General features: G+C 70.1%; 201 protein-coding genes, 9 tRNA genes, 1 other RNA gene, 1 pseudogene and 1 riboswitch (2 of these 213 only partly in view). Of the genes and pseudogenes, 115 read left to right on the plus strand and 97 right to left on the minus strand.

Annotated elements, in window-relative coordinates; all coding sequences use genetic code 11:
- The 3 genes in view from purL to purS are tightly spaced (each overlapping or abutting the next) and all read right to left on the minus strand, a layout consistent with a single transcriptional unit that may run on beyond the window.
- Nucleotides 1–1,219 carry the 5' portion of a phosphoribosylformylglycinamidine synthase subunit PurL gene (gene purL, locus ACIO1C_RS03700; RefSeq protein ID WP_401858157.1) on the minus strand. 1,031 nt of this gene lie to the left of the window's left edge, so only the first 1,219 of its 2,250 coding nucleotides appear in the window; it begins with the start codon at nt 1,217–1,219; the stop codon falls past the left edge of the window.
- Complete coding sequence (gene purQ / locus ACIO1C_RS03705; protein WP_401858160.1) at nt 1,219–1,899, minus strand: phosphoribosylformylglycinamidine synthase subunit PurQ; 681 nt, start codon at nt 1,897–1,899, stop codon at nt 1,219–1,221. Before purQ ends, purL begins: the two co-directional genes overlap by 1 nt.
- Nucleotides 1,896–2,147 carry a phosphoribosylformylglycinamidine synthase subunit PurS gene (purS, locus tag ACIO1C_RS03710; protein ID WP_161310479.1) on the minus strand — a complete coding sequence of 84 codons (252 nt, stop codon included), beginning with the start codon at nt 2,145–2,147 and terminating at the stop codon, nt 1,896–1,898. The genes purQ and purS overlap by 4 nt, the downstream gene beginning before the upstream one ends.
- 421 nt (nt 2,148–2,568) lie before the next feature.
- Here purS and ACIO1C_RS03715 point away from each other — a divergent pair, with 421 nt between their 5' ends.
- The 8 genes from ACIO1C_RS03715 to ACIO1C_RS03750 all read left to right on the plus strand — a co-directional run bounded on the left by ACIO1C_RS03715 (nt 2,569) and on the right by ACIO1C_RS03750 (nt 7,309).
- Nucleotides 2,569–2,904, plus strand: a complete 336-nt coding sequence (locus ACIO1C_RS03715) for an Lsr2 family protein (protein WP_356431218.1) — start codon at nt 2,569–2,571, stop codon at nt 2,902–2,904.
- 173 nt (nt 2,905–3,077) lie between these two features.
- Nucleotides 3,078–3,149, plus strand: a tRNA-Gly gene (locus ACIO1C_RS03720).
- Nucleotides 3,150–3,261: 112 nt separating this feature from the next.
- Nucleotides 3,262–3,334 (plus strand) — tRNA-Gly (locus ACIO1C_RS03725).
- Between the two features lie 147 nt (nt 3,335–3,481).
- The gene (locus ACIO1C_RS03730; RefSeq protein WP_401858163.1) at nt 3,482–4,420 is read left to right on the plus strand and encodes an ABC transporter ATP-binding protein; all 939 of its coding nucleotides are present in this window, start codon (nt 3,482–3,484) and stop codon (nt 4,418–4,420) included.
- Nucleotides 4,417–5,253, plus strand: coding sequence for an ABC transporter permease (locus ACIO1C_RS03735; RefSeq protein WP_401858165.1), 837 nt, complete (start codon nt 4,417–4,419; stop codon nt 5,251–5,253). Before ACIO1C_RS03730 ends, ACIO1C_RS03735 begins: the two co-directional genes overlap by 4 nt.
- Nucleotides 5,254–5,295: 42 nt before the next feature.
- A complete protein-coding gene (locus ACIO1C_RS03740; protein ID WP_401858167.1) occupies nt 5,296–6,585 on the plus strand; it encodes a sensor histidine kinase in 1,290 nt (429 codons plus the stop codon).
- Nucleotides 6,582–7,214 carry a response regulator gene (locus ACIO1C_RS03745; RefSeq protein WP_401858170.1) on the plus strand — a complete coding sequence of 211 codons (633 nt, stop codon included), beginning with the start codon at nt 6,582–6,584 and terminating at the stop codon, nt 7,212–7,214. Before ACIO1C_RS03740 ends, ACIO1C_RS03745 begins: the two co-directional genes overlap by 4 nt.
- A 22-nt stretch (nt 7,215–7,236) precedes the next feature.
- Nucleotides 7,237–7,309: transfer RNA gene (locus ACIO1C_RS03750), tRNA-Gly, on the plus strand.
- 78 nt (nt 7,310–7,387) lie between these two features.
- Here the strand turns inward: ACIO1C_RS03750 and ACIO1C_RS03755 are convergent.
- From ACIO1C_RS03755 to ACIO1C_RS03765, 3 genes are all read right to left on the minus strand, one after another.
- Nucleotides 7,388–8,287 (minus strand): phosphoribosylaminoimidazolesuccinocarboxamide synthase, encoded by a 900-nt coding sequence (locus ACIO1C_RS03755; protein WP_401858172.1) that lies wholly within the window; start codon nt 8,285–8,287, stop codon nt 7,388–7,390.
- Between the two features lie 130 nt (nt 8,288–8,417).
- A complete protein-coding gene (locus tag ACIO1C_RS03760) occupies nt 8,418–9,878 on the minus strand; it encodes a N,N-dimethylformamidase beta subunit family domain-containing protein (RefSeq protein WP_401858175.1) in 1,461 nt (486 codons plus the stop codon).
- A gap of 1,817 nt (nt 9,879–11,695) precedes the next feature.
- Nucleotides 11,696–12,112 (minus strand): hypothetical protein, encoded by a 417-nt coding sequence (locus ACIO1C_RS03765; RefSeq protein ID WP_401858177.1) that lies wholly within the window; start codon nt 12,110–12,112, stop codon nt 11,696–11,698.
- A gap of 630 nt (nt 12,113–12,742) precedes the next feature.
- Between ACIO1C_RS03765 and ACIO1C_RS03770 the strand changes: the two genes are divergently transcribed.
- Nucleotides 12,743–13,102 (plus strand): AQJ64_40280 family protein, encoded by a 360-nt coding sequence (locus tag ACIO1C_RS03770; protein ID WP_401858179.1) that lies wholly within the window; start codon nt 12,743–12,745, stop codon nt 13,100–13,102.
- A 21-nt stretch (nt 13,103–13,123) separates the two neighbouring features.
- Here the strand turns inward: ACIO1C_RS03770 and ACIO1C_RS03775 are convergent, their stop codons facing one another.
- The 4 genes from ACIO1C_RS03775 to ffs all read right to left on the minus strand — a co-directional run bounded on the left by ACIO1C_RS03775 (nt 13,124) and on the right by ffs (nt 19,512).
- Entirely contained in the window at nt 13,124–14,959 is a 1,836-nt protein-coding gene (locus ACIO1C_RS03775; RefSeq protein WP_401858181.1) for a hypothetical protein, read from the minus strand.
- 407 nt (nt 14,960–15,366) lie between these two features.
- Nucleotides 15,367–16,623, minus strand: coding sequence for a phosphoribosylamine--glycine ligase (gene purD / locus ACIO1C_RS03780; protein WP_401858184.1), 1,257 nt, complete (start codon nt 16,621–16,623; stop codon nt 15,367–15,369).
- A gap of 207 nt (nt 16,624–16,830) precedes the next feature.
- On the minus strand, nt 16,831–19,329 hold the full coding sequence (locus tag ACIO1C_RS03785) for a DNA polymerase III subunit gamma and tau (RefSeq protein ID WP_401858186.1): 2,499 nt from the start codon (nt 19,327–19,329) through the stop codon (nt 16,831–16,833).
- An 88-nt stretch (nt 19,330–19,417) separates the two neighbouring features.
- Nucleotides 19,418–19,512: signal recognition particle sRNA small type (gene ffs, locus ACIO1C_RS03790), an RNA gene on the minus strand.
- A 73-nt stretch (nt 19,513–19,585) separates the two neighbouring features.
- On the opposite strand from ffs, the gene ACIO1C_RS03795 reads away from it, so the two are divergent.
- Nucleotides 19,586–19,673, plus strand: a tRNA-Ser gene (locus ACIO1C_RS03795).
- Between the two features lie 80 nt (nt 19,674–19,753).
- On the opposite strand, the gene ACIO1C_RS03800 is transcribed toward ACIO1C_RS03795, so the two are convergent.
- The 5 genes from ACIO1C_RS03800 to ACIO1C_RS03820 are packed head-to-tail and all read right to left on the minus strand — an operon-like array spanning nt 19,754 to nt 23,314.
- Nucleotides 19,754–20,989 carry a tyrosine-type recombinase/integrase gene (locus ACIO1C_RS03800; protein ID WP_401858187.1) on the minus strand — a complete coding sequence of 412 codons (1,236 nt, stop codon included), beginning with the start codon at nt 20,987–20,989 and terminating at the stop codon, nt 19,754–19,756.
- A gap of 9 nt (nt 20,990–20,998) precedes the next feature.
- Nucleotides 20,999–21,205, minus strand: a complete 207-nt coding sequence (locus ACIO1C_RS03805) for an excisionase family DNA-binding protein (protein WP_401859089.1) — start codon at nt 21,203–21,205, stop codon at nt 20,999–21,001.
- Between the two features lie 14 nt (nt 21,206–21,219).
- The gene (repSA, locus tag ACIO1C_RS03810; protein ID WP_401858190.1) at nt 21,220–22,611 is read right to left on the minus strand and encodes a replication initiator protein RepSA; all 1,392 of its coding nucleotides are present in this window, start codon (nt 22,609–22,611) and stop codon (nt 21,220–21,222) included.
- A gap of 26 nt (nt 22,612–22,637) precedes the next feature.
- Nucleotides 22,638–22,865 carry an HNH endonuclease gene (locus tag ACIO1C_RS03815; RefSeq protein WP_401858193.1) on the minus strand — a complete coding sequence of 76 codons (228 nt, stop codon included), beginning with the start codon at nt 22,863–22,865 and terminating at the stop codon, nt 22,638–22,640.
- A 50-nt stretch (nt 22,866–22,915) separates the two neighbouring features.
- The gene (locus ACIO1C_RS03820; RefSeq protein WP_401858196.1) at nt 22,916–23,314 is read right to left on the minus strand and encodes a hypothetical protein; all 399 of its coding nucleotides are present in this window, start codon (nt 23,312–23,314) and stop codon (nt 22,916–22,918) included.
- Nucleotides 23,315–23,483: 169 nt separating this feature from the next.
- Between ACIO1C_RS03820 and ACIO1C_RS03825 the strand changes: the two genes are divergently transcribed.
- The 5 genes from ACIO1C_RS03825 to ACIO1C_RS03845 all read left to right on the plus strand — a co-directional run bounded on the left by ACIO1C_RS03825 (nt 23,484) and on the right by ACIO1C_RS03845 (nt 28,955).
- Nucleotides 23,484–24,335: a GntR family transcriptional regulator gene (locus ACIO1C_RS03825; RefSeq protein WP_401858199.1), complete on the plus strand. Its 852-nt coding sequence runs from the start codon at nt 23,484–23,486 to the stop codon at nt 24,333–24,335.
- Nucleotides 24,332–24,835 (plus strand): nucleoside deaminase, encoded by a 504-nt coding sequence (locus ACIO1C_RS03830; RefSeq protein WP_401858201.1) that lies wholly within the window; start codon nt 24,332–24,334, stop codon nt 24,833–24,835. The genes ACIO1C_RS03825 and ACIO1C_RS03830 overlap by 4 nt, the downstream gene beginning before the upstream one ends.
- A gap of 943 nt (nt 24,836–25,778) precedes the next feature.
- A complete protein-coding gene (locus tag ACIO1C_RS03835; protein WP_401858204.1) occupies nt 25,779–28,208 on the plus strand; it encodes a helicase C-terminal domain-containing protein in 2,430 nt (809 codons plus the stop codon).
- Between the two features lie 112 nt (nt 28,209–28,320).
- Nucleotides 28,321–28,536 (plus strand): type II toxin-antitoxin system VapB family antitoxin, encoded by a 216-nt coding sequence (locus tag ACIO1C_RS03840; protein WP_401858206.1) that lies wholly within the window; start codon nt 28,321–28,323, stop codon nt 28,534–28,536.
- Nucleotides 28,533–28,955, plus strand: a complete 423-nt coding sequence (locus tag ACIO1C_RS03845) for a PIN domain nuclease (protein ID WP_401858209.1) — start codon at nt 28,533–28,535, stop codon at nt 28,953–28,955. Before ACIO1C_RS03840 ends, ACIO1C_RS03845 begins: the two co-directional genes overlap by 4 nt.
- A gap of 470 nt (nt 28,956–29,425) precedes the next feature.
- Here the strand turns inward: ACIO1C_RS03845 and ACIO1C_RS03850 are convergent, their stop codons facing one another.
- The 3 genes from ACIO1C_RS03850 to ACIO1C_RS03860 all read right to left on the minus strand — a co-directional run bounded on the left by ACIO1C_RS03850 (nt 29,426) and on the right by ACIO1C_RS03860 (nt 31,539).
- The gene (locus ACIO1C_RS03850; RefSeq protein WP_401858211.1) at nt 29,426–29,707 is read right to left on the minus strand and encodes a type II toxin-antitoxin system RelE/ParE family toxin; all 282 of its coding nucleotides are present in this window, start codon (nt 29,705–29,707) and stop codon (nt 29,426–29,428) included.
- A 6-nt stretch (nt 29,708–29,713) separates the two neighbouring features.
- Nucleotides 29,714–29,995, minus strand: a complete 282-nt coding sequence (locus ACIO1C_RS03855) for a type II toxin-antitoxin system Phd/YefM family antitoxin (protein WP_401858214.1) — start codon at nt 29,993–29,995, stop codon at nt 29,714–29,716.
- A 1,403-nt stretch (nt 29,996–31,398) separates the two neighbouring features.
- Nucleotides 31,399–31,539, minus strand: a complete 141-nt coding sequence (locus ACIO1C_RS03860; protein ID WP_401858217.1) for a hypothetical protein — start codon at nt 31,537–31,539, stop codon at nt 31,399–31,401.
- A gap of 1 nt (nt 31,540) precedes the next feature.
- Between ACIO1C_RS03860 and ACIO1C_RS03865 the strand changes: the two genes are divergently transcribed.
- Nucleotides 31,541–32,551 carry a hypothetical protein gene (locus ACIO1C_RS03865; RefSeq protein WP_401858220.1) on the plus strand — a complete coding sequence of 337 codons (1,011 nt, stop codon included), beginning with the start codon at nt 31,541–31,543 and terminating at the stop codon, nt 32,549–32,551.
- A gap of 82 nt (nt 32,552–32,633) precedes the next feature.
- Here the strand turns inward: ACIO1C_RS03865 and ACIO1C_RS03870 are convergent, their stop codons facing one another.
- A complete protein-coding gene (locus tag ACIO1C_RS03870) occupies nt 32,634–34,148 on the minus strand; it encodes a hypothetical protein (RefSeq protein WP_401858223.1) in 1,515 nt (504 codons plus the stop codon).
- A gap of 185 nt (nt 34,149–34,333) precedes the next feature.
- Here ACIO1C_RS03870 and ACIO1C_RS03875 point away from each other — a divergent pair, with 185 nt between their 5' ends.
- Nucleotides 34,334–34,459, plus strand: a complete 126-nt coding sequence (locus ACIO1C_RS03875) for a hypothetical protein (protein ID WP_401858225.1) — start codon at nt 34,334–34,336, stop codon at nt 34,457–34,459.
- Between the two features lie 424 nt (nt 34,460–34,883).
- Nucleotides 34,884–36,425 (plus strand): amidase family protein, encoded by a 1,542-nt coding sequence (locus ACIO1C_RS03880; RefSeq protein WP_401858228.1) that lies wholly within the window; start codon nt 34,884–34,886, stop codon nt 36,423–36,425.
- Between the two features lie 134 nt (nt 36,426–36,559).
- Here the strand turns inward: ACIO1C_RS03880 and ACIO1C_RS03885 are convergent, their stop codons facing one another.
- A complete protein-coding gene (locus ACIO1C_RS03885) occupies nt 36,560–37,087 on the minus strand; it encodes a hypothetical protein (RefSeq protein ID WP_401858231.1) in 528 nt (175 codons plus the stop codon).
- A 258-nt stretch (nt 37,088–37,345) separates the two neighbouring features.
- Between ACIO1C_RS03885 and ACIO1C_RS03890 the strand changes: the two genes are divergently transcribed.
- From ACIO1C_RS03890 to ACIO1C_RS03910, 5 genes are all read left to right on the plus strand, one after another.
- Nucleotides 37,346–38,200: a sterol desaturase family protein gene (locus tag ACIO1C_RS03890; protein ID WP_401858234.1), complete on the plus strand. Its 855-nt coding sequence runs from the start codon at nt 37,346–37,348 to the stop codon at nt 38,198–38,200.
- A gap of 111 nt (nt 38,201–38,311) precedes the next feature.
- Nucleotides 38,312–48,364, plus strand: coding sequence for an amino acid adenylation domain-containing protein (locus tag ACIO1C_RS03895; RefSeq protein ID WP_401858237.1), 10,053 nt, complete (start codon nt 38,312–38,314; stop codon nt 48,362–48,364).
- Nucleotides 48,354–50,039 carry a phytoene desaturase family protein gene (locus ACIO1C_RS03900; RefSeq protein WP_401858239.1) on the plus strand — a complete coding sequence of 562 codons (1,686 nt, stop codon included), beginning with the start codon at nt 48,354–48,356 and terminating at the stop codon, nt 50,037–50,039. The genes ACIO1C_RS03895 and ACIO1C_RS03900 overlap by 11 nt, the downstream gene beginning before the upstream one ends.
- A gap of 59 nt (nt 50,040–50,098) precedes the next feature.
- The gene (locus ACIO1C_RS03905; protein WP_401859091.1) at nt 50,099–51,742 is read left to right on the plus strand and encodes a phytoene desaturase family protein; all 1,644 of its coding nucleotides are present in this window, start codon (nt 50,099–50,101) and stop codon (nt 51,740–51,742) included.
- Nucleotides 51,743–51,802: 60 nt separating this feature from the next.
- Nucleotides 51,803–53,047, plus strand: a complete 1,245-nt coding sequence (locus ACIO1C_RS03910; protein WP_401858242.1) for a cytochrome P450 — start codon at nt 51,803–51,805, stop codon at nt 53,045–53,047.
- A 73-nt stretch (nt 53,048–53,120) separates the two neighbouring features.
- Here the strand turns inward: ACIO1C_RS03910 and ACIO1C_RS03915 are convergent, their stop codons facing one another.
- Nucleotides 53,121–53,771, minus strand: coding sequence for a dihydrofolate reductase family protein (locus tag ACIO1C_RS03915; protein ID WP_401858245.1), 651 nt, complete (start codon nt 53,769–53,771; stop codon nt 53,121–53,123).
- A gap of 220 nt (nt 53,772–53,991) precedes the next feature.
- Between ACIO1C_RS03915 and ACIO1C_RS03920 the strand changes: the two genes are divergently transcribed.
- Both ACIO1C_RS03920 and ACIO1C_RS03925 read left to right on the plus strand, forming a co-directional pair.
- Entirely contained in the window at nt 53,992–54,900 is a 909-nt protein-coding gene (locus ACIO1C_RS03920; RefSeq protein WP_401858247.1) for a hypothetical protein, read from the plus strand.
- Between the two features lie 121 nt (nt 54,901–55,021).
- Complete coding sequence (locus ACIO1C_RS03925; RefSeq protein ID WP_401858249.1) at nt 55,022–55,495, plus strand: carboxymuconolactone decarboxylase family protein; 474 nt, start codon at nt 55,022–55,024, stop codon at nt 55,493–55,495.
- A 63-nt stretch (nt 55,496–55,558) separates the two neighbouring features.
- On the opposite strand, the gene ACIO1C_RS03930 is transcribed toward ACIO1C_RS03925, so the two are convergent.
- From ACIO1C_RS03930 to ACIO1C_RS03950, 5 genes are all read right to left on the minus strand, one after another.
- Nucleotides 55,559–57,082, minus strand: coding sequence for an oxygenase MpaB family protein (locus ACIO1C_RS03930; RefSeq protein WP_401858251.1), 1,524 nt, complete (start codon nt 57,080–57,082; stop codon nt 55,559–55,561).
- Nucleotides 57,079–57,768, minus strand: coding sequence for a polyprenyl diphosphate synthase (uppS, locus tag ACIO1C_RS03935; protein ID WP_401859093.1), 690 nt, complete (start codon nt 57,766–57,768; stop codon nt 57,079–57,081). The genes ACIO1C_RS03930 and uppS overlap by 4 nt, the downstream gene beginning before the upstream one ends.
- Nucleotides 57,769–58,577: 809 nt before the next feature.
- Nucleotides 58,578–59,072 (minus strand): signal peptidase II, encoded by a 495-nt coding sequence (locus ACIO1C_RS03940; protein ID WP_401858254.1) that lies wholly within the window; start codon nt 59,070–59,072, stop codon nt 58,578–58,580.
- Nucleotides 59,073–59,203: 131 nt separating this feature from the next.
- On the minus strand, nt 59,204–60,004 hold the full coding sequence (locus tag ACIO1C_RS03945) for a VOC family protein (RefSeq protein WP_401858257.1): 801 nt from the start codon (nt 60,002–60,004) through the stop codon (nt 59,204–59,206).
- A 124-nt stretch (nt 60,005–60,128) separates the two neighbouring features.
- Nucleotides 60,129–60,668, minus strand: coding sequence for a hypothetical protein (locus ACIO1C_RS03950; RefSeq protein WP_401858259.1), 540 nt, complete (start codon nt 60,666–60,668; stop codon nt 60,129–60,131).
- Nucleotides 60,669–60,941: 273 nt separating this feature from the next.
- Between ACIO1C_RS03950 and ACIO1C_RS03955 the strand changes: the two genes are divergently transcribed.
- Together ACIO1C_RS03955 and ACIO1C_RS03960 are read left to right on the plus strand one after the other, a co-directional pair.
- Nucleotides 60,942–62,018 carry a mechanosensitive ion channel family protein gene (locus ACIO1C_RS03955; protein ID WP_401858261.1) on the plus strand — a complete coding sequence of 359 codons (1,077 nt, stop codon included), beginning with the start codon at nt 60,942–60,944 and terminating at the stop codon, nt 62,016–62,018.
- A gap of 76 nt (nt 62,019–62,094) precedes the next feature.
- Nucleotides 62,095–62,772, plus strand: a complete 678-nt coding sequence (locus ACIO1C_RS03960; protein ID WP_401858263.1) for an NADPH-dependent F420 reductase — start codon at nt 62,095–62,097, stop codon at nt 62,770–62,772.
- 30 nt (nt 62,773–62,802) lie between these two features.
- Here the strand turns inward: ACIO1C_RS03960 and ACIO1C_RS03965 are convergent, their stop codons facing one another.
- From ACIO1C_RS03965 to ACIO1C_RS03985, 5 genes are all read right to left on the minus strand, one after another.
- Complete coding sequence (locus tag ACIO1C_RS03965) at nt 62,803–64,005, minus strand: IS110 family transposase (protein WP_401858265.1); 1,203 nt, start codon at nt 64,003–64,005, stop codon at nt 62,803–62,805.
- A 299-nt stretch (nt 64,006–64,304) separates the two neighbouring features.
- The gene (locus ACIO1C_RS03970; RefSeq protein WP_401858266.1) at nt 64,305–65,465 is read right to left on the minus strand and encodes an LLM class flavin-dependent oxidoreductase; all 1,161 of its coding nucleotides are present in this window, start codon (nt 65,463–65,465) and stop codon (nt 64,305–64,307) included.
- Between the two features lie 69 nt (nt 65,466–65,534).
- Nucleotides 65,535–66,740 carry an SfnB family sulfur acquisition oxidoreductase gene (locus ACIO1C_RS03975; protein WP_401858269.1) on the minus strand — a complete coding sequence of 402 codons (1,206 nt, stop codon included), beginning with the start codon at nt 66,738–66,740 and terminating at the stop codon, nt 65,535–65,537.
- A 91-nt stretch (nt 66,741–66,831) separates the two neighbouring features.
- Nucleotides 66,832–67,422, minus strand: coding sequence for an NADPH-dependent FMN reductase (ssuE, locus tag ACIO1C_RS03980; protein ID WP_401858271.1), 591 nt, complete (start codon nt 67,420–67,422; stop codon nt 66,832–66,834).
- A gap of 203 nt (nt 67,423–67,625) precedes the next feature.
- On the minus strand, nt 67,626–67,748 hold the full coding sequence (locus ACIO1C_RS03985) for a putative leader peptide (RefSeq protein ID WP_272925754.1): 123 nt from the start codon (nt 67,746–67,748) through the stop codon (nt 67,626–67,628).
- 101 nt (nt 67,749–67,849) lie between these two features.
- Here ACIO1C_RS03985 and ACIO1C_RS03990 point away from each other — a divergent pair, with 101 nt between their 5' ends.
- Nucleotides 67,850–68,776 (plus strand): LysR family transcriptional regulator, encoded by a 927-nt coding sequence (locus ACIO1C_RS03990; protein ID WP_401858273.1) that lies wholly within the window; start codon nt 67,850–67,852, stop codon nt 68,774–68,776.
- Between the two features lie 12 nt (nt 68,777–68,788).
- Here ACIO1C_RS03990 and ACIO1C_RS03995 read toward each other — a convergent pair whose 3' ends face one another.
- Together ACIO1C_RS03995 and ACIO1C_RS04000 are read right to left on the minus strand one after the other, a co-directional pair.
- Entirely contained in the window at nt 68,789–70,804 is a 2,016-nt protein-coding gene (locus tag ACIO1C_RS03995) for a TerD family protein (protein ID WP_401858275.1), read from the minus strand.
- A 114-nt stretch (nt 70,805–70,918) separates the two neighbouring features.
- A complete protein-coding gene (locus tag ACIO1C_RS04000; RefSeq protein ID WP_401858277.1) occupies nt 70,919–73,210 on the minus strand; it encodes a germacradienol/geosmin synthase in 2,292 nt (763 codons plus the stop codon).
- Between the two features lie 176 nt (nt 73,211–73,386).
- Here ACIO1C_RS04000 and ACIO1C_RS04005 point away from each other — a divergent pair, with 176 nt between their 5' ends.
- The 4 genes from ACIO1C_RS04005 to ACIO1C_RS04020 all read left to right on the plus strand — a co-directional run bounded on the left by ACIO1C_RS04005 (nt 73,387) and on the right by ACIO1C_RS04020 (nt 76,960).
- Nucleotides 73,387–74,058, plus strand: a complete 672-nt coding sequence (locus ACIO1C_RS04005; protein WP_401858279.1) for an HhH-GPD-type base excision DNA repair protein — start codon at nt 73,387–73,389, stop codon at nt 74,056–74,058.
- Between the two features lie 78 nt (nt 74,059–74,136).
- Nucleotides 74,137–75,702, plus strand: coding sequence for a M28 family metallopeptidase (locus ACIO1C_RS04010; protein ID WP_401858281.1), 1,566 nt, complete (start codon nt 74,137–74,139; stop codon nt 75,700–75,702).
- 203 nt (nt 75,703–75,905) lie between these two features.
- A complete protein-coding gene (locus ACIO1C_RS04015) occupies nt 75,906–76,208 on the plus strand; it encodes a type II toxin-antitoxin system VapB family antitoxin (RefSeq protein WP_023540426.1) in 303 nt (100 codons plus the stop codon).
- Between the two features lie 113 nt (nt 76,209–76,321).
- On the plus strand, nt 76,322–76,960 hold the full coding sequence (locus ACIO1C_RS04020) for a LytR C-terminal domain-containing protein (protein WP_401858284.1): 639 nt from the start codon (nt 76,322–76,324) through the stop codon (nt 76,958–76,960).
- Between the two features lie 136 nt (nt 76,961–77,096).
- Here the strand turns inward: ACIO1C_RS04020 and upp are convergent, their stop codons facing one another.
- Nucleotides 77,097–77,732: a uracil phosphoribosyltransferase gene (gene upp / locus ACIO1C_RS04025; protein ID WP_401858287.1), complete on the minus strand. Its 636-nt coding sequence runs from the start codon at nt 77,730–77,732 to the stop codon at nt 77,097–77,099.
- Between the two features lie 159 nt (nt 77,733–77,891).
- Between upp and ACIO1C_RS04030 the strand changes: the two genes are divergently transcribed.
- The 4 genes from ACIO1C_RS04030 to ACIO1C_RS04045 all read left to right on the plus strand — a co-directional run bounded on the left by ACIO1C_RS04030 (nt 77,892) and on the right by ACIO1C_RS04045 (nt 79,783).
- On the plus strand, nt 77,892–78,275 hold the full coding sequence (locus ACIO1C_RS04030; RefSeq protein ID WP_401858290.1) for a hypothetical protein: 384 nt from the start codon (nt 77,892–77,894) through the stop codon (nt 78,273–78,275).
- A 287-nt stretch (nt 78,276–78,562) separates the two neighbouring features.
- Nucleotides 78,563–79,099, plus strand: a complete 537-nt coding sequence (locus ACIO1C_RS04035; protein ID WP_401858293.1) for a hypothetical protein — start codon at nt 78,563–78,565, stop codon at nt 79,097–79,099.
- Nucleotides 79,100–79,200: 101 nt separating this feature from the next.
- Nucleotides 79,201–79,629, plus strand: coding sequence for a tRNA adenosine(34) deaminase TadA (gene tadA / locus ACIO1C_RS04040; protein WP_401859095.1), 429 nt, complete (start codon nt 79,201–79,203; stop codon nt 79,627–79,629).
- 69 nt (nt 79,630–79,698) lie between these two features.
- Nucleotides 79,699–79,783, plus strand: a tRNA-Ser gene (locus tag ACIO1C_RS04045).
- A gap of 977 nt (nt 79,784–80,760) precedes the next feature.
- On the opposite strand, the gene ACIO1C_RS04050 is transcribed toward ACIO1C_RS04045, so the two are convergent.
- Genes ACIO1C_RS04050 through ACIO1C_RS04060 form a run of 3 tightly spaced genes read right to left on the minus strand, consistent with a single transcriptional unit; the run spans nt 80,761 to nt 83,480 of the window.
- Complete coding sequence (locus ACIO1C_RS04050; RefSeq protein ID WP_401858296.1) at nt 80,761–81,903, minus strand: hypothetical protein; 1,143 nt, start codon at nt 81,901–81,903, stop codon at nt 80,761–80,763.
- A complete protein-coding gene (locus ACIO1C_RS04055) occupies nt 81,903–83,324 on the minus strand; it encodes an N-6 DNA methylase (RefSeq protein WP_401858299.1) in 1,422 nt (473 codons plus the stop codon). Before ACIO1C_RS04055 ends, ACIO1C_RS04050 begins: the two co-directional genes overlap by 1 nt.
- 18 nt (nt 83,325–83,342) lie before the next feature.
- Nucleotides 83,343–83,480, minus strand: a complete 138-nt coding sequence (locus ACIO1C_RS04060) for a hypothetical protein (protein WP_161306684.1) — start codon at nt 83,478–83,480, stop codon at nt 83,343–83,345.
- Nucleotides 83,481–83,665: 185 nt separating this feature from the next.
- Here ACIO1C_RS04060 and ACIO1C_RS04065 point away from each other — a divergent pair, with 185 nt between their 5' ends.
- Both ACIO1C_RS04065 and ACIO1C_RS04070 read left to right on the plus strand, forming a co-directional pair.
- Complete coding sequence (locus tag ACIO1C_RS04065) at nt 83,666–83,914, plus strand: hypothetical protein (RefSeq protein ID WP_161306685.1); 249 nt, start codon at nt 83,666–83,668, stop codon at nt 83,912–83,914.
- Entirely contained in the window at nt 83,899–84,339 is a 441-nt protein-coding gene (locus ACIO1C_RS04070) for a hypothetical protein (RefSeq protein WP_401858303.1), read from the plus strand. The genes ACIO1C_RS04065 and ACIO1C_RS04070 overlap by 16 nt, the downstream gene beginning before the upstream one ends.
- 36 nt (nt 84,340–84,375) lie before the next feature.
- Here the strand turns inward: ACIO1C_RS04070 and ACIO1C_RS04075 are convergent, their stop codons facing one another.
- Entirely contained in the window at nt 84,376–85,248 is an 873-nt protein-coding gene (locus ACIO1C_RS04075) for an LLM class F420-dependent oxidoreductase (RefSeq protein ID WP_401858305.1), read from the minus strand.
- 245 nt (nt 85,249–85,493) lie between these two features.
- Here ACIO1C_RS04075 and ACIO1C_RS04080 point away from each other — a divergent pair, with 245 nt between their 5' ends.
- The 4 genes from ACIO1C_RS04080 to ACIO1C_RS04095 all read left to right on the plus strand — a co-directional run bounded on the left by ACIO1C_RS04080 (nt 85,494) and on the right by ACIO1C_RS04095 (nt 88,206).
- The gene (locus tag ACIO1C_RS04080; RefSeq protein WP_401858307.1) at nt 85,494–85,658 is read left to right on the plus strand and encodes a hypothetical protein; all 165 of its coding nucleotides are present in this window, start codon (nt 85,494–85,496) and stop codon (nt 85,656–85,658) included.
- Between the two features lie 42 nt (nt 85,659–85,700).
- Nucleotides 85,701–85,994: a Dabb family protein gene (locus tag ACIO1C_RS04085; protein WP_401858310.1), complete on the plus strand. Its 294-nt coding sequence runs from the start codon at nt 85,701–85,703 to the stop codon at nt 85,992–85,994.
- Between the two features lie 257 nt (nt 85,995–86,251).
- Nucleotides 86,252–87,076 (plus strand): RNA polymerase sigma factor SigF, encoded by an 825-nt coding sequence (locus ACIO1C_RS04090; RefSeq protein ID WP_401858312.1) that lies wholly within the window; start codon nt 86,252–86,254, stop codon nt 87,074–87,076.
- 245 nt (nt 87,077–87,321) lie between these two features.
- Complete coding sequence (locus ACIO1C_RS04095; protein WP_401858314.1) at nt 87,322–88,206, plus strand: RNA polymerase sigma factor SigF; 885 nt, start codon at nt 87,322–87,324, stop codon at nt 88,204–88,206.
- Between the two features lie 90 nt (nt 88,207–88,296).
- Here the strand turns inward: ACIO1C_RS04095 and ACIO1C_RS04100 are convergent, their stop codons facing one another.
- Nucleotides 88,297–88,506, minus strand: a complete 210-nt coding sequence (locus ACIO1C_RS04100; protein WP_161306690.1) for a hypothetical protein — start codon at nt 88,504–88,506, stop codon at nt 88,297–88,299.
- 282 nt (nt 88,507–88,788) lie between these two features.
- Between ACIO1C_RS04100 and ACIO1C_RS04105 the strand changes: the two genes are divergently transcribed.
- From ACIO1C_RS04105 to ACIO1C_RS04120, 4 genes are all read left to right on the plus strand, one after another.
- Nucleotides 88,789–89,235 carry a MarR family winged helix-turn-helix transcriptional regulator gene (locus tag ACIO1C_RS04105; protein WP_401858317.1) on the plus strand — a complete coding sequence of 149 codons (447 nt, stop codon included), beginning with the start codon at nt 88,789–88,791 and terminating at the stop codon, nt 89,233–89,235.
- A gap of 49 nt (nt 89,236–89,284) precedes the next feature.
- Nucleotides 89,285–91,810 (plus strand): MFS transporter, encoded by a 2,526-nt coding sequence (locus tag ACIO1C_RS04110; RefSeq protein ID WP_401858319.1) that lies wholly within the window; start codon nt 89,285–89,287, stop codon nt 91,808–91,810.
- An 82-nt stretch (nt 91,811–91,892) separates the two neighbouring features.
- Nucleotides 91,893–92,726 (plus strand): YceI family protein, encoded by an 834-nt coding sequence (locus ACIO1C_RS04115; protein WP_401858322.1) that lies wholly within the window; start codon nt 91,893–91,895, stop codon nt 92,724–92,726.
- Nucleotides 92,727–92,736: 10 nt separating this feature from the next.
- Nucleotides 92,737–93,201: a PPOX class F420-dependent oxidoreductase gene (locus tag ACIO1C_RS04120; RefSeq protein WP_401858324.1), complete on the plus strand. Its 465-nt coding sequence runs from the start codon at nt 92,737–92,739 to the stop codon at nt 93,199–93,201.
- Between the two features lie 43 nt (nt 93,202–93,244).
- On the opposite strand, the gene ACIO1C_RS04125 is transcribed toward ACIO1C_RS04120, so the two are convergent.
- The gene (locus tag ACIO1C_RS04125; protein ID WP_401858327.1) at nt 93,245–93,553 is read right to left on the minus strand and encodes a hypothetical protein; all 309 of its coding nucleotides are present in this window, start codon (nt 93,551–93,553) and stop codon (nt 93,245–93,247) included.
- 91 nt (nt 93,554–93,644) lie between these two features.
- Nucleotides 93,645–94,487, minus strand: a complete 843-nt coding sequence (locus ACIO1C_RS04130; RefSeq protein WP_401858330.1) for a TetR/AcrR family transcriptional regulator — start codon at nt 94,485–94,487, stop codon at nt 93,645–93,647.
- Nucleotides 94,488–94,742: 255 nt separating this feature from the next.
- On the opposite strand from ACIO1C_RS04130, the gene ACIO1C_RS04135 reads away from it, so the two are divergent.
- Complete coding sequence (locus ACIO1C_RS04135) at nt 94,743–95,705, plus strand: LysR family transcriptional regulator (RefSeq protein WP_401858333.1); 963 nt, start codon at nt 94,743–94,745, stop codon at nt 95,703–95,705.
- Here ACIO1C_RS04135 and ACIO1C_RS04140 read toward each other — a convergent pair.
- The 3 genes from ACIO1C_RS04140 to ACIO1C_RS04150 are packed head-to-tail and all read right to left on the minus strand — an operon-like array spanning nt 95,592 to nt 97,767.
- Complete coding sequence (locus ACIO1C_RS04140) at nt 95,592–96,401, minus strand: alpha/beta hydrolase (RefSeq protein WP_401858336.1); 810 nt, start codon at nt 96,399–96,401, stop codon at nt 95,592–95,594. The two genes, ACIO1C_RS04135 and ACIO1C_RS04140, sit on opposite strands and share 114 nt — an antisense overlap.
- Before the next feature lie 49 nt (nt 96,402–96,450).
- Nucleotides 96,451–97,323: an alpha/beta fold hydrolase gene (locus tag ACIO1C_RS04145; protein ID WP_401858339.1), complete on the minus strand. Its 873-nt coding sequence runs from the start codon at nt 97,321–97,323 to the stop codon at nt 96,451–96,453.
- Between the two features lie 24 nt (nt 97,324–97,347).
- A complete protein-coding gene (locus ACIO1C_RS04150; protein WP_401859097.1) occupies nt 97,348–97,767 on the minus strand; it encodes an SDR family oxidoreductase in 420 nt (139 codons plus the stop codon).
- A gap of 349 nt (nt 97,768–98,116) precedes the next feature.
- Between ACIO1C_RS04150 and ACIO1C_RS04155 the strand changes: the two genes are divergently transcribed.
- Together ACIO1C_RS04155 and ACIO1C_RS04160 are read left to right on the plus strand one after the other, a co-directional pair.
- Nucleotides 98,117–98,977 carry a DUF427 domain-containing protein gene (locus tag ACIO1C_RS04155; protein WP_401858342.1) on the plus strand — a complete coding sequence of 287 codons (861 nt, stop codon included), beginning with the start codon at nt 98,117–98,119 and terminating at the stop codon, nt 98,975–98,977.
- A 28-nt stretch (nt 98,978–99,005) separates the two neighbouring features.
- Nucleotides 99,006–99,722 (plus strand): SDR family oxidoreductase, encoded by a 717-nt coding sequence (locus ACIO1C_RS04160; protein ID WP_401858345.1) that lies wholly within the window; start codon nt 99,006–99,008, stop codon nt 99,720–99,722.
- A gap of 12 nt (nt 99,723–99,734) precedes the next feature.
- On the opposite strand, the gene ACIO1C_RS04165 is transcribed toward ACIO1C_RS04160, so the two are convergent.
- From ACIO1C_RS04165 to ACIO1C_RS04180, 4 genes are all read right to left on the minus strand, one after another.
- On the minus strand, nt 99,735–101,366 hold the full coding sequence (locus ACIO1C_RS04165; RefSeq protein ID WP_401858348.1) for a sensor histidine kinase: 1,632 nt from the start codon (nt 101,364–101,366) through the stop codon (nt 99,735–99,737).
- The gene (locus ACIO1C_RS04170; protein WP_401858351.1) at nt 101,363–102,118 is read right to left on the minus strand and encodes a response regulator transcription factor; all 756 of its coding nucleotides are present in this window, start codon (nt 102,116–102,118) and stop codon (nt 101,363–101,365) included. The genes ACIO1C_RS04165 and ACIO1C_RS04170 overlap by 4 nt, the downstream gene beginning before the upstream one ends.
- 67 nt (nt 102,119–102,185) lie before the next feature.
- A complete protein-coding gene (locus tag ACIO1C_RS04175) occupies nt 102,186–103,079 on the minus strand; it encodes an amidohydrolase family protein (RefSeq protein ID WP_401859098.1) in 894 nt (297 codons plus the stop codon).
- A gap of 71 nt (nt 103,080–103,150) precedes the next feature.
- Nucleotides 103,151–104,089: a DUF2797 domain-containing protein gene (locus ACIO1C_RS04180; protein ID WP_401858353.1), complete on the minus strand. Its 939-nt coding sequence runs from the start codon at nt 104,087–104,089 to the stop codon at nt 103,151–103,153.
- A gap of 268 nt (nt 104,090–104,357) precedes the next feature.
- Between ACIO1C_RS04180 and ACIO1C_RS04185 the strand changes: the two genes are divergently transcribed.
- From ACIO1C_RS04185 to ACIO1C_RS04195, 3 genes are all read left to right on the plus strand, one after another.
- Entirely contained in the window at nt 104,358–105,761 is a 1,404-nt protein-coding gene (locus ACIO1C_RS04185; RefSeq protein WP_401858356.1) for an ice-binding family protein, read from the plus strand.
- Nucleotides 105,762–105,871: 110 nt separating this feature from the next.
- Entirely contained in the window at nt 105,872–106,579 is a 708-nt protein-coding gene (locus ACIO1C_RS04190; RefSeq protein ID WP_401858359.1) for a DUF5819 family protein, read from the plus strand.
- Nucleotides 106,569–107,684, plus strand: coding sequence for an HTTM domain-containing protein (locus ACIO1C_RS04195; protein ID WP_401858361.1), 1,116 nt, complete (start codon nt 106,569–106,571; stop codon nt 107,682–107,684). The genes ACIO1C_RS04190 and ACIO1C_RS04195 overlap by 11 nt, the downstream gene beginning before the upstream one ends.
- A gap of 137 nt (nt 107,685–107,821) precedes the next feature.
- On the opposite strand, the gene ACIO1C_RS04200 is transcribed toward ACIO1C_RS04195, so the two are convergent.
- Nucleotides 107,822–108,478 (minus strand): class I SAM-dependent methyltransferase, encoded by a 657-nt coding sequence (locus ACIO1C_RS04200; protein ID WP_401858364.1) that lies wholly within the window; start codon nt 108,476–108,478, stop codon nt 107,822–107,824.
- A 71-nt stretch (nt 108,479–108,549) separates the two neighbouring features.
- Nucleotides 108,550–109,050, minus strand: a complete 501-nt coding sequence (locus ACIO1C_RS04205) for a hypothetical protein (protein ID WP_401858367.1) — start codon at nt 109,048–109,050, stop codon at nt 108,550–108,552.
- Nucleotides 109,051–109,303: 253 nt separating this feature from the next.
- Here ACIO1C_RS04205 and ACIO1C_RS04210 point away from each other — a divergent pair, with 253 nt between their 5' ends.
- The 3 genes from ACIO1C_RS04210 (at nt 109,304) to ACIO1C_RS04220 (ending at nt 111,368) form a co-directional block, all read left to right on the plus strand.
- Nucleotides 109,304–110,062, plus strand: coding sequence for a DUF6879 family protein (locus tag ACIO1C_RS04210; RefSeq protein WP_401858370.1), 759 nt, complete (start codon nt 109,304–109,306; stop codon nt 110,060–110,062).
- A gap of 15 nt (nt 110,063–110,077) precedes the next feature.
- Nucleotides 110,078–110,929, plus strand: coding sequence for a helix-turn-helix domain-containing protein (locus ACIO1C_RS04215; RefSeq protein ID WP_401858373.1), 852 nt, complete (start codon nt 110,078–110,080; stop codon nt 110,927–110,929).
- 172 nt (nt 110,930–111,101) lie between these two features.
- Nucleotides 111,102–111,368: a helicase-related protein gene (locus ACIO1C_RS04220; protein ID WP_401859100.1), complete on the plus strand. Its 267-nt coding sequence runs from the start codon at nt 111,102–111,104 to the stop codon at nt 111,366–111,368.
- A 278-nt stretch (nt 111,369–111,646) separates the two neighbouring features.
- Here ACIO1C_RS04220 and ACIO1C_RS04225 read toward each other — a convergent pair whose 3' ends face one another.
- Both ACIO1C_RS04225 and ACIO1C_RS04230 read right to left on the minus strand, forming a co-directional pair.
- Nucleotides 111,647–112,117, minus strand: coding sequence for an NUDIX domain-containing protein (locus ACIO1C_RS04225; RefSeq protein ID WP_401858376.1), 471 nt, complete (start codon nt 112,115–112,117; stop codon nt 111,647–111,649).
- Between the two features lie 2 nt (nt 112,118–112,119).
- Nucleotides 112,120–112,863: a helix-turn-helix domain-containing protein gene (locus tag ACIO1C_RS04230; RefSeq protein ID WP_401858379.1), complete on the minus strand. Its 744-nt coding sequence runs from the start codon at nt 112,861–112,863 to the stop codon at nt 112,120–112,122.
- Nucleotides 112,864–113,023: 160 nt separating this feature from the next.
- Between ACIO1C_RS04230 and ACIO1C_RS04235 the strand changes: the two are divergent.
- Nucleotides 113,024–113,466: pseudogene (locus ACIO1C_RS04235) on the plus strand (hypothetical protein).
- A gap of 70 nt (nt 113,467–113,536) precedes the next feature.
- On the plus strand, nt 113,537–114,424 hold the full coding sequence (locus tag ACIO1C_RS04240; protein ID WP_401858382.1) for a protein kinase: 888 nt from the start codon (nt 113,537–113,539) through the stop codon (nt 114,422–114,424).
- Nucleotides 114,425–114,710: 286 nt separating this feature from the next.
- Here ACIO1C_RS04240 and ACIO1C_RS04245 read toward each other — a convergent pair.
- A tRNA-Arg gene (locus ACIO1C_RS04245) sits at nt 114,711–114,783 on the minus strand.
- Nucleotides 114,784–114,982: 199 nt separating this feature from the next.
- Nucleotides 114,983–115,073, minus strand: a tRNA-Ser gene (locus tag ACIO1C_RS04250).
- 221 nt (nt 115,074–115,294) lie between these two features.
- Here ACIO1C_RS04250 and ACIO1C_RS04255 point away from each other — a divergent pair.
- Together ACIO1C_RS04255 and ACIO1C_RS04260 are read left to right on the plus strand one after the other, a co-directional pair.
- Nucleotides 115,295–115,810 (plus strand): SSI family serine proteinase inhibitor, encoded by a 516-nt coding sequence (locus tag ACIO1C_RS04255; protein WP_401858385.1) that lies wholly within the window; start codon nt 115,295–115,297, stop codon nt 115,808–115,810.
- Nucleotides 115,811–116,145: 335 nt separating this feature from the next.
- Complete coding sequence (locus ACIO1C_RS04260) at nt 116,146–120,960, plus strand: PAS domain-containing protein (protein WP_401858387.1); 4,815 nt, start codon at nt 116,146–116,148, stop codon at nt 120,958–120,960.
- 36 nt (nt 120,961–120,996) lie between these two features.
- On the opposite strand, the gene ACIO1C_RS04265 is transcribed toward ACIO1C_RS04260, so the two are convergent.
- From ACIO1C_RS04265 to ACIO1C_RS04275, 3 genes are all read right to left on the minus strand, one after another.
- Nucleotides 120,997–122,643 (minus strand): long-chain fatty acid--CoA ligase, encoded by a 1,647-nt coding sequence (locus ACIO1C_RS04265; protein ID WP_401858389.1) that lies wholly within the window; start codon nt 122,641–122,643, stop codon nt 120,997–120,999.
- 193 nt (nt 122,644–122,836) lie between these two features.
- Nucleotides 122,837–123,496, minus strand: a complete 660-nt coding sequence (locus ACIO1C_RS04270) for a SigE family RNA polymerase sigma factor (protein ID WP_401858392.1) — start codon at nt 123,494–123,496, stop codon at nt 122,837–122,839.
- Between the two features lie 302 nt (nt 123,497–123,798).
- The gene (locus tag ACIO1C_RS04275) at nt 123,799–124,110 is read right to left on the minus strand and encodes a hypothetical protein (protein WP_401858395.1); all 312 of its coding nucleotides are present in this window, start codon (nt 124,108–124,110) and stop codon (nt 123,799–123,801) included.
- Nucleotides 124,111–124,446: 336 nt separating this feature from the next.
- On the opposite strand from ACIO1C_RS04275, the gene ACIO1C_RS04280 reads away from it, so the two are divergent.
- Nucleotides 124,447–125,502 carry a bifunctional DNA primase/polymerase gene (locus ACIO1C_RS04280; protein ID WP_401858397.1) on the plus strand — a complete coding sequence of 352 codons (1,056 nt, stop codon included), beginning with the start codon at nt 124,447–124,449 and terminating at the stop codon, nt 125,500–125,502.
- On the opposite strand, the gene ACIO1C_RS04285 is transcribed toward ACIO1C_RS04280, so the two are convergent.
- Nucleotides 125,486–125,947 carry an SRPBCC family protein gene (locus ACIO1C_RS04285; RefSeq protein WP_401858400.1) on the minus strand — a complete coding sequence of 154 codons (462 nt, stop codon included), beginning with the start codon at nt 125,945–125,947 and terminating at the stop codon, nt 125,486–125,488. The two genes, ACIO1C_RS04280 and ACIO1C_RS04285, sit on opposite strands and share 17 nt — an antisense overlap.
- A gap of 373 nt (nt 125,948–126,320) precedes the next feature.
- Nucleotides 126,321–126,890: an ester cyclase gene (locus tag ACIO1C_RS04290; RefSeq protein WP_401858403.1), complete on the minus strand. Its 570-nt coding sequence runs from the start codon at nt 126,888–126,890 to the stop codon at nt 126,321–126,323.
- A gap of 107 nt (nt 126,891–126,997) precedes the next feature.
- Here ACIO1C_RS04290 and ACIO1C_RS04295 point away from each other — a divergent pair, with 107 nt between their 5' ends.
- Complete coding sequence (locus ACIO1C_RS04295) at nt 126,998–127,633, plus strand: TetR/AcrR family transcriptional regulator (RefSeq protein WP_401858406.1); 636 nt, start codon at nt 126,998–127,000, stop codon at nt 127,631–127,633.
- On the opposite strand, the gene ACIO1C_RS04300 is transcribed toward ACIO1C_RS04295, so the two are convergent.
- Complete coding sequence (locus ACIO1C_RS04300; RefSeq protein WP_401858409.1) at nt 127,630–128,052, minus strand: MarR family winged helix-turn-helix transcriptional regulator; 423 nt, start codon at nt 128,050–128,052, stop codon at nt 127,630–127,632. The two genes, ACIO1C_RS04295 and ACIO1C_RS04300, sit on opposite strands and share 4 nt — an antisense overlap.
- 217 nt (nt 128,053–128,269) lie before the next feature.
- Between ACIO1C_RS04300 and eno the strand changes: the two genes are divergently transcribed.
- Nucleotides 128,270–129,619: a phosphopyruvate hydratase gene (eno, locus tag ACIO1C_RS04305; protein ID WP_401858412.1), complete on the plus strand. Its 1,350-nt coding sequence runs from the start codon at nt 128,270–128,272 to the stop codon at nt 129,617–129,619.
- Between the two features lie 196 nt (nt 129,620–129,815).
- Nucleotides 129,816–130,718 carry a trypsin-like serine peptidase gene (locus ACIO1C_RS04310; protein WP_401858415.1) on the plus strand — a complete coding sequence of 301 codons (903 nt, stop codon included), beginning with the start codon at nt 129,816–129,818 and terminating at the stop codon, nt 130,716–130,718.
- A 79-nt stretch (nt 130,719–130,797) separates the two neighbouring features.
- Here ACIO1C_RS04310 and ACIO1C_RS04315 read toward each other — a convergent pair whose 3' ends face one another.
- Nucleotides 130,798–132,234 carry an FG-GAP repeat protein gene (locus ACIO1C_RS04315; protein ID WP_401858418.1) on the minus strand — a complete coding sequence of 479 codons (1,437 nt, stop codon included), beginning with the start codon at nt 132,232–132,234 and terminating at the stop codon, nt 130,798–130,800.
- A 411-nt stretch (nt 132,235–132,645) separates the two neighbouring features.
- Here ACIO1C_RS04315 and ACIO1C_RS04320 point away from each other — a divergent pair, with 411 nt between their 5' ends.
- Nucleotides 132,646–133,071 carry a hypothetical protein gene (locus ACIO1C_RS04320; RefSeq protein ID WP_401858421.1) on the plus strand — a complete coding sequence of 142 codons (426 nt, stop codon included), beginning with the start codon at nt 132,646–132,648 and terminating at the stop codon, nt 133,069–133,071.
- Nucleotides 133,072–134,711: 1,640 nt separating this feature from the next.
- Nucleotides 134,712–134,996 carry a hypothetical protein gene (locus tag ACIO1C_RS04325; protein WP_401858424.1) on the plus strand — a complete coding sequence of 95 codons (285 nt, stop codon included), beginning with the start codon at nt 134,712–134,714 and terminating at the stop codon, nt 134,994–134,996.
- Between the two features lie 261 nt (nt 134,997–135,257).
- Here ACIO1C_RS04325 and ACIO1C_RS04330 read toward each other — a convergent pair whose 3' ends face one another.
- On the minus strand, nt 135,258–135,950 hold the full coding sequence (locus ACIO1C_RS04330; RefSeq protein WP_401858427.1) for an HAD family hydrolase: 693 nt from the start codon (nt 135,948–135,950) through the stop codon (nt 135,258–135,260).
- On the minus strand, nt 135,940–136,806 hold the full coding sequence (locus ACIO1C_RS04335; protein WP_401858429.1) for a GntR family transcriptional regulator: 867 nt from the start codon (nt 136,804–136,806) through the stop codon (nt 135,940–135,942). The genes ACIO1C_RS04330 and ACIO1C_RS04335 overlap by 11 nt, the downstream gene beginning before the upstream one ends.
- 523 nt (nt 136,807–137,329) lie before the next feature.
- Here ACIO1C_RS04335 and ACIO1C_RS04340 point away from each other — a divergent pair.
- The 12 genes from ACIO1C_RS04340 (at nt 137,330) to ACIO1C_RS04395 (ending at nt 147,701) form a co-directional block, all read left to right on the plus strand.
- Nucleotides 137,330–137,599, plus strand: coding sequence for a DUF6284 family protein (locus ACIO1C_RS04340; RefSeq protein WP_401858432.1), 270 nt, complete (start codon nt 137,330–137,332; stop codon nt 137,597–137,599).
- Nucleotides 137,596–138,057 (plus strand): Pycsar system effector family protein, encoded by a 462-nt coding sequence (locus ACIO1C_RS04345; protein WP_401858435.1) that lies wholly within the window; start codon nt 137,596–137,598, stop codon nt 138,055–138,057. Before ACIO1C_RS04340 ends, ACIO1C_RS04345 begins: the two co-directional genes overlap by 4 nt.
- Nucleotides 138,054–138,944 (plus strand): DUF2637 domain-containing protein, encoded by an 891-nt coding sequence (locus ACIO1C_RS04350; protein WP_401858438.1) that lies wholly within the window; start codon nt 138,054–138,056, stop codon nt 138,942–138,944. The genes ACIO1C_RS04345 and ACIO1C_RS04350 overlap by 4 nt, the downstream gene beginning before the upstream one ends.
- Nucleotides 138,944–139,321, plus strand: a complete 378-nt coding sequence (locus ACIO1C_RS04355; RefSeq protein ID WP_401858441.1) for an RRQRL motif-containing zinc-binding protein — start codon at nt 138,944–138,946, stop codon at nt 139,319–139,321. Before ACIO1C_RS04350 ends, ACIO1C_RS04355 begins: the two co-directional genes overlap by 1 nt.
- Before the next feature lie 97 nt (nt 139,322–139,418).
- Complete coding sequence (locus ACIO1C_RS04360) at nt 139,419–139,790, plus strand: hypothetical protein (protein ID WP_401858444.1); 372 nt, start codon at nt 139,419–139,421, stop codon at nt 139,788–139,790.
- A gap of 143 nt (nt 139,791–139,933) precedes the next feature.
- On the plus strand, nt 139,934–140,305 hold the full coding sequence (locus ACIO1C_RS04365) for a DUF6251 family protein (RefSeq protein WP_401858447.1): 372 nt from the start codon (nt 139,934–139,936) through the stop codon (nt 140,303–140,305).
- A 79-nt stretch (nt 140,306–140,384) separates the two neighbouring features.
- Nucleotides 140,385–140,732, plus strand: coding sequence for a DUF6257 family protein (locus ACIO1C_RS04370; RefSeq protein ID WP_401858449.1), 348 nt, complete (start codon nt 140,385–140,387; stop codon nt 140,730–140,732).
- A gap of 95 nt (nt 140,733–140,827) precedes the next feature.
- A complete protein-coding gene (locus ACIO1C_RS04375) occupies nt 140,828–142,945 on the plus strand; it encodes an ATP-binding protein (protein WP_401858452.1) in 2,118 nt (705 codons plus the stop codon).
- 294 nt (nt 142,946–143,239) lie between these two features.
- Complete coding sequence (locus ACIO1C_RS04380; protein ID WP_401858453.1) at nt 143,240–144,115, plus strand: bifunctional DNA primase/polymerase; 876 nt, start codon at nt 143,240–143,242, stop codon at nt 144,113–144,115.
- A 2-nt stretch (nt 144,116–144,117) separates the two neighbouring features.
- On the plus strand, nt 144,118–145,593 hold the full coding sequence (locus ACIO1C_RS04385; RefSeq protein ID WP_401859102.1) for an ATP-binding protein: 1,476 nt from the start codon (nt 144,118–144,120) through the stop codon (nt 145,591–145,593).
- Nucleotides 145,594–146,065: 472 nt separating this feature from the next.
- The gene (locus ACIO1C_RS04390) at nt 146,066–146,254 is read left to right on the plus strand and encodes a helix-turn-helix transcriptional regulator (protein WP_401858456.1); all 189 of its coding nucleotides are present in this window, start codon (nt 146,066–146,068) and stop codon (nt 146,252–146,254) included.
- A gap of 67 nt (nt 146,255–146,321) precedes the next feature.
- Entirely contained in the window at nt 146,322–147,701 is a 1,380-nt protein-coding gene (locus ACIO1C_RS04395) for a tyrosine-type recombinase/integrase (protein ID WP_401858459.1), read from the plus strand.
- Nucleotides 147,702–147,847: 146 nt separating this feature from the next.
- On the opposite strand, the gene ACIO1C_RS04400 is transcribed toward ACIO1C_RS04395, so the two are convergent.
- Nucleotides 147,848–147,932: transfer RNA gene (locus tag ACIO1C_RS04400), tRNA-Ser, on the minus strand.
- Between the two features lie 121 nt (nt 147,933–148,053).
- A complete protein-coding gene (locus ACIO1C_RS04405; protein ID WP_401858462.1) occupies nt 148,054–149,577 on the minus strand; it encodes a S1C family serine protease in 1,524 nt (507 codons plus the stop codon).
- A gap of 251 nt (nt 149,578–149,828) precedes the next feature.
- On the opposite strand from ACIO1C_RS04405, the gene ACIO1C_RS04410 reads away from it, so the two are divergent.
- From ACIO1C_RS04410 to ACIO1C_RS04420, 3 genes are all read left to right on the plus strand, one after another.
- Nucleotides 149,829–150,665: a glycerophosphodiester phosphodiesterase family protein gene (locus tag ACIO1C_RS04410; protein WP_401858464.1), complete on the plus strand. Its 837-nt coding sequence runs from the start codon at nt 149,829–149,831 to the stop codon at nt 150,663–150,665.
- A 77-nt stretch (nt 150,666–150,742) separates the two neighbouring features.
- Nucleotides 150,743–151,357 (plus strand): ATP-binding protein, encoded by a 615-nt coding sequence (locus tag ACIO1C_RS04415; RefSeq protein ID WP_401858467.1) that lies wholly within the window; start codon nt 150,743–150,745, stop codon nt 151,355–151,357.
- A 259-nt stretch (nt 151,358–151,616) separates the two neighbouring features.
- Entirely contained in the window at nt 151,617–152,582 is a 966-nt protein-coding gene (locus ACIO1C_RS04420; RefSeq protein WP_401858470.1) for a DUF5926 family protein, read from the plus strand.
- 1,180 nt (nt 152,583–153,762) lie between these two features.
- Here ACIO1C_RS04420 and ACIO1C_RS04425 read toward each other — a convergent pair.
- Nucleotides 153,763–154,446: a bifunctional DNA primase/polymerase gene (locus ACIO1C_RS04425; protein WP_401858473.1), complete on the minus strand. Its 684-nt coding sequence runs from the start codon at nt 154,444–154,446 to the stop codon at nt 153,763–153,765.
- Nucleotides 154,447–155,147: 701 nt separating this feature from the next.
- Between ACIO1C_RS04425 and ACIO1C_RS04430 the strand changes: the two genes are divergently transcribed.
- Both ACIO1C_RS04430 and ACIO1C_RS04435 read left to right on the plus strand, forming a co-directional pair.
- A complete protein-coding gene (locus ACIO1C_RS04430) occupies nt 155,148–156,644 on the plus strand; it encodes a PP2C family protein-serine/threonine phosphatase (protein WP_401858475.1) in 1,497 nt (498 codons plus the stop codon).
- 142 nt (nt 156,645–156,786) lie between these two features.
- Nucleotides 156,787–158,259 carry an aminopeptidase P family protein gene (locus ACIO1C_RS04435; RefSeq protein WP_401858478.1) on the plus strand — a complete coding sequence of 491 codons (1,473 nt, stop codon included), beginning with the start codon at nt 156,787–156,789 and terminating at the stop codon, nt 158,257–158,259.
- A gap of 27 nt (nt 158,260–158,286) precedes the next feature.
- On the opposite strand, the gene ACIO1C_RS04440 is transcribed toward ACIO1C_RS04435, so the two are convergent.
- Nucleotides 158,287–158,880 (minus strand): ATP-binding protein, encoded by a 594-nt coding sequence (locus ACIO1C_RS04440; protein ID WP_401858480.1) that lies wholly within the window; start codon nt 158,878–158,880, stop codon nt 158,287–158,289.
- Nucleotides 158,881–159,180: 300 nt separating this feature from the next.
- Between ACIO1C_RS04440 and ACIO1C_RS04445 the strand changes: the two genes are divergently transcribed.
- The 9 genes from ACIO1C_RS04445 (at nt 159,181) to ACIO1C_RS04485 (ending at nt 169,698) form a co-directional block, all read left to right on the plus strand.
- Nucleotides 159,181–160,014: a hypothetical protein gene (locus ACIO1C_RS04445; protein ID WP_401858483.1), complete on the plus strand. Its 834-nt coding sequence runs from the start codon at nt 159,181–159,183 to the stop codon at nt 160,012–160,014.
- Nucleotides 160,015–160,133: 119 nt separating this feature from the next.
- On the plus strand, nt 160,134–160,904 hold the full coding sequence (locus ACIO1C_RS04450) for a YcnI family protein (RefSeq protein WP_401858486.1): 771 nt from the start codon (nt 160,134–160,136) through the stop codon (nt 160,902–160,904).
- Nucleotides 160,905–161,136: 232 nt separating this feature from the next.
- Complete coding sequence (locus ACIO1C_RS04455; protein ID WP_401858489.1) at nt 161,137–161,796, plus strand: SCO family protein; 660 nt, start codon at nt 161,137–161,139, stop codon at nt 161,794–161,796.
- 95 nt (nt 161,797–161,891) lie between these two features.
- Nucleotides 161,892–162,317, plus strand: coding sequence for a copper chaperone PCu(A)C (locus ACIO1C_RS04460; protein WP_401859104.1), 426 nt, complete (start codon nt 161,892–161,894; stop codon nt 162,315–162,317).
- A gap of 13 nt (nt 162,318–162,330) precedes the next feature.
- Nucleotides 162,331–164,505: a copper resistance CopC/CopD family protein gene (locus tag ACIO1C_RS04465; protein ID WP_401858490.1), complete on the plus strand. Its 2,175-nt coding sequence runs from the start codon at nt 162,331–162,333 to the stop codon at nt 164,503–164,505.
- A 4-nt stretch (nt 164,506–164,509) separates the two neighbouring features.
- Nucleotides 164,510–165,886 carry an iron uptake transporter deferrochelatase/peroxidase subunit gene (efeB, locus tag ACIO1C_RS04470; protein WP_401858493.1) on the plus strand — a complete coding sequence of 459 codons (1,377 nt, stop codon included), beginning with the start codon at nt 164,510–164,512 and terminating at the stop codon, nt 165,884–165,886.
- A 64-nt stretch (nt 165,887–165,950) separates the two neighbouring features.
- The gene (gene pheA, locus ACIO1C_RS04475; RefSeq protein WP_401858496.1) at nt 165,951–166,886 is read left to right on the plus strand and encodes a prephenate dehydratase; all 936 of its coding nucleotides are present in this window, start codon (nt 165,951–165,953) and stop codon (nt 166,884–166,886) included.
- A gap of 674 nt (nt 166,887–167,560) precedes the next feature.
- Nucleotides 167,561–168,838 (plus strand): serine--tRNA ligase, encoded by a 1,278-nt coding sequence (gene serS, locus ACIO1C_RS04480; protein WP_401858499.1) that lies wholly within the window; start codon nt 167,561–167,563, stop codon nt 168,836–168,838.
- 74 nt (nt 168,839–168,912) lie between these two features.
- Complete coding sequence (locus tag ACIO1C_RS04485) at nt 168,913–169,698, plus strand: HAD family hydrolase (protein WP_401859106.1); 786 nt, start codon at nt 168,913–168,915, stop codon at nt 169,696–169,698.
- Between the two features lie 71 nt (nt 169,699–169,769).
- Here the strand turns inward: ACIO1C_RS04485 and ACIO1C_RS04490 are convergent.
- From ACIO1C_RS04490 to ACIO1C_RS04515, 6 genes are all read right to left on the minus strand, one after another.
- Nucleotides 169,770–169,858: transfer RNA gene (locus tag ACIO1C_RS04490), tRNA-Ser, on the minus strand.
- 372 nt (nt 169,859–170,230) lie between these two features.
- Nucleotides 170,231–170,923 carry a hypothetical protein gene (locus ACIO1C_RS04495; protein ID WP_401858502.1) on the minus strand — a complete coding sequence of 231 codons (693 nt, stop codon included), beginning with the start codon at nt 170,921–170,923 and terminating at the stop codon, nt 170,231–170,233.
- Nucleotides 170,924–171,190: 267 nt separating this feature from the next.
- Nucleotides 171,191–171,910, minus strand: coding sequence for an ABC transporter permease (locus tag ACIO1C_RS04500; protein ID WP_401858504.1), 720 nt, complete (start codon nt 171,908–171,910; stop codon nt 171,191–171,193).
- Between the two features lie 25 nt (nt 171,911–171,935).
- A complete protein-coding gene (locus ACIO1C_RS04505; protein ID WP_401858507.1) occupies nt 171,936–172,847 on the minus strand; it encodes an ABC transporter ATP-binding protein in 912 nt (303 codons plus the stop codon).
- The gene (locus ACIO1C_RS04510) at nt 172,844–173,761 is read right to left on the minus strand and encodes an ABC transporter permease (protein ID WP_401858510.1); all 918 of its coding nucleotides are present in this window, start codon (nt 173,759–173,761) and stop codon (nt 172,844–172,846) included. Before ACIO1C_RS04510 ends, ACIO1C_RS04505 begins: the two co-directional genes overlap by 4 nt.
- The gene (locus tag ACIO1C_RS04515) at nt 173,751–174,821 is read right to left on the minus strand and encodes an ABC transporter ATP-binding protein (RefSeq protein WP_401858512.1); all 1,071 of its coding nucleotides are present in this window, start codon (nt 174,819–174,821) and stop codon (nt 173,751–173,753) included. Before ACIO1C_RS04515 ends, ACIO1C_RS04510 begins: the two co-directional genes overlap by 11 nt.
- 313 nt (nt 174,822–175,134) lie before the next feature.
- Here ACIO1C_RS04515 and ACIO1C_RS04520 point away from each other — a divergent pair, with 313 nt between their 5' ends.
- The 5 genes from ACIO1C_RS04520 to ACIO1C_RS04540 all read left to right on the plus strand — a co-directional run bounded on the left by ACIO1C_RS04520 (nt 175,135) and on the right by ACIO1C_RS04540 (nt 180,372).
- Nucleotides 175,135–175,965: a M24 family metallopeptidase gene (locus ACIO1C_RS04520; RefSeq protein ID WP_401858515.1), complete on the plus strand. Its 831-nt coding sequence runs from the start codon at nt 175,135–175,137 to the stop codon at nt 175,963–175,965.
- On the plus strand, nt 175,962–177,818 hold the full coding sequence (locus ACIO1C_RS04525; RefSeq protein ID WP_401858518.1) for an SDR family oxidoreductase: 1,857 nt from the start codon (nt 175,962–175,964) through the stop codon (nt 177,816–177,818). The genes ACIO1C_RS04520 and ACIO1C_RS04525 overlap by 4 nt, the downstream gene beginning before the upstream one ends.
- A complete protein-coding gene (locus tag ACIO1C_RS04530) occupies nt 177,815–178,759 on the plus strand; it encodes a metal-dependent hydrolase (RefSeq protein WP_401858520.1) in 945 nt (314 codons plus the stop codon). The genes ACIO1C_RS04525 and ACIO1C_RS04530 overlap by 4 nt, the downstream gene beginning before the upstream one ends.
- Nucleotides 178,756–179,685 carry a MerR family transcriptional regulator gene (locus ACIO1C_RS04535; protein WP_401858523.1) on the plus strand — a complete coding sequence of 310 codons (930 nt, stop codon included), beginning with the start codon at nt 178,756–178,758 and terminating at the stop codon, nt 179,683–179,685. The genes ACIO1C_RS04530 and ACIO1C_RS04535 overlap by 4 nt, the downstream gene beginning before the upstream one ends.
- Before the next feature lie 132 nt (nt 179,686–179,817).
- Nucleotides 179,818–180,372: an RNA 2'-phosphotransferase gene (locus ACIO1C_RS04540; protein ID WP_401858526.1), complete on the plus strand. Its 555-nt coding sequence runs from the start codon at nt 179,818–179,820 to the stop codon at nt 180,370–180,372.
- Between the two features lie 74 nt (nt 180,373–180,446).
- On the opposite strand, the gene ACIO1C_RS04545 is transcribed toward ACIO1C_RS04540, so the two are convergent.
- The 3 genes from ACIO1C_RS04545 to ACIO1C_RS04555 all read right to left on the minus strand — a co-directional run bounded on the left by ACIO1C_RS04545 (nt 180,447) and on the right by ACIO1C_RS04555 (nt 186,494).
- Nucleotides 180,447–181,352, minus strand: a complete 906-nt coding sequence (locus tag ACIO1C_RS04545) for an LLM class flavin-dependent oxidoreductase (RefSeq protein ID WP_401858528.1) — start codon at nt 181,350–181,352, stop codon at nt 180,447–180,449.
- Between the two features lie 163 nt (nt 181,353–181,515).
- Complete coding sequence (locus ACIO1C_RS04550) at nt 181,516–184,614, minus strand: tetratricopeptide repeat protein (protein WP_401858531.1); 3,099 nt, start codon at nt 184,612–184,614, stop codon at nt 181,516–181,518.
- Complete coding sequence (locus ACIO1C_RS04555) at nt 184,611–186,494, minus strand: HSP90 family protein (RefSeq protein WP_401858534.1); 1,884 nt, start codon at nt 186,492–186,494, stop codon at nt 184,611–184,613. The genes ACIO1C_RS04550 and ACIO1C_RS04555 overlap by 4 nt, the downstream gene beginning before the upstream one ends.
- A 276-nt stretch (nt 186,495–186,770) precedes the next feature.
- Here ACIO1C_RS04555 and ACIO1C_RS04560 point away from each other — a divergent pair, with 276 nt between their 5' ends.
- On the plus strand, nt 186,771–187,616 hold the full coding sequence (locus ACIO1C_RS04560; RefSeq protein WP_401858537.1) for a Cof-type HAD-IIB family hydrolase: 846 nt from the start codon (nt 186,771–186,773) through the stop codon (nt 187,614–187,616).
- Nucleotides 187,617–187,697: 81 nt separating this feature from the next.
- Here ACIO1C_RS04560 and ACIO1C_RS04565 read toward each other — a convergent pair whose 3' ends face one another.
- The 5 genes from ACIO1C_RS04565 to hisC all read right to left on the minus strand — a co-directional run bounded on the left by ACIO1C_RS04565 (nt 187,698) and on the right by hisC (nt 196,929).
- Nucleotides 187,698–189,461, minus strand: coding sequence for a GAF domain-containing sensor histidine kinase (locus ACIO1C_RS04565; protein ID WP_401858539.1), 1,764 nt, complete (start codon nt 189,459–189,461; stop codon nt 187,698–187,700).
- 20 nt (nt 189,462–189,481) lie between these two features.
- The gene (gene cydD / locus ACIO1C_RS04570; RefSeq protein WP_401858542.1) at nt 189,482–193,021 is read right to left on the minus strand and encodes a thiol reductant ABC exporter subunit CydD; all 3,540 of its coding nucleotides are present in this window, start codon (nt 193,019–193,021) and stop codon (nt 189,482–189,484) included.
- Nucleotides 193,022–193,035: 14 nt separating this feature from the next.
- Nucleotides 193,036–194,043 (minus strand): cytochrome d ubiquinol oxidase subunit II, encoded by a 1,008-nt coding sequence (gene cydB / locus ACIO1C_RS04575; RefSeq protein WP_401858545.1) that lies wholly within the window; start codon nt 194,041–194,043, stop codon nt 193,036–193,038.
- A gap of 14 nt (nt 194,044–194,057) precedes the next feature.
- Entirely contained in the window at nt 194,058–195,566 is a 1,509-nt protein-coding gene (locus ACIO1C_RS04580) for a cytochrome ubiquinol oxidase subunit I (protein ID WP_401858547.1), read from the minus strand.
- A 280-nt stretch (nt 195,567–195,846) separates the two neighbouring features.
- Nucleotides 195,847–196,929 (minus strand): histidinol-phosphate transaminase, encoded by a 1,083-nt coding sequence (gene hisC, locus ACIO1C_RS04585; protein WP_401859108.1) that lies wholly within the window; start codon nt 196,927–196,929, stop codon nt 195,847–195,849.
- Nucleotides 196,930–197,377: 448 nt separating this feature from the next.
- On the opposite strand from hisC, the gene ACIO1C_RS04590 reads away from it, so the two are divergent.
- The 3 genes from ACIO1C_RS04590 (at nt 197,378) to ACIO1C_RS04600 (ending at nt 200,951) form a co-directional block, all read left to right on the plus strand.
- Complete coding sequence (locus ACIO1C_RS04590; protein WP_401858550.1) at nt 197,378–198,490, plus strand: LacI family DNA-binding transcriptional regulator; 1,113 nt, start codon at nt 197,378–197,380, stop codon at nt 198,488–198,490.
- 251 nt (nt 198,491–198,741) lie between these two features.
- Nucleotides 198,742–199,881, plus strand: coding sequence for a metallophosphoesterase (locus ACIO1C_RS04595; RefSeq protein ID WP_401859110.1), 1,140 nt, complete (start codon nt 198,742–198,744; stop codon nt 199,879–199,881).
- A gap of 236 nt (nt 199,882–200,117) precedes the next feature.
- Nucleotides 200,118–200,951, plus strand: a complete 834-nt coding sequence (locus tag ACIO1C_RS04600; protein WP_401858552.1) for a hypothetical protein — start codon at nt 200,118–200,120, stop codon at nt 200,949–200,951.
- A gap of 72 nt (nt 200,952–201,023) precedes the next feature.
- On the opposite strand, the gene thiC is transcribed toward ACIO1C_RS04600, so the two are convergent.
- Nucleotides 201,024–202,868 carry a phosphomethylpyrimidine synthase ThiC gene (thiC, locus tag ACIO1C_RS04605; protein WP_401858555.1) on the minus strand — a complete coding sequence of 615 codons (1,845 nt, stop codon included), beginning with the start codon at nt 202,866–202,868 and terminating at the stop codon, nt 201,024–201,026.
- Nucleotides 202,861–203,007: riboswitch (TPP riboswitch) on the minus strand. (Overlaps the previous gene by 8 nt.)
- 70 nt (nt 203,008–203,077) lie before the next feature.
- On the opposite strand from thiC, the gene ACIO1C_RS04610 reads away from it, so the two are divergent.
- Complete coding sequence (locus ACIO1C_RS04610; protein ID WP_401858558.1) at nt 203,078–204,421, plus strand: YibE/F family protein; 1,344 nt, start codon at nt 203,078–203,080, stop codon at nt 204,419–204,421.
- A gap of 92 nt (nt 204,422–204,513) precedes the next feature.
- Here the strand turns inward: ACIO1C_RS04610 and ACIO1C_RS04615 are convergent, their stop codons facing one another.
- From ACIO1C_RS04615 to ACIO1C_RS04630, 4 genes are all read right to left on the minus strand, one after another.
- On the minus strand, nt 204,514–204,948 hold the full coding sequence (locus ACIO1C_RS04615) for an SsgA family sporulation/cell division regulator (RefSeq protein ID WP_161312540.1): 435 nt from the start codon (nt 204,946–204,948) through the stop codon (nt 204,514–204,516).
- A 99-nt stretch (nt 204,949–205,047) separates the two neighbouring features.
- Nucleotides 205,048–205,827 (minus strand): IclR family transcriptional regulator, encoded by a 780-nt coding sequence (locus ACIO1C_RS04620; protein WP_401858561.1) that lies wholly within the window; start codon nt 205,825–205,827, stop codon nt 205,048–205,050.
- A 197-nt stretch (nt 205,828–206,024) separates the two neighbouring features.
- A complete protein-coding gene (locus ACIO1C_RS04625) occupies nt 206,025–206,240 on the minus strand; it encodes a DUF5326 family protein (RefSeq protein WP_161312528.1) in 216 nt (71 codons plus the stop codon).
- A gap of 253 nt (nt 206,241–206,493) precedes the next feature.
- A complete protein-coding gene (locus ACIO1C_RS04630) occupies nt 206,494–206,811 on the minus strand; it encodes a cupin domain-containing protein (protein ID WP_161312527.1) in 318 nt (105 codons plus the stop codon).
- Between the two features lie 14 nt (nt 206,812–206,825).
- Between ACIO1C_RS04630 and ACIO1C_RS04635 the strand changes: the two genes are divergently transcribed.
- The 5 genes from ACIO1C_RS04635 (at nt 206,826) to ACIO1C_RS04655 (ending at nt 210,563) form a co-directional block, all read left to right on the plus strand.
- On the plus strand, nt 206,826–207,206 hold the full coding sequence (locus tag ACIO1C_RS04635) for a phage holin family protein (protein WP_401858563.1): 381 nt from the start codon (nt 206,826–206,828) through the stop codon (nt 207,204–207,206).
- A gap of 5 nt (nt 207,207–207,211) precedes the next feature.
- On the plus strand, nt 207,212–207,712 hold the full coding sequence (locus ACIO1C_RS04640; RefSeq protein ID WP_401858566.1) for a low molecular weight protein-tyrosine-phosphatase: 501 nt from the start codon (nt 207,212–207,214) through the stop codon (nt 207,710–207,712).
- Nucleotides 207,709–208,911, plus strand: coding sequence for a cystathionine gamma-lyase (locus tag ACIO1C_RS04645; protein WP_401858569.1), 1,203 nt, complete (start codon nt 207,709–207,711; stop codon nt 208,909–208,911). Before ACIO1C_RS04640 ends, ACIO1C_RS04645 begins: the two co-directional genes overlap by 4 nt.
- A 226-nt stretch (nt 208,912–209,137) precedes the next feature.
- On the plus strand, nt 209,138–210,031 hold the full coding sequence (locus tag ACIO1C_RS04650) for a LysR family transcriptional regulator (protein ID WP_401858572.1): 894 nt from the start codon (nt 209,138–209,140) through the stop codon (nt 210,029–210,031).
- A 52-nt stretch (nt 210,032–210,083) separates the two neighbouring features.
- Nucleotides 210,084–210,563: an NUDIX domain-containing protein gene (locus ACIO1C_RS04655; protein WP_401858575.1), complete on the plus strand. Its 480-nt coding sequence runs from the start codon at nt 210,084–210,086 to the stop codon at nt 210,561–210,563.
- A gap of 43 nt (nt 210,564–210,606) precedes the next feature.
- On the opposite strand, the gene ACIO1C_RS04660 is transcribed toward ACIO1C_RS04655, so the two are convergent.
- Nucleotides 210,607–212,376 (minus strand): globin domain-containing protein, encoded by a 1,770-nt coding sequence (locus ACIO1C_RS04660; protein ID WP_401858578.1) that lies wholly within the window; start codon nt 212,374–212,376, stop codon nt 210,607–210,609.
- 838 nt (nt 212,377–213,214) lie between these two features.
- Entirely contained in the window at nt 213,215–213,856 is a 642-nt protein-coding gene (locus ACIO1C_RS04665; RefSeq protein WP_401858581.1) for an HAD family hydrolase, read from the minus strand.
- Between the two features lie 76 nt (nt 213,857–213,932).
- On the opposite strand from ACIO1C_RS04665, the gene ACIO1C_RS04670 reads away from it, so the two are divergent.
- The 5 genes from ACIO1C_RS04670 (at nt 213,933) to ACIO1C_RS04690 (ending at nt 217,692) form a co-directional block, all read left to right on the plus strand.
- Nucleotides 213,933–214,460, plus strand: a complete 528-nt coding sequence (locus ACIO1C_RS04670; RefSeq protein ID WP_401858584.1) for a DUF2269 domain-containing protein — start codon at nt 213,933–213,935, stop codon at nt 214,458–214,460.
- A gap of 5 nt (nt 214,461–214,465) precedes the next feature.
- Nucleotides 214,466–215,335, plus strand: a complete 870-nt coding sequence (locus tag ACIO1C_RS04675; protein ID WP_401858587.1) for a GNAT family N-acetyltransferase — start codon at nt 214,466–214,468, stop codon at nt 215,333–215,335.
- 177 nt (nt 215,336–215,512) lie between these two features.
- Nucleotides 215,513–215,971 carry a MarR family winged helix-turn-helix transcriptional regulator gene (locus ACIO1C_RS04680; RefSeq protein ID WP_401858590.1) on the plus strand — a complete coding sequence of 153 codons (459 nt, stop codon included), beginning with the start codon at nt 215,513–215,515 and terminating at the stop codon, nt 215,969–215,971.
- An 86-nt stretch (nt 215,972–216,057) separates the two neighbouring features.
- Complete coding sequence (locus ACIO1C_RS04685; protein WP_401858592.1) at nt 216,058–216,510, plus strand: GNAT family N-acetyltransferase; 453 nt, start codon at nt 216,058–216,060, stop codon at nt 216,508–216,510.
- 117 nt (nt 216,511–216,627) lie between these two features.
- On the plus strand, nt 216,628–217,692 hold the full coding sequence (locus tag ACIO1C_RS04690; RefSeq protein ID WP_401858594.1) for a restriction endonuclease: 1,065 nt from the start codon (nt 216,628–216,630) through the stop codon (nt 217,690–217,692).
- Nucleotides 217,693–217,829: 137 nt separating this feature from the next.
- Here the strand turns inward: ACIO1C_RS04690 and ACIO1C_RS04695 are convergent, their stop codons facing one another.
- A complete protein-coding gene (locus ACIO1C_RS04695) occupies nt 217,830–219,227 on the minus strand; it encodes a serine hydrolase domain-containing protein (protein ID WP_401858596.1) in 1,398 nt (465 codons plus the stop codon).
- A gap of 209 nt (nt 219,228–219,436) precedes the next feature.
- On the opposite strand from ACIO1C_RS04695, the gene ACIO1C_RS04700 reads away from it, so the two are divergent.
- Nucleotides 219,437–219,814 (plus strand): VOC family protein, encoded by a 378-nt coding sequence (locus ACIO1C_RS04700; protein WP_401858599.1) that lies wholly within the window; start codon nt 219,437–219,439, stop codon nt 219,812–219,814.
- A 51-nt stretch (nt 219,815–219,865) separates the two neighbouring features.
- On the opposite strand, the gene ACIO1C_RS04705 is transcribed toward ACIO1C_RS04700, so the two are convergent.
- Both ACIO1C_RS04705 and ACIO1C_RS04710 read right to left on the minus strand, forming a co-directional pair.
- Nucleotides 219,866–220,744 (minus strand): helix-turn-helix transcriptional regulator, encoded by an 879-nt coding sequence (locus tag ACIO1C_RS04705; protein WP_401858602.1) that lies wholly within the window; start codon nt 220,742–220,744, stop codon nt 219,866–219,868.
- Nucleotides 220,734–220,907, minus strand: coding sequence for an HTH domain-containing protein (locus tag ACIO1C_RS04710; protein WP_401858604.1), 174 nt, complete (start codon nt 220,905–220,907; stop codon nt 220,734–220,736). The genes ACIO1C_RS04705 and ACIO1C_RS04710 overlap by 11 nt, the downstream gene beginning before the upstream one ends.
- 114 nt (nt 220,908–221,021) lie before the next feature.
- Here ACIO1C_RS04710 and ACIO1C_RS04715 point away from each other — a divergent pair, with 114 nt between their 5' ends.
- Nucleotides 221,022–221,483: a VOC family protein gene (locus ACIO1C_RS04715; RefSeq protein WP_401859113.1), complete on the plus strand. Its 462-nt coding sequence runs from the start codon at nt 221,022–221,024 to the stop codon at nt 221,481–221,483.
- 100 nt (nt 221,484–221,583) lie between these two features.
- The gene (locus ACIO1C_RS04720; RefSeq protein WP_401858606.1) at nt 221,584–222,147 is read left to right on the plus strand and encodes a dihydrofolate reductase family protein; all 564 of its coding nucleotides are present in this window, start codon (nt 221,584–221,586) and stop codon (nt 222,145–222,147) included.
- Between the two features lie 97 nt (nt 222,148–222,244).
- Here the strand turns inward: ACIO1C_RS04720 and ACIO1C_RS04725 are convergent, their stop codons facing one another.
- From ACIO1C_RS04725 to dnaB, 3 genes are all read right to left on the minus strand, one after another.
- Nucleotides 222,245–222,877: a DUF2461 family protein gene (locus ACIO1C_RS04725; protein ID WP_401858609.1), complete on the minus strand. Its 633-nt coding sequence runs from the start codon at nt 222,875–222,877 to the stop codon at nt 222,245–222,247.
- A gap of 71 nt (nt 222,878–222,948) precedes the next feature.
- Complete coding sequence (locus ACIO1C_RS04730; RefSeq protein WP_401858612.1) at nt 222,949–223,350, minus strand: hypothetical protein; 402 nt, start codon at nt 223,348–223,350, stop codon at nt 222,949–222,951.
- Between the two features lie 138 nt (nt 223,351–223,488).
- Nucleotides 223,489–224,967 carry a replicative DNA helicase gene (gene dnaB / locus ACIO1C_RS04735; protein WP_401858614.1) on the minus strand — a complete coding sequence of 493 codons (1,479 nt, stop codon included), beginning with the start codon at nt 224,965–224,967 and terminating at the stop codon, nt 223,489–223,491.
- 422 nt (nt 224,968–225,389) lie between these two features.
- Between dnaB and ACIO1C_RS04740 the strand changes: the two genes are divergently transcribed.
- A complete protein-coding gene (locus ACIO1C_RS04740; protein WP_401858617.1) occupies nt 225,390–226,727 on the plus strand; it encodes an MATE family efflux transporter in 1,338 nt (445 codons plus the stop codon).
- Nucleotides 226,728–226,824: 97 nt separating this feature from the next.
- Here the strand turns inward: ACIO1C_RS04740 and rplI are convergent, their stop codons facing one another.
- The 3 genes in view from rplI to ACIO1C_RS04755 are tightly spaced (at most 45 nt apart) and all read right to left on the minus strand, a layout consistent with a single transcriptional unit that may run on beyond the window.
- Nucleotides 226,825–227,271: a 50S ribosomal protein L9 gene (rplI, locus tag ACIO1C_RS04745; protein ID WP_161310987.1), complete on the minus strand. Its 447-nt coding sequence runs from the start codon at nt 227,269–227,271 to the stop codon at nt 226,825–226,827.
- An 18-nt stretch (nt 227,272–227,289) separates the two neighbouring features.
- Complete coding sequence (gene rpsR / locus ACIO1C_RS04750) at nt 227,290–227,526, minus strand: 30S ribosomal protein S18 (RefSeq protein ID WP_003967857.1); 237 nt, start codon at nt 227,524–227,526, stop codon at nt 227,290–227,292.
- Between the two features lie 45 nt (nt 227,527–227,571).
- On the minus strand, nt 227,572–227,905 hold the 3' portion of the coding sequence (locus tag ACIO1C_RS04755) for a single-stranded DNA-binding protein (RefSeq protein ID WP_401858620.1). Its footprint extends 290 nt past the window's final position; 334 of the gene's 624 nt are visible here — the last part of the coding sequence; the start codon falls outside the window, past its right edge; it ends in the stop codon at nt 227,572–227,574.

Here is a 227,905-nt window from a genome sequence, read left to right on the forward strand (position 1 = left end):
GCTTGTTCGCGTCGTCGGCCTGGAGGGCGTCCTGCCAGGACGGCCGGGCGTACGGGCGGTGGTAGACGGGGCCGTCGTGCGCGACCGTACGGGGGTCGACGTCCACGATCTTCTCGCCGTGCCAGAAGATCTCCAGCCGGTCGCCGTCCGTGACCTCGCCGACGACGGTGGCGATGACGTCCCACTTCTCGCAGATCGCGAGGAACCGCTCGACCTTCTCGGGCTCGACCACGGCGCACATGCGTTCCTGCGACTCGCTCATGAGGATTTCCTCGGGCGAGAGCGTGGAGTCGCGCAGCGGTACGTCGTCCAGCTCGACGCGCATGCCGCCGGAACCGTTCGACGCCAGCTCGCTCGTCGCGCAGGACAGGCCGGCCGCGCCGAGGTCCTGGATGCCGACGACGAGCTTCTCGGCGAACGCCTCCAGCGTGCACTCGATGAGGAGCTTCTCCTGGAAGGGGTCGCCGACCTGGACGGCGGGACGCTTCGACGGCTTCGTGTCGTCGAAGGTCTCGGAGGCCAGGATCGAGGCGCCGCCGATGCCGTCGCCGCCGGTGCGGGCGCCGTACAGGATCACCTTGTTGCCGGGGCCCGAGGCCTTGGCGAGGTGGATGTCCTCGTGCCGCATGACGCCGATCGCACCGGCGTTGACCAGCGGGTTTCCCTGGTAGCAGGCGTCGAAGACCAGCTCGCCGCCGATGTTCGGCAGGCCGAGGCAGTTGCCGTACCCGCCGATGCCCGCCACCACGCCGGGCAGGACCCGCCGCGTGTCGGGGTGGTCGGCCGCGCCCATCCGCAGCGGGTCCACGACCGCGACCGGGCGGGCGCCCATCGCGATGATGTCGCGGACGATGCCGCCGACGCCGGTGGCCGCGCCCTGGTAGGGCTCGACGTACGACGGGTGGTTGTGGGACTCGACCTTGAAGGTGACCGCGTACCCCTGGCCGACGTCCACGACGCCCGCGTTCTCGCCGATGCCGACGAGCATGGCGTCGTTGGCGGGGACCTTGTCGCCGAACTGCTTGAGGTGGACCTTGCTGCTCTTGTACGAGCAGTGCTCCGACCACATGACGGAGTACATGGCCAGCTCGGCGCCGGTCGGCCTGCGGCCGAGGATCTCGCGGACCCGGAGGTACTCGTCCTCCTTGAGGCCGAGCTCCTTCCAGGGCAGTTCGACGTCGGGCGTCCCGCTCGCGTGCTTGACGGTGTCGAGAGTCATCAGGCGCTTACCAGCTTCTTCAGGATCGAGGTGAAGAATCCCAGGCCGTCGGTACGGCCCGTACCGATCAGCGGCTCCACGGCGTGCTCGGGGTGCGGCATCAGGCCGACGACGTTGCCGGCCGCGTTCGAGACGCCGGCGATGTCGCGCAGCGAACCGTTCGGGTTGCCGTCCAGGTAGCGGAACGCGACCCGGCCCTCGGCCTCCAGCTCGTCGAGCGTGCGCTCGTCGGCGACGTACCGGCCGTCGATGTTCTTGAGGGGGACGGAGATTTCCTGGCCGGCGGAATAGTCGGCGGTCCAGGCGGTGTCGGCGCTCTCCACCCGCAGTTTCTGATCGCGGCAGATGAAGTGCAGGTGATTGTTGCGCAGCATGGCGCCCGGCAGCAGATGCGACTCGGTGAGGATCTGGAAGCCGTTGCAGATTCCGAGGACCGGCATACCGGCCTTCGCCTGCTCGATCACCGTGGCCATGACCGGCGAGAACCGGGAGATGGCCCCGGCCCGCAGATAGTCGCCGTAACTGAAACCGCCGGCCAGGACGACCGCGTCGACCTGGTGGAGGTCCTTGTCGCGGTGCCAGAGCGGGACGGGCTCCGCGCCGGCGATCCGGACGGCCCGCAGGCTGTCCCGGTCGTCGAGCGTGCCCGGGAAGGTGACGACTCCGATACGAGCGGTCACTTCGACTCCTCGACCTTCACGACGAAGTCCTCGATGACGGTGTTGGCGAGGAAGGTCTCGGCCATCTCGTGGATACGGGCGAGAGCGGCCTCGTCGACCGGCCCCGCCACCTCCAGCTCGAAGCGCTTTCCCTGACGGACGTCGGCGATCCCCTCGAAGCCCAGCCGGGGCAGCGCTCGCTGCACCGCCTGGCCCTGCGGGTCGAGGATCTCCGGCTTGAGCATGACGTCGACTACGACGCGTGCCACTGGCACTCCCGGTGGTGTGGTGCGGCTGTGTTCCGCTGCGTTCAGCTGCGTTCTGCTGTGTTCTCCAGGGGAATCCCCCTCGACCCCCCGAGCTCCCCTCAGCGTACCCGGCCAGAAAATCTACGCGAGTAGATATGAACAGGGATACGCTGCCCCCGAAGCCCCGCCGCAGATCAGGCCATGATTTCCGGAGGGGGTACGCCAGGGAAAAATCCCGGGAAAAAGTCGGGTTCCCCCATTGCCGCGAGACACGCTGATGCAATTGGCTGGGCTTCACAATGCGAGGCCGACCGCTGTACAAAGGAATACAGCGGAAAGCTGCATTGTCCCTTAACAGCCGGAAGGCCGGTATCACCGCACGTCAGCCGTGTTTCCACGACGGCCTCGGGCGAGGCGATACCGCAAGAAAGGACCGATATCCGTGGCGCAGCGCGTAGTGGTCACACTCTCCGACGATCTCGACGGCGGAGAAGCGGCGGAAACGGTCGCGTTCGGCCTGGACGGGAAGTCGTACGTCATCGACCTCAATCCCGCCAACGCGAAGAAACTGCGCAAGGCCCTGGCGCCGTACCTGGCCGCGGGCCGCAGGCAGACGAACGCCGCCAAGAACGGCAAGAACCGCGTCACCTACCGGCACACCGCCCTGGCCCCCGATCCGGCGGCCGTCCGGGCGTGGGCGCTCTCCCACAAGATGGCGGTACCGGCCAGGGGCCGGATCCCCAAGCGCGTCTACGAGGCTTTCAGGGAAGCGAGTTGAGCCTGAGGCGCCGCCCGGGTGCCGGGCCGGAGGCGGTCGCCGGCACCCGCGGGCGGCGCCGCACGGCGGCCGGGCGGCGCGGCATCGAACCGAGTTGGAACCACCCTCGCTGATCGGCTAGAGTCTGGAGCACGCCGAAGGGCAAGGCCGAAGGGCCGGACCCCAGGCAGCGTGCGGGTGTAGTTCAGTAGTAGAACGCCCCCTTTCCAAGGGGGAGGCGCAGTGTGCAATTCCTGTCACCCGCTCTGCATCGCTCGATCTTCGGTCCACTCCGGTGGATCGGTTCCACTCCGGTGGATCAGGTAGAGTGATGCGAAGTACGCATCGATTGGTTGATGTTTCTGACCTTGATGCAGTGCGGACGTAGCTCAGTTGGTAGAGCGCAACCTTGCCAAGGTTGAGGTCGCCAGTTCGAACCTGGTCGTCCGCTCAAGAAGGGGAAACCCCCGGTCGAATCGACCGGGGGCTTCTTCGTGTCGGTTCCCCATGCGCGTGCCCGTGCTCGATGACAAATGTCATCGGCGGCGATGACAGCGCGCACTGCCGGGTGGTCCGGTCCGGCGGAAGCCTGGAAGACATGACACCGACTTCGCACCCCGACGATCCTGTCATCGAGAGCGACGAGCTGCGCCGTACCTACAGCGGCGGCTTCACCGCCGTCGACGGCGTCTCCTTCTCCGTCGGACGCGGCGAACTGTTCGCCCTGCTCGGCACGAACGGCGCGGGCAAGACCTCCACGGTGGAGGTGCTGGAAGGCCTCGCCCGCCCGAGCGGCGGAGGCGTACGGATCCTGGGCCACAACCCGTACACCGAGCGCGCCGCCGTCCGCCCCCGGATCGGCGTGATGCTCCAGGAGGGCGGCTTCCCCTCCGACCTGACCGTCGCGGAGACCGTACGGATGTGCGCCGGCTGCACCAGCGGCGCGCGGCCCACCGGCGAGGCCCTGGGCCTGGTCGGGCTCACCGCGCGGGCCCGGGTCCGGGTCAAGCAGCTGTCGGGCGGCGAGCGGCGGCGCCTGGATCTGGCGCTGGCGCTGCTGGGCCGCCCCGAGGTGCTCTTCCTCGACGAGCCGACCACCGGGCTGGACGCCGAAGGACGGCGCGACACCTGGGAGTTGGTACGGGAACTGCGGGACGAGGGCACCACGGTGCTGCTGACCACGCACTACCTGGAGGAGGCCGAGGCCCTGGCCGACCGGCTGGCGATCATGCACCAGGGGCGCATCGTGACCTCCGGCACACCGGCCGAGGTGACCGAGGCGCGGCCGGCCACGATCCGGTTCGTCCTGCCCCACGACGTCCTCCCCGAACGGCTGCCGCTGTCGCTGCGGGCCGGCGCGGAGGGGCGGCGGGTCGAGATCCGTACCCGGCGGCTCCAGGAGGATCTGCACGAACTCCTGCGGTGGGCACGGGAGTCGGACGTACAGCTGGCGGAGCTGGACGCGCGGTCCGCCTCGCTCGAAGACGCTTTCCTCGACATCGCGGCGCGGCACGCGGAAACGGCGGATGCACGATGAAGACGGACACGACAGGTGTGGCTGACCCGGCGGGCGCCGTGCGGGGTGCCGACGGTGGTACGGGCCGGGTCACCACGGCGGCGGGGCGGCTCGCCGCCCTGGGGCGGGCCGAGCTGACGCTGCTCGTACGGAACAGGACGGCGCTGTTCACCGCCCTGTTCGTGCCCGTCGCGATGATGGGCTCGATCAAGGTCTCGCTCGAAGGCACCGACCTGGGCGGGGCGGGGGTGACCGTCGCCGAGGCGGCCCTGACCGGTGGCGTCGGCACGGTGCTGCTGATGGTCGTCTACTCGAACCTCGTCTCCGCGTACACCTCCCGGCGCGAGGAACTGGTGCTCAAGCGGCTCCGTACGGGCGAGACCGCCGACCGCGAGATCCTCGCCGGGACCGCGCTGCCCGCCGCCGCGCTGGCCCTCGTGCAGTCCGTGCTCCTGGTGGCGGCCGGCAGCGTGCTCCTCGACGTGGGCGGGGTCCGGCGGCCCGATCTGCTCGTCGCCGGGCTGCTGGCCGCGATCGTGCTGCTCACGGCGCTGGCGGCGACGACCTCCGCCATCACCCGTACCGTGGAGAGCGCGCAGATCACGACGATGCCGCTGTTCCTGGTCTCCCTGCTGGGCTCCGGCCTGTTCGTTCCGCTGGACACGCTGCCCGACCGGGTGGCGTCCGTGTGCGAGCTGCTGCCGATGACCGGAGTGATGACGCTGATCCGGGCGGGCTGGATCGGCGGGGTGGACGGCGCCGGGCTGCTCGGCGCGGGGATCAGTGCCGTGGCCTGGACGGTGCTGGCGGTGTTCGCCGTGCGGCGCTGGTTCCGCTGGGAGCCGCGCCGCTGAGGCGGAGTCCACGAGCGACGAGGATGAGGCGGAAAGGACGCGATGTCCCGGCTGACGGACCGATGGCACCGGAAGAGCAAGCCGGGCAAAGTCGAGAGCTACACCCGGTGGACGTTCCACACCTTCGGCCTGGTCGAGGTCAGCCTGGTCTGGAGCGTCGACCCGCTCCGGGGCTGGCTGGTCCTGCTGGCGGGCCTGCACGCCGCAATGTGCGTCGTCCTCCAGGACCGGGCGCTGGACTGGCGGCTCGGCAGGCGCGAGCGGCCCGTACGGCTCGGTCTGGCGACGGCCGCCCTGACGGTGGTGAGCGCCCTTGTGGTACTCGTCCTGATCAAGGCCGATGCCGTCGCCGACGACGCGTCGTCCGCCGTGCTGCTGGTCGCGTTCGCCACCTACGGCCTCGGGGCCATGTCGCTGACGCTGCGTACTTCCCGCCACATGGCGTACGCACTGCTGGGCACGATCGCCGGCACCGGGGTCGCGGCGACGGCGCTGCGGCTGCCCTCGTCCCAGGTCCTCGGCATGGTCCTCGCCGTCACGTCCGCGGGCGCGGCCATCGTCGTCACGTACATCCTCTCGCTGTGGCTGCTCAACACCGTCCGGGAGCTGGACGCGGCCCGCGAACTCCAGTCCCGGCTCGCGGTCGCGGAGGAGCGGCTGCGCTTCGGCCGTGATCTGCACGACGTGATGGGCCGCAACCTGGCGGTGATCGCGCTGAAGAGCGAGCTGGCGGTGCAGCTCGCCGAGCGCGGGCGGCCGGAGGCGGTGGCGCAGATGACCGAGGTGCAGCGGATCGCCCAGGAGTCGCAGCGGGAGGTACGGGACGTGGTGCGCGGCTACCGCGGGGCGGACCTGCACACCGAACTGGAAGGGGCGCGCGGGGTGTTGAAGGCGGCGGGGATCGACTGCCGGATCGAGGGGGACGACGGGGGCGGGCTGTCCGGGGAGGTGCAGTCGGCGCTGGCGTGGGTGGTGCGGGAGGCGACAACAAACGTGCTGCGGCACGGGGACGCGCGGCGGTGCACCGTACGGCTGACGGAGGGGCGGGGGTACGAACAGGTGGGGGAGGCGGTTCTGGTCGTGGAGAACGACGGGGCGGGGGAGGCCGCTGAGGTGAAGGCGGATGCCGGGGGCTCGGCGGGCGGTGGGCGGCGCGAGGCGCGGAAGGGCTCCGGCCTCGACGGGCTGCGGGAGCGGCTGGCCGTGGTGAACGGGACGCTGGGCGCGGGGCGGGTGGACGGCGGCCTGTTCCGCCTGACGGCACGGGTGCCGCTGCCGGGGCCCGTACCAGGGTCCGGATCCGTTGCGCCCACCGGAAAGGTGGCGGCGTGACGGACGACAAGGACGACGACCGCCGCGTACGGGTGCTGCTCGCCGACGACGAGCATCTGATCCGGGGCGCGTTCGCCGCGCTGCTCGCGCTGGAGGACGACCTGGTCGTGGTCGCCGAGGCCGCCTCGGGGCCCGAGGCCCTGGCCATGGCGAGGGCCCACCGGCCGGACGTGGCCGTCCTGGACCTCCAGATGCCGGGCGCCGACGGTGTGAAGGTCGCCACATCTCTCCGTACCGAACTGCCCGGGTGCCGGACGATGATCGTGACCAGCCACGGCCGCCCCGGCCATCTGAAACGGGCGCTGGCGGCGGGGGTGCGGGCCTTCGTCCCCAAGACGGTCAGCGCCCGCAGGCTCGCCGAGATCATTCGTACCGTGCACGCCGGAAACCGCTTCGTGGACCCGGATTTGGCGGCCGACGCGATCTCGGCGGGGGACTCGCCGCTGACCGCGCGGGAGGCGGAGGTGCTGGAGCTGGCCGCCGACGGGGCGCCGATCGCGGAGATCGCGCAGCGCGCCTCGCTGTCCCAGGGAACCGTACGGAACTACCTGTCCTCGGCGGCCTCCAAACTGGGCGCCGAGAACCGGCATACGGCAGTGCGTCTCGCACGGGAGCGAGGTTGGGTATAGTAGTTCTCGCGCCGAGGCGCTTGCGGACGTAGCTCAGTTGGTAGAGCGCAACCTTGCCAAGGTTGAGGTCGCCAGTTCGAACCTGGTCGTCCGCTCAAGAAGGGGAAACCCCCGGTCGAATCGACCGGGGGTTTTCTCGTGCCTCCCGCTTCCCCCCCGTTCCCCGCCTTCGGCTACGCCCAGCTGAGGCCGGTGAGACGTTCGTACGCCTCCAGGTACTTCGCGCGGGTGGCGTCGACGATCTCCTGGGGGAGCGGCGGGGGCGGCTGCTCGCTCGCGCGGTCCCAGCCCGAGGCGGGCGAGGTCAGCCAGTCCCGGACGTACTGCTTGTCGTACGAGGGCTGGGCGTGCCCCGGTTCCCAGGTCTCGGCCGGCCAGAAACGGGACGAATCCGGGGTCAACACCTCGTCCGCGATGATCAGTTCGCCGCCGTCGAAGCCGAACTCGAACTTCGTGTCGGCCAGGACGATCCCGCGTTCCCGGGCAATGTCGCGGGCCCGGCCGTACACGTCGAGGGTGGTCCTGCGCAGCAGCGCGGCGGTCTCCGCCCCGACCTGGCGGGCGACTTCCTCGTACGACACGTTCTCGTCGTGCTCGCCGACGGCGGCCTTCGTGGCGGGGGTGAAGATCGGCGCGGGCAGCTCGGAGCCGTCCACGAGGCCCTCGGGCAGCGCGAGCCCGCAGACGGTGCGGTGCTTCTCGTACTCGACGAGCCCGGAGCCGGTCAGATAGCCGCGGGCGACCGCTTCCACCGGGACCATGTCCAGGGACTTGCAGACGAGGGTGCGGCCGGCCCAGTCGCCGGGGGCGCCCGGGGGGAGGTCCGAGGAGATCACGTGGTTCGGTACGAGGTCCGCGAGCTTGTCGAACCACCAGAGCGAGAGCTGGGTGAGCACCCGGCCCTTGTCGGGGATCTCGGTGGGCAGGACCCAGTCGTACGCGGAGATGCGGTCGCTGGCGACCATCACGAGGTCGCCGGACTCGTTCCGGTACAGGTCGCGCACTTTGCCGGTGTGCAGATGCACGAGGCCCGGGACCTCCAGGGGCTCGGGCTTTTCGACGAATCCGGACACGGTTCCTCCGAGGGGTGGGACTTCAAGATCGCCTCGATTCTCCCGTATGCCGGAAGTCGTGGCGCCCGGGGGGCGGGAACCCCCGCTCCCTGGGGCGGGAACCCCCGCTCCCCTCCCATCCTCCCGCCCTTCAGTCCCGTTTGCAGATGCGGTCCAGGAGGTTGGCGGTGGCGCGCTGGACGCGGGGGTCGACGTGTCCCGGCCGGTCCAGTTTCGGCGACCAGGCGAAGGTGCCCGAGGCGAAGACGAGGGCGCCGGAGGGGGCGCGGTAGAGCGAAGTCTCCTGGTGGCGGCGGGCGTTCTCGCTGTCGCGGTACGGGGAGTGCGCGAGCAGGATGCGGTCCTCGTGCTCGGGGAGGGCGATACGGGGGTAGTACCGGTCGGCCTCCCCCGCCACCAGCCCCTCGATCTCGTCGCCCTCGCCGGCGCCGGTGGCCTCCCAGAGCCAGTGCCCGGCGTTCCGTACGACCAAGGGGTGGGGTTCCGGGACGCGGCCCGCGTACTGGATGCCCAGCAGCTTCTGCTCCGGCCGGTCCACGTCCCGCCAGAGGGCGGAGCGGCCGGGGCCGCGGCGCTTGAGGCAGGTGAGGAGGCGGTCGGGGACGCCGGAGGCGGAGGCGCCCAGCTCCACCTGCCAGTACATGGTGTTGGCGGAGAGGAAGACGAGGGAGGTGCCGTGCTCGCGCGCCTGCTCGACCGTACGGCGCATGGGGACGGACCAGTACTCGTCGTGGCCGGGGAAGACCAGGCCCCGGTAGCGCGTGGGGTCGACGCGGCCGGCGTGCAGGTCGCGGGCGTCGGCGTACGCGAGGTCGTAGCCGTACCGCTCGGCCCAGCGGATGAAGTCGTACGCGTGCCCGACATGCAGGGGCAGGCCCGCGCCGGCGTACGGGCGGTCGAAGGAGACGGTCGTGGCGGCGTCCTCCTCGCCGAGGAGGCGGCCCTGGTCGTCCCAGGCGTGGTAGAGGCTGGCGCCGGTGTGGCCGTCCTCGGGGTAGAGGTTGTACGCCTGCCAGGTGATGTCGGGGAGGAGCAGGAGGAGGTCGGCGGGGCGGTTGTCGCGGATGGTGAAGGGGATGTGGGAGCGATAGCCGTCGATGGTGGTGAGGACGGCGACGTAGGCGCCGAGCGCCCAGTACGACGGGATCTGGAGCCGCCAGGAGAGCCACCAGTGATGGCAGGAGACCGTACGGTCCGCGGCCAGGGGCGGGGGCTGGACGATCCCGGAGAGCCGGGGGCTGGTGGTTATCTTGGAGGCGCCGTCGCCGCTGTAGTGCCCGATCCGGTAGATGTCGACGGAGAACTGCTGGGGCGGATCGACCGTGATGTGGAAGTCGATGGACTCGCCGGGGGCGGCGGCGCCGGTGGACGCGAAGCCCTTGATCTGCCGGCGTACGTCGTCGGCGGTACGGGGGCCCGGGCTGCGCTCGCGGCCGAGCGTGGGGGCGGCGTACCAGGGGACGACCTGGCCGGTGTCGTCGAAGTAGTTCTCACTGCCGCGCAGCCACGGTAACGGGCCCTGCCCGAAGGGGTCGCTGACCGCATGGGCGAGAGCGCCCGATTCCCATCGCCGGATCTGCTCCGCCACCATGGTGCGCCCCTCTTTCGAGCCCCCGAGCCCCCGAGACAACTGGTGATAACTAGTGATAACTAGTGATGGGACCGCTGTTTCGACCGCCGGGGCTCAGGTGAAGGCGGCCGGTGCCCGGCCGGTTCTGCGGTCGACTGGCAGCGCCGGTCCCCAGCACATCACATAAAGCACTCACTCCGTCACCGTTCGTCGCGAATTGCCGAGAGTGGAAGCTCTGCGTCCGGATGCGGGCGGGGGCGGGGGGAGTTGGCGGTGGGGGTGGTGGGGGGCGAGGGGTTGGCGGGGAGGGTGGGGGACGGGGCGTCCCCCAACTTCCTCTGCCTCCTCTGCCTCCTCGGCGGGCTCCCCCGTCCGCTGCCCCCACCTGGCACCCCTCCTCCGTCCCCTCCACTGCACGTCTCCGCTGCGCCGCGCCCGCAGGATCCGTCCTGGCCGCAGGGGACGGAGGAGCCGGGAAGGCGGGTGGGCCGGGGGCGGGTTGGGGCGGGCTCGGCGGGGGGGGGTGGGGGTCTTGGGGGGCGTTGGGGGTGGGGCGGAGGTGCGGTCGGAGGTGCCGGGGAAGGTGGGGGGGCGCGTTGGAGCGGGAGGGGGCGGGGGGTGGGCGCGGGGGCGCTGGGGGCGCGCGGGGATGGGCGCCGGGGGGGCGCCGGGGCGTGGGGGAGTGGGCGTGGGGGGGGGAGGCGCGGGGGAGGGCGGGAATGGGCGTGGGCGCCGGGGGGCGGAGGGTGTGGGCATGGGCGCCGGGGGCGCGGGGGCCGGGGGCGCGGGGGCCGGGGGCGTGTGGGCGCGGGCGCCGAGGACGCGGGGGCCGGGGGGTGTGGGCGCGGGCGCCGAGGACGGGGAGCCGGGGGCGTGGGAGAGGCGGCCGGGACGCGGGGCCGGGGGGGCGCGGGCGCCGAGGACACGGGGCCGGAGGACGCGGGAGAGGCGGCCGGGGAACGGGTCGTCGTGACGGGTGGGAGAGTCCGCCGCTGTTGGCCGGGCACGGGGACGCTGGGGCACGTAGGAGACGGCGGGAGGGGGGTGGGCGACGACGCGGAGGCGGGGGCCGCGACGGGTGCCTGCGGGCGAGCCGCGCGGGCAGTTGCCCGCGAAGTACGGACCGACCCTGGCCGCCGCGCACCGCGCGCGCCTGAGGGCACGGCCGACGCGCCCCGGACAGCGCGGGCCACGCCGCCAACGGCCTCCCCCGAACGGGCCGAACACGGCCCTCCCGCAACTGGCCGGCCGCAGCAGCCCCGGCCCCTGGGCGGACCAGGCCTGATCCGGCCTGGCGAGCATGGTCCGTCTCTTTGGCTCATCCGGTCTTGGCCGACGATCGAGCCGCACCGAGCGCGCCGGCAGCCACGTCGGGTGAGCGAGTTTGAGCCGCCACCGCTGGCGCCGCTGCCGAGCGTCTGTCCCACGCTGGTCGCGTTCCTGGGTACGACTCTGGTTGCCGGAGGCGAGCCCGAATTGGTACGGACTGTCACGCCGTTGCGCTTCCACGGCTGGTGCCGGTGCCGGCCGGGGCCGCCTCCCTTCGAACCGCCCCCGAAGCCGTGCCGGCCATGCCTGGATCCATCTTGATGATCAAGACGACCAGGAGGCGCCCCTCGTGCGGCTCCAACTCGACCGTGACCGAACCTCGTTCGCCAGGACGGAGAACTGCGAGTTCGTACAGGGTCCCGCACCCGCGCTCGCGTAACGGCTCCGACCGGAACACCATGGCCGGAACACCATGGTTGGAGCCGGATGGGTCCGTCAACGAACACCGACAGCACCCGGCCGTCGGCCAACGCCAAGACCCGGATGCAGCACGGTCGAAACCCAGAAGGCTAACCCCTCACGAGGTCAACGGGCCGGCGCGTCAGCTCCGGCGGCAACGCCGGACTCGCCACGGCGGCGAACGCGCTGGCGCGCTGGCCGGCACGGTGAACCGCTGCGACAGTTTCAGCGGCGAGGAGCCTGGGGTCGCGTACCGACCAGTCCCCGACATCCGGATCGTCCGCCGGCCGCGACGGCAGCTCCGGGCCGGCTTCCGGGTCGTCCGAGGCGGCGTGCCGCAGCCGGGGATGGGGGTCGTCCGCGAACTGCGCGAGGCCGGGCCGGGGGAAGTGGGGGTGGTGCCGCAGGACCGGCCAGTTCCGGTCCTGCGCCGTCGCGTACGCCTCCACCATCAGCTCGTGTGGCGCGTGAGCGCAGAGGACGCGCCGTACCCCCGGAACCTCGTCCGCGGCCAACCGCGCCACCACGTCGGTAGGCAGGCGCCGCCGTATCGCCAGCGCCCGCCGTAGCCCGATGTGTGCCGATACGGAGATCCGGGGCGCCGTATCGGGCTCCGCCGTCCCTTCCTGAACCGGCGCGGGCCATGGGCACCACTCCGGGACGTGTACGGGATAGAGCGCGCATCGACGGGGCGAGCCAGACCTCAACCTCGGCGTCCTCCGCGAGGCGCAGCGCCGACGCGAGCCGGACGTCCTGATCACCGGTGGCGTCGCGCCGGGCGGACGTCTCCGCGTGCGCCTCCCGCGCCTCGGCCGTCAGCGCCTCCGGCTCCCCCTCCCCCTTCGCCCGGAACAGCCCGGCGATCTTCTCCCGCACCCGCGGCGAGGGATCGCCGGCCCCGGGGCCCCACGTCGTACGCGAGCCACGCCAGCACGCCGACATCCGCCGTCGGATTCTCCGCGACGGCCAATTCACGGCGATGGCATTCGCAGCGGTGACGCATCCCTCCTCGATATCCCTCGTCGTCGGCCGCCGGACGATATTCGTCGGACAAGGCTTGAGGGGCGGTGGCATCCTGGGCGCGATGCCGTCGGTGCGACGGTGGTCAACTCGTGGGGCGGTACCGGAGAAAGGGCGGCGCGGTGCACACCGTAGAAGTGGAATGGATCAGTGCCCTCGACCGGCTGCCCAAGGACAGTGACTGTGTGATGGGGGCGATCACCGGGCGCTACCCCGGCGATCCCGAAGGGGACGCCGACTCGCGGGTGGGCGAGGAATACTGGCTGGTCCTTCCCACCTACTTCCACTCCCGTCACGTCGACGAGCGGACCGGAACGCTGTTTCACGACTGCTTCGTGGACTCGGACAGGGTGGTGCGCCTGCCCTACGGTGGTCCGACGCCCGAACAGGTCACTCACTGGGCCGAGCTGCCGGTCCTCCCGGGCACCGCGGAGCGCCAGATCCTGGGCGACGGCGTACGGGCCGCCCTCCGCGCGGCTCTGCCTCACGCGCGATGAGCCGGACCCGCCCTGGACGAACTAGACGAGGCGGACCGGCTTCTCCGCTCGTACGCCCACCGCCGTCAGCCAAGAACGCAGCGGCTCCGCGTCGCCGTCCTCGACCAGGCTGAGCACCGGGCCCGCCAGATCCACCCGGCGTTCGCCGTCGATCAAGAGGGCCGGGCCGTCGAGCCAGTCCAGACCGGGCGCGGCGCCCGCCGTGTCGACGGCGGAGCAGCAGACCATCGCGGTGACGTGGTCGGCGAGCAGTTCACGGCCCGTACGAGGTGGCTGGAGCGGGAACAGCGGCAACGGGTCCGTCCCCCACGGCACCAGCACCTCGCCCACCGCCTCCGCGGGCACCGGCGGCGTCGCGGCCTCCTCGCGGGCCACCTCCGCGCTGATCCCGGCGGCGAGGGCGTCACCACGGGCGGAACGATGAGGCTCCCCGTCACCGGCACCGTCCCCGTCACCGGCGGCGTCGTCATCGTGTTCGGTCAGGCCGGAGGACGCGCGGGCGTTGGCGGACAGGGCGTCCGAACCCGGGTGCGGGAGCAGGGCCTCGTCGTCGGCCGCGTGCCCCGCACGATCCGTACCCGTGCCCTCATCCCCGGGGACTCCCGCCCCCGCCTCCGACAGGTGATCCATCACGCGGTCCAGCGTCGGCCCGGGCTGACCCACCGACCGCCGTACCCCCATCCCGTCCAGCACCCGGTGCAGCCGCGCCGCCTCCGCGCGCCACTTCCGGTCCACGACCTCCTCCGGATACTGCTGCCAGTCCACCGGCGACCAGTCGGGACCCGCCTCCGCGGGCCCGCCGTGGAAGAGGCGGGCGGCCAGCAGCGACGTGGCCTCGTCCACCAGACCGGGCTCTTCGAGCAGATCGCAGGCAGGGCGCTCGCCGAGCCGGGACGTGAAGCCCTCGGCGAGGCGGTCGCGGCGGGACAGCTCCGTCAGGGCGGAGACCACGCCCGCGTCCAGCCGCGAGGGCCACCGGCCCATGCGCCACGCGGGCAGCGCGACGCGGGTCAGCAGCCGGTCCCAGCCGGCGTAGGCGAGGCCGACCTGTTCCTGGGCCTGGATCCGCAGCCCGTAGTCGACCCCCTGCGCACGCTCGGACGCCGCCGCCGCGACCCCCCGTTCCATCAGCGCCGCGTGCTCACCGCAGGCGCGCAGGAGGAGCCTGACCACCAGGCCGACAAGAGCGAGCGCCACGCGCCGTACCGCACTCTGACCAGGGCGGGTCGCCACGGCCACCGCCGCGTCCAGCCCCCGTACGAACCGGCGGGCCGCGGCTATGTCCGGATGCGCCGACGGCCCCGTACCCGCGACCACGGGAGCCAGCACCGCCCGCAACTCCGCGACACGCATCCACCACAGGAAAGGCGATCCGATGACCAGGACGGGCGCGGCGGGGACCCGGCGACGGCGGCTGCCGCCGGTGAGGAGGCGGGCGTGCGTCGGGTGCGTACGGTCCTCCAGCCAGCTGTCGCAGTCCGGGGTGAGCGCTATGGCGGAGGGCATGGGGACGTCGAGCCGGTCGGCGAGGTCCCGGACCAGCCGGTAGAGGTCGGGGGCGGCACGCTCCGTGACCGCGACAGTGGGGCTGAGGGCCGGCCTCGCGTGCGCGATCACCACCCCGACGGCGACCGCCAGCACAAGAACGACAACCGCGATCGCCGTCACGGCCCAGCGGGCCGTGTCCCACCCCCCGCCGACCAGATGACCCGCCGCACCACCGGCGAGCAGCACGACGGCGGCGGCCGCGGGCAGCACCGCGACCCCCAGCGCTCTGCCGCGGACGCGCAACACGGCGAGGGCCCGGGAACGGGCACCCCGCACGCCGATCTCTTCACCGACAACCGAACCTGACATGGCCGGACCTCACCCCCTCTGCCCCGCGGTGGTATTGCTCACTCCCCCACTGTGGCACCCGCCACTGACATCGCAATGCCGGTGGGCCAAGTGCCGGAATGCTTGCGCCGCACCCTAGTTGGCGCTTCGCCGACCGTCATCCGGATGGCCTACTCGTCACTCGATGGAATGGCTTTGGTCAGAGATGCTGACACGGCCGGACAGCAGCGTTTTCGCCGGAGGCCGGTGGAGCTGCCGGAGACCGGCGGAGCCGCCGGAGACCGGCGGAGCGGCGGACCAGCTGATCGGAAACCACGGGTGAGCGACGGGGTACGGCAACGGGCGACCCGGTGACCGAGCCGCCCGTACATCTGCTGCTACTACCGGCTACTGGCTACTGGCCAATGCCTGCCGCCCGCCGCTGAGGCTTACGCCTCCTCCGCCGCCGCCCGCGCGATGTCCGTACGGTGCTGCGCGCCGTCCAGGCGGATGCGGCCCAGTGCCTCGTACGCCCGCTCCCGCGCCTGCGTGAGGTCCTTGCCCGTCGCCGTCACGGAGAGCACCCGGCCACCCGCGGTCACCACGGTGCCGCTGTCGTCCAGGCGGGTTCCGGCGTGCAGGACGTACGCCTCGGGCGCGTCCCGCGCCACGATCTCGTCCAGGCCCTCGATGGGGTCGCCGGTGCGCGGGGTGTCCGGGTAGTTGTGCGAGGCGACCACGACGGTCACGGCCGCGTCGTCGCGCCAGGTCAGCGACGGCAGGTCGGCGAGCGTGCCCTCCGCCGCCCCGAGCAGGACCGCCGCCAGCGGGGTCTTGAGCCTGGCCAGGACCACCTGCGTCTCGGGGTCGCCGAAGCGGGCGTTGAACTCGATCACCCGTACCCCGCGGCTGGTGATCGCGAGACCCGCGTACAGCAGTCCGGAGAACGGCGTTCCGCGGCGGCGCAGTTCGTCCACGGTCGGCTGGAGGACCGTCTGGAGCACTTCGCCGACCAGTTTGGGGTCGGCCCACGGGAGCGGTGAATACGCGCCCATGCCACCGGTGTTGGGGCCCTCGTCGCCGTCCAGGGCGCGCTTGAAGTCCTGCGCGGGCTGGAGGGGGAGGACGGTGACGCCGTCGGTGACGGCGAAGAGGGAGACCTCGGGGCCGTCGAGGAACTCCTCGATGACCACCCGGTCGCAGGCGAGCGCGTGCGCGCGGGCGATGGCGAGGTCGTCGGTGACGACCACCCCCTTGCCGGCGGCGAGGCCGTCGTCCTTGACGACGTACGGGGCTCCGAAGGCGTCGAGCGCGTCGTCGATCTGCTCGGGGGTGGTGCAGACGTAGCTACGGGAGGTCGGGACGTTCGCCGCGGCCATCACGTCCTTGGCGAAGGCCTTGGACCCCTCCAGCTCGGCCGCCTCCTTGGACGGGCCGAAGCAGGGAATGCCCGCGTCCCGTACGGCATCGGCCACCCCGGCGACCAGGGGCGCCTCGGGTCCGACGACCACGAGCCCGGCTTCCAGTTCGGTGGCGAGGCGGGCGACGGCCGCGCCGTCCATGGCGTCGACCGGGTGCAGCTCGGCCACGTCGGCGATACCGGCGTTGCCGGGCGCGCAGTGGAGCGAGGTGACCTGGGGGTCGAGGGAGAGAGAGCGGCACAGGGCGTGTTCGCGGGCACCGCCGCCGATGACAAGGACCTTCACGGGGGCAGCCTAGCGGGGCGGGGACGGGGGGCGGGCGGGGCGGGGCTCCGGGGCGGCCGGGGCCGGGCCGCCTAGGGCGGGGTTGCCGATGGGGCAACGACGTCGGTCCGGAGGCAGGGGCGGAGTGGCGGCGGGTCTCCGGGGCGACGGTGGCGACGGATCGCCCCCTGCCCTCGCCCGCCTATTCGTTCTGCCTGCTCGTTCTGCCTACTCGTTCGTGTATTCCTCGACGATCGTCGCGCCCAGCTCGCGCACGATCAGGTCATGGCCGGAGAGCGCGGAGTCGACCAGGTCGGGGTCGTCCTCCTCGGGGGTGTCGTCCTCGGGAGCCACGGGGTTGGGCGCGGAAAAGCCCTGGCCGGAGCCTGGACCGCCGGGGCCGCCGGACGAGGACGACGCCGGGCCATGACCTTGGCCCTGGCCCTGCCTCTGCCCCTGGGCGGACGCCTGGGATCCGTACCCGCCCGAGGACGCGGACGCCCCCGACGGACCGGGGGCGGCGGAGCCGGGTGCCGAGGCCTGGGCGGACCCGGAGGGCCGGGAACCGTACCCGCCGCCGCCCGTACCCCCCGTACCGCCTCCGGAGCCCCCGCCAACACCGCCACCGGCGCCGCCGCTTGAGCCGGACCCCGCGCCGGGCCCGGCGCCCGGCGCCGCGCCGGCGCCGTACCCCCCACCGTTTCCGGCGTACCCGCCGCCGGCGCTCGTACCTCCGTTACCGCCGTTGCTGCCGCCGCCTCCGCCGGAGCCGTACCCACCGCTGCTACCACCGCCACCGCCCGAGAGGGGCGGCCCAGCCGTACCACCCGACGGGTCGACGATGGCCTCGATCTTCCACTGGACATTGAACTGCTCGGAGAGCGCCTGCTTGAGGACGTCCTCGCTGCCGCTGCTGGTGAAGTTGTCCCGGGCGCCGGCGTTGATGAAGCCGATCTGGAGCGTCGTACCGTCGAAGCCCGCCACCTGCGCGTTCTGGCTGAGCAGGATCCAGGTGAAGCGGCGGCGGTTCTTCACGGCCTCCAGGATGTCCGGCCACATGTTCCGTACCTGCTGGGCGCCCTGCCCCATGGCGGGAGCAGGCGCGGGCGCGGCGGCAGCGGGCCCCGACGGCTGCCCGCCGGCCCCGGAGGCGGCGGCCGGACCCGACCCCGCCCCTGGCCCGGGCGCCTGCCCCTGGCCGCTCCCCTGCCCCTGCCCGGGGGTGGAGGCCGTCGGCCAGCCGCCGGGCCGGCGCGCGGCCTCGGACGCGGCAGGCGCGGCAGGGCTCGGCGCGGCGGCGCCGGGCCACGCACCGGGCCGCTGAGGCTCGGCGGCAGCAGGAGGTACGGGAGTGGCAGGCGGTACGGGATGGGCGGGCTGTACGGGATTCGCGGCCGGCACCGGAGGGGCGGGAGGCGCATGCCCCTCGGGCCCAGGCACGTACCCCACGGAAAGACCACCACCAGAGGCACCACCAGGGGCACCGCCACCGGGACCCCCCGAACCCCCCGCCCCGGGACCTCCGCCCCCGCCCCCAACTCCCGGCCCACCCGAGAAGACCGCGTTCGCGGCCCCCCGCTCCAACCGGTCGAGGCGTGCCTGCACGGACCGCTCGTCGTCGAAGGCGGCGGGCAGCAGCACGCGCGCGCAGATCAGCTCCAACTGCAACCGTGGCGAGGTCGCGCCACGCATCTCCGTCAACCCGGTGTTGACCAGATCGGCGGCCCGGCTCAGCTCCGACGCACCGAGCACCGACGCCTGCGCCTGCATCCGCTCGACCACGTCGGCGGGCGCCTCGATCAGCCCCTTCTCGGCGGCGTCCGGCACCGCGGCGAGGATGACAAGGTCCCGCAGCCGCTCCAGCAGGTCGGCGACGAAGCGCCGCGGATCGGCACCGCCCTCGATGACCTGCTCCACCACCTCGAAGGCGACGGCCCCGTCACCGGAGGCGAACGCGTCCACGACCGCGTCGAGCAGCGACCCGTCCGTATAACCGAGCAAGCCGGTGGCCATGGCGTACGTCACACCGTCCTCGGCCGCGCCCGCCAGCAGCTGGTCCATGACGGACATCGAGTCACGTACAGAACCGCCGCCGGCCCGCACGACAAGCGGCAGCACGCCTTCGGCGACCGGGATCTGCTCCTTGGCACAGACCTCGCCCAGGTAGTTACGCAGCGTCCCGGGCGGCACCAGCCGGAACGGGTAGTGGTGCGTACGCGAACGGATCGTCCCGATGACCTTCTCGGGCTCGGTCGTCGCGAAGATGAACTTGAGATGCTCCGGAGGCTCCTCGACCACCTTCAGCAGGGCGTTGAAGCCCGCCGGGCTGACCATGTGCGCCTCGTCGATGATGTAGATCTTGTATCGACTGCTCGCCGGCCCGAAGAACGCCTTTTCGCGCAGGTCACGGGCGTCGTCCACGCCTCCGTGCGACGCGGCGTCGATCTCGATGACGTCGATCGACCCCGGCCCGTTCCTGGCCAGGTCCTGGCAGGACTGGCACGTACCGCACGGCGTCGGTGTCGGCCCCTGCTCGCAGTTCAGACAGCGGGCGAGGATCCGCGCGCTGGTCGTCTTCCCACAGCCGCGCGGACCACTGAACAGGTACGCGTGATTGACCCGGTTGTTCCGCAGCGCCTGCTGCAACGGGTCAGTGACATGCTCCTGCCCGATGACCTCGGCGAACGACTCGGGGCGATAGCGGCGATACAACGCAAGGGACGACACACCTACGACGATATCGGCCCCCTAGGACAACGCACCCTTCCAGCGCTCCCCACCCACGCCGCACACCCTTCCCCCCACCCCCACACACGCAAGCGCCCCCCACGCACCCGCCAGAGCCAACCTACCCTTGCTGCCTTCCGGCCCTGGGGGAGTTCAGTCAGATAGCGCCACGTGAGGGGCTCCGCTCACAGTACCCGATCCCCACCCCCGGATACGAGTTCGCGAGCACGCCCCAGGATCTTGTATGGTTCGTCGCGGAGGATTCGCCTAGTGGCCTAGGGCGCACGCTTGGAAAGCGTGTTGGGGGCAACCCCTCACGAGTTCGAATCTCGTATCCTCCGCCATTGCTCTCACCGGGCAATACGTCGAAGGGCCCCACCGGTCGCGGTGGGGCCCTTCGACGTTCTCCGTCTCACTTCCCGTCTCAGTCCGGGTGTGGCGAGCCCCAGAGCGCTTCGCCAACCTGGCCGGCCACCTTCTTCAACATGGGCCCGGTGACGTGCATGTACCGAGCGCGCATCCGTGCCGCTCCCCCAGGCTCCCAACCCATGATCGCGTCAACGATGACGTCCGGAACGCCAAGGAGGAGAAGAACGGTCCCGGCCGTGTGCCGTGCGTCATGCAGACGACCGTCACGGACGCCGGCATCAACAAGGAGCTGCTTCCATCGGTGGTAGTCCGTGTTCGGGATCAGTGGCCCGCCGGTTGGTGAGGCGAAGACGTAGCTCTTGTCTTCCCACAGCTCCCCTGCTTCCTGGCGCTCCCGCTCCTGCTCCTCTTGGTGCTTGCGCAGGAGCTTGATCACCGGCTCAGGGAGGCCGATGGTTCGTCGCCCGGCACGGGACTTGGTGCTCTTGAATTCACGCCGGATTTGACGACGTTCCGCGCAGTAACCAGCCTTCCGGCCACAGGGATCGGTACAGCCGTGCTCATACTTGGGGCGCAGACGGTTCTTCCGCGTACGGATGTACCCGGCGTCGAGGTAGACGTCCTCCCACTGGAGCCCGAGCGCTTCACCCTGCCGCAGGCCGAGCGCCAGCGCGACAACCCAACGGGCGCTGTTGCGGAGCTTAGACGCCTCCAGGAGCAGGCTCTGGACTTCCTCGATCGTGTACGGCTCGATGTCCTCTTCTTCGAGCCGAGGAGCACGGGCAATCTCTGCCGCGTTCGTCGTGACGTGGCCACGCCGCACCGCTTCGCCCAAGGCCACCCGAGCCGTGCGATGGACGTGGTGAGCCGTACCGGCAGCGCTCCCGAATGACTGCATCTTCGCGTAGAAGGTCTCCAGGTGCTCGGGCTCCAGACGATCGAGCCTGTGGGCACCGAGACCGGGCACGAGGTGAACACGCACGTCAACTTCATAGCCGTCATAGCTGTTTTCGCTGACGTACTTCTTAGCGATGTTCTCGACCCAGTGCTCTAGCCAGGCCCCGAATGTCCACGCCTTCCCGGGCTTCCGCACCCGACCGGAGTCCCGTTCCTTTTCGAGCGCCCGGACGGCTTTGGTGACCTCTGTCCTGGTTTTACGCTCGATATGGCGACGGTCGGGCTTGCCGTTGTCCCGAACGCCGACAGTCACGCGACCGTGCCACTTGCCGTCTTTGCCGAGGTAGATCGATGAGGCCCCGTTGGGCTGGCGAGTTCGCTTCTGGTCAGCCATAGTCCCCCCTCACGCAGCCAGAGCAGGCCGGCGGAGCATCGCGACATAAGCGGGCAGCGCATCTGCGGGAACGCGACGCAGGCGCCCGACAGTGACCGACTCCAGTTCGCCCGTGCTGACGAGCTTGAAGCAGGTCGTACGACCGATCCTGAGTCGCCGGGCCGCCTCCTCAACAGTCAGTAGGACCAACGTCGAGTCCACGACCTCTACGATCAATTCAGGTGACCCGTTCACTGCCACTCCTCCCCCTCTTGGTCTTCCAGGTCGGCCCGTGCGTCGCGGGCGGTTTCGCGGTTGGCGTGGAGTTCGCGGGCGATGTTGGCGGCAAGCCAGGATTCGCCAGGGGTGTGTCCCTGTCCGGCGTACGTCCAGTGGGCGAGCACCAACATGGAGCCCTCCGAGTCATCGACCTCGGGCAGGCCCCGTTCACGGCGTTCCTGGCGTGCGCGGTAGTCGGCGCGGACCTGGCGCCGCTCGCTCAGGGTCGAGGAGTAGGCGCGGGACTTGGTCATGAAGTGCCCGCGAAAGCCGAGCATGTGGGACCAGCGCGCAAGCAGCCGTTCCGGGTAGGCGTCATCCATTTCCCAGCACGCTCCGATCAGACGCCGGGTGTGCGCGGGCAGGGCCACCTTGTCGAGTTCGGAGAGTTCCCCGATCCGGCGGTCCACGGTCTCCGTGGTCTCGGCTGCTTTGGTGGCGTACTTGGCGACGTAGGAGGCGACCGCACCGTCCGTCAGCTCCACCCCTTCAAGTCCCCCGATCGCCTGCACGTCGACCTGCGTACCCCACCGCAGCACGCGGGCGGGGAAGTCCCCGGCAGCGGCCACCGGTACGGCGACCTTGGCGGCGGCGGAACGGATGCTGTCGTCCAGGAGCGCGACCGTGGCCCAGGCCGGCGGGGAGGTGTCGGGCCCATCCGGACCGTCCAGCCGCACCACCGCGTGGAAGTGCACGGCCCCGCGCTTCTGGAACTCGGCGACCTTCCCGAAGGAGACCCGGCACGCCTCCTTCAACGCCGCCTGCGTCACGCCCGCACGAGCGGCGACCTCCCGGCGCAGGTAGATCGTGAAGCGCCGCCACAGGTCCCCGGCGTGGTTGTTCCACAGCACCGCGCCCGCGTAGTCATAGCGCTCGGGGTCGAGCGCCGTACCGAGCGCCGGATCACCGTCGGCATGCTGGGCACCACACCGGCAGCGGCCGGACGCGGGGCGGTTGTGGACCGGTCCGAACGAGGGCGCGGTGAGCGTGGTGAACACGCCGGGATGCTGACGGATCTTCCCCGGGACGCCCATCCGGCTGTCCCCGGTGATCCCGGCGCGGATTAGGTGATACACGTCCCCGGCATACGTCCAGGCGCAGGCGGGACAGCGGGAGGCACGGCGGTTGCCACAGGCGACCCGGAGCATGCCGCCCGGCTCACCCTCGGTCGAGTACGAGTACAGGACATCACCGGTCGCACGGTCACGGGTCACCGTCTGGCCTTGAAGCCGGATCGGATGGGCACAGCCGCCCGTACGGCGCACCTGCTCCTGCCACCGGTCGAAACCGGGGCTGTTCGCCACGCGGAGCAGGTCGGCGAGGGTGATGGGGTCGGTACCCAGGGAGACCGCCGCACCGGCCACAGCCTCAGGGGAAACGGGAAACACGGTCATGCGGCCACCGCCCATCCGGTCTCGCGCTGGGACAGCAGGAGCCAGACGAGGGGCCAGGGCAGGCGGTCGGCCTTGACCTGGTTGCACCGGGCGCAGGCCAGCACGAGGTTCGCGGCCCACCAGGTGCGCCACAGGGCATAGGGGATGTAGTGGTCCAAGGTGGCGTCCGCGTCGGTGAGGAACGACGCCCGGCAGTAGAAGCAGCGCGACTTCTGACGACTCATCAGACCGCCCTTGACACCTCGGCGGCGGACCGAGCCAGGACGGGAGCGACTCACGCGGCCACCGCCTTCAGGACGGGGGGCGCGGAGGTGAACGTCTGAGCGCGGTAGCCGGGCATCGGCTCGTCCTCGGGACCGATCGTGACCGGGTAGGTCTCGGCGATCTCGGCGCAGACGCACGGGACGATCAGGCCGACCTTGCCGGACAGCGATCCGTCCTCGTCCACGACGCAGCCCAGGCCGTCGCAGTCCGCGCACACCTGGGAGCCGAAGTTCGCGTCCTTGGGGCACATCACGTCACCGTCATGAGTGAGCACCTCCAGCCCATCCACAAGCACCCAGTTCCAGAACGGAAACCGGTCCGAACCGCAGCCGGGGCACGGCACACGCTCGTCGTACGCGTCCGACCACACGTCCACGGCCAAGAGCGACGACACGACAGACTCAGGCATGATGGAACTTCCCTTCGAGGGACGAGGGGCGGCGCGCTTGCTTGGCGGTAGGGGCGCCGTCCCGGCAGTTAGTTTGTGGGCAAACCCACGAACTACTCGAAGGTTAGCTAGTCACAGAAGGCCGCGCAAGAGGTTTGCCCACAAACCTGCGAAGACGCATCATGTCTGCATGGACCCGCAACCGACCGCCGTATCTCGCCCCATCCAGTTGCAGATCGCAGACGACATCCGGATGCAGATCGAACGGGGCGACCTTCTGCCCGGAGACGCGCTCCCGACCCTGGCCGACATCTGCCAGCGCTGGTCATGCTCAATGAACTCCGCACGCGGAGCCGTCTCCCTCCTCAAGGCGCAGGGACTCATTACGGCCGGTCGAGGCAAGGCGCCGAGGGTGCGCGTTCCGCCGGCGCGAGTGATCCGGTCTTCCGAGCGGCATCAAGTTGAGAAGGATCTGGCACGACGACCAGAGCGCGAGCGATCAACGGTCGGAGAAGCCGAAACAAATCTCGGCATGTCAATACACGAACAATCCTTCAGTACGACCTACGACACAGTGGCCGCGAATGATTCTCTGGCAAGCGCCTTGAACCTGACAGTCGGGGACTCGATTCTTCGCCGGGTCTACAAATCGTCCGATCAACAAACCAAGCTCCTACTTTCCTACAGCACCTCCTACATTCCATTGAGTCTGGTTGAGAAAAACCCAGACTTGCTGAACGCGGAGAATGAACCCTGGCCTGGTGGCACCATGCATCAACTTTCCACGGTGGGAATTGAAGTCATGACCGTCGTCGACGAGGTGACTGGCCGCATGCCCACCACAGTAGAGGTGCAAGCATGGGGGCTAACAGACGGGATTCCCTTGATCCTGTGCCGCCGAATCTCACTCGACCGCAACGATCGTGTCGTTGAGATTTCAGACGCTGAGTACCCGGCTGACAGGGCAGAACTGCGGTTCGTGACTCCCCTGAAACCATGGCGCAAGAGGTCAAAATCAGATAGCGAGGGAGGAGCGAAGTGAGCACAGCCATCAGCGAAGAGGATGAGATGTTCCTTAGCCGCGCCATCTTGATTTCCAGGAAATCTCTGGATCGCGGAGGCACACCCTTCGGCGCAATCGTCGTCGTTCGGGGTGAGATTGTCGGCGAAGGAGAAAGCAGCGTGGTGGAAAGGTGGGATCCCACGGCTCATGCCGAAGTCATGGCACTTCGGAAAGCAGGAGAGAAAATGAAGCGCCATCTTTTCGAAGATGGTGTCATGTACGCGAGCAGCGAGCCGTGTCCCATGTGTTTGGCTGCCTGCCTCTGGGCCCGAATTCCTCGGCTGGTATACGGCGCCGACAGTCTTGACGTGGCCCGCAACGGCTTTGAAGACGTGCAGTTTTACAGAGAGTTGGCCCTTCCCACCGAACACCGCAACGTCATCATCGAGGCTCAGAGCACCAAGCAGCACGAGCCCGCCCTCAAAGTTCTCACCGCCTGGACTGACAGCCTGCCCGAGCCGGTACGGCCCAAGCTCTGACCCGCTCGTGTTACAGGTTTCTCTACCTCATCAAGGCACCCGGCTGCGCTCCGCTCCGCCGGGCGCGCTTCCCGGCTGCGGCTGCGCCCGCGCTCCTGCCTCCGGCCCGCTCGGCGCTGCCGCCGCCGACGCGCGCCCGCAGTGGATAAGCCCGAGGACATGAGACGAGAACCCAAAGCCGCGGGCCAAGGCATGCCTCCGGCGGGGGCGCTACGGCACCGGGATGGAGGAGGCGCCGTTTGCGAGTGCCGGCCGGATCGTGGCGAGCGTTGTGGGCTCCCATCCCGACCACCTCCGACCCAGGCAGAGCCGAGCAGTTGGGGCCCAGGTCGTCAAGGTCGTTCGTACAGTGGCGCGCTCCACCTTGACGACCTGGGCCCCAACTGCTCCACGGTGTGTGGGTCGAAGGCGGACGGGATGGGAGCCGGGGTGAGTGGTGGGTTGAGGTGGGTGGTGGAGGTTCAGGGGAAGCCATGGGCCGTCTCAGTTTCCGTCTCATTCACCACGGTCCACCCACGTTCGCCGAGGGTCAGGCGTTGGCGCGCGAGGTGGGAGCGTACGGGCATGAACGCAGGTGAACGACCCCGGATCGCAGGTCGGCGCCAACGCACAGACTTGGAAAGCGTGTTGGGGGCAACCCCTCACGAGTTCGAATCTCGTATCCTCCGCAGCCGCCTGAACAGGCGTAACGAAGAACCCGGACCGCTCCAGCGGCCGGGTTCTTCTGCATGACCTGATCTCATTTGCAGTCTCTTTTATCTAGGGCATTCAAGGCATTTCGCACAGCAGGTCAGGATCACCCGCGCTCCGGCCCATCAGCACGCTCTCCGTGGGGAACTCCCCACCGAGTTCCGACCGTGAGCCCATCGAATACGCCATCCTTGGCTCCGCTCGGGGCTGCTCCGGTCCCCAGCCGAGTTCTCGGCCTCGCGAGGTGTTCCGCATGACGTCCCGATCCACACTGACGGCTTGGCTTGCCGGCCTCGACGCCCCGCGGCTGGCGCGCGTGCTCGGGATACGGAAGGACGCCGCGGTGCCACCGGAGCCACGTTCCATGGAGGAATTGGCGGAACGCCTTCTGCGGCCCGGCTCGGTTGCGCTCGTGCTGCCGCAGCTGGCCCTGCCGTACCTCCAAGTGGCCAAGGTCCTGGCCGCCTTGGGAACGCCCTTGTCGCGCGGCGCCCTGGCGAGGGCACTGGGAGCGACGGCGCCCGCTGCCGCCCGGTCACTGGACGGCGTGCTGGTGGCTCTGGCCGATCACGCTCTGGTCTGGCCTGACGGCGACGGGAAGCTCGCCATGGCCGCACCGCTGCGGAAGGCGTGGGACGCGCCACTGGGGCTGGACGCCCCCATGGAGGAGCTGCTGGAGGGTGTGACCTCCGAGGAGCTGCGCGGCATGCTCGTGGCACTGGGCATCAAGCCGCCCGGCACGCGGCAACATCGCACGACCGCCGTCCTGGAGCACCATGGGGATCAGCAACGCGTCGCCACAGTGATCGCCAATGCTCCTTCGGCCACCCGCCGGCTGCTGGAGCGCCGGGCGAAGTCCGCACCGCGCCACACGGAGTTCGTCGCGTTCGGAGCCCCCGGCGCCGACTCGCCGGGCGAGCGCTGGGCCTTGGACCGGGGCCTCCTGGTCCGGAACCGCCACGGGTACGGGCAGGCCCGTATGCCCGCCGAGGTGACACTCGCGCTGCGCGGGCCCGACTGGTCGGCCCCGTTCGAGCCCTTCCCGCCCGTCGCGAAGCTGGTGCCCGTCACCGCGGCGGAGGTGGACCGGGAGGCGATGGCGGCGGCTGCGGCGTTCGCGGCACAGGCCGCCTCGGTCCTGTCCGCCTCCTCGTCCGCTCCGCCGGCCAAGCTCAAGTCCGGCGGGATCGGCGCACGTGAACTGGCCAGAATCGCCAAGGCGGCGCAGGCCGACGGCGCTGTCGTACGCATCATCCTCGAGACGGCATACTCAGCCGGGCTGCTGGCGGTCGACGGCGATCGCGTCGCACCCACCGAGGAATACGACACCTGGACGGCGCGGGAACCCGCGGAACGGTTCGCGGAGCTGCTTCAGGCATGGTGGAGCTTGGGACTCACCCCTTCCCAGGCCCGCGACAAGGACAACAAGGCACAGCCGGCGCTGGCCGGGACGCCTCCCTGCGACGGCTGCCTGCAGGCTCGACACGGGCTGCTTGCCGCGGCGGCGATGCTCCCGGAAGGGCAGGGCGTGAAGGCCGCCACAGACCTGGTCCCGCTGGTGACCTGGCACCGTCCGCTCGCCCATTCGTCCACCCAGGACGAGACACCACTCGCCGCCGCGATCCGCGAGGCCGAGTTGCTCGGTGTCATCGCCCGAGGCGCACTCTCCCCCCTTGGTGCCGCTCTGTCGGCCGATGACACGGAAGGGCTGACCACCGTCTGCCGACGGCTGCTGCCCGAGGCCACCGAAACGGCCCGGTTCGGCGGCGACCTCACGGCCGTCGTCACCGGCACGCCCTCCGTGCGTGTCGCCGAACTCCTGGATGCGACCGCCGCCCGGGAGACCAGCGGCACGGCTTCCGTGTGGCGGTTCAGCGCGGACAGCGTCCGCCTGGCCCTGGACGCCGGCCACACCGCGGGCGAGATCTCGGCCGAGCTGACCGCTATCGCCGGTGGGGCCCTGCCACAGCCCTTGTCCTATCTCATCGCCGACACCTCTCGCCGACACGGCCAGGTGCGCATCACCCCCGCCGCCTGCGTCGTCCACGGCGAGGAACCGGCCCTCCTGGCCGAACTCGCCACCCACCGGGGGCTTGCCGCGCTCGGGCTGCGGCATCTCGCCCCGACCGTGCTCGTCAGCGGCAGCCCGCTCGACCAGACCCTCGCCACACTCCGGGCCCAGGGCTACGCCCCCGTCGCCGAGGCCACTGACGGAACCGTACGCATCGAGAAGGTCCCGCCCCAAAGGGCCGCCACCGTTCCTGCCCCGCGGAAGACCAGGGGACGAACGGGCCCCGAACGCAGGGCGTACCACGCGGCGGAAGCATCGACAGCCGTCGACTCGTCCGCCATGGCCGCCCGGCTGCTGACCGCCCCGCTGACGGCTCCGGAGCCCGACCCCTTCGGGACTGGAGGCCCCTTCCCCACGGACACCGAAGAGATTGTCGCCGGGTACGCGAAGCAGTTGACGTACACCGACGTCCGCCAACTCGCCCACGCCATCGACGCCGGTACGGCCATCCGGGTCGCCTATGTCGCCGCCTCGGGAAGCCACACCGTCCGTACCCTCAGCCGCCTCGGCCTCGACCCGCCCTACCTCGAAGCCTGGTGCCACCTTCGGGATGCCGAGCGTGTCTTCACCCTCTCCCGCATCCACGGGGTCATGCCAGAGGGGCATGGCTGAAGCCCCGGGGCCGTAGCGCTCGGTGGGAGCGTCGCTGCTGGACGTCCGACGCCCTCCATGCATCAACCTTGATATACTAGATGCACCTGCGGATATATAGCGAGGTGCATTTATGAGTCGCACAGTGATTGATCTCGACGACGAACTGCTGGCCGAGGTGGCGAAAGCCCTCGGCACGGGCACCAAGAAGGAGACGGTCAATACCGCCTTGCGCGAGGTACTGGAGAACAGGCGGAGAGCACTCGCACTAACGCGCCTGCGGGCGGCGGCAGGCGAAGGGGGCTTCGATCTTGAGCTCATCGAAGACAAGAGGAACTACCGTCGGTGAACTCGGCCCAGTTCCTCATCGACACCAGCGCCCTCGCCCGGTTCTTGCGCGGTGACGCCGAGCAGTACGGATGGGACCAGGCCGCAGCGGCTGGTCTCATCGCGACCTGTCCGATCATCGAACTCGAGTTCTTCTACAGCGCCCGCTCCGCCGACGACCGCGCGCGGGGAATCGAAGACCTGCGTCTCGTCTTCGGGTGGGTCCCCGTAGACGATCGGGCATACAGCCGGGCCTGGCAGGTGCAGGAAGCCCTGACCACACGTGGTCAGCACCGCGGCACAGGGGCAGTCGACCTGGTGGTAGCAGCCACCGCCGAGCTCCAGGGCCTCACGCTCCTGCACCGGGACCGCGACTTCGAGTGCATCGCCGCCGTCACCGGGCAAGCCCTCCAGTGGTACGGGCCCGACATCGGCAAGTGACCTTCACGGTCTCGGTTCTGGTCTCGTTCACCCCTGTCCGGATCCGTACAGATGGGTCCACCCCGAAGCCTCCACCGCTGGTCAGAACGCCCGCGACTTCCGCCGAACCCCCGTACGAACATTCGGAAAGCGTGTTGGGGGCAACCCCTCACGAGTTCGAATCTCGTATCCTCCGCCATTGCTCTCACCGGGCAATACGTCGAGGGGCCCCACCGTTCGTGGTGGGGCCCCTCGACGTTGCATGGTCTCAGGCGGACCTTCCGCAGAGCCGGACGACTCCCGGAGCGAGTCCCCGACTTGCTGCGCGTCCTTCCGCAGCGTCGGTCCGGTGACGTACCGAGCGCACATCCGGCCCCTCCCCCGGGCTCCCACCCCATGATCGAGTCCACGACGACATCCGTTGGGTTTGGTTGCATTCAGCGTGAGGCTGCTGCGTCCTGACCATCCCCGTCATGCAGCCGACGGAAGTACTACTGAACGTTGCGATAGACGTCGCGACGATTGCCGACGGCCAGGACCCACACGATCAGCTGTCCGTCCTCGACGGTGTAGACGACGCGGTAGTCACCGATCCTCAGCCGCCAACGGGCGCTGTGCCCTTGGAGGGCCTTGATGTCGAACGCCGCGACATCGCCGGCGTTCATCGCCTTCTGGAGTTCGGCGAGGCGGTACAGAATCCGCAGGGCATCCGGGCGTGAAATCTTGAGCATGTCCCGCTGGGCATGAGGCGTGAAGCGAGTGACGTAGCCCATGCCCGATCAGCCCTGGCCGGCACGGAGCGCGGCAGCCATCTCTTCGAGGGAGACCGACCCCTCAGTGCCTTCGGACTCGGCTTCGTCGGCCAACTTGTTGAGCCACGCATCCTCGGCATCCTCGGCGATCCGGCGCAGCCGCTGGTACTCATCGATGTCGATCACGACGGCTTCCCGCTTGCCGCGGCGCGTGATGATCGTCGGTGTTCCGTCACGCCGAGCGCGATCGATGACATCGGCAAGGTGACTGCGGACCTCAGCCATGGACTCCACCACTGGATCACTCATGTCATAAATGTAGCAGATGTACATGATGTGCGACCCATCGCGCACCGATGCCAGGGCCTACGCCTTCCGGGCGGCAAGCGCCTGCACGCGGCCAGCAACCTTCGTGCCCTGCTGCCCCACCGAATCTCGCGGTCAGGGGATCACCGGGGGTTGCAGTTCGGGTTGCATTCACCCCCGTTCAGCACCGTCCGCTCCCCGACAATCGAAGCATGCGGCCGCAGGTCAGGACGCCGACGGACCCCGCTGGACAGCCACACGAACAGTTGGAAAGCGTGTTGGGGGCAACCCCTCACGAGTTCGAATCTCGTATCCTCCGCCATTGCTCTCACCGGGCAATACGTCGAGGGGCCCCGCAGCTTGCTGCGGGGCCCCTCGACGTTCGTAGTGGCAGTTTTTGTTGCAGTTGCGGAGATCTGTTGGCGGGCGGCCGGTGGTTCGCCCTGATCCGGGGCAGGGCGCCGGTCTTGGCAGCTGTATTGATGCCTCGGGCCGCGTCGGGTAGCCGGCCATCCGACGCCCAGCACGTTTCCGGGCCTGCCTCGTTGGCCGTGGAGGAAGATGGCCGTCATGGCGGGTGGGAAGGGTGAACTGAGCGAGCTGCTGCGTCGTGCCGGCCTGGAGGTGGTCGGGCACGGCCGGGTCTCCCATGCGCGGCCCGCGGCGGCCGCCCGGCGCGCTGTGATCGCGGAGGGCGCAGAGCCGGCGCTCTCGGTGCCGGACGACCATGCCGACCTGGTCGCCGAGTTGAACCGGCAATGGCACCGAATCGCCATCGAGCACGATGTGATCAACACCGGCGGAGAGTTTCTGATCAGCGTCGCCGACCAGGGCCGTGCCTGCTGCGGACACGACCACTGGGCCAGAGTGCGGCTGGCGGAGCATGGGGATCTGGCCGGGCTCCTCGGCCCGAAGGCGGGCCGGCCGGAATTCGTGGCCATGTCCCTGGACGGAGAGAGCGTCCTGGGTGCCACGGCCGAGGAGTACGGGGTTCGGTTCGTCGCCGTCGCCCCGTTCACCGACTGGCTGGAGTCGTCGGCACAGGCCCGGGCCGCGGAGAGCCCGGAGGAGCGGGAGGTCGAGTGGAACACCGTCCTGCGGTGGAAACCGCCTCGGCCAGGCTGCACGGAGCGTGGCGCGACAGGCTGGCCAGAAATCGCTTCGCGCCCTCGTCCGTGCTGCTCCGCCTCCTCGACGTCGCCCCCGAGGAGCGGCTCCCGTCGTGGCTCCTCCATCGGGAGCTTCCCGAAGACGTGGTCGGGGCCTGGGTCGCGCACCCCGAGTGGCGGGTACGCAAAGCGTTGGGGGAGCGCCGGCTGCTCAACGCCGAGAAGCGCGCGGAACTCTTCCACGATCCTGAGGCCTCACATCGGTGGATTCTCCTCATGTGCGCGGTGGACGGCCGGTCAGCGCTCACCGCCGCGACGTACACCCAGCTCACCGCCGATCCCAGCCCGCGCGTGCGCGCCGAACTGGCCCTTCACGGCGACCTGCCGGCGCGGCATCTGACCGCGCTCGCCGCCGACCCGGACCCCGGGGGTACGCAAGGTGGCCGCCCCACGCGCCTGGGTCCACCTGGCCCCGTCGTCGCAGGCAGCCCTCCTCGCGGACCCGGATGCCGGGGTGCGCACCGAGGCCCTTCTGCGGCACCACCGGTCGACCCCGCTCTCCGCGGCCGGCATCGCCGAATTCCCCGGTGACGAACAGCGAGAACGTGCCGCCCGTACCTGCGTGCTCGCCCGTGACCTGGCCGAGGATCTGGTGCGCAGTGCCGAGACCGTTCTGCGCCGCGCCGCGGCGCAGAGCCCGAATCTGGACAGCGACTTGGTGGCCCTGCTCGGCCAGGACATGGAGCCCGGGGTTCGTTGGCTGGTCTCCGTCCGATCGGACCTCATGGAGGCGGAACGCTCCGGGACAACCGTCGAGTTCGACCCCACCGCCAGCTGCAATCCTCTCCCGTGGGTCCGGGACCTCGGGTACGACGAGGAGGCCATGTGCCGCTGCACCACCTCCGCGCACGTGATGCTCCGCCGCAGCGCCGCGTGCGCGAAGAATCTGCCACCCGACGTGGTCGACCTCCTGGCGCACGACGAGGACTGGGTCGTACGGCTCTTCTTGGCCGAACACTGTGCACAGGCCCCGGCCGACGTACTGCTGGAGATGGCGGAGAGCTGGGACGGCTACTCGGCCGCACGGATGATCGAGCACCCCAACTTCCCCCGGCAGGGGACCTTGCGTTACGCGGACGATCCCAACCCCCTTGCGCGCAAACTCGCTCTCCTCGATCCGAAGTCGACGGCTGAGCTGGTGGAACGGTTCAGCCGGGACGCGGATTCAGGCGTCCGTCGGCACGCCCTGCGCGATCAGCGCCTGTCCGCCGCATCCGTGATCCGCATGCTCGACGACCCCCACCACGGAGTACGGAACGAAGCAGCCACCGACCCGCGCCTGCCCACCCGCGTCCTCGCCGCCCTCCTGCGTGACACCGCGACCGCAACCGGCGCGGCCACCAACCCCGCTGTCCCCGAGACCGTCATGCACCACCTGCTGGACCTGTAGCCGTGACGCGCTGTCAGTACCCGGCGCCGTGTTCGAGACCGCGGCCCACTCCTGCACCGCGCTGTGGACCAATGGGGCTGGATCAAGGATTCAGTTCCGAAATACGCGACTGCACATAATCCTTCTCGCTTCGGGCATGCAGAACGTCGAGCACCGTCAATAGCTGATCAATGGAATACGGTCGCGAAATGATGAATTCATCGACAAGCATTTCTGGATAATGCGGATATTTTGCGTCCAAAAATTCAGACAGCAGGCCAGGGATCTTGTTCACGTCGCGTCGACGGGCCGCAGCAATGATGATATCTACTTTGCGCGAGGCTTCGGACGCCTCAATGAGTTCCCGGAGTTCAACTGGACCTTTACGTTCCGCGATGGCTTGAATGATCACTCGGGCCGGCTCATCCGAAGGAATTGCTTCAACGAGCTCCAGAAGCTCCTCCGCCTTTGACGTGTTTGCCTCCCATGCGAACCATGTGAGAATGCTGTCCGGCAGGTCAACTCCGTCAGCCGTGAGGAACCCCCATCCTAGGTGGCTGACGAGCTCGAAGACCTCGCGAGGCGTTCGGGTTTGTGCAAACGTAACGGAAATCATACCCGTAATGTCAGAGTCGTGTTGTTTTTCTTTTAGTTCTTTCAAGATAGCGCCTACGTCAGCAGCTGAACGGTGTTGCGCTACCAGCCGACGCAGTTTCTGCGAGCCTGGCCCATCCTCGAGAGCTGCTTCCTTCACCAGTAGGGGGACAAGCTCGTTGACTGGTAGTTGAATCTCTTCTGGTTTGGGTTGGGGCGTGCGGCGTGCTGTCCTTCGGAGGGTTTCAGTGTCTCGTAGCCTGTTCACCTCTTGCTGTAGCTCTTCTGCCCGCGAAATCGCATCGGCAGCATCTTGCAGAGCAATGTTGAGTGCGTCGGACTCACGCGAATCGTTCCCCGTCTCCGCGGATGCCTCTGCTGCCTCAAGCTGACTTTCGAGCGCGACGCAGCGATCTTCTGCGACGACGACGAGGTCCCGAGCCACCGCGAGCTGCTGTTGGAGCATTTCCACTTCCTCGCGGAGCCGCTCAACTTCGTCCTGCGCACTCTCGGTGCTTCTCTCAAGCTTCCGCACAACCTCACGCTCTGCCGAAAGTTGGGCGGCCCCGGCCCCTTCAAGTTCGCGCATGCTTACTTCAAGATCGGCGATGCGGTGTTGCCTGGCCTGCAACGCTTCCAGGAGAGCCTGTTCGCGGAGACCGGCCTGACGCTGCTCCCGGTCTGCCTGTTCCAGCTGGTCCTGAAGGGTCTGAACCGTATACAGGCTCCTGTTGCTTACGCGCAACGCTGCACGGTGTAGCGCCTTGGTGTGGTCGACCACCCCTCTCTGGAGTGGCTGCTGCTGCGAAGAACCCACTTCCGCCAGCAAGTTGCGCACAAACGGCCACGGAGGGATGCGTGTGCCATTGAGATATCTGGAAACCGTGCCTGGATCGCTGTGACAGCGCGTTGCGTAGCGCCGCACAGATATGCCTAAAGGCCGGAAGAGGTCTCGCAGATGCTCGGCCAGTGCACGCGCCTCTGCCGAGACGGCGTCGTTGATCGGTTGCAACTCGTTGCCCAACTTCGTTCTCCCCGCCGGTCTATGAGTCGGACGTACGTTGCAAATATTGGCAACGCGTGACAGTGGCGGCAACACCCCGGTGACCGGCGAATCTCGATGGAGACACCGACTCGACCCGAGTCACGAAGTAAAGGGGCTGGTACCACGTGCAGTCAGTACCTGCGTCGCCGCAGCGACCGGATGACATGACCACCGTCGTGACCTTGCTCAGCCTGGTGGCCGAACTGCCGCCTGGCGGAATGAGCGGGGCGGCGGAACTCTGCCTGGCCATGGCGATTGTGATCTTGCTTCTGGGTGCGCAGAAAGAGTGACGGAGGCAGGAAACACGACCTCACCAGGTCCAATCGCTGACATCAACGTCTCCGCATCTTGACGAACGGGGGCGGGCGGCCGACGGTGCCTCCTGCCGGACCTGTGCGCTGCGCAGCTCGCCCCCTGACCTCGCCTCCGGCGGTACACCTGCCCATGCATCGGAAGGCCGAAGCGGTCCCGGCCGACCAAAGTGGTGTCTGTCCCGCTTCGGTGCGTCGAAGGCCCGTGCGGTGATGGCAACTTGATCGAGATCGCGTGGATACGTGGCGGACGCAGATCGCCGTTTCCATGCTGAGGCCTGAGACTCGTATCCCACGCCAGGAGCCTGCGATGAAAACCAACTCCTCAGCTCGTGAACGGTTCGACCGGCGGCACGCCGTAGCTCTCGCCATCGCTGTGTTGATGGTCGCCGGTACAGCGTCCGTGACCACATCCAGAGCCGGTGCGACCGGGCGTCCCTCCGAGAGACCGGTGTCCGTCGACCTCGAAACGGCGACCGTGGCCCAGTTGGGCGGTTTCCTCAGTTCCGGCAAGATCTCCAGCGCCGGGCTCACCAAGGCCTACCTGGAGCGCATACGGGACCTCAACTCGCGGGGGCCCTCGCTCAACGCGGTACGTGCCATCAACCCCGACGCGATGCAGGAAGCGGCCGCCGCCGACAAGGCGCGGCGCGGCAGGGGGCCGCACAGCCCGTTGCTCGGTATTCCGGTCATCGTCAAGGACAACATCGATGTCGAGGGGATGCCGACCACCGCCGGTTCGGTCGCGCTCGCCGACTCGTATCCCTCGAAGGACGCGCCGATCGTCGCGCAGTTCCGCAAGGCCGGCGCGGTCATCATCGGGAAGGCCAACCTCACCGAGTTCGCCAACTACCTGACCAGCGGGATGCCCGGCGGCTACAGCTCGCTCGGCGGGCAGGTGCTCAACGCCTACGACGCGAGCCAGACTCCGAGCGGATCCAGCGCCGGTTCGGGTGTCGCGGCCTCGATCGGCTTCGCCGCCGTCACCGTCGGGACCGAGACCTCCGGGTCCATCCTCAGTCCCGCGTACTCCAACTCCGTCGTGGGCATCAAGCCGACCGTGGGACTGGCCAGCCGTACGGGCATCGTTCCGATCGCCGCCAGCCAGGACACGGCCGGCCCGCTCACGCGCACGGTCGCCGACGCCGCGGCCACGCTCACCGCGCTCGACGGCAGGGATCCGGCGGATCCCGCCACCGCCTCCAACCCGCTCGTCGGGCACGACTTCAGCAAGGACTTGTCGACCACCGCGCTGCGAGGGGCCCGTATCGGCGTCGTCGCCAGCCAGATCCCCGCTACGGGAACCGACAACCGGGCCCTCTGGGACGCGGCCGTCACCGCTCTCAAGGACCGGGGCGCGACGCTCGTCGATGTCACCCTGGACACCTCGGGGCGCTCCTCGACGGTCCTGTCCTACGAGTTCAAGCGCGACCTGAACGCGTATCTGGCCCGGCTCCCGAGGAACGCTCCCATGAAGAGCCTCGCCGACATCATCGCGTACAACAACGCCCACGCCGGTGCGGCGCTGAAGTTCGGACAGGTCAACGCTCTCAACTCCGAGGCCAAGGACCTCGGCGCCGACAGCGCCGACACGGCCGCCTACAAGGCGAGCCGGGCCCAGGATCTGGCCGACAGCAAGGACCGTATCGACGCCGTCATGAAGGACAACAACCTGACGGCGCTGCTCTTCGCCAACAGCGGGAGCGCGGGCATCGGCGCGAAGGCGGGGTACCCCTCGATCAGCGTCCCGGCCGGCTACCAGGCCGCCAACAGGCGGCCGTTCAGCATCTCGTTCCTCGGTCAGGCGTGGAGCGAGCCCACCCTCATCGGCTACGCCCATGACTACGAGCAGGCCACCAAGCTGCGCCGGCCGCCGACGGTGATCAATCCGGCTCCGTACCGCTGCACCGCTCTCACCGGCCTCGGGGACTCCTGCGCGCCCTGACGCCGGGTCTGTTCAGAGGGAGTTCCTGGCACTTGTTTCGTGGAGGGGGGCCGCCGGCAGGGCACTGGCGGCCCCCCTCCCCTCACCCGCGCGAACGGTGCCCGCCGTCCTGTCGGTCGGCGCCTGCGGCCGGGTCACCGCCGGCCTTCTTCGGGCTCGGGCTCGGGTTCGGGGTCGGGTTCGGGGTCGGGTTCGGGGTCGGGGGCAGGCTTCACGCCGTCCTGGCTGCTCGGGCTCCATCGGAGCCAGAGGTCACCGCCGTCGGGCCGGTAGCGGTCTCCGTCGTCCAAGCGCACCTCCGCCAGGAGCCGCTCAGCCCCGTCCGGAGCCCGGCGGTGTGGTGCGAGAAGCGATTCCAGTTCGTCGTAGCGGTCATCGACCCCTCCGTTCGCCGGATGCTCGTCCCTCCCGGCGTCGGAAACCTCGTACCTGACGAAGATCATCCACTGCTCACGCTCCATCGCCACCGCCGCCTCGCTCGCGGGCCACACCGCGTACTCGTCGGCTTCGTTGGCAGGGTGGAAGTCCCACCCCTCGAAGTAGTGCGGGACGCCGTTGATGGGCGCGAGTCCCTCGCGCGGCCCGTCGTACCACTCCAAGACGGTATACACGCGCTCGAAGCCGTCCGCGATCAACCGCTGCTCATCCCAGGGCTCGGCCATCCCGGCAGGCTACCGGCCTGTCGGCGGTGGTGGCCATGGTGCAACACACCGGCGGAATATGTGCGGTTGAGACGGGTTTCGGGTGTGCGCCCCGGGGGCGTGCGGGGCGCGGGATGTGCGCTGGGGACGTCGCGCGCCGGGGTGGAAGGCATTGCTTTCCGTGTTCATCAAACTACATACTGTAATCGCCTCTTTGGCTTTTCGTGTGCCGGGAGTGCTCTCGTATGTGTCCCCTCCGTCACCTTGAAGAGGAGTGCCATGCCCCGGCCAACGGTGCGAGATGTCCTGGTGGTGGCCGCCCAACCCCTTCTGCTGCTCGCCGCCGTCGCCGTCTTCGTTCCCACCGTGTGGCGCGGCTGGGAGCCCGGCATGGCCACCTTCCTCTTCCAGTTCGCGGTGCTCGGGCTGCTTCTGGTGCTGGAGTTCGTGATTCCGTATAACCCCGCATGGCGGCCGGACCGGCGGGAGTGGGGGCACTACGCCGTGTACTACGTCCTCACCGCCGCCGGGGGCGCGCTCGGGCAGAATCTGGTGCTCCTGGGTGTCGGCGCGGTGGCGAATCCGTATCCGGTGCTTCCGCTGTGGGGGGAGATCCCGCTGGCGCTGCTGCTCGGCTCCCTCGCGAGTTACGGGGTGCACCGGGCCGGGCACACCTACGCGTGGCTGTGGCGGCTGCACGGGGTGCACCATGTGCCGGACAAGGTGAACGTCGGCAACAACAGTGTCAACCACGTGGCCGACGTCGTCATTTCGCAGGGGTTTGTCCAACTGGCCCTCGCGCTCGTCGGATTCTCCGAGCGCGCGGTCTTCGCGGTGGGGCTCTTCGTCGTGGCGCAGGGGTACTTCGTCCACGCCAACATCCGCGTACGGCTCGGGCCCTTGAACCACGTCCTCGCCGGTCCCGAGCAGCACCGGCTGCACCACAGCACCGAGCTGTCGGAAGCCGGCCACTACGGCTCCGACCTGTCCGTATGGGACCGGCTCTTCGGTACGTTCACCTGGCGTCCCGGTCGTGAGCCGGCGGCGGTCGGACTCGCCGATCCCCGCACCTTCCCGGAAACCGGTCGCATTCTCACCACACTCGCCCACCCCTGGCGCCGCTCCGCCGGGTGACGAGCCCTCTCACCGCTCCTCTGTTCCTTCTCCGTTGTTTCTTGTCCGTTCACATTCGTGCGGCGCGCCGCTCCCTTCGCGTGCGCCTGTTTGGCGACCCAAGGAACGATCATGTCTGCACAACCTTGTACGTCCCCGTCGGCCACTCCCCCAACGACCGCGACGTCGTTCCCCGAGAAGGTCGCCGTCATCGGCATCGGCTGCCGCTTCCCCGGCGGAGCCAATGACCACCGGTCCTTCTGGCGCAATCTGGTCGAGGGCAAGGACTGCATCACGCCGACGCCCGCCGACCGGTACGACGCGGCGGGCCTGGGCAGCGGGGACAAGGCCAAACCGGGCCGGCTCGTGGGCGGCCGCGGCGGCTACATCGACGGCTTCGACGAGTTCGACCCGGCGTTCTTCGGCATCAGCCCCCGCGAGGCGCATGCCATGGACCCGCAGCAGCGCAAGCTGCTCGAGGTCGCCTGGGAGGCCCTGGAGGACGGCGGACAGAGACCGGCCGAGCTGGCCGGGCGGGACGTGGGGGTGTTCGTCGGGGCGTTCACCCTCGACTACAAGATCCTCCAGTTCTCCGATCTCCGTTTCGACACCCTCGAAGCCCACACGGCGACCGGAACGATGATGACGATGGTCTCGAACCGTCTCTCGCACTGCTTCGACTTCCGGGGCCCGAGCCTCTCCATCGACTCCGCGTGCAGCTCCTCCCTCGTGGCGGTGCACCTCGCCTGCGAGAGCCTGCGACGCGGTGAGAGCGCGCTGGCCCTGGCCGGCGGCACGCTGCTGCATCTGGCGCCGCAGTACACGATCGCCGAGACCAAGGGCGGTTTCCTCTCCCCCGACGGCCGCTCCCGGACCTTCGACGCCCGAGCCAACGGTTACGTACGGGCCGAGGGTGTGGGGATCGTGGCCCTCAAGCTTCTTACGGACGCGGTCCGCGACGGCGACCCCATCCACGCCGTCATCACGGAGACCGGGGTCAACCAGGACGGCCGTACCAACGGCATCACCGTCCCCAGCGCCGACGCCCAGACCGCGCTCATCGAGCAGGTCTGCGCCCGGGCCGGGATCAGCCCGGGCAGCCTCCAGTACGTGGAGGCGCACGGCACGTCCACCCCGGTGGGCGACCCGATCGAGGCGAACGCGCTGGCGCGCGCCCTCGCCGTCGGGCGCGAGCCCGGTGCCGCGTGCTACGTCGGTTCCGTCAAGACGAACATCGGGCATACGGAGTCGGCGGCCGGGATCGCGGGGCTCATCAAGACCGCGCTCAGCCTCGAACACCGGCTGATCCCTCCGCACATCAACCTGGAACGCGTCAATCCGGCGATCGACCTGGACGCCGCGCCGTACGCGATTCCGGACCGGGTCACCCCGTGGCCCGCTCATGAGGGGCCGGCTCGGGCGGGCGTCAACTCTTTTGGTTTCGGGGGCACCAACGCTCACGTACTGCTCGAAGAGGCGCCCCTGGCTGCCGGTGAGGATCCGACGACCACAGTCGAGGCGGCGCCGGCCTCTCCTGAGGACCCCTCGGCCACCGTGGAGGGCCTTCCGGCGTCCGTCCCCGGGCGGCGTTCCGGCGCCGGCGGTCTCCCGTTCGCCGTGCTGCCGCTCAGCGCCCATGACACCTCCGTACTGCCAAGGCTGGCTGAGTCCGTACGAGCGGAAGTGACAGCCCAGGGATCGCATGGGGGTGCCTCCCTCACCGACCTCGCCCACTCCCTCGCCTGCCGCAGGCAGCATCACGACGCCCGGCTGTCCGTGGTCTACGAGACGCATGACGATCTGGACCGGGCATTGGCGGCGTACGTCCGGGGCGAGGAGCACCCCCGTGTCCTGCGCGGCCGGCGCCGCGAGGGACAACAGACCGCGCCCGCCTGGGTGTTCACCGGCATGGGGCCGCAGTGGTGGGCCATGGGCCGCGAGTTGTTCCAGACCTCGCCCGTCTACCGGGAGGCGGTCGAGGCCGTCGACCGGGAGATCGCCGCGCAGGCCGGCTGGTCGCTGACCGCCGAACTGAACGCCGACGAGGACGTCTCCCGGATGGCGCGGACCTGGCTCGCCCAGCCCGCCAACTTCGCCGTCCAGGTGGGCCTGGCCGCCCTCTGGCACGCCCAGGGTGTCCATCCCTCCGCGATCGTCGGCCACAGCACCGGCGAGGTCGCCGCGTTCTACGAGGCCGGGGTCTACAGCCTGCGGGACGCCGTACGGATCGTCCTGCACCGCAGCCGCTTGCAGCACCGGCTCGCCGGTACGGGCACCATGCTGGCCGTCGGTCTGCCCGAGGCCGAGGCGCTGCGGCGTGCGGCGCCCTTCGGGGACCGCCTGTCCGTCGCCGCCGTGAACAGCCCCGGGGCCCTGACACTGGCCGGGGACCAGGCAGCGCTCGCCGCGTACGCGGAACCGCTCCGCGCCGAGGGGGTGTTCACCAAGTTCCTCGACGTACAAGTCCCGTACCACAGCGCCGCGATGGAGGAGATCAGGGCCGAGCTGCTGGCGGAGCTGGCCGGGATCGAACCGCGTCCCGCCCGGGTGCCCCTCCACCTCACCGGCCGGAAGGGACGCGCCGAGGGGCCCGAACTCGACGCGGACTACTGGTGGGACAACGTCCGTGACACCGTACGGTTCCGCGACGCCGTCGACGCGCTGCTCGACGACGGACACCGTACCTTCCTGGAAATCGGGCCCCATCCGGTGCTCGGCCACTCCATCAAGGAGTGCTTCGCCGCGCGTGAGGGCGACCGCGAGCGGCTGACCGACGGCTCGTCCGGGGCCGGGGGCCCGTACCAGACCGTGAACGCGCTGCCGTCGATCCGCCGTGCCGAGGGCGAGGCGCTGCGCTTCACTACCTCCCTGGCCGCGCTGTACACCCTCGGCTGCGCCATCGACTGGAACGCACAGCACCCGCGCGGGCGGTGGGTGCCGCCGCCGCGCTATCCGTGGAAGCGGGACCGGTACTGGACCGAGCCCGCGCCCGTGGCGCAGGTCAGGCTGGGCCAGGTCGACCATCCGCTGCTGGGCCGGCGTCTCGCCACCGCGGAGCCCGCGTGGGAGGTGGCGCTCGACGTGGAGACCACGCCGTACCTCGCCGATCACCGCATCCAAGGAAGGACGTTGTTCCCGGCGGCGGCGTACGTCGAGATGGCGTATCAGGCGTTACGCGTCCTGACGGGTGGTACGGACGCCGAGTTGGCCGACATCGAACTGCGCAAGGCCCTCTTCCTGCCCGACAACGCCGCCCGCGCGGTCCAGTTGTCGCTCTCCGCGCAGACCTCCGCCTTCACGGTGGCCACCGGCGGCGACACCCCCGCCGTCCACGCGTGCGGTGTGGTGCGCGGTGGAGCCCCGGCCGCCCGCACCGCCGCGTTGGACGGGGCGGCGATCCGGGCTCGGGCGGACGGGCGCCTGGACTCCGCCGGGTGTTACGAGACGCTGAGCGCTTTCGGGTACGAATACGGCCCCGCGTTCCAGGGCATCGCGGAGGTCTGGCGGGCAGAGGGCGAGGCGCTGGCTCTGATCCGGCCGCCCGCGTCTGTCGGCGGTGCCGACGGACACCATGTGCATCCGGTTCTGCTCGACGCCTGCTTCCAGACGCTCCTGGTGGCCGGGCTCGGGGACGCGGGCGCGGGCGCGGGCTCGGACACGGGCTCGGGCATGGGCTCGGGCATGGGCTCGGGCATGGGCTCGGGCATGGGCTCGGGCATGGGCTCGGGCATGGGCTCGGGCATGGGCTCGGGCATGGGCTCGGAATCCGGGGGCGGGATGCTTCTCCCGCTCACCATCGAGGCGGTACGTACGGCCCCGGTCGGCGACCGGGCCCTGTGGGCGCATGCCACCGTCACGCGGCGGGCGGAGGACGAACTCGTCGGTGACATCACCCTCTACACGGAGGACGGCGAGCCGCTCGGGTACGTACGCGGCTTCCGCGCCGCCGACGTGGAACAGGCGTCGGCGGCGGTGGGCGTTTCGACCATCGACGGATGGCTCGCCGAACTCACCTGGACGGACGCGCCGCTGGAGGGCGACCGGGACGCGGACGCGCCGCTGGGAAGCGCCCTGGAAGCGGCCCCGGCCCCCGTTCCGGTTCCGTATCAGAGCCCGCCGGCCTCCGGCACCTGGCTGGTGTTCGCGGACAGGCCCGGCGGGGTCGCGGACCGCCTCGCCGCGCTCGCGGTGACGAGCGGTGCGCGCTGCCACCTCGTACGGCCGGGTGACGTCTACGCCTTCGACCGGGACGGAGGGGATTCCCGGGTGGTCCCGGGCAGCGCCGACGACCTCCGCCGCCTGCTCGCCGACCTTGCCGCCGACGCCACCGAGGCCGGCCGCCCGGCCCTGGAGACCGTCGTCCACCTCTGGAACCTGGATCTGCCCGCCCTGGAGGACACCGGTCGCGGCGACCTCCCCGCGCACAGCACGCTGGGCGCCTACTCCGTGGTCGCCCTGGCCCAGGCCCTTCAGGACGCCCCGGGCCAGTCGGCGGCGCCGGCCGCACTGCACCTGGTCACCCGGGGAGCCCAGGCGGCCGCCCCCGGAGACCCCGTGGAACCGCTCGGCGCGCCCGTCTGGGGCATCGGCCGGGTGCTGCGCCACCAGGAACTGACCGCGCACCGGGGGAAGCTGATCGACCTGGCGCTCGCCCCGGCGGACCCCGCGGACGGACCCGGGGCGCGGGGCGGCACCGGCGCCCACGCCGACACCGCAGCCCACGCCGACACCACAGCCCACGCCGACACCACAGCCCAAGCCGACACCACAGCCCAAGCCGACGCCACAGCCCACGCCGACACCACAGCCCACGCCGACACCACAGCCCACGCCGACGCCACAGCCCAGGCCGACGCCGCGGCGCTCCTCCGGGAGATCCTCGCCCCGCCCGCCTCCGGCCAGCCGCAGGACGAGGTCGCCCTGCGTGGTCCTCGGCGTCTCGTCAGCGGGCTTTCCCGGCCCGAGGGGCTCACCCGGCCCTTTCCGCCCCGGTTGCGGGCGGACGGGACGTACCTCGTCACCGGGGCGTTCGGGGCGCTGGGCAGGCTGCTGTGCCGCTACCTCGTTCGCCGAGGGGCCCGGCACCTGATCCTCGTCGGCCGTACGGAGCTGCCCGACCGCGCCACCTGGCGCGGCCTCGACCCGGGCTCCCCCGCGAGCGCCGCCGTCCGCTTCGTCAAGGAGTTGGAGGCGCTCGGCGCCCATCCCGTACACGCGGCCCTCGACGTCTCCGACGAGCGCGCCCTGGCGCGCTGGCTGGCCGAGTACCGGGATCGGGACGCTCCCCCGGTGCGCGGCGTCTTCCACCTCGCCGGGCACGTACGGGACACGCCGGTGCGGGCCCTGGACCGCGCCGCGTTCGACTCCGCCTTCGACCCGAAGGCCGCGGGGGCCTGGCTCCTGCACCACCACCTGCGCGACGAACCGCTCGACCACTTCGTCCTCTTCGCCTCCGTCGCGTCCCTGCTCACCACCACCGGCCAGGCCAACTACGCCGCCGGCAACGCCTTCCTCGACGCCCTCGCCCACCACCGCCGGTCACGCGGGTTGCCCGCGCTCAGCCTGGACTGGGGGCCCTGGGCCACCGGCATGATCGAGGAGCTGAGCCTGGTCGAGCACTACCGCGCCGTCCGCGGCATGAGCTCGCTCTCCCCGGCCGCGGGCATGGCCGTCCTGGAGCGGGTCCTCGGCCAGGACCGCGCCCAGCTCCTGATCGCCACCGTCGTCGACTGGCGGACCTTCCTCGCCTGGTACCCCTCGCCGCCCCCGCTGGTCAGACACCTCGCGGCCGAAGCAGCCACCCCCACCGCCCAGGGCGAATCCGCCACCCTGAACGGCGCGCCCGACGAACAGGGCCGCTACCTCGACCAGTTCCGCGCCGCCTCCGGTGAGGAGGAGCGGGCCCGGCTCGTCGCGGACCGCTTCCTCGGTTGCGCGTCGTCCGTCCTGCGGATGAGCGGCGACCAGCTCGACCTGGACGCGGGCCTGGGCACGTACGGCATCGACTCGCTCCTCGCCATGGAGCTGCGGGCCAGGGTCCAGACCGCGACCGGGGTGGCGCTCCCGGTCGTCGCGCTGCTCAGCGGCGCCCCGCTGCGCGAGCTGACCGCTCAACTGCTCGCCGCCACCGCGGACCTGGCCTCACGGACGACGGACGGGCCGGGGGACGCGGCGGCCGTGGACGTCTACGAGGACCCGTCCCGGCACCCCCTGACGCAAAATCAGAAAGCCCTGTGGTTCCTGAAACAGCTCCACCCGGACGGCTTCGCGTACAACATCGGCGGCGCCGTCGAGGTCCGTACCGACATCGACCCCGAGCTGATGGCCGCCGCCGTACGCGCCCTGGTGGCCCGGCATCCCGTACTGCGGGCGAACTTCGTCATGGAGGACGGCCGGCCGCTCCAGACCGTCTCGGACGCCGTCGAGCCGGACATCGAGGTCTTCGACGTCGAAGGCATGGAGTGGGACGGGATCCGCGAGCTGATCGTCGAGGAGTACCGCAGACCGTACGACCTCGCGCGTGACCGCCTGATGCGCTTCCGGCTGTTCCGGCGCGGCCCCGACCGCTGGGTGCTGATGAAGGCGGTCCACCACATCGTCTCCGACGCGATCTCCACGTTCACCTTCATCGAGGAGCTGCTCGCCCTCTACGAAGGCATGCGCACGGGCCACGTGGTCGAACTGCCGCCCGTCCAGGGCCGGTACGTCGACTTCCTCAACCGGCAGAACCGATTCCTGGCGTCCCCCGACGCCGACCGCATGCTGGACTACTGGCGCGGCGCGCTGCCCGCCGAGGTCCCCCCGCTCACCCTCCACACCGACGCGCCCCGCCCGCCCGTACAAACCCACAACGGCGCCTCGGAGTTCTTCGTCCTGGACGGCGAACTCAGCGCCCGGGTGCACGCCTTGGCCCGCGAGCACGACGTGACCGTCTTCATGGTGCTGCTGTGCGCCTACTACCTGCTGCTGCACCGCCACTCCGGTCAGGACGACGTCATCGTCGGCAGTCCGGTGACCGGGCGCACGGACGAGGACCTGTCGTCCGTGTACGGCTACTTCGTCAACCCCCTCCCGCTGTACGCGAATCTGGGCGGCGACCCGACCGTCGCCGACCTCCTCGCCCAGGTCCGCGGGACGGTGCTCGGCGGGATCGACCACCAGGAGTACCCCTTCGTCCTGCTGGTCGAGAAGCTGGGCCTGCAACACGACCCCAGCCGCTCGGCCGTCTTCCAGGCGATGTTCATCCTGCTCGCCCACAAGGTGTCCTCGCAGCAGTACGGCTACCACCTCGACTACATCGAACTCCCCGAGGAGGAAGGGCAGTTCGACCTCACACTCTCGGCGTACGAGGACGAGGCCGAGCGCCGGTTCCACTGCGTCCTGAAGTACAACACCGACCTGTTCCGGCCCGAGACCGCCCGCCGGCTGGCCGGGCACTACCGCAACCTGCTGGAGGCGCTGACCCGTACACCCGGCGACCGGCGGGTGGCGGGGCTCGACATGCTCGGCGAGGACGAACGCCACGAGATCCTGCACGGGCCGGCCGCCAGGGGCCGGGTGCTGGACCCGGAACCACCGGTGCACCAGCTGTTCGTACGGGCGGCGGCGCGCACCCCGGAAGCGGTCGCGGTCACGGTTCCCGCCGCGAGTCCCGGCGGGGAGGCCCGCCACCTGACCTACGCGGAGCTGGAACGGGCCTCCGGTGTGCTGGCCGGGCGGCTGCGGGCCCGGGGGGCGAGCGGCGGGGTCGTCGCGGTGTGCCTGCCGAAGTCTCCGGAGCTGATCGTCGCGCTGCTGGGCGTACTGCGCGCGGGGGCCGCCTATCTGCCTCTCGATCCCGGTCACCCGGCCGAGCGGCTCGCGTTCATGGCGGGCAACGCGGACGCGCGCCTGGTCCTCACCGACCCGGCGGGCGCGGAACAACTGGAGCTGCCCGGGGCGGAGTTCCTCACCGACGTCATGGCGGAGGACCCGGAGGACCCCGAGGGCCCGGAGGACCCAGAAGGCCCGGCCGCCGACGCCCCCGAGGACATGCCCGTCGGCCCGGACACCCTCGCGTACGTCATCCACACCTCCGGATCGACGGGCCGCCCCAAGGCCGTACGGGTCTCCCACGGCGCCCTCGCGGCCCTCGGCGCGGCCTGGCGCGAGGAGTACGGGCTGGAACCGGGAGTGGAATCACGACCCGCGTCCGCACCGCGCGTCCATCTCCAGATGGCCGGAGTCTCCTTCGACGTGTTCACGGGCGACCTCGTCCGCGCCCTGTGCTCCGGGGGCCGGCTGGTCCTCGCCGACCGTGAGCTGCTCCTCAACACCGCACGGCTGTACGAGGCGATGATCACCGAGCGGGTCACCTGCGCCGAGTTCGTCCCCGCCGTGGTCCGCGCGCTGATGACCCACTGCGAGGAGGGCGGCCACCGGCTGGACTTCATGCGGCTGATGATCGTCGGCTCCGACACCTGGAAGGTCGCGGAGTACGAGCGGCTGCGCGGCCTCTGCGGCCCGGACACCCGGGTGGTCAACTCGTACGGCCTGACCGAGGCCACCGTCGACAGCGCCTGCTTCGAAGGACCCACCGACGGTCTCGACCCGAACAGCACGGTCCCCATCGGCAGGCCGCTGCCCAACTGCGTCCTGCACGTCCTCGACGCCCAACGGCGGCCCGCACCGACCGGTGTCACCGGCGAGCTGTGGGCCGGCGGGGCCGGCCTGGCCCAGGGCTACGCCGGAGACCCGGAGCAGACCGGCGAACGTTTCGTCACCCTCACCCTGGACCGGGGCCCCGGCGCCGTCCCCGAACGGCTGTACCGCACCGGTGACCTGGCGCGCCGGGACGCCCAGGGCCGCATCCACCTGCTCGGCCGCGCCGACGCCCAGATCAAGCTGCGCGGCCACCGCATCGAGCCCGGGGAGATCGAGTCGCTGCTGACGGCGCTCCCCGAGGTCGCCGACGCCTACGCCATGGTCAGGACCGACGCCGGCGGCGAACCGGCCCTCTGCGCCTACGTGGTACGCGCCCCCGGCACCGCCCCCGACCCACGTGCCCTGCGCCGCCACCTCGCCGCCCATCTGCCCACGTACCTCATCCCGGCCCGTCTGCACACGCTGGACGTCCTCCCCCTGAACGCGAACGGGAAGGTGGACCCGGACGCACTGCCCGTGCCCGCCGCCGAGTCCGCGCAGGAGCACCACGAACCACCCGTCACGCTCTACGAGGAGCGCGTGGCGGCCCACTGGAAGGCGGTGATCGGCCTCCAGCGCATCGGCCTGCACAGCGACTTCTTCGACTCCGGCGGCAGCTCCATCACGCTCATCGAGCTGATCCACCGCCTCCAGAGGGAGTTCGGCATCGCGATCCCGGTCGGCCTGCTCTTCAAGGTGACGACGCTGCACGGCATGGCCCGTACGGTCGAGGACATCGTCACCGGCCGAGTCTCCGGCAACCTCTCCCACCTGTCCTTCAACACGGGCGGCGGACCGGTCGTCTTCTGCTTCCCGCCGGCCGGCGGACACGGCCTCGTCTACCGCCACTTCGCCGCACACCTCCCCTCGTACGAGCTGATCGCCTTCAACCACGTCGACGGCGACAAGAGCACGCGCTACGCCGACCTCGTGGAATCGCTGCACCCCGAGGGGCCGTGCCTGCTCCTCGGCTACTCCCTGGGCGGCAACCTCGCCTTCGAGGTCGCCAAGCGGCTCGAACAGCGGGGGCGCGAGGTGGCACATGTCGTGATCATGGACTCGTACCGCATCGAGGAGGAGTACGGGATCTCCGCCGAGCACACCGAGGCGTTCGAGCGCGAGCTGCGGGACCATCTGCGCCGCCACACCCACTCCGAGACCGTCACGGCCCAGACCCTCGAACAGGCCAAGGACTACCTGGAGTACTGCGGGCGCACCCCGAACCACGGATCGGTCAGCGCGACGGTCACCGTGATCTCCGACGAGGCGAAGGTGCCGTTCTACAGGGCCGGGCAGCGCGGCAGCTGGCACACCACCTCCACCACCGTCAGCCGGCTCGTGCGCGGCGCCGGCCTGCACGCGGAGATGCTCGACGAGAAGCCCGCCGAGCGGAACGCGGCCCTGGTGCTGTCCGCCCTCGGCGACCACATCGCGACCGCACCGCGGGAGCGTTCCGCTTCCGTGGAGGACGGCAACACAGACAGGGAACTCCGTGACGCGTGACAACAGGCCCTTGTGGGAAGCCCGCCCCCCGCGGGTCCCGGCAGCTGATCGCAACCCGGGAGACCCACCCCGGGTGATCATCATCGGCGCGGGCATCGGCGGCCTCTCCACCGGCTGCTACGCGCAGATGAGCGGCGCCGAGACCCGCGTCTTCGAGCGCCACGTCGTCCCCGGCGGCTGCTGTACGGCATGGGCGCGCGAGGACTACGTCTTCGACTACTGCATCGAGTGGCTCACCGGTACGGGACGCAACAACGACGCCAGCAGGATCTGGCGGGAGCTGGGCGCGCTCGACGGCAAGTCGATCGCGAACTTCGAGATGTTCAACACCGTCACCGACGAGACCGGCCGCTCCGTCACCTTCTACAACGACCCCGACCGCCTCGAAGCGCACCTCCTGGAGATCTCGCCGGGCGACGCCCGCCCGATCCGGGCGTTCTGCCGCGACCTGCGGCGCTTCATCCGCGTCAACCACTATCCCTTCCTGACCCCGCCGCCCCTCCAGTCCCCGCGCGAGAAACTGGCCACCCTGCGGGCGGTCCTGCCCGCCTTCGCCCTGTTCTGGCGTACGGCCGTGACCCGTATGGAGAGCTTCTGCGACCGGTTCGAGGACCCGCTGCTGCGCCGGGCGTTCCCGTTCATCTTCTTCCAGGACCACGAGGTCTTCCCGCTGCTGCCCTACCTGTTCAACATGGCGAGCGCTTACCACCTCAACGCCGGTTTCCCCCAGGGTGGTTCGCTGGGCCTGGCCCGCTCGGTGGAGGACCGTTACACGGCGCTCGGCGGGCGGGTCGACTACCGGGCCCGGGTGGAGCGCGTCCTGGTGGAGAACGACCGCGCGGTCGGCGTGGAACTGCGCGGCGGGGAGCGGCACTTCGCCGACCACGTCGTCTCGGCCTGTGACGGAGTCACCACCATGCAGGGGCTGTTGGGCGGCAAGTATTCGAGTCCGAGGGTCGACAAGCTCTTCGAGATGACCAACCGCCCGGACCTGCTCTACCCGGGTATGGTCTCGGCCTTCGTCGGGATCGACGGCGAGCTGGACCCGGCCGCCCGGCACAGCACCACGTACCTGCTCTCCGACGAGGACTGCGCGGCGCTGCCGGGTGTCCTCCAGAAGAGCCTCGTCGTGCAGATGCGTTCGCGCTACTCCGACGGATTCGCCCCGCCCGGCAAGTCCGTCGTCCACTGCACGTACTTCAGCGACTACGCGTCCTGGAAGCGGCTGCGGACCACCGACCGCAAGGCGTACTGGGCCCGCAAGCAGGAGGTGGCCGACTTCGTCCGGGGCTTCCTGGAACGGCACCACCCCGGCATCGGCGACGCCATCGAGGTGGTGGACGTGGCGTCCCCGGCGACCACCGAGCGGTACACCGGTGTGCGGGGCGGCAGCATCCTCGGCTGGAAGTCGTTCACGGCGGCCGACGACGTGATCACGGGCCTGATCAACAAGGACCGGATGCGGCTGCCCGGACTGGCCGGCTTCTCCATGGCGGGCCAGTGGTTCGCGGGCGGCAGCCTGATCCGCGCCGCCGCGGGCGGCCGGTTCGTCACGCAGTACCTGTGCAGGGAACTCGGTCTGGACTTCCGCGCCTGGGAGAGCGGCGGTACGACGCCCTGGCATCCGGACCGGCTGGGACCGCTGCCCCAGCTCGAAACCCGCAGGGTGCGGTGACGGCCACAGTGACAACCACGACGAACACGACAGCCACGACAACCGCCCGCAGAAAGAGCATGATCATCATCGGCGGGGGTCTCGGCGGCCTCTCGACGGGCGCGTACGGCCGGATGAACGGCTACCGCACCCAGGTCTTCGAGATGCACGAGATCCCGGGAGGCTGCTGCACCGGATGGGGCCGCGGTGACTTCACCTTCGACGCCTGTATCAGCTGGCTGCTCGGCAACGGCCCCGGCAACGAGATGCACCAGATCTGGCTCGAACTCGGTGCGCTCCAGGGCAAGGAGATGCGCCACTTCGACGTGTTCAACACCGTACGGGGCAGGGACGGCCGCACGGTCTACTTCTACTGCGACCCCGACCGGCTGGAAAGCCATCTGCTGTCGCTGTCCCCGCCCGACGCCCGCGCCATCCGGTCCTTCTGCGCGGGACTGCGCAAGTTCATCGCCTGCCTGCCGACGTACCCCTTCCTCAAACCGGTGGGGCTGATGAGCCGCCGGGAGCGCTGGCGGATGCTGGCCGGCTTCCTCCCGTACTTCAACCTCTTCCGTACGTCGATGTCCGTGCTGATGTCGGAGTACTCGGCCCGCTTCAAGGACCCGCTCCTGCGGGACGCCTTCAACTACATCCTGTACGAGAAGCACCCGGGCTTCCCCGTCCTGCCGTTCTACTTCCAGATGGCCGCCCAGGCGCACCGGTCGGCCGGGGTGCCCGAGGGCGGCTCGCTGGGCCTGGCGCGCTCGATCGAGGAGCGTTACCTGCGACTCGGCGGGGAGATCACGTACAACGCGATGGTCGAGGAGATCCTGGTCAGGGACGACCGGGCGGTCGGCGTGCGCCTCTCCGACGGGCAGGAGCACTACGCCGACATCGTCGTCTCGGCCTGCGACGGGCCGCGCACGCTCCTCGACCTGCTCGACGGGCGCTATCTGGAGGGCGAGTACGCCACCCTGTACCGGGAGACCCTGCACCGGCCCGGCATGGTCTTCCCCGGGTACGCGAGCGTCTTCCTCGGCCTGCGCCGCCCGTTCCCGGACGCCGACCCCACCACCACCCACCTGCTGGACGAGGCGACGGCGTCCCGGCTGACCGGCATCCGGCACCCCAGCCTCAACGTCCAGTTCCGCAGCCGCTTCTACCCCGAGCTGTCGCCCGAGGACACGACCGTCATCTACGCCACGTACTTCTCGGACACCGCCGCGTGGCGAGAACTCGCCGAAGGCCCGGAGCGGCTCAGCCGTCCCCGCAGGGGAGCGGAGCTGCACACCCTCCCGGTCCGGCGCGGCAAGGCGTACGCCCTCGCGAAACGACGGACGAGGGACGCCGTCGTCGACTTCCTCGACGAGCTGTATCCGGGGCTGAAGGACTCCGTCGCGGTACGGGACACCTGCACGCCCCTCACCCAGATCCGCTACACCAACAGCTTCGAGGGAACCTTCCTCGGCTGGCAGCCCTTCGTGGAGAGCGGCGAGTTGATGGAGGAGCTGGTCAAGAAGAACGGCCCCGTCCTGCCCGGTCTGGAGAACTTCTACCTCTCCGGCGTGTGGGCAACCACGGGCGGCCTGATCCGCGCGGCGGCGGCGGGGCGCCAGGTCATGCAGTTCATCTGCCGGGACGACGGCGTCGACTTCACGGCGTCGGTCGACACGAGCGCGCCGCCGCCGACGCATGTGGACATCCCGGTGGGCCCGCAGAGCTGAGAGCGAACGCCCCCTCCGCTGTGCCACCTCATCCCTCCCCCTTCTGAGAAAGGCACCTCCGTGACCGTGCGCCCCGATGCCTGCCCGATCGTCCGGGACACCTCCCCGGAGCCCCTCGCGTACCCGTTCTGGACCACCGGGGGCCTCGGACTGCCCGACGGTTACGGGAAGTTGCGCGACCGGCCCCCCGTCCGGGTCCGGCTGCCGTACGGGGACGACGCCTGGCTCGCTTCCAGTTACGAGGACGTGCGCGCCGTCCTGTCGGACCCCCGGTTCAGCCTCGCCGAGGCCGTCCACCGCGACCAGCCCCGTATCGGCCCCATGCCCAGGACCGGCGGAGGCCTCATCGCCCTCGACGCCCCCCGCCACACCCAGCTGCGCGCGCTGCTGGCCAAGGAGTTCACCGCCCGCCGCATCGAACGCCTCCGGGGCCATGTCGGTGAGGTGGTCGACGGGCTGCTCGACCGGATGGTGGCGGCGGGCCCGCCCACCGATCTGGTCGAGGACTTGGCCTTCCCCCTCCCCCTGACCCTCATCTGCGAACTCACGGGGGTGCCCGAGGCCGACCGAGCGGGGGTACGGACCTGGGCGGACGCCGTGTGTTCCGGCGGCGTCACCCCCGATGTCGTACAGCGGCACGCCAAGGACTTCTTCGCCCGCATGGACGAGTGGGTCGAGGCCCGCCGCCGTACCCCCGAGAACGACCTGATCACCGTCCTGGTCCGCGCCTCCGACGAAGGCGTCCTGACGGCGGAGGAACTGACCGGCCTGCTGAACGAGATCCTCATCGGCGGCTTCGTCACCACCACCAACCAGATCGCCAACTTCTTCGCGGTCCTGCTGCTGCCGGGCGAGGCGGCGGCCGGCGGCGCGGAGGTACTGACGGCAGTCCGCGCCCGACCCGAGCTGATCCCCCGGGCCGTGGAGGAACTCCTGCGCCTCGTCCCCCTGCTCAACGGCCTCACCCTGCCCCGCTACGCGGCCGAGGACGTGGAACTGGGCGGCGTCCTGGTCCGGGCCGGCGAGCCGGTCGTGGTCTCCCAGCCCGCCGCCAACCACGACCCCGCCGCCTTCCCGTCCCCCGACCGCCTCGTCCTCGACCGCCCGGGCACCCCGCACATCAGCTTCGGCCACGGCATCCACTACTGCCTGGGCGCCCACCTGGCCCGCCTCGAACTCCAGACGACCCTGGAACGCGTGACGACCCGCCTGCCGGGGCTGCGACTGGCCGTGCCGGAGGAGGAGTTGCGCTGGCGGGACAGAGAGTTCTTCAGCGGCCTCCGCTCGCTGCCGGTCGCCTGGTGAGGACCACGGGGCGGGGCGGCCCCGTCCGGCTTCACGGTCGCTTCCGGCCTCACGGTCACTTCCGGCCCCGCGGTCACTTCCGCCAGAACAGGTGGTGCTTCACCCCGCTCCCGCTCGGGCTGGGGACGACGTCCAGGTGGAACCGGTCGAGCAGCTCGTCGGGGGACTCCCAGAGCCGTAGTCCGGAGCCGTACTCCACCGGTGAGACCGCAATGTGCAGGGTGTCCACGAGGTCGGCGTCGAGGAACTGCCGGATGGTGCTCACCCCGCCGCCGAGCCGGACGTCCTTGCCCCCCGCCGCCTCGCGGGCCTGTTCGAGGACCGTGGCCGGGTCGCCCTCCACGAAGTGGAACGTGGTGTCGGAGAGCGTGAGCGAAGGGCGCTTGTGGTGGGTCAGGACGAACACCGGTGTACGGAAGGGGGGTTCGTCGCCCCACCAGCCCTGCCACTGGTGGTCCTCCCAGGGACCGCGCTGGGGCCCGAACTTGTTGCGGCCCATGATCTCGGCGCCGATGTTGCGGTCGTAGTCCCGCGTGAGGTAGTCGTCCAGGCCCCGGCTCCCCCCGGGTTCGGTGCGCATCGGCCAGCTCGCCGTGGCACCGGCCCAGGCGAACAGCCTCTGCGGCTCGACATGACCGAACGGCTGTTCAAGGGTCTGGTCCACACCGGCACCGATCCCGTCACTCGACACATTGAAGTTCTGGACCCTCAGCAACTGCGTCACGTGTTCCTCCTGTGATGGGACAACAACGGTAACGAGACCGTCCGGGCCGGGGAAACTCATCGCCGGGTGCGCCGGACGAGGTCGGGGAGGAGGACCCCGGTGACGCACGCCCGTCCGCATGGAGGAGGATGCGGGGTGGGAGGGGATTTGAATGTGTTCAAAAATGCGGGAGCCGGTGCGGGCGCGGGCGCAGGCGCGTGTGAGGGACAGGTTCTGGGCCGTGCTGACGGCCTCAGTGTCGGTGCTGTGCGTCGAGGCCGTGCTCGGGGCGATCGCTCTCTTCGTACAGGAGCAGACGTACGAGAACGCGGGTCTTCCCCACCACCCGATGGCGGTCCTGCTCCTGATCGTGGCGGCGCCGTTCCTGGCGGTCGCCGGGGCCGTCCTCGGCGCCCTGCTGTCGGTCGGCCTGGTGATGCCGGTGCTGGTCGTGGCCGCGTGGCTCGGCCGCCGGCTCTCGGGCGAGGCGTGGCGGTGGGTCCCGGCGACGGCCGCCGCCGTGACCACCCCGCCGGCCCTGGCCGCGGCGGTGCTCGCGGAGACCGGCCTCCTGCCGGGCCTCGGCCTGTGGCTCGTCACGACGGCGGCGCTCACCGCCACGGCACTGGTCGCCCGCAGGCTGCTGCTGCCGGACCGCCCGCGGCTCTCCGGCGGCGTGATGTTCGGGCGGGTGGTGCTGTACGGAACACTCGCCGTCGTCACCGCCGTCACGCTCGCCGGCATCGGCCTGTTCGCCGGGATCGGGTACGAGCCTCCGCGGCTGAGCGCGGAACGGGTCACCGGGACGTGGTCCGACGGAAGGGGCGGCACGCTCGTCCTCACCCCGGACGGCACGGCCACGGCGACGGGCGTCGAGACGTTCGCGGACGACTTCATCGATCCCGTGATGCGCGAGTGCACCAGCACCGGGACCTGGGAGTACGACCCGGGGAACGGACCCTGGGCCCAGGAGGTGGCGGTGTCCGCCGACAACTGCCCCACGGTCACCTGGGAGATATTCGGTACCCCCGAGCACCCGAAACTGTTCGTCCACATCGGCGACCCCGACAGCTGGGACCTCTACATCCTTCAACGCCGCGACCACGCGTGGCTCGCGGACTCGACGATCCGGAGCAGGACGACGGCGTGATGGCGGGCGTGGCGCGCCCGCGCGAGCACGGCACGGGGTCCCTGTCACATCTCTTCGCGCCGTTCCGTCGTACGTGTGCAAGCACGTGCTACGGCAGCCGGCAACGGCAGAGGAGATCACCATGAGCGCCCGTCTTGACGTCTTCAGCAGTCCGACCCTGGGCAACGTCTTCAAGCACATCATCGCGGCGGGGAAGGTGCTTCAGGACTCGACACTGCCCGCCGCGACCCAGGAGCTGGTGAGGCTTCGTGCCAGCCAGATCAACGGGTGCGGCTTCTGCACCGACATGCACACCAAGGACGCGGCCGCCGCGGGTGAGACCTCGGTACGTCTCAACCTGGTCGCGGTGTGGCGGGAGGCCACGGTCTTCACCGAGGCCGAACGGGCCGCGCTGGAGCTGGCGGAGCAGGGAACCCGTATCGCCGACACGGCCGGCGGGGTGTCGGACGAGGTCTGGGCGAACGCCGCCAAGCACTACGACGACGAGCAGTTGGCCGCGCTGGTGAGCGGGATAGCCCTGATCAACGCCTTCAACCGGGCGAACGTCATCATCCAGCAGCCGGCAGGCGACTACCGGCCCGGCCAGTTCGCGTAGCCGCCCAGGGGCACCCGGCCGGGAGTGCCCCGGCCGGGTGCTCGATACGCCGGTCGCGCCCGCCTACGCGCCCGCCAGCAACGGGTCGAACGCCGTGGAGCGTTGGCGGCCCGACATGAAGGAGAGGAAGTCCTTCACGAAGGCGCTGCGGGAGTACGTCGCGGCCGTGCCCGTCACCGTGCGGTGGAAGCCCGTCCGGAACAGGGCCCGGTACTCGGTCGCGTCGATGGAACCGTTGCCGTCCGCGTCCGTGACGTCGAAGAGCACCTCGGCGACCCGGATCAGCGCGGGGCCCGCGAGGGAGGGGACGGCGGCCGCGTACTCCTCCCTGCTGACGCGGCCGTCGCCGTCGGCGTCGAGGGCCGCTTGGAGTTCCCTCCACCACTCGGCGTACGCGTTGTAGAGCCTGGTCTCCTCCGGTTCGTCCAGATCGAGGCGGGAGGACAACTCCCTCGCCATCGCCGCGAGATCGGGCCAGTCCAGGTAACCGTCCCCGGTCTGGTCCAGTACCTCCGCGAAGAACTCCCCGGCCTTGCTCTGCGCGCCCGTACCGTCAACTGGACCGTGCTGTACGGGAAAGGGCGTGACGAGCCGGAACAGCGCACCCGCCCTCTTCATCCGGCCGCGCAACGCGTTGAGCGTCGCGGCCTTGGGGTCGTCGCTGTCCGGCGACAGGTAGAGCAGGCTGGTGAGCTGGTCGGTCCGCAGCCAGTGGTCCGGCAGGAAGCGCGCGAGGCCCGCGGCCATGTAGGCGCTCTGCATCAGCGCCTGCGCGCCCGGGATTTCGGGCAGTCCCGCGCGCCGGCGGAAGGGTTCGGGCAGGGACGCCACCGTGATCGTGCCGATGACCGGGCCGGCCAGCGCGCGACCCGCCGCCCACACCGTGGGCAGGCCGTCCAGCAGCGGGGGCGCCGGGAGGTGGTCGAAGAGCTTGTAGAGGATGATGCGCAGCGCCTCGGTGTTCTCCAGCTCCTCCTCGACCATGTGGTCGTAGTACTGCCAGAACTCCGGCAGCGTGGGCGGCAGATGACCGGCCCGGTCCCCGAACGCGGCGAGGAACGCCTGGAATTCGGCGTACAGCCGCTCCATGGTGATCCGGTCGAGCGGCTGCCCGCTCAGCCGGCACATGGTGACGGAGCTCTCGAACAGCGTCGCGACCACCCAGGCGCGGACCTCCGGGTCCATCGCGTCGTACGGCCGGTTCTGGGGATCCGTACCGCTCAGCCGCCCGTGCAGACGGTTCAGCCGCGCCGCCTCCCGCTGCCGGGTCTCCTCGTCGGCGCCGAACATGCGCTGGAGGCTCACGAGGGTGTTGCGCAGCCGCCGCCACGGGTGCGCAACAAACGTCGAGTTGTCGATCAGGGCCGCGCCGATCTGCGGGTGCGCGGCCTCCAGGACGGTGGCCCTGACCATGGCAAGCGCCCAGCGCGGGTCGTTGAAGAAGCGGTGGAACTGGGAGTCGGGACCGAAGAGCGACGACCCCGGCGGCGGCCCTGGCTGGGATTCCGGGGTCGGCCGGGTGGCGTCGTGGTGGTCGGTGCGGTCCGAACCGGGGCTCTGGGGGCCGCTGTTGCCTGTGTCCGTCACGGGTGGGGTTCTCCGTTCGCGTACGGTGTCACGCCGCCGAAGCGGCGCTCGCGTTGCTGGTAGGAGTGCAGGCACTCCAGGAAGTGCGGCGCGTGGAAATCGGGCCAGAGTGCCGGCGGGAAGATCCACTCGGCGTAGGCCACCTGCCAGAGCATGAAGTTGGAGATGCGCTGCTCGCCGGAGGTCCGGATGACCAGGTCCACATCCGGTGTGTCGGGGAAGGGCAGATGAGCCGCGAAGTACCGCTCGTCCACGGCCTCGGCCGGCACCCCGCTGCGGATGAGGGACCGCGCCGCCTCCACGATGTCCCTGCGCCCGCCGTGGTCGAACGCCACGGTCAGCGTCATGCCCCGGTTCGCGTCGGTCAGCGTCATCAGGTCGGCGAAGTCCCGGGCGAGTGGTGCGGGGATCCTCGGGTCCGCCACGCCGAGGAAACGGCAGCGGATGCCGCGCGCGTGGAGGAGCGGGGCGTGTTTGCGTACGACGCGGCGGACGAGTCGCATGAGGTAGTCGATCTCGTCGCTGGGGCGCCGCCAGTTCTCGGTGGAGAACGCGTACAGACTCAGCCACTCCACGCCCGCCGTCCGCGCGGCCTCGATGACGTCGATCACCGTCGTCTCGGCGGCGCGGTGCCCGGACGTACGCGGCAAGGAGCGCTGCTCGGCCCAGCGGCCGTTCCCGTCCATCACACACGCGACATGCCGCGGCACGGCCCGCGGCGGGGCCTCCCCGGCCGGCCGGCCCGACCGGCTGTGGGCCGACGGCCGGGCGGCCGTGCCACCGAGTCCTTCACCCGTCACACGCGCTCTCCTGGCTGTCGCCGCGCCGTTCCCCAACACTCAGCAGAGTGCCGGTGCGGGTGCTTGGGCGTGCCGTGATCCCGGCATGTTCATCCTCAGGACGCCAGTCCTATTTGCGCGTCTGCCCGGTGCGTTTGGCGCGGCTTACCGATTGTCCTCAATCGCCGGACGGGCTTGGTTTGTCGTGGTGACGGGGGGCGGGGCCTCCGGAGGCACGTATGTCCGGACTGCATGTTTTACGTCGCGTTCAACCGGTCCAATTGATTGACGATCGCCACGCGACACAAAACACGCTCTACGTCCGGACACACGCACCTCCTCCGACTCCGCCCCCCTCACGCCGGACGGGACAGTGAACGACTCCCCCCGCCCCGGAGCGGGCCAGGTAGTAGCGCGGGCCTGGAAGGGGGACGGGCAGGGGTCGTGTCCGGAACGTAGAGCGTGTTTTGTGTCGCATGGCGACCGTTGACCAATACAAGGTGCTGAACGCGACGTAAAACATGCAGTGCAGGACACGACCCCTGACCGGCCCCCGGCAACAACCCGCACCCGAAAAGCCAGCCCGCAGCGGGCACAACCAAGCCCGTCCGGCGATTGAGGACAACACGAACCGCAACCCGGTCACCGAGAACGCGCGGCCCACCGGCCCCAGACCGCCCGTCCGGCGATTGAGGACAACACGAACCGCAACGCGGTCACCCAGACGCAGGCCCACGGGCGCCCGCCACCCGCATAGGAACACCCCGAAACGTCTGCACCAGGATCACCGCCGCCCCCGCCATCACACACTGATCCGCCAGGTTGAAGATCCCCGAGTCGCCGATCTGGATGAAGTCCAGCACCGCGCCGCGCCCGAAGCCGGGCGTACGGAACAGGCGGTCCGTGAGGTTGCCGCCGGCGCCCGCGAAGACCAGGCCCAGGCCGACCGCCCAGCCGGTGGAGCGCACGGACGGCGCCACGCGGGCTATGAAGACCACCGTCGCGATCGCCAGGAGCGTGAAGACGAGAGTCGCGTCCGGCGCGAAGGATCCCGCCGCCCCGGAGTTGCGGAAGGCCGTGAAGGTCACCTTGCCGCCGAGCACGTGGGTCGGTTCGTGGCCCTCCACGACCACCGCGGCGATCGCCTTCGTGCTCTGGTCCACCGCGAGCCCGGCGGCCGCCGTCGCCCACAACACGTACGTCCGCCGCACCGCACACCGTCCGATCCTTGACCCTGTCCCTCACACCGAGCGCGAGCGCCCTCACCGAGCGCCCTCACCGAGCGCCCCCGTCGAGCGTACGTGGACCGGACGGCAGTCCCCCTACGGGGACGGCAGTCCCCCTACGCGTCCGACATCTTCGGCATCTCTCCCTCGGTCCTCGCCGTGTCGATCACCGAGAAATTCGCGCCCTGCGGATCCGTGAGCGCCGCGAAGCGGCCGAAGGGGGTGTCCATCGGGCCGAACTGGAGCTTCCCTCCGTGCCCCACGGCCTTCTTCACCGTGCCGTCGCAGTCGCTGACCGCGAAGTACACGTTCACGTACGACGTCATGTCCGGCGGGAAGTCCTCGCCCATCTTCATCCGGCCGAGAACGGGCCGCTTCTTGTCGCCGACGCTGAAGACCTTGAAGTCCATCTGCTCGCCGGCCATGGTCTGTGCCCCGTACGGGAAGACCTTCGGCAGGAAGGCGTCCGTCCCGGCCGGGTCCCGGGTGAAGAACTCGGCCCACGCGTACGCGCCCGGCTCGCCCTGCTTCTCGAAGCCCTTGTGCTGCCCCGGCTGCCAGGCGCCGAAGACCGCGCCGGTCGGCTCCTTCGCGAGGGTCATCGACCCGAAGTCGCCGACCCGCATCGGCTCCGCCAGGATCTCGCCGCCCGCCGCCCTCACCTTCTCCGCCGTCGCCACGACGTCGGGCGAGGCCAGGTAGAGGCACCAGGCGGACTCCCCCTCGGAGCCCGGCATCGGCGGGACCACGGCCGCGACGGCCTTCCCGTCCGAGTAGGCCTGCGTGTAGTCGCCGTATTCGGACGCGCTCTCCCCGAAGGTCCAGCCCAGCACGTCACCGTAGAAGTGTTTGGCGCCTTCCAGATCGGTGAACATGGCGTCCACCCAGCACGGTGCGCCTTCTGGGTACTCGGTCATGATCCATACCCCCTCAATGGGGTGCAATATGAGAAATTTGCCCGTTCTTTTACGGTAGTCAGTCCGGGCGCCGCCCGCGCGGGGAGTGGCGCGGGGAGTGATCGTGGCGCGAGGCCGACCGGTCTCAGACGTCGCCGTCCGCCGGACCGTCGCCGTCCCCCGAACCGCCGCCGCCCCCCGCGCCGTCGCCCTCCACCAGCAGAGCCCGCTCCCAGGGCGACAGCTCCGCGTCCGGGGGCGGCTTCCTGGTGGCGGAGTAGCGGGAGCGGCCGACGGGCACCTTCAGGACCTGCGCGGGAAAGAGCAGGTAGAGCCGCTTGGCCCTGATCGTCGCGCCCTGCGAGGCGCCCTGCGAGGCGCCCTGCGAGGAGCCGCGCGCCGACCCGGCGTGGAAGATCTCCGTGAGCACCCCGCCGAGGTCCCTCGTGGACACGTCCTCGAAGATCCAGTCGTCGAGGAGGAGCCGTACCTTCCGCGCGGTCGGTTCCTTGCCCGTGATGCCGATGTACACGTCGGAGCCGCCGAGCCTGCCGGCCCAGTCGGCGAACCAGTTCCCCCGCCTGACGTGCCGCTGGTGGAACGTGGCGCGCTGCCCGCCCGCGGAGCGGACAGCCTGCTCCGCCTCCGTCACCACGGGCAGCTTGGTGTCGCGTTGCGAGGCCATCGCACGAACCTTCCTCCGGCCGGTAACCCCACCGTACGGCGGCGGCCCGTCCGAAGGGATCCGTGGGTCGAACACCACACCGGATACGGCAGGATGGCACCGCACGCCGAGGCGCCGCGCTCCACCCGCCGACGTGCCCCCTCTCCCCCTGTCCCCACCCCCTCTCCGTCCCCACCTCACCCCCCAAGAACGAACAGGTGATGCAGCGATGCCCCCCTCCGGCCTGCCCCCGTCCCCCCGCCCCCAGGCCCGCCCGGCGCCGGGAGACCACCGGTGAACCGTGCGCTCACCTGGCACGACCTGCTCATAGCCGGCGGCGCCGTCGTCATAGGACTCGCCGCCGGGCTGCTCCTCCGCATCGCCCTGCGATGGCTCGGCGAACGCGCGACCAGGACGCGCTGGGGCGGCGACGACATCATCGTCGGCGCCCTGCGCCTGCTCGCCCCGTGGGGAGCGTTCGCCATAGGTGCCTCCGCCGCGGCCGCCGCCCTCCCGCTCACCCCGACGGTCGGCCACAACGTCAATCAGGTGCTGGTCGCGCTGCTCATACTGGCCGCCACCTTCGCCGCGGCCCGCGTCATCGCCGACCTCGTCCAGTCGGTGACCCTGTCCCGGTCCGCGGTGGCCGGTTCCGCGACCATCTTCGTCAACATCACCCGGGTCACGGTGCTGGCGATCGGCGTCCTGGTCCTGTTGCAGACCCTGGGCGTCTCGATAGCGCCCCTCCTCACCGCCCTCGGCGTGGGCGGCCTGGCCGTCGCCCTGGCCATGCAGGACACCCTCGCCAACCTGTTCGCCGGGGTGCACATCCTGGTCTCGAAGACCGTGCAGCCCGGCGACTACATCCGGCTCAGCAGCGGCGAGGACGGCTATGTCGTCGACATCAACTGGCGCAACACGGTGGTACGGCAGCTCTCCGACAACCTCGTGATCATCCCCAACTCCAAGCTCGCCAGCACCATCATGACCAACTACCACCGCCCCGAGCAGCAGATGTCCCTGCTCATCCAGGTGGCGGTCGGGTACGGCAGCGATCTCGACCAGGTCGAGCAGGTGACCAAGGAGGTCGCCGACAAGATCATGTCCGAGGTGGCCGGCGGGGTCCCCGACCACGAGTCGCTCGTCCGCTTCCACACCTTCACGGAGGCCGGCATCGGTTTCACGGTGATCCTGCGGGCGCTGGAGTTCGGCGACCAGTACCTGATCAAGCACGAGTTCATCAAGGCTCTGTACGGGCGCTACCGCGCCGAGGGCATCGAGATCCCCGTACCGGGAAGAACCGTCATCATGCGCCGGCAGGAGAACGCCACCATCCCGCGCCCGCGCCAGGAACAGCGGGAACAGGGGTAACAGGGGGAACAGGGACAGCGGCAGGGGCAGCGGGAACAGCAGGAACAGAACGGCTGACCTGCCCGTTGCCGTACACATGGCGACTCTTGGACTCATCGGCAGCGGACACATCGGAAGCACACTGGCGCGCATCGCGGTCGCGAACGGACTCGACGTCGTGCTCAGCAACTCGCGCGGCCCCGAGACCCTCGTCGACCTGGTGGCGGAGCTGGGCCCGCACGCCAAGGCCGGCACCCCGGCGGAGGCGGCCGCCGCCGGGGACTGGGTCGTGGTGACGATCCCGCTCAAGGCGTACCAGCAGGTCCCGGTCGAACCGCTCGTCGGGAAGACCGTCCTCGACACGAACAACTACTACGCGGCCCGCGACGGGAATCTGCCCGAGCTGGACGCGGGGACGACGAGCAGCGAGCTGCTCCAGGCGCACCTGGAGGGTGCGCACGTCGTGAAGGCTTTCAACAACATCTACTTCGAGCACCTCGCCGTCCTCTCCCGGCCGAAGGGCGCACCGGACCGCAGCGCGCTGCCGATAGCCGGGGACGCGGAGGGGAAGGCGCGGGCGGTGGAGTTGCTCGACACCCTGGGCTTCGACGCGGTGGACGCGGGGCCGCTCGCGGAGGGTTGGCGGTACGGGCCGGGGACGGACGCGTACGGCAGGCTGTACGGGGAGGAGCGTGACGTCAACTTCATGCAGCGGAAGGCCGCCCCGGCTGCGGCGGCCGAGGTGACCGAGACCCTGGCAGCGGCGCAGCGCTGAGCGTGGGGGGGGGTGCCCCTATGGGTTTGGTCAAGCTGATCGGGCGGGTTGGGGTGCGTAGAAGGTGCCGTCGCGGAGCATGGCGAAGAGGACGTCGGCCCGGCGTCGGGCGAGGCAGAGCAGTGCCTGGGTGTGGTGCTTGCCTTGGGCGATTTTCTTGTCGTAGTAGGCCCGGGAGGCCGGGTCGCCGAGGGCGGCGAACGCGGAGAGGAAGAAGGCTCGTTTGAGCTGTTTGTTCCCTCTCCGGGAGGGCTGTTCGCCGCGGATCGACGAGCCGGAGTTGCGGGTCGCCGGGGCGAGCCCGGCGTAGGCGGCGAGGTGGGCGGCGGAGGGGAAACTGCTGCCGTCGCCGACCTCGATGAGGATCCTGGCTCCGGTCCTGATCCCGACTCCCGGCATCGAGATCAGGACCTTGGAAAGAGGGTGGGCCTCCAGCAGTTCCTCGATCCGCCCGGCCAGGAGCTTGCGCTGGTCGAGGACGGCGGTGAGTGAGGCGGCCAGGCTCGGGACGATCAGTGCGGCTGCCTCGGTGCCGGGCACCACCACGGTCTGCTCGTCCAGCGCGGTGAATATGTCCTCGGCCAGTCGCTCGGCCATCCGCGGCGCCTTCGGTCGCAGCAGCGTGACCAGGCGGCGCCGGCCTGCCTTGCGGATCTGGGCCGGGGAGCCGAACCGTTCCAGCAGGGCCAGGACGGCCGGGTGCTGCAGCCGCGGGCCCAGGACCCGTTCCAGGGACGGGTGGATCTGGGTTAGCAGGCCGTGGAGCCGGTTCGCGACCCGGGTGGCCTCGCCCGTCAGGTCGTCGTCGAATCCGACGATCACCCCCAGCTCGGCGATCGTCTCGTCTTCGAGGTCGACCGAGCGCAGGGTGTGGGGCATCGCGCGGGCGGCGTCGGCGATGATGAACGCGTCCTTCGCGTCGGTTTTGGCCTCACCGGGGTAGAGGTCGGCGATCCGCCGCATCGTCAGGCCCGGCAGATAGGCGACCGGGCAGCCCATGTCCCGGGCCACGGCCAGCGGCAGGGCGCCGATCGAGGCCGGCTGGTCGACCACGACCAGCACCGTTCCGTGCTTGGCCTGGAGTTTCGCGAACAGCTCCCGGAGCTTGGGCTCGGTGTTGGGCAGGCGCTTGTCGAACGCCTTCTTCCCAGCCGGTGTGACGGCGGTGGCGTGATGTTCGCCCTTGCCGACGTCCAGGCCGAGAAAGACGTCGATGTCGCCGGTGTCGATCACGTGCGTCCTTTGGTCGTGCCCTGCCCGGCCTCACCCACGGCACCGATCCGCCACATCCACATTACGAAGAGCCTCCCTGGCTCCCGGAGGAGTCGGTGGTCATGCCCCTAATCAGCGGTCAGTCAGTGCCTCCGGGCCCAGTGACACCACCCCCGGATCATGGTTAACAAGGGGGGGAAGTCATGCCGGGCCCGGAGGCCGGAAGCCCCGTTGCGGGACCACGAAAAAGGTAATGGGGGGGGCGGTTCTGGCCGTACGTATCGCCAGAGCCGCCCGTCACCCCGCGGACCCGGTCGGCGTCAGCGCCGCACCTCCGCCGCGAACGGAACCGACACCGCCGCGCCCGCACCCGCGCCGGCCGCCGTCGGATGTGTCCACAGCCCGGCCTCCGCCAGCCGGGGCAGCACGCCCTCGCCGAACCAGTACGCCTCCTCCACGTGCGGGTGGCCGGACATGATGAACTCGTCGATGCCCAACCGGCTGTACTCCTCGATGCGTTCGGCCACCTCGGTGTGGCTGCCCACCAGCGCCGTCCCCGCGCCACCCCGTACCAGACCGATCCCCGCCCACAGGTTCGGCGAGATCTCCAGCCCGTCCGTACTGCCGCCGTGCAGGGCCAGCATCCGCCGCTGCCCCTCCGACTCGCTGCGCGCCAGACCCGCCTGTACGGCCTTGATCGCGTCCGGCGAGAACCCCTCCAGCAGCCGCCGCGCCTCGGCCCAGGCCTGGTCCGCGGTGTCCCGTGTGATCACGTGCAGCCGGATGCCGAACCGCACGGTCCGGCCCTCCTTCGCCGCGAGGCCGCGGATCCACTCGATCTTCTCGGCCACCTGCGCGGGCGGCTCGCCCCAGGTCAGATAGACGTCGCTGTGGCGCGCGGCGACCAGGCCGGCCGCCGGGGAGGAACCGCCGAAGTACACCGGCGGTACCGGGTCCGGGACCCGCGCCAACTTCGCCTCCTCCACCTGGAGATGCTCGCCCTTGAACGTCACCGTCTCGCCCTGCCAGAGGTCCCGGACGATCGACAGGAACTCACCCGTACGCGCGTAACGGGCGTCCTTGTCGAGGAAGTCCCCGTACGCGCGCTGCTCGTGGCTCTCCCCACCGGTGACAACGTTGAGCAACAGCCGCCCGGGCGCGTGGCGTTGGAAGGTCGCGGCCATCTGGGCGGCGAGCGTCGGCGCCACGAAGCCCGGCCGGAAGGCCACCAGGAACTTGAGCCGCTCGGTCTCGCGCGCCAGCATCGCCGTGGTGAGCCAGGCGTCCTCGCACCACGCGCCGGTGGGGGTCAGCGCGCCGACGAACCCCAACTGCTCGGCCGCGCGGCCGATCTGGGTGAGGTAGCCGAGATCGGCGGGCCGCTGCCCGCCCGCCGCGCCCGCGGGGAGGCCGTGGCCGCCGCCGACTACGTGGCGGCTGTCGCCGTAGGTGGGCAGGAACCAGTGGAAGGTGAGACTCACGGAACTCTCCAGAAGACGAAGTACGCGACGAACAGGACGGGCGAGGCGGCCAACCGGGCCGACACGCCCTCAGAGCAGACCGTGGCGCGGTGGCCGCGTCCCGCTCAGGACGTAACGGCCGATGTGCTGCACCTTCCAGCGGACCGGATCGTGCAGCGTGTGCGTGCGCGCGTCGCGCCAGAACCGGTGCAGGTTCAGGCTGTCCAGCGCCGCCCGCGTCCCCGCCACCTCGAACAGCGCGCTGCTCGTCTCCACCGCCGCCGTCGCCGCCTGCACCTTCGCCGCGGCCACCGCGATCGAGGCCTCGGCGGCGGTGTCGTCGGTGAGGTCGGCCGCGGCCGTGTCCACCGCGGCGGCCGCCGCCACGAGCAGCGCGTCCGACGCCCGTACCTGGAGGGACAGTTCGCCGAACCGCTGGATCAGCAGCGGGTCCTCCACCGCGCTCTCGTACCCGCTCTCGAACCACGGCCTGCTCTTCGTACGGACGAACTCGGCGGACTCCGTCAGCGCGGCCGACGCGATGCCCGCGTCGATGGCCGCGTGCAGCAACTGCGCGACAGCGCCGTGCAGTTGCGGCCCCTGGAAGGTGAGGTGGTGCGGTACGACCCGGTCGGCCGGCACCGCTACGCCGTCCAGGCGGACCGTCCCGCTCGCGGTGGTGCGCTGCCCCATCCCGTCCCAGTCGTCGACGACCGTCACCCCGGGCGCGTTCCTCGGCACGTACGCGACGTGCAGCGCGTCCTCCTCGGCGCGCGCGAGGACGGGGATCCAGTCGGCGAACAGCGCGCCGGTGGAGTAGTGCTTCTCGCCGGTCAGCCGGTACGAGCCGTCGGCCTCGGGGACGAGCTTCGTACGGATGTCCTGGACGTGCTTCGTACCGCGCTCGGACTGCGCGTTGCCGAACCGCCGCCCCGCCAGCACCTCGCCGAAGAAGAACTTCCGCTGCTCCGGACTCCCCTGCCGGCGCAGCACGTTCACGTACACGAAGTGGTTCTGCGGAATCTGGGACAGGCTCGCGTCGCCCGTGGCCAGCAGCCGGAAGACCTCGGCGAGCGTACGGGCGGAGACGTCCGCGCCGCCGTGGGCGCGGGGCACGGTGATGCCGAGGAGGCCGGAGGCGGAGAGCCGGTCGAGTTCGGCGTACGGCAGCGTGCGGTCCGCGTCCCGCTGCCCGGCACCGGCCCGGAAGGCGTCGGCCAGCTCGGCGGCCACGGCGAGGGCTTCTGCCCCACCGGTGATCACGTGCGCCGGCGAGGGGGGTTGGGGTGCGGTCACGGTACGGCCTCCGGGAGAGAAACGGGTCAGCGGGCGGAACAGGAATCGGTACGGCGGTGCTCAAAAAGACGGCTGTCCGAGCGGGAAGGCATCACGCGGCCACGACGTCCGCCGCCACCGTCTCCGCCGGCACCCGGTCGGGCCGCCCCCCACCGCGCCGCAACGCCAGCGAGAACTGGTCCACCACCTGGTCCAGCGCCTCCCGCGACTCGGGATCCACGACCACGCCCCCATCGTCCAGCACGGTGATGTGCCGGTCGAGGACGAACCAGCCCTGGACGATGTGCGCGGCCCCCATGGAGGACAGCACCGGCCGCAGCGCGTAGTCGATGGCGAGCACATGCGCGGTGGTGCCGCCGGTCGCCAGCGGCAGGACGGTCTTGCCGGCCAGCGCGTACTGCGGCAGCAGGTCCAGCAGGGTCTTCAGCAGCCCGGAGTACGCGGCCTTGTAGACGGGGGTCCCGATGACCACCCCGTCGGCCTCCTCGAACAGCCGCTGGGCCCCGGCGATCGCCGGATGCCCGACGTCGGCCCCGAGCAGGGCCTCGGCGGGCAGCGTACGGACGTCGAGCGGCACGACGTGGTGGCCCTGGCCGGTGAGACGGCCGTCCAGATGCCGGAGCAGCCGGGCGGTGCGGGACGTGGGGGACGGACTGCCGGAGACGGAGAGGATCGTGGCCATGGGATTCACCTCGGGAGGGGAGGGCGCGAGGACGAGATTCATGAATATCTCGTTAAACAAAGCGGCCGACTGTAGGCGGACCACAAAAGACGGAGGAAAATGCGCGCTCCCCCGGCGACCAACAAGGAATTCCAGCAGTCAGCCCCGCGTCAAAATTCGCAGGACGGGGAAATTCCCAGCACTCAGCACGCGGTACTTGGCACTCAGCCCGTGCGCAGACAGAGGGCACTGGAGACGCGTACGAGGTCGACATGACGGCGCCGGGTCAGCTCTCGCAGATCCCTCATCAGCACGTCACCGCCTCGCAGCATATTCAACAGACCCATGACCGGAAGCGTACTCGCGCCCTCCCGCACGGGTCGATTCGGTATCCACGACGTGGTGATAGGGTTTACCTTCCAGTGGGGGCTGAAAGGCGAAATCGCCGATGCGAATAGAGCAGCTCGAATACATCGAAGCGGTGACCCGGCTGGGTTCCCTGCGCCGCGCGGCGGAAGCCCTGCACATCTCGCAGCCGGCCCTGAGCGAAACCGTCCGCAATCTGGAACGCGAACTGGGCGTCGACCTCCTGGACCGCCGCCGCTCCGGCGCGAGGATCAGCGCCGAGGGCAGCGAACTGCTGCCGCACATCGTCGGCGTCCTCGACGCGGTCGACCGCCTCCGCCGCGCGGCGGACGACCAGCACCGCACCAGCCGGACCCTTCGCCTCGGTACGGTCAACGCGGCCACGGTCCCGCTGCTCGTCCCGACCATCCGGGAGTTCCGCGCCGCCCACCCGGAGACCCAGATCGAGGTCGTCGGCGCCCAGCAGGCCGACATCCACCGCGAACTGCTGGAGGGCGGCCTCGATCTGGGCCTGGTCAACTACCTCCAGGGCGACGACAAACCCCCGGGCCTGCACACCACCGAACTCCTCCGCGGCCGCCCCGTGGCCTGCGTCCGCACCGACAGCCCCCTGGCCGCCCAGCGCACGGTCTCGGTGGCCGACCTGCTGGCCCAGCCCCTCATCGTGATGCGCCCGGGGTACGTGATGCACCGCTACGTACACCGCCTTCTGGAGGGCCGCAGCCCGACGTTCTCGTACTCCACGGACGGCGCGGAGATGGGCAAACTGATGGTCGCCGAAGGCCTGGGCACCACGATCCTCCCGGACTTCAGCGTCACCGGCGACCCCCTGGAACGCTCCGGCCTGATCACCCACCGCCCCCTGGCCACCCAGGACACCACGGTCCTCCTGGTCCTCCACCGCCCCCTCTCAGGCCCCACCCCCACAGCGTCCCGCGCCCTCCACGAAATCTTCGTGAAGAGCGCCAAGACCTACACCCACACCACCACCCCCCAGGACAAGCCCTAGCCCGCGCTCACCTCACCCGGCCTCCAGCGGCTCCGTGCGCTGCGGACGCCGTACGGGACGCCGCTCCAGGGGCATGACCACCGCGGCGCAGAAGCGGTCCACCGCGTCGTCCACGCTGCGGATGAAGCCGGACTCGGCGTTGCCACGCGTATTGCCCATTCCCTTGAACAGGGAGAGCCGGAATCCGGTGATCTCGACGTCCCCCTTGGGCAGCAGGTCGCCGGGCTCGGGGCGCAGCCGCTCCAGTGTGCCGCGCGGCCCGCCGCCGTCCCCCGCCACCAGCGTCTGGACATGGAGGTCCGCGGGCGCGTCGGCGAGCTGCCGGATCAGGCGCTTGGCCCAGGTCAGGGGGTAGCCCTGGTCGGGCGCGGGGATGTCGACCGACGTACGGAGCTTGCCGGTGCGCAGGTCCGCGGTGATCGCGAGGATGCCCTGGGTGCCTTCGATCCGCAGCTCCGCCTCCAGGCGCCCCTCCTGGCAGAGCAGATCGGCCAGCGCGCCCCGGCGGGCCTTCGCATCGGTGGCGCGCCGCACCCGCTGGACGGGCAGGACCTTCTGCCCCAGCTCACCGCCGAGCCGCAGACAGACCTGCCGGACCAGACGCTCCCAGCTCGCCACGACGTCGACGGCCCGTGGATCTCCCTGGCAGAGCGTTTCGTCGTCGATCCCTTTGCGTACGGGCACCCAGGCCGGGCCCATGTTCTGGAAGCCCTGGCAGCCGGAGTTCTCGTGCTGGAGATAGTGCAGCAGCTCCTGGAGGAGCCAGGCGTGTGCGGCGTTCCCGACGCCCTCGTGGCGGATCAGCATCTGCGCCTGGTGGGCGACCTCGGCCCAGGACAGGTGCCACAGGACGACCTTGTGCTTGCGGCGCCCGTCGATCTTCACGTCGACCAGCGGAGTGCCTTCCAGGGCCACGTCGTTGCACAAGGTGATCACCGCGTCGTAGCCGCGCCGGGCCGCGATGTCCATGTAGTCCTGGACCTGCTGGTCCTTGAGGGGATTCCCGTTCGTCTTCGTCTCCACCAGAGCGGTCCAGAGCTTGCCCGCCCGCTCCACCCGGATCACTCCGTCCGGGCGCTTGGGGCTGTCTCCGTGCGGCAGGGAGACTTCGGTGAAGGTCTCCATCCGCCCGACCGGGGCCCCGAACCCGGCGGTGAGCCGCCGGCCGAACTCGGGCACCTGCGCCATCACGGAGAGCAGGACGGACGTCGCCCTCGTCTCGCGCTCCCGGTCGCTTTTGAGCGACGGTACGGGAAAGAGCCTGGCCGGCTGCCAGGCGTTATTGTCCGCCAGGCTCTTCTTGGCGACCCTGGGCAGGGTCACTTTCTTTCTGACGGTACGGGGCCGGCGCGGCGCCGGCGGCGCGTGCTCCACCGCCACCTGTGCCGGGATGATCACGGCCGGACCGGTGACGGTGGCGGTCCCCGCCCCGTCGCCGGGCTCCCGCTCCACCTCGTCGGGCACCGCGGCCGGGTCCTCCGCGGCGTCGTCCACATCGATGCCGAAGTCCGTGGCCAGGCCGGCCAGGCCCGTCTCGTACCCCTGCCCGATGGCACGGAACTTCCACTCGCCGCCGCGCCGGTAGAACTCACCGAAGACGAAGGCGCTCTCGGACCCCGCGTCGTCGATGGAGAACCCGAGCATCTCCTCGCCCGTGCGGTCGCAGACCGTCAGCCGTAAGCCGTTGAGGTCTCCGAACCGCGCGCCCTCGTACCGGCTGGCGGCCACGACGATCTGTTCGACGCTCGCCTCCATCTCCGTGAGGCCGAGGCTGATGCGGTCCTCGCTGCCGCTGTCCGTCGGGGTCTTTCCCAGCAGGTGCACGCTCCCGTCGGCGGCCGCCGGGTTGTTGTAGAAGAAGAAGTCGGCGTCGCTGCGGACCTTTCCGCCGTCCCCCAGCAGCAGCACGGAGACGTCCGCGTCCCCGTCCCCCTCCTCGCTGCTCCAGCTCAGGCCCACGCGCACGGAGCCCGCGTCCTCACTCAGGGCCGCCAGTCCGACATTGGCGCCTTTGACGATCTCGTACATGTCCGCCCACCCCCTGGTGGCGGGCCACCTCCTCCCCAGGGGTGGCCCTCCACGTCGTGTCGTGTGACGCACCGCACATTCACGGTGCGAAGGAGTGGAACCTTAGCGGGCCCGTCAGGTCGCCGCGCCGGGAACCGGTTCGGGGCGGGGGAACCTGATGCGGGTTGCCGAGGTGCCGAGGCCTGTGGGGGGTGGGGGGATGCGGCGGGTGGTGCCCGCGCGGTCCTCGATCAGGTCCGCCTCCTTGTAGCGGGAGCAGTCGCGGTGCCAGACGCGGATGCCCGAGAGCCAGTTCTCCAGCTCCTTCACGTAGCCGTCGAGCGCGTCGCGCGCGGTGTCGTCCAGGTGGAAGTCGTCGTAGAGGGTGGGGAGTTCATGGGCGACGACGTGCTGGAACTGGCGCATGCGGGAGTTCATCAGGTCGTCGATGATCGCGAGGCCGGTCGCGTAGTCGCAGTCGAAGAAGTTCTGGACCACCAGGATGCCGTTGTGGATCTCGCCCTCGAACTCGATCTCCTTCTGGTACGAGAAGACGTCGTTCAGGAGCATCGCGTAGTCCTGGGCGGCGTTCTGGAGGGACTGCATGGGGCCGGTCCGGTAGATCTCGGGCGGTACGGCGTCGCCGAGGCCGATCCGGCACAGGTTCATCGTCAGGTCCGAGCCGAACGTGCGCCGCCGCATCTCGATGTAGTCGACCGGGTCGGGGATGCGGTTCAGGAACTGGTTGTTCATCTCCCACAGCCAGCTGTCGATCATCTCCTCGACCGACGTGCGGAAGGCGCGGCGGCCGTCGACGTCCATCGGTCCCGCCGTACGGACCCACAGGTCGGCGAGGCTCCTCTCCAGGCCGGTGAACGGCACCGGTGTCTCGTCGGACTCGACGGGCATGAACAGCAACAGCCGTTCGTTGCACGCCTTCGCGCCGGCGAGGTCGCGGACGCTGCCGTAGATCACCGGGTACAGGTCGTCGCCGTACGTCCCCCAGGCCAGCCAGTCCGACGACAGGTCCAGGGCCTCCGGCGTGGCGTCCGGGTGGATGCCTGCGGCGCACAGGGGGAGGTCGATGCGGCGCAGGCGCTTCTCGTCCCAGACGTCGGAGCCCGGCCTGCCCGGCTGCGCCTCCAGGATCCCCATGCGGTGGCACCACTCGACCACGTGCTCGCGGGAGTGGGCCAGGTGCGGGCTGAGCTTCGGCTCGAACGGGATCTGGAAGTCCGGCAGCACGGAGGGGCCCACCCGCTGGAACGGGACGTGGCTGAAGCTGCGGATCCGCGCGGGGGACCCCGCCGTGAGCGTCTTGAGGTAGGCCGACGCGGCCGTGCCCAGCCCGACCGGTGTCATGGAGAAGCCGGGGACGACGCCCGGACCGAGTCCGCCCGCGCCGGCCCCCACGCCGACCGCGCCGGCCGCGCCCGACTCGGCTCCGTTCATGTACCGGCTGGAGCGCATGTGCCACTCGTGGCCGCCCGACTGCCAGTCCTGGAGGCCCTTCACGTACGCGAGGACGTCGGCGCAGGCCACCGGATCGAGGCCCTTCTCCGCGAAGAGGGGGCCCAGCTCGGTCAGCGTGGTGTTCTCGAACTGCTGGAGGCGGGAGGTCAGCAGGTCGTTGACGGCGTCGGCCGCCTCCTGTGTCGTACAGCCGAGGAACTTCTCCAGGACGAGGACGCCGTTGCTCAGCTCGCCCTCCTCCTCGATCTCCCGTTGGTACGAGAACAGGTCGTTGCGCAGGTGGACTCCGTCCGAGAACGTGTCCTTGAGGACCCGCAGCGGCCGGGACGCGGCGACGTCCGCCGGGATCTCGGCGCTCACGTACTCGATGAGCCCCGCCGACCAGGGCGCTCCGCCGACCTTGCGGCGCATCTCGATGTACTCGACCGGGTTCGCCACCCGCTCCGCGTTGATGTTCGCGAGCTCCCAGTCGGATTCGTTCAGCAGGTTCTCCGTGCTCTCGGCGAACCGCTCCCGCCAGGCCATCGACATGCTGGGGACCGTACGGGCCCAGAGGTCGGCCAGGCCCGCCTCGACGGGATTGGTCGGCTCGGGGAAGCCGTCGGCGAGGTCCATCGGCATGAAGGCGGCCAGCCGCTCCAGATACGCCTTGCCGCCCTCGCGGTCCTGGGGCTTCTTGAAGACCTCCAGGAAGTGGTCGTCGAAGAAGAAGACCCACACGTACCAGTCGGTGACCAGCGACAGCTGGGGAGCCGTGCAGTCCGGGTGGGTGTACGAGCAGAGCAGGGCGTAGTCGTGGGAATCGAGGTCGTGCTCGTCCCAGACGCCGGATCCCTCCAGCATCCCCATGTCCCTGGCCCATTGTTTGGTGTGCGCTCTCGCCTCCTCCAGATGCGGATTGAGCCGGGCCGGATAGGACATGTAGAAATCCGGCAGTTCAAAGGGCTGTGTCACTGACGCGTGGCCTTTCCCGAAGCTTCCGGGAGCGTTCCCTGTCACCCGGTCGGCTCAGCTCTACCCCTCGCCCGGCGCCCCCATCCGCACCACAAAACAGTCATATGAACATACTGATCGGGCGGCCTGTGGACAGCCTGCGTGCGGCCCGCCGGATACCGCGCGATCATGAGGAAATGAGCACCAAGATCCAGCTGGCACAGCAGCCGGAAGCCGATGACCTGCTCGGCCGCAGCCCCCTGGCCGCGCTGGTCGGCATGCTGCTGGACCAGCAGATTCCGATGGAATGGGCCTTCTCGGGTCCGTACACGATCGCCGTCCGCATGGGGCGCGACGACCTCGACGCCCGCGAGATCGCCGCGTACGACCCCGAGGCCTTCGCGGCCCTCCTCACCGAGAAGCCCGCCGTGCACCGCTATCCGGGCTCCATGGCCGCGCGCGTACAGCAGCTCTGCCAGTTCCTGGTCGAGCACTACGACGGGGACCCCGGCGCCCTGTGGCGTGACGTCGCCACCGGCGCCGAAGTACTGACGAGGCTGAACGCGCTCCCGGGCTTCGGCAGACAGAAGTCCCAGATCTTCCTGGCGCTGCTGGGCAAGCAGTTCGCGGTCCGCCCGCGCGGCTGGCGCGAGGCCGCGGGGGCGTACGGCGACGAGGGCTCGTTCCGCTCGGCCGCCGACATCACGGGACCGGAGACCCTGGCCAAGGTCAGGGCCTTCAAACAAGAGGCGAAACGAGCCGCGAAGCAGAAGGCGGAGAAGAAAACGGGGAAGACCCCCGAGAAGGCGGAGAAGCCGGAGAAGCGGGACAAGCCACAGAAGACGCAGAAGGCGGGGAAAAAGGGCTGAACGGCACCGGCATGGTTCCCAGAAGCCCCGCCGGTCGCTAGTTTTCCCTGACATTTGTTCGCACCGGAAGGACCCCCTGTGAACGCAACACCCCGCGCCTCCCGCCGAGTTCTGGCCATAGCGGCGGCCACGGCCCTCGCCGCGCCGCTGCTCCTGGCGGCCTCCCCGGCCAGCAGTACGCAGTCGCACCACCACGGCTCGCACGCGGCCAAGGACGCGGCGAAGCTCTCCCGGGAGCTCGTCCGGGAAGCCTCCGCGCAGGACGTTCTCCGGCACCTGAAGAAGTTCCAGGCCATCGCGGACGCCAACGGCGGCAACAGAGCCGCGAGCTCGCCGGGCCATGAGGCGTCGGCCGCGTACGTGTACAACGAGCTCAAGAAGGCCGGCTACCGCGTCTCGTACCAGACCTTCGAGATCACCTACATAGAGACGCTCGCCGAGACGCTCCGGGTCACCGCGCCGACCCCGCGCGACGTCGCCATCTCCGCCCTGTCGTACACCACGTCGACCCCGGTCGGCGGCGTCACGGCCGAGCTGGCCGCCGTCCCGCTCGACGCGACCACGGGCTGCGAGCCCGAGGACTACGCGGCAGGCGCCTTCACCGGCAAGATCGCGCTGATCCAGCGGGGCGGCTGCACCTTCGCCATCAAGCAGCAGCAGGCGGCGGCGGCCGGCGCGGTCGCGGCGATCATCTACAACAACACGACGGGCGTCATCAGCGGCACGCTCGGCGACCCGGACGCCGGGGTGATCCCGACCGGGGGCATCACCCAGGCCGACGGCGAGGCCCTCGCCGCCGACCTCGCCCAGGGGCCGGTGACGGTCACGGCGGAGATACGCCAGTTCCAGGAGCAGCGGAGCACTCGCAACGTGATCGCGGAGACCAAGGCGGGCGACGCCGACCGTACGGTCGTGCTCGGCGCCCACTTGGACTCGGTCGAGGCGGGCCCGGGCATCAACGACAACGGTTCCGGCTCCGCCGGCCTGCTCGATGTCGCCCTCGACCTCGCCAAGACGCACGACAAGCCCGCCAACAAGGTCCGCTTCGCCTGGTGGTCCGCGGAGGAGCTGGGCCTGCTCGGCGCCGAGGCGTACGTCGCCGGGCTCACCCCCGAGCAGCAGGCTGACATCGCCCTCTACCTGAACTTCGACATGATCGGCTCGAAGAACTTCGCCCAGTTCGTCTACGACGGCGACGACTCCGACGCCACCGGCGCCGGCCCCGGCCCCGACGGCTCGGCGCAGCTGGAGAAGGGCATCAACAACTTCCTCGACCGCCGCGGCCTCCCGCACGAGGGCACCGACTTCGACGGCCGCTCCGACTACGGCCCCTTCATCGACGCGGGCATTCCGTCCGGCGGCACCTTCACCGGCGCCGAGGGCATCAAGACCGCGGCCCAGGCCCAGAAGTACGGCGGCCAGGCCGGCGTCGCGTACGACGCCTGCTACCACTCCGCCTGCGACAACCTCTCCAACATCAACACGAAGGCCCTCGACGTCAACGTCGACATCATCGCCGACGCCGTGGGCACGTACGCCCACGACCTGCGCGCGCTCCCGAAGCGGCCCGCCTCCGCGCCGGCCGCGCGCATAGCCGGCGCGCGCACCGGCGTCACCGCCGACGGCCACGCCGCCACCGAGTAACGGGAACACCGGCGGGCCGTGGACGGCGGCGAACTCCCCGTCCACGGCCCGCCACCGGTGTCCGTCCGGGGGTGATCTAGGCGCCCCGGTCACCGGAGGCGATGCCTCCGCTCACACTTCGCTCCCGCTTTGCCATCTAATGCCACTTTTGAACTCGGGCGCCATGGCTGCGCCCGGAGCCTCTTGACCGGTAGGCTTTCCGTGTGATCTTCAAGCGCATCGGTAACGGGCGGCCGTATCCCGACCACGGCCGGGAAAGCACCCGGCAGTGGGCGGATGTCGCGCCGCGCCCGGTCCGCCTCGATCAGCTCGTGACCACGAAGGGTCAGCTGGACCTGGAGACGTTGCTCGCCGAGGACTCCACCTTCTACGGAGACCTGTTCGCGCATGTCGTGAAGTGGCAGGGCGATCTCTATCTGGAGGACGGACTGCACCGTGCCGTCCGCGCCGCCCTCCAGCAACGACAGGTCCTGCACGCCCGCGTCCTGGAGCTCGATCTGGGCTGAGGCGGGTCCAGGAGAGTGACGGACTGAGCCTTTCGGGCCCATTCCTCACCCCGACCGCGCAACCCATTGATCATTTAGTAGGAATCACCACCGGGGCCCACTACGCTGCGCCCATGAGCATGCTCACTCCCCCCGGCATGGGCGGAAAGTACCGCATCACGGGTAACAAGTACCCGCGCATGCGCCGCCCTCGGCGCCGCCACAGGATCGTGCTCGCGGCCGTCGCATCCGTTGTTGCCCTCGGCCTGGCCGGCTGGGGGACCTTGCAGCTCGTCGACGTCTTCACGGGCGACGGCAAGAAGACCACCGCCGCCTCGAAGTCGCCCGCCTGCAAGCCCTCCGCAGCATCCGCCAAGGCGCTGCCGAAGCCCGGCCAGATCAAGGTCAACGTCTACAACGCGACCCCGCGGGGCGGTCTCGCCAAGACCACCGCCGACGAGCTCAAGAAACGGGGCTTCGTCATCGGCAAGGTGGGCAACGCGCCCGCTTCCTACGACAAGAAGGTCCGGGGCGCCGGGATACTGCTGGGCGCCCCCACCGCCGCGGACGGGCCCCTCACCGTTCTCGGCACCCAGCTGACGGGGGCCGCGTCGAAGACCGACACCCGCAAGACCCGGGACGTCGATCTGATCCTCGGCACGGGGTTCAAGAAGCTCAACGTCCAGCGCGAGGCGGACCAGGCGCTGGCCACCCTGTCGAAGCCCGCCCCCAAGCCGGCCTGCGGCGAGCTGGGCGCCCCGCGCAAGGGCTGACCTCCCGCCGTACCCCCGTGCGTACCCGCCGCTCTTCCGTCCCCGGTCGCCGGGCGGGCCCACCGGCCCCCGGCGACCGGGGACACGTGCACCCGCGCGCCCGTCACCAGGGCGGCGGACGAGGCCGCCGGGGTCGCTATCCGGCCAGACCGTACATCCGGTCGCCCGCGTCACCGAGGCCCGGGACGATGTAGCCGTTCTCGTTGAGGCGCTCGTCGACGGCCGCGGTGACGACGGTGACCGGCGCGCCCGCCAGCTCGCGCTCCATCACCTCGACGCCCTCGGGCGCCGCGAGGAGCACTACGGCCGTCACGTCGTCCGCGCCGCGCTTGATCAGCTCACGGATCGCCGCGACGAGCGTGCCGCCGGTGGCCAGCATCGGGTCCAACACGTAGACCTGCCGCCCCGAGAGGTCCTCGGGCATCCGGCTCGCGTACGTGGACGCCTGGAGCGTCTCCTCGTCGCGGATCATCCCGAGGAAGCCCACCTCGGCGGTCGGCAGCAGCCGCACCATGCCGTCGAGCATGCCAAGACCGGCCCGCAGGATCGGGACGACCAGCGGCCGGGGGTGGGAGAGCCGCACCCCGGTCGTGGCGGTCACCGGGGTCTCGATGTCGACCTGTTCGGTACGCACATCCCGGGTGGCCTCGTACGCGAGCAGGGTGACCAGCTCATCGGCGAGGCGCCGGAAGGTCGGGGAGTCGGTGCGCAGGTCGCGCAACGTGGTGAGTTTGTGCGCCACCAAGGGGTGGTCGACAACAAGAATCCGCATGGCGACCACAGTAACCGGAGGCCAAGGCGCTACGGCCTGCCACCGACGGCCGAACCTCCCGGGCAGGACCGGTGGCATCAACCCGGGGTACGGAGGGAAGGTGGATGGAGGTCATGAAGTGTCGGGAGACACATCCATCGGTGGGATGGTGAGGCGACCGTGCCGGACAGGGACCAGCGACAACCGGACCAGCAGCAGGCCTCGGACCTGGGCGTGCGGCCCGAGAGCGAACCGGACCGAAGGCCCGCTCCCGAGGCGGACGGGAGGCCCGGCGCCGAGCGCGACCGCAGGCCGCCCCCCGAGCCCGACCGTGGCTCGCGGTCCGGCCCCGACCCCCGCCCCCTCCCCGGCACCGACCCCGTACCCGGCCCCGGCCCCGGCCCCGACGTCGGGGCCCCGACGGACGCGGCCCGCAGCCGCCGTCGCGCGCAGTTCCTGCGGGAGCTGAACGAGGCGAAGGCCCTGCGCGAGCGCGTGAAGCCGCGCCGGGCCCGCGCCGCCCGGATGCGCCAGCAGATGCGCATGCGCACCTTCCGCTGGTAGTCCGCCGGTGGTCGCCGGCAGTCGGCAGGGCAGCCGCGCCGAGCCACGCCCGGCCGCCACGCGCCCTGCGGGCACACATCTCGGGGGCCCCGGCGCCCTCCTGGGACACTTCCGCGCCACCCGAGGGGTATCCCGCGCCCCGCGGCGGGGGCAGGCCCAATAAAATGGCCTTACGACGCAACGGTGGAAGACCTCTCGCGACGCGTTCGTTTCTGCAACGATTCCGAGTGGGCGGGGCAGAGCAGCGCACCGCCGGATCGTCACCTCTGACCAGTGGGAGAGTCACGGTGTACTTCGCCGCACTGCTCGCGCGCACCGAAGACGGGTGGCAAGCGAGCGACACAGAGCTCGACGACGTGGAGACCCTGTCGGATCTGACCGACCTGGCCCGCGAAGTCTCGGTGGACGAGGACACGGTCCTCGTCTTCATCGAGCAGGAAGACGCCTGGTTCGGCATCGTCCGTGTGGAGGGCGAGGAGGACCCTCGTATCTACGTCTCGGACGCGGCCGCGGCCGCACGCTCCTCGTACGGGGAGATTCTCATCGATGAACTGACCGGCGGGGACGACGACGACCCCGCCGACGACCTGGACACGCTGGACCTCGACGGTACGGAGGACGGCGAACCGGACGAGAACGACGAGGAGGACGAAGTGAGCCCGGTGGCGAGCGGGGAGATCCTGCCCGCGGGACCCGTCGGCGACCAGGAGATCCTCGTTGATCTCGGCCTGTCCGAAGGGGATCTGCTGGCCCTGGAGACCGACGCCATGGCCGAGATCGCGGAGGCTCTGGGAGCCGCCGAGGTCCTGGAGACCGTCCGCTAGTGCCCCGGCACGACCCTGTGCCCGACCCCATCCCGGATACCACGCCGGATCGTGTGCCGGATCGCGTGCCGGACCCGGTACGCGATCCGTGGCGTACCTCCATGCGCCGCGCCCTGGACGAAGCAGCGCTGGCGGCCGAGCACGGCGACGTACCGGTCGGTGCCGTCGTGCTGTCGCCGTCCGGGGCGGTGCTGGCGGTCGGCCACAACGAACGTGAGGCGACGGGTGACCCGACGGCCCATGCGGAGATCGTGGCGATCCGCGGGGCGGCCGGGGCACTCGGCGCGTGGCGCCTGACGGGCTGCACGCTGGTCGTGACCCTGGAACCGTGCACCATGTGCGCGGGCGCGATCGTGCAGTCCCGCGTGGACCGCGTGGTGTTCGGCGCGCTCGACGAGAAGGCCGGGGCGGCGGGTTCGCTCTGGGACGTCGTACGGGACCGGCGCCTCAACCACCGGCCCGAAGTGATCCACGGCGTGCTCGCCGACGCCTGCTCCGCCCTGCTGACGACATTCTTCCGCGACCGCTGACGCCCCTTTGACGCTCCTTCACGGATACCGATTTCGGAGCACGGCCCACTGTGGGCTAAGCTTTCTCCCGGTAGCGTGTCCGAGCGGCCGAAGGAGCTCGCCTCGAAAGCGAGTGTGGGGAAACTCACCGAGGGTTCAAATCCCTCCGCTACCGCAGGTAGACGAAGGGGCAGACCCATTTGGGTCTGCCCCTTCGCTGCGTGTCGTCTCAGTTGCCGTCTCACTTGGCCACCAAGGACCGCGATACCCGGCAGGCAGATGGCCCCGCCAGCTCAGTGGCGAGCACTCGTCCGAGCAAGGCTCATTGGCTCCACACACGGACTTGAGCGAACCGACCCGCGCCTCATCCACGACCCCGTAGGCTCCCATTTAGAGGTGGCTGCGACGCCATGTCTGCCTGACCCCGGATCATGACAGACAAGAGCTGCGGGCAGAAGCCTCCCTCAGAAACCAGCCGGGAAACCGAACGGGTGACCGAGGAGAAGAGAAGGAAGGGCCCGAACTGGGCTGCGGCCTCGTTCCTGATCAACCTGTGGCGCCTTGTGCGCGACTGGCTGGACAGGATGAGTGACCACAGTCTCTAGTTCAGGCCCCTGCTCTCCTGAGATGGCCGCATACGCGGCCGGACCTCTGCCCTAGGGCAGAAGCGGTACGCCCTGACCGGCGCACCGGGGGCCGTGGCGCCGGTATGCCGGTGCCGCGGCCTCCGTCTTTGGGAGGTGCTGCTGGGAGGTGCTGGCCATGGGGCGATGTATCAGTAGCGGTTCTGATCTCAGTTCATTCGGCGGCATCCCGGAACGCTCTGAGGATCCGCCGCAACCTTGGTGTCCTGGCGGAGAGACACCGTGTTAGCACCCTCAGCGTAGCGGTCCATCCCCGCGTGCGCGGGGGAAACACCTTGGGAGCAGGGCAAGTCGACTTGCGCTGCCCCCGGGCGGGCGGAAGGACAGCGGTCTTCGACCAATGGGTTCGCTCCCTCGTCGGAGACGTGCCACGGCCGGCCGCGGTGACGAAACTGCCAGCCCTCATCCCTTCACCGGCCTCATACGCAGCCTTTGGCGAAGATCGACCGACCACCGCCCCGCGCGAAACTGGGTATCGGCCGTCCCGGCCTGCCTCCGCAAGGTGCGGTCAGGCTGGGATCGGCGCTGCGGCTGGCTCCAGGGTGCGGAGAAAACGTGACTGGAGGGCGTGCAGGACCCGGTTCTCGCGCTGGGCCGCAAGCGCACGCCCGTGAAGCCGGTTGGCGAGGCCGGCAAAGTGCACCAGCACATCCTCCGGCGGCCAGGCCACTCTGGCCTGGGAAAAAGCTCTCGCACTCAGCTCACGACCTGCGGTGCCCTGCGCAAGTTGCGACAACTCAGCGCTTCTGGAGCGGATCTCGTGGAGCAGCCACCAAGCGTCCCTCATCTGCTGCGGGTCCAGCACCAGCACTCCGCGGCTCACCTTCACGCTGGGTCGGCCGACCGCGGCATGTACCTGTCCCGCCTTGGGAACCACGAGGATCGGGCCGGGGACTTCCGGTGGACCCGAGCTGTCCGCAATGCCGACATAGGGCAGGGGGGCACGCAGGACGTCAGCAGGTGCCACCCATCCTTCATCTCCCGCAGCGACGGCCGGGCGGGCGGCAGTACCTGTCCAGGCACCGCCGACGACATCTCCGAATGTCATTCTCGGCCAGTGCAGGCCGTCCGTGGCAAAGACACCGAAGTACGCGTCCGCAAGTGCCACCGCTGTACGGGCAATGCGGTCGTTGATCCTGGTTCGGCTCTCGATAGCACTGATCACGCGCAAAGCCCGATCCCGGTCTGCCGGAGACGGCAGAGCGACGGGCAGGTGCCGCAGCGATCTGAGCCCGAGCGTGCGCTGTACCGTCCCCGCTGCGTGTGCCTCGCACCAAGCGCGGGCAGTGGGCATGGCAAGCCAGATTCGGAGCCACTGGGCGAGGCGGGGGTCAGCACAGCGGATCAGAGCCACCGTGCGTGCCACGTTCCAATCCGCGTGATCCGGCCCGGTCAGGGCGGCCTCACCGATCCGCCCTACAAGCACGATCAGTAGATCACCCGAGCGCAACCGAGTCCTCGGATGCGCGTCCGCGACTTCGTGCTTCACGCGGACCACCTCCGACGACTCAATACGACCGTCAGCGATGTCTCCGGCCCGGAGCATGGGAATGCCTTCGGGGTCGAAACGGCCCGGGCGGTTGATGCCGTATCCGACCACCTCCACGCCCGGTAGCTCAGCGAGCGCCACCCACTGCGGAAGTTCGCTCATCACGTCCCCAACACATCGCGAAGTTCATGCTCCAGGCGCGAAGCTTCCGCGAAGTGCTCATAAAGTTCTTCGGTCAACGCCCGCACCCTTCGCTCATCCTCGCCAGGGGCGGTTTCTGCGACTACCGGCGCAACATAGCGTGCGGGCTGGAGGTCAAAGTCCGCTGCCTCAACCTCCTCCAGGGCTACGGCCCGGCACCACCCAGGGACGTCGGCGCAGTCGTGTTTCGACCAGCTGTTGAACGTACTGGCGATCCGCTCCACGTCCGCGCCGGTCAAGGTGCGTCTGCCCCGGCTCACCTGAACACCCGTGTCCTGCGCGTTGATGAACAGAACACGGGCTGCCGCGTGGGCGCGCTTGGACTTGCTGAAGACCCACAGACAGGCGGGAACCCGTGTGTGCGAGAAGAGGCCGGACGGCAGCTGGATGACTGCGGCGACCACGTCGTCGTAGAGGAGCCCGGCACGGATGCGCCGCTCGGCTCCACCCCGGAAGGCCGCACCGTTCGGCAGCAGAATCGCGGCGCGGCCGTCGGCTCTGAGCGCGCTCAGCACATGCTGTACCCAGGCGAGGTCGGCCTTGCTCTTGGGCGGCGGTCCATAGCGCCAGAACACGAACCCGGCGTCCGTAAGGGGCATCCGCATGCTGAACGGCGGGTTGGCAAGGACAACACTGTACTTCTCGCCGGAGTCCGATCCGTGGAGAAGACTGTTGTCCGAGCCGATGTCCCGGGGCAGAGTGTCTTCCAGACCGTGGAGGATCAGGTTCATCGCCGCGATCGAGCGTGTGCGGGCGTTGATGTCCTGACCGAACAGCCGGAGCACAGGCCCGGTGCGATCCGCAGGTCGCCCACCGTGCGTCTCGACGTAGCGCGCGGCCTCGGTCAGAAGTCCGGCCGAACCGCAGGCCGGATCGTAGACTTCGTCACCGGGTGCCGGCGCCATGAGCCCCACCATCGTCCGTACGACATCGCGCGGTGTGTAGTAGTCCCCACCTGCCCGGTTCTCCGAGAACCGCGCGAGGCATTGCTCGTACAGATCCCCCTTCGCGCCCGCCCGGCCCGCCCGGTCCAGGAGGGCGACGAGGTCTCGCAGTGCCAGGTCCACCCTCCGGCTGTCGGAGCGCATCTGCCCGAGGACAGCCTCGTTGTCCAGGTCGATGTGAAACTTCCCGTAGCGGCCGCTCCAGGCGCGCAGAGCCCGCTGGACAGGCTGATGGACGAGGTCGGGTTTCTCAGCCACCTGGCCGACAAGCTCTTCCCAGGTCGGCCGCCCCTGCGCCTCCCCCTCGGGTACGTCCGAGACCTGGCGTAGGAAGACCATGGACAGAATGAGCTGCTGCATCGCATCGAAGGTCATCTCGTCAGGCAGCGCGTCCACAGCTCGCGTCAGCCAATCGACCTGGGACCTGGTCTCTTCCACTGCATCCACCTTGTCGGGTCAACGCCGGGCGGCGAGGACGATCACAACTGCGATCGCGGCGACCACCGCAAACGCGCTTCCCCCATGCTGCACCGAACCGAGCACGTCTTTGTGCCGCGCGTACTCGACGATGCCTGCCGCCAACGCGACGTTCATTGTCAACGACGCCCCGAGCCACCACGGCCACGACTGACTCACCTTTACCCCGCCCCTCACCGCCTGCTCCGGATAAGCTCACTCTAGCAGCAGACAGTTCGGGTATGTCACAGCAGGCGGTTCGGGAATCCACTGCGACTCCGTCGACTGGACATGAGTCCTACCATCAGTGGGATAATGCAGGCATGGCCATTGAGCACGCACCCCCAGACGAGACCACCGTCAAGAAGTCGGTCACCATCCCCAGGTCACTCGCCCGCGAGGTTGAAGCCCGCACAGGCGCCCGCGGGTTCTCGCGCTTCGTCTCCGACGCCGTTGAACACGCCCTCGCCCTCACCAAGACCAGGGAAATCGTCGAGGCGTACGAGGACGAGCACGGCTCCTTCACGCCCGAAGAGATCGAGGAGGCCCGTCGCGCATGGCACGGCGAGTGACCCCGGCGTTTCCGCGCGCCCTCCTCATCCTCGACGCACAGCCACTGTCCCTGCTGGCCGAACGGGACCGCGGGATGACCCTGATGCTCAAGGTCGCCGAAGCCGAGGGATACGCGGCCGCGATCTCCACCGTCAGCATCGCCGAGGTCCGCCGTACCGGACAGGCGGCGACGCACCTGCGCTGGCTCCGCTCCCGGCTCACTGTCATTCCCGCGACCGAGATCATCGCCGACCGCGCCGCCCAACTGCTGGAGGACGCCGGCCTCGACGGTCACGAGAACGTCGTCGACGCGCTTGTGGTCGCCACGGCGGCGTGTTCGAGCGGACCGATGAAGGTCGCCTCCACCGACGGTTCCCATATCCCGAAGCTGTGCCATGCAGCGTCCATCGATCGCGGCAGTCCCGTGGAGTGGGTCCGTGTCTGATCCCTCCGGACATGGACCGGCTCAGCGCAGGGCGGTTCAGCGCAGGTGGGCGATGACCCTCGCGAAGTCCGTCATGTGTGCTTCCAGTACGGAGAAGTAGGTCAGGCCGTACGTCTCGCGGTAGCCGATCAGGGTGTCGGCGATCTGGCGTTCCGAGCCGACCAGCACGTTGGGCATCTGGAGGATCTGTTCGTCCGTCAGGGTGGGGGCGACGCGGCGCATCGTCGTCATGTCCGCCTCGCCCGGGTCGGCCAGGACCACCGCGGAGACGAACAGGTTCAGCTCCAGGCCGGCGAAGCGGGCGCCCGCCTCGGCCCGTACGAACTCGATCCGTTCGGCCAGCACCTTCCGGGGGTCCGCGCCCGGCGGGGTGGCGATCGACATGACCGGGAACCCGACGATGTCCGCCTCCTTGGCGGCCAGCCGGAGCATGCGGTCGCCGATGCCGCCCAGCAGGAGCGGCGGGCCGGGCCGCTGGTGCACGGGGGGCAGGTGCTGCTCGGAGGCGAACAGCCTGCGCAGTTCCTCGACCGTGTGCGCGAGATGGTCGATCCGCCGGCCGGGGGCGGGAAACGGCAGCTCGGCCGCCTCGAACTCGGCGGCCATGTAACCGGCGCCCAGCCCCAGTTCCAGCCGGCCCCCGGTCAGCTGGTCGGTGTGGGCGACGTCCCGGGCCAGTACGGCGGGCCGGTAGAAGCCGGTGTTGAGGACGAGGGTGCCCACCCGCATCGTGCTGGTCGCCTCGGCGGCGGAGACCAGGGCGGGGAACGGTGCCGGCATGCCCAGGTGGTCGGGCACCTGAAGGACGTCGTAGCCGAGGTCCTCGGCCTGCCGGACCCTGGCCTGCCAGGCGGAGCGCGATCCGGGGGTCAGCAGGCTGACGCCGAAACGGAAGGGACGGGTAGGCATGGCTTCCTCTCACAGAGCACGTTCCCCCTGCACCGAATTTACCCCGATGGTCGATACATGATCACCATATGGGGCGTTCATTTGGTTTTATACGGATTGCCACGCCTTCGTCGGCCCTCTTTCCGACCCCCCGGCCGGACGCGGTGACGCGACGCTCGAACACCCTCCGAACATCGGCGTTCATACGGTTAGACTCTCGCGACCGCACAGGGGGCGGCCGCGGACGGCTGGGGAGGCAGTGGAGGATGGCGCAAACGAGAAAGATCGTGTTCTACGCGGTCACCGTCTTCGTGCTCTTCACGATCGTGAAATCCCCGGAACGGGCCGCGGATCTCGTCCAGGTAGGGTTCGAGGGCATTTCGAGCGCCGCGCAGAGCGTCGGCACGTTCATGACGGAGCTCGTCCAGTAGTGCCGTCCAGTACTGCCGTCGAGTAGCCCCTAGGAGTGCCCCTTGATCCGCCACCTGGTCCTCTTCAAGCTCAACGAGGGTGTCTCGCGTGACGAGCCCCGTGCGATCGCCGGGGCGAAGGCCTTCGAGGAGCTGGGCGGCCAGGTCGCCGAGGTGACGTTCTGGGAGTGCGCCTGGAACATCAGCGACCGGCCCATCGCCTACGACTTCGCCATCAACTCGGCCGTGGCGGACCGGGACGCGCTCCAGCGGTACGCCGACCACCCCGCCCATCAGGCGGCCGTCGCGCAGTGGCGGGAGTTCGCCACCTGGGTGATCGCCGACTACGAGTTCTGAGCCTTCGCTCCCCCTGCCCCACACCTCTCCGGTGTGGGGCTTTTGGGTTTATTGCCCCAACTTGCCGTCAACACGGTGTTATCGGGTGCTTGCACACAGTGCACATGTCTTGTGATGCTATGACCGCTTTTGACGGATGAGTTGACCGTAGTCGACCGCAAAGGGGTGGCGTGACCGTGCCGGCCAGTACTACGCCTCAAGTGCCGCCCCAGAACGAGACCGGACCACGGGTCGGCGGCGAGCCCCGACCAGAACACGTGTCCGAGCCCCGCCTCGAACCAAGAGCGGACACCGACGCACGCCCCACCACCGCCCAGAGCCGCGGCGCCGACACCCGGGCCCTGACCCAGCTCCTCTTCGCCCAGCTCAAAGACCTCGAACCGGGCACCCGGGAGCACAGCCGCGTGCGCGGAGCGCTCATCGAGGCCAACCTGCCCCTGGTGCGGTACGCCGCCGCGCGGTTCCGGAGCCGTAACGAGCCGATGGAGGACGTCGTCCAGGTCGGCACGATCGGCCTGATCAACGCCATCGACCGGTTCGACCCCGAGCGCGGGGTGCAGTTCCCGACCTTCGCGATGCCGACCGTCGTCGGCGAGATCAAGCGCTACTTCCGCGACAACGTACGGACCGTGCACGTCCCGCGCCGGCTGCACGAGCTGTGGGTCCAGGTCACCGGCGCCACCGAGGACCTGACGACGGCTCACGGCCGCACCCCCACCACCGCCGAGATCGCGGAGCGGCTGAAGATCTCCGAGGAGGAGGTCCTCGCCTGCATCGAGGCGGGCCGCTCGTACCACGCGACCTCCCTGGAGGCCGCCCAGGAGGGCGACGGCCTGCCCGGCCTGCTGGACCGGCTCGGTTACGAGGACCCGGCGCTGGCCGGGGTGGAACACCGCGACCTCGTACGCCATCTCCTCGTACAACTGCCCGAACGGGAACAGCGGATCCTGATGCTGCGGTATTACAACAATCTGACGCAGTCGCAGATCAGTCAGGAATTGGGAGTCTCCCAGATGCATGTGTCAAGGCTTCTTGCCCGAAGCTTTGCCCGGCTGCGATCCGCAAATCGGATCGAGGCGTAACTCTCAGGGGTACGTTCACGCTCCCCCGCCTTTTGTCTCGCGCCCCTCCCGGAAAAGCCCCACACCCCCTCTTTCCTGCGCAGACGTCACCCTTACTTGTCGACATGTCACTACAGCGTGTTGCCGACATGTGACATTCTGCTGGAACCGCGTTTGCCGCAGCCCCACCGCCGGTATTCAGGTGGAGGCTGCGTTCCTCCGACGGGAGCGGCCGCCGCGACCGTCCGCGACCTCAAGGGGGTGGCATGTCCGTAGAACAGGGCAGCTCGAAGGTGCTCACGCTCACAAAGAGCGCTCCCGCGCCCGAGGCTCTCGACACCGTGCTCGACACCGTGACCGTGGTCCAGCCGCGGGTGTCCCAGCCGGAAGCCATCGACACCCGCACTCTGTCCCGCTCCCTGTTCCTGCGGCTCGCCGTGCTCGACCAGGACAGCCCGGAGCGCACCTACGTACGCGACACCCTCATCGAGCTCAACCTGCCGCTGGTGCGGTACGCCGCGGCGCGGTTCCGCAGCCGTAACGAGCCGATGGAGGACATCGTCCAGGTCGGCACGATCGGCCTGATCAAGGCGATCGACCGGTTCGACTGCGAACGGGGCGTGGAATTCCCGACGTTCGCGATGCCGACGGTCGTGGGCGAGATCAAGCGGTTCTTCCGCGACACGTCGTGGTCGGTGCGCGTCCCGCGCCGGCTCCAGGAGCTGCGCCTCGCGCTGACGAAGGCCAGCGACGAGCTGGCCCAGAAGCTGGACCGCTCCCCGACCGTGCCCGAACTGGCCGTGGTGCTCGGGGTGTCGGAGGAGGACGTCGTCGACGGCCTCGCCGTCGGCAACGCGTACACCGCGTCCTCGCTGGACTCGCCCTCCCCGGAGGACGACGGCGGCGAGGGTTCGCTCGCGGACCGTCTCGGCTACGAGGACATGGCGCTGGAGGGGGTGGAGTACCGCGAGTCGCTCAAGCCGCTCCTGGCCAAACTCCCGCCCCGCGAGCGGCAGATCATCATGCTGCGGTTCTTCGCGAACATGACCCAGTCGCAGATCGGCGAAGAGGTGGGCATCTCACAGATGCACGTCTCGCGCCTCCTGACCCGCACGCTCGCGCAGCTGCGGGAAGGGCTGATCTCGGACTGACGCCGACGGACCCCGCCCTCATGTCCTTATGTCCGGGCGGGGTTCCGCAATGACGAAGCATCGCCGCCCACGTGGGACGGCCGGATGGGCTCAGGCGAAGGCCAGCCAGGCCACCACGGCCAGGACGACGACCACCGCGACCACGCCGACGATGAGTCCGACCTTCGGCCCGCTCTGCTGCTGAGGTGCCTGCCGGCGCTCCGGCTCACCGTCGTCGACAAACGCGCGGAACATCTGAGTGCTGCCCGCGGGGTCGGGATTTCCCTCGGGTCCCTGCGGGGCATGGGGGTTGTGTGCCATGGGGCAGGACCCTAGCGAACGCGCGCACCCCGCCCAACCCCGGGCCCACCGCCGATCGCCGTGAATCGGCTCCGGTGACGCCTCCGGTGAGTCCTCCGAGGCCCCCGCCGCCCGCTCGCGCCCCTCGTTGACCCGCACCCTGCCAAGCCTTTTGGGTTCCTTTACCCCTCTCAGTCCGCTTTCATTTGCCTGTAGCAACCAACTGCTTCTACAGTTCTATGGTTGCCCCAAGCAACAAGATATTGGGTGACAGCTGTTCGGGAGGCGGGGGGGGCGGGGCCGATGGCCGCACGGAGTCAGTACGCGGAGCTGGCCCGGCAGCTCAGCGCCATCGGGGCCGTCAAACGGGGTCTGGCACGGACGCTGCCCGCCGACTGCCCGGGTGGCTGCGCCGCCGTACTGACCACGCTGGACCGGTACGGGGAGATGCGGATGAGCCCCCTCGCCGAGCTGCTGGCCGTCGACATGTCGGTCACCAGCAGGCACGTGGCCCACGCCACCCTGCGCGGCTGGCTGGCCAGGTCCCCCGACCCCGCGGACAAGCGCTCACGGATCCTGCGGCTGACCCCGGCGGGGCACCTGCTGCTGGACGAGCTGACGCGGCGGACGACCGAGATGTTCGCGTACGCCCTCGCCGACTGGACCGACGACGACGTCGGCCGGCTCAGCGCCCTGCTCGACCGGCTGCGCGAGAGCTTCTCACCCGACCGGCCGCGCGACGGCTTCTGACCCGACCGGCCGGCGAGCGCTTCCAAGACGACACAGGACAAGGAATTCCATGGCTACGACCACACCGACCGGTGTGCGGGGCGGCCACGCCAAGCGTGGCGGCGAACCCGCCCCCGTGACCGGCGCTCCCATGACACACCGTCAGATCATGGAGGCGCTCTCCGGGCTCCTCCTGGGCCTCTTCGTCGCGATCCTCTCCTCGACGATCGTCACCAACGCGCTCCCCGAGATCGTCTCCGACCTCGGCGGCGGCCAGAGCGCGTACAGCTGGGTGGTCACCGCCTCGCTGCTGGCGATGACGGCCACCACCCCCCTGTGGGGCAAGCTCTCCGACCTCTTCAGCAAGAAGCTGCTGGTCCAGATAGCCCTCGTCATCTATGTGACGGGTTCGATGGTCGCCGGCCTCTCGCAGAGCGCCGAGATGCTGATCATCTGCCGGGTCTTCCAGGGCATCGGTGTCGGCGGCCTCTCCGCCCTCTCCCAGATCGTCATGGCCGCGATGATCGCCCCGCGCGAGCGCGGCCGTTACAGCGGCTACCTGGGCGCCACCTTCGCCGTCGCCACCGTCGGAGGCCCGCTGCTCGGCGGTGTCATCACCGACACCAGCTGGCTGGGCTGGCGCTGGTGCTTCTACGTGGGCGTGCCGTTCGCCGTAGTCGCCCTCATCGTGCTCCAGAAGACGCTCAAGCTGCCGGTCGTCAAGCGCGAGGTGAAGGTCGACTGGTCGGGCGCGTTCTTCATCAGCGCTGCCGTCTCGCTGCTGCTGATCTGGGTCACCTTCGCCGGCAACAAGTACGAGTGGGCCTCCTGGCAGTCGTACGTCATGGTCGGCGGTTCGGTCGTGCTCGGCGCGCTCTTCGTCCTCGTCGAGTCCAGGGCGCGGGAGCCCATCATCCCGCTGCGCCTGTTCCGTAACCGCACCATCACGCTGGCCTCGATCGCGTCGCTCTTCGTCGGGATCGGCATGTTCGCGGGCACGGTCTTCTTCAGTCAGTACTTCCAGCTCGCCCGGGACAAGTCCCCGACGATGTCCGGCCTCATGACCATCCCGATGATCGGCGGCCTCGCCCTCTCCTCCACCGTCTCCGGCCAGGTCATCACCCGGACGGGACGCTGGAAGGCGTGGCTCGTCAGCGGCGGGGCGCTGCTGACGGCGGGTCTCGGGCTGCTCGGCACGATCCGGGTGGACACCCCGTACTGGCACATCGCGATCTACATGGCGCTGATGGGCCTCGGCATCGGCATGATGATGCAGAACCTGGTCCTCTCGACGCAGAACCAGGTCTCCACCAAGGACCTCGGCGCCGCCAGTTCCACCGTCACCTTCTTCCGCTCGCTCGGTGGTGCGGTCGGGGTCTCGGCGCTGGGCGCGGTGCTCGGCAGCCGTATCACGCACTACGTGAAGGACGGGCTGGCCGACCTCGGGCCGCAGGGCGCGGCGCTGGGGCACGCGGGTACGGGGGGCGGGGCGATCCCGGACCTGGCCGCCCTGCCCGTTCCGCTGCGGAACGTGATGGAGAGCGCGTACGGCCATGGCGTGGGTGACGTCTTCCTGTTCGCGGCGCCGGCGGCGCTGCTCGCCTTCCTGGCGACGCTGTTCATCAAGGAGGTCGCGCTGAGGACGAAGGCGGGCGGGGAGGGGGCGGTGCCGGAGGCGATCCCGGCGCAGATCCCGGCGGAAGGTCCCGCGGAGGTTCCGGCGCAGGGTGTGCCGGCGCTCGTGGGGGCGGTGGCGGGTGCCGGTGGGGTGTCGGGTACGACCCCGGACACGGCTCCGGGTACGACTCCGGACACCGCTCCGGAACCGCGGGGCATCGCCGTACGCGGTGTCGTGCGGGGCGCCGAGGGCACCTCGGTGCCGACCGCGGCCGTCACCCTGATCTCCCTGGGCGGCAGCCAGTTGGCCCGCTCGGTCGCCGAGCCCGACGGCTCCTACCTCCTGCACGCGCCCGGCTCCGGCTCGTACGTCCTGATCGCCTCCGCCGACGGCTTCCAGCCGCAGGCCTCCACGGTGGTCGTCGGTGACGAGCCGGTCGGGTACGACATCCTGCTGTCCGGTACGAGCGGTCTGACCGGGACCGTACGGAGCGCGGACGGCGGGCTGCCCGTCGAGGGCGCGATGGTGATCGTGGCCGACGTGCGCGGAGACGTACTGACCACCGGGAAGTCCACCGAGCGGGGCGAGTTCGCCTTCACCGAGCTGGTCCCGGGCCCGGTGACCGTCGCGGTGAACGCGTCCGGCTTCCGGCCGCTGGCCCTGCCGGTGGAGATAGGCGGCCACGGGATCACCCGTATCGAGGCGGTCCTCCAGTCCGGCGCCCTGGCGCAGGGCACGGTCAGGGCGGGCGCCGCCCGCCGCCCCCTGCCCGACGCGCGCGTGACGCTCGTCGACGCGGCGGGGAACGTGGTGGCCACCGCGACGACCGGGGACGACGGGGCGTACGCCTTCGCCGACCTGGACGCGGGCGAGTACACGGTCATCGCGACCGGATACGCGCCGGTGGCGGGCTCGTTGACGGTGGCGGGGCGCGGGGTCGAGGGACACGACATCGAACTGGCCCACCCGGGCGCGTAGTCGGCCACCCGGGCGCGTAGTCGGCCACCCGGGCGCGTGGTCGGACCGCACGCGGCAGAGGAACGAAAGAGGCAGAGGCACGATGGGACTTCGCGGACAGGTACGGACGCGGGACGGCTGGGCGCTCCCGCACGCGGTCGTGACCATGACCGACATGACCGGCGCGCAGGTGCTGAGGGCGGCGGCGGACGAGGACGGGGCGGTGCGGGCGGAGATCCCGCTCGCGCCCGGTCCGTACACCGTGATCGTGACGGCCCTCGGGTACGCCCCCGTCGCCTCCACCGCGCTCGTGACGGCGAGCGGCAGGGCCGAGGTCGGCACGGTGGTCCTGGCCCGGCAGAACGGCACCGAGCTGCCCGCGCCGGGCGTCTGGAGCCTCGACCCGGCGCATTCGTCGGTGGGCGCGGTGGCACAGCACCTCGGGATCTCCAGCGTGCACGGCCGGTTCAAGGAGTTCGGCGGCCGGATCGAGATCGTGGAGTCGGGGGGCTCGTACGCGGGCTCCCGGGTCGACGCGGTCATCGCCGCGGCGAGCATCGACACCGGCAACACCCTGCGGGACAAGCACCTCAGGTCGCCGGACTTCCTGGACGTGGAGCGGTTCCCGGAGATCACGTACCGGAGTACGGCCCTGACCCCCGCGGGTCCCGACCGCTGGACCGTGCACGGTGAACTGTCGCTGCACGGAGTCGTACGGGAGGTCGGTCTCGACCTCAGCTACCTGGGCGCGGGCCCCGATCCGTGGGGCGGGCAGCGGGCGGCCTTCCGGGCGACGGCGGAACTGCGGCGGGAGGACTTCGCGATGAACTACAACCAGGTCGTCCAGGCGGGCATCGCGATGATCGGGACCACGCTGCGGGTGGAGTTGGATGTGCAGGCGGTGCGGGGCGAGAGCGTACCGGGCGCGGAGTCGTAGGCTCGGTCCCATGGCACCGAACATCGCAACGAATACGACCGTGGACCTGGCCGGACTGCTGGAGTTCGTACGGCCCAGGCACCGCTCGATCCTCCTCACCACGCGCGCGGACGGGCGCCCGCAGGGCTCGCCGCTCGCGTGCGGCGTCGACAACTCGGGCCGGATCGTGGTCTCCACGTACCCGGAGCGGGCGAAGACGCGGAACGCGAAGCGGGACGAGCGGGTGAGCGTGCTCGTCCTGTCGGACGAGTGGGACGGCCCCTGGGTGCAGGTGGACGGGGCGGCCGAGGTGATCGACTCCCCGGAGTCCGTCGAGCCGCTGGTGGAGTACTACCGGAACATCGCGGGGGAGCACCCGGACTGGGACGAGTACCGCGCGGCGATGGTGAAGCAGGGCAAGTCGATCATCCGGGTGACCCCGGAGCGGTGGAGCCCGATCGCGACGGGCGGTTTCCCGGCGAGGCTGGTGTCGTAGCGGGCGGGCGGCGACGGTTGGGGACTCCGGCGGGACTCCGGTACTACGTCGCGAAGCCGATGCCGATGATGGCGCCGGTGGGAGCGAAGGTGCCGAGAAGGCTGAGTCCCCAGTACGGGGCTGTCCGCAGCCGGGTGCGGCGGGCGAGCGGCCGGTTGGCCAGCCACCAGAGGAATCCGCAGGCGGCGGCGGGAAGCCCGGCGCCGACGAGGACAACGCCGAAGCCGTCGTTCTCCTCCGGCGCGGGGTCCACCCAGGTCGAGACGGTGTAGTACAGCAGCCAGATCGGGACGACGGCGGGCACGCCGAGCACCAGGTTGACGCCGAGCGCCGTGTACCACCGTCCGAGCATGACTCCCCCGCCCCCGCGCCCCCGCGATCACCTGCCGGTGACACTAACCGACGGCAGGGGGGCCCGGCCCGGGGTTTCGGGGGGTTCCGTGTCAGCCGCGTTCCCGCATCGCCTCGATGCCCGCGATCATGAGGTCGAGCGCGAAGGTGAAGTCCCGCTCGCGCATCTCCTCCACCGTCTCGCCGCCGCGTGTCTCCAGCAGTTCCTCGGCACTCTTGAACGCCCGCTGGAAATCGGGCTGTTCGTGGATGGTCCCCATGGCGTGCCGGTGGTACTCGTCCTGGGTCAGGCCCGCCTCCGCGCACCGCTGGACGAAGTGGCCCTCGATCGTGCCGAATCCGTACACGAACTGGAAGACCGCGGCGACCGCGCCCATCCGGCCGTACGGGGCGAGGCCGGTCCTGCCCATGACGGCGAGGACGGCCGACGAGAAGGCTCTCGAACCCGGGCCGATGTTCAGGTACTTGCCGATGAGCGGGGAGACCCAGGGGTGGCGTACGAGCACGGTCCGGTAGCTGACGGCGAGTGCGCGCAGCTGGTCGCGCCAGTCGGCGGTCTCGTCCGTGAGGTCGGGCACCCGGACTTCGCCGAAGACGGCGTCCAGGGCGAGTTCGAGGAGGTCGTCCTTGGTGTCCACGTACCAGTAGAGGGACATCGCGGTGACGCCCAACTCGCCCGCCAGCCGCCGCATGGAGAACTTCGCGGAGCCCTCGGCGTCGAGCAGGCGTACGGAGACGGCGGTGATGCGGTCGCGGTCGAGGGGCGGGGGCTGGTCGGGAGCGGACCTGGTGGCGGTGGTGGTGTTCCCGGCTTTTCCGGGCGCCGGCTCCGCGCGCTCCGCGCGCTCCGCCCTGCGGGGCCTGGTCACCGGTTTCCCGTCCAGCCAGACGCTGGTCCTGGGCGGACGCTTCGGGCTGTCGGCTTCCGACGCCATGGCTGAGCCTCCTCGGTTCCGTCCGGCCGGGCGGCCGCGCGGCCCCCGGGCGGTGCCGACTGCCGGATACCGCCCACCGGCACCCGGAATGTCCGCCGAGGGCGATGCTATGCCGCCGTGGGCGAAGAGTCTGCCCTGCCTGCGCGGCCCCTCCTGTCCCCTCTGCCCGCCCGGCGCGGCCCCACCGCGGCATCCGACGGTCAGCCGGCGTCGCGCGCCCGCCGGGGAGTGCGGGACAGCCCTTAGATTGACCGGATGGCTACTTTGCGCGCGCTGGAGTGTCTTGTCGCACTCGTTGACGAGGGGTCTGTGACCAGGGCCGCGGCGGCCCTTCACCTGTCGCAGCCCGCTCTGTCCCACCAGATCGCGGCCCTGGAGCGGGAGCTGGACACGCCGGTGGTGGAACGGCTTTCCCGTGGCGTACGCGTGACCGCCGCCGGCCGGGCCGCCGCGGTCGACGCGCGCATCGCCCTGAAGGCGGCCGAACGGGCCGTGGAGGCCGGCCGGGACGTGGCCGCCGGGCGGGCCGGGCGGATCCGGCTCGCCTGCGCCGAGACGATGACCGTCTGGCTGCTGGTCTCCCTGCTGCGGCGCTGGCGTTCCCGGCGCCCCGAGGTCCGGATCGACCTCATGGAGTTCACCAGCACCGACGCGATGGTGGAGATCCTGATGGCGGGGGAGGCGGACATCGTCGTCGGTCCCGAGCCCACCGGCACGACGGCGCACGTCGAGCGGCTGGGGGACGAGGAGATGCTTGTCGTGTGCCCCGACGAGCACCGCTTCGCCGGACGGTCCTCCGTCCGGGTGGAGGACCTGGCCGGCGAACCGTTCGTCCACTACACGAGCGACAACGGGAACGCCGCGTGGGTCGACCGGTTCGTCTCCTCCCACCAGGTCTCGCTCAGTCCCGTGCTCCGTACGCGCAGTCCCCGCACCGCGGCCCAGCTGGCCGGGGCGGGGATGGGCGTGTCGATCGTTCCCGCGTCCGCGCTCGCCGTACGGCCCGCGGGAGCGGTGCTGCGTTTTGATCCGCCGGTCCGGCGCGCGGTGGTCGCGATCACGACCGTTCCCTCGGACTCCCTGGTCGCCCTCTTCCTGAGGGATCTACGGAACCAGGGGCTGCCGGTCAGCGGCGCCGACCGCGTGGACGGCTTCCAGGATCAGGTCGGTGACGGCTCCGGCGGCGCTGGAGAGCGGGGAGTGGTCGGTGGGAGCTGACCGCACGTCCGCGTTCATCCTTTCCGCCATGAAGCGCTGGGTGCCGGCGGGGATCATGCGGTCCCGCTCCGCGACGAAGTACCAGCTCGGCCGGTCCCTCCAGAGCGGCCGGCCGACGGCGGTACTGATGCAGGCACCCGCGATCGGCCGCTGGACGGCGGCGAGCAGGGCACGTTCCTCGTCGGGGGCGTCCGGTGCGAAGGCGTCGCCGAACGCGGTCTCGGGAAGCCATATGTATCCGTCGGCGTCCGGGGCCAACCTCGGTGCCTTGGGGTGCGGTTGGTCCCGGTAGTAGACGTCGGCCACCGTCTCGCCCTCGTCGGGGGCGAGGCCGGTGACGTACACCAGTCCGGCCACCCGGTCACTGCGGGTCGCGCCGATCACGGCTCCGGCGTAGGCGTGACCCACCAGGACCACCGGGCCTTCGGTGCGCTCAAGGGTCCGCTCCAGCGCGGCCAGGTCGTCCTGGGGCGAGGAGAGCGGGAGCGGGGCGGCCAGTACGTGGAGTCCGGCTCCTTCTCCGGCACCTGCTCCTTGTCCGGCTCCTTGTCCGGCTCCTGCTCCGGCTCCGGCTCCGGCTCCGGCTCCGTGCGACCTCAGCCGGGTGATCACCTTGCTCCAGCTCGATCCGTCCGCCCAGGCGCCGTGGGCGAGGATCACGGACGCGTGGTCGGCGGCCACGGAGGTGTGGTTCATCTCTTCAACCTTCTTGCGTGAGTGGTGTGACGGCCTCGCGTGAGTGCCGTTACGGCTTCGGATCGACATCGTCGAGGAAGGAGTGGATGAGCCCGGCGGCCTCGTCGAGGGAGCTTTCGAGCAGGAAGTGCCCGCCGTCGAGAAGGTGAATCCGGGCGTCGGGAAGGTCCTCCCGGAACGCCTCCGCCCCGGCGGGACCGAAGATCGGGTCGTTCTTGCCCCAGACCGCGAGGAGCGGGGGCCTGTGTTCGCGGAAGTACGCCTGGACCCGCGGGTAGAGCGGCGAGTTGGTGGCGTAGTCACGGAACAGGGCGAGCTGGACGAGGTCGTTGCCCGGGCGCGAGATCAGGTTGTAGTCGTGGTGCCAGGTGTCCGGGCTGACGACCGACTCGTCGGGGACGCCCGTCACGTACTGCCACTTGGTGACGTCGAGGGTGAGGGCACCACGGATCGCCGCTTCGGTCTCCTGGGTCTGCTCACGCTGGTAGTCCCAGATGGTCTTCCAGAATCCCTCGACGAAACCGGCGTCGTAGGCGTTGCCGCTCTGGCTGACGATCGCGGTGATCGCGTCGGGATCGCCGAGCGCCAGGCGCCATCCGATGGGGGCGCCGTAGTCCTGGACGTACAGGGCGTAGCGGGTGACGCCCAGCTGGTCGAGCAGGCCCTTGGTGAGAGCGGTCAGCGCGTCGAAGGTGTAGTCGAACCGGTCGGCGGCCGGCGCGTCGGACAGGCCGAAGCCGAGGTGGTCCGGCGCGATGACGTGGTACCGGTCGGCCAGCCGCGGAATCAGGTCGCGGAACATGTACGAGCTGGTCGGGTAGCCGTGCAGAAGGACGAGCGCGGGGGCGTCGGCGGGGCCGGCCTCCCGGTAGAAGATGTGGTGCCCCTGGACGGTCGCACAACGATGGTGAACGACGTTCATGTTTGCCCCCTTCGGGGTGACGCGTCAGGTGAGAGGCTCTCCGCCGTCGATGCGGAGAGTCACACCTGTCAGCGAGGCGTTTGTCATGGCGAAAAGAACCGCGGCGGAAATGTCGTCCACCACGCCGATACGGCGGGCGGGATTTCTCGTCCGAAGGTTTTCGAAATAGGCTTTCTTCTCCTCGTCGCCCAGGGAGTCCCAGATGCCGGTGTCGATGACGCCGGGCGAGATGGCGTTGACCCTGACCGGCCCCATTTCAAGGGCGAGAGACCTGGTGAGAAAATCGACCTCTCCGTTGGTGGCGGCGACGCCGAGGTAGCCGATCGCCGGCTTGAAGGCGGCCACACCGGAGAACAGCGTGAACGAACCCCCCTCCGCGATCCGCCCGGAGAAGTTTTTGGCGAGCATGATCGGCCCGACGACCTTCGTGTCGAACGAATGCAGGACCGCCTGGCGGTCGAGTTCTGTTCCCGGCTCCGCCCCGCCACCACGAGGTTCGCTCCCTCGGACTGTGCCGCGAGTACGACGGCCCGGGCGATTCCGCTCCCACGACCGATGACGAGGACGGTCCGCCCCTTCAACGAGAGAGCCATGGCTTCCTCCCTTGAGCGTTTCCTCTCATGCTAACGAGCGAATTTGCTGACCGCCGCTTCTGGATCATGCGTTTTCCGGAGGGAAAGCCAAGGTTTATCGAATGGCTTCCGGCCTCGGCAATGGGCCGGGAGTAGATCTACGATGGAAGTTCCGGGGCACGCGCATACCCATAAGGCCATCAGTGGAAGAAGGAATCGTCATGGGTCTGGCATGGCAACAGGGGCCTCTCGCACCGCATTCGATCGGCAGGTTCCTCACGCCCGAACCCTTGCCCGAGAGGCTGCTGTTCGCCGAACGTCTCCGCCGCAGGATGCGGGTCCGGTTCTCCGGCGAGTGGATAGCGGAGAGCGAGGACGTGATTCTCCTGCACGAACCCGGCAGGTATCCGGTGGCGTATTTCCCCCTGGGCAACGTGGAGCCCGGAGTTCTGGAAGGCGGCGAACTGACCACCCACCACCGCGAACTGGGCACCACCACCTGGTACACGGTCCACGGAAAGGACCGGAAGACGCCGCGCGCCGCCTGGCGGCACACGGAACTCCCCGCGTACGCTGAGGAGTTCGAGGGGCGTGTCGCGTTCGCCTGGCGGGCCATGGACGCCTTCTACGAAGAGGACGAACGGATCCTCGGCCACGCGGCGGACGCGTACCACCGGATCGACATCCGCGACTCCTCACGGCATCTCGAAGTACGGGACGGCGACCGCGTGGTGGCGAGCACCCGGCGGCCCGTCGTGCTGTACGAATCCGGCTTCGCGCCGCGCTGGTACGTACGCCGGGCCGACATCGACGAGGACGCGCTCACTCCCGTCGAGGGCCAGACCTTCTGCCCGTACAAGGGACTCGCGGACTACTACGAGATCGGCGGCACCGAAGGCGCCGCCTGGTCCTACCGCCACGCCTACGACGAGGTGCGCCGCGTCAACGATCTCGTGTCCTTCGAGCCGGACAAGGTCGCGGTCCACCTGGACGGTACGCGTCTGACGCTTGAGCCCGGCCAGACGGTGATCCCGCACGGCGCCGACCGCGGACTCGACGTCGCCGAGGTCGAGAAGCCGTAACCCCAAGAAGTCGGACAGGGAGAAAGCGATGAAATCAACACTTCAGGACAAGACGGTACTTGTGGTCGGGCGGGGCAGCGGTATCGCCCGCGCGGTGACCCTGGCGGCCCGGGAAGCCGGCGCGCGGGTCGTGGTCGCCGGGCGCGACGAACAGAGCCTCGCGAAGGCGTACAACGACCCGGGGGTCACCCCGGAGACGGTGGACCTCACGGACGAGCAGTCGGTCGTCGCACTGGCCGAACGGCTCGGAGAGGTCGACCACATCGTGTCGACCGCCTCGGCCCGGGCCCGCGGCACCATCGACGCGCTCTCCCCGGAGATCCTCAGCCTGTCCTTCGCGACCAAGGCGATCGGGCCGATCATCCTCGCCAAGCATTTCCGCGACCGGATCCGCGAGGGCGGATCCCTCACCCTCTTCTCCGGCGCCACGGCCATCAAGCCCGTTCCCGGCATGCTGGCCGTCGCCGCCACCAACGGTGCGGCCGACGTGATCGCCAAGGCCCTGGCCGTGGAACTGGCTCCCGTGCGCGTCAACGCCATCTCGCCCGGAACGATCGACACGGGGGCGTACGACGCCTTGGGCGAGGAGAAGAAGGCCGCGCTGTTCGCCGAGAGGAGTGCGCACAACCCGGCGCGGCGTATCGGCACCGCGGAGGACATCGCCGACGCCGTCGTCTTCGCGATGACCAACACCTTCCTCACGGGTGTCTCGCTGTCGGTCGACGGCGGCGAACCGCTCGCCTGACGCGGGCCGCCGTCACCGGCGCGTGCTGAGCCCGCGTCTTGTCGGTGAGTTGTGGTTGTGGCCGGGGTCCGGGGGCTGCCCGGGGTGCGCGGGCAGCCGTACGGCGAACACGGTCCGGCCTGGCACGCTCCGTACGTCCACGGTCCCGCCGTGCGCGGTGACCACCGCCTGCACGATGGCCAGGCCGAGACCGGTCGAGCCGGCCGCGCGAGAGCGTGAGGCGTCGCCGCGCGCGAAGCGTTCGAAGACGTGGGGAAGGAGGGAGGGAGGCACCCCAGGGCCGTTGTCCTCCACCTCCAGCACCACCCACGGACCGACGCTCACACCGCCGACCGCGCCCGTACCACCACGCTCCGCGTCCTCCGCGTCCTCCCGGCGGACCCGGGCGGTGACGGTCGTGCCCGGCGGGGTGTGGGTCCGGGCGTTGGCGAGCAGGTTGACGAGCACCTGGTGGAGCCGGGACCCGTCGGCGAGCACGATGCCCGCCGGGTCGTCCGGCTCCGGCAGGTCCAGGCGCCAGTGGTGGTCCTGGCCGGCCGCCCGCGCGTCGCTCACCGCGTCCACGACCACGGGGGAGAGATCAGTGCTCTCGTACGAGAGCGGCCGTCCGGCGTCCAGCCGCGCCAGCAGAAGCAGATCTTCCACCAGCCCGGTCATCCGCTCCGCCTCCGCCTCGATCCGGCGCAGCGCGTACCGCGTGTCCGGGCCGGTCTCCTCACGGCCCCGGCGCGTCAGCTCCGCGTACCCCCGGATCGAGGCCAGCGGCGTACGCAACTCATGACCCGCGTCGGCCACGAACTGCCGTACCCGCGTCTCGCTCTCCTGCCGGGCCCGCAGCGCGGACCCGACATGCCCCAGCATTCGGTTGAGAGCGGCCCCGACCTGCCCCACCTCCGTCCGAGGGTCGGCCTCCGCCGCCGGAACCCGGACGAGCGGAGCCACCTCCCCCCGGTGCAGGGGCAGTTCGGAGACGCGCGTGGCGGTCGTCGCGACGCGGCGCAGCGGCCGCAGCGCGATCCCGACGAGGACACCGCCCGCGATCCCGGCGGCGGCCAGCCCCGCGACGGTGACGCAGACCTCCACGACGATCAGGGTGCTGAGGGTGTTCTGGACCGGTGTGAGGGGCACGCCGACGAGGAAGTCGCCCTTGATGCCGCTGACGTACTCGACCCGGTAGTCCCCGCGGTCGGGCAGGGCCACGGTGTGCGGGTCGCCGTCGCGCGGGACGGTCGCGAGCGCGGCGGTCTGCGCGCTGGTCAGCGGCTGGTCGGTGACCTGGGGATCCTCGGGGGTCTCCTGCTGGGTGCTGATCAGCGACCGCCCGAGGGCCCCGGCGTCCGTCACCTCGGCGCCGACGGTGCCCACGGGGGCGCCGCCGCCCGTCACGACCTTCAACGGGTCCTTGCCCGCCAGGCCGCCGGACGCCTGCGCGGGGGGACTGGTGGACCGGGGCGGCCGTTCCTGGGGGCCCGCGGCGCGCGCGGCGATGGTGGACACCTGCGTGTCCAGCTGGTCGTACAGATGCGAACGGAACGCGATCGTCGTGACGCTCCCGATCACCGCGGCCACCACAGCGATCAGCGACACCGCGGACACCACCAGCCGGGTCCGCAGCGACCAGCGCCGTCGCGAGGCGGCCGTCATCGCGGAGCGGCGGCCGGATCGCCGGGCTTGATCAGGTATCCGGCGCCGCGTCGGGTGTGGATCATCGGCGGGTGGCCCGCGTCGATCTTCCTGCGCAGGTACGAGATGTAGAGCTCGACCACGTTGGCCTGGCCGCCGAAGTCGTACGACCACACCCGGTCGAGTATCTGGGCCTTGCTCAGCACGCGGCGCGGATTGCGCATGAGGTAGCGGAGCAGTTCGAACTCGGTCGCGGTCAGGTGGATGGACCGCCCCGCCCGGACGACGTCGTGGCTGTCCTCGTCCAGGGTGAGGTCCCCGACGGCCAGCAGCGACTCGCTGCGGGTCGCCGCGGCGCCCGACCGCCTGATCAGGCCGCGCAGCCGCGCCACGACCTCCTCCAGGCTGAACGGCTTGGTGACGTAGTCGTCGCCGCCCGCCGTCAGCCCGGCGATGCGGTCCTCGACGGCGTCCTTCGCCGTGAGGAAGAGCACGGGCACCTGCGGCAGTTCGCGCCGGAGGCGGCCGAGGACCGCGAGCCCGTCCATGTCGGGCAGCATCACGTCGAGCACCACCGCGTCGGGCCGGAACTCCCGCGCCGACTGCACCGCGCCCGCCCCGTCACCGGCGCTGCGCACCTCCCACCCCTCGTACCGCAGGGCCATGGACAGCAGCTCGGTCAGGGAGGCCTCGTCGTCGACGACGAGGACACGGACGGGGTTCCCGTCCGACCTGAGCATTTCGGCGCGCCCCCTGGGCGAGATCACGGTCATGGTCCTCACCCTGGGGAGGGCCGGTGAGAGGCTTCTTGCCGATTCCTATGAATTCCCTGAGAAACGCCTAGGCAAGATCGAAGAGCCGGGCGCCGTTGTCGTGGCACACCGCCCGCAGCCACTCGTGCCCCAGTCCGAGCCCTTCCAGGGCCTCCAGCTGATGGACGTAGGGGTACGGGATGTTGGGGAAATCGCTCCCCAGCAGGATCCGGTCCCCCAGATCCGCCAGCCGCACCCCGGCCTCGCGGGGGAAGGGGGCCATGGACTCGCTGAAGTCCGTGAACGCCATCGTCGTGTCGAGCCGCACCTCCCCGTACCGCTCGGCCAGGTCGAGGAAGTCCCCGTACTCCGGCATCCCCATGTGCGCGACCACCAGCCGCAGCCGTGGGTGCCGCGCGAGCAGCCGCCCCACGGGCTCGGGCCCGGTGTACTTGCCGGGCGCGGGCCCGGAACCGCAGTGCATCACCACCGGCACCCCGGCCTCGGCGAGCAGCCCCCAGACCCCGTCGAGCAGCTGGTCGTTCGGATCGTAGGCCCCGACCTGGAGATGCGCCTTGAAGACCCGCGCCCCACTCTCGACGGCCGCACGCACATACCCGTCAGCCCCCGCCTCGGGAAAGAGCGTGGCGGTCCGCAGGCAGTCAGGGGTACGGGCGGCGAAGCCGGCGGCCCACCCGTTCAACCACTCGGCCATGCCGGGCTTGTGCGGGTAGAGCATCGAGGTGAAGGCCCGCACCCCGAACGCCCGCAGCAGCGCGACCCGTTCGTCCTCCGCCTGCCGGTAGGTGATGGGCCACTCCCGACCGACCAGAGGCCCGGCGGAGTCGAAGTAGGCCCACACCTTGCGGAGCACGCCGTCAGGCATGAAGTGGGTGTGCACATCAACGAGGGCAGGCACCCCGACCCGCTCCCGAAAGCGCAACACGTCACGCGCATCCGCCACATCAGCCAGATCTGCCAGATCAGCCACGTCAGCCACATCAGCCACATCAGCCGGATCGCCCACGAAAGACCCCTTCCTCCGCCGCCTCTTCAGAAGAGGCCACCCTGAACATCCCCCACCCGTACATCCAGCACAGGCACAGTCAACCCTCCTTCCCCATCCCTCACACCGGCCAACTCCCACCCCTTCATGAGCCGGGTATCCAGAACAACCACCCCTCCGCTTCCACCTCCGCTTCCGCTTCCGCTTCCACCTCCGCTTCCGCTTCCTCCGCCAACCGTGGCGAGATGCAGATCGGGCCCAGCGGCGGCGACAAGGCGCCCGGCGACGCACCCCCCGTCCACCAACTCCCTCACCACACCGCCGGCGGGCGGGAGCCCGTCCAACCCGAAGACAACCCCGTGGTCAACGGCCTCGAACCCGATCCGCTCCAAGGACTCGGGCCACCCGGCCAACGCCCCGGCCCGCGCGTGCATCCGCCGTACCTCGTCAGCACGCCCGGCCACCCCGGGCAGACCGGCCCGTACGCGCCGCTTCTCCGCGTACGGAATCCGGTCCGGCACCCCCAGCGCGACCCGCAACAACTCCTCGGCCCGCCGCGCGGCCATCAGCGGCCCCCGCCCCAGCCAGCTGAAGACCACGGCCCCCTGCTCCAACAACCGCGCGGACCCCCGCTCCTCCCTGGTGATCCCCACCTTGACCAGCCCAGGACCGAACCAGGCCAAGTAGACGCGATAGACGCGCGGATCATCGGCGAGCGCGTCGGCGGCCACGGAATGCAGCCGATCCAACCGAGCGCACTCAACGCACAACCCCCCGGTGCCCCGCCCCCCGAGCAAGCCCTTCACCGGACACGGATTCCCCCGAGCCCCACCGCAGACCCGCACCCCCGCCACCCGGAACCCGACCGCGCCCCCGATCGCGAGAACGCTCTCCCGCCGCTCACCCACCCCACCCCGCCGCCACCGAAGCACAGGCGTCCCACCCGCCCACCCCACGCCGTCACACCACCACCCGACCGTCCTCACCCCACCACTGTCCCCCACCCCACTGACAACGCCCCGCTGACAAGGTCCCGCTCACAACGCCCCCCCCTGGCAGCGCACCACCGGCGGCGCCCCACCGCCCCCGGAAATCGCTCTGAAATCTGTTGTCCGTGTTTCAAATATGTAATCTCACTCGAATGCATCATTTCCGAATGGCACGTTCGAGCGTTATGCGTCTTTGACAGATGGGCTGTTCCCAGACCTGAACTGCTCTGTCCAGAAACCTCGTTCGACAGGAGCCGGCTCACTCATGACGCTGCACGTCTCGCGCGCACCATCACGTCGTCGCAACGTTCCCAGATGGATTGCCGGGGCAATGGCCCCGCTGGTCGCCGCCGCAGTCGTGGTAATGACGACGACGCAGGCCGTCGCCATCGCGACACCCGTTCCGCTGGGTACTGCGGACAGTTTCGCCGTACTGGCGGGACAGCAGATCACCAATACTGGTCCTTCGGTCATCACCGGTGACGTCGGCGTGAGTCCGGGTACGGCCATCAGCGGATTCCCGCCCGGCCTGGTGAACGGTGTCCAGCACTCGGCAGACGCGGTCGCGCTCCAGGCCAAGTCCGACCTGGTCGCCGCGTTCAACAACGCCGCAGGACAGGCCACCGACGCCGCTCTCCCGCCGGACGCCGGCGGTCTGACGCTCGTTCCCGGCGTCTACACGGCGTCCAGCACGCTCGGACTCACCGGCACTCTCACCCTGGACGCGGGCGGCAACCCGAACGCCGTCTGGGTGTTCCAGGTGGGCTCCGGACTGACGACGGCGTCCGCCAGCCGCGTGGCGCTGATCAACGGCGCGCAGCCGTGCAATGTCTTCTGGGAGATCGGCAGCTCGGCGACGCTCGGCACCAACTCCGTGTTCGTCGGCAACATCCTGGCCCTGACCTCGATCAGCGTCACGACCGGGGCGAGCATCGACGGCCGGGCGCTGGCCCGTAACGGCTCGGTGACGCTGGACAACAACCGCATCAGCCGGGCGACCTGCTCCACGACCACCACGGGTGGCACGACGACCGGGACGACCACCGGCACCACGACGGGCACGACGACCGGTACCACCACCACGGGCACGACGACCGGGACGACCACCGGTGTGCTGGGCGGGGTCCTCGGGGGCGTGCTGACCGGTGGCACCACCGGCGGCACCACCAACGGCGGTGTGCTGGGCGGCGTCCTCGGGGGCGTACTGACCGGTGGCACCCTCGGCGGCGGCAGCACGGTCAGCACCTCCGGGAACATCTCGGGGAACACGTCCGGCAACACGGTGGGCAACACCACCGGAGGCAACTCCACCAAGGGGAACACCGCCGGCGGCAACATCACGGGCGGGAACATCACCGGGGGCAATGTCACCGGCGGCGGCCACGGCAAGCCCGAGCACGGTGGCGGCCATGGCAAGCCCGAACACGGCGGAGGGCACGGCAAGCCCGGCCACGGCGGCGACCACGGCAAGCCCGAACATGGCGAGGGCCACGGCAAGCCCGGCCACGAAGAGGGCGGCTACGGCGGCTACGGCGGCGACGAGGGTTACGGCGGCTACGGAGACCGGCCCCAGGGGCCGGAGGGCCGCGACGAGTCGGAGCACGCCGGTGACTCCGAGGGTCACGGCGGTCACGGCGAGTGGTCCGACGACCAGGGCCAGACACGCTAGGTGACGGTCCGGGCCGGTGCATCCGGCCCGATCAACGGCGGCACGCGGCGGAATCCCGGATCCCGATTCCGCCGCGTGCCGTCCGTGAATCCCCGTAAGGAAACGTGGACGTGAGCAGCTGCGACGAGAAAGAAATCCCACGAGAACGCGAGGAAGAAACCATTACGGAATCCGTGCCTTCGGCACGACCGCGCCCCTGGCTCGCGCGAACGCTGAAAGCGGGGCTGCGGACCGTGGTCGCCCTCTGCGCGATGACGACGCTGACACACGTAACGATGGTATTCCTGCACGTGGCCCCGGCCAATGCCGTTTCACAGCGTTACAGTCGACAGATCGACGCATGGATCTATCCACTGTTCGAACAGAATTGGCGGCTCTTCGCGCCGGACCCGGACTCCGTCAACCGGCGCATTCTGGCAAGGACGGCACACACCGCGCCGGACGGCACCGTCAAGGTCAGCGACTGGTTCGATCTGACAGCCGCCGACCGCGCCGATGTGAGGCACAACGCCTTCCCGAGCCACACCACACAGAACTTGCTGCGCCGGGCCTGGACGTCGTACGTCGAACTGCACGGCGGTGACGACCGGCCCCATTCGGAGCGGGCCGCGATGATCCAGCGGTACCTGTACAACATCGCGTCGGACCGCGCGGCCGACCACGGCGGCGGTCGCCCCTTCGAGTCCATCCAGCTCAGGGTCCTCACGCTGGCCATCGCCCCACCCGCGTCACCGGACGGCCGGCAGGCGCCGTCGGCGTCCCGGGTGACGGAGAACCGGCTGCTGCCGTGGCGAGAGGTGAACCCGGATGGAAACTGAGCGCAGAACTCCCGCCCCGCGGCGGTCCACGGACCCACGGTCGGAGGACACCGGGACCACGTCACTGCCCGCCCGTGCAAGGGCCCTGGCCACGCTCCTCGTCGAGCGCCCCGTCTCCCTGTACGCGGCGGCCGTGCTGCGCATCGGGTACGGCTTCCTCTACCTCGCCTTCCTGCTGCGCGAGTTCCCGCACCGCGACGCGATCTGGGGCCCCGGTTCACCGTGGACTCCCACGCTGGCCAGGGAGTTGTTCGACCAGACCGGCTGGGCCAGCGTCCTGACCCTGTCGGACAGCCGGACGTACTTCGAATGCTGCTACGCGGCGGCCCTCGTCGTCTCGGTCCTGTTCACGCTGGGCTGGCGGACCCGGATCCTGTCCGTGCTCTTCGCCGTCGTGGTGGCGTCGTTCCACGCCCGGTCGATCTTCATGACGGACGGGGGAGACAACCTCATCCTCCTCATGACCGTCTGCCTGGTCCTGACGGCCTGCGGAAGACGCTGGTCCCTGGACGCACGCCGCGCCCGCACGAGGCCCGCCAGGAAGCGGTTCCCCAGCCTCCCCGTCCCCCTCCTCCCCTTGGGCGACGCGAGAAGAACCCTGACAGCCACACTCCACAACTGCGCCATGTTCGTGATCGCGGCGCAGGTCTGCTTCCTCTACGGATCCGCCGGCCTGTACAAGGTCCAGGGCGGCACCTGGGGCAACGGCACGGCCCTCCACTACGTACTCAACCTCCAACTCTTCCGCCCGTGGCCCGCGCTCTCCCACCTCGCCGACCAGTACCCCCTGATGATCGCCATCACGGGCTACCTGACCGTGCTGCTCCAGGTGGCCTTCCCCTTCACCCTGTTCGGCCGCCTCAAGTACCCGGTCCTGGCGGCACTGCTCGGCATGCACCTGGGAATCGCCCTCCTCATGGGCCTGCCGCTCTTCTCCGGCGCGATGATCGTGGCCGACACGGTCTTCCTCCCGGACCGCTTCTACGAGTCCCTGGCCCAACGGACCCGCAGCCTGACCCACCGCAAGAACAAGCCGGCACCGGTCCCGGCGTCCCTCCCCCAACAGACCCGCACGGAGGGGACAAGGCCGGTTTCACATCACTGACGGGCCATTGGTCCGTCCGAGCGCACACCAGAGGCCCGATCAACTCCCCGACCGGGCCTCTGAGCCGCTCCGCACCCGGCAGGATCCGAACCCGCGACCTTCCGATCCGTAGCGTCGGGCGCGGCTCGGTAACACGGTCATGGGGCAACCGCACAGACCAGCAGCGTGCCGATGTGCCCAGGCCGCGGTGCGTCGACGACCCGCGCGTCGGCCGTCGCGAACCCGGCCCGGATCAGCAGGCGCTCCCACACGGCCGGGCGGTAGCTGTAGCGGTAGGTGAACATCGCCTTGCCTGCGAAGCCTCCCTTGTACATACCCTGCGGCCCGTACGCCCCGGGGATGGCTGGAGGCTGCGAGAAGACGAAGGCGCCGCCGGACTTGAGCCGTCGGCGGACGAGCGGGAAGAGACGGCCCGGATCGGTGAACCAGGCGGCTCCGAAGATGGAGTAGACGGCGTCGTACACGTCTTCATGCCCGCTCAGGTACTCCAGGACCTCGGCGCACACGAACTCCGCGCCGGTGCCGGCCCACTTCGTGGTGGTTTTCTTGACCATGGTGGGCGACAGGTCGACGCCCCGAGCGGCGATGCCGCGCCGAGCGAGGTGGGCGACGGCCCGGCCGGTGCCGCAGCCGATCTCCAGCACAGAGCGCGGGTCGCCGAGTAGTTCTGGGCCAGGCCCGTGACCGGCGTACTGCGTCCAACAGAAGCTCGGCTCCGCGTCGTCCTTGAAAGCGGAAGCGGCGAAGGTGTCCCACAACTCCGTCTCGGCGGCGATGTCGTGTTGTGCGGGCAAGGTGTTTCCTTTTCGCAAGGGCCGGCCCCTGTCCTCGGGGAGATCGAGGACCAGGGCCGGCGCAGGACCGTTCAGTGGCTGTCGGGGAACTTGTTGTCGCACGGCGAGCAGTCCGCGCCGTCGATCGCCCACAGCTCTTCGTCGATGTCGAAGCCGATGGACTCCAGGAAGTCCGCCGTGCGCAGGCACAGGCCGTCGCGACGGCGCTCGATGAACGGCGCGTGGTGCTTGTAGCGACTCTCGTTGTACACGTCGCACAGGGCCCACCACACGGGCGTGTCGAGGATGAGCTGATGAACGCCGATGTCGACAAGCTTGCCGACTCCGAGGTGGACCTCTGGGTGCTCCATGCAGCCGATGGCGTACATGACGGCGTTGCCGAGGATCCGCTCGGCCATGGCGCGGACCATCATGTGGTCGCGCAGCAGTAGGGCGACCTCGCGCTCCCACAGGGTCATACCGCTGTCCAGCACGTTGATCGTCAGGTGCTTGACATGGGGCTGAACGGCGTTGAGGAGTGCTTTCGGGTCCCGGGTGCCGATGTTCGCAGGCCGGTCGAGGATGGCGGTCATGGCGTACTCCTTCGAAGGGCCGCCCTCAAGGACTCGGTGGCGGCGAGAGAATCGACGTCCTGCAACTCGTGTGCAGCAGCCATGAAGGGGACGGTAAGGAAGGGAAGATCGTGTGCGCCAGGGGAGTTGCGCGAAGTTGCTCCAGCCTCCTCCGATGTTGCGCGAGGTTGCTGATACGGGCCGACAAACCCCGGACGTGGCACGTTGACCTCGGGAAATCTTGGGAGATCAGTCCCAGAGGAAGGACGAGATCATGGTCAGACGGCTGCGTTTCAACGGCACGGGCAGCGGCGTCAACGGGTGCCCGGCCGTTTACGAAGACCTGGACACGGGTGACGTGATCGTGCACGGTCCGAGCCTCACCGACCCCGACGACGTCGCCCAGCTCCGGCACCTGAACGAGGGTGAGGTGCCGATCGTGGTGCCGCGCGAACTGCTTGTCGACTTCGGCCCCAAGGAGGTCACACGCATGCCGAACATCATCGGATTAGATGACTTCGACGGACTCTTCACCCACTTCGAGCACACAGCGTGGCGCCTGGAAACGCGCCGCCGCTACGCGTCGGACGAACTCACCGAGACTTACGCCCAGTTCACTCGCAAGGAGCCGGTCAACTGGGAGGGAGTCGATGCCGAATGGTGCGCGGAACGCCGCGAGCAGACCGCGCTCGGCAAGCGGTTCGAGCGTGTCCGCCTCGTCGACAACCCGCCGACGGCCGCCCAGCTCTATCTGCTCGACAACGCACGTCGCAACAGCGCCGTCGGCGAGAAGATCCTCAATCTCCGGCGAGCGGACGCCGACACGCTCGGCCTGCCCGCCGAAGACTTCTGGCTCTTCGACTCCCGGCTGGTCGCGCTGCTCAACTTTGACGACGCCGACAACCTGGTCGACGTCGAACTGATCACGGAGCCTGCGGCAGTACTGCGGTACGTCATGGCGCGCGACGCGGCGCTGCATCATGCCATCCCGTACGAGGAGTTCGCGGCCCGGTTGATCGCGAAGAAGGACTGAGGCAGGTGCGTATCGGTGAGCACGGACTACCAGCAGGCACGGGAAGCACTCGGGGTACGGCTGCGCGAACTCCGGCTCTCGGCCCCTGGGGGCCGGCTCACCGGTACGGAGCTCGCCGAGCAGTGCGGGTGGAACAAGTCCAAGGTCAGCAGGCTGGAGAACGGCAGGCAGACTCCTACGCCCGATGACCCGCGCAAGTGGGCGGAGGCAACCGGCCAGACCGAGGCGCAGGACGAGCTGCTCGCGCGCCTCCGCGGCTTCGAGTCCCACATCCGGTCATGGCGACGGCAGCTGGCCTCGGGACACAAGGCGGTCCAGGACACTCACCTAAGCGCTCACGCCGACGCCTCCGTGTTCCGTGGCTGGGAGTCCTCCATGATCTTCGGAATTCTCCAGACGCCGGACTACGCCCGATCGATCTTCACGAGATACGCAGAACTCCAGCGCTCGCCGCGCGACACCGAGAAAGCGGTGCAGTCCCGCATGAAGCGGCAAGAGGCGCTGTACGACTCCTCGAAGCGTTTCCATCTCATCATGTGGGAGGCGGCCCTTCATGCCTTGATCTGTCCGCCGCCGGTACTCGCGGCCCAGCTCGACCGCCTGGCAGGAGCCGTCGGCCTGGACACCGTAGAGCTGGGAATCATCCCGATATCCGCCTCCCTCAAGATCCCCCCAGCCACCGCCTTCTGGATCTACGACGACCGCCAGGTGATCGTTGAGAACTGGCACGCGGAGTTGTGGATCGACGACGAAGCCGGCGTGGACACCTATCTGCGGACCTGGAAGACGCTCCGGGAGTCCGCGGTGTACGGCGTTGACGCGCAGAACCTCATCAGCGCGGCGAGACGGGCCTTGATCTCACGCTGAGGCCGATACGTCCGAACGTCGACGATCACCATTCACGGCATCCGACCGGTCAGGCGGCCGTCGCTCGTTAATCGAAACCCCTGATGCAGGTGGTCTGGTAGTTGCAGCGCGTCAGCAGGAGGCTTACGCGTACTGCGACATCCTTGAGCAACTCACGGGCGAACGACCGGCTATCGCCGTATCCGATGAGCCTAAGGCAACGAAGGTCATCGAAAGATTTTCCGAGGGTGACAGTCGATGGATTGTTGCTGTGCAGATGATAGCGGAGGGCGTCGACATTCCGCGTCTCGCCGTTGCCGTTTACGCCCCTAACATCCGCACACAAATGTTCTTCATCCAGATAACTGGGCGATTCGTTCGCACTCGAGGCCAGGAAGACGAGACTACAGCCCGCCTCTTCATTCCCCCTGCTGACCAAGGCACTGAATGCCACAGCTAAGACCATCGAATCAATCGACCCGGCAGTCTTGGCAACTCTTGCAGACGATTCTGTGCGCGAAACCATCACCGACCTACAGCGCAAGCAAAACGAACTCGCCAACCTACTCGGCAAACCGGGAGGGGTGAATCTGCGCGCGGTATAAATCCGGTCCCCTTCTCCCGCCGCCAGATCTTCGTCAGAGTCAGGTGCGACCTCACCGAGTTGCTTCCCGCCCTCGATCGGTCCTGTCTACGGACCGATCGAGAGCGGCCGCTTCTCCTGATCTTCTAACGAGATCAGCCGAGGTAAGGCTGCTCACGGTGCTCCAGGAAGTGACGGATCCGGAGTTGCTGCGTGTGGTGCATCGGCAGATGGTCGATTTCCTCCGGCTCAACGAAGCGCAGCTCCGTTGACTCGTCCGAGATCGCGAGCCGGCCGCCGACCACGCGAGCGGTGAAGCAAACGTTGAACTGTCTGCGTATCTCACCGTCCGAGTAGGCGATGACGTGGCGAGGGTCGGTGTACGTGCCCACGAGCCCGGTGATCTCCACGTCCAGACCCGTCTCCTCCTTCACCTCCCGGACGGCCGTGCCGGGAAGTGAGTCGGTCATCTCCATGCCGCCGCCGGGGAGAGCCCAAAGGTTGCTGTCCCGCCGACGCTGCAAGAGCAGGCGCCCTTCGTCGTCGGTAACCACGGCGGACGCGGCGACCACCATGGTGTTCGGCTCAGGTGCCGCTGGGTCGTCGTAGTACTCAGTCCGTGCCACGGTCACTCTTCTCTTACTGGTGTCGCTGTGTCCCACACGGCGTCGAAGCTGCCGGCGTAGGTGTCGAACATTCCGCCCGAATCGCTGCGGCGGAGGTGCCACACCGGGGCGCCATACGCGTTCACTCCCCATACATGGGCGTTGACCAACGCCTGGTCATCCGCACGATAAATCGAGTTGTAGAGCGTGGTCGCATGGGTCCGCACCTCGACGCCAGGTGTCCCGGCAAGAGGGCGGTAGTGCATGAGTGCGAGTCGGCATCGAGACTCGATTCCGTGCCCGAACCGCTCCTCCTCGCCGCGCTGTTGCACATGAGGACTGTCCGGGTCGCCGATCGCGATGCGGACCGCACACCCGTCCCCAGCTCGCTCGCGCAGCAAGTCATTGAGCTGCGGATACGCCTCATGCAGGAAGATGGCCGCGTACACCAACACGTCAATGTGTTCGCGGGCTTGGGTCAGCATGTCCACATAGGTGGACACGGGGATGTCCGCCCGCTTGTTGTACAGAGCCACAAGTTCCGCAGTGACAGCGCGGGCAGGGCGAGCCTGTCGGAGCGCCGGCCATAGGGCGCGCATGTCCTCTCCCAGCGTTTCCGCAGCCAGAACGGCCGTTGCACGACGCGGCGTTCGCCCCTGATTGACCCATCGCTCGACGGACTTGGGATCGACTTCGACCTTGTCCGCGAGGGCGCTGTACGTCCAGCCGCCGGCTGCCATGGCAGCTCGTAACCTCTCGTTCGGCATTGCGATCTCTCCTAAGACCTGGGGACGGCATCAGGGACGTTCTATCCGATGCGGGACGTCCCCAACTGGGGCTCCGCGGTGGTTCCGACGTCCCGACGAGCAGCTTGATGCTCGGGTGCGGATGAGTACCAGAGCACAGCGACAACCAAGGAGCACTCACATGACAGCAACGGCCAATGACCAGAGGACCGGGCGCACGGTGGCTGGTGAGGAGCTGTTCGAGAGCCTCACGCACTTCGTGGTCGTCCACAACGGGCAGTCCTCCGACCGGGCGGAGCGGATCGCAGACCAGGCGGTGGCCTTCGTGGTCGCCGCCGCGACCGCAACCGTCCCCATGATCCCGTCGGACGACGTGGACCTCGGTCTGCACGCGCTCGTCCTGCACACGAAGGAGTACGCCGACCTGTGCCAGCGGGTCGCCGGCCGTTTCTCCACCACAACCCGAAGCCGGACGGTGGCGGGCGTGACCCTGAGAGGGTCGCTGCCTCCGCACAGGCGATGAAGGCGGCCGGGTTGATGGTCTTCGACGACCTCTGGACCGTGGACGGCACCAACCTCGCGCAGTGCGACTCGGACTGCGGCCGTCCGTACGGTCAGGCGTAGCGACACAACACCAGCGGCGTGGTCGACCTCGATACGGGGTTGGCCGCGTTGCCCGGAAGGGGAACAGACGTTGTCAGGGACACCTTCTGAACTGCCGATCGTCGTGCTCGACGCGCTCAGGCCCAAGGCTCAGCGCCTGGTTGTCAATCGCCGGGGCTCCATGGTCTGGGAGGTTGAGAGCCATCGGGGGCGGTACGCCGTGAAGATCGGATATCCGATCGAAGCCACGGCCGACTGGCCCGCCCAACCCTGGACTGCGCTCGCCCCCGCCCGCGAAGGCGCCGTGCTGCACCGGATCGGCTTCGATGACTTCGCGTACGGCGAAGGGGAGTGGGGCACCTGGAATTTCCAGCCGTGGCGCGAGGGGCCTGATCTCTACGCGCTCTGGAAGCCCTGTCGTGAGACGGACTCTCGTACTGAACCGCACACCAGCGTGGCCCTCGGTTGCGTGGAGGCACTGGCCGAACTGCATGCCAAGGGCTGGGCCCACGGCGACGTGCAGCCCGCGCACTTCATCATCGGGCCGGAACGCACTCACCTCATCGACCTGGCCTTGGCGCGGGGTGGGCACATCCCCGAGTGGTACGACTTCCCGTTCCGCGGCTGCCTCGTCCACTACGAAGCACCAGAGATCGCGCGCAGTGTGCTCGCGACCGGAGAGGCTGAGGCGACGCAGGAAGCCGATGTTTATGCGCTCGGCGCGTCCCTGCTCATTTCCGCCACGGGTTGGCGGGCCGTCGAATACCCGGACGACGCACCCCGCCCTGAGCAGAGACGAGCCGTTGCGAGTGGCAAGCGCCGGCCGGTGAGGGTCCATGGCGAGCTGGGCGAACTGATCGACGCCATGCTCAGCTTGGCGCCCGAAGACAGGCCCACGATCTACGAGGTCGGCAAGGCCCTCAGGCGCTGCCGCAATCCCGGCTCCCTGTTCTCGAATTGGAGAGGGGGCCTGGCGTGAGCCACCGAAAGTCCGCCACGACGGCGGCTGCGCCGAACGAGCACCCGTCACGTGTGTCTCCAGCGACCCCCGCCGGCCTCAGCCACACGTCTTCCAATCGTCACAGCCTCCACGGACACGGCGCCGACGCTCGCATGATCATGGAAGTCCTAGGACGCAGGATGACGGTGCGGCCGTCGTCCCCGTAGCCGTCCGATCCGCTCCGAAGGCCATTGCCGTCCAACACTGCCGTCAAGGCATAAACCAAAGGCCCTGTGGATCACTCCACAGGGCCTTTGACGTGCTGTGCACTCGGCAGGATTCGAACCTGCAACCTTCTGATCCGTAGTCAGATGCTCTATCCGTTAAGCTACGAGTGCTTGGCGTTCCGGGCTTTTCTGCCCGGGCGGCGTTGCGAGAACAACATTACATGACCTGTGGCGCCAGGTGAAATCCATTAGTCACACCGGGGCTGACCTGCGGAGATGCCTGTGAAGCAGGGGTCACGGAGTGGGTCGGCGGGCTCCGGGAACGGGTGAAGCCCCGGCCGGGTGGCCGGGGCTTCGGGTGGTGCATGCGCGGAGGCGGAGGGATTTGAACCCTCGATGGGCTTTAAGGCCCAAACCGCATTAGCAGTGCGGCGCCATAGACCGGACTAGGCGACGCCTCCAGCACACCACCGCGCGGGCGCGGACGGTGCGTGCAGATGATGACACAGCCGGGTGGGCTCTCACCAATCGCCGCTCACGGTACTAGGCGGGCGGGGCGCAGAGCAAAGCATCTCCAGTGGCGCATCCTGGCCACGCGTCTCCGGTTGCGCAACGCCGGGGCCCGACGAGCGTTAGACGTGTCGGGGGCCGCCCCCGGATCCGTAACCCGTCAGGAGCTTTCATGCTGCGCCGCCTCGTCCTCACCGCCGCCGCGTCCGTCGCCGCGCTCACCGCCCTCGCGCCCGCCGCCTCCGGCGCCTCCGGCGCTCTCGCCGGGCCGGTCGCCGCCGGTTCCGCCGCCTCCCCGCTCGCCTCCCCCCTCGGCCGGCTGGCGCCGCTTCCGCTGCCGCTCCTGGAGGAGCGGCCCGACTCGTTCACCGTCACCGTCGCCGGTTCGGGCGTCACCCGGGCGGATGGTTCGTTCAAACTGGAATGCGGTCCGGTCGGCGGCACGCACCCCAAGGCGAAGGCCGCGTGCGACCGGCTGACGGAACTGGCCGGCAGCGACCAGGACCCGTTCGCGCCGGTGGCCAAGGACCAGATGTGCACCATGCAGTACGGCGGTGACGCCACCGCCCGCGTCACCGGCATCTGGCGGGGCAGGAACGTGGACGCCACGTTCAACCGCAAGAACGGCTGCGAGATCGCCCGCTGGAAGACGATGGAGCCGATCCTGCCCGCCCCCGCCGCTTCGTAGGGCCTGGCCACCTAGAACCTGGCCGCCGCAGTCGGTTCGTAGGATCAGCGGATCCTGAGTAGATCCGCTGATCCTCCACCACCGGATCCCACACCCCCGCCACCCCCAACTCCTCCCCACGCGCCCCCATATGGGGACATCGGCGGACGAGGGGGCGCGGGCCAGGGGTCGGCGGGTGGGTCTCGCGCGCCCCTTCTTCGGGTGCGCTCCCCCTCATCCGCCGCCACGGCCCCCTCCCCAGCCTTTAGACTCCCTCCCGTGACAGGCCGAGACCCGAGAGGCAAGATGGGCTCGGCCGTCCGCAAGGTGCAGCAGGTCAGGGAGGAAGCGTCGTCGTGAGTAGCAGGCCATCCCGGGGCGCTGCTCGTCTCGCGGCGATACTCGACGCACTCCCCGACGGCTTGGTGCTCGTCAACGCCAACGGCACGGTGGTCAACGCCAACACCATCGCGCTGGAGATGTTCGAGACCCCCGGCACGGCCCTCGTCGGGCGCGGGCTGCTCGATCTGCTGCCCGAGTTCGACTCCAAGCTCATCCCCGGCTCCATGCGCCGCCCCGACTCCGCCGACTCCCGCGGCCGTACCAAACCGACCCGGATGGTCGCGCGCCGCACCGACGGCGGCGAGTTCCCCGCCGAGGTGACCAGCGCGAGCCTGGAGGACGGCCGGGACGCGTACACCGACTCCCACAGCTACACCGGCGACGAGCTGCTCATGCTGGTCGTACGGGACCTGTCGGGCACGGTCGACACCGAGGCCGAACTGGCCCGTTCCCAGCGCCAGACCGAGATGATCCTGCGGGCCGCGTCGGAAGGCGTGGTCGGTACGGACACGGACGGCCGGGTCGTCCTCGTCAACCCCGCCGCCGCCCAGATCCTCGGCTTCCGCGCCACCGACCTCGGCGGCCGTGAGCTGCACACGCTGATCCTGCACTCGCGGGCGGACGGTGAGCCGTTCCCGTACGCGGACTCCCCGCTCGCCGACACACTCAGGTCCGGCCGCAAGCACCGGGTGCGCGGGCAGGTGTTGTGGGCGAAGAACGGCAAGCAGGTGCCCGTCGACCTGACGACCGCGCCGGTACGGGACGGCGACCAGCTCGTCGGCGCCGTGATGACCTTCACCGACCGCCGGGCGCACGAGGAACTCGTCGACCAGCACGACGCCGAGCTGGCCGAGGCGAAGAAGAAGCACGCGGCGGAGCTGGCGGAGGCCACGGAACGCCTCACCGCCGAGCTGGCGAAGGTCAAGAAGCAGCTCACCGGCGAACTGATCGAGACGACCGAGCGCCTCACCACCGAGCTGGACGAGGGCGCCGAGCGGCACGCGGCGGAGCTGGCGGACCGCAGCGACCGGTACGCGGCCGAGATCGAGGAGCTGACGGAGCGGTACGGCGAGGTCGCGGCCCGGCACGCCCAGCTGACGGCCGTGCTCGGCGAGGCCCTGCGCGGGCCGTTGGAGGAGCTGCGCGGCGAACTGGCCACACTCGCCGCCGACCCGGCCGGACAGCTCTGGCCCGAGGCCAACCAGATCCTGCACCACCTGGCCGCCGGGTACGCCCGGATGACCACGCTGGTCGACAACGTGCTCGGCTACCAGCGGCTGGACGACGGTACGGAAGGGCTCGCCAAGGCGAACGTCCTGCTCGACGCCGTCGTGGCGGCCGGCGTCGAGGGCGCGATCGAGCTGATCGGCCCCGGCCGGGCGCAGTTCGCCGTGCACGCCCCGCCGATCGAGGCCGAGGTGGACCCGGGCCGGCTGGCCCAGGCGCTCGCGCACCTGATCGCGGACGTGGCCGGGGTCGACTCCACGGGCCGGGCGCGGCTGGTGGCCGGGGGCGGCGGGTACGTCGACTCGACGATCGTGGTGGCCGCCGCGCAGCGCGGTGATGTCGTACGGATCGAGGTGCGCGGCCCGTTCGCCGGGGGCGATCCGGTGCACGAGCCGCTCGTGCGCGGGATCGTACGGGCGCACGGCGGGGTGCTCCAGACGCACGAGATGCCGGGCATGGGCGGCAGCGCGTACGTACTGGAACTGCCGCTGGGCGAGGGCGCGGGGACGGTTCCGACCGTGCCCGCACCGGCTGCGGTGTCTTCGTCGTCGGAGCTGTCCGTGCACGGGGCGGCGGGGACGACGGGGCCGGTGGCGGACCAGTCGGGAGTCGCCGGGCAGGCGGGAGTCGCTGGGCAGGCGGGGCAGGCTTCTGTGCCTGCTCAGCAGCAGGGGCCCGGGACCTCCGGCGGCGGCAGGCGGCGGGCACGGCGGGCGTCCACGGACGCGTTCCTGGAGGCCGCGGTGCCGGACGTGCCGGACGCCGGGGAGCCGACCGGGCGGCGCCGGGCGCGTACGGACGCCCAGCAGGACCTCATCCCGGCGCAGGATTCCGGCGGGCACGGCGGAGACGGCGGGCCGGGCGGCGAGGGCGGCAGCGGCGCCGAGACCGGGCCCGCGGGCGGAAGCGGGTCCGGGGGCGGAAGCGGGAACGGTGGTACGGGGCGTCGGCGCGGGCGGCCGAGTCCTGCCGAGGACGCGGCGGTGGCGTCGGGGTCCGGGGCAGGGCAGGGGCCGGGGTCGGGGCCGGCGGGACAGTCCGTGGCTCCTGGGTCGGCCGTGGCCCTGTCGGGCGGGGCGGCCGGCCCGGCCGGTGTGCCGTCCGAGGGGGCGGTGGTCACGTCCGCCGAGGGGTCGCACCCGACCGGGCGCGCGGCGCTCGGCCAGGCCGTACCGCCTCAGGGTGTGCCCGTGGACGCCGCCTCGGCGGCGGGAACGGGACGGCGGGCGCGGCGCGGCGGCGGAGAGAACGCGATGCCGGCGCTGCCGGCCGGTCCGTCCGCTCCCCCAGCGCCGTCGGCGCCTTCCGGGGCCGCCGGTCCTTCCGGGGCCGGTCCCGCCGGCCCCGTACCCCCCTCTTACGCGTCGGCTCCCGCCGGGATGCCCGCGCCCCTGCCCGTACCGCACCAGGGGGTGCCCACCGCCCCCGCGGGCGGGGCTCCGAACGCCGGGCGCCGTGCGCGCCGGGCGCTCGCTCCGGCGCAGGAGCGGCACACGCCCGTACCGCCCGAACCGGAAGGCGGGCGCAGCCCCTTCGCGCTGCCGCCGGCCGACGCCGACCGCACCCCGGCCCCGGCCCCGGCCGGGTCCCCGGCGCCCGCGCGCGGCCTGCCGGCCGCGAGCGCGCCGGACGACTCACTGCGGGACCGCCGGCACGACGCCGTACACCAGGACCCCGTACACCGGGACGCCGTACCGGCGCCCGCTTCCGCGGGGCATGCCGTACGTACGGATCCGGACGCCGCCGACCTCACACCGCAGCAGGCGCAGGGCGTACCGTCCGGGCGGCGGGCGCGCAGGGATGTCGGCGGTGGCACGGACGACTCGATGGAGATGCCCGTCCAGCTGGACACCGGCGCCATGTCGTTCGACCCGAACGGGAACCAGTGGGGGGCGGCGGACGCCGGCCACGGCTCGGGCGGAAGCCGAAGCGGCCAGGGCCCGAGCCGGAGCCACGGACTCGGGAACGGCCCGGTCGCGAACGGGCAGGACGGACCCGCGACGCCTTCCGGTTTCGGCCCGATGGTCGGACCGCCCGGCTGGCCCGACGACCCCCGGCCGGCTCAGGACACGGCGGGGGGCCAAGGCCTCAGGGCGCACGGTACGGACGGCGACACCGGCGGCGTACCGACCCCGCCGCCCCCCGCTGATCCGGCTTCCGCTCCCGCTCCCGCTCCCGCTCCCGACCATTCCGCCTCGGAATCGGCCGCTCCGCCGCTCGCGCGGCGTGGCGCCCATCAGCCGCTCCCGCCCGCCCAGCCCCTGCCGGAAGAGGCACCGTCCCCGGACTCCACCCAGGGCCGCGCCTTCAACGTGCGCACGCTCGGCCAGGGTGTGCCGTTCTCCCAGCAGCAGCCCGCCCAGCCCGCTGCCCAGCACAGCCCGCCCACCCAAGGGCGCGGGCAGAGCCTGGTGCCGGGCCCGGGACAGCAGGGCCAACCGGCCCAGCCGCATGCCCCCTCAACACCACAGACACCGGCGCAGGCTCAGGCCCACCAGCAGAGCCACAGCCAGGGACGGGGCCAAGCCCTGCAAAGCCAGAGCCAGGGCCAGGGTCAAGGACTCGCCCACACCCAAGGCCAAGGCCAGGGCCACGGAGACACCCACGGCGGCCAGGGCACCCAAGGCAGCCAGTCCGGCACCCTCGGTTCCGGCCGCCGCCGCAAGCTCGGCACCCCGCCCGACAGCGACCACCCCGAAGCGAACCAGAGGTCCCACCCCCAGGGCTCCTCCCGCCTCTCCACCGCCCACCCCGAGGGACGCTCGTACGCGATAGGGGCGCCCGACGAGGGCGCCGAGGGACCCCAGCCGCTGGACGGTCCCGGCGGCGCGGTCGAGGTGGCCAACCGCCCCCAGCCGCGCCCCGTCGACGACGAACTCCCCCCGGAGCCCCTCGACAACCCGCGCCGGCTGCTCGTCTGGCCCGCCCCGGACGTCTCCACCTCGCAGGCGCTGAGCGACCGCGGCTACCGCCCGGTGGTGGTGCACTCGCGCGAGGAGGTGGACGCCCAGATCGCCGCGTTCCCCGCCGCGCTCTTCGTGGACCCCCTGACCGGCCCCATCACCCGTACCGCGCTCCAGTCCCTGCGCCAGGCCGCCGTCGCCGCCGAGGTCCCCGTCCTGGTCACGGCCGGCCTGGGACAGGCGACGCGGGAAGCGGCGTACGGCGCCGACCCCGCCGTACTCCTCAAGGCCCTGGCACCCCGCGACAGCGAACAGCACCCCCCGCGTGTCCTCCTGGTCGAGGAGCACGACGAGATCGCGCTCGCGCTGACGGACACGCTGGAGCGGCGCGGCATGCAGGTCGCACGGGCCGCCACCGACGACCAGGCCGTGGCCCTGGCCGGGCAGATGCGGCCGAACCTGGTGGTCATGGACCTGATGCAGGTACGCCGCCGGCGTGCCGGGATCATCGACTGGTTGCGCGCGAACGGCCAGTTGAACCGTACGCCGCTGGTCGTCTACACCTCCGCCGGCATCGACCCGGCGGAGCTGCCGCGGCTGTCGTCGGGGGAGACCGTACTGTTCCTGGCCGAGCGGTCCACGAGCGACGAGGTGCAGTCCCGGATCGTGGAACTGCTCGCGAAGATCGGGACGAACTGAGCGCCCGTCCCACTCTTCGCCTCCCCGCCTCCCCGCCTACAGGACCGTGATGTCCAACTCCCCCGCCGCGTAGCGCGCCCTGATCACCTTCTTGTCGAACTTCCCCACGCTCGTCTTCGGCACCGACTCCACCAGCGCCCACCGCTCGGGCAGCTGCCACTTGGCGATCCGCCCGGCGAGGAACTGCTTGAGCGCCGCGTAGTCGGCGCCCGCGCCCTCCTTGAGGACGACGGTCGCCAGCGGGCGTTCACCCCACTTCTCGTCCGGTACGGCCACCACCGCGGCCTCCGCCACCTCCGGGTGGGCCATCAGCGCGTTCTCCAGCTCGACGCTGGAGATCCACTCGCCCCCGGACTTGATGACGTCCTTGGCGCGGTCGGTGAGCGTGAGATACCCGTCGGGGCTGATGACACCGACGTCACCGGTCCGCAGCCAGCCGTCCTCGCTGAACTTGTCCTCGGGCTTGATCGGTTCGGAGCCCGCGCCGCCGTAGTACGCCGCGGCGATCCACGGACCCCGTACCTCCAGTTCACCGGCCGACTCGCCGTCCCATGGCAGGAAGTCGCCGTCGGGGCCCGCGAGGCGTGCTTCGACGCCGGCCGGGAAGCGGCCCTGCGTGATGCGGTACGGCCACTCCTGCTCGGCGGTCAGGCCGGCGGGCGGATTGGACGTCGTGCCCAGCGGCGAGGTCTCGGTCATGCCCCACGCGTGACAGAGCCGTACACCGAGCTTGTCGTACGCCTCCATCAGCGACGGCGGGCAGGCCGAACCGCCGATGGTGACGCGGGCCATGGAGGTCAGGTCGCGCGGCCGGACGGTGACCTCGGCGAGGAGCCCCTGCCAGATGGTCGGGACGGCGGCGGCGTGCGTGGGCTTCTCGCGCTCGATCATGTCGGCGAGGGGCGCGGGCTGGAGGAAACGGTCGGGCATCAGCATGTTGACGCCCGCCATGAACGTGGCATGCGGCAACCCCCAGGCCGCCACGTGGAATTGAGGGACCACGACGAGGGTGGTGTCCTGGTCGGTCAGCCCCATCGACTCGGTCATGTTGACCTGCATGGAGTGCAGGTAGATGGAGCGGTGGGAGTAGACGACGCCCTTGGGCTCACCGGTGGTGCCAGAGGTGTAGCACATGGCGGCCGCGGCGCGTTCGTCCAGCTCGGGCCAGTCGTAGGCGGTGGGACGGCCGGCGATCAGCTCCTCGTACTCATGGACGTGGGCCCTGGCCCCGTCGAGGAGGGTGCGGTCGCCGGGACCGGAGACGACGACGTGCTCGACGGTCGGCAGGTGCGGGAGGAGAGGCGCCAGCAGGGGCAGCAGGGAGCCGTTGGCGATGACCACCCGGTCGGCGGCGTGGTTGACGATCCAGACCAGCTGCTCGGGCGGGAGGCGGAGGTTGAGGGTGTGGAGGATCGCGCCCATGGACGGGATGGCGAGGTACGCCTCGACGTGTTCGGCGTTGTTCCACATCAGCGTGGCCACACGCTCGTCGTCGGTGACCCCGAGGCCGTCACGCAGGGCGTTGGCGAGCTGTGTCGCCCGTACGCCGACGTCGGCGAAGCTGCGGCGCTGCGGCTCGTCCTCCCCTGTCCAGGTCGTGACCTGCGACTTTCCGTGGATGGTCATCCCGTGGCGCAGGATGCGGGTCACAGTTAGCGGTACGTCCTGCATGGTGCTGAGCACGGGCGTCCTCCCGGTCGGCGCTGACACTGCGTGGCGCTGGTGCTGGGAGGATTCTGCGCACATACCGCGCGGTATGTCACTACCCGGGAGTCGACCGGGAGAAGAATCGGGACGGGAAATCGAGCGGGACGGGGAGCGGGACGGGGAGCGGGACGGGGAGCGGGACGGGAGATCAAGAAGGGAAAGGGCGCGCTCAACGCACCGGCGACAGCTCGGGATCCTCCCGGAGCTTCCCCAGCGCCCGCGAGACCGCGCTCTTGACCGTACCGACCGAGACGCCCAGCACCTCGGCGGTCTGCACCTCGCTGAGGTCTTCGTAGTACCGCAGCACCACCATCGCCCGCTGGCGGTCGGGCAGTCTCATCACCGCCCGCCACATCGCGTCGTGCAACACCTGCTGTTCGGCCGGATCGGGCTCGGGCAGCCCCACCGGCTCGGGCAGCTCGTCGCACGCGAACTCGTCGACCTTGCGCTTGCGCCACTGTGACGTGCGGGTGTTGAGCAGGGCGCGGCGGACGTAGCCGTCGAGGGCGCGGTGGTCCTCGATCCGGTCCCAGGCGACATACGTCTTGGTGAGCGCTGTCTGGAGCAGGTCCTCCGCGTCGCTCGGGTTGGCGGTGAGCGAGCGTGCCGTACGGAGCAGGACGGGGCCGCGTGCGCGGACGTACGACGAGAACGAGGCGTAGGGCGCGTAGGCCGCACGGGCCGTGTGCGCGGGGCGGGGGGTGTGGGGCGGGTGCGCTGTGTGGGCCGTGTGCCCTGTGTGCCCTGTGTGCGCTGCGTGCGCCGAGTGGGGCGGAAAGGCGGTCGTTTTGACGGCTGTGGAGGCGTTTGTGCAGACGGGCGTGGTCATGGCTCCACGCTAGGAGCGGGGCCCCGCCAGGGGATCGGCCCCAGGTCCCGAAGCTGTCTCCGCCTCAGGGTGTAGGGGTGGTGCCGGCTCCACCTCCTGAAGGTGGAGAACAGGTGACGTGGCCCGTCAGGGTAGGCGCCGGGCGGGCGGGGTCCGGGGGCCGGGACGGGCCGGGTCAGGACCGGGTCAGGACCCGGCCGGAATGACGACGACGTCCTGCGCGACGGGGCCGGAAGACCGGACCACCGCCGCGCAGGAATTCGTATCACCCCTTGATCACACACCCCCCGTCGGGCCGCGTGTCACCAGAGGTTCGTGAAGGACACCGAGATGTTCTCGTTGGACTGGTCGATCGCCGTGAAGGCGGAGCCGACCACGCTGGCGGTGTTGTTCTGGTTGGACGCGCCGGGCCCGTTCGCCACCTGCTGCGTGGTGGTCGAATTGCCGTAGTTGTTACCACCCACGCCACTACCGGCGATCGTGGACACGATCGCGTTCGATCCGTCGTTCGCGAATCCCCCGTTGTCGGCCTCTGCCACCCCGGTGAAAAGCGCGGCGGCGAGGGGCAGTGCGGCGACAGCGGCGATGACGCGAACAGTACGGAAGCTTGCCATGTCAGTTCCTCCAGGAACGAGAAGTACGGCTTGTCCCGGGGCAGTTGGCCGACCGCCCAGGTCGTGGTGACGACGTCGCGAACTCAGGATTGCCCACCGAATCCCCTGCGAACCAGCCCGGAGGCCCTCATTCCCTCGCAAGCGTGAGGACAAGTCGATAAACCCGCTATGCGCCTCCAAAGCCGCACATCACCCCCACCCGGGGTGCAGAACCCAGGCGCCGCAAGAGGAGAAGCGTTACGGCAGGCACCCTAAGGCGGCCGAATTTTCACATCCCGGACACCCTCACAGCAGCCCCCTCTTCCTTTCTTCGAACAACTGTACGAACATAGACCCATGGCCACCATCGCCCGGCACACCGCCACCCTGGCTCTCGCCCACGCGCTGTCCGCCGCCGAGCGCGGGCTCCCCGTCATCCCGCTGTCCCCCACCAAGCTCCCGGCCCTGCCCTCACCGCACCGGGGCGAGCCCGAGCCGGGCCTCTGCCGCGGCGAGTGCGGACGCCCGGGCCACGGCGTGCACGACGCGACCACGGATCCCGCCGCCGTACGGGCCCTGTTCGCGGCGGCGCCGTGGGCCACGGGGTACGGCATCGCGTGCGGCCGGGCCCCGCACCACCTGATCGGCATCGACCTGGACGTCACGCCGGTGGGGGCCGTATCTCCCGGTACGGCCTCATCTCCCGGTACGGCCTCATCGCCCGGTACGGCCTCATCGCCCGGTACGAACTCATCTCCCGGTACGGCCCCCGGAACGCCTCCGTACATCCAAGCCACCCCGGCCTCGGTGGCCGCGCTCCAGCAGATCGCCCTCCAGCACCTGTTCACGCTCCCGGAGACGGTCACCGTGCTGACCCCCAGCGGCGGCCGCCACATCTGGCTGACGGGCCCGCCGAACGTCACCGTCCCCAACTCCGCCGGCCGCCTCGCCCCCGGCATCGACGTACGGGGAGCCGGCGGCTACCTCATGGGCCCCGGCTCGGTCAGCGCCCGGGGCGCGTACCGGCTGGCCCCCGGCTCGGCCGGCCTCTCCCCCGCGCCGTGCCCGCGCGCCCTGCTGCGCCTGCTCACGCCGCCGACGCCGACCCGCCCGTACCGGACGGGGGCGCACCAGGACCCGCGCCACGCGGGCGACCCGGACCACACGGCCGACCACCGTTCCCCCGCCGCGGACCGGCCGGCGCAGGGCCACGGCCTGGTGCAGTTCGTCCTGGCGGCGCACGAGGGCCAGCGCAACACCCGCCTGTTCTGGGCCGCGTGCCGGGCGTACGAACACGGCTTCGGCGAGGCCCTGACGGAGACGCTGGTCGAGGCGGCGGTACGTACCGGCCTGACGGAACAGGAAGCGCGCGCGACGGTGGCCTCGGCCGCCCGCCTCAGCTCTCCTCGATGAGGTGTTTGACGGTCCCGAGATAGCGGCGGACCGCCGCCCCGTAAAAAGTCGAGACCACCCCCGCCGGCAGGGCGAACCGAAGCGCCTTCTTCACGGCGGCCTTGTCGAAGCTGAGTTCGTACACAAACCTGACGACGTCGACCGAAAGCTCCTCCACGGCACGGACGTTGAAGATGTGCGCGTCGTATTCGGCGGGCGTACGGGTGACGAGCCGCCGGCCTGGTTCCAGCTCGACCACCTCGGTGAGCACCGAGAGGGAGAAGAAGCCCAACAGCGTCGCGTCCTGGACCAGTTGGGTACCGATCATCAACGGTCCGCGCAGCTCCACCCGCCTGATCTCGGGCCGCCACTGCCAGTCGTTCCGAAAGTCGCTCACGAACTGAAAAACGCGCTCCTGCGACGCGTCAATCGTTATGGACTGCGCGATGCGCACATAATCTGTCATCGAATTTCCTCAAAGCCACGCTGAAAAGCCAAAAAGATCAGGCACCACCCTCCCCACGGCACACACCCCCACCCACCATGCTCACGCCGGAAGAACACACCGGCAACTCGTCACAACAAACCGGTCGTCAGGAGGGGTGCATCCAGCACCACCACCCGGCCGGGCCGTACGCCCAGTGTGCGTGGCTCTCACCGTCCGTAGCGTCATGGTTCACCGACCGGCTCCCCCACCGCCGTTCCGTACCTGCTGGGCGGCTTCGGCCCGGTGTTCGGCGCGCGGGGAACGGGGGTCGCTCCGGCCGGACCGACCGGTCCAGGTCAAGGCCACACCCGTACCCGTACCCACCACCAACTCATCCCTCACGGGTGAGTCGTCACGACGTCACGACCCCCGAACGAAAGGCTTCCGCGGCCCGGTCGGCCTGTTCGGAGACCGCGGCCGCGGCGCGGGCCGCCCGCCCGGAAAGGCGCCAGGCGACCATGCGCAGCCCCACGGCGGGGCTCGGGGGGAACACACCGAGCTGGCCGAGCATGGTGACGTCGTCCCGTACGGCCTCGTGGCTGACGATCTTGCCGTCACGGACGCCGAGCACGTGCACCTGCTCGAAATCGATCTGGCGCCCGGTGGGAGGGATGGCCTGGTCGAGCGCGCCGTCCCGGAACCGTACGAACGGACCCGTGTGACGCCCCCGCATGCGCAGCCTGACCCATACCTGACCGTCGCTCTCGGCGACCCCCAGAACGGGGAAGCGCAGCTCGCTGAAGGCGAAGCGCATCCAGGCGCTGGACGCCAGGGCCCCCGCCGGGCCGGGAATCGCACAGGCGGCGGGCGCGACGGCCGCCTCGCGGTTGTGGTTGTCGTCGGCGACGACGGAGGCGGCCAGGGACGGGTCCCCGGTCTCCAGGATCCGGAAGAGCCCGCGTGCCAGTTCGTCGGCGTTCATCCGAGGTGCCACCTGTCTTCTGCGGTCGGGCGTGCTGTCTCTTGCGCGATGGGCCTGAATTCAGGTTACAAGCCATCTAATGAATAGGCCAGCGATAGCATGACGCCATGACCGCCAAGCGCCTGTACAGCTCCCCGCTCCGGAAGAAGGCCGCGGCCGACACACGCGAGCGGATCCTCCAGCAGGCGGTGGAACTGTTCGCCGAGCGGGGGTACGGACGCGTCACCGTGGCCGACATCGCCGAGGCGGCCGGCGTCGCGTCCCAGACCGTCTTCGCGAGCGTCGGGAGCAAGTCGAGCGCCCTGGACCAGATCGTGGACAAGGCGGTCATGGACTCCGGCTACGAGGCGACCGTGACGTACATCCTCGCGGCGACGACCCCGGAGGCCGCGCTGAAGGCACTGGCCCAGGGAACCCGTACCGGCAACGAAGGCCAGTTCAAGGTCCTGGAGGCCATCAGAAGCGCGCTCCCGGTCCACGAGGACAGCGAGGCCCTCTGGGCGCGCGCCACCGCCGCCTACCGCCAGGCGCTCGACGAAACGGCCCACCACCTGCGCGAGCTGTCCCCCACCGTCCGGGACACACCGCGCGAGGAGATCGCCGGCATGTTGTGGTTCTGGTTCGGCCCGACGAGCTGGCGCACCCTGATCACCGAGACCGGCTGGTCCTGGTCCCAGGCGGAGGACTTCCTGTACCGCACGGCCGGAACCACACTCGGACTCACTCCGGGGGAGGGCCGCTAGCGGCTGGCGAGCCGCTCCAGCAGGGCGGCGCTCCGCGCCAGCAACACCTGCTCCTCGTCGGTGAGTTCGGACTCGATGGCCTGCGCGAGCCAGCCGGCCCTGCGGCCGCGCTCCGCCTCCAGGGCCGCCCGGCCCGCGTCCGACAGCTCGACCAGCGACTTGCGGCCGTCCGTGGGGTGAGCGCGCCGCGTGATCAGGTTCTGGTCCATGAGCAGCCCCACCGCCCGGGCCATCGACTGGGGGCGTACGCGCTGATCGGCGGCGAGGTCGCTGGTGGTCATGGCGCCGCTGCGGTCGAGCGCGCCGAGCACGGCTACCTGGCCGAGCGGGATGTGGTCCTCGTGTTTGACACGCCGGGTCAACTTGCCCATCGCGGTGCGCAGTTCGGCGGCGATGGCGGCGGCTTCCGAGGTGGGCATAGGGCACTTTACCCCGTTGGCCAGCATTGCTGCGCACCTGACCTGCACAGTAACACTACACAGCAGCGCTGAACAGCGATACTGAACAGCGTCACTGAACAGCCAAACTGAGCAGCAGAACTGACCAGCATTGCTGTACGGTTTGTCGTGGTCGGGCCCAGCGCCAGCGTCGTCGCAGCCGGGGCCACGGCACACACGACAACGGGAAGGGACTCCCATGTCCGCAAAGGCAGCCGGAACCGTCAACGCCGCCACCCGAGCCGTCGACTTCACCACCGGAGCCGTCGACACCGCCATCAAGACCGTCACCGCCCGCCGGATCATCGACAGCCGGGGCAACCCCACGGTCGAGGTCGACGTCGTCCTGGCGGACGGTTCCCCGGGGCGCGCGGCGGTCCCCTCCGGCGCCTCCACCGGCGCCCGGGAGGCCGTGGAACTGCGCGACGGAGACCCCGCGCGCTGGCACGGCAAGGGCGTCGACCGCGCGGTGGCCCACGTCAACGGGGAGATCGCGGCGTCCGTGCGCGGCCGGGACGCGGCGGACCAGGCAGGGCTCGACGCCGCGCTGATCGCCCTCGACGGCACCGCCGCGAAGTCCCGGCTCGGCGCCAACGCGATCCTCGGCGTCTCCCTCGCCACCGCCAAGGCCGCGGCGGCGGCCCACCGCCAACCCCTCTACCGCTACCTTGGCGGCGCCGGCGCCCACCTCCTGCCGCTGCCGATGATGAACATCGTCAACGGCGGCGCCCACGCCGACAATCCGCTGGATTTCCAGGAGTTCATGATCGTGCCCGTGGGCGCGGACACCTTCGCCGAAGCCGTCCGCATGGGCAGCGAGGTCTTCCACACCCTGCGCCGCGACCTGCTGGCCGCCGGGCACTCCACGGGCGTCGGTGACGAGGGCGGCTTCGCGCCGGCGCTCCGTACCGCCGAAGAGGCGCTCGACTTCGTGATGGCCGCCGTCGAGCGCACCGGCTACCGCCCCGGCACGGACATCGGCCTGGTCATGGACCCCGCGTCGTCGGAGTTCTTCCGCGACGGGGTGTACGACTACGCGGGCGAGGGGGTGCGCCGTACCCCCTCCGAGAACGCCGACTACCTGGCCCGGCTCATCGACGCCTACCCGGTCGTCTCCCTCGAGGACCCGATGGCGGAGGACGACCTGGACGGCTGGCGCGAGCTGACCGCCCGCGTCGGGGACCGCTGCCAGCTCACCGGCGACGACGTGTTCTGCACCGACGAGAAGCTGCTGCGCGAGGGCATCCGTACCGGCGTGGGCAACTCGGTCCTGGTCAAGGTCAACCAGGTCGGGACCCTGACCGAGGCGCTGGCGGCGGTGGCCACGGCCCACCGGGCGGGCTGGACGGCTGTCATGTCGCACCGCTCGGGCGAGACGGAGGACACCACCATCGCGGATCTGGCGGTGGCGACGGGCTGCGGTCAGATCAAGACCGGCTCGCTCTCCCGCTCCGACCGTACGGCGAAGTACAACCAACTGATACGGATCGAGGAGGAGTTGGGCGACGCGGCACGCTTCGCGGGCGGCGCCGCACTGCGCAGGGAGTGACGGCGGTTCCCGTGTGACCCCTGTGACCTGCTTCTGTCACAGACCGCCGACAGCGCAACCGAAGGGGCCGGTTCACCGCTCTTGCCGGGCGAACCGCTCGCCCACGGCCGCTGTTCGCCCATGGCCACTGTTCGCCCATGGCCGCCGTTCGCCCTTGCCCGCTGTTGCCGCCGCACCTGCCGAGGAGACACCCACCATGTCCGAGACCTCAACTTCCCTGATCCGGCGCCTTCGTGGCCGGGCCACGGGACTCGCCGTCGCCGGTACGGTCCTCGTCCTCGCCGCTCCCGCCTCGGTGACGGCCGCCGCCGCTCCCGACCCGGTCTCCGTCCTCTCGTACACCGTCAAGGAGCGCAAGACGGCGCTCAGTTACTGGACGGCCGCGCGCATCAAGGCCGTCGGGAAGTCCGTGGACCTCGGCCCGACCGGCCCGAAGGCCAAGCCGTACAAGGGTGTTGCCCTGAAGACGGTGGGCCGGCTCTTCTTCGTCAACGCGAACGGCGCCGACACGTGGTGCACGGCAACCGCCGTGAAAAGCGCCAACCGCTCGGCCGTGATGACCGCGGCCCACTGCGTGCGCCGGGGCTCCTCGCCCGGCAACACCAACACCGACATGGTCTTCGTCCCCGGCTACCACAAGGGCAAGAGGCCGTACGGTACGTTCGCGGTCCGCAGCGCCGCGACCCCGCGCACGTGGGTGTACGACTCCACGGACGACCTGTCCGCCCTCGTCGTGGACGCAGACAAGAACGGCCGCAAGCTCACCGACGTCGTGGGCGGCCAGGCCATCGCCTTCAACCGCCCCGTCGGCGGCACCATTTCCGCCCTCGGCTACTCCGCCACCCGTCCGCAGCTCGGCGAGGAACTCCTCCGCTGCGTCGGCACGGCGAAGAAGGCCGACGGCACGCAGGCCATCCCCTGCGACATGACCGGCGGCTCCAGCGGCGGCCCCTGGCTGGCCGGCTTCAGCACCACCACCGGCAAGGGCACCCTGATCTCGGTCAACGCCTCCCTGGACTCACTGACTCCGACGAAGATGTACGGGGAGATCTTCGGGGCCACGGCCAAGAAGGTGTACGACCGCGCCCAAAAAGCCTGACCCACCGAACTCCGCGCATACAGACAGAAGGGGTGCCTCCCACAGCGGAGGCACCCCTTCCGCGCTGCGGAGTCGGCCACTACGGGGCGAGGGTCTCCCCGAAACGGGCATCAGGAACGGGCGCACTGAGCGTCGCGCCGTTGAAGGACCAGGACCCGGTGCCGGCGGGGCCGTTGTTCGTACCGGGGAAGACCCAGGCGGCGCCGTCCTCGGTGTCCTCGCCGGGCGCGGAGGCGATCAACTCGGCCTTGCCGTCGCGGTTGGCGTCGATGAGCCGGAGGGCGCCGCCGAACCGGTCGTTGTCCTCATTGTCCCCGGGGACGGACGGCGTGCTCTGGCTGAAGCTGGACAGCCCTCGCGGGGTGAGCCCGTTGGCCGTACCGCGCATCACCCACGCGGTGCCGGGGTCGGTGAGGCTGTTGATGTCGTTGGCCGGGGCGCCGATCGCGGCGTCGGCGTACCCGTCGCCGTTGACGTCCCCCACGGTGACCGCACTGCCGAAACGGTCACCGGTCGCGTCGTCACCGGAGGCGCCGATGGTCGTCTGGGTCCAGTGCTGAGAGGCGCCCTCACGGGTGTCAGGCCCGCTGGGCCCGCCGAGGAAGACGTCGACCGTACCGCCGTCGAGCAGCCATTCGTTGAGGTCGTCGCTGTCGGCGGGAGAGCCGAAGACGAGGTCGGCGTAACCGTCGTTGTTGATGTCACCAGAGGCGCCGACCGGGCCGCCGGCGAATCCTTTGCCGTACGTCAGCCCGTCGCGACCGCCCGAGAAATAGCTGGCCGCGCCGACGGTCTCCATGGGGTGGATGCTTTCGTAGATGGTGATGGTGCCGAGCACGACCAGGTCGTCGGAGCCGCTGTTGTTGTAGTCGCCCGAGGTGAGGCCGGTGGGAGTGAACCCCTCCCTCCATTGCCAGTCCAGGGGGATGGCCTCCGAGGCGCGCTCGCCGCCGGCCCCGGCCTCGAAGACGTAGGTCGACACACCTTTCGCGGCCAGGAGGGCGAGCTCGATCCCGGCGCCCCTGAACCGGCCGGTGGCCAGCCCCATCCCGAAGCGGCCGCGCACCGCCGGAACGTCGTCCTGAAGCCAGTGAGCCCCGGCGGCCTGAAGCCCGCCGGCGGACCCCCACAGCACCACCGCGGCCCCCGCGTCGGCAGTAGCGCCAACGTCCCTGCCCGGCGTACCAACAACAAGATCCGCGTACCCGTCACCATCCAGGTCGCCGGAGGCGGTGGCCCGCCCAAAGCCGTCGTCGGTCTGGGCAACACCCGGTATGCCAGGGGTGCTCAGACTGAACGTCGCCCGCCGCGAGCCGGAAGGCCCACTCGCGGACCCGTACAACACGGCGACATACCCGGCCCCCTTCTGGCCACTGACGGTCCCGCCGGGAGCCGAGACGACGAGGTCGGGATAACCGTCACCGTTGAAGTCGTCGTGCACCGCCTCCACGGCGGCGGGGACAGCGGTGGCGGGAGAACCCGTAGCGGTGATCGTGGCACCAACGCTCAGCAACAAAGCCGCCGCGGCCACCCCGGACAACCGTCTCTTCCGAGTCCCATTGGTTCTTCTCGTCCCTATGACAAAACGCATACCGCTCAAGTCGTGGCTCCTGATTCTCACCATGGTCAGGCCGGGCTCGGAATCGCGGAACATGACGAGGGCCCGCTCCCCGCCGCCACCACGTTGGACCACGCCCCGACCACAAGGGTTGTGCCACACAAGCGAATTGACCTGCGAAGTAGCACCCAAGGCCCAAAAAAAGACAACCGGCACGCCCAATGCCCCCCGCCCCGCCTCCCGTCAACACCCAACTGAAGAACAACTGGCAAACGCGCGACGCCCCGACGCCGGTCATCACAGGCATACTCCCGTGTCAGAGCTCGATCACGAAGAAAGGGTGACCCAGTGTTGATACCGTTGATGGGCATGCTGCTGCTCATCGGTATGGCTTCTGCGGCAGCGGGCATTCTGACCGCCGTTCTCCTGCTGAACAACCCGCCCGTGCCACTGTCCAGATTCTGTGCGGTTCTCGTTCTGACCTTCGGCGCTTCAGCAGTGGCCGTTTATTGCTACGGCTGGCTCTCCGTCGTCCTGGGAGGGCCGTTCCCAGAATTGTGCGAAGACCGGAGCCCCTCCGGCACCAAGCTGACCAGCCTGAAACAGGCGTACTGGCCTCTCCGCAACGCCTGCGTCTACTCCGACGGCTCAACGGTGGAGTACGTCTCCACCTCAATCAACACACTTGTCTGCGTGCTGGCCATTCTCGCCATCGCCCTGACCGGCGCCGCCACATTCCTGCGCCGACGGCCTCGACAATCTCCTGACAGGTCGCCCGGTGAGGCAAGCTTGTAAAGCAGAGCCGTATCGACACCAAGGCCGGCAGCAATACGGACGGCGCCAGAATTTGCGACGCCGGGAACCCGTGCGCCGGCCCAGCACCGTAAAGGCGAGACGGCCACAAACAGAAGGGGTGCCCCCGTTCGGGCACCCCTTCTGACCTGACCTGGCGGTGGGTGTGGGATTTGAACCCACGGTGACATCGCTGCCACGACGGTTTTCAAGGCCGCCCGCTTCCTCACTGCAAGACCGCCTCTGACCAGCATGCTTTCCGTCCACCTGCCTCCGGTGCAGCCTCCATGGGCCGCAGGATGGCCACGACAGTCCGAAACCGAGGCGACAACCCCACGGCCTACTCCTTACAAGTTGTCCGATCTTGTTCCGCGGCCGTCCAGGCGTGTATGCCAGAGGGCGTCCACGCCCGCTCAGCAGAGCTTTCGGACGCTGGCAGACCTTGATGCACCGCACACGGAGCAGAGGGACAGCTCAGCTCCCACCGATCAGTGATTCATGTGGCGCAGCGGGTATCCGTACCCCACACTCAGAAACGAAGATGCGCCGCGCAGGCAGAGACGACAGGTAAGTAAAAATTGAGCAAAGACAGAACCCCCAGGTGAGGACCTCGGTACGCTCCGTGATCGAAGATCAGCCTCGCGACGGAGCGTACCGAGGTCCTCACCTGGGGGCTTAAACCATCACCCGGAGTGACCGTAAGTCGAAGATCGAATTTACTGCGCGCGCCGGACGATTCCTCAAGCCGTCCAGGTAGATCGTTGTGAAACACTGGAGACGTGAGCATGTCAGATGATCAAGAAGCCAAGGGGTACACGCTTACGGTCAAATGGCCCTCGCAGCAGCCGAAGCCCTTGGTGGCGAACCAGTTCGCGATCTCACTGGGAGTGCCGACGAGCGCGGGGCCTGATGCCGTGTACCTCATGGTCGGGCATGTAGACCCGCCCTTCCTAGTTGGGTCCGCTGAGGACGTGGCGAGTCAGGTGGCTCAGATCGACTCTGTGACTGTTGACGTTCTGGGTCGCTACGTCTTTACTCGTAGTAGGCTTGGTGAGCTGATTAAGCTCTTGCAGAACACTGCTGATGCTTACGATCGCGCGACAGGGGGCGAGCCAGATGCTAGTGCAGCCAGGTAGCTACCAGAGTCGAGAGTCGCAGGTCAGCGTCATCACTGCGGCTACGCAAGTGAGTACGGACGTCTTCCCCTGGCTGACCAGCGGGGATGTAGCTTCCAGTCCGCAGCGGTACAGGGAAGCCGTGAACGCGCCTCTGAGTCGTGCCACTGTCCTCGCGCTTCGTGATCGTTTGCGAGCCGGCAACGCCCCTCGTCGTAAGGTGCGTAAGAAGGCTTGATCGAACTTTCGTGGCGTGTCGCTACGAAGGCAGACGAGAAGATCCTGCAAGGGTTCACCTGCACTGAACCCGCCCGTCGGCTTCGGAACGGTCGCCCAGCGCCGCATCATCGCGAATGGGAACGTGGCGTCCAGACGTATTTTCGGTCTGGTGACGCTCTGGCCGACGCTAACTACGACTCACAGTTCGGCGGTCGCCTTCTCCTCGGGTTCGTGGAGGGCGACCTAGCCGTGTGCGCGTCTCATGCCCGTTTGAGAAACCCGGGGCTAGAAACGCCTTTACGCTGCCAGTTGGAGTTCGAGGGACCCATCCGATCGCTCAAAGCCATCGGGATCTCGTGCGACCACCGCGGTTCGGGGGGCGTCGTTGCTGACACCGCGCTCGAAGGCGTCCTTGCGGACATATTGGACCAAGAAGCCGACCAAGAGACGCTTGTCATCGGGCGCATCGATAGCCGCAACAAGCCGAGTGAGCGGTTCGCCATGAGGCACAGATTCGAACTGCTGGACGATTTACCAGCCGCAGACCAGCTTAGGACCTGGTTCACGATCATTGAGGTTGATCTAGAAACTTGAGCGTTGAACGGCTCCGGTGAGGCGTCGGTTTTCGCTGTCTTTAAGCGGGTGCGCCGCCCCGCCCTGGAGCCCATGGTCGGGCGGCGAGACGGTCCGTGGCTGTCCGGACGGTCCGGAACGTATCGCGGCCGGTGGCTCCCGCTTTGGCTCTACAGCGGCATGGAGTGGGTCACAAGCGACAGCAGGCCCCGGACCGAGATCCGGGGCCTGCTGTTCGTGCGAGAGGCTCGCGCGATCGGCCGATCTGCCAGGGCAATACACCTAGGCGGAGAACCGCGCCAGCGCCTCGGCCAGGATGGCCATGCTGTCAATTACGGCGTCAGCCCCGGCCCTAGTCAGCGCCTTCTCCTTGCCGGCCCGATTGGCGTAGCCGATCGACGTTGAGCCTGCGGCAATGGCGGCCACAACGTCGGTCACTGAGTCCCCTACGAGAGTGCAGCTCTGCGGACGAGCGCCAAAGCGGGCGGCAGCCACGAGGACCGAGTCAGGCGCTGGCTTCATTCGGTGCGGCTCGTGGGGAGGGCGTCCCACGACCTCGTGCACGAGAGAGGTCAATTCGTGGAGGTTCAGGAACTCCCTTACGCACTCTGCGGAATTGTTGCTGACAATAGCGACGTTCCGACCCGATGATCTGGCCGCTTGGAGCGATGCAACGGCACCGGGAGTGGGTTCTCCAGCCACCTTGACGGCCGCAATCTCGGCAGAGATCAGAGTCTCTTCAATTGCTTTAAGTGCACCCTCACCGCCTTCCGGAGAAACGCGGAGAGCGTCCACGAAGTCCATGCCTTGCATTCTCTCGGAGAGAATTGGATCGAATCGACGCATCGCATCGGCGAGATTCTTAGCAACTTCGGAAGCGGGGAGTCCTGCGAATACTTCGCAGATGGGCCCGTCGAAGTCGAAGAAGATACTTCCGGCCAGCTTGACCGTCTTCATTAGGGCCTCATTCTCCATCGGGGTGAAATTCCCTTCCGATGGTGTCCCACACACTGTCAAACCACATCTTGGCTTGCTGGACCTGTTGGGCGCCGCTGGAAGAATCACCCTCGTTTATCGAGTAGTGGAATAGCGTTGCGTCTGGTCCGATCAGGTCGTAGATCTCGATGGCCTCCCCTTGGGCGACCACCTTATTTGGGCGGATCGGATAGTAGCCGAAGAACGCATCCTCCTGGTTGACCAGGTACAGCTTGAAGAATTGCGTTCCACTGTGCACGCGTACAGACACTTTGGTCTCGGGCACCAACCCGAGGAGGCTGAGTTCATGCACCGAATTGGTGATGCCTCGCGTGAATCCGACCATCAGATCGTGCATACGGTTACGCAAGCGAGGATCGTCCGCCCCATCGATCTTTCGTACCGGGGCCGCCTGCGGTACCGCCATATCCGGAACAAGAATTCGGATGGTGATGCGGGCCGGCGTGAGGCGGCCTACCCGAATCTTGTCGATCGGCTCCTGTAGGGCCGCATGCAAGGTCTCGCTTGAGAATCCGGCGAAGTCGATTGAGACGTCCTGGCTGGCGAATGCCTGCTCCACGTAGGGCCGCAGGCCCGCGGGTCGCTCGGTCCGGTTCCGAACGTAGACCCCGCTTCCCTTTCGGGAGACGACCAGGCCCTCATCCTCCAAGTCGCGAAGTGCCCGCTGGACTGTGGCCCTGGCGAAGCCGTACAGCTCCGTCAGCTTGTTGTGGGAGGGCAGCTTCTCGCCGGGGGCGAGCCTCCGGGTGCGGATAGCCGCGCTAAGACTGCTCGCGACCTGCTCGTACGGGGGCCGGCTGTCGTCAGGGTCCAGCGGTTCGGGCGCGAAGGTCATGCAGCCGATGCTACGGCAGCCACTAGCCATCAGGACAGCCAAGACATCCAGGTGTTGACTTGGCTAGCCAGGATGGCTACGTTGATGTTGTCCAGATCGGGCTAGCCAAGTTGGTCAGATCGAGGCGGGTGAGTTGTGGCCCAAGCCTGTCCAGGGAGCTAGAGCCCTGTTCGGGACCGCAACGACTGCACGGCCAGGAGCCCCGCATCGGACGGGGGGAGGGTCCCGGGTCCCTTGTCAGTCCCGGAGGGCTTAGACCGAAAGGTCATGTCTCCATACGCCTAAAACGGGCATGGCAGCTCTTCCGTGAAACGGGAGTCGCAGTCCCGAAGGAGACAAACAAGCACGTCGCAACACCTTCCGCAGCTCTTCGGCGCTTCGGCCGGTTGCCTCCCCTGGCCGTCTCGTACGGCCAGGGCCGAGGGGAGCCGGAACCTTTCCCGCTTCAACGGCGCGCGGCCCCGGTGCTGACACACCGGGGCCGCTGTTTCGGGCCGTTCCCACTTGATGAGGAGCACGACCCATGGATCACATCGTTACTGTTCAGGACGCCGTTACGGCGTTCGAGCCCTGGCTTGAGCCGACGGATTCCGAACTGGCCGCGATCGAGATCGAGATGCCGCTCATCCGGGCGGATGTCGAACTGCTGGACGCGCAGATCATGACCCTGGACCGGCCGGCCAACGAGCTGGACACCCGCCGTGTCCGCCGGGCCCGCCGTCGGGTGCTGGCTGCCCGCCGGGAGCTGGCGAACCGGACCACCACGGTGAGCACGTCCGGGGGTGCGGCGTGAGTGCCGACCTGGACAAGAGCCTGGCCGCCGCTCATGCGGAGGTGAAGGCGGAGATCGCCCGGACCGACACGAAGACCTCGTTGCTGCTGGCGTTCATCGGCGCCCTGCTGGCCGGGGTGTGGACGGTCGCCAAGGACGCGCCCCTGCCGATCGCCGCGTACGTGGTCGGGGGTGCGGGTGTGGCCCTGCTGCTCGTGGCGGCGGGTCTGCTGCTGCGGGCGGTGCGGCCGAACATGTCCGGTGCTGCGGTGGCGGGCTTCCCGTTCTGGGCCACGCTCACCGCCGAGGAAATCCGCACCGTGCTGGCGGACGACCGGCGGGGCGCGGACATCGCGAATCTCTCCCGTATCGCCGTGGCCAAGTTCCGTTGCCTGTCCCGCGCGGTCGATCTGACCTGCGCGGCCGGTGTGCTGCTGATCGTCGCCGCCGTGATCGCGGTGGGGGGTGTGCTGGTATGAACCGCACCGCCAAGACCCTGCTCGTTCTCGCACTGGTGGGTGTGGTCGGGATGGCGTTCCGGGTGTCGTGGAACGCGTTGCGGGATGTGGCCCGTGCGATCGGCGCGGACGCGACCGGCGCGACCCTGTACCCGTTCGTGGTCGATGGTCTGATGGCGCTCGCGCTGGTCGCCGCGCTGGTTCTGGTCGGGGACGATCGCAGGTTCGCGCTGCGGGTGCTGGCTGCCTACACGATCGCCTCGCTGGTCCTGAACTACGTGCACGGGCTCGTTCCCGCGCTGCACGGTCAGTCGGTCGACTGGGGGCAGTTGGCCGACTGGGACCCGGCCAACTGGGCGCTGGTCCTGCTCGCCACGTCGCTGCCGGTCGGGTCGATCTACTTCGGCTCGGACCTCGTCGCGAAGGTCCTGCACTACCGACCGGACATCACCATAGATGCACAGAAAACGACCGAGATCGTAATCAATCGGTCTACCTCTGACCTGGAAGAGTCGGCCAACACCTCGCTTCCGCCGGTCGAGGGCCCGCCCGCGCTCCCGGCCCCCGAACCGGTCGGGGTTCCGGTGGCGGTTGAGTCGGCTCCGGTCGACTCGCCCGCGCTGGCGGTCGCGGCGGAGTCGGTGCGGCCCCGACGGGCGACTGGTCGGGTCCCGCAGGCGGCCCGCACCACCCGACCCAAGCGCACACCCGACCAACTCCTTGACGAAGCACGCACGGCAACAGCCGACTGGCCGGACGACCGGTTGACGGCCGACGGCATCCGCAAAGCGGTCAGCACGTCGGCGGAAAAGGCACGCGGACTGCGCGACACCCTGCGCGCCGAGCGCGACACGGACAACGCCGTTACTGATTCGCCTCAGGACGACACCGCTTTGGTGGGTGCCTGATGTCGGCCCGGTTCTTCGACCCGGACGGCGACCTGTACGGGCTCCCGACGTTCCCCTTCCGCATGGCCCCCAAGGGCTACGCGACACGGCGTCAGCTCCGGGCCGACGGCCTGCGGCCCGGTGGTCAGCCGGCCGCCGCGCAACTCCTGTGGTTCTCCAACCGCCGCCGCCGCACCGGCCAGCCGCCGACGCTCCGTGTCGCCTACCTCTACCACCGCGACCGCGCCAAGCCCGTCCGCCCCATGACCTCCGGCCGCGCCGCCGCGCTCGCCAAGGCCATGCTCGCCCGCCGCACCTGCCCCACGTGCCAGACGGATGCCGGGTACTGCATCCCCCGCTCGCTCGGCATGTGCGTGACCTGCGCCTACCCCTCCTGAACAGCGCATGGCCCCGGCATCCACGCCGTGAGGGCGCCGGATCGACTCCGGCCCGGGGCACCCCCCCGCACCAATCCACATCACGAAGGGACCCGTCATGGGCCTGTTCAACCGCAAAACCCGCGTACAGACCGAGGAAGAGCGCTACCGAGCAGCCGCCGAGGCTCGGACCGTCGAGACGGATCGTCGGGCCCGCTACGACGCCGTGAACCGGAAGGCATCCGCGCTGGCCCAGGAACGCCGGGAGGCGCGTCAGCAGAAGCGCAGCCGGATCAAGACTGTGGGCGAGATCCGAAAGGTCGGCCCCGGCAAGTACGTCACCACCGGGTGGGAAATCGACGTCCCCGACAACAGCGGCCGGGGACGCGTCGTAGAAGACAAGGTGCAGCACACCGGCAGCCTCGGCGGATTCGCTCCGGCCGAACTGTGCGCCCTCGCCCACGGCCCTCACTGCCGCCGCTGCCGCTGACCATCGACGACAAGACCCCGTCCGAGATCGCAGCGGAGCACAGCCGCTGATCCACCAGCCCCGGCATCCACGCCGCGAGGGCGCCGGATCGACTCCGGCCCGGGGCGCTCCCGCACTACCCCCGACCACGCACCGGAGGAACCGTGGAACAGCTTCCCGCCCCGCGCACGGTCGTCCAGCTCCCGGACGGCACACACGCCTACATCGACCCCAACGCCCTGCCCGCACCGCAGACCAGCGGTCCGCAGGTCGTCCACATCCACCACGCCCCACCGGACCGCACCATTCAGCGCGTCGCCCTGGGCTCCGGGGTCGGTGCGGGCGCGGTCGCGGCCGGTGTGTACTTCGGCCCTCTGCTGGTCGGGGTCCTGACCGCGATGGCCGCCAACCTCGCGCTGCTCGCCCTGATCGCCGCCGTGTGCGCGTGGGGTGTGGTCACGGTCGTGAAGTCGGTCGGCGGCACGGACGGCAAGGCCGCCGCGACGAACCTGAGCAAGGCCCGCCGCCGTCGCTGACCTGCCGGTTGCCCGATCCGCCCGACGTGTTCGGGCGGTGAGGGGAGCCGGACAGTCCGGCCCGGATCGGAGATGTGTCGTGGCACTCAAGCCCCAGCCCGAACCCCGCCTCACCCCCGGGGAAAAGGCCAAGGTCGCCCTCCTGGTGGCCCGTATGGCCAAGCGCGGTATCGCGGGGGAGGACGTCCACATCGGCGACCTGACCCGCAAGGTCGATCGCATCTACGAAAGTGCGGCCACGCGGTGCGAGCGCGAGAACGACGCCATGGCCCGCCAGTTGGACACCGCACGCGACGCCGTGGCCGTGTCCAAGACCGCACTGCGCACCGCCGACCGCACCGGCCGAACCGCCGCCAGGGCGGGTCTGCGGGCTGCTGAGGACGCGTTGCGGCGCACCGAGCGTGCCGCGCGCCGCATCGGACTCTGAACCTTCCCCCAGGCGGCCGTCATCCCGGCCAAGGTACGCCGGCCGCCCGGGGTTCCCCGCCGCTCCACAACCTGAGAGAGCAGGAGACACCCATCATGTCCGAGAACGTCATCCACCTGTTCAAAGACCCCGAACCCACCACCCCCGCACCCGAGCAGCCCACCCCGGCCGCCGCTGTGACCGGTCCCCAGGTCGCGTTGCCGTTGTGGGTGCGGTCCGGGCGCGCAGTCCGCACGGCGGTCACGCACGAGAGCACGCGTATGGCCGGGCGCCTGGTGGCGCGGCACGGGATGTACGTCGTCGGCGGCACGCGGATCGTGACCCGCCGGGCGTGGGACGGTCGGACGGCCGCACGGTACGAGCGGATGCTTCGGGCCGCCGAAGCGGTGGGCAACTACGAAGCCGCGGGAGACTGGGAGGAACGCCTTCACCGCTTCCGTGCCGACCGTCACCGCCGCCGGATGGACCTGCTCGCCGCGCCGGAGCGGATCGTGAAGGGCGCGGCCCTCGGTACGGGCGGCGGGGTCGGCGCCCTGGTCCTGATCGGTATCGCCCTGGCGGTGGCGAACAAGAACCCCGCCGACGTCGTCACGCCCCTGATGGCACTGGTTGACCTGATTCGCCTGCTGGTGGTCATCACGACTGTGGTGTGGGGACCGTTGGTCGCCGCCGCTCCGTGGGTGGCGCTGCTCGGCGTGTGGGCGGTCGGCCGGCACCGTGGTGCCGCACCGCAGTGGGCCCTTCCCAGCAACTCCCGTGGTCAGGATGCTGGGGCGCCGATCACCCCGTCCGTCGTGGTCACCGCGCTGCGCGACCTCGGTGTCGCCCCGCTGCGGGCCGCCATCAAGGAGATGGGGGATGCGGGGGCTGCGATGCTCGGGCCGATCCGGATCGCCGGATGCGGTGTCGAAGTCGACGTAACCCTCCCGTCCGGGGTGTCCACCAACGAGGTCCAGAACAAGCGCCGCAAGCTCGCCGAAAACCTCGACCGGCACGAGCACGAAGTGTTCATCACCATCCCTCAGGCCGCCCGCACCGTGCGCCTGTGGATCGCTGATTCCGGGGCGTTGGATGAGCCGATCGGCCCGTCCCCGCTGGTCACGGACCTGGACATGACCGCCAACTACAAGAGCGGACGCGCCCCCTGGGGCCAGGACCTGCGCGGCGACGCGGCAGCCATCAGCCTGTACCAGCGCCACCTGCTCATCACGGGGCTGTCCAACCAGGGCAAGACCGCAGCACTCCGTGCGCTGGCGTTGTGGCTCGCGCTGGACCGCACTGTTGAGTTCCGTCTCGCGGACCTCAAGGGCGCGGGGGACTGGGCCATGTTCGACGGACTTGCCACCGTCCTCATCCAGGGCCCGACCGACGACCACGTCATCGAAGCAACGGAGATGCTGGAGAGCGGCGTGAGCGAGATGGAACGACGTCTCCAGGCCCCGCCCGGCACGGTGTTCCCGCCGCTGGTCCTCCTGGTGGACGAAGCGCAGGTGGCGTTCATGTGCCCCGTCGTGGACAGCGAGAAGCGCCCCTACGGCGGGTCCAAGGCCGCCTCCCGCTACTTCATGGCCGCCCGCAAGATCCACAACCAGGGACGTGCGGTCAACGTCACCCTCTGGCAGGGCACCCAGGACCCCACCGACCAGAACCTTCCCAAGCTCGTTCGCGAGGGTGCCCACACCCGCGCCTCTCTCGCCCTGGGCACGGAGTCGCAGGCCCGGATGGCGCTCGGTGACAAGGCCGTTGACGGCGGGGCAGCACCGAACCTGCTGCGTCCGGGGCTGGACAAGGGAACCCTCGTGGTCGCGTCCGACGGCATCAAGATTCCGGCCGGCCAGGCGTCCATCACCATCCGCACCCACTACGTCGACACCGACACCGCCGCGCAGATCACCGCCCGCGCACGGGCTATGCGCGACGGCGTCACCACCCTGCACGTCATCGAACACGGTGAGGACCGCGACCCGCTCACCGACATCGCGGCCGTGGTCGCGGACGCGCCCCGGGTGCTCACCCAGGACGTGCTCAAGCGGCTCGCGACGCTGAACGAGGACGCGTACGGGTCATGGACGAACAGCGACCTCAAGCGCGTCCTGGAAGCCGAAGGGGCCGACCCGTACAAGTCCGACGGCCGCATGGTCGTCGGCCGCGACCGCGTCGCACGCGCCCTCACCAACCGCGACACCAACGGTTCCGATTCCGCCGCCAAGTAGAGGGACCCGCACCCCGGCAGGTCAGGGAGACAGGGAGAACTCCCTCACCCCCTCCCTGACCCACCTCCCTGCACCTGACCTGCACAAATGATGTTCAGGGAGGCAGGGAGACACCGCAGGTCAACACCCCGAAACACCCTCCACACGCACACGCCAGGGGGTACTTCCGCCTCCCTGCCCATGGGCGGCAGGGATTCCGCATCACTGCCCGACAAACCAAGAGCGGCCCCCGCCTCACCAAAGTCCGGGGCCGCCCTGGCTCTCCCACCCATCACAGAACAGGAGACATTCAGCATGACTCAGCCCAGCACCATCGTGCGAGGCCTCGACCGTGGGGACCATCTTCGCACCGCCCTGGCGCTCGCTGCGGCCGGTGTGCCGGTCCTGCCACTGCGGGCCGGGAAGGTCCCGTTCGGGAACTGCCCGGCCTGCCGCGACAACGCCTGCGGCGGCCGGCCGAACATGAAGACTCCGGGCCCCTGCTGCTGCTCGCATGTCTGCCACGGATGGGCCGCCGCCACCACCGACCCCGCCGTACTCACCAGTCGCCGGTGGGCGCCGATCTGGGGGCAAGCGCAGGCCGTGGCCTACCACCCTGGCGGGGCCGGGCTGACAGTGGTCGACCTCGACAACGCTGACGCCGTCACCTGGGCACGGCAGACGCTGCCCGCTACCCGCACCGTGCCGACGACGCGGGGTGAGCACTGGCTCTACCGGGGTGCGATGCAGTCCGTAAACGGGGTACGGCCCGGTGTCGACATCAAGTCGCTCATGGCCTACGCGCGGTGGCTCGGTCCCGGAACCGGCACCATGACGGATCTGCCGGAAGCCGTGCGCGCCATGACCGTGAAGCGGCCCTCCACGGTCCGGCCGGCACCGCACGGCATCACCGTGCCCGCACCGGTCGGAGGCGCTGAGTGCCGGCACCGCGCGCCCGCCTTCCTGGACCGTGGCATCGCCATGGCTGAGCAGCGCATCACCGACGCCCCCAGTGCGGTTCACACAACCGTCTACCGGACCTTCCTCGCCGTGCTGTCCGTTCACGGCCGGTGCGGTTGCCTGACCGACAACCACGTCGCCCGGCTGTTCAGTGCCGCTCAGGCCAAGGGCGAGTCCCCCCGGCACTGCACCGACGCGTGGACCAACGCCCGCGCCACATTGGGGCTTTGACCATGTCCGACGACGAGAAGAATCCGGCACGCGAGGTCATCACCGACTACGCGCAAGCGCACTTCCGGTACTTCCGCACCGCCGACGGGACCGTGTACGCGCAGAAGAACGGGCACCCCGTGGCACGTCCGATCCGCTCCCAGGGCACCTCGGGCAGCCACCGGCAGGAACTCATGGTCGGCCTGTTCAAGGACGGGCGCGGCGTGTTCAACGGGACTGCTCTCAAGGAGGCATTGGACTTGATCGAAGCACTTGCACTGACCGAGAACGTGCAGCCCGTCCACATCCGCGTCGCCCCCGGATTCGACGGGGCGACGTGGCTCGACCTGGGCCGCAACGACGGACAGTCCGTCCGTATCCACCCCACCGGCTGGGACATCATCAGCCCCGACCCGCGCGAGGTATGCTGGCGACGCACCCAGCTCACCGGGGAACTCCCCCTGCCCGCCAAGGACACCGATGGCAAGGGCATCGACCTCCTGCTGAGGCTGTGCAACTTCGCCAACGCGGAAACCGAATGCCTGGCCATCGCCTGGCTCATCGGCTGCCTCGGGCCGTCCGTGCCCGTCCCCGCCCCCTTCCTCACCGGCCCCCAGGGCGCGGGCAAATCCACCGCCGGGCGGATGCTCGTGCGGATCATCGAGGGCATGAGCGGCGACCTGCGCCGCGCCCCGAAGGACGAAGAGAACCTGATTGCAGCGGTGGCGGCCGGGTGGGTCACCGCCTTGGACAACCTCTCCCACATGACCCCGGACCTGTCCGACGCCATGTGCTGCATCGTCACCGGAGCCGAGAGCGTCAAGCGGGCCCTGTTCACGGACGGGGACGTGTTCCGCGTCGGCTATCGCCGCCCCCTCCTCCTGACTGGTATCGACGTGGGCGTCATCCGGCCTGACCTCGCGGAACGGCTGTTGCCGCTGCGCTTGGAGCGGCCCCGCGTCCGGCGCACCGAGGCGGAACTGTGGGCGGAGTACGCGGAGGTTCTGCCCGTCGTTCTCGGCTCGCTCCTGGACCTCGCGGTCAAAGTCCGAGCTGCCGAGGCTGAGACTCCTACCGATCTGCGGATGGCTGACTTCGCACACCTGTGCGCGCAGCTCGACGCGGCAACCGGCCTCGGAGCGCTCACCGCTTATCGGACCAGTCTGGACGACCTGAACGACGACGTGATCGAGGGCGATCTCCTCGCGCAGACTGTCCTCAAGCATGCCGACACCTTCGAGCCGGGCGCGGCGCAGCGGATGACCTCTACTGAGTGGCTGCACTGCCTCAGTCGCCTCTACAGCGGCGACGAACTGCGCTCCCTGCCCAAGGGCTGGCCGACCACGGGCAAAGTCCTCTCCGACCGGCTCAAGCGCCTCCAGCCGACTCTTGCCGCTCGCGGTGTCCTCATCGACACCGGCCGTACCAGCGAAGGCCGTTACCTCGAAATGACCCGCCCGGCCACCGCGCCGCCACAGGAGCAGAAGCAGGTGTTCTGACCCCGGTGCGGGCACGCGCCCAGACAAGCAAGAGGAGCACCAGCGCCCAGGCGTGCTCCTCTTGCTGTTCGGCGGAACGCCGCCCGCAGGTGTGGCCGCGCAGCGGCTCCTCTTCACGCTGTGATACGCACCGGACTGCAACGGACACCCCCTCTTTTGTCCTAAGAGGAAGACGCTGCGTCATCTGCGTCATGCAAGCCAAAAAACGCTACCTGACCTGCGGCTACAGGCATGACGCAGACCGCAGGCGCTGCGTCATCCTGCGTCATCTGCGTCATCCGATGACGCAGCCCATGACGCTGCGATGACGCACCCACAGCCGCTGCGTCACACAAAACACCAGGTCAGAAGCCTGAATGACGCTGATGACGCAATGACGCAGAAATCCGCACCTTGGACAGACGCGCGCTCCCGTATAGCCCCGTTCGACCCGCACTCTTCCCGAAGTCCGAAGCCTCGAAGGAGTCGCACCGTGGCACGCCCCCAGATGCTCAAGCTCCCCGAAGTCCTCACCGAGATCGGCATGAGTCGAGCCGCTTTCTATCGCATGCGGGCCCGCAAGCAGACCCCGCGCATCGTCAAACTCCCGAACGGCCAACTCCGTGTTCGTCGCCAGGATCTTGACGCCTGGCTGGAGTCCTGCGAGCAGCACGCCGCCTGATCACAAGCACCACTCCGGAGGGGCCCGCCGCACGACGGCGGGCCCCTCCGGGCATTGAGGAGAGATCATGCAGAGCCACGACGTGCGGGTGTGGAGCATCCGCCGACGCGACAGCAAGAGCGCCCCGTTCCAGCTCCGTTGGAAGGTGGGCGGGAAAGTCCACCAAGAACCCTTCCTGACCAAGACCCTGGCCGACGCTCGCAGGGCCAAGCTGATGACGGCCGCCAGCAGCGGCGAAGCGTTCGACACCGAGACCGGACTCCCCATCTCGGAGCTTCGCCAGCTCAACCGCACGTCCTGGTACACCCATGCCCGGGGTCACGTAGCCATGAAGTGGCCGACGGCCGCAGCGAAGCACCGCGCGAGCATCGCGGAGAGCCTGACGATCGCGACGCTGACGCTCTGCCCCGACGGCAAGGGTCGGCCGGAAGAAGAACTGCTGCGCCGGTCGCTCTACCAGTGGGCCTTCAACGCGGGCAGGCACGGGAGCGAGCTCCCCAGCGCCGAAGCTCAGGCGCTGGCTTGGGCGGAGAAGCACGCGCCCGCCGTGGTGGACCTCGACAGCGCCAAGAAGATGCGCCTTGTCCTCGATGCACTGGCCAGGAAGAAAGATGGCAAGCCTGCGGCACCGAACACCGTCAGGCGACGTCGGGCCGTCCTGAGCAACTGCCTTCGGCTCGCTGTCGAGAAGGAACTTCTGCCGAGCAATCCCCTGCAACGAGTGCACTGGGAGATGCCGAAGGCCGTGGAGGAGCTGGACGAACGCAGCGTGGCTACGCCCGCGCAAGCCAGTGCGCTCCTGGGTGCCGTGCGTGGCCAGGGCCGACGGGGAGAGCACCTGACAGCGTTCTTCGGGTGCATGTACTACGCCGCTATGCGACCGGAGGAAGTCTCCGTGCTCAGCCTCGATCAGTGCACGCTTCCCGCTGTCGGATGGGGCCGCGTGGACCTGTCCGGGGCCCGACCGCAGGTCGGTTCCGGCTGGACCGACGACGGAAAACCGTACGAAGAACGGGGGCTCAAGCACCGTGCCCGCAAGACCGTGCGCCGTGTGCCGATCCCGCCCGTTCTCGTCGTATTGCTGCGCGAGCATATCGAGCAGTTCGGCGCCGGCGCCGACGGCCGCCTGTTCAGCGCTGTTCGTGGCGGACCCATCCGGTCCCAGGAATACGGGGTCGTCTGGAAAGAGGCACGGCGGATCGCCCTCACTCCCGCACAGGTCGCGTCGCCGCTCGCGTTTATTCCGTACGACCTGCGGCACGCCTGCGTGTCCTTCTGGCTGCGGTCTGGGGTGAGCCTCGCCGAGACCGCCCGCCGGGCGGGACAGAGCATCGCTGTCCTCCAGCGGTACTACGCGAAGGTGTTGGACGGCGAGGAAGACCGGATGAACGACCTGATCGACCAGGGCTTTGCTGACCAGGCAGAGGACGAACAGCCGGCGCCCTGACCCTGCCGGATCCTGGCCACAGGTTGGCCATACGCCCTGGTCAACACTGGGAAACCGGCGAGATGGGGTGAGACAACCCCAACCCGGAAGGGGTGCCCCTCAGTGAGGGGCACCCCTTCTGACCAGCATCTACGCTGACCTGCGTGCGGTGGGTGTGGGATTTGAACCCACGGTGACTCTCGCCACGACGGTTTTCAAGACCGTTCCCTTAGGCCGCTCGGGCAACCCACCTTTGCTCCGGGACTGTTGCTCGGGAGCGGGGACAGCTTACCGGCCGGGGGGTGGGGTGGGGGGACCGAGTGGGGGTTGGGGGTGGGAGTGGGAGTGCGGTTGGGGGTGGGGGTGTTCGGGGTTAGCTTTCGCCCTTGCGTTCGCCCAGGGTGACCTGGACCGTGGACTCCTTGCCGGCGCGCTTGTACGTCAGGGTGATCTTGTCGCCCGGCTTGTGGGTCCAGATCTCGCTGATCAGGGTCGGGCCGCTGTCGATCGGGGTGTCGTTGAACTTGGTGATGACGTCGCCCGCCTTGAGGCCCGCCTTCGCCGCCGGGCCGTCGGGGGTGACCGCCGGGGTGCCGCCCTGGCCGTCCGCCGAGATCGTGGCGCCGCTGCCGCCCTCCGTCATCGTGACCGTGGCGCCGATGACCGGGTAGACCGGGGTGCCGGTCTTGATGAGCTGCTCGGCGACGTTCTTCGCCTGGTTGATCGGGATGGCGAAGCCGAGGCCGATGGAGCCCGCCTGGCCCTGGCCCGTACCGCCGCTGCCCGAGGGCTGGATGGCTGAGTTCATGCCGATGACCGCGCCGCCGGCGTCCAGCAGCGGGCCGCCGGAGTTGCCCGGGTTGATGGAGGCGTCGGTCTGGAGGGCGCTCATGTACGAGTTGCTGCTGCCGGTGCCGTCGCCCGACGCGACCGGGCGGTTCTTGGCGCTGATGATGCCCGTGGTGACCGTGTTGGAGAGGCCGAACGGGGCGCCGATCGCGATCGTGGAGTCGCCTACGGCGACCGCGTCCGAGTCGGCGAGCGGGAGCGGGTTCAGGCCCGAGGGGGCGTTCTTGAGCTTCACCACGGCCACGTCGTAGCCCTCGGCGCGGCCGACGACCTCGGCCGTGTACTTCTTGCCGTTCGAGAACGTCGCGGTGAGGTCGCCGCCCTCGGCCGCGGACGCCACCACGTGGTTGTTGGTCAGGATGTGGCCCTGCTTGTCGTAGACGAAGCCGGTGCCCGTACCGCCCTCGCCGTCGCCGCCCTTGGCCTCGATGGTCACCACGCTCGGCAGCGACTTGCCGGCCACCGCCGCGACCGTGTCCGCCGCGCGGGCGAAGTCCTTCGGCGCGTCCGCGGCCGAGACCGTCGTCGAGCCGGCCCCGTCGTCGTCGTTCTTCGCGATCTGGTAGCCGAGGCCGCCACCGAGGCCGCCCGCGACCAGCGCGACCACGGCCATGGCCGCGATGAACAGACCCATGCGCTTGCCGCCGGGCCTTGACCGCGCGGGCTCAGGACTGCCCCACTCGGGGCCGTCGCCGCCACTTCCGTAGGAGCCGCCGCTTCCGTAGGAGGGGAGCACCGGCGGGGGCGGCGGCCAGGAGGCGCCCGCCACCGGCTGCGCCGACGTCGGGGCGTCCGCCGGAGTCCCCGTCCCGGGAGCCCCGGCGGGTGCGTGGGCGGGGGGCGGGTAACCGTCGGCGGGGGGAGGGGTGTGCCCCGGGGCCGGATAGCCGCCCGGGGCGGGAGGCGTCTGGCCCGGCTGCGGGTAGTCGCCGGCCTGAGCCGGTGTGGACGGGGGTGTGGACGCGGGTGTGCCCTCAGGAGCGGCATCCGGCACGGGAGGTACGGACGGGGCGCCTGAGGCCCCAGTGCCCTCGTTCTCGGTGCTCACAGCTCGTTCTCCTCGGTTCCACGTCGGTCGTCGGCAAGGTCATCGGCAAGGTCGTCGGCAAGGATTCCGTACGGTTCGCACGCAGGTTTCTGCGCACAGTTTTTCCCACAGCACGTCAGGCCACTGTAAGCAGGAGCTGTGCGTCGTACCATCAGTCTTTATTACGGACAAAACGCCTGCACCTCTGGCCGGCCGGCCGCAGCGCCCCCGCCGTTCACCCGCCTACCCCGGCACGATGGCACCATGACGCGGTGACTCAAGCCCGCCACCACAGTATTCAGGTCGTCGCACACCGCGGAGCCTCGGAGGACGCCCCCGAGCACACCCTCGCCGCGTACACCAAGGCCATCGAGGACGGCGCCGACGCCCTGGAGTGCGATGTACGGCTCACCGCCGACGGCCACCTGGTCTGTGTCCACGACCGGCGCGTGAACCGTACGTCCAACGGACGCGGCGCCGTCTCCGCCCTGGAGCTCGCCGACCTCGCCGCGCTCGACTTCGGCTCCTGGCGGGACAGCGAGGAGAGCCCGGACTGGCGGGACCGCGAGTTCACCTCCGTACTGACGCTGGAGCGGCTGCTCGAACTGGTCGCGGACGCCGGGCGCCCCGTCCAGCTGGCCATCGAGACGAAGCACCCCACCCGCTGGGCCGGTCAGGTGGAGGAGCGGCTGCTCGAACTGTTGCGGCGCTTCGGGCTGGACCGTCCCACCCCCCGACCGGACGGGGCGGCGTGGAGCGGGGTGGAGCTCCACGAGTCCGCCGTACGGATCATGAGCTTCTCCGCCCGCTCCCTCCACCGGATCGCCTCCGCCACCCCTCAGCTGCCGACCGTCTACCTGATGCAGTTCGTCTCCCCCCGGCTGCGCGACGGGCGGCTCCCGGCCGGTTCGCGGATCGCGGGCCCCGGCATGCGGATCGTCCGCAACCACCCCGGCTACATCGCCCGCCTGCACAGAGCGGGCCACCGTGTCCACGTCTGGACGGTGAATGAGCCGGAAGACGTCGACCTGTGCGTACGCCTGGGGGTCGAGGCCATCATCACCAACCGCCCCAAACAGGTCCTGTCCCAGTTGGGCCGCCCTGTCTGAGATCTTCCGAGATCTCCAGGCGCGTTACCCGCCCAGGGAGTGCACCGGCGCGCTCGAACTGTGTTCGAGGGTCATGAGTGCGTCAACGGCTCTCCTGTGGCCGGTTTCCGGTCCAGGCCAATGGGGCATTCACATCGTGGCGTGGGGCTAAGGAGGTCTCGGGGGTGACGGTTTTGGTGGCACAAGAGGCACCCACGTCGTCGAGCATGGCCGTACCCCACGGTCCTGCGGGCGTGGGGGCGGCACGGCGCCGGATGCGTGAGCAGTTGAGGCGCAACGGGATGTCGGACGCAGTGGTGGACGACGCGGTTCTGATCCTTTCCGAGCTGCTCAGCAATGCCTGCCGGCACGGCAGGCCGCTGGGGCGGGCGGACATCGGCGAGGGGGACATCCGTGCGGCCTGGCACGTCGACAAGGCGGGCCGGCTGACGGTCGAGGTGACGGACGGCGGCGGTCCGACGCGGCCCGTCCCGGCGACACCGTCGGTGACGGCGCGCGGCGGGCGCGGGCTCAACATCATCAGCGCGCTGGCCCAGGACTGGGGCGTACGGGACAGCGCGTCCGGTGAGGTGACGGTGTGGGTGCTCGTCACCGAAGGACACCGCCGCGACGATTTCGCTACGCGCGTCACTGGCCCCGGACTCGACGTCGGCGATCTGGGTTTTGTGGACGCCTTCGACGAACTGGGCTGAGGTCGGGGCGAGTGACCGGCCGAGGTCTGGGCGAGTGGCCGGCTCAGGTCTGGGCGAGTGGCCGGCTCAGGTCCGGGCAAGTGACCGGCTCAGGTCCGGGCGTCTGGCTGACCGGGCCGAGGCCCGGGTGGAGCGTGGCGGGAAGAGAGCGGTGGGCGCCGCGATCATCCGTACACCTGTGCGGCGGACCCACGTCCCCGGCCGGTACGGCTAGGCTCGCGCCGACACCGCACCGCCGCTACCGGGAGAAAGCCACACCATGGCCAAGAAGCGCCCCCAGACCAAGGCCAGCACGGCGCAGCTCAAGGACGGACCGGTTCCGGTGGTGGGGGCGCGCGAGCCCTGCCCGTGCGGTTCCGGCCGCCGCTACAAGGCCTGCCACGGCCGCTCCGCCGCGCACGCCGTGACCGAGCTGGTGCAGCGCCCCTTCGAGGGCCTGGCCGGTGAGTGCGACTGGGTCGCGCTGCGGGAGCTGGTGCCCGCCGCGACCGTCGAACTGACCCTGAGGGACGGGCTGCCCGACGGTGTCCCGTCCGTGACGCTCGCCACCGTCCTGCCGATGGCCTGGCCGGCCCTGCGCCGCGACGACGGTTCCGTCCTGCTCGCGCTCCAGAACGACACCTCGTCCGGCGACCTCAGCCGCGACCTCGCCGACACGCTCCGGCGTGCGCTGACCGCCGAGCCCGGTTCGCCCGTCGCCTCCGAGCGGGCGCCCGCCGACGGACCGCGCCTCCAGGACCTCCTGGACCCCGAGGCGGACTTCCGCCCGGTGGTGCACCCCGGCTTCGAGTTCTGGGTGCCCGACGCGGAGAACGCCACCGCCGAGGTGACCGCCTCCTTGGAACGCGCCAACGAGGCCGCGATCCCCACCGTCCTGCTGGCGCACTCGGACGCGGCGTACTGGTGCGAGACGCCCACCAAGAACCACCTGCGCTGGGTCATGCCGTACCCGGAGGAGAAGCTGCTCGACGCGCTGGCCCGGCTGCACGCGGCCGGGACGTCGGGCCTCGGTGAGGGGACCCGGCTGGTCGGCTCCTTCCGGGCGCACGGGCTGACCGTGCCGGTCTGGGACCTGCCGAGCACGATGGGCGCGGAGGAGTGCGAGAAGCCGGCGACCGAGTTCGCCGAGCGGCTGACGGCGGCGCTCGCGGCCGACACGCCGCTGAGTGGCGACGAGCGCCGGGCGCGCGGCGGACTCACCAACCGCCAGGTGACGCTCAGCTGACGGGGCGGCCGGCGGGTGGGCACGCGGGTCGGCGCTTGGGGCAACCGGTGAGTCGGCACGCGGGGCGGCCCATGGCTCGGCCCATGAGTCGGCCCGTGGATCGGCCCACGCGCCGGCTCACACCGCGCGGGAAGCGGGGAGCTGCGACGGCGACGGCGACGGCGGCAGTGGTACGGGTGACACCGGACGACACCATTCGCCGTCGCCGTACCACCGTCGCGGTGTTTTCCGCGGAGGCGGTGACACCTGTCACATCCTCCCTACCGGCAGGTAATTCATTGTCCGAATACACCGGATCGAATTTGCTAACCGCCGATCTCTTGTTACGGTTCTAGAAGCCCGGTCGCTGGTGCATCCCCCGTCGCCAGCGGCCGGGCGTTCGTGTGACCGGACCGGGCCCGTCGGTCAACGGCCCCCAGGGTCCGGGGAGTTGCTCCCCGACCGCAACAACAGCGGTGCGTCGTCCCCGCTCTTCCCGTCCTCCGCCGCGGCCGCGAACTCCGCCATCGCGAGGTATCGCGAAGCCCCTCCCGCGGACGGTTCACGAGGGGTTTCACACGTGGCTGGCTCGTCTTCCGCCGCCACCGCGCAATGGGTCTGTACGGTCCGCGCGCCGGGGCCCATCAGGCTCAGTACGGCACTCAGTTCACGCCCCGTCGCGTTCCGGTAGTAGGTACGCGCCCACGTGTCACGCCCCCCGGTGAGGACGCACGACTGGGCCTCGATCCCCTCGGGCGAGGCGACTTCGGGGCCGCACCGCTCGGCCGTACGTACCGGGGCACCGCCTCCCGTGACCGGCCGGTCACGGGCCGCCGTAGACCCATCGATTCCGGTCAGATGTGAAGCCGAAAGCGGCAGCGGGAGGGGAACCGGGGACACGGCCGCGGAAGGAAGGGAACGCGGGAGCGGCGCCGGACCGGAAGCGGGTCCCGCGGAGGCGGCGAACGGCAGCAGTGCGGTGCACACCACAACGGCCGTGAGTCCGATCACGCGCAGATTCATGGGGGCCACCTGCCGGTGCGGGGAAATTCCTGACGGTCGGCCGAAAGATATCGGCGAAATAGGCCGCCCAGCGCCGCCGCGCGCCCAATTCCCCACTTCTCGGGCCCGCTCACACCCGTACGAGTGACAACGGTGGAGTGAGCGGTACGGCGGCGCCGTACCGCTCATCACTCACCGCTCAGTACGCGAGCCTGCTGCCGCCGTCCGGTGCGCTCGTGCTCGCCTCGACCAGCGCGTCCACGACCGCCTCCACGTCCGGCAGCCACGGCGCCGCCGAGCCGGGCAGGGGGGCCCGCTCCCAGCGGACCTGTCCGCCGGCCGCCTCGGACGGGGGCAGCATGAGATAGCCGCCCGAGCCGTGGAAGCGCAGCGAACTGGGCACCCAGTCCTTCGCGTAGAGCAGCTCACCGAGCTGTTCAAGGGTGTACGGGGACACCAGCAGCGACCAGCGCGTGGGCGTCGCCACGACCGGGCCGAGGCGCATGCCCATCCGGTCGAGCTCCACCAGGGCGCGCGCACCGGCCACGGCCGGCAGACTCACCGCGCACGGCGCGCTGTCGCCGGTCGCCAGCACGATCGGAGCCGTCGGGCGGTTGCCCCACCACCAGCGCAGCATGCGCGCGTCGGTGGTGGCCGCCAGCAGTCCTGGGTCGAAGGGGTGTGCGCCCGGTACGGCGCAATCGGGGTCGGGACAGGCGCAGCCGTAACCGCGTGTCCCGCGTGCGCCGGCCGCCGTCAGCCCGGCGCCCGGCAGGACGGGCCATCTCCACGCGGAGGCGTAGGTGAGCGCCGCGTCGAGCTGGGCAGGCCTCCCCTTACGCCGGAACCGGAGCCTGCGTCGCCTTCCGAGGATCTCGCGCATGAGCGCTCGTTCCTTTCCGTTGAACGCCGAGGTCCACATGACACTGACACCATGTGTGTGCATCACTTCGCTGTGCGTACATTTGTTGTGCGTACATCCGCTGTGCATGCATTCGCTGTGCGTGCATTCGCTGTCGCTGTGCGTTCGACGCTTCGCCGCGCTGTGCCGCGCCGCACCCGGGGGCACGGACAGGCGTTCCAGGCCTGCGGCGCGTGACGCCGCCTCCGGGCCGGGCACGACCTGTAGGGCCGTCGGGCTGTCGGACTGTCCTCTTTGAACGTGTGGCGAGGGGTGGCGTGCGCATCGCGCCTGCTCTCCCGCTGTACTCCGTACTTCCTCGCCACTCCGAGGGGATGGGGTGCGCGGCCTACGGCGGATAAGACGCCCGGGCCTGCCGCCAGGTTCCGGGGCGGTCCCAACTGCCCCCGTCCGTCACCGTTTACGTACCCATCACGTTCGGAATGACGCTCCACCCGGACCATAGGTGAACTCAGCCCCGGCAGACCCCCCAGGTTGAACTCACTCAGTCGATCGCAAAACCTGATCAGGGGGGTCATTTTTTCGCCAAGTTCAGCCTGGGCGAGTTAGCCACCGCCCCACCAGGGCAATGCTGAACATTGCCGCCTTTGTGCGGGTAGATACGAATCCATGGAGTGGATGCATGGATAGCTGCGCAGAATGACGTGGGGGTTTGCGATGCTATGGCAGGGAACGCGGGAAGCGTACCGGCCGATGAGCCGGTTGCCATGAGCGCTCCGAACCTTCCGAAAGTGGCTGGAATCGATCCACCAGCTTCCGCCCCCGCGCAGACTGCCGCACCACTCGACGACCTCACACCTCCGCCGGGGCTGCTGCTCCAGGACCGGCTGGCCGGACGGGTGTCCGATCTCACCACTCTGCACGAGCTGATCGAGCGCCTGGCCGGCACCGGATCCCTGGACGGCGCGCTGAACGAGATCCTGCGCGCGGGCGCCGCCCTCGTGGGCGCCCGGCGCGGTCTGGTCGTGTGCGAACCGGCCGACGGCCTCGGCCCCGTCACCACGCTCGGCTTGGGGCTGGCCCACGCCGAGCTGGGGCACCTGGAGACGGTGCCGCGGTGCGCCACGTCGTACGGACGCCTCCTGGACTGTTCCGACGGCCGCGCCGAACCCGTCGCCGTACCCGATCTGCTCGGCGATACGGAGCTGGATCCGCGCCAGCGCGAGGTGGCGGCGCGGCTGGGATACGGGGCGAGTTATGCCGTACCGCTCGCGACCGCGGGCACGCCGGACCTGGACACGCCGGACCTGGACACGCCGGACGTGAACCCGCCGGACCCGAAGAGGCTCGGCGCCGTCGTCTGGTTCTACGACGAACCCGCCGAACCGGTCGAACGCCAACGCCATCTAGTGGGTCTCTACGCCCGGTACGCGAGTGAGCACCTCGCCCTTCTCCTGGAGCTGGAACGGGCCCGCGCCCGTACGGCCACCCTCACCGAGGAGCTGCTGCCCGGCCGGCTGCCCCGCATCCCCGGCGTCCGGCTCGCGGCGCGCCACCGCACGGGGCCGCACGGCGGCGGTGACTGGTACGACGCCCTGGCGCTGCCCGAGGGCGCCGTGGGGCTGGCCGTCGGGTCGGTGAGCGGCTCCGGGCCTGGCGCGGTGGCCGCGATGGGGCGGCTGCGGGCCTCCCTGCGGGCGTACGCCGTGCTGGAGGGCGAGGATCCCGTCGCCGTACTGTCCGATCTGGAACTGCTGTTGCGGCTCACCGAGCCGGCCCGTACGGCCACCGCGCTCTTCGCGTACGCCGAACCCGCCCGGGGCTCGGTCGTGCTCGCCGGGGCCGGGCACGCCCCGCCGCTGATCGTGGGGGCGGGGCGCACCGAGTTCGTCGAGACGTCCCTGTCCGCGCCGCTGGGGATGCTGGCGTGCTGGGAGGCGCCGAGCGTGGAGGTTTCTCCTGAGCCGGGAGAAACGGTGCTGCTGTACACCGACGGGCTGCTGCGGCGTACCGGCGAGCCCATGGACCGGGCCTTCGCGCGCCTGCACGCGGCGGCGGCGAGCGTGCCGGAGGCGGACCGGGACGATCCGGGGGCGGTCGCGGACCACGTCCTGCGGGCGGTGCTGCCGGGGGAGCGCGAGGAGGCGGGGCCCTCGGCTGTGACCGGCCGGGCCGGATCCGCCGACGACGTCGTCGTGCTCGCGGTCCGTTTCGACTGATTGCTCACAAGCCCGTCACATCGACCTGGACCCTCTTTCCTTCGCACATACGATGGAAGGACGGTCCAGAGTCGTATGAAGACCCGTTGAAGACCCGTATGAAGAGTCGTACCGAAGAGTCGTATCGAGTCGAGGAGAAGACGTGGCTGACGAGCTCCCCCAGGAGACCCCGGAAGCGGAAGAGAAGCCGATCAAACAGCGGAAGAACGGTCTGTACTCCGGCGTGTCCGACGAGCTCGCGGAAAACATGAAGTCCGGCTGGGCCGACACCGAGCTGCACGGCCTGGAGCCGATCGCGCAGGCGTCCCACACGGCCGCGCGCCGCGCCGCGCTCTCCGCGCGCTTCCCCGGTGAGCGCCTGGTGATCCCGGCGGGCAACCTCAGGACGCGGTCGAACGACACCGAGTACCCCTTCCGCGCCGGCACCGAGTACACGTACCTCACCGGCGACCGGGCGCACGACGGCGTCCTCGTCCTGGAACCGCGGAAGAACGGCGCCCAGGACGACGGCCACGACGCGGCTCTCTACCTGCTCCCCCGCTCCAACCGGGAGAACGGTGAGTTCTGGCTCAACGGTCAGGGCGAGTTGTGGGTCGGCCGCCGGCACTCCCTCGCCGAGGCCGAGCAGTTGCTGGGCCTGCCCGCCAAGGACGTACGCGAAGTGGCCACCACCCTCGCGGAGGCCACGGGGCCCGTGCGTGTCGTGCGCGGTCACGACGCCTCGGTGGAGGCGGCGCTGACCGACAAGGTCACCGCGGAGCGCGACGAGGAGTTGCGCGTCTATCTGTCCGAGGCGCGCGCGGTGAAGGACGAGTTCGAGATCGGTGAGCTCCAGAAGGCCGTCGACTCGACCGTGCGCGGCTTCGAGGACGTCGTGAAGGTCCTCGACAAGGCCGAGGCGACGAGCGAGCGCTACATCGAGGGAACGTTCTTCCTGCGCGCCCGCGTCGAGGGCAACGACATCGGCTACGGCTCGATCTGCGCCGCCGGACCGCACGCCACGACCCTGCACTGGGTGCGCAACGACGGAGACGTACGCTCCGGCGACCTGCTCCTCCTCGACGCCGGCGTGGAGACGCACACGCTCTACACCGCCGACGTCACCCGTACCCTCCCGGTCAGCGGCCGCTACAGCGCGATCCAGCGGAAGATCTACGACGCGGTGTACGAGTCCCAGGAGGCCGGGATCGCGGCGGTGAGGCCGGGCGCCAAGTACCACGACTTCCACGACGCCTCGCAGCGCGTGCTCGCCGAGAAGCTCGTCGAGTGGGGGCTGCTGGAGGGGCCGGTCGAGAAGGTCCTGGAACTGGGGCTCCAGCGGCGCTGGACCCTGCACGGCACCGGCCACATGCTCGGCCTGGACGTCCACGACTGCGCCGCCGCGCGCCGGGAGGCGTACGCCGACGGGACGCTGGAGCCGGGGATGTGCCTCACCGTCGAGCCGGGGCTGTACTTCCAGGCGGACGACACGACCGTGCCCGAGGAGTACCGCGGCATCGGGGTCAGGATCGAGGACGACCTCGTCGTGACGGAGGACGGGAATCGGAACCTGTCCGCAGGACTGCCGCGCCAGGCCGACGAGGTCGAGGCGTGGATGGCAGCTCTGAAGAAGTAGGTACGTGGAGGGCGTTCCGCTCCGTGCTCACATGGCGCGGAGCAGGGCGCCCTCCCGCCACTTGAGGATCTTGTCGAAGCTGACCACGGCCCCGCGCCCCGGCCGGTTGCGGAAGTACACGTGGTCGGCGAGCTGCTCGATCAGACACAGGCCCCGGCCGCTCTCGGCGGTCACAGCGGGGGCCGGGGTCACGGGTACGGTCACCGCCGTACCGGCCGACACGCCGGCGGGGACGGGGGTCACGCCGGCGGGAACGGGGGTGGCGGGGGCCGTGGACACAGTCGCGGCAGTGGATGTCGCGGACGCCGTGGACGCGCCGACCTGGGTGGTACGGCGCACCATCCGCCGCGCGGGAAAGCCCGGACCCGAATCCGCCACCTCGATACGGCACTTCTCGCCGTCCAGGTAGGCCGTCACCCGGTACGCCCCCGGCGCCTCGCCGGGCCCCTCGCCGCCGCCGTGCTCCACGGCGTTGGCGCAGGCCTCGCTGAGCGCGACGGACAGGTCGAAGGAGACGTCCGGGTCGACGCCCGCGGTCTCCATCGTGCCGAGCAGTAGGCGCCGGGCCAGCGGGACGCTCGCGGCTTCGCGCCGCAAGTGCAGAGACCACCAGATGCTCATGCTCCAGCCTCCCGGCCACGGCTCGACATACCGATACGTATTGCCCTTCGCGCCGTGCCGTAAGCACTCGGGCGACCGGATGGCCCCGATAGCCCTCACGAGCCCCCATTCGGCGGACGCGTGGACGGGGGACCGCGGTGTATGGCGGCGCGCGGCGGACCAGCGGGTACGGAGCTCGGGACACCGCGGCGGGCGAGCGGGCGGGACACCGGCGGTGGACGGGACCGCGAACAGGGCGGAGAACGACCTTCCGGACCTGCCCTGCGGCGCCCGGGGGCGCAGTGCGATGATGACCCGGCCATGTCGTCCGATCACGTCGCTCGCGCCGTAGCCGCTCCACGGCTGCTGAGGACCGCGGTGTTCACCGCGGTCTGCGTTCTGCTGTCCGCGACGGGGCACGTCCTGGCCGCCTGTGCCCCCGTCCCCTGGTGGACCCTGGTCCTCGGCTTCCTGGGGGTCTTCGCGGTCGTCGCTCCGCTCGCCGGACGCGCGCGCTCGACCCCGGCCATCGTCGCGGCCCTGACGGGTGGACAGCTCGCCCTGCACAGCCTCTTCGGGTTCGGGCAGCAGCACATGGTGATGCCCACGGGCTCGGGCACGAACGACGCGCTCATCCGGATGGCCGCGAAGCTGGTCTGCGGCGCGGGCCCCGTCTCGCTGTCCCCCGTCGACGCGCAACGGATCGTCGCCGACGCCGGGATCAGCCTGACCGGGCACGGCGGCACGGGAACGACCGGCACGGCCGCCGGGCACGGCGCCCACGGCATGGTGATGGGCGTCGGCCCCATGGCCTCCGCCGACGGGCTGCTGCCCTCCCTCCCGATGGTGCTCGGCCACCTGCTGGCCGCGCTCGTGACCGGCTGGCTCCTGCGCCACGGGGACCTCGCGCTGCACCGGCTCGTCCGGCTCTCGGCGCGGGGCATCGGCGAGGTCAGGGAGAACGCGCAACTGCGCTCCCTGCGCGCCGCGCTCTCTCTCGTACGGGCTTTGCGTGCCGGTCTGCCCGGCACGCCCATTCCGGGCCCGCGCGGGCCGCGCGCCTCGTACGGCCCCCCGCCGGTAGCGGCCGGGGAGACACTCCAGCACACAGTGATCAGGCGCGGGCCGCCGGCCGGCCTCGCTCTCGCCGCCTGACGCGACGCACTCCGCTCGGCACGGGGGTGTGGTCGCCATGCCGTCGCGTGTCCTCCCCACGCGATCGCATCAGCTCGCTCGCCCGATCACTGACTTCTCATCACACCGTGGAGTGTTCCGTGTTCCCAGCCAAGAAGTTCTCCGGTTCGAACATCGCCCGTGTCACCGTCGCCGGCGGCATCGCCGCTTCCGCCGTCCTGCTGCTGGCGGGCCCGGCGTCCGCGCACGTGAGTGTGCAGCCGCTGGGTGTCGCCGCCAAGGGCGGTTCGGCCATCGTCAACTTCAAGGTCCCCAACGAGCGTGACGACGCCAACACCACCCAGCTGGAGGTGAACATCCCCGCCGACCACCCGCTGGCCTCCGTGATGCCGGAGCCCATCCCCGGCTGGAAGATCGTCGTCACCAAGGCCAAGCTGGCCAAACCCCTGGAACTGCACGGCAACCAGATCACCGAGGCGGTCTCCAAGGTCACCTGGACGGCGACCGCCGGCGGCGGAACCCCGTCCGGCCAGTTCCAGCTCTTCCCCGTCTCCCTCAGCCAGCTGCCCGAGGACACCGACCAGTTGGTGTTCAAGGCCATCCAGACGTACTCCGACAAGGAGGTCGTCCGGTGGATCGAGGAGCCGAAGGAAGGCGCGGCCGAGCCCGAGAACCCGGCGCCCGTCCTCCAGCTCACCGCCGCCACCGAGGACGAGCACGGCGCGCCGGCCACCCACGCCACCGCCAAGCCCGCCACCCAGGGCAGCGAGGCGCACGACACCGCGAAGACCGAGACGGCCTCCGGCGACACCAGCGACTCCACCGCCCGGGTCCTCGGGATCGTCGGCATCGTCGTCGGCGTCGCGGGCGTGGCCTTCGGCGTCCTCGCCGGACGCCGCCGCACAGCCTGACCCGCCGCACCCGCCACACCCGCCCCACACCCGCGGCACGCGGGGCTGTGACGCCACGACGCCGTGACGTCGCGACATTGGGACACTGCGGTATCGCAAGGTTGCGACATCGCGACATCGCGGTGTCGCGACGCACGGAGACCTCGCAGTCCGACCACCCACCGTCCAGGCCCTCACGGACCCGCGTGCCCGGTACCGGCATCCCGCACCCCTCGACCAGAAAACACCTCCCATGCGTAAGAAGACCGTGTCCACCGCCGCCGCCCTCGCCGTGCTGACGGCACTCACCCTGACCGCGTGCGGCGACGGCGGCAGCGACGCCGCCAAGCCGATCGCCGACATCTCCATGCAGCCGAAGAACAAGGCCGCGACCGTGCTCGACCAGCCCTTCACCAAGCCCGACTTCGTCCTCACGGACACCAAGGGCAAGCCGTACGACTTCCGCGAGCGGACCAAGGGCAAGGCGACGCTCATCTACTTCGGCTACACCAACTGCCCGGACGTCTGCCCGACCACGATGAGCAACATCGCCATCGCCAAGAAGTCCCTCTCCAAGGCCGACCAGGACAAGCTCCAGGTCGTCTTCGTCACCACCGACCCGGCCAGGGACACCCCCGCGTCGCTCGCCAAGTGGCTGCCCGCCGCCGGCGACCCCTCCTTCGTCGGGCTCACCGGGAACTTCAAGACCATCCAGGCCGGCGCGCGCAGCATCGGCATCGGCATCGACCCGGCCACGACGAACAAGGACGGCACCGTCGTCTCCATGCACGGAGCGCAAGTCATCGCGTTCTCACCGAAGACCGACGGCGGCTACCTCCTGTACGGCGACGACGCGTCCTCGGACGACTACGCCAAGGACCTCCCGAAGATCATCAAGGGAGAGAACCCGTGACGGGAGACACCGCCGCCCCCGTCCCGGCCCCCGCCACGACACCCGCCCCCCGCACGTCGCCGCGCCTCGTCGTCGCCGGTGGTCTCACCTCCGCCCTGGCACTGGCGTTGATACTCGTCGGCTGCTCGTCCGGATCGTCCACCTCCTCGAAGTCGCCCGAACTGAAGGTCAGCGGGGCCTACATGCCACGCCCGGTCAGCGACCTCGCGGCAGGCTTCCTCGTCGTCACCAACAGCGGCGGAGCCGCCGACAGGCTCACCTCCGTCACCAGCGCTCTCTCCGACAGCATCACCATCCACAAGACCGAGGACCAGAAAATGATGGAGGTGACGTCCTTCGACATCCCGGCGGACGGCACCCTGGATCTCGCACGCGGCGGGAACCACATCATGTTCGCCAAGCTCAAGCAGCAGCCGAAGCAAGGCCAGCGGATCGGCATCGAGCTGCACTTCGAGAAGGCCGACCCCATCAAGGTCGAGCTTCCCGTGAAGGAGACCACGTACAACCCGGCCCAGAACTGAGGGACTGAACACCATGACGACCACCGCCCCGCGCTTCGGAGCCGCACCGGCCGCACCGCTCGTGCGACTGCTGCTCGTCGCCACCGTGCTGCTCGGCACCGTCCTCACCGTGCTGTCCGGCACGGCGTCGGCGCATGCCGCTCTCACCGGCAGCACCCCCGAGGACGGGGCGGTGGTCGCCACCGCCCCCAAGGACGTCACCCTCACCTTCTCCGAGCAGGTCGCCCTGAGCGACAGCTCGATCCGTGTCCTCGACCCGAGCAACAAGCGGGTCGACACCCAGAAGATCCGGAACCTGAGCAGCGGCAAAATCGTCAGCTACGCCGTGGACCTGCACGCCGGTCTGCCCGACGGCACCTACACCGTCGCCTGGCAGGCCGTCTCGGCCGACAGCCACCCCGTCTCGGGTGCCTTCACCTTCTCCATCGGCGCCCCCTCGAAGACCGAGGCCACCCTGCCCGCCGAGAAGGCCGGTGGCGGCCTGGTCGGCTTCCTCTACGACGTCGCGCGCTACGTCTCGTACACCGGTTTCATCCTCCTCGTCGGTGGTTCGGCCTTCGTCCTCGGCAGCTGGCCGCGCGGCGCGTCCGTCCGGCCGCTGCAACGGCTCGTCGTCCAGGGCTGGATCGCCCTCACCGCCGCCACGCTTGTCCTCCTCCTGCTCCGCACCCCCTATACCGGCTCCGGCGAACTCGCCGACGCCTTCGACCTGGGCGGACTACGGGCCGTCCTCACCACCAAGACCGGCACCGCTCTCGTCTCCCGTCTGCTGCTCCTCGGCGCCGCCGCGCTCTTCGTGGCCGTCCTCTTCGGCGCGTACGCCCGGCGGGGAACGCCCGCCAACGAGGACGAGGCGAAGGAGAAGAAGGACCTCACCTTCGGACTCGCCGTCGGCGGCGTCGTCGTCGCGGCCGGCATCGCCGCCACCTGGGCTCTCTCCGAGCACGCGTCGACCGGGATCCAGGCCGGTCTCGCCATGCCGGTGGACGTCCTGCACCTGCTGGCGGTGGCGACCTGGCTCGGCGGGCTGACGGCGCTGCTCGTCGCGCTGTACCGGGCGCCCTCCATCGAGGCCGCGGCGGTACGGCGCTTCTCGCGCACCGCTTTTGTCAGCGTCGTCGTACTCGCCGCGACCGGGCTCTACCAGTCCTGGCGGCAGGTCGGGTCGTGGTCGGCGCTCGGGGACACGTCATACGGGCAACTCCTCCTCGTGAAGGTCGGGCTCGTCGCCGTCCTGATCGCCATCGCCTTCTTCTCCCGGCGGTGGACAGCACGGCTGGGAGAGCCGGCGGCGGTCCCGGCGGAGGCCGGGACAGAAGCGAAGACGGAAGCGAAGGCAGAAGCGAAGACAACGACGGAATCGCAGACATCGGAAACGTCGGAAACAGGGACAGGGACGGGGTCAAGGACGGCGACAAGCGCTGGGGCAGAGGCGGGGGCTGAGGCCGCGGCGGAGACAGCTTCTGGGAGCGGGTCTGGGGCTGCGGTCCTGGCCGGTGCCGGAGCGGCGGCCGGGAGCGGAGCGGAAAGCGAGTCGGGGTCGGAGACCTCGACCGGACTGGGGACCCGGTCCGAGACCGTCACCGCGAGCACAACCGCGGTCGGCGATACTCATAGGATTGCCCAGCTCGCCCGCCAGCAAGCCGCGATGGCGACAGCACGCCAAAAGCGATTGCGAGACGCCGACACCGAACGCTCCGGACTCCGCCGTTCCGTCCTGGCCGAGGCCGGCGTGGCCGTCGTACTCCTCGCCGTCACGACCGTACTGACGTCGACCGAGCCCGGCCGGACCGCCGAACAGGAAGCGAACCGGACAGGCGCCTCCGCCAGCGCGCCCGCGACCGCGGGGCCCATCGACGTCACCCTGCCCTTCGACACCGGCGGCCAGAACGGCAAGGGCACGGTGCAGGTGACCCTCGACCCCGGCACGTCCGGCGCCAACCTGATGCACCTCTACATAGACGGGCCGGACGGGCAGCCCCTCGACGTGCCCGAGGTGAAGGTGGCCTTCGCCCTGACCGCCCAGAAGATCGGCCCGCTGCCGATCGTCCCGGAGCGGTTCGCCGCCGGACACTGGAGCGCGGACGGGGTACAGATCCCGATGCCGGGCGACTGGAAGCTCCAGGTGACCGTGCGGACCTCCGACATCGACCAGACCACCGTCGACAAGAACGTGAAGATCGGCTGACCCCGTGAGCGACACCAGGCAGAACAACCTCGCCCGGAACGACCGGAACGACCAGAGCGGCCAGGACACCCCGGACGACCGAGGCACTGACCCCACCGCGACCGGCCCCGCGCCCGACCATGCGCCCGCCGGCGTCTCCCGGCGCCGCCTCCTCGGCACCGCCAGCGCCGTCGGAACCGCCGGACTGGCGCTCGGCGCGGTCGGCGGAGCCGCGGCCTCCGCCGCCGGCCGAAGCGAGCCCGCCCCCCTCACCGCGCTGACCACCGTCGGCACGGACACCGTCGCCTTCCACGGCGCCCACCAGCCGGGCATCACCACCCCGCTCCAGGCGCGCGGCCACCTCGTCGCCTTCGACCTGGCGCCGGGAGCGGGACGCAAGGAAGCGAGCGCCCTGCTGCGCCGCTGGTCCGCCTCGGCCCGGGATCTGATGGCCGGGGAACCGGCCGCCGGCCACGACACCGGCGTCGCCCTGGACGCCGGGCCGTCCTCCCTCACCGTCACCTTCGGCTTCGGCCGCACCTTCTTCGACCGGACGAACCTGACCGGCCGGCGGCCCTCCGCGCTCGACCCGCTTCCTCCGTTCTCCTCCGACCACCTCGACAGCCGGCGCAGCGACGGCGACCTCTGGATCCAGATCGGCGCCAACGACGCGCTGGTCGCCTTCCACGCGCTACGCACCCTCCAGAAGGACGCGGGCGCCGCCGCCCGGGTCCGGTGGCAGATGAACGGCTTCAACCGCACCCCCGGCGCGACCGCGCACCCGATGACGGCCCGCAACCTCATGGGCCAACTCGACGGCACCGCCAACCCCAAACCGTCCGAACCCGACTTCGACCGGCGGATCTTCGTGCCGCCCACCTTCGCGGCCGGCACCACGACCTCCGAGGACACCGCCTGGATGGCGGGCGGCTCCTACGCCGTCGTACGGCGCATCCGCATGCTCCTCGACGACTGGGAACAGCTCTCCCTCCACAAACAGGAGCAGGTCATCGGCCGCCGCAAGGCCGACGGCGCGCCCCTCACCGGCGGGACGGAGAGCACCAAACTGGCCCTCGACACCTTCGGCCCCGACGGCAAACTCGTCATCCCCAGCAACGCGCACGCGCGCATCTCAGCACCGGAGGCGAACGGCGGAGCCGCGATGCTGCGCCGCCCCTTCTCCTTCCACGACGGGATCGGCCCGGACGGAACGCCGGACGCGGGGCTGCTCTTCGTCTGCTGGCAGGCCGATCCGCTCAGGGGATTCGTACCCGTGCAACGCAAGCTCGACCGCGGTGACGCGCTTTCGGCGTACATCCGCCATGAGGCGAGCGGGCTGTTCGCGGTCCCGGGCGGGGCACGCGAGGGGGAGTACGTGGGCCAGCGCCTCCTGGAGGCCTAGGCGTGTCCCGCTCAGGGGCTTGATCCCGGAGCGGGCACCTCCACCGGCCTATTAGGGTGACCGTATGTCGGCCACGCGCTACACGTATCTCGGCCCCGAGGGCACCTTCACCGAGGCCGCCCTCCGTACGCTCCCGGAAGCCGCCACGCGCGAGCTGATCCCGATGGTGTCCGTACCGGCGGCCCTCGACGCCGTACGGAACGGCGACGCCGCGGCCGCACTCGTACCGATCGAGAACTCGGTCGAGGGCGGGGTCACGGCCACGCTCGACGAACTCGCCTCCGGCGAACCGCTGATGATCTACCGCGAGGTGCTGCTCCCGATCGCCTTCGCCCTGCTCGTACGGCCCGGCACGGAGCTCTCCGAGGTGAAGACGGTGACCGGTCATCCGGTCGCCCAGCCCCAGGTGCGCAACTGGCTGCGGACCCATCTGCCGGACGCGATGTGGGAGTCGGCGGCGTCGAACGCGGACGGCGCGCGGCTGGTGCAGGAAGGGCGGTTCGACGCGGCGTTCGCCGGTGAGTTCGCGGCGGCGACGTACGGGCTGACGCCGCTGGTCACCGAGATCCACGACGCGGAGAACGCCGAGACGCGGTTCGTGCTGGTGGGCCGGCCCGCGCGGCCGGCGTCGCCGACCGGGGCCGACAAGACCTCGGTGGTCATCTGGCTGGGCGACGACCGCCCCGGCGCGCTGCTGGAACTGCTCCAGGAGTTCGCGGTGCGCGGGGTCAACCTGATGCTGATCCAGTCGCGGCCGACGGGCGCGGGCATCGGCAACTACTGCTTCGCCGTGGACGCCGAGGGGCACATCGCGGACCGGCGGGTGGGGGAGGCGCTGATGGGGCTCAAGCGGATCTGCCCCAAGGTGCGGTTCCTGGGGTCGTACCCCCGGGCGGGGGTGTCGGCGGCCGACGCGAGGCAGCTGCGGCTGGGCACCTCGGACGCCGAGTTCATCGAGGCGGCGGACTGGCTGGCGCGCAGCCAGGACGGCCGGACCTGAGCGCGTAGGCCGCGACCGGCCCCATGCGCGGGAGACGTACACGCGGAACACGTACGTCTCGGGTGCGCGGCACGCGTACGTCTCGGGCCTGCGCATCTTTCTCTGCCTGTGGATGGGGACCAAAGTTATCCACAGGCTTGCTCTCGACCTGGGGACAAGTCGATAACTCAACCCGACACAGTCGACAAATCGCCCCAGTCATCCCACTCCCGTCCACAGGGCGCCAGGTCGCCCGTGTCACCCCAATTCCAGCGACCAACTCGTCAGAGTGAGCCATTCCCACCCGAATGAGCGTGTGAAGTGGGTTTGAGCGGGGAATTCTCCGGCCTGCACACCAACCCCGGAACGATCACTTCCGCCATCCACAGAACTCCCACACAGCCTGTGGATAACTTTATTGGTGACACACAGCCCACTGTGGACAACTCAACGGGGTCGCCGCCCCCAAGTCCCCTTCTCCACAAGGACGATGAGTCAAGGCGGCGAGGGCCGACTGCCCCTTTCCGGGGAATTGGATCACTTTCATTGACGCGAGGCGAATACCCTTCAAGATCACCCCCTCCTTCACCACGGCACACTTTTCCCAATTTGCACAATTAACGCAAGACGGACAAAGAGACGCGCGTGCCGATATCGAGTGGGGTGGTGTCGGTGCGCACCGGTAGCCTTGTGGGGTGATTGACCTTCGCCTGCTCCGTGAGGACCCCGACCGTGTCCGCGCCTCCCAGCGCGCCCGTGGAGAGGACGTCGCGCTCGTCGACGCCCTGCTCTCCGCCGATGAGCGGCGCAGGTCGTCCGGCGTCCGCTTCGACGAGCTGCGCTCCGAGCAGAAGTCGCTCGGCAAGCTGATCCCCAAGGCCTCGCCCGAGGAGAAGGCCGAGCTGCTCAAGAAGGCCGAGCAGCTCAAGTCCGATGTCAAGGCCGCCGACGTCGCGCAGCACGAGGCCGACGACGAGGCCAAGCGGCTGCTGCTCCAGCTGGGCAACGTCGTGCACCCCGACGTCCCGGTGGGCGGCGAGGAGGACTTCGTCGTCCTGGAGACGCACGGCACGATCCGCGACTTCGCCGCGGAGGGCTTCGAGCCCAAGGACCACCTGGAGCTGGGCGAGGCGCTGGGCGCCATCGACGTCGAGCGGGGCGCCAAGGTGTCCGGCTCGCGCTTCTACTACCTGACGGGGATCGGCGCGCTGCTGGAGCTCGCTCTGGTGAACGCGTCGATCGCGCAGGCCACCGAGGCCGGCCTCGTCCCGATGCTCACGCCCGCGCTGGTCCGCCCGCGCGCGATGGAGGGCACGGGCTTCCTCGGCCAGGCCGCGGAGAACGTGTATCACCTGGAGAAGGACGACTACTACCTGGTCGGTACGTCGGAGGTCCCGCTCGCCGCGTACCACATGGACGAGATCATCGAGGCCGGCAAGCTGCCCCTGCGCTACGCGGGCTTCTCGCCGTGCTTCCGCCGCGAGGCGGGGACGTACGGCAAGGACACGCGGGGCATCTTCCGGGTTCACCAGTTCGACAAGGTCGAGATGTTCTCGTACGTCGACCCGGCTGAGGCGGAGGCCGAGCACCAGCGGCTGCTGGACTGGGAGAAGCAGTGGCTGAGCGCCCTCGGACTGCCCTTCCAGGTGATCGACGTGGCCTCGGGTGATCTGGGTGCCTCCGCCTCGCGCAAGTTCGACTGCGAGGCGTGGATCCCGACGCAGGGCAAGTACCGCGAGTTGACGTCGGCGTCCAACTGTGACGGCTTCCAGGCCCGCCGGCTGTCCATCCGGATGCGGGACGGCAAGCAGGTCAAGCCGCTGTCGACGCTGAACGGCACGCTGTGCGCCGTACCGCGCACGATCGTGGCGCTGTTGGAGAACCACCAGCAGGCGGACGGTTCGGTGTGGGTGCCCGAGGTGCTCCGTCCGTACCTGGGCGGGCGTGAGGTTCTGGAGCCGATCGCCAAGTGAGCGCCGCCTCCGCCTCTTCGGCCCCTTCGGCCGACGACTCAGCCGGTACGGGGGCGCCGTTCCCGTACAAGCTTGTGGCGACCGACCTCGACGGCACGCTGCTGCGTGAGGACTCGACGGTCTCCCCGCGCACCCGGGAAGCGCTCGCCGCGGTGACCGCGGCGGGTGCCGCTCACATCATCGTGACGGGGCGCGCCGTGCCGTGGACCCGGCACATCCTGGACGACCTCGGGTACGACGGTCTGGCGGTGTGCGGCCAGGGGGCGCAGGTCTATCACGCGGGCGAGCACAGGCTGTTGACGTCGGTGACGCTGGACCGGCAGCTGGCCGGGGCGGCGCTGGCCAAGATCGAGGCGGAGGTCGGCCCGCTGGCGCTGGCCGTGAGCCAGGACGGCCTCGACGGCGAGGTGCTGTTCGGTCCCGGCTACCGGGTGCACGAGGGGCCGCTGGCCTCGGTGTCCGAGGACGATCCGGTGAAGATGTTCTCGGCGCCGCTGAACAAGGTGTACATCCAGCATCCCGAGCTGGACGACGACGAGTTGACGCGGGTCGCGCGGGCGGCGGTCGGCGACATGGTCGCGGTGGTGATGGCGGGCGCCGGTGTGGTGGAGATCCTGCCGCTGGGGCTGAGCAAGGCCACGGGGCTGTCGCTGGCGGCGCGCCGGCTGGGCGTGAAAGCGGCGGACACGATCGCGTTCGGCGACATGCCGAACGACATCCCGATGTTCGGCTGGGCGCGGCACGGCGTGGCGATGGCCAACGCGCACCATGAGTTGAAGGCCGTGGCCGACGAGGTCACGGCGTCGAACGAGGACGACGGCATCGCGGTGGTGCTGGAGAAGCTGCTGCTTCAGGGCTGACGCTTCGTGGATCCGTGGATCCGTGGATCCGTGGTGCCTTGCGGGCACGTGGCACTTCTCGGGTCCGTGTGCGGAGGATGCGCGGATCGAACGCGCGCGGGGGGTGTGTACCCCGACGACGGCTTAGCAAGCCGCTGCCTTACCACTCGGCCAATCCTCCGGGAAGGGCGGCCCGCGCGTCTGCGCGCTCGAAGCGGCCGCCCCGGGTAGCGCGCCGGCGGCCGCACGGAGTGGTGATGGCTACTCCGGAGCCTGCGCGGTGCTGCCCTGGTGGGAACTCGACGGACTGCAACTCCCCGTCATCGCCGCGCTCCTCTCCCGGTCCTGTGGTGGTGCTCCAACACCAACCACTGTGCCCGGTGGGCCGGTTCGGCGCCACCGAATTACTGGCGGTACGAGGCACGAGGTACGCGAAACACGGAACGCGGTGAACGGAAACGCGGTGAGCGTTGCGTACGGTACGGCGGCCCGTGCCTGCCGCCCGACGGACGAGTGTCCGCCCGGAGTGGACAGGCACGGGCTTCCTACCGGATCAGCGGCGCCTGCGGCTGCGGCGCAGATCCCTCAGCTCGTGCACGACGTCGTCCACCCTGCCGTCGATGCGCCTGATGTCGCCGGACAGGGCGCACAGCCGGTGGCTGATGGCCGCCACCACCTTGTTGGTGGCGTCCAGTCGCCGGTCCAGGTTGTCGAGCCGGATGGACATCCGGTTCAGGACGGGACCCAGTTCCTGGAGGGCGACGCCCACTCCACCGAGGCAGGCCTCGACGTTGGTGAGGCGCCGGTCCAGGGAGGCGTACCCCTCGCGCCAGCCTTCCTCGGCGTCGAGGAGGTACGTACGGACGCACCGGGCGATGTCGCTGTCGCGAAGCAGCATCGCGATGTTGAGGACGGAACGGCGGGTGTAGAGGGTCAGACTGGAGCGCCTCTGTGGATAACTTCCGCCGCTTCCCGATGAGAGTGACATGTTGTCACTATGAAAGCTTCGCAGGTCAGAGCCACGAAGCACCCGCATCCCGTTCTCGGTGAGCTCCGCTCGGTGCCGTGCGGTCAACTGCCTGATGACGTCTGTGGATACTTCGAAGTACCGGGACGCGTCCTCTGTGCGGATGTGAATTCCATCCGGGAGCATGACAAGAGCCTTGACCTTGTCGAGCGCGTCGACCCGCCCCAGGTGCTCGGCGCGCATGGTGCGCGATTCGAGCAAGGCGACTTCCGATGGCATGGAGATGCCTTCCGTTCGTGAAACCGATGATGGTCGGCCCTGTCCCCGGGCTTCAGGGGCGGAGGTCGGCTCACGGTGCTACTTACTCAATGACCGGTGCGGCTCATCACCCTTCACCGGCAATCCTCAGATTCACGAACGCTCGACGTCACGAACTCCAGTTGCCTCCACGCAACCTGGACAACGAACCGATAAGCGTACAGTTACGCCGCAACCCCCGCCCATCGGGCAGGGGTTGCGTCACACGAGGCGGCTCGCCAACCTCGTCTACTCGTCGCCCGCGAGCGTCAGCGTGCGGAGCTTCTGGCCCGCGTACCAGGTCGCGGCCACGGTGACGACCGCCAGCAGCGCCACGGCCGTCGGCAGCTTCACCTCCGAGGTGATGATGCCGTCGCCGCCGATCTTCTGCGCCAGCGCCAGCGCCCACTGCTGGACGCTCAAGGTGCGGGCGCCCGCCACCAGGCTGCCGAAGAGGGTCTCCCAGACCAGCGCGTAGACCAGTCCGATGACCACCGCGTGCCGGCTGACCGTACCGAGCAGCAGGAACAGCGCGCTGTACGCGATCGACGCGACGAGCGCGGCGACGGTGTAGGCGATGGCGATCTGCTGGCCGTTGCCGTTCAGGATGTAGCCCGCGATGAGCGTGGGAACGGCGGAGAAGGCCATGGTCACGGCGATCGCCACGATCAGCTTGGTGAAGATGATCGTGGGCCGCTTGAGCGGCTTGGCGAGCAGGTAGACGATCGAGCCGTCGTCGATCTCGGGGCCGATCGCCCCCGTACCCGCGATCACGCCGATCAGCGGCACCATCGTGGCGATGGCGAAGCCGCCCAGCACGTCCGACGCGGCCTGGTCGTCCGCACCGCTGAAGGTGCGGACGGCGATCGCGATGACGATCAGCAGGGCGGGCAGTACGAAGAGGATCGCGGCCCGGCGCCGGCCGAGCAGGGCCCGGTAGGTGAGCCGGGCGACTGTGGGGTCGTACATGACGTCACAGCTCCTTTCTGGGCGCTCAGGCCGTTACGAGGTAGGAGAAGACCGACTCGAGGGATTCGTCCGAGGGCGAGACCGTGAGCAGTCGGATGGAGTGCTCACGGGCGACCCGAGGCAGCAGGGCGGTGAAGCGGCTGAAGTCGACCGCCTGGATACGCAGCGCGCCCTCGGCGAGGTCCACCTCGATGCCGGCCGTCGACGGGTCGGCGATCAGCGCTGCGGCGAGCGCGCGGTCGTCGCTGGACCGTACGAGATAGCGGTGCGGCCGGTCGGTCATCAGCCTGCGGATCTTGCGGAAGTCACCGCTCGCGGCGTGCCGTCCCGCCACGATCACCTCGATGTGCGAGGCGAGTTGCTCGACCTCTTCGAGGATGTGGGAGGAGAAGAGGACGGTGCGGCCCGTGGCGCCCATGCGTCGCAGCAGTTCCATCAGCTGCATGCGCTGGCGCGGGTCCATGCCGTTGAACGGCTCGTCGAGCAGCAGCACCGACGGGTCGTGGACCAGCGCGGACGCCATTTTCACGCGCTGGCGCATGCCCTTGCTGTACGTCGCGATCTTGCGGTCCTGCGCGTACTCCATCTCGACCGTGGCGAGCGCGGTGTGGGCCGCCTTCGCACCCAGTCCGTGCAGTTCGGCGTTGGCGACGACAAATTCGAGGCCGGTGAGGAAGTCGTACATGGCCTCGCGCTCGGGCACGATCCCGATCTGCCGGTACACGGACTCGTTGCGCCAGATCGCCGCTCCGTCGAGCGTGACCGTTCCCGTGGAGGGGGCGAGGAAACCACCCATCATGTTGATGAGGGTGGACTTCCCGGCGCCGTTGGGGCCGAGCAGTCCGGTCACGCCGGGGCCGACGGTCATGGTCACGTCGTTGACGGCGACCACGTTCCCGAACCAGCGGGAGGCGTGCTCGATGTTGATGGTGGTCACAGCCCGACCTTCCGGTAACGGCGCATGAGGACGGCGTACGAGCCGGCGATGAGCGCGAGGACGACCAGCAGGTAGAGCACGCCGAGGCCGGCCGAGGGGCCCACTCCGCCGGGGAAGCTGGACGAGGCGCCCAGGAAGGCGGTCTGTACGCCGTCGATGAGCGTGACCGGCGAGAAGAGGCCGAGCCACTTGGCCGCGCCGTCCGAGCCCGTCCCGACTGCGATGCTCTGGACCGTGCTGACGGCGCCGTACGTGATGGTCAGGGTCGCGATCACGGCGGCGACGCCGAATCCGCGGCGCGGGGTGAACGCGGCCATCACCAGGCCGAGTCCGCCGAAGAGGAGGGAGAGCAGCGCCACCGATACCAGCCCCTGTCCGAATCCCTTGGTCTGGTCGGCGAAGTCCATCTTCGCGAGCAGGGAACCCGCGTAGAGGATGACGAGCGGCGACGCGGTCAGGACGAAGAGCGCCGAGGCCATCGCGCCGTACTTGGCGAGGACGTAGTCGACGCGCTCGATGGGGCGTGAGAAGTAGAGGGGGACCGTCTTGAAGCGCAGGTCGCGGGAGACGGACTGGGGGGCCTGCGACGCGAGGTAGAGGCCGATGATGGCCTGGGTGAAGATCGCGTAGCGGGTGTAGTCGAGCGGCAGGCTCTTGAGGTTGGTCGCGATGGCGACCGCCACGATGATCCCCGCGGGCAGGCACATCACCGCGAAGAGGATCATGGGCAGGACCTTGGACTTGGCCGAGCGGCCGAGGCCGTACGAGCCCCTCAGGGACTGCGAGTAGAGGGAGCGGCGGGCGTACGCGCGGCCCAGCCGGGCGCCCTCGTAGTTGCGGTAGCCGATGTTGTGGATACGGGTGATGTCGGACCCCAGGGGGGTGCCGACGGGGGCTTCGGTCTCAGCGCTCATCTCCGTCTCCTCCCTTCTGGAGTGCGTACTGCTCGTCGCCGGCTGCCGTCGCGGGAACGATGGCTCCCGCGTGTGCGGCGGGTTGGGTCCCGGCCGGGTCCGTCCCGGCGGGGTCCGCCGTTCCGGCCGCCTGGGGGCGGAAGACCTCCGCGATGTGGTGGCGGCGCTGTTCCATCCGTACGAGGCCGAGCCCGAGGTCGGCGACGGTGTCACGGACGACGTCGTACGTCTCCTCGCCCGCGGCCTCGATCAGCAGGATGTGCCCGGCACCGGGCAGCCCCTCCTCCATGCCCGCGTGGAGCGTCAGCCCCGCCGCGGTGAGGTGCTCGCGGAGGGTCCGCGTGCCGTCGGGGTGGGTGTCCGTGTCGGTGACCTCGACGGCGAGGGTCGTGGTGATCTGGGTGAAGTCGCTGGTGGAGCTGGAGCGCAGCAGCTTCCCGCCGTCGATGACGACGACGTGGTCACAGGTGCGTTCGAGCTCGCCCAGGAGGTGCGAGGTCACCAGGACGGAAATGCCGAAGTCGCTGTAGACCCGGCGGATCAGGCCGAGCATCTCGTCCCGGCCGACCGGGTCGAGGCCGTTGGTGGGCTCGTCCAGAAGGACGAGTTGGGGGTCGTGGACCAAGGCCTGCGCGAGTTTGACGCGCTGCTTCATGCCGGTCGAATAGCCGCCGATGGGGCGGTACCGCTCCTCGTAGAGGCCGACGTGGCGCAGCGTGTCCGCCGTGCGCTCGCGGGCCGCTGTCGGAGGGAGTCCGGACATGCGCGCCATGTGGACGACGAACTCGGTGGCCGAGACGTCCGGTGGCAAGCAGTCGTGCTCGGGCATGTACCCGACGCGCTCCCGGATGGCGGCGCCACTGGTGGCGACGTCGAGCCCGAGCACCGCGGCCCGGCCTTCCGTGGCGGGGGACAGACCCAGCAGGATCTTGATCATGGTGGACTTGCCGGCTCCGTTGGCGCCCACCAGGCCGGTCACGCCGGGTCCGATGTCCAGGGAGAGCCGGTCAAGCGCGGTTACCCGAGGGAACCTTTTGCTCAGACCTTCAGTCGCGATCACAGTCACACTCCGAAGGTAGTGGCGCCGGCCACAGGGGTCGTCAGACCAGACGGCTGGATCGGCCTCCCCCTCGAGATGTACGGAACCCGTAAGGGCGTGCGGGTCGAGCCGGCCGCACGGCCCCTTCCACCGCGCGCCGTCCGCCGGTTTCCACAGGTTTCCACAGGTAACCCCACGACCCTTGACGTAGCCGCCGGGGATTGTCACATTCGTCGGTGTCACATGGCGAACACACACAGCGACGTGGGGTGGGGTGCGGGTGCGGGAGCACGTACGAGTGCGGGGGCAGGTGCCGGGGCGGGTGCGGGGCCGCTTGAACGGCGGACCGATCGCCGAGCTCGAAGGATTCCGGCAGACGCAGCGTCTGGCGTACGCCTGCGCCGAGGAGGTGGCGGCGCGGCTGCGGCCGGGGGTGACCGAGCGCGAGGCCGCGCGGATGCTGCGGCGGTGGCTGGAGGCCCGTGGTGTACGGGACTGGTTCCATCTGCCCTTCGCGTGGTTCGGGGACCGTACGGCGTTCACCGGCTTCCGGATACCGCTCCAGTTCTTTCCCACCGGCCGCCGGCTGGAGGAGGGGATGCCGTTCATCCTCGATCTGGCGCCGGTGTACGGCGGGTTCTCGGCGGACGTCGGCTTCTCGGGGCGGATCGGCGAGAACGCCCTGCACGACAAGCTCCTCGACGATCTCCGGGCGCACCGCGAGTTGATCCTGCGCGAGGTGCGCGAGCGGCGCCCGCTGCGTGCGATCTACCAGGACGTGGACCGGCTGATGGTCGAGCAGGGGTACGCCAACCGTCATCGGGCGTATCCGTTCGGCGTCATCGCCCACACGGTGGACCGGGTCAAGGACCGCCGCTGGTCCCCGCGTGTGTTCGGCTTCGGCACCCAGGCGCTCAAGGGCCTGGCGAGCGACGCCGTGCGCGGGCACCGGGAGGGCTGGTCGCCGCTGTGGAGCCCGTACGGCTTCTCCGACCATCCGCCGGCCCCGGGGATGTGGGCGGTCGAACCCCACCTCGGATTCCGGGGTACGGGGGCGAAGTTCGAGGAGATCATGGTGGTCACCGACTCGACCGATCCGGAACAGAGCGCGTTCTGGCTGGACGACGATCTGCCGCACGTGCGGCGCTGGGAGACGACGGTATGAGTACGGGCAGGCCGGGGGGAGCGCGTGAGCGGCGGGTCAGGACCGGCGGGATCGAGCTGAGCGTGGCCGAGTGGGGGGATGCGGCGGGGCCGACGGTCGTGCTCGTCCACGGCTATCCGGACAGCAAGGAGGTCTGGTCGGAGGTCGCCGTACGGCTCGCGGAGCACTTCCATGTGGTGCTGTACGACGTGCGGGGGCACGGCGGGTCGACGGCGCCGGTTCCGCTGCGTGGCGGTTTCACTCTGGAGAAGCTCACGGACGACTTCCTGGCGGTGGCCGACGCGGTGAGCCCCGGCCGGCCGGTCCATCTGGTCGGGCACGACTGGGGGTCCGTGCAGTCCTGGGAGTTTGTGACCGTGGCACGGACGGAGGGTCGTATCGCGTCGTTCACCTCGATTTCGGGACCGTCCCTGGACCACCTGGGGCACTGGATCGCCCAGCGGGCGTCGCGGCCGACCCCTCGCGGGGCCGCTCAACTCCTGGGTCAGGGAGCCAAGTCCTGGTACGTGTACGCCCTGCATACGCCCGCGCTGCCGGAGCTGGCCTGGCGGGGGCCGCTCGGCCGGCGATGGCCCGCGATCCTGCGGAGGATGGAGAAGGCCCCCGAGGGGGCGGCGCCTTACCCGACGGCCTCACTCCCCCAGGACGCGGCGCACGGCGCCTGGCTCTACCGGGACAACGTGCGGGCCCGGCTGCGCAGGCCCCGCACGGACGCCTACGCGCACGTACCCGTCCAGCTGATCACGCCGACCGACGACGTCTTCCTGTCGGAGCGGCTCTACGACGATCTGGATCGGTGGGCCCCGGATCTCGTACGGCACTCACTGCCCGGCAAGCACTGGGTGCCCCGCACTCGTCCCGATCAACTTGCCTCGTGGATCGGTGAGTTCGTCGCACGGCATGAGGACACCGGGGGCGGCGGGGAGCCGGCCGGGGCCCCGCCGGTCAGGGAGGTCCGGGCGGCCTCGGCGGTTTCGGCGGTTTCGGCGGTCCGGGCAGCCCCGGCGACCAAGGCCGCCGGGGCGTACGCGCGGCGCTTCGGTGGCCGGCTCGTGCTGGTCACGGGCGCGGCGGGCGGGATCGGCAGGGCCACCGCCTTCGCCTTCGCCGAGGCGGGCGCGCGGGTGGTGGCGGTCGACCGGGACGCCGAAGGGGCGGCCAGGACGGCAGAGCTGGCCCGGCTGATCGGTGCGCCGGAGGCCTGGGCGGAGCAGACCGACGTGAGCGACGGCGAGGCGATGGAGAAGCTCGCCGAGAGGGTCGCCACGGAGTACGGCGTCGTCGACGTCCTGGTGAACAACGCGGGGATAGGGCTGTCGGGCCCCTTCCTCGACACCTCGGCCGAGGACTGGAAGCAGGTCCTGGACGTCAATCTCTGGGGCGTACTCCATGGCTGCCGGCTCTTCGGCCGCCAGATGGTGGAGCGCGGACAGGGCGGCCATATCGTCAACACCGCTTCCGCCGCCGCCTATCAGCCCTCGAAGGCGCTCTCCGCGTACTGCACCTCCAAGGCGGCGGTGCTGATGCTCAGCGAGTGCCTGCGGGCGGAGTTGGGTGGGCAGGGGATCGGCGTCTCGGCGATCTGCCCCGGCTTCGTCAACACGGGGATCACCTCGACCGCGCGCTTCACCGGTGTCTCCGCCGAGGAGGAGTCGCGGCGCAGGAAGAAGGCGGCGCGGCTGTACGGGCTGCGCAACTACCCGCCGGAGAAGGTCGCGGACGCGGTGCTGCGCGCGGTGGCCCGTAACCAGGCCGTGGTGCCGGTCACCCCGGAGGCGCATGGGGGACGGTTCCTGTCCCGGATCGCGTCCGGGGCGCTGCGCGCGGTCGCACGGGTGGAGCCGCCGCTGTGAGCACCGACGACCACGAGGAGCGGGAGAGGTCCGGGGAGCGGTACGCGATCGCGCCCCGCCGGGTCTCGTTCGACTGGCGGCGGACTCCGCTGCACTGGATACCGGACGAACCGACCGCCACCCATGTCATCAACGTCCTTCACCTGCTGCTGCCGGCGGGGGAGCGGTGGTTCGTCCGGGTCTTCAAGGAGGCGCTGCCCCTGGTCACCGATCCCCGACTGCTCAAGGACGTCAAGGGCTTCATGGGCCAGGAGGCCACGCACAGCGTGCAGCACTCCTACGTGCTCAACCACTTGGCGGAACAGAAGCTGGACACCGGGGCGTACACCAGCGAGGTGGACTACCTCTTCGAGCGGCTGCTCGGTGAGCGACCACCCTGGGGCATCCCGTTCCCCGCCGGGAGATGGCTGCTCTACCGGCTGGCGTTTGTGGCCGCGATCGAGCAGTTCACGGCGGTTCTCGGCGACTGGATCCTGCGCGCGGACGCGTTGGACCGGGCCGGCGCCGACGGGACGATGCTGGATCTGCTGCGCTGGCACGGCGCGGAGGAGGTCGAGCACCGGGCGGTGGCGTTCGACATGTACGAGCACTGCGGCGGCCGTGAACCCCTGCGGTACATACGCAGGGTGGGGACGATGGCCGTCACCGCGCCCATGCTGCTGTGGCTGTGGAGCCGGGGGGCCTCCTATCTGATCCGGCACGATCCGCAGCTCGCGGGCCGGCTGCGTTACACGCCGCTCGCGCACCACAGGGGTGTCAGGAAAGGGCTGCTGCCCCCGTGGCGTGCACTCGCCGCCGCGATACCCCGGTACCTCCGGCGGTCGTACCACCCCTCGCAGGAGGGATCTCTGGGCATGGCCGTCGCCTACCTCGCCTCCTCGCCCGCGGCCCGGGCGGCAGCCGGGGCGGCGGGCCGGGCGGCCCCGGGGAAGGAGGCGTGAGCGCGGAGTACCGGATAGAGGGGCTCGCGCGGGCGAGCGGCGCCACGGTCCGCACGATCCGCGGCTACCTGGACCGCGGGCTGCTGCCCCGGCCCGAGCGGCGCGGCCGGGCCAACGTGTACGGGGACACGCACCTCGCCCGGCTGCGGCAGATCGCCGACCTGCTGGACCGGGGCTATTCGCTGGCCGCCATCAAGGAGTTGCGGGAGGCGTGGGACGCGGGGCGTGGCCTGGGCGGGGTGCTCGGGCCGGCCGCCGAGGTGGACGGCCCGTGGACGGACGAGGAGGCGGTCAGGATCTCGCGGGCGGAACTGGACGAGCGGTTCGGTGGCGAACCGGACGACCGGGCGGTCGCCGAGGCGCTGGAACTCGGCGTCCTGGAGCGGATTCCCGGGCGTGACGACCTCTTCCTGGTGCCGAGTCCCCAGGAGCTCTCCGTGGCGGCCGAGTTGTACGCCGCCGGTGTCCCGCTCCCCGCGATATCCGGCCACCTCAGGGAGCTTCGCGGTCAGGTCGAGCAGATCGCCGACCGCTTTGTGGAGTTCACGACCGAGCACGTCTTCGCCCGGTATCCCGGCCACCGGCCCCCGACGGAGGGGGAGGCGACGGAGGCCGCCTCGCTCGTACGGCGTCTGCGGCCGCTCGCCCAGCGGTCCGTCGACGCGGAACTGGCGCGCGCGATGCGCCTGTTCGCCACCCGCCGCCTGCGGCGGCGGCCGACGGGGGAAGCGACGCCTCCGGAGCCCGTCGGGACCGGGGAGGTGGCCCTGCCCGTCACCACGATCCAGGCCGTGGAGGGGCTGGTTGGCGCGGCCAACGTGGCTGCCTTCGTCACGGCGGCCACCGAACGGGAGCTCCAGGCAAGGACCTTGGACGCCCTCGCCCCAACCACACGACAAAGCAGCGATATTCCCCAAATAGGTTAAACGGGCGGCTCGTTGTCCACAGCATCGCCAAATCGCCTGTGGATAAGTCGAGTTGGCTGTGGATCAAACCTGTGGATCGAAATGAGTTCAAATGATTGGCGCGGCGGACCGGTCACCCGGCACGCTGTTCGGATGACCGGAGTATCCGATGAACGACGCACCGTGAAGGTGTCCAAGTACCTGTCGAAACACCTGCGCCACCAGCCCGAGCGGATCGGCATCGCCCTCGACACAAACGGCTGGGTGGGCATCGACGAACTGCTCGACGCGGCTGCCGCCCACGGCTTCCGCATGAGCCGCGCGGATCTGAACCACGCGGTGGCCGTCAACGACAAGCGGCGCTTCACGGTCGACGGCGACCGGATCCGGGCCAACCAGGGCCACACCGTGGCCGTCGACCTGGAACTGCCACCGGCCGAGCCGCCCGCGTACCTCTACCACGGCACCGCTCCCCACAGCCTGGAGGCGATCCGCGCCGAAGGGCTCCGCCGCATGCGCCGCCACCACGTCCACCTCTCGGCCGACCGGGAGACGGCGACCCGGGTCGGCGCCCGCCGGGGCCGCCCCGTGGTGCTGGCGGTGGACGCGGGGGCGATGCACCGCGCCGGCCTGATCTTCCACGTGAGCGCGAACGGAGTCTGGCTCACCGACTCCGTACCGCCCCGCTTCCTCCGCCTCCCCGGCTAGCGAACGCGCCCCACGCCACGAGGGCCGCCCGCTCCCCCACCATCCCGCGCCCGCGCGGAGGGCAGGAGCCGCGACTACCGGCCGAGCTGCGCCGGCGCCTCCGTGGCGATCCGCTCGAACACCCGCGGGTCCACGGCGAAGTCCGTGTCGGGGACGGGCTGGTGGATCACGATCTCCGTGATCCCGATCTCGGCGTGCCTGCCCGCGAAGTCCACGAAGGCGTCGACGGACTGCAGCGGCCCGGTCCGGTCCGGGGTGAAGCCGGTGAGCAGGATCTTCTCCACCCCGGCCACCTCCCGCCCGATCTCCGCGCAGGCCTTGCCCAGCCGGTCGACCTGCCCGCGAATCGCGTCACGCGACTCCTCCGGCGTCCCCGTCTCGAAGAGCTTCGGATCGCCCGTCGTCACCCACGCCTGCCCGTACCTCGCCGCGAGCTTCATCCCCCGCGGACCGGTCGCGGCCACCGCGAACGGCAGCCGGGGCCGCTGCACACACCCCGGGATGTCCCGCGCCTCGGACGCGGAGTAGAAGGTGCCGTCGTACGTCACGGAGTCCTCGGAAAGCAGCCGGTCCAGCAGCGCCACGAACTCGGCGAACCGGTCGGCACGCTCCCGGGGCGACCACGGCTCCTGCCCCATCACCGTGGCGTCGAAGCCCGTACCGCCCGCGCCGACACCCAGGGTGATCCGGCCGTCCGACACGTCGTCCAGCGAGAGCAGGTCCTTGGCGAACGGGACCGGATGCCGGAAGTTCGGCGAGGTCACCAACGTGCCCAGTCGCATCCGCGACGTGGCGGAGGCGGCGGCCGTCAGGGTGGGCACCGCGCCGAACCACGGGCCGTCCCGGAACGGCACCCGCCACGACAGGTGATCGTAGGTGTAGGCGGCGTCAAAACCCAGCTCCTCGGCCCGCCTCCACACCTCCCGTCCTTCGGTCCAGCGGTAGATCGGCAGAATCACTGTGCTCAGACGCAAACTCATGGAGTCGAGCCTACGGTCCGCATCCCGGATGCCACCGCCCCACAGGTTGCGGGCGCTGTCGCCCGGAGGGCGTTCGGTCAGTAGTCGTCGCAGGTCGCCGGAGGCGGGACCGGGGCGCCGGTCGGCGGTCGGCGGTCAGCGGTCAGCGGTCAGCGGTCAGCGGTCAGCGCATGTGGCCCAGGGTGGTCTCCACCTCCGCGACCAGACCACGCGCCGTCTCCCCCTCCCGCGCGGCCAGTTCGTCCCGGAGGGCGGTCAGGCGGGCGAGGGCCGCGTCCGGCCGGTCGAGGGCACGTTCGCTCCACGCCGCGCGGGTCAGGCACTGGACGCGGGAGTCCAGCGCGTCAGGACCGAGTCCGGCGTAGACGGCGGCGGCGCGTTCCCACAGGACTATCGCCTCCTGCTGTACGGCCGCGTCGGCGGCGGCCTCTTCCGTCTTCTCGCTGTCCGCCTGCCCGTCGTCGGTGCTGTCCTCCTCGTCGGAGCCGTCGTAGTCGTAGTCGTAGAACTGCTCCATCACCAGGTCGGCGAGTTGCTGCCAGGTCTGGGCGCGTTCGTAGCGGAGTCCCGGCTCCTCGGCGCCGTCCAGGACGTCCGCCGCCTGTTCCATCAGCTTCCGCGCGCGGGGGACCGTCGCGGTCACGGAGACGCCGTCGTCCTGGACCATCAGCCACGCCAGTGAGCGCAGCACCCGCACCTCGCCGACCGGGTTGTCGCCGATCCGCCGCCACAGCTCCAGCGCCCGGCCGTACGCCGCCTCCGCCTCGGTGCGCAGGCCGGCTGCGGCCAGCCCCTCGGCGGCGAGCTGCGCGAAGTGCGCCTGTGCCCCGGGGTCGTCCCAGCCCTTCGCGGTCTCGGCGGCCAGCAGATACTGCTCGGACGCCCCACGGGGGTCGCGCAGGTCCCGCAGCAGGCCGCCCAGGGTCTCGCGGGCCTGGACGGCGACGTAATCGCCGTGTTTCAGCAGGTCGGGCAGGGCCGACTGGAGGACCTCGGCCGCCTCGGCGGTGCGCCCGGCCGCGCCGTACGCCCTGCCCAGGACGAGCCGTGCCGTGGCTCCTCCGGCCGCTCCGAGCCCGGCCTGGTCGAACCAGTGCGCCGCGTCGAGCGCGTGCCCCGCCGCCTCCTCCGCCCGCTCGCCGCGGCGCAGCAGGATGTCGGCCAGGGTGAGCCGTACGGCGCCCTGCTCCTCGGGGTCGGTCAGCTCCCCGGCGTGGCCGACGGCGGCGCGCGCGGTCGTCTCCGCGTCCTCCGCCCGGCCCCGCGCGAACAGCAGGGCCGCGCGGCGGGCGAGCGGTTCCACGGCGTCCCACGGACGCCCCGCCGAAAGGCTCCGGCCCGCCGCCGAGTCGAGCAACCGCTCGGCGCGCGCCTCTTCGCCCTCCCCCAGGGCGAGCCCGGCCAGCATCAGCTCGGCCCCGGCGACAAGGTCCTGGAGCCCGTCGAGCTGGTCCGTACGGTCGATGAAGCCGGCCAGCTCCCGCGCCAGTTCGCCGTCCGTACGGTCCGTCCCGTCGGCGGCCTGGGGGCGATCCGCTCCATCGGCGGCAGTCTCTCCGTCGGCGGCGTCCGCTCCTTCGGCGGTGTCCGCCCCGTGCGCGGCGGCCTCCTTGTCGCGGAGATGGGCCTCGATCCGGATACGGGTGAACTCGACGGTGGCGATCCGGCGCGGCCTCGTCTCGTCGGATCTGTCCAGGGCCCGCGCGGACGCGGCCACCCCGGCCAGCAGCTCGCGTGCCTCCTCCGGCCCGGCCCCGAACTGAACCGCCGAGGTGGCCGCGTACAGCTCGGCGACGACGGCCCGCCCCGGCTGCCCGCTCGTCCGGTAGGCGTCCAGGGTCTCCGCGAACAGCGCGCGGGCGCGTGGGTCACCGGCCCGCGACGCGTGCAGGGCACGCCGTTCCAGCAGGTCGGCGGCGAGCCGCGGATCGGGCTCCGCGCCGGTGGCGCCGATCCGGTCCGCGACGCGGTCCCACAGAAGGGTCGCGCCCGGATGCCCCCGCGTCCGCGAGGCCCGCGCCCGCTCGACCAGTTCGGCCAACTCCGCGGCCCCGGCCGACTCGTCGGCCCCAGCCGCTCCGGCCGTGCCGACGGGTACGGAAAGACCGCCCGCCGCGTCGTCCCCCGCGGCCGCCCCCGGCACCGGCAACAACGGGCTGCGCACCCCCAGCGGCAGCGCGTCCGTCAACGGCCGCCGCGCCAGGCGCTCCGCCAACCGCCCCGAGACGTGGCCCGAGCCGTTACGGACGTCAAAGCGCCCCGCGATCGCCGACACCTGCCCGTACAGCAGGTCGGCCAGCTCACGCACCGTACGACCGACGCCCTCGTACGGGACGGCCGGACGGTCACCGTGCCCGAGGTCCGTCAGCCGGCGCAGCAGGACAAGGATCCCGCCGTTGAACTCCAGCTGCGCCTCGGCGTCGGCGAGCGGTCCCAGGTGCGCGGTGTGCTCGGAGAGGATCTCCAGACCGCGCGATTCGTTGCCGGTCAGGGCGCAGAACTCGATGTGCTCGCCGACCGCGCGGAGAAGGCTCTCGTTGCCCCGCGCCATGCGGTATCCCCGCAGGTGGTGGGAGCGGGCCTCGTCGGCGCGCCCCATCCGGACCAGCGACAGCAGGGAGTGGGCGAGCGCCCGGTGGGGCTCCTCCATGCAGGTCTTCCGTCCGGTCAGAACGGGCTCCCAGACCTCGACCGCCTTGGCGTCCTCCTCCCGCTCCGCCCAGTAACGGCCCTGGTTGCTGAGCTCGCAGGCGTGGCAGTCGCTCATCCGGTCGCGTTCGGCGGCCGCCCAGGCGCTCATGGCCCGCTCCGCGCGCCCGCTGTCGCCGAGGAAGTCGGCGAGGGAGAACTCCGCCTGCCGTACGGCCCGTTCGCTGTGGCCCGCCAGGCGGTAGCGGCGCTCCATCTCGGCGAGCCAGCGCTCCACCGCGTCGAGCGGGATCTCGGGCGACTCGACGATGTTGCCCGTGACCCATTTGAAGCGCCAGTACAGCCCGTGTACCTCATGGGCGGCGAAGGCCGAGGGATCGCGGTCGTACTCCTGGAGGAGGCGGGCGAAGGGCACCATCATCTTCGTGCGCTCGGCGCTGTATTCGTACGCGTCGATGAGGGCGCTCAGGGCCCGGCGGAACAGCGCCCGGTCGCCCGACGCCTCGGCCGCCGCCGACAGCGCCTCGGCGTGCGCGATGCGCGCGGCGCCGTGCGGGGCGGAGGCGTTCTCGGCGAGGCCGCGCTCGATCTCGCCGGGGGTCAGGGCGGTCACTTCGGGTCCTCCTCGGAGGTGGCCTGCGGGGCGGTGGCCTGCGGGGCGGTGGAGTGGGTCGCCCATTCGAGGAGCCCGAGGAAGGCGCGGTTGAGCAACGTGGTGTCGTGGGGGCGCAGGGGGCGCTGTGACATCAGCAGGGCCTGTCCGTAGAGGGACTCGACTGCGAGGCCGGTCAGCTCGGTGTCGGGCAGGGCGGCGATGCGCCGGATCAGCGGGTTGTTGTGGTTGAGGACGAGCCGCGCGCGCTGCGCCGCCCCCCGCAGCGCCCCGAGGATGTCGCCCCACAGCTCGTCGGCGCCTTCCTGGGCGGTCGCCCGGTCCCGTTCGTGCCGGGCCTGACGGTCGTCGAGGAACAGCGCGGGCACCGTGACCGGCTGGAACGCGCGCAGCACGACGTCGCAGGCCAGCGGCGAGAGCCGGGCGCGGGCGGTGGCGAGGAAGGAGGCGAGGGCCAGCTCGGCCGTGGTCTCCACCGCGTCGAGGCGGTCCGTGACCGCCCCGGCGTCCAACTCGGTGACGCGGATCCCGGGCCGGACGGCGGGCAGCAGGGCGAGCAGGTCGGCGTCGTACGTGTATCCGGCGTTGACGACGCCCAGGCCGTGCGCCGCCGCGATGGGCGCGATCTGGCGGAACTCCTCGACGGTCCTGGTGAAGTGGATCTCGCCGTGCGCGGCGGCGAACTCGTCCAGGCTCACCTGCCCGTCGCTGGTCTCGAACGGCAGCCAGGGCAGCATCAGGTCGAGCAGCTCGGCGTCGTGCCGGGCGAGGGACTTCACGCCGAGGTGATGGACGCTCAGGAAGGACGCGAGCCGCTCCGGTTCGCCCGCGGCGAGGCCGGTGAGCCAGTCGCGGATCCGCGCGCCGAGCGCGTCCCTGACGGCGGCGAGGGTCTCGTCGTCGTAGAGATTCTCCCGGGAGGCGGTGGGCCGCAGCGTGTCGGTGTCCAGGACGGCGCGGACGAAGAACGCCCACTCCGGGAGCAGGTTGTCCGCGTGGTCCGTGAGCAGCATGCCCTTGAGGTACACGCGGTGTCCCGCCCGGTGCGCGGGGCTGGTCGCCTCCGGCAGGACGTACGCCACTCCGCGCACCCCCGCGACGGGCAGGTCCAGGTCGATGGTGTCGAGCGGCGAGAACCCGAACACGCGCGAGCAGTGTCCGGCGAGGGCGACCCGGCGCGCGCCCGGCGTGGGATGGGGGCGGTCCCAGACGGCGGGGCGGTCGGTGACCGGTCGCTCGTTGCCCGCGTCGTCGGCGAAGGTGATGTCGTACGGCAGCAAGGAGCCGAAGTCGCGGGCCAGTTCCTCGACGCGCGCGGGGGTCGTCCACTCCTCCGCGCCGGGGCGCGGTTCCAGATGGACGGTGGTACCGGGCTCGGGACGGGCCTCGTCGGGCAGGACACGGACGGTGTACGAACCGTCGTCGCTCGCGAGCCATTCGACGGGCGGGGCGCCGGGCGTCCGCGCGGAGCGCGTGACGACCCGGATCTGACGGGCGACCACGAAGCAGGCGAGCAGGCCGATGCCGAACTGGCCGAGGAATTCGCGGCGGGCGCTCTCCAGGCCGTGCTCACCCCCGCGCTTCGAACTGCGGCCGATGGTGGCGAGCAGGGTGTGCACCTCGTCGGCGGTCAGGCCGATGCCGCTGTCCTCGATGGAGACCTGGCCACCGTCGGCGGCCAGCCGGATCCGGACGACGGCGGCGGGGTCGTGGGCACGGCGTGCGGTGACGGCGTCCACCGCGTTCTGGAGCAGTTCGCGAACGTAGACCCGCGGGCTGGAGTACAGGTGGTGGGAGAGCAGATCGACCAGACCACGCAGGTCGACCTGGAAGGTGTTGACGGCGGGATCAGGGATTCCGGCCCGGGCTGTGGACGTCATGGGGCAGCACCTCGCGTGCTCGCATACGGGAGTTGACGATCGCGAGGTCCCCCCTCACAGATCGCGAAGCAAGAACCAGCCTAGGGCCGGCCACTGACAATCCCGGGGGAATTTCCCCGGTCCGACACCCCGCCCGACATCGGCCCGGCACCCCGCCCGGCACCCGTCCGGCATCGCGCCCCGCACCCCGCCCGGCACCGCCCCCGGCGCGGCGCGCGCCTCTCACATGTGCGCCCCTCCGCACGCCCGTGCACCTCCGTACGCGAGAATGGCCGGGTGACCTCCACTGACGACTCCCCGCTCCCCGCCCGGCCCCGGCTGATCGCCACCGATCTGGACGGCACCCTGCTGCACGACGAGAAGACCGTCTCGGACCGTACGATCGCCGCGCTGGCCGCCGCGGAGCGGGCCGGCATCGAGGTCTTCTTCGTCACGGGCCGGCCCGCCCGGTGGATGGACGTCGTCAGGGAGTACGTGCACGGCCACGGCATGGCGATCTGCGCGAACGGCGCGGCCGTCGTCGACCTGCGCGCGGGCGGGGAGCTGCTCCGCGTCCGTCCGCTGGACCGTGCGACCGCGCTCGACGTCGTACGGGCCCTGCGCGACGCGGCGCCCGGCACGACCTTCGCGATCGAGCTGAGCACCGGCATCCTCTACGAACCGGACTACCCGGCCTTCTACCTGGACCCGGGCGCGAGTGTCGCCTCCGCCGAAAAGCTCCTGCACGAGGACGAGCCGGACTCGGCCGCCCCCGTACTGAAGGTGCTCGCCCATCACCCCGACCTGACCCCGGACGGCTTCCTGACCGCGGCCAGGACGGCCGCGGGCGGCCTCGCGTCCTTCACCCGCTCCAGTCCGACCGCGCTGCTGGAGATCAGCGGCCTGGGCGTGAGCAAGGCGAGCACGCTCGCGCTGTGCTGCGCCGAACGCGGCATCTCCTCGGACGAGGTCGTCGCGTTCGGGGACATGCCGAACGACCTGGAGATGCTGACCTGGGCCGGTACGTCGTACGCGATGGGCAACGCCCACCCCGACGTGCTGGCCGCCGCCTCGGGACACACCCTGACCAACAACGAGGACGGTGTCGCGGTGGTCATCGAGCAGATCCTGGCCCGCCTCTGACGGAGCCGCGAGGGGGAGTACCACGGCAGTTGAACGAACCGCCTCCTGTTGAACGGACCGCCTCCTTAAAAGAGCCGCCTCCTAAAGAGGCGCCTCCCACACCACCGTCGTACCGCCGCCGTCCTCCCCCAGACCCGCCACACACGAACTCGATCCGCCCAGCGACTCCGCCCGCCGCTGGAGATTGCGCAACCCGCTGCGACGGCCGCTCTCGGGCAGGCCGACCCCGTCGTCCGCCACCGACAGCCGGACCGCCTCATGGCCGTCGGAGAGCCGGACGGTGGCGTCGACGACCACCTCGATCCGGGTGGCGTGCGCGTGCCGGAAGGCGTTGGAGAGGGCTTCGCGCAGCGCGGCGATCAGGTTCTTGCCGGTGAGTTCGCCGACCCGGCCGTCGACCGGTCCGACAAAGCGGTGGGACGGCTGGAACCCCAGGGGGACGGCCGCCGTCTTGATCTCGCGCAGGACGCGGGTCCGCAGCCCGGACGGCGCCTCCGCGGGGCCCCGCTGCAACGCGAAGATGGCGGTACGGATCTCCTGGATGGTCACGTCCAGCTCGTCCACGGCCCGGCCGATGCCCTGGTGCGCCTCCTGCGCGACCGGGCCGCGCTGGGCGCTCTCCAGCAACATCCCGGTGGCGAAGAGCCGCTGGATGACCAGGTCGTGCAGGTCGCGGGCGATCCGGTCCCTGTCCTCCAGGACGGCCAGCCGCTCCCGGTCGCGCTGCGCGTCGGCCATCATCAGGGCCAGGGCCGCCTGGGAGGCGAACTGGGTGGCCAGGATGCGTTCGGTCTCGGTGAAGCGGCGCGCGCCGCGCGGGCGGGGCGTGATCAGGGCGCCGAGCACCCGGCCCCCGCTGTGGAGCGGCAGCAGCATGCAGGGGCCGTACCCCTGGGCCATGTCGGTGATCATGCGCGGGTCGGTGGTGGAGTCGTCCACGAAGACGGACTCGCCGGCCAGCAGGGACCGTACGACCGGGCTCTCGGGGGGAGCGGTCATCCCGAGCCTGGAGGACGGGTGGGGGCGGTCGGAGGAGATCGCGACGATCTCCAGCCCGTCGCCCGGCGTGGGCAGCATGACCACGCCGGCCGCCGAGTCGGCGAGGCTGCGGGCCTGTTCCGCGACCACCGCGAGGGCATCGGCCCCGCCGTTGGAGAGCAGGGCCGTGGTGACGGCGACGGAGCCGTCGATCCACCGCTCGCGCTGCCTGGCCGCCTCGTACAGCCGCGCGTGGCCGATGGCGATCCCGGCCTCCGTGGCGAGCACCCGCAGGACGTGCAGGTCCTGGTCATCGAACGCGACCGCCTCCCCCTCGGCCGTCCCCGCCTCCCCCTCCCCGGAATCTCCCGCGTCCTTGGAAGCGCGCTTCTCGGCCAGATACAGGTTCCCGAACAGCGCGCCGTGCACCCGGATCGGAACACCGATGAACGTGCGCGTCGGCGGCTCCTCCCGCCCCTCACCGCCGGAGCCGGGACCGGTCTCGTGCTCACCGAGCCTCATCGGCCCCGACTGCTGGATCAGCGCGCCCAGCAGGCCCCTGAGCCCGTCGGGCCTGCCCCCGACCAGCCGTACCTCCTCCGTGCCGACCCCGTAGGTCACGAAGTCCGAGAGGCCGTCGCCCGACTCGTCGACCACGCCGATCGCCGCGTAGCGGGCATCCGCGAGGTGGGCCGCGGTCTCACAGATCCGGTCGAGCGTGGAGTGCAGTTCGAGCCCCGTCCCGACGGACCGCATGGCTTCCAGCAGCTGCGGGACCCGGGCGGTCAGCTCGGTGGACAGGCCCTGGAGGCTGCGCGCCGCGCGGGTGGCCGCCTCAAGGTGTTCCGTCGATTCGGGCACTGTCATGCCCTTGAGCGTAGTAAGTCCTATTTGATGGGGAAAGTCGGCCGTCCTGACGCGGGCAGCAGATCACCGGCCCGCTCCCGCTCCAGCATCCGCCGCAGCGGCCCCTCCTCGGCGATCAGCCGGTCGTACGGTCCGCGCTGTACGGTCCTGCCCTCGTCGAGCACGAGCACCTCGTCGACCGCGTCGAGACCGCGCAGCCGGTGGGTGATGAGCAGCGTCGTCCGCCCCTCGGTCACCTCCAGCAGGTCGGCGGTCAGCGCGTCCGCGGTCGCCAGGTCCAGATGCTCGGCCGGCTCGTCCAGGACGAGCACGGGGAAGTCGGCGAGCAGCGCCCGGGCGAGCGCCAGGCGCTGGCGCTGCCCTCCGGACAGCTGGGCGCCGTGCTCGCCGACCAGCGTGTCCAGTCCTGCGGGCAGCCCGTCGGCCCACTCCAGCAGCCGCGCCCCGCGCAGGGCGTCACGCAGCTCTCCGTCGGTCGCGTCGGTGCGGGCGAGTTTCAGGTTCTCCCGTACGGAACTGTCGAAGAGGTACGCGTCCTGGGCGCACAGCCCGACCGACCGCCGGACCGTGTCACCGTCGAGCGAGGCGGTGTCCGTGCCGCCGAGCAGGCAGCTGCCCTCGCGCGCGTCCAGGAAGCGCAGGAGCACCTGGGCGAGCGTGGTCTTCCCCGCACCCGACGGGCCGACCACGGCGACCCGCCGGCCCGCGGTCAGGGTCAGGTCGAAGCCGGTGAGCGCGTCCCGCCGCTGCCCCGCGTACCGCGCGGACACCCCCCGCACCTCCAGCGGGAACGGCGACCCGGGCGCGGCGGCGGGCCGCTCCGGCTCCTGTACGGGTACGGGGGCGTCCAGCACCTCGCAGACCCGCCGCGCGCCCTGGGCGGCCCGCTGGCGGTACCGCACGGCCAGCGGCAGCCCGGCCACCGCCTCGAACGCGGCGAGCGGCGTCAGGACGACGACGGCCAGCTCGACGCCCGCCAGGCGCCCGTCCCGTACCGCCTGCACCCCCACCACCGCGGCGGCGGCCACGGTCAGCCCGCAGACCAGGGCGGACAGCCCGCCGCCCAGCGCGAGGGCGCTCGCGCCCCGCGACGCGAGAGAGGTGAGCGTGCGGTCGGCCTCCCGGGCCCGCCGGAGCCGGCCGGGGAGCGCGCCGGTGACGGTCAGCTCGGCGCTGCCCCGCAGAAGGTCGGCGACACGGGTCGCCAGCAGCCCGCGCGCGGGCGCCAGCCTGCGCTCGGCCCGGCGGGCGAAGGCCCCGCTCAGGAGCGGCACGCCCACACCGGCGAGGACCAGGCCCACGGCCAGGACGGCGCCCGCTTCCGGCAGCAGCCACGCCGTGAAGCCGACGGTGCCCGCGCCGACGAGCAGTGCGGTGCCGACCGGGAGCAGCCAGCGCAGCCAGTAGTCCTGGAGTTCGTCCACGTCGGAGACGAGCCGGGAGAGCAGGTCCGCGCGCCTGGTCGCCCCCAGCCCGGCGGGCGCGACGCGTTCCAGCCCCCGGTACACGGAGACCCGCAGGTCGGCGAGCATCCTGAGCACGGCGTCGTGCGACACGAGCCGCTCGGCGTACCGGAACACGGCCCGGCCGATGCCGAAGGCGCGGGTCGCCGTCACGGCGACCATCAGGTAGAGGACCGGGGGTTCCTGGGAGGCCCGCGAGATGAGCCAGCCGGAGACGGCCATGAGGCCGACGGCGGAGCCAAGCGCGAGACTGCCGAGGACAAGCGCCAGCACGAGCCGGCCGCGCAGCGCCCCGGCGGCGGCACGCATCCGCGCCAGCGGCTGCGCGTGGGCGGCGTTTTCGCGGTCGGCGGTTTCCTGGCCGGCGGGAACCTCCCGTACCTCCGCGGCGCCCACGCCCAGATCCGTACCGATCCCGAGCCCGGCAGCGGCACCTGCGCCCGCACCCAAAGCCGCCCCCTCCCCCCAGGACAGCGTGATGACCCGGTCCGCCACCGCGAGCAGCGCCGGGCGGTGGACCACCAGGATCACCGTCCGCCCCCGCGCCAGCCGCCCCACCGCCTCGACGATCCCCGCCTCCGTCTCGCCGTCCAGCCCCGCCGTCGGCTCGTCGAGCAGCAGCAGCGGCCGGTCCGCGAGGAAGGCACGCGCCAGCGCGAGCCGCTGCCGCTGCCCGGCCGAGAGTCCCGCCCCGTCCTCGCCGAGCAGCGTCTCCGCGCCCTGGGGGAGCGCCGCCACGAAGGTGTACGCCCCCGCGTCACGCAGCGCGGCCCGTATCGCCGCGTCGTCCGCGTCCGGCCGCGCCAGCCGTACGTTCTCCGCGATCGTGCCCGCGAAGAGGTACGGCTGCTGCGGCACCCACGCGATCCGCTCGCGCCACCGCTCCAGGTCGAGCGACAACAGGTCCCGCCCGTCCACGCGTACCCGGCCCTCGTCGGGGACCGTGAACCCGAGCAGCACCTGGAGCAGCGTGGACTTCCCCACTCCGCTCGGCCCGACCAGGGCGACGGTCTCCCCCGGCTCGACCGTCAGCGTGGCCGCGTCCAACGACGGTTTCTCCCGGCCCTGGTGGCGGACCGTCACCCCGTCCAGTTCCAGCCGGACCGCGCCGGACCGCACCTCCTCCTGTCCGCCCGCGCGCGGCTCGGTCTCCAGGACCGTGAAGATCTCCTCCGCCGCCGCGAGGCCCTCGGCCGCCGCGTGGTACTGCGCGCCGACCTGACGGATCGGCAGGTACGCCTCGGGGGCGAGGATCAGCACCACCAGTCCCGTGTAGAGGTCGAGGTCGCCGTGGACGAGCCGCAGTCCGACACCGACGGCGACCAGCGCCACCGACAGCGTCGACAGCAGCTCCAGCGCGAAGGACGACAGGAAGGCGATCCGCAGCGTACGGAGGGTGGCCTGCCGGTACTCCGAGGTGATCCGCCGGATCGAGTCGGCCTGCGCCTTGGCCCGTCCGAAAACCTTGAGCGTCGGCATCCCGGCTACGACGTCCAGGAAATGCCCCGAGAGCCGCGACAGCAGCCGCCACTGCCGGTCCACACGGGTCTGGGTGGCCCAGCCGATGAGGATCATGAACAGCGGGATCAGCGGCAGCGTCACGACGATGATCGCCGCCGAGACCCAGTCCTGCGTGACGATCCGCGCCAGGACCGCCACGGGCACGACCACCGCGAGCCCGAGCTGGGGGAGATAGCGCGCGAAGTAGTCGTCCAGGGCGTCGATGCCCCGGGTGGCGAGGGCGACCAGCGAACCGGTCCGCTGTCCGCTCAGCCACCCCGGGCCCAGCTCGGCGGCCCGTTCCAGGAGCCGTCCGCGCAGTTCGGACTTGACCGCCGCGCTCGCCCGGTGTGCGGCCAGTTCGGTCAGCCAGGACACCAGCGCCCGCCCGACGGCGACCGCACCCAGCAGCAGGAGTTCGGTACGCAGCCCCGAGGTGGAGTCCCCGTGCTGGAAGGCACCGACCACCACCTCGGCGATCAGCGTCGCCTGGAGGACGACCAGCCCGGCACCGGCCAGCCCGAGGACAACCACGGCCCCGATGAAGAGGCGAGTGGTCCGGGCGTACCGCAGCAGACGCGGATCGATCGGTTTCACGTGAAACACCGTCCTCAGTGCGTGCCGGAATCAGCGATGTGCTGCGTGCCGATCCGCTTGCGGAACACCCAGTACGTCCAGCCCTGGTAGAGCACCACGATGGGCGCCGTGATCCCCGCCCCCCAGGTCATGATCTTCAGGGTGTACGGGGTGGACGAGGCGTTCGTCACGGTGAGGTTCCACTGCTCGTTCAGGGACGACGGCATGACGTTCGGGAACAGCGTCAGGAAGAACATCGCCACGACGGCCACGACGGTCAGCCCGGAGAGCGCGAACGACCAGCCTTCGCGGCGCCTCCCGATCGCCCCGATGGCGCCGGCCAGCGCGGCCACGGCCACGACGAGCGCGACCAGGCTCCTGCCGTTGCCGCTGTCCGCCTGGGTCCAGAGCAGGAACCCGATCGCCAGGACGGCGGTCACCGGCCCCAGGACGAGCGCCAGCCTCCTCGCCCGTACGCGGATGTCCCCCACCGTCTTGAGCGCGGCGAACACCGTGCCGTGGAAGGTGAAGAGGGCCAGGGTCACCAGGCCGCCGAGGAGCGCGTACGGGTTGAGCAGGTCGCCGAGGGTGCCGACGTACTCCTTGTGCGCGTCGATCCGTACGCCGTGCACGATGTTGCCGAAGGCGACGCCCCACAGCACGGCCGGCAGGAGCGAGGTCCAGAAGATCGCGTGCTCCCAGTTGCGCTGCCAGCTCTCCTCGGGCCGCTTGGCGCGGTACTCGAACGCGACGCCGCGCACGATCAGGCAGACCAGGATCAGCAGCAGCGGCAGGTAGAAGCCGGAGAAGAGGGTGGCGTACCACTCGGGGAAGGCGGCGAAGGTCGCGCCGCCCGCGCTGAGCAGCCAGACCTCATTGCCGTCCCAGACGGGCCCGATGGTGTTGATCAGGACACGCCGTTCCGTACGGTCGCGGGCCAGCAGCTTGGTCAGGACCCCGATGCCGAAGTCGAAGCCTTCGAGGAAGAAGTAGCCGGTCCACAGGAAGGCGATCAGGACGAACCAGACGTCATGGAGTTCCATGGTTCCTCAGCCCTTCAGTAGGAGAAGGCCATCGGGCGGTCGGCGTCCGTGTGGTCGCCGCCGATCCGGGTGGGCGGGTTGAGGTCGTCGTCGGTGAGTTCCGGTGGCCCCGCCTTGACGTACTTGACGAGCAGTCTGACCTCGATGACCGCGAGGACCGCGTACAGCAGGGTGAAGGTGATCAGCGAGATGAGCACCTCGGTCTGGGACGTGTGGGGGGAGACCGCGTCGGACGTGCGCAGCACGCCGTACACCACCCAGGGCTGGCGTCCGGTCTCGGTGAAGATCCAGCCCCAGGAGCTGGCTATCAGCGGGAAGAGGAGCGTCCACAGGGCGGTGATCCAGTACCACCTGGCGAGCTTCGGGCTGAGGGCCTTGTTCCGGAAGAGCACCAGGTGGGGCACCTCGTCCTCGCCGGTGCGCAGCCGTTGCGGCAGCAGGAACTTCCGGCGGGTGAGCCACAGGCCGAGCAGTCCGATGCCGAAGGACGTCATGCCGAAGCCGATCATCCAGCGGAAGCCCCAGTAGGCGACGGGGATGTTGGGCCGGTAGTCGCCGGGCCCGAACTTCTCCTGTTCGGCCTTGTTGATGTCGTTGATCCCCGGGACGTGCGAGCTGAAGTCGTCGTGCGCGAGGAAGGACAGCAGTCCTGGGATCTCCAGCTCGACGGTGTTGTGGCCCTTCTCGACGTTCCCGTAGGCGAACACGGAGAACGGCGCGGGCGCCTGACCGTCCCAGAGGGCCTCGGCGGCGGCCATCTTCATCGGCTGCTGCTGGAACATGACCTTGCCGAGCGTGTCGCCGCTGATGGCGGTGAGCATGCCGGCGATGACGACGGTGACCAGCCCGAGGCGCAGGGAGGTGCGCATCACGGGGATGTGCTTCTTGCGCGAGAGGTGGAAGGCCGCGATGCCGACCATGAAGGCGCCGCCGACGAGGAAGGCGGCCGTCATGGTGTGGAAGAACTGGGTGAGCGCGGTGTTCTGGGTGAGCACCGCCCAGAAGTCGGTGAGTTCCGCGCGCCCGGACTTCTTGTTGATCCGGTAGCCGACCGGGTGCTGCATCCAGGAGTTCGCGGCGAGGATGAAGTACGCGGAGAGGATCGTGCCGATCGAGACCATCCATATACAGGCCAGATGGATCTTCTTGGGCAGCTTGTCCCAGCCGAAGATCCACAGTCCGATGAAGGTGGACTCGAAGAAGAAGGCGATCAGGGCCTCGAAGGCGAGCGGGGCACCGAAGACGTCACCGACGAAGCGCGAGTAGTCGGACCAGTTCATGCCGAACTGGAACTCCTGCACGATGCCGGTGACAACGCCCATCGCGATGTTGATCAGGAAGAGCTTGCCCCAGAACTTCGTGGCCGTGAGGTACTTCGGATTCTCCGTGCGGACCCACGCGGTCTGCAGCCCGGCGGTGAGCGCGGCGAGCGAGATCGTCAGCGGGACGAAGAGGAAGTGGTAGACGGTGGTGATGCCGAATTGCCATCGCGCCAGGGTCTCCGGCGCCAGAGCGAGTTCCACGTCGTTACTCCTTACATCGCCGTGGTCAAGCGGCGGCTTGCCCCTTTGATCCGGTCCGCATTCGGTACGTAACGGAGCAAACGAGGCACGCTTGTGAACGCGTTCACATTCACAAGCATTATGGCGCACGCCAATCCGGACCTTCGTTCGGGGGGTCCCCCTAACGAGGCACACCGGCCCAGCACCCGTGGAAGGCCCGTGGAGCGCCGGCGAAAACGCCTGCCGGAACGCCGAAGGGCGGCCCCCTCGGGAGGCCGCCCTCATCCGCTTCTTCCGCCGGTCACAGCTCCTTGCGGTACTTCTCAGCCGCCTGGAGGAAGAGATCGTTGGCCTCGGTCTCACCGATCGTGACCCGTACGCCCTCGCCCGCGAAGGGGCGGACCACCACCCCGGCCGCCTCACAGGCCGCCGCGAAGTCGAGCGTGCGCTCGCCGAGCCGCAGCCAGACGAAGTTCGCCTGGGTCTCGGGCACCGTCCAGCCCTGCCCGGCCAGCCCGCCCGCCACCCGCGTCCGCTCGGTGACCAGCGCCTCGACCCGCTCCAGCAGCTGGGCCTCGGCGCGCAGCGAGGCCACCGCCGCGTCCTGGGCGATCTGGCTCACACCGAAGGGCACCGCGGTCTTGCGCAGCGCCGCCGCCACCGGCTCGTGAGCTATCGCGAAACCGACCCGCAGACCGGCCAGCCCGTACGCCTTCGAGAAGGTGCGCAGCACGGCCACGTTCGGGCGCTCCCGGTACAGGTCCACCCCGTCCGGCACCTCGGCGTCGCGGATGAACTCGCGGTACGCCTCGTCCAGCACCACCAGGACGTCGTCGGGCACCCGGTCGAGGAACCGTTCCAGCTCGGCCCTGCGCACCACCGTGCCGGTCGGGTTGTTGGGGTTGCAGACGAAGATCAGCCGCGTCCGGTCGGTGACCGCGTCGGCCATGGCGTCCAGGTCGTGCGTCTCGGCGCCGGTCAGCGGCACCTTCACCGAGGCCGCACCCGAGATCTGGGTGATGATCGGGTACGCCTCGAAGGAGCGCCAGGCGTAGATGACCTCGTCACCGGGGCCGGCGGTGGCCTGGACCAGCTGCTGGGCCACCCCCACCGAACCGGTGCCCGTCGCCACGTGCTCCAGGGGAACGGCGAAACGGCCGGCCAGCTCCTCGGTCAGGCCCGCGCACGACAGGTCGGGGTAGCGGTGGAAGATCCCCGCGGTGGCGATCACCCGCTCCATCACGCCGGGCAGCGGCGGGTACGGGTTCTCGTTGGAGGACAGCTTGAACGCGGCGGGGCCGCCGGCCGCGGCGGGCTTGCCCGGCTTGTACGTCGGGATGCCGTCCAGCTCGGCACGGAGCCTGGGTCCCGTACCGCCGCCCACCGCAGGGCTCGTCTTGCTCACCGCAGGTCCTCCTCGGCCGTTCACGGGTGTCGCGTCAGGGGTGTCGCGCTTTTCAATACTGCTCACCATAGGAGGATTCGGGGCCCCTGCGAAGGCCTCGGTGACGTGGGCCACTCGGGAGGGCATCGCCCCTCGGTGACGCGCGTCACTCGAGAGGCCATCGAGCGGGGGGCGCACTTCTCCCTGGCGCGCGCCCGTGGTCCGCGCCGTGGCGCGCATCCCTCGTAGAGGTGAGTTGAGACAACTTCGAAACATGGACCTTTCGACAGGCACATGCCGTCCGATGCATGCCAGACCACAGCCCGGACGGATAAACCCCACTTCATCCAAGGACATTGGGCACTTTTGACCATGCAGAAACGTGCCTGCTGAGGGGTGCATATGCGACCGGCCCAACCGCCCGCCCGCGCCCTAATATCGGCTGGCCATGACAGCAGCAGGGAAACACCAGGTGAGCCGGACGGACACAACCCGCCGGGGAAACCGGCAGGGTCGGGCGGGCATCCGGGACGTCGCAGCCGCAGCCGGTGTCTCCATCACGACTGTCTCGGACGCGCTCAACGGCAAGGGACGCTTACCCGACGCCACGAGAAGCCACGTCCGAGAGGTCGCCGAGCGCCTCGGCTACCGTCCTTCCGCCGCCGCCAGAACCCTCCGTACCGGCAAATCGGGCCTCATCGGCCTGACCGTGACGACGTACGGGGATGAACCTTTCACCTTCACCGAATTCGCCTACTTCGCCGAGATGGCCAGAGCGGCCACCTCCGCCGCGCTCGCCCGGGGCTACGCCCTCGTCATCCTCCCCGCCACCTCACGCCACGACGTCTGGGCGAACGTCGCCCTCGACGGCACCGTCGTCATCGACCCCTCCGACCATGATCCGGTCGTCACCGAACTCGTACGCCAGGGCCTGCCCGTCGTCTCCGACGGCCGGCCCGCGGGCACCCTCCCCGTCACCGCCTGGGTCGACAACGACCACGAGGCGGCCGTCCTCGACCTGCTCGACCACCTCGCCGACGCGGGCGCCCGCCGGATCGGCCTGCTCACCGGCACCACCACCGACACCTACACCCGCCTCTCCACCTCCGCGTACCTGAGCTGGTGCGAGCGGGTCGGCCAGGACCCCGTGTACGAGTCCTACCCGGCCCACGACCCGTGCGCGGGGGCCGTCGCCGCCGACCGGCTCCTCGCCCGCCCCGACCGCCCGGACGCCGTCTACGGCCTCTTCGACCCCAACGGCACCGATCTGCTCGCCGCCGCCCGGCGGTACGGGCTGCGCGTCCCCGAGGACCTGCTGCTGGTGTGCTGCAGCGAGTCCACCGTGTACGCGACGACGGAACCGCCCATCACGACCCTCTCGCTCAAACCGCGCCGGATCGGCACCGCCGTCGTCCAGCTCCTCATCGACGCCATCGAAGGGATCAACACCGGCGCGCCGATCGAGCAGGTGATACCGACGGAGCTGGTCGTCAGGACCTCGTCCCAGCGCCGCCCGCCCCGCACCACGGTCAGCGCCCCCAGGTCCCCGGCGGGGGACTGACGGAGCGCTGCCGGGGCCGGGCCGGTCCCTTCCGTACCCCGGCCGAAGGCCCAGACCTTTCACATTTGGGGTGATCGGCGTGAAAACCTCCGGCGAACCTGAGGTGGAACCGGATTCACCACCCCTGGTGCGTCACAGAGGAGGAGCGGGATTCCTATGATGGGCGCACGACACCATGGACCTTTCCTGACCTCCGGTGGGCAGACGCCCACCGGAGAGGGCGAGCCCGAGAGGTGTACGGCGGCGCGACGGTGGTGGAGGGGTCGATGACACAGGGGGCCGGTCAGGGACCCGCGGTGCGGACGGCGACGTTGCGCGACTTCCGCGTACCGCCGTACGCGCAGGTTCCCGTGCAGTCCGGGCAACCGGGGCATCCCGAACAGTCCGGGCGGCAGGGGTACGGTCACGAGGCCGCGAACCCGTCCGGGCATCCCGGCAACGCGATCCCCGCCGACGAGGTCCCGGACGGCTACACACCGACCGAGCGCGACCTCCCGGTGATCGGCCCGGAGGGAGTGACCGTCCAGCTGCACCTCGCGCCCGACGGCGCCCCCGCGCCCGGCGGCCCCGGCCCGCTCTACGTCGTCGGCGACGTGCACGGCTACCTGAACGAACTCCTCGCCGCCCTCGGCGAACAGGGCCTCATCGACTCCGCCGGCAACTGGTCGGCCGGCAACGCCCGGCTCTGGTTCCTCGGCGACTTCACCGACCGCGGCCCCGACGGCATCGGCGTCATCGACCTCGTGATGCGGCTCTCCGCGGAAGCGGCGGCGGCGGGCGGCTACTGCAAGGCCCTGATGGGCAATCACGAACTGCTGCTCCTGGGCGCCAAGCGGTTCGGCGACACCCCCGTCAACTCCGGCGCGGGCACGGCCACCTTCCAGGCCGCCTGGCTCCTCAACGGCGGTCAGAAGACCGACATGGAGCGCCTCCAGGACGTCCACCTCCAGTGGATGTCACGGCTCGACGCGGTGGTCGAGGAGGACGGGCATCTGCTGATGCACTCCGACACGACGGCCTACCTGGATTACGGCTCGTCCATCGACGACGTCAACGACACCGTCCACCAGATCCTCACCCGCAACGACGCGGACGAGTGCTGGGACGTGTTCCGCAAACTCACCAAACGCTTCGCGTTCCGTGACGAGGGCGGCCCCGAGGCCGTCCAGGAACTGCTTTCCACGTACGGCGGAAACCGCATCGTCCATGGCCACAGCCCCATTCCCTACCTCCTGGGCGAGGTCGGCACCGAGGACGCCTCGGACGGTGAGGGCGGCGGCCCCGTGGTGGAGGGGCCACACGTGTACGCCGACGGCCTGGCCATCGCCATGGACGGCGGCGTGACCATGGCGGGGAAACTGCTGGTCGTGCGGCTTCCGCTGGCCAACTGAGCGGCTTCGACCGCACAACTGACCGGGTTCTTCCGGGCGGCTGACCCGGGTTCCTCGGCACCACTGACCGGGCTTCTCCGCACAACTGAATCGACATGGAGCCGGTGTTTTCCGGAAACCCCCTGTCACGCCGCGGCAAAACAGCTCTACCATCGGCTTATCCGTAGCAGGCTCTCCTTCCGTTTCTGCCAACCGCCCGTTCACGCGGGCGAATCGGCCCTACGGAGCATCGGGGGATGCACATGAACAGCGCTCCGCACCTGCTGAGCGAGGATCGCGCGGATTTCGAGCGGATCCTCGACGACGCACTGCGCAACGCGCACGACCGCCCGGATCTGGCCGACGTGGGCCGGCGGCTGAACGCCGAGCAGTTGCGCACGATGGCCCTCAACGCCACCACCCAGATAGCCACCGCCGCGGCCGCCGAGTACGAGCACTACGCCAAGATGCGCGAGGAGTTCCGCTCCCCGGTCTCCTCCCCGGCCCTGAACGGCTCCGTCAGAGAGCCGGCCACGGTCGAGGAGGACGACGGCGCGGGCGCGGGGTTCGCGGCGGTCATCACCGTCCTGGTCCCCGTCCTCGGCGGCACCGCGGCGCTGATCTTCCTGCTCGTCGGCTATCTCCTCAAGGCACTGACCCCGGCGCCCGCCTTCGCCAACTCCCTGATCGCGGTGGGCTGGTTCTTCGGCGCGGTCACCGTGCTCGGGATCCTGGGCGCGGCGGTCGGCCTGCTCATCACGGCCGTACGCAACGGGGCCACCCAGGTCCCCGCCGTCGAGGAGTCCGGCGGGGAGCTGCCGGACGAGGTCGCACGGGCCAGGGAGGCCTGGCGCCACGCCCTCCTGGAGCGCGGCATCCTGCCCTTCCTGCGCAGGGCCCTCGCCGACCCGAGCGCGGGCCGGGCGGCGCCGGCACCGCCCCGTACGGTGGGCCACCTGCCCAAGATCGGCTACAGCCACCCCGGCTTCTCCAGCCCTGACGAGGGCTCAGCGGCCCACCAGCGCCCCACGTTCAGCAGCCCGGACTTCACCAGCCCCGACTTCGGCGGCCCGGAACACCAGCCCGAATAGCGGTGGGTTTCGCGGAGGCGGGCCGGCCGGGACTGGTGGCCTGGCGGGCCCCCCTCCGCTGAGGCGGCCGGGTCAGCCGGCCGACCTGCCGCCCGTCTCCGCCAGCGGCAGATAGACCCGGTTGCCGGCCGCCGCGAACTCCTTCGACTTCTCCACCATGCCCGCTTCGATCTCCTCGGGCACCAGGTCACCGCCGTGCTGGCGCCTGATGTCCTGCGAGATCTTCATCGAGCAGAACTTCGGCCCGCACATCGAGCAGAAATGCGCGGTCTTCGCCGGCTCGGCCGGCAGTGTCTCGTCGTGGAACGCGCGCGCCGTGTCCGGGTCGAGGGCCAGGTTGAACTGGTCCTCCCACCGGAACTCGAACCGCGCGTCCGACAGCGCGTCGTCCCACTCCTGCGCCCCCGCGTGCCCCTTGGCGAGGTCCGCCGCGTGCGCCGCGATCTTGTAGGTGATCACACCCGTCTTCACGTCGTCGCGGTTCGGCAGTCCCAGGTGCTCCTTGGGCGTGACGTAGCAGAGCATCGCCGTGCCCCACCAGGCGATCATCGCCGCGCCGATGCCCGAGGTGATGTGGTCGTACGCGGGCGCCACATCGGTCGTCAGCGGGCCGAGCGTGTAGAACGGCGCCTCCTCGCAGATCTCCTGCTGGAGGTCGATGTTCTCCTTGATCTTGTGCATCGGGACGTGCCCGGGGCCCTCGATCATGGTCTGTACGTGGTGGCGCTTGGCGATCGTGTTCAGCTCGCCCAGCGTCCGCAGCTCGGCGAACTGCGCCTCGTCGTTGGCGTCCGCGATGGACCCGGGCCGCAGGCCGTCACCGAGGGAGTACGTCACGTCGTACGCGGCGAGGATGTCGCAGAGCTCCTCGAAGTTCTCGTACAGGAACGACTCCTTGTGGTGCGCCAGGCACCACGCCGCCATGATCGAGCCGCCGCGCGAGACGATGCCGGTCTTGCGGCGGGCGGTCAGCGGCACGTACCGCAGCAGCACTCCGGCGTGGACCGTCATGTAGTCGACGCCCTGCTCGGCCTGCTCGATGACGGTGTCCTTGTAGATGTCCCAGGTCAGCTCCTCGGCCTTGCCGTCGACCTTCTCCAGCGCCTGGTAGAGCGGCACCGTGCCGATGGGCACGGGGGAGTTGCGCAGCACCCACTCCCGGGTGGTGTGGATGTTGCGGCCGGTCGAGAGGTCCATGACCGTGTCCGCGCCCCACTTGGTGGCCCACGTCATCTTGTCCACCTCCTCCTCGATGGAGGAGGTGACCGCGGAGTTGCCGATGTTGGCGTTGACCTTCACCAGGAACCGCTTGCCGATGATCATCGGCTCGATCTCCGGGTGATTGACGTTCGCCGGCAGTACGGCCCGGCCCGCGGCGATCTCGTCGCGGACGACCTCGGGCGCGACGTTCTCCCGGATCGCGACGTACTCCATCTCCGGAGTGACATCGCCACGGCGTGCGTACGCGAGCTGCGTCACCGCCTGCCCGTCCCGGCCCCGCCGGGGCTGGCGCGGCCGGCCCGGGAACACGGCGTCGAGGTTCCGCAGCCCCCCGCGCGGCGAGGTGTGCTTGAGCCCGTCGTCCTCGGGGCGGACCGGGCGGCCCGCGTACTCCTCGGTGTCACCGCGCCCGATGATCCAGTTCTCCCGCAGCGGCGCGAGCCCGCGGCGGACATCCGTCTCGATCGTGGGGTCGGTGTACGGCCCCGACGTGTCGTACAGCGTCACGTCCTTGCCGTTGGTGAGATGCACCTGACGGACGGGCACCTGGAGGTCGGGGCGCGAGCCCTGGACGTATCCCTTGTGCCAGCCGATGGACCTCTCGGTCCCGTTCTGATCCACGGCCCCGCCCGGATTCCCCGATTCGCCCGGGGAATCCGATTCCGAGGCAGGCGTGTGTGCGTCCTGAACGGTCATGAGACCTACTCCCTACGCCGGCATTACCCGGTAACAGGTTCGGCGGTCGGCGCAGCGATGGGAGTCCAGGGGGATGTCCCCGGGACTACACAGTCAACGCCCTCTCAGCCCGGTGCTCCGAGCTCCCGCGTGTGCAAAGGTGTGACCACGCTAGCCCCACCACCGGCGTGCTGAACAGAGGGCCTCCGGCTTCTTGCAATGATCTGCGGGTGACCTCATCCCAGCAGAGCCACGAAACGCACGGCCACACGCACAGCCACGGGCCTGCCGAGCCGGTCTCCCAGCACCTCCGCAAAGTCATCGCGGCGGTGCTGATCCCGTTCGCCGCGGCCGTGGTCGTGGGCCTGGTCGTCCTGTGGCCCGGCGGCGCGCCCGCCCATGAGCGCTCGGGGGTCGGGTTCGACCGGCAGACCGAGCAGGGCCAGGTGGTGAAGCTCCAGCCGGTGGACTGCAAGGACGTGAACGCCTCCCAAATCCCGTCGACCGGCGACACCTCGACACCCGGGGGGCGGGAGGCGGAACAGACGGAGACCGGGCAGTGCAAGAAGGCCACGGTCGAGGTCACCAGCGGCAAGGAGAAGGGCCGTACCTTCATCGAGGTCGTCCAGCCGGACGCGCCACGGCAGTTTCACGTGAAACAGGGCGTGGTACTGGCGTACGCGCCCGACGCTCCCCACGACCTCCAGTACTCGGTCACCGATGTCGACCGCCACCTCCCCATGGCCCTGCTCGCCGGGATCTTCGCCCTCGCGGTGGTCGTGGTGGGGCGGCTGCGCGGGCTCATGGCGCTGATCGCCCTCGCGGTCTCCTTCGGAGTGCTGACGCTCTTCATCCTGCCCGCCGTGCTGCAAGGCTCGAACCCGCTGGTCGTCGCGGTGGTCGGAGCCAGCGCGATCATGCTCATCGCGCTCTACATGTGCCATGGCCTGACGGCCAGAACCTCGGTCGCGGTCATCGGCACGCTGGTCTCCCTGATGCTGATCGGACTGCTGGGCTCGATCTTCATCGGCTGGGCGAGCCTGACCGGCAACACCGACGACAGCACCGGCCTGATCCACGGGCTGTATCCGCACATCGACATGAGCGGTCTGCTGCTGGCCGGCGTGATCATCGGTTCGCTCGGTGTCCTCGACGACGTGACGGTGACCCAGACCTCGGCGGTCTGGGAACTGCACGCCGCGGATCCGTCGATGGGACCGCGCGCCCTCTACCGGGCGGGAATCCGCATCGGCCGCGACCACATCGCGTCCGTGGTCAACACGCTCGTGCTGGCCTACGCGGGAGCGGCGCTGCCGCTGCTGCTGCTCTTCTCCATCGCGCAGTCCGGGGTGGGAACGGTCGCCAACAGCGAGCTGGTGGCGGAGGAGATCGTACGGACCCTGGTCGGATCGATCGGCCTGGTCGCGTCCGTGCCGGTGACCACCGCCCTGGCGGCGCTGGTGGTGTCCGCGGACCGGTCGGGGGCTCTCGGGCGGGAGACGGCACCCATGGTGCCGGGGCAGGGCACGGCGGTGCGCCCGCACGGCAGCAGGGGCCGCCGCCGCAGGAAGTGACGGCGCCGGCCTGTATGAGGAAATGACGGCGTGCGGAATGACCGCGTGCGTGAGGAAGTGATCGCGCGAGGAGGCGACCGCGCCAGGCCGCCTCAGCCCGCGTTCTCCTCCGCCAGGATGCGGCCGAGCGCCTCCTCCAGGTTGCCCTCGAAATCACCGAGCGTGCGCTCCTGGCCGAGCGGGACCAGCCGGTCCGTACGGTCCAGGAAGGCCACGACCGGCGCGGCGCTCACCCGGAACAGCGCGTGGTCCTCACCGACCTGGAGCCGGATGTGAACGTCCGACAGGTCCTCGGGCTCGGTCGGCGAGATGTGCACATCACCGTCACCACTGGGCGTGTTGATGCCGTCCAGCAGCAGCTCGCGGCCGAAAGTCCAGGTCACGGGCGCGTCGCCGGGCAGATGAAAGGTCATCCGCACCGCGTACGGATCCCCCATCTCGTAGTGCAGTTCCACCGGGATACGGAACGAGAGCTCCTCTGAAACGAGGAAACTCATCAAAACCTCGGCCTGGACCGACTCGCGCATCATGTACTCCGGAGTAGATGAAGCTGTGGCTGGGAATGATCCCTGACCCTCTTGACGCCATCGTCCTAGAAGGGCCCTCAGATCACAAGGAGTAATTTTTCAGATACTGATAGAGAAGTCGACCGAGGTCAGCAGAAATCCGATCTCTCTCCGTAACCGCTCGACAGCGGGAAGCAGCTGATCCTCCCGATGACAAGGTACGGAAATGGCCATCGCGGCGGCGGTGGTGCCGGCGGTGATGGGCAGAGCGGCACAGACCGTGCCGACGGCGTACTCCTGCCGCTCCACCACCGGTTCCATCCGCCCCAGCGACCCCAGGCGCTCCAGCAGGGCGATCCGGTCGCGTACGGAATGGGGCGTGAGAGGGCTCACCGGATGGCGGTCGAGGTGATCGTCACGCGACGCGTCGTCGAGCTGGCTCAGCAGGCACAGGCCGATCGCGTGGGCATGGCCCGTCTCGCGGAAGTCGGCCCACTCGTCGACAGCGGGCCGCGCCGGACTGTCGGCCACGGACACGAGGTCGATCTCACCCTCGTGGTAGACCGCGAAGTACACCGGGACACCGATCGTGTCCCGCCAGCGCCCGATCGCGTCCGTGATCTTGCTGCGACGATTCTGCAGGCCCTCGCCACGCACCAGCCGCTGCGCGGCGTCGCCGAGGACGAACACCCCGCTCTCCCGCCGGAGATAACCCTCGTGCGTGAGCGTGCGCAGCAGGTGGTACGCGGTGGGCAGCGGAAGTCCCGCCTCGCGGGCCAGCTGTTTGGCGGGCGCGCCGTCGGGGTGGGAGGCCGCCGCCTCCAGCAGTCGCAGCGCCCGCCGGACCGACCCGATGAGGGTGGGCGCCGGGGTGCGTGGAACGGTGGCAGCTGTGGCCATGAGGTCACCCCCGAGGGAATCCTGAGGCCCCGCCCGGAAGGATCGTATGAACCGCAGGCCGGGACGATCTCCCACGGTGCATTCCGAGGGCGCGGCAGAGGGTTGTCACTCTAGGGGCAGGCCACGCCCAGGGGTGGTTTCCTGTTCACCTTTCCCCCGCGCGGGCTAACGCCCGTACGGACCACCGACTCCAGGTCCTACCAGCCGTCGCGCGACGACGACGAGGACGACAGGAACTTGCGTACGACGTAGACCAGTCCGCCGACGATGGCGACGAAGAGCAGCAGCTTGAACAGCAGCGAGATCAGAATGCCGACCACCGTGGCGATCAGCCCGCCGAACACCACGATGGCGATCACGGGCACCGCGATCCACTTGACCCACCACGGCATCCCCGTGAATATCTCCCGCACGGCCATCGCCCTACCTCGCTTCACCCAGTACCTCGCACATCGACACCTGACGCATCGACCCGACATCCCCGATGCTAGATCGGGGACGGCGCCGGCGGAGGGCCCGCGGCCCCCGCTCTCCCCTGATCCGACCCTGAGCCCGCCCTGAGGGTCCAGCACCCCGAGAGTGGCCCGAGGGTGGTCGCGCGAGGCGGCTCGCTCCGGGAACTCCGGGAAACGGCCCGGTCAGCCCTCCGGCGGCGAACCGGCCCGGTCAGCCCTCCGGCGGCGAGAAGACCACCATCACCCGCAGGTCCTCCGTGATGTGGTGGAACTTGTGCGCCACCCCCGCCGGCACGTACACCACACTGCCCCGGCCGACCTGCGTCGTCTCCATCCCGACCGTGATCGACGCCCGGCCGCTCACGACGAAGTACACCTCGTCCTGGCTGTGCGGCCGCTGCGGGTCGGTCTCACCGGCGTCCAGCGCGTACAGCCCCACCGACATGTTGCGTTCCCGCACGAATTGCAGATACGCCCCGTCGTTGGCGGCGCGCTCCGCCTCCAGCTCATCAAGTCGAAATGCCTTCATGTCACGATCACACCATGAAGAATTTTGTAGTCAAGACGATCGCCAACGCCGGAGCGCTGGCGGTCGCCATCTGGCTGATCCACGACATCACCCTGGCGGGCGGCAGCACCGCCGGGAACGCCTTGTCCCTGGTGCTCATCGCCCTGCTCTTCGGCCTGGTCAACGTGATCGTCAAGCCGTTGGTGAAGCTGCTCACACTTCCGCTGTTCATCGTCACCCTCGGGCTCATAACCCTGGTGATCAACGCCCTCATGCTGCTCCTGACGTCCTGGCTCGCGGACAAGCTGACCCTGGACTTCCACGTGGACGGCTTCTGGACCGCCGTGCTCGGCGGGCTGATCATCTCGGTCGTGTCGTGGGCGCTCAACGTCGCGCTCCCCGACGACAAGGACTGACCCCGATGACGTCCCCCTACCGCGTGTGCTTCGTGTGCACCGGGAACATCTGCCGCTCACCCATCGCCGAATCCGTCTTCCGCGCCCGCCTGACCGAAGCGGGACTGGACGCCCTCGTCGAGGTGGACAGCGCCGGCACCGCCGGCTGGCACGAAGGAGACAGCGCCGACCCGCGCGCCGCCGCCGTCCTAGAGGCGCACGGATACAACAGCGCCCACACGGCCCGCCGCTTCCGGGCGTCCTGGTTCGCGCACCTCGACCTCGTGATCGCCCTCGACGCGGGGCACCTGCGGGACCTGCGGCGCCTCGCCCCTACCCCCGCGGACGCCGCGAAGGTCCGGCTGCTGCGCTCGTACGACCCCGCCGTGCCACCGTCCGGCGATCTCGACGTGGCCGACCCGTACTACGGGGATCTGGCAGGCTTCGAGGAATGCCTGGAGAGCGTGGAGGCCGCGAGCGAGGGCCTGCTCAGCACCGTACGCACAGCAGTGGAGGAAGCGGCATGACCGGCAAGGACAGCACCACAGGGGACAGAACGACCGACGGCGGCAGCGCGTTGGGGGGAGACTCCCGGACCGTCGGGGAAGGCACCCGTGCCGTACGGGCCGGGCTGCCCGATCCCGTCAAGTACGAACCGACCCTCCCGGGACCGGTCTTCGCCGCCCACTTCCACCTCCCCGGCGAACCGACCGGGCCCTACACCTACGGCCGCGACGAGAACCCGACCTGGACCCACCTCGAACGCGCCATCAGCGAACTCGAAGCCCCCGGACAGAGCGTCGAGACCCTCGTCTTCGCCTCCGGAATGGCCGCGATCTCCTCGGTGATCTTCTCCCAGCTGCGGGCCGGCGACGCCGTCGTCCTGCCCGACGACGGCTACCAGGCCCTGCCCCTGCTGCGCGAACGCCTGGAGGCGTACGGCATCGAGGTACGGACCGCTCCCACCGGCGGCGACGCCCAGCTCGACGTCCTGGCCGGGGCCCGCCTCCTGTGGATCGAGACGCCCTCCAACCCCGGACTCGACGTCTGCGACATCCGCCGGCTCGTCAAGGAGGCCCACGCCGCGGGCGCCCTCGTCGCCGTCGACAACACCCTCGCCACCCCACTCGGCCAACGCCCCCTCGAACTGGGCGCCGACTTCTCCGTCGCCAGCGACACCAAGGGCATGACCGGCCACGGCGACATCCTGCTCGGCCACGTGACCACCGCGAACCCCGGACTCGCGGCGGGCGTACGGCGCTGGCGCAAGGTCGTCGGAGCGATCCCCGGCCCCATGGAGGCCTGGCTCGCCCACCGCTCGCTCGCCACCCTCCAACTGCGGGTCGACCGTCAGTGCGCCACCGCGCTCACCCTCGCCGAGACCCTGAGCACCCGCGACGACGTCACCGCGCTGCGCTACCCGGGCCTGCCCGGCGACCCCTCGCACCCCGTCGCCTCCGGACAGATGCGGCGGTACGGCTCCGTCGTCTCGTTCGTCCTGCCCGACCGGGACCACGCCGAGCGCTTCCTCGACGCCCTGCGGCTCGTCGACGACGCGACCAGCTTCGGCGGCGTACGGTCCACCGCGGAGCGGCGCGGACGCTGGGGCGGCGACGCCGTACCCGAAGGCTTCGTCCGCTTCTCCGTCGGCGCCGAGGACCCCGAGGACCTCATCGCCGACGTCCTGCGCGCCCTGGACGAGGCGGGCCGCCGGAACACCCCGTAACCCGGCCACCCCGCGCGTCGGACGGTCCGAGCCTCCCCCCTCGTGGCTCGGACCGTCCCGGGTTCCACGCGCGGAGAACCACGCACACAAGGCTAGTTGACTCTGCGTCAGTGTCCAATCACAGTAGCGACAGCCGCCTATCGACATATTTATAGTGGGACGCGGCGGAGACAGCACCAGGGGCAAGCGACCAGGGACGAACGGGGCCGGGACGGGAGTACAGGACATGGACCTGGCCCTGCTGCGCACCTTCGTCACCGTCCACCGGGCCGGCTCCTTCACCCGCGCCGCCGCCCTCCTCGGACTCTCCCAGCCCGCCGTCACCGGACAGATAAGAACCCTCGAACGGCAACTGGGCCGCCCCCTCTTCCTGCGCCAGTCCCGCGGCGTCACCCCCACCACCATCGGCGACGAACTCGCCCACCGGGCCGCACCCCACCTCGACGCCCTCATCGAGATCGCCGAGACCGGACTCGCCGAGGAATCCGGCGTACGGACCCTCCACCTCGCCGGACCCCCCGAATTCACCGCCCAGCGCGCGCTCCCCGCCCTCACCCCGCTCATCGCCCAAGGCCTCTCCCTGCGCACCTCGTTCTTCGCCAACGCCGAGGAAAACCTCGAAGGACTCGCCGCCGGACATCATGATCTGGCCATCACCACCGCCCGCCCGCGCGGCGGACTGCTCACCGCGACTCCGCTCTGCGACGAGGAACACGTCCTCATCGCCTCCCCCCGCTGGGCCGCCCGGCTCGGCCACTCCGTCCTGCGCGAAGGCCACGTCGTCCTCGAACAGCTCCCCGTCGTCGAGGTCCACGAATCCCTGCCGCTCGTCTCCCGCTACTGGGCGGCCGTCTTCGACTCCCGGCCCGCCGCCGCCGCGGCCGTCGTCGCCCCCGACCTGCGCGCCGTCCTCGAATGCGCCGCCGCGGGCGCCGGACTGGCCGTACTGCCCCGCTACCTCTGCCAGAGCGCCCTCGAACGGGGCGAAGTGGTCGCCCTGCTGGACCCGCCCGTACCCCCGCTGCGCACGTACTTCCTGGCCGTACGCACCGGCACCCTCACCCTGCCCCGGGTCGCGCGGGCACACGAGTGGCTGCTGCGCGCCGCGGTGGACTGGTGACCTGCGGGCCGCCAGGCGTTTCGGAACCGGGATCACGGGCGAACCTCTTCCCATGACCCCACGGCCCGTGGTCAAGCGCACCTCACGCGCCATCCTGCTCGACGGCGACGACCTCATCCTCATCAAACGCACCAAGCCGGGGATGGACCCCTACTGGATCACCCCGGGCGGGGGCGTCGAAACGACCGACACCACTGTCGTCGAAGCCCTCCACCGCGAGGTGGACGAAGAACTCGGCGCCAAGATCATCGACATCGTCCCCTGCTTCGTGGACACCGTGGAACACATCGCCGACGGCGGGGTCACCGGCGTCAAGGTGCAGCACTTCTTCGTCTGCCGCCTGACGTCGATGGACCCCACCCGCCGGCACGGACCCGAGATCGACGAGCCGTGCGGGGAGTACGAGATCGTCCGGGTGCCGTTCAGCCGCGTCGGCATCGCCGCCGTCCACCTCGTACCGCTGTCACTGCGGCACTACCTGGACGGCAACATCGAGGGCGTGCGCGCGATGCACGCCCCCGACCTCGGCTGAACGTGCACCCCGACCTCGCCGGACCCCGGCCCCGGCCGTTCGCTCAGGTGGCGGCCGCCACCAGCTCCTCCAGCGAGTCGTGACGGATCCGCTCGAAGGGAATGCCGGCCCCCCGCAGCGCGTCCACACCGCTGCGGATCATCCCGGGCGGCCCCGACAGATACCCGTCGTACTCGTGCCACGGCCCCGAGTCACGCACCGCCTCAGGAAGCCGGCCCGTCAGCCCCAGACTCGGCCCCTCGGAGATCACCGGCCGCACCGACAGCCACGGATGCACCCGCTGGAGCCGCAGCATCGTGTCGATGTCGTACAGGTCCTGGTCGTGGCGCGCGCCGTAGAACACCTCGACCGGGCGCCGGTGCCCCCGCTCGGCCACATCCTCGACCAGCGCCTTGATCGGCGCGATCCCGGTCCCCCCGCCCAGGCAGAGCAGACCGTTGTCCGTGCTGTGGTCGACCGTCATCGACCCGGCCGGGGGCCCGAGCCGCAGGACATCACCCGGAACCGCCCGGTGCACCAGCGCGTTGGAGACCCACCCGGCCGGCACCGCCTTGACGTGGAAGGCCAGCAGACCGTCCGGGCGCGGCGCGGAGGCGAACGAGTAGTGCCGCCACACCCGCGGCCACCACGGGGTCTCCAGGCTCGTGTACTGCCCGGCGAGGAAGGGGTACGGCTGGTCGGGCCGGACCGTGACGACGGCGATGTCCGAGGTCCGCAGCTCGTGCGAGACCACCTCGGCCTGCCACCAGGCCGGGGCGTGCCGCTCGTTCTCCGCCGCCGCGTCGATCATGATCTGCGAGATCGTCGTGTACGTCCTGACCCAGGCGCCCTCGGTCTCCTCGTCCCACGTGTTCGTGGCGTACCGCGTCAGCGCACCGATGAGCGCCTCGCCGACGGCCGGGTAGTGCGTGGCCTGCGTGCCGTACTTGCGGTGACCACGGCCCAGCTGGCGCAGGTAGTCGGTGAGGACGGCCGGCGAATCCATGTGCTCGGCCGCCGTCAGCAGCGCCTTCAGGAGCCGGTCGCGCTGGGCGTCCATGGCCACCGGGAACAGGCTGCGCAGGTCGGGGTGGCGGACGAAGAGCAAGGCGTAGAAGTACGAGGTCACCTGATCGGCGACCGGCCCGATCTCGCCCAGGGTCCGGCGGATGAGGATCGCGTCGGGCGACGCGTTCGGGTCCTCGACGGTGACGGCGGCGCGAACGGGGGCGGGAACGGGGGCGGGGGACTCGGGAGGCGGATCTGCGGCGGGCGGCTCAGCGGCGGCCGGAGGGGCGGCGGGGGACGGCTCGGCGGCAGGCAACTCAGCGCCAGGGGCGGCAGAGGCGGAAGGAGCGGCCGCCGGGCCGGGGCCCTGGGCCGCTGCGGTGGGGGCGAGGGACGCGGAGGGCGCGGGCTGCGCGGCGGATACGGAAGCCGCAGCGGCCGGACGGCCCGCGGGGGCCGGTTCGGCGGCGGGTACGGGCACTTCCGGAGGCAGCGCACCCGACGCGGACGCCGGGGACGGGGCCGGTGCTGGGGCTGGTGCCTGCTCCTCGGGCTCGGCGCGCCCGTGCTGCGGCAGATCAGGTTCCACGGGAAGCGGCCGCACCCGTGCGCGCTGCGCGCGGTCCGGCCGCGCGGGATCCGACTGCGCGCGGTCCGGCCGCGTGGGGCCCGGCTGAGTACGGTCCGGCTGCGCCAGGCCCGGCAGTTCGGCGGAGGGACGCTCCGGCGGCGCGGCAGCGCTCGGTGCGGCCCGACGTATCGCCTCCGCGGGGAGGGGGACCTCCTCCGGCAGCGCGGCCGACGGCAGGACCACCCGGGGCGGCACCGGCGGGGACGTTACGGAGTCGGCCCCGGCCGGTGCGGGGTCCGCCGGTATGAAGCCGGGCGGCAGAGACCCGAGCGGTACGGGCTCGGCAGGCGGGGGCTCCGCAGGAACCGGCCCGGGCTGCGGGCCGGCAGCCCGTACAGCCGCGACAACGGCCTCTCCGGAAGCCGCCCCCGCACCGCTCCGCAAGCCCTTGTTGCGCGGCCGGAAGGCATCAGGAACCCCACCCGTCGGCGCCGCGGGACCGGAAGCCCCCGGTGCCGGGGATCCCTGGGCCGTCGGGCCGTCACGCCGGTCACGCCGGGGTGACCCGGCACGACCCGCCCCCGATCCCACGAGGCGGATGGCCGCCAAAGAACGGCCCGCACCGGATATTCGGTCCCGGCTCGCGGGATCCGCGGCGCCATCCGTCTCCGCGTCCGGTGCGCCCTCACTGGTGGGCGCCCGCCGGGGAGCGAACCAACCGCTCCCTCCGCCGTCTCCGGAAGGGCCTTTGTCGGCCGACGTAGTGGTCGGAGCGTCCATGGTGTGCCTCGCCTCGAACATCTTTCGGTCGGTCTGCGCACTTCCGCTGGCCCGGAATGCGCGAGCAATTCCCCGCTTGACTCAGACTGTTGGCAGCCCACGTTAGCCCCCGGCCCACCCCTCACTAAGGCAGGAGGCGAAGGAATGTGACATTGCCCGCAGTCCCCGCCGCAGCATGGCAGGCCGCGTCACCGCCCGGGACAAAGAGCGCGAAGTCCGGGCATCCACACCGGCTTTCCCGTTATGCTGCATCGCTTCTGTGCCCATTCGCCGCAGTCCGGCCGCGGACTTCGCGACGCCAGAGGTCAGCGTATTACTGTCCCGGACGCACCAGTTCATACGCCTCACGCAGGTCGCCCCCCGCGTACGTGTGCGTCGCCAGCCCCTCCAGGTGGTGATCCGCATTCACGGCCACCGCCAACGGCACCGCCGCGAAGATCTCCGCATCCGACATGGAATCACCGTAGGCAACACAGTCGTCCAGTCCCACCCCGAACTCTGCACACAGCCGGTCCGCGATCTTCACCTTCGCGGCCGGGTCGAGAATGCCCGCCCGATCGACCGGCTCCGTAAAAGGCAGCACCGGCCACCGCGAACCATGGGCCGCGTGCGCGCCCCACGCCAGCAGCCTCTCCACGAAGAAGTCGGGCGACAGGGAGATAACAGCGCAGTAATCCCCCTCTTTCCGGATGTCCGCCCACACCTCACGAATACCACCCAACCAGGGCGCGCCACGGAAAGCCGCATCCACCTGAGCCGTGGTCAGCTCCCCCCACAACTCCCGGGCCCGCACCGCGAACTCGTCCGGCGCCAGCCCCCGGGTCAAGAACTCGTCCTCCAGCGCGGCGATCTCCGCGCCCAGCCCCAACTGCCGGGAAATCTCCACGGCCGCGGCCGAGCCCCGGATCAGAGTTCCGTCGAGATCGAACAGATGCAATCTGCGTGCGGTCGCCATGTACGCCGAGATTAGTACGTACGGATACTCCCGCCGTCAGACGCCCACCGTCCCCGCCCAGGGCACCGTGTTTCACGTGAAACCACTAGAGCGCCCCACCCGCCGCGCCCTCCTCGTCGCCCACGTCGCCACCTCCGTCAGCTGGCTCGGACTCACCCTCGGACTGCTCACCCTCGGCATCACGGCCTCCACCACCGGCGACCCGGACACCACCCAGGCCGCCTACCGGGCCATGAAGACCCTCGTCGATTGGCTGATCATCCCGATCGCCGTGGCCGCCCTGCTCAGCGGCGTGATCCTCTCCCTCGGCACCCCCTGGGGCCTGGCCAGGCACCGCTGGATCTGGATCAAGTTCTGGCTCACCCTCGCCACACTCGGCGCCACCACCTTCGCGCTGCGCCCCACCATCAACGCCGCCGTGACCGCCGGAGTCCCCGATGTCAGCCTGGTCGCCGCCCCCTGTGTGGCCAGCTCCGCGTACCTCTTCATGACGGCCCTCTCCGTCCTCAAGCCCTGGGGACTCACCCGGCGCGGCCGACACCTGCGGAACCTGGCGAGTTCACACAAAGCGGTGGACGGACGATCACCGGCTCCGACACGCTGACTCCCATGCCGACACCGCACTCCGCCCTGCCGATCCGTCGCCTGACCCTGGCCGACCTCACCGCCTGCGCCGACCTCGCCGAGGAGCGCGGCTGGGCCCGCGAGGAACACAGATGGGGTCTGCTCCTGGCAGCCGGCACCGGCTACGGGATCGACGCACCGGAGGGCAAAGGCCTCGCCGCGATGTGCGTCACGACCTCGTACGGCCCCGCACTCACCACCCTCGGCATGATGATCGTCGCCGGACGGTACGGCCGCCAGGGCCTCGGCCGCCGGCTCCTGACCCACGCGATGCACGAGGCCGGGGACACCCCCTTCGCCCTCTACGCCACAGCCCAGGGCCGCCCCCTCTACGAACAGCTCGGCTTCACCGCGGTGGGCGACACCCACACCGTCCGCGGACACTTCCGCTCCCCGGAACAGCCCCCCGCCGCGACCGGCGGGACCGCTACCACCCGGCCCGCGACCGCCGACGACCTGTCCGCCCTCGTACGACTCGACAACGAGGTGTTCGGAATCGACCGCACCCACCTCCTCGCGCGGCTCCCCTCCTTCACCGACCGGCTCAGGGTCGCCGAGAACGGCACCACGATCACCGGATACGCCGGAATCTGGCCCTCCACCTCCTCCGACGTCATCGCCCCGCTGATCGCCCAGGACACGGACACCGCCTACGCGCTGATCCGCTCCCTGGCCGCCGAAACCGACCGGTCCGTCCGCCTGGACCTCGACGCACGCCACACGGACCTGCTGGACCGGCTCAAGCACAGCGGCCTCGACCTCATCTCCTCCACCACGACCATGACCCGCGGCATCCCCCACCTGCCCGGCGACTGGACTCGCCGCTTCGCCCCCCTCAACCTGGCGATGGGCTGACCGGCCACCCCACCACCCGGTGACCGGCACCCCGGGAAGCAGCCGCGGGAAGGCCATCGCGGGGGGAAGCACTCGCAGGGAACAGCAGCACGAAAGTAGTTGCAGACGCGGAATATTGCATCGGTCCCCTACCCTTGGGCACAGGACAGGCGTGAACCGACGACGGAGGACAGCCGCATGACAGCCACGGACCCCGCCCTCACCGCCCTCGCCCAGGGCTGGGTGGCCCTCTCCCTCCTCCACGGAAAGATCGAGACCCACATCGAGCGCGCCCTCCAGTCCGCCCACGACCTCAGCGTCCGCGAGTACTCCCTCCTCGACGTCCTCAGCCGCCAGCACGACGGACCCGGTGGCCACCTCCAGATGAAACAGGTCGCCGACGCCGTCGTCCTCAGCCAGAGCGCCACCACCCGCCTGGTCACCCGCCTCGAGGACCGCGGCCTCCTCCGGCGCTACCTCTGCGACACCGACCGCCGCGGCATCTACACCGACGTCACGGAAACCGGCCTCGACCTCGTCACCCGCGCCCGCCCCACCAACGACACCGCCCTGCGCGAAGCCCTCGACGAAGCCGCGAAGAACCCCGAACTCGCCCCCCTGGTCAGGACCGTCGAAGACCTCCGCATCCCCGCGTAGAGCCCGGCCCGCCCACAGGTCCCGCAGTCTTATAGGTCCCGCAGTCCCACAGGGCCCCCGGATCGCCCCGGCGTAGGCTGCGGATCATGAGCGATCTGGAGATACGACCGGCCGGCCCCGACGACCTCCCCGCCATCGTGGCCCTGCTCGCCGACGACCCCCTGGGCGCCCAGCGCGAATCCCCCGACGACCTCACCCCGTACACCGCCGCCCTCGACCGGCTGACCCAGGACCCCCACCAGCACGCCGTCGTCGCCGTACGGGACGGACGCGTCGTCGGAACCCTCCAGCTCACGATCATCCCCGGCCTCTCCCGGCGCGGCGCCACCCGCTCCCTCATCGAAGCGGTCCGCGTCCACGCCGACGAACGCGGCAGCGGCCTCGGCACCCGGTTCATCGAGTGGGCGATCGAAGAGTCCCGCCGCCAAGGCTGCCACCTGGTCCAGCTGACCTCCGACACCACCCGCACCGACGCCCACCGCTTCTACGAGCGCCTCGGCTTCACCGCCTCCCATGTCGGATTCAAGCTGAGTATCTGAAAACCGCACCCTTTTCCGATTCGTCTCGTTGCCCCCGGCAAGGGGGGCGGTCATGTGTACGGAACACCTCCCCCGACTCGAACGGGCCGGCCGGCCCAGGAGGAGACGGATCCCCACATGCTCGACGAGATAGCTCTGACCGAATCAAAGACCCTGCGCGCGAGCGTCGCGGAACGCGACGAAGTCCTCGACAAGGTCAAACAACTGGCCCTCTCCCCGGACGGCCTCCACGCCACGACGAAGGACGTCGCCTCGTACTTCGAGGTCGGCGAGACCGTGATCTGGGCGCTCATCCATGATCACCGCGAAGAGATCGAGTCCAACGGGTACCGCGTTCTCAAGGGCGAGCAACTGCATTGCTTCAAGCAAGTCTGTGGGATCAAGTCCCGCAGCCGGTCCCTCGGAGTCTTCTCCCGGCGGGCCGTCCTGAACACCGCGATGCTCCTCCGCGAGAGCGTTGTCGCACGTCAGGTGCGTACGTACCTCCTCGACACCGAGGGAAGCGCCCGCCGCGAGCCTGTGGACAACCTTTTCCACAGGCTGACGGAGTGGGTGGACGAGCGTATCTCCGAGGCTCTCGTCCGCCATCTCGCTACGCGCGTCGACGCGGACGTAACACGTATCGCCGAGGACGCGGTCCGCACCACGATCGGCCGGACGGTCGTCCCGCTCCTCAACGTCGCCATCCAGAACAACGGCGAACACCGGGGCCGCATCGAGGCGCTCGACGACGAAGTCACCCGGCTCAAGCGGGTCCTGCGGGAGCGCGAGGCCGCCGGGTCGATGGGCGCGCTCGACGCCATGAACCCCCGGCAATTCGAACAGCACATCGCCTGGCTGTGCCGGCGCGACGGCTGCGACCGGGTCACGGTCACCGGCGGCCATGGCGACACGGGCGCCGACATCGTGGCCTACACACCCGACGGCCGCCGCATCGTCGTGCAGTGCAAGTCCCGTACACCGGCGGCCACCATCACCAGCGGCGATGTCCAGCAGTTCATCGGCATGGCCAAGCTGGAGTACAAGGCCGACATCGCCCTGCTGGTGGCCACCTGCCCGTTCACCCGGGACGCGCTGCTCCTGGCAACGCGACACGACGTGACGGCGGTCCATCGCGGTCTGCTGGAGGCGTGGAACAGCGGAGCGACACTTCAAGTGCTCCAGGTGCTCCGGAATAAGTAGAACCTGTCCGGCGCAGTGCAACACGGCACAAGACGGGGCCCGAAGCCGCCATCACCACCTGCGGCTTCGGGCCCGTCGGGCACGGTACGGATCAGGCGGGCGGCATGTCCGGTTTCACGTGAAACATCCGCTGAGCCTTACGGCTTGAGGCCCCGCCAGCCCTCCGCGTCCACTCCGCCGGGCACGTCCCCCTCGGGGTCGTACGGCTCGCGGGTGAAGACGAACGAGCCGAGGTCGAGGTGGCGCACCGACCCGTCGGGCCGCCGCACCACCCGCAGTGTCTCCCCCGCGTAGTACCCGTCGAGCCCCGTCCAACCGCCGTCCGGCCGCGCCTCGAAGCGGGAGCCACGGCCGGCCCCGCGCAGCGGATACAGCTCCATCCCCCGGTCCGCCACGAGTTTCAGCGCCACTGCCTGGGTGCCCCAGTACCAGGGCCCGGTCAGCTCCAGCAGCGCCGGGTCGACCTCGGGCAGCGGCCTCCAGGGCTCCAGGATCCGGGGCTCGGCGTCCGCCACGATGGCGATGAGGTCGGTGGCGAGCAGGCCCACCAGCGGCCCTCCGGTGGCGTTGGCGAGCGCCACCGCGGCCACCCCGTCCGCCACGCTCACCCACAGACCGGCCAGAAAGCCCGGCAGCGAACCGCCGTGTCCCACCAGGGCCCGGCCGTCCCTGCGGATGAGTTGCACCCCGAGGCCGTAGCCGCCCGCCCCCTCCTCCGGGTCCGACGGGGTGGACGGCGTCGCCATCTCCCGTACGGACGCCGCGGACAGGACCCGGTCGTCCCCCTCGGCAAGAAACACGGCGAACCGGCAGAGGTCGGCCGCGGTCGACCAGAGCTGCCCCGCCGGCGCCATCAGACCGAGGTCCACGGCCGGTTCGGGAAGCATCACATCGGCCCAGGGATGCACGGCCCAGGCACCGGCGTGCGGGGCGACCGGCTGGGCGGTCGTACGGTCCAGGGACAGCGGCTCCAGGACCTCACGCCGCAGCACCTCCTCCCACGGCGCGCCCCGCAACGCCTCGACGAGCGAACCGAGCAGCGTGTAGCCGGGGTTGGAGTAGTGGTGGCGCCGACCCGGGGTGTGCCGTACGGGCTCCTCACCGAGCACGTCGGCAAGCGTCGGACGGAGGGTGCCGGGCGTCCGCTCCCACCAGGCGCCGGGCGTCTCGGCGGCGAGCCCGGCGCTGTGCCCCAGGAGCTGGAAGATGGTGGCGTCGCCCACACCGGTGCCCGGAAGGTGCCTCTCCAGGGGATCGCCGAGGTCGAGCAGCCCCTCGTCCCGCAGCCGCATGACCAGGACGGCGGTGAAGGTCTTGGTGATCGACCCGATCCGGTACTGCGTGTCCGCGTCCGGCGCGTGGCCGTCCACACAGCTGCGGGAACCCGTCCACACCAGCCGCCCGTCCCGCACGACGGCCCCGACGACCGACGGCGCCCGCCCCTCGGCCTGGGCGACGGCGATACGGCGGAGCAGGGCGCGCCGCGTGGCGGGCAGCAGGTCCTCGGACAACTGATCTTCGACAGGAGAGGTCATGGACCACATCTACCGGCGCCGAGCGGCCCAGTCGACCTCTTTCCCCCGCGTCCCGGGAGATGTGATCACTTGTACGAGTTGATGAGCCGCGCCAGATGCCGGCCCGCGACGCTCAACGGGACGCCGCTCCTGGACACCTGGGCGGCAGTACCGGCCACCGTAGGGAAAACGGTTGGACACCCACCGCGACGATGAAGAGAGTGACGCCCATGACCTCTCTCGTACGCCACGTCACCGTCGACTCCGCCGATCCCTACACCCTGGCCACCTTCTGGGCCCAGATCCTCGGTGGCTCCGTCAGCGACGAAGACAAGCCCGGAGACCCCGAAGCCCTCGTCACCGCCGAAGGCATCGGCCTGCTCTTCGTCCAGGTCCCCGACATCAAAACCACCAAGAACCGCGTCCACCTCGACATCCAGCCCCAGGACCGCACGCGCGACGAAGAAGTCGACCGCCTCCTCACCCTCGGCGCCACCCTCCTCGCCGACCACCGCCGCCCCGACGGCAAGGGCTGGGTGACCCTCGCCGACATCGAAGGCAACGAATTCGACGTAGAACGCGGCGCGGCCGAACGCGCCCAGGACTAGGGCCTGTCCGACGCCGGGCCGACGCCGGGCCGCGACCGGCCCGTACCCGGTTCACCGGTGTGACGAGGGTGCGGTCGCGGCAGCACCGTACCGGCGGGCCAGGCGCGCGAAGGCCTCCCTCAGCTCTGCGGGCCCGACCACCTCGATGTCGGCGTCGAACCTGCCGAAGGCGGCGGCGAGGGCGGGCCAGGACCACGAACCCAGGACAAGTCGGCAGCGGTGCGGCCCGAACTCCTCCACCACTCCGTCGTGAACGTGCGGCGCCACGACGGAGGCGGGCAGCCCGAGGATCACCTCACCGCGACAGGGCCAGTCACCGGAGCCGTCCGCCCCCTGAAACCTGCCCGCGACGAAGGCGGCCACGTCGCCCCCGGGCAGTTCACGCGGGACAAAACCCGGGCCGGTGGGAGTGCGCGGAGTGATCCGGTCGGCGCGGAAGACACGCCAGTCCCCACGGTCCAGGTCCCACGCGACGAGATACCAGCGCGCGCCCCAGGTCACCAGGTGATGAGGTTCCACCCGGCGCGAGGGAGGCACGTCGGTGCTGTCGCCGCCGGCGCCCGGCGCGGACCGGGACCCGGACGCGGACGCGGACGCGGACAAGTAATCGAACCGCAGCGTCTCCCGGGCATGGACAGCGGCGCCGAGTGTCATCAACACCGTGCTGTCGGCCTCCGGGGCCGGACGGGTCGCGGGCCGTTCGACTGCGGTGACGTGCAGGTTCGCGATCCGGTGACGCAGCCGGGCGGGCATGACCTGCTCGACGGTGGTCAACGCGCGGGCCGCGGCCTCCTCGATACCGGCGCCACTGGTGGTCGCGACCTTGAGTGCGATGACCAACGCGACGGCCTGCGCGTCGTCGAACAGCAACGGAGGCAGCCGCGTACCGGCGCCGAGCCGGTACCCGCCGTCCGGGCCCTTACTGGCCACGATGGGATAGCCGAGCTCGCGCAGCCCGATCCACGTCCCGGCGCACCGTACGCGGGCTGATGTCCAGCCGCTCCGCCAACAGCGCCCCCGGCCACTCTCGGCGCGCCTGAAGCAGCGAGAGCAGCGACAGCAGCCGCGCGGAGGTCTTCTGCATGGCCTCCATGGTGCCCACAGAAGCGGCCACATCCTGACCGCTTCTGCTGCGACTGTCGTCACCGAACCGGGCCGGACCCGAGGCGCATACGCCTCACGGGCCTCCGAGCCGGCACGCGTGACCATCCAGATCCATCTGCACCAGAGGCGAGGAGCCCACCATGTCCGTCAACGCGGTGACCACCTGAACTTCCGAGGCGACGCCCACGCGGCACTGACCTTCTACCGGTCCGTCTTCGACGGACACCTGACCGTCGTCACGTACAGGGACGCCGGAAACATCCAGGAGCCGGCGGAGGCGGAGCAGATCATGTGGGGCCAGGTCACCGCCGGCAACGGATTCCACGTGATGGCCTACGACGTCCCCTCCAGCCAGCCATGGGATCAGGGCAAGAACGCGTTCTTCGTCTCCCTGCGCGGCGAAACGGCCGACGAGGTCACCACGTACTGGGAAAAGCTCACCGAGAACGCCACCGTCCTCCAGCCCCTGAGCCCCGCCCCCTGGGCGCCCCTCTACGGCATGCTCAAGGACCGCTACGGCGTCACCTGGGTCGTCGACGTCGTCGCCGAATACACGGCGCCCTGATCACCCCTCGGACTACATGCGAGCTCAGATCGCGCGCCGATGAGTTTCCCGCGCCGCGCCGGTCTGTAAGCACGAGACCGACTCACGGAAGGCCGGCCCCATGCGGAAACTGATCTACGGCATGAACCTGTCCCTGGACGGCTACATCGCCGCGCCCGGCGACGACATCGGCTGGAGCGTGCCGAGCGACGAGCTGTTCCAGTTCTGGTCCGACCAGTTGCAGGCGACCGACCTGTCGCTGTACGGGCGCAAGCTGTGGCAGACGATGAGCTCCCACTGGCCGACGGGCGACCAGCAGCCCAACGCCACCCCGGCGGAGATCGAGTTCGCGCGCCGCTGGCGGGACATGTCGAAGGTGGTGTTCTCCTCGACGGTCGACAAGGTCGACTGGAACACCCGCCTGGTCACCGGCGACGCCGTCGCCGAGATCACCCGGCTCAAGGCCGAGGACGGCGGCCCGATGGACATCGGCGGCGCGACGCTCGCCGGGGCGGCCATGCGGGCCGGGCTGATCGACGAGTACGTGCTGGCCACCGCGCCGGTCCTGGTGGGCGGCGGCACGCCGTTCTTCACCGCGCTCGACAGCTGGGTGAACCTGAACCTGGTGGAGACGCGGACCCTTCCCGGCGGCGTGATCCTGACCAGGTACGAGACGAGGCGCTGAGCGCCCGTCCGGGAGCGCCGCGCGGGGGTATCACCACTGTCCCCGCGCCTACACGCACGGGTGTGGTTCCTCCATGCCGCGCGGCGCCCTCGCGATGTCAGGCGGCGCGCTTCACGTGGCGGACCAGCCACATCAGCAGGGCGTCCAGGTCGGCGGCGGCCGAGAGGACCCGGTCGACCGCCTCGGGGGTGTGCAGCCACTCCTCGCAGCCGAGGGGACGGGCGGCGATCAGCGAACGGTGGCGCAGCAGGTCCGTACGGGAGTGGTCCGTCGGATAGCCGCGCGGGGGGCGCTTCATCATGTCCCCGGAGACGTCGTAGCCCTTCTTCCGCACCTCCTCGACGATGGCGGACAGTTCACGGCCGCTCCCCTCGGAGGCCACGGCTCTGCGGAACATGTCCACCTGACCGGGGTCGGGGTACCACCAGGCGCCCTGGACCCGCAGGCCGTCCAGGGCGAACCGGAGACCGATCTCGATCTTGCGGCCGAGCCTGATCACCGCGCCCTGGTGCTGCCACCACCAGGAGTCGGTGCGGTAGTGCCAGACGGAGAAGTCCTCGTACCGGCGGTCGGCGTCCGCGACCTCGTGGAGAAGGGCGATCATCGGCTGCCTGACCAGGCGTTCGCGGTCCGCGCGGCAGCGCTCGCGGGTCGCCAGGGTCGGTTCGCCCTGGAGCTGCCACAACACGTCCATGGCCTGCTCCGGCCAGCCGGTGAACTGTCCGCGCATGCGGGGACAATAGCTCACCCATGATCCGCGGGCCTCTGAGCCGTCTCGGCTCCTGTCCGCGCGCCGGAGTCTCAGTTCTGCGGCATTTCCTCAGGATCCATCCGCTCCCCCCACTCGCGCACGGTCACCGCTTGCTCGATGCGGCCGACGATGTCCTTCTTGGACGCCGTGTCCAAGGTCTCCGGGATCTTGTCGAAGGTGTCGGGAAGGACGTCGAGCAGGCCCCAGATCTGTTCACCGGTCCTGACTGTCAGCAGTTGCTGGCACCTCCACTGCGGCGACACCTCGGGACGGTGCCTGAGGTGGTGCACGAACGTGGGGAACAGGTAGTGCGTCGCCTGTGCGGCGAGGTGCTGTTGGAGCCAGTCGACCGGGAGCCGCTGACTGAAGCCGTGCATGGCTGCTTCCTCGGCCAGGTCCAGGAGCTGAGCGGTTTCGACGGCTCGAACGGTACGGGGAAGGGGCGAGGTCATGTCGAGATGATGCCAAGGAGCCCGAAAGAGTGAACGCGCCGACCCGCCGCTTGTCTCACGGCCGCTTCACAAGCGCAGCCGACGCGAAACGGAGCGTGAGACCGTGCAGCGAAATCTGAGACCCCACAACCGCCCCGCTCAGGTCTGCGCCATGTCCACAAAGCGCGAGTAGTGACCCTGGAACGCCACCGTGATCGTCGCCGTCGGACCGTTACGGTGCTTCGCCACGATCAGGTCCGCCTCACCCGCGCGCGGCGACTCCTTCTCGTACGCGTCCTCCCGGTGCAACAGGATCACCATGTCCGCGTCCTGCTCGATCGACCCCGACTCACGCAGGTCCGACACCATCGGCTTCTTGTCCGTACGCTGCTCGGGACCACGGTTCAGCTGCGACAGCGCGATCACCGGCACCGCCAGCTCCTTCGCCAGCAGCTTGAGGTTTCGCGACATGTCGGACACCTCCTGCTGACGGCTCTCCGCACGCTTCGAACCACCCGACTGCATCAGCTGCAAATAGTCGATCACCACCAGCCGCAAGTCGTTGCGCTGCTTCAGACGACGGCACTTCGCCCGGATCTCCATCATCGACAAGTTCGGCGAATCATCGATGTACAGCGGCGCCTGCGACACATCCGGCATCCGCCGCGCCAACCGCGTCCAGTCCTCGTCCGTCATCGTCCCCGACCGCATGTGGTGCAACGCCACACGCGCCTCCGCCGACAACAGACGCATCGCGATCTCGTTCCGCCCCATCTCCAGCGAGAAGATCACGCTCGGCAGATTGTTCTTGATGGACGCCGCGCGCGCGAAGTCCAGCGCCAGCGTCGACTTACCCATCGCGGGACGAGCCGCGATGACAATCATCTGACCAGGGTGCAGACCGTTCGTCAGCGAATCGAAGTCCGTGAACCCCGTCGGCACCCCCGTCATCTCACCGCTGCGCGAACCGATCGCCTCGATCTCGTCCAGCGCGCCCTCCATGATGTCGCCGAGCGGCAGATAGTCCTCACTGGTCCGCTGCTCGGTGACCGCGTAGATCTCCGCCTGGGCGGAGTTCACGATCTCGTCGACATCCCCGTCCGCCGCGTATCCCATCTGCGTGATCTTCGTACCCGCCTCGACGAGCCGCCGCAGCACCGCCCGCTCATGGACGATCTCCGCGTAGTACGAGGCGTTCGCCGCGCTCGGCACCGACTGGACGAGCGTGTGCAGATACGACGCCCCGCCGACCCGCGTGATCTCCCCACGCTTGGTCAGCTCCGCCGCCACCGTGATCGGGTCGGCCGGCTCTCCCTTGGCGTACAGGTCGAGAATCGCCTGAAAGACCGTCTCATGCGCCGGACGGTAGAAATCGTGCCCCTTGATGATCTCCACGACATCCGCGATCGCGTCCTTGGACAGCAACATGCCACCCAAGACCGACTGCTCGGCATCCAGATCCTGCGGAGGCACCCGCTCGAACCCGGTCGCTCCGCCGTCCCACGCGCTGTCGTCACGACCGCGCTCGTGCTGCTCCTCACGGCCCCGGCCCTCGCTACGGCGCTGCCGGGAGACAGGCAGACGGTCACCTGGACCGGTGTCGGTCCAGGGGTCGTCCAACGGCTCGGGAATGGTCACCGGCCACCTCCTCACGTCCGCTCAGCGGACCTCGCCGTGCCACTCTTTCTACGGCACGACACTGACAAAACGAGAGGCCAAACTCCGGTTCCGGCGCGTCGGACGCCGGTCCACGGTAGGCCCGTCCGCGACGTCAGCCAATCTTGTTATCCACAGGCCATGTGGACGAGAGACCAGATGCTGTGGAGAACTTGCCTGATCCTGTGTACGGACCGGGGGACAGCACTGTGGACAAAATCATAGAGACCCTGCGGCGACCATGCTGACCTGGGCTTTTTCCGTCCACCGGCTGTGGGGGAGAAAAACTTTCCCGACTGGACCAAGATCAGAACAAACGACGCACGAACGAGCCCCCGAACCCGCTCGACGTAAGGATCACAGGTCCTTTGCGTCTCTTACCTGTGGAAGATTAGATTGAGCGCATGACACAGGCACCCCTGGCAGCCAAGGCGACCCGCCGCCGACACGACCGCGAGATCCTCGCGCTCGCCGTCCCCGCGTTCGGCGCGCTCGTCGCCGAACCGCTCTTCGTGATGGTCGACAGCGCGATCATCGGCCATCTGGGTACGCGTCAGCTCGCCGGACTGGCGATCGCGGCGGCCCTGTTGACCACCGCGGTGAGCGTCTTCGTCTTCCTCGCCTACGCCACCACGGCGGCCGTCGCCCGACGCGTGGGCGCGGGGGACTTCCGGGCCGCCATCCAGCAGGGCATGGACGGCATCTGGCTCGCGATCCTGCTCGGCGTCGGGGTCATCGCCGTCACCCTGCCCACCGCGCCGTGGCTCGTCGACCTGTTCGGGGCCTCGGACACCGCGGCGCCGTACGCCATCACGTATCTGCGCATCTCCAGCCTGGGCATACCGGCCATGCTGGTAGTGCTGGCCGCCACCGGGGTGCTGCGGGGACTCCAGGACACCAGGACGCCTCTGTACGTCGCCGTCGGTGGCTTCGGCGTCAACGCGGCGCTCAACGCGCTGTTCGTCTACGGCCTCGGGTTCGGGATCGCCGGGTCCGCGTGGGGCACGGTGGTCGCGCAGTGCGGCATGGCGGCCGTCTATCTGGTGGTGGTCGTACGGGGAGCGCGCCGGCACGGTGCCTCCCTGCGTCCCGATCCCGCGGGGATACGGGCGGGCGCGCAGGCCGGAGTGCCGTTGCTGGTCCGTACGTTGTCGCTCCGGGCGGTGTTGCTGATCGCCACGGCGGTGGCGGCGCGGCTGGGTGATGCCGATATCGCGGCTCACCAGATCATTCTGTCGCTCTGGAGTCTGACGGCTTTTGCGCTGGACGCGATAGCGATCGCCGGGCAGGCGATCATCGGCCGGTATCTGGGGGCGGGTGATACCCGGGGGGCGCGGGAGGCGTGCCGTCGGATGGTGCAGTGGGGGGTGGTGTCGGGGATGTTGTTCGGGGTGTTGATCGTGCTGGCGCGTCCGTTGTTCGTTCCGTTGTTCACGGGGGATCAGGTGGTGCGGGACACGTTGGTGCCGGCGTTGTTCGTGGTGGCGGTGTCGCAGCCGGTTTCGGGGGTGGTGTTTGTGCTGGACGGGGTGCTGATGGGGGCGGGGGACGGCCGGTATCTGGCGGGGGCGATGGTGGTGACGTTGGCGGTGTTCGCGCCGGTGGCGTTGGCGGTGCCGTCGTGGGGTGGGGGGTTGACGGCGTTGTGGTGGGCGATGGGTCTGATGATGGTGGTCCGGCTGGTGACGTTGTGGCGGCGGGCGCGTTCCGGGCGGTGGTTGGTGACGGGCGCGACGCGGTGAGATGTCCGGTTTCACGTGAAACATCGCACGGAACGGCGAGAGGGCCGCATCCTCGGGTGGGATGCGGCCCTCTCTGATGCTCTGTCGAGCGCTGCGGTTACGCGGCGATGACCTCGATGCCGAGCTTCGCGGCGACCTCGGGGTGCAGACGCACGGACACCTGGTGCGAGCCCAGGGTCTTGATCGGCGATCCGAGTTCGATGCGGCGCTTGTCGACGTCCGGGCCGCCGGCCGACTTGATCGCCGAGGCGAGGTCGGCGGGGGTGACGGAGCCGAAGAGGCGGCCGGCGTCGCCGGAGCGAACGGCCAGACGCACCTTGACGCCTTCGAGGCGGGCCTTGATCTCGTTGGCCTGCTCGATGGTCGCGATTTCGTGGATCTTGCGCGCGCGCCGGATCTGCGCGACGTCCTTCTCGCCACCCTTGGTCCAGCGGATCGCGAAACCGCGCGGGACCAGGTAGTTGCGGGCGTAGCCGTCCTTGACCTCGACGACGTCGCCCGCGGCACCGAGGCCAGTGACCTCGTGAGTGAGGATGATCTTCATGATTCGGTCACCCTCCCCTTATCGCGCGGTGGACGTGTAGGGCAGCAGCGCCATCTCACGGCTGTTCTTGACGGCCGTGGCGACGTCGCGCTGGTGCTGTGTGCAGTTGCCGGTGACGCGGCGGGCACGGATCTTGCCGCGGTCGGAAATGAACTTCCGCAGCATGTTCGTGTCCTTGTAGTCCACGTACTGGGTCTTGTCCTTGCAGAATGCGCAGACCTTTTTCTTGGGCTTGCGCACAGGCGGCTTCGCCATGTGTATCTCCTGTTTGATCAAGAAGTGGGGTAACGAGCCGGTCCCTTAGAAGGGGGGCTCGTCCGAGTAGCCGCCGCCGGAGCTTCCGCCGGAGCTTCCACCCCAGCTGCCTCCGCCGTTGCCCCCGCCGCCGCTGGGCGGCTGGCTGCCGCCGGCCGGTGCGCTGGTGGCCCACGGGTCGTCGGCGGGAGCCCCGCCACCGCCCTGCGGGCTGCCGCCGCCGGAGCCGCCGCCCCAGCTGCCGCCGCCCTGCTGGCCGCCGCCACCGCCGCCGCCGTACCCGCCCTGGCCCTGACCACCGCGGCCGGTGGTCTTGGTGACCTTGGCCGTGGCGCTCTTGAGGCTGGGGCCGACTTCTTCGACGTCCAGCTCGTAGACC

The sequence above is a fragment of the Streptomyces sp. NPDC087420 genome, from assembly GCF_044744165.1.
Classification (GTDB): domain Bacteria; phylum Actinomycetota; class Actinomycetes; order Streptomycetales; family Streptomycetaceae; genus Streptomyces.

What these genes read in the sequence shown, in the direction of transcription:
- ACIO1C_RS03730 (WP_401858163.1), top strand. Translation starts at nt 3,482, where the DNA reads ATGACACCGACTTCGCACCCCGACGATCCTGTCATCGAGAGCGACGAG.
- ACIO1C_RS03735 (WP_401858165.1), top strand. Translation starts at nt 4,417, where the DNA reads ATGAAGACGGACACGACAGGTGTGGCTGACCCGGCGGGCGCCGTGCGG.
- ACIO1C_RS03740 (WP_401858167.1), top strand. Translation starts at nt 5,296, where the DNA reads ATGTCCCGGCTGACGGACCGATGGCACCGGAAGAGCAAGCCGGGCAAA.
- ACIO1C_RS03760 (WP_401858175.1), bottom strand. Translation starts at nt 9,878, where the DNA reads ATGGTGGCGGAGCAGATCCGGCGATGGGAATCGGGCGCTCTCGCCCAT.
- ACIO1C_RS03775 (WP_401858181.1), bottom strand. Translation starts at nt 14,959, where the DNA reads ATGTCAGGTTCGGTTGTCGGTGAAGAGATCGGCGTGCGGGGTGCCCGT.
- ACIO1C_RS03800 (WP_401858187.1), bottom strand. Translation starts at nt 20,989, where the DNA reads ATGGCTGACCAGAAGCGAACTCGCCAGCCCAACGGGGCCTCATCGATC.
- ACIO1C_RS03815 (WP_401858193.1), bottom strand. Translation starts at nt 22,865, where the DNA reads ATGAGTCGTCAGAAGTCGCGCTGCTTCTACTGCCGGGCGTCGTTCCTC.
- ACIO1C_RS03820 (WP_401858196.1), bottom strand. Translation starts at nt 23,314, where the DNA reads ATGCCTGAGTCTGTCGTGTCGTCGCTCTTGGCCGTGGACGTGTGGTCG.
- ACIO1C_RS03825 (WP_401858199.1), top strand. Translation starts at nt 23,484, where the DNA reads ATGGACCCGCAACCGACCGCCGTATCTCGCCCCATCCAGTTGCAGATC.
- ACIO1C_RS03835 (WP_401858204.1), top strand. Translation starts at nt 25,779, where the DNA reads ATGACGTCCCGATCCACACTGACGGCTTGGCTTGCCGGCCTCGACGCC.
- ACIO1C_RS03840 (WP_401858206.1), top strand. Translation starts at nt 28,321, where the DNA reads ATGAGTCGCACAGTGATTGATCTCGACGACGAACTGCTGGCCGAGGTG.
- ACIO1C_RS03850 (WP_401858211.1), bottom strand. Translation starts at nt 29,707, where the DNA reads ATGGGCTACGTCACTCGCTTCACGCCTCATGCCCAGCGGGACATGCTC.
- ACIO1C_RS03855 (WP_401858214.1), bottom strand. Translation starts at nt 29,995, where the DNA reads ATGAGTGATCCAGTGGTGGAGTCCATGGCTGAGGTCCGCAGTCACCTT.
- ACIO1C_RS03875 (WP_401858225.1), top strand. Translation starts at nt 34,334, where the DNA reads ATGACCACCGTCGTGACCTTGCTCAGCCTGGTGGCCGAACTGCCGCCT.
- ACIO1C_RS03885 (WP_401858231.1), bottom strand. Translation starts at nt 37,087, where the DNA reads ATGGCCGAGCCCTGGGATGAGCAGCGGTTGATCGCGGACGGCTTCGAG.
- ACIO1C_RS03890 (WP_401858234.1), top strand. Translation starts at nt 37,346, where the DNA reads ATGCCCCGGCCAACGGTGCGAGATGTCCTGGTGGTGGCCGCCCAACCC.
- ACIO1C_RS03895 (WP_401858237.1), top strand. Translation starts at nt 38,312, where the DNA reads ATGTCTGCACAACCTTGTACGTCCCCGTCGGCCACTCCCCCAACGACC.
- ACIO1C_RS03905 (WP_401859091.1), top strand. Translation starts at nt 50,099, where the DNA reads ATGATCATCATCGGCGGGGGTCTCGGCGGCCTCTCGACGGGCGCGTAC.
- ACIO1C_RS03925 (WP_401858249.1), top strand. Translation starts at nt 55,022, where the DNA reads ATGAGCGCCCGTCTTGACGTCTTCAGCAGTCCGACCCTGGGCAACGTC.
- uppS (WP_401859093.1), bottom strand. Translation starts at nt 57,768, where the DNA reads ATGGACGGGAACGGCCGCTGGGCCGAGCAGCGCTCCTTGCCGCGTACG.
- ACIO1C_RS03945 (WP_401858257.1), bottom strand. Translation starts at nt 60,004, where the DNA reads ATGACCGAGTACCCAGAAGGCGCACCGTGCTGGGTGGACGCCATGTTC.
- ACIO1C_RS03950 (WP_401858259.1), bottom strand. Translation starts at nt 60,668, where the DNA reads ATGGCCTCGCAACGCGACACCAAGCTGCCCGTGGTGACGGAGGCGGAG.
- ACIO1C_RS03960 (WP_401858263.1), top strand. Translation starts at nt 62,095, where the DNA reads ATGGCGACTCTTGGACTCATCGGCAGCGGACACATCGGAAGCACACTG.
- ssuE (WP_401858271.1), bottom strand. Translation starts at nt 67,422, where the DNA reads ATGGCCACGATCCTCTCCGTCTCCGGCAGTCCGTCCCCCACGTCCCGC.
- ACIO1C_RS03985 (WP_272925754.1), bottom strand. Translation starts at nt 67,748, where the DNA reads ATGGGTCTGTTGAATATGCTGCGAGGCGGTGACGTGCTGATGAGGGAT.
- ACIO1C_RS03990 (WP_401858273.1), top strand. Translation starts at nt 67,850, where the DNA reads ATGCGAATAGAGCAGCTCGAATACATCGAAGCGGTGACCCGGCTGGGT.
- ACIO1C_RS03995 (WP_401858275.1), bottom strand. Translation starts at nt 70,804, where the DNA reads ATGTACGAGATCGTCAAAGGCGCCAATGTCGGACTGGCGGCCCTGAGT.
- ACIO1C_RS04005 (WP_401858279.1), top strand. Translation starts at nt 73,387, where the DNA reads ATGAGCACCAAGATCCAGCTGGCACAGCAGCCGGAAGCCGATGACCTG.
- ACIO1C_RS04020 (WP_401858284.1), top strand. Translation starts at nt 76,322, where the DNA reads ATGAGCATGCTCACTCCCCCCGGCATGGGCGGAAAGTACCGCATCACG.
- upp (WP_401858287.1), bottom strand. Translation starts at nt 77,732, where the DNA reads ATGCGGATTCTTGTTGTCGACCACCCCTTGGTGGCGCACAAACTCACC.
- tadA (WP_401859095.1), top strand. Translation starts at nt 79,201, where the DNA reads ATGCGCCGCGCCCTGGACGAAGCAGCGCTGGCGGCCGAGCACGGCGAC.
- ACIO1C_RS04050 (WP_401858296.1), bottom strand. Translation starts at nt 81,903, where the DNA reads ATGAGCGAACTTCCGCAGTGGGTGGCGCTCGCTGAGCTACCGGGCGTG.
- ACIO1C_RS04060 (WP_161306684.1), bottom strand. Translation starts at nt 83,480, where the DNA reads ATGAACGTCGCGTTGGCGGCAGGCATCGTCGAGTACGCGCGGCACAAA.
- ACIO1C_RS04065 (WP_161306685.1), top strand. Translation starts at nt 83,666, where the DNA reads ATGGCCATTGAGCACGCACCCCCAGACGAGACCACCGTCAAGAAGTCG.
- ACIO1C_RS04070 (WP_401858303.1), top strand. Translation starts at nt 83,899, where the DNA reads ATGGCACGGCGAGTGACCCCGGCGTTTCCGCGCGCCCTCCTCATCCTC.
- ACIO1C_RS04075 (WP_401858305.1), bottom strand. Translation starts at nt 85,248, where the DNA reads ATGCCTACCCGTCCCTTCCGTTTCGGCGTCAGCCTGCTGACCCCCGGA.
- ACIO1C_RS04080 (WP_401858307.1), top strand. Translation starts at nt 85,494, where the DNA reads ATGGCGCAAACGAGAAAGATCGTGTTCTACGCGGTCACCGTCTTCGTG.
- ACIO1C_RS04095 (WP_401858314.1), top strand. Translation starts at nt 87,322, where the DNA reads ATGTCCGTAGAACAGGGCAGCTCGAAGGTGCTCACGCTCACAAAGAGC.
- ACIO1C_RS04100 (WP_161306690.1), bottom strand. Translation starts at nt 88,506, where the DNA reads ATGGCACACAACCCCCATGCCCCGCAGGGACCCGAGGGAAATCCCGAC.
- ACIO1C_RS04105 (WP_401858317.1), top strand. Translation starts at nt 88,789, where the DNA reads ATGGCCGCACGGAGTCAGTACGCGGAGCTGGCCCGGCAGCTCAGCGCC.
- ACIO1C_RS04110 (WP_401858319.1), top strand. Translation starts at nt 89,285, where the DNA reads ATGGCTACGACCACACCGACCGGTGTGCGGGGCGGCCACGCCAAGCGT.
- ACIO1C_RS04115 (WP_401858322.1), top strand. Translation starts at nt 91,893, where the DNA reads ATGGGACTTCGCGGACAGGTACGGACGCGGGACGGCTGGGCGCTCCCG.
- ACIO1C_RS04120 (WP_401858324.1), top strand. Translation starts at nt 92,737, where the DNA reads ATGGCACCGAACATCGCAACGAATACGACCGTGGACCTGGCCGGACTG.
- ACIO1C_RS04125 (WP_401858327.1), bottom strand. Translation starts at nt 93,553, where the DNA reads ATGCTCGGACGGTGGTACACGGCGCTCGGCGTCAACCTGGTGCTCGGC.
- ACIO1C_RS04130 (WP_401858330.1), bottom strand. Translation starts at nt 94,487, where the DNA reads ATGGCGTCGGAAGCCGACAGCCCGAAGCGTCCGCCCAGGACCAGCGTC.
- ACIO1C_RS04135 (WP_401858333.1), top strand. Translation starts at nt 94,743, where the DNA reads ATGGCTACTTTGCGCGCGCTGGAGTGTCTTGTCGCACTCGTTGACGAG.
- ACIO1C_RS04140 (WP_401858336.1), bottom strand. Translation starts at nt 96,401, where the DNA reads ATGAACCACACCTCCGTGGCCGCCGACCACGCGTCCGTGATCCTCGCC.
- ACIO1C_RS04145 (WP_401858339.1), bottom strand. Translation starts at nt 97,323, where the DNA reads ATGAACGTCGTTCACCATCGTTGTGCGACCGTCCAGGGGCACCACATC.
- ACIO1C_RS04155 (WP_401858342.1), top strand. Translation starts at nt 98,117, where the DNA reads ATGGGTCTGGCATGGCAACAGGGGCCTCTCGCACCGCATTCGATCGGC.
- ACIO1C_RS04160 (WP_401858345.1), top strand. Translation starts at nt 99,006, where the DNA reads ATGAAATCAACACTTCAGGACAAGACGGTACTTGTGGTCGGGCGGGGC.
- ACIO1C_RS04165 (WP_401858348.1), bottom strand. Translation starts at nt 101,366, where the DNA reads ATGACGGCCGCCTCGCGACGGCGCTGGTCGCTGCGGACCCGGCTGGTG.
- ACIO1C_RS04170 (WP_401858351.1), bottom strand. Translation starts at nt 102,118, where the DNA reads ATGACCGTGATCTCGCCCAGGGGGCGCGCCGAAATGCTCAGGTCGGAC.
- ACIO1C_RS04185 (WP_401858356.1), top strand. Translation starts at nt 104,358, where the DNA reads ATGACGCTGCACGTCTCGCGCGCACCATCACGTCGTCGCAACGTTCCC.
- ACIO1C_RS04195 (WP_401858361.1), top strand. Translation starts at nt 106,569, where the DNA reads ATGGAAACTGAGCGCAGAACTCCCGCCCCGCGGCGGTCCACGGACCCA.
- ACIO1C_RS04205 (WP_401858367.1), bottom strand. Translation starts at nt 109,050, where the DNA reads ATGACCGCCATCCTCGACCGGCCTGCGAACATCGGCACCCGGGACCCG.
- ACIO1C_RS04210 (WP_401858370.1), top strand. Translation starts at nt 109,304, where the DNA reads ATGGTCAGACGGCTGCGTTTCAACGGCACGGGCAGCGGCGTCAACGGG.
- ACIO1C_RS04230 (WP_401858379.1), bottom strand. Translation starts at nt 112,863, where the DNA reads ATGCCGAACGAGAGGTTACGAGCTGCCATGGCAGCCGGCGGCTGGACG.
- ACIO1C_RS04255 (WP_401858385.1), top strand. Translation starts at nt 115,295, where the DNA reads ATGCTGCGCCGCCTCGTCCTCACCGCCGCCGCGTCCGTCGCCGCGCTC.
- ACIO1C_RS04270 (WP_401858392.1), bottom strand. Translation starts at nt 123,496, where the DNA reads ATGACCACGCCCGTCTGCACAAACGCCTCCACAGCCGTCAAAACGACC.
- ACIO1C_RS04275 (WP_401858395.1), bottom strand. Translation starts at nt 124,110, where the DNA reads ATGGCAAGCTTCCGTACTGTTCGCGTCATCGCCGCTGTCGCCGCACTG.
- ACIO1C_RS04280 (WP_401858397.1), top strand. Translation starts at nt 124,447, where the DNA reads ATGGCCACCATCGCCCGGCACACCGCCACCCTGGCTCTCGCCCACGCG.
- ACIO1C_RS04285 (WP_401858400.1), bottom strand. Translation starts at nt 125,947, where the DNA reads ATGACAGATTATGTGCGCATCGCGCAGTCCATAACGATTGACGCGTCG.
- ACIO1C_RS04290 (WP_401858403.1), bottom strand. Translation starts at nt 126,890, where the DNA reads ATGAACGCCGACGAACTGGCACGCGGGCTCTTCCGGATCCTGGAGACC.
- ACIO1C_RS04295 (WP_401858406.1), top strand. Translation starts at nt 126,998, where the DNA reads ATGACCGCCAAGCGCCTGTACAGCTCCCCGCTCCGGAAGAAGGCCGCG.
- ACIO1C_RS04300 (WP_401858409.1), bottom strand. Translation starts at nt 128,052, where the DNA reads ATGCCCACCTCGGAAGCCGCCGCCATCGCCGCCGAACTGCGCACCGCG.
- eno (WP_401858412.1), top strand. Translation starts at nt 128,270, where the DNA reads ATGTCCGCAAAGGCAGCCGGAACCGTCAACGCCGCCACCCGAGCCGTC.
- ACIO1C_RS04310 (WP_401858415.1), top strand. Translation starts at nt 129,816, where the DNA reads ATGTCCGAGACCTCAACTTCCCTGATCCGGCGCCTTCGTGGCCGGGCC.
- ACIO1C_RS04320 (WP_401858421.1), top strand. Translation starts at nt 132,646, where the DNA reads ATGCTGCTGCTCATCGGTATGGCTTCTGCGGCAGCGGGCATTCTGACC.
- ACIO1C_RS04330 (WP_401858427.1), bottom strand. Translation starts at nt 135,950, where the DNA reads ATGGAGAATGAGGCCCTAATGAAGACGGTCAAGCTGGCCGGAAGTATC.
- ACIO1C_RS04335 (WP_401858429.1), bottom strand. Translation starts at nt 136,806, where the DNA reads ATGACCTTCGCGCCCGAACCGCTGGACCCTGACGACAGCCGGCCCCCG.
- ACIO1C_RS04340 (WP_401858432.1), top strand. Translation starts at nt 137,330, where the DNA reads ATGGATCACATCGTTACTGTTCAGGACGCCGTTACGGCGTTCGAGCCC.
- ACIO1C_RS04350 (WP_401858438.1), top strand. Translation starts at nt 138,054, where the DNA reads ATGAACCGCACCGCCAAGACCCTGCTCGTTCTCGCACTGGTGGGTGTG.
- ACIO1C_RS04355 (WP_401858441.1), top strand. Translation starts at nt 138,944, where the DNA reads ATGTCGGCCCGGTTCTTCGACCCGGACGGCGACCTGTACGGGCTCCCG.
- ACIO1C_RS04360 (WP_401858444.1), top strand. Translation starts at nt 139,419, where the DNA reads ATGGGCCTGTTCAACCGCAAAACCCGCGTACAGACCGAGGAAGAGCGC.
- ACIO1C_RS04375 (WP_401858452.1), top strand. Translation starts at nt 140,828, where the DNA reads ATGTCCGAGAACGTCATCCACCTGTTCAAAGACCCCGAACCCACCACC.
- ACIO1C_RS04380 (WP_401858453.1), top strand. Translation starts at nt 143,240, where the DNA reads ATGACTCAGCCCAGCACCATCGTGCGAGGCCTCGACCGTGGGGACCAT.
- ACIO1C_RS04385 (WP_401859102.1), top strand. Translation starts at nt 144,118, where the DNA reads ATGTCCGACGACGAGAAGAATCCGGCACGCGAGGTCATCACCGACTAC.
- ACIO1C_RS04395 (WP_401858459.1), top strand. Translation starts at nt 146,322, where the DNA reads ATGCAGAGCCACGACGTGCGGGTGTGGAGCATCCGCCGACGCGACAGC.
- ACIO1C_RS04420 (WP_401858470.1), top strand. Translation starts at nt 151,617, where the DNA reads ATGGCCAAGAAGCGCCCCCAGACCAAGGCCAGCACGGCGCAGCTCAAG.
- ACIO1C_RS04425 (WP_401858473.1), bottom strand. Translation starts at nt 154,446, where the DNA reads ATGCGCGAGATCCTCGGAAGGCGACGCAGGCTCCGGTTCCGGCGTAAG.
- ACIO1C_RS04430 (WP_401858475.1), top strand. Translation starts at nt 155,148, where the DNA reads ATGGCAGGGAACGCGGGAAGCGTACCGGCCGATGAGCCGGTTGCCATG.
- ACIO1C_RS04440 (WP_401858480.1), bottom strand. Translation starts at nt 158,880, where the DNA reads ATGAGCATCTGGTGGTCTCTGCACTTGCGGCGCGAAGCCGCGAGCGTC.
- ACIO1C_RS04445 (WP_401858483.1), top strand. Translation starts at nt 159,181, where the DNA reads ATGTCGTCCGATCACGTCGCTCGCGCCGTAGCCGCTCCACGGCTGCTG.
- ACIO1C_RS04455 (WP_401858489.1), top strand. Translation starts at nt 161,137, where the DNA reads ATGCGTAAGAAGACCGTGTCCACCGCCGCCGCCCTCGCCGTGCTGACG.
- ACIO1C_RS04465 (WP_401858490.1), top strand. Translation starts at nt 162,331, where the DNA reads ATGACGACCACCGCCCCGCGCTTCGGAGCCGCACCGGCCGCACCGCTC.
- pheA (WP_401858496.1), top strand. Translation starts at nt 165,951, where the DNA reads ATGTCGGCCACGCGCTACACGTATCTCGGCCCCGAGGGCACCTTCACC.
- ACIO1C_RS04495 (WP_401858502.1), bottom strand. Translation starts at nt 170,923, where the DNA reads ATGCCATCGGAAGTCGCCTTGCTCGAATCGCGCACCATGCGCGCCGAG.
- ACIO1C_RS04500 (WP_401858504.1), bottom strand. Translation starts at nt 171,910, where the DNA reads ATGTACGACCCCACAGTCGCCCGGCTCACCTACCGGGCCCTGCTCGGC.
- ACIO1C_RS04510 (WP_401858510.1), bottom strand. Translation starts at nt 173,761, where the DNA reads ATGAGCGCTGAGACCGAAGCCCCCGTCGGCACCCCCCTGGGGTCCGAC.
- ACIO1C_RS04525 (WP_401858518.1), top strand. Translation starts at nt 175,962, where the DNA reads ATGAGTACGGGCAGGCCGGGGGGAGCGCGTGAGCGGCGGGTCAGGACC.
- ACIO1C_RS04540 (WP_401858526.1), top strand. Translation starts at nt 179,818, where the DNA reads ATGACCGGAGTATCCGATGAACGACGCACCGTGAAGGTGTCCAAGTAC.
- ACIO1C_RS04545 (WP_401858528.1), bottom strand. Translation starts at nt 181,352, where the DNA reads ATGAGTTTGCGTCTGAGCACAGTGATTCTGCCGATCTACCGCTGGACC.
- ACIO1C_RS04555 (WP_401858534.1), bottom strand. Translation starts at nt 186,494, where the DNA reads ATGACGTCCACAGCCCGGGCCGGAATCCCTGATCCCGCCGTCAACACC.
- ACIO1C_RS04565 (WP_401858539.1), bottom strand. Translation starts at nt 189,461, where the DNA reads ATGACAGTGCCCGAATCGACGGAACACCTTGAGGCGGCCACCCGCGCG.
- cydB (WP_401858545.1), bottom strand. Translation starts at nt 194,043, where the DNA reads ATGGAACTCCATGACGTCTGGTTCGTCCTGATCGCCTTCCTGTGGACC.
- ACIO1C_RS04590 (WP_401858550.1), top strand. Translation starts at nt 197,378, where the DNA reads ATGACAGCAGCAGGGAAACACCAGGTGAGCCGGACGGACACAACCCGC.
- ACIO1C_RS04600 (WP_401858552.1), top strand. Translation starts at nt 200,118, where the DNA reads ATGCACATGAACAGCGCTCCGCACCTGCTGAGCGAGGATCGCGCGGAT.
- thiC (WP_401858555.1), bottom strand. Translation starts at nt 202,868, where the DNA reads ATGACCGTTCAGGACGCACACACGCCTGCCTCGGAATCGGATTCCCCG.
- ACIO1C_RS04615 (WP_161312540.1), bottom strand. Translation starts at nt 204,948, where the DNA reads ATGCGCGAGTCGGTCCAGGCCGAGGTTTTGATGAGTTTCCTCGTTTCA.
- ACIO1C_RS04620 (WP_401858561.1), bottom strand. Translation starts at nt 205,827, where the DNA reads ATGGCCACAGCTGCCACCGTTCCACGCACCCCGGCGCCCACCCTCATC.
- ACIO1C_RS04630 (WP_161312527.1), bottom strand. Translation starts at nt 206,811, where the DNA reads ATGAAGGCATTTCGACTTGATGAGCTGGAGGCGGAGCGCGCCGCCAAC.
- ACIO1C_RS04635 (WP_401858563.1), top strand. Translation starts at nt 206,826, where the DNA reads ATGAAGAATTTTGTAGTCAAGACGATCGCCAACGCCGGAGCGCTGGCG.
- ACIO1C_RS04640 (WP_401858566.1), top strand. Translation starts at nt 207,212, where the DNA reads ATGACGTCCCCCTACCGCGTGTGCTTCGTGTGCACCGGGAACATCTGC.
- ACIO1C_RS04645 (WP_401858569.1), top strand. Translation starts at nt 207,709, where the DNA reads ATGACCGGCAAGGACAGCACCACAGGGGACAGAACGACCGACGGCGGC.
- ACIO1C_RS04650 (WP_401858572.1), top strand. Translation starts at nt 209,138, where the DNA reads ATGGACCTGGCCCTGCTGCGCACCTTCGTCACCGTCCACCGGGCCGGC.
- ACIO1C_RS04655 (WP_401858575.1), top strand. Translation starts at nt 210,084, where the DNA reads ATGACCCCACGGCCCGTGGTCAAGCGCACCTCACGCGCCATCCTGCTC.
- ACIO1C_RS04665 (WP_401858581.1), bottom strand. Translation starts at nt 213,856, where the DNA reads ATGGCGACCGCACGCAGATTGCATCTGTTCGATCTCGACGGAACTCTG.
- ACIO1C_RS04675 (WP_401858587.1), top strand. Translation starts at nt 214,466, where the DNA reads ATGCCGACACCGCACTCCGCCCTGCCGATCCGTCGCCTGACCCTGGCC.
- ACIO1C_RS04680 (WP_401858590.1), top strand. Translation starts at nt 215,513, where the DNA reads ATGACAGCCACGGACCCCGCCCTCACCGCCCTCGCCCAGGGCTGGGTG.
- ACIO1C_RS04685 (WP_401858592.1), top strand. Translation starts at nt 216,058, where the DNA reads ATGAGCGATCTGGAGATACGACCGGCCGGCCCCGACGACCTCCCCGCC.
- ACIO1C_RS04690 (WP_401858594.1), top strand. Translation starts at nt 216,628, where the DNA reads ATGCTCGACGAGATAGCTCTGACCGAATCAAAGACCCTGCGCGCGAGC.
- ACIO1C_RS04695 (WP_401858596.1), bottom strand. Translation starts at nt 219,227, where the DNA reads ATGACCTCTCCTGTCGAAGATCAGTTGTCCGAGGACCTGCTGCCCGCC.
- ACIO1C_RS04700 (WP_401858599.1), top strand. Translation starts at nt 219,437, where the DNA reads ATGACCTCTCTCGTACGCCACGTCACCGTCGACTCCGCCGATCCCTAC.
- ACIO1C_RS04710 (WP_401858604.1), bottom strand. Translation starts at nt 220,907, where the DNA reads ATGGAGGCCATGCAGAAGACCTCCGCGCGGCTGCTGTCGCTGCTCTCG.
- ACIO1C_RS04720 (WP_401858606.1), top strand. Translation starts at nt 221,584, where the DNA reads ATGCGGAAACTGATCTACGGCATGAACCTGTCCCTGGACGGCTACATC.
- ACIO1C_RS04725 (WP_401858609.1), bottom strand. Translation starts at nt 222,877, where the DNA reads ATGCGCGGACAGTTCACCGGCTGGCCGGAGCAGGCCATGGACGTGTTG.
- ACIO1C_RS04730 (WP_401858612.1), bottom strand. Translation starts at nt 223,350, where the DNA reads ATGACCTCGCCCCTTCCCCGTACCGTTCGAGCCGTCGAAACCGCTCAG.
- ACIO1C_RS04740 (WP_401858617.1), top strand. Translation starts at nt 225,390, where the DNA reads ATGACACAGGCACCCCTGGCAGCCAAGGCGACCCGCCGCCGACACGAC.
- rplI (WP_161310987.1), bottom strand. Translation starts at nt 227,271, where the DNA reads ATGAAGATCATCCTCACTCACGAGGTCACTGGCCTCGGTGCCGCGGGC.
- rpsR (WP_003967857.1), bottom strand. Translation starts at nt 227,526, where the DNA reads ATGGCGAAGCCGCCTGTGCGCAAGCCCAAGAAAAAGGTCTGCGCATTC.